General features: G+C 70.5%; 184 protein-coding genes, 5 tRNA genes and 2 pseudogenes (2 of these 191 running past the window's edge). 100 read left to right on the plus strand and 91 right to left on the minus strand.

Annotated features, from left to right (window positions below; translation table 11 throughout):
* The 3 genes from AC3AOF_RS07145 to AC3AOF_RS07155 all read left to right on the plus strand — a co-directional run.
* Positions 1-262, plus strand: the 3' end of a protein-coding gene (locus AC3AOF_RS07145) for an HTD2 family dehydratase (RefSeq protein WP_236991422.1). It extends 578 nt beyond the left edge of the window; 262 of the gene's 840 nt are visible here — the last part of the coding sequence; the start codon falls outside the window, past its left edge; it ends in the stop codon at positions 260-262.
* 80 nt (positions 263-342) lie between these two features.
* On the plus strand, positions 343-1,350 hold the full coding sequence (locus AC3AOF_RS07150; protein ID WP_488348075.1) for a TRAP transporter substrate-binding protein: 1,008 nt from the start codon (positions 343-345) through the stop codon (positions 1,348-1,350).
* Between the two features lie 65 nt (positions 1,351-1,415).
* On the plus strand, positions 1,416-2,225 hold the full coding sequence (locus AC3AOF_RS07155; protein WP_488347240.1) for an IS5 family transposase: 810 nt from the start codon (positions 1,416-1,418) through the stop codon (positions 2,223-2,225).
* A 16-nt stretch (positions 2,226-2,241) separates the two neighbouring features.
* Here the strand turns inward: AC3AOF_RS07155 and AC3AOF_RS07160 are convergent, their stop codons facing one another.
* Positions 2,242-2,487, minus strand: a complete 246-nt coding sequence (locus AC3AOF_RS07160) for a hypothetical protein (RefSeq protein ID WP_488348076.1) — start codon at positions 2,485-2,487, stop codon at positions 2,242-2,244.
* A 234-nt stretch (positions 2,488-2,721) separates the two neighbouring features.
* Between AC3AOF_RS07160 and AC3AOF_RS07165 the strand changes: the two genes are divergently transcribed.
* Complete coding sequence (locus AC3AOF_RS07165; protein ID WP_488348077.1) at positions 2,722-11,121, plus strand: ExeM/NucH family extracellular endonuclease; 8,400 nt, start codon at positions 2,722-2,724, stop codon at positions 11,119-11,121.
* Positions 11,122-11,236: 115 nt separating this feature from the next.
* On the opposite strand, the gene AC3AOF_RS07170 is transcribed toward AC3AOF_RS07165, so the two are convergent.
* From AC3AOF_RS07170 to AC3AOF_RS07180, 3 genes are all read right to left on the minus strand, one after another.
* Complete coding sequence (locus AC3AOF_RS07170; protein WP_488348078.1) at positions 11,237-12,208, minus strand: cation diffusion facilitator family transporter; 972 nt, start codon at positions 12,206-12,208, stop codon at positions 11,237-11,239.
* Positions 12,209-12,647: 439 nt separating this feature from the next.
* Positions 12,648-13,493, minus strand: coding sequence for an alpha/beta hydrolase (locus AC3AOF_RS07175; protein WP_236991417.1), 846 nt, complete (start codon positions 13,491-13,493; stop codon positions 12,648-12,650).
* 119 nt (positions 13,494-13,612) lie between these two features.
* Positions 13,613-14,965 (minus strand): dicarboxylate/amino acid:cation symporter, encoded by a 1,353-nt coding sequence (locus tag AC3AOF_RS07180; protein ID WP_236991416.1) that lies wholly within the window; start codon positions 14,963-14,965, stop codon positions 13,613-13,615.
* A 345-nt stretch (positions 14,966-15,310) separates the two neighbouring features.
* Between AC3AOF_RS07180 and AC3AOF_RS07185 the strand changes: the two genes are divergently transcribed.
* Together AC3AOF_RS07185 and AC3AOF_RS07190 are read left to right on the plus strand one after the other, a co-directional pair.
* Positions 15,311-17,170, plus strand: coding sequence for a sensor histidine kinase (locus tag AC3AOF_RS07185; RefSeq protein WP_488348079.1), 1,860 nt, complete (start codon positions 15,311-15,313; stop codon positions 17,168-17,170).
* Positions 17,167-18,507, plus strand: coding sequence for a sigma-54-dependent transcriptional regulator (locus AC3AOF_RS07190; RefSeq protein WP_488348080.1), 1,341 nt, complete (start codon positions 17,167-17,169; stop codon positions 18,505-18,507). The genes AC3AOF_RS07185 and AC3AOF_RS07190 overlap by 4 nt, the downstream gene beginning before the upstream one ends.
* Before the next feature lie 4 nt (positions 18,508-18,511).
* Here the strand turns inward: AC3AOF_RS07190 and AC3AOF_RS07195 are convergent, their stop codons facing one another.
* The 8 genes and pseudogenes from AC3AOF_RS07195 to AC3AOF_RS07230 all read right to left on the minus strand — a co-directional run bounded on the left by AC3AOF_RS07195 (position 18,512) and on the right by AC3AOF_RS07230 (position 28,046).
* Positions 18,512-19,219 carry an extracellular catalytic domain type 1 short-chain-length polyhydroxyalkanoate depolymerase gene (locus AC3AOF_RS07195; RefSeq protein ID WP_488348968.1) on the minus strand — a complete coding sequence of 236 codons (708 nt, stop codon included), beginning with the start codon at positions 19,217-19,219 and terminating at the stop codon, positions 18,512-18,514.
* A pseudogene (locus AC3AOF_RS07200) lies at positions 19,180-19,506 on the minus strand (PHB depolymerase family esterase); the annotation flags it as partial. The gene AC3AOF_RS07195 and the pseudogene AC3AOF_RS07200, both read right to left, overlap by 40 nt.
* A gap of 212 nt (positions 19,507-19,718) precedes the next feature.
* Positions 19,719-20,630, minus strand: a complete 912-nt coding sequence (locus tag AC3AOF_RS07205) for an outer membrane protein (RefSeq protein ID WP_236991412.1) — start codon at positions 20,628-20,630, stop codon at positions 19,719-19,721.
* Positions 20,631-20,878: 248 nt separating this feature from the next.
* Positions 20,879-22,204, minus strand: a complete 1,326-nt coding sequence (locus AC3AOF_RS07210) for a bifunctional folylpolyglutamate synthase/dihydrofolate synthase (protein ID WP_236991411.1) — start codon at positions 22,202-22,204, stop codon at positions 20,879-20,881.
* A 143-nt stretch (positions 22,205-22,347) separates the two neighbouring features.
* Positions 22,348-23,286, minus strand: coding sequence for an acetyl-CoA carboxylase, carboxyltransferase subunit beta (gene accD / locus AC3AOF_RS07215; RefSeq protein ID WP_236991410.1), 939 nt, complete (start codon positions 23,284-23,286; stop codon positions 22,348-22,350).
* 50 nt (positions 23,287-23,336) lie between these two features.
* Positions 23,337-24,167: a tryptophan synthase subunit alpha gene (gene trpA / locus AC3AOF_RS07220; RefSeq protein WP_488348081.1), complete on the minus strand. Its 831-nt coding sequence runs from the start codon at positions 24,165-24,167 to the stop codon at positions 23,337-23,339.
* Between the two features lie 455 nt (positions 24,168-24,622).
* Positions 24,623-26,137 carry an anthranilate synthase component I gene (gene trpE / locus AC3AOF_RS07225; protein ID WP_488348082.1) on the minus strand — a complete coding sequence of 505 codons (1,515 nt, stop codon included), beginning with the start codon at positions 26,135-26,137 and terminating at the stop codon, positions 24,623-24,625.
* Between the two features lie 4 nt (positions 26,138-26,141).
* Positions 26,142-28,046 (minus strand): peptidylprolyl isomerase, encoded by a 1,905-nt coding sequence (locus tag AC3AOF_RS07230; RefSeq protein WP_488348969.1) that lies wholly within the window; start codon positions 28,044-28,046, stop codon positions 26,142-26,144.
* A 165-nt stretch (positions 28,047-28,211) separates the two neighbouring features.
* Between AC3AOF_RS07230 and tpiA the strand changes: the two genes are divergently transcribed.
* On the plus strand, positions 28,212-28,973 hold the full coding sequence (gene tpiA, locus AC3AOF_RS07235; protein ID WP_488348083.1) for a triose-phosphate isomerase: 762 nt from the start codon (positions 28,212-28,214) through the stop codon (positions 28,971-28,973).
* Positions 28,974-29,456: 483 nt separating this feature from the next.
* On the opposite strand, the gene AC3AOF_RS07240 is transcribed toward tpiA, so the two are convergent.
* Positions 29,457-29,532: transfer RNA gene (locus tag AC3AOF_RS07240), tRNA-Val, on the minus strand.
* Positions 29,533-29,751: 219 nt separating this feature from the next.
* On the opposite strand from AC3AOF_RS07240, the gene AC3AOF_RS07245 reads away from it, so the two are divergent.
* The 33 genes and pseudogenes from AC3AOF_RS07245 (at position 29,752) to greA (ending at position 65,085) form a co-directional block, all read left to right on the plus strand.
* Positions 29,752-29,828, plus strand: a tRNA-Asp gene (locus AC3AOF_RS07245).
* Positions 29,829-29,873: 45 nt separating this feature from the next.
* A tRNA-Asp gene (locus AC3AOF_RS07250) sits at positions 29,874-29,950 on the plus strand.
* A gap of 53 nt (positions 29,951-30,003) precedes the next feature.
* A tRNA-Asp gene (locus tag AC3AOF_RS07255) sits at positions 30,004-30,080 on the plus strand.
* Between the two features lie 129 nt (positions 30,081-30,209).
* A complete protein-coding gene (locus AC3AOF_RS07260) occupies positions 30,210-31,892 on the plus strand; it encodes a methyl-accepting chemotaxis protein (RefSeq protein WP_488348084.1) in 1,683 nt (560 codons plus the stop codon).
* A gap of 90 nt (positions 31,893-31,982) precedes the next feature.
* A complete protein-coding gene (locus AC3AOF_RS07265) occupies positions 31,983-32,537 on the plus strand; it encodes a CAP domain-containing protein (RefSeq protein ID WP_488348085.1) in 555 nt (184 codons plus the stop codon).
* Positions 32,538-32,855: 318 nt separating this feature from the next.
* A complete protein-coding gene (locus AC3AOF_RS07270) occupies positions 32,856-33,221 on the plus strand; it encodes an NADH-quinone oxidoreductase subunit A (protein ID WP_048453080.1) in 366 nt (121 codons plus the stop codon).
* Positions 33,222-33,272: 51 nt separating this feature from the next.
* Positions 33,273-33,854 carry a NuoB/complex I 20 kDa subunit family protein gene (locus AC3AOF_RS07275; RefSeq protein WP_236991404.1) on the plus strand — a complete coding sequence of 194 codons (582 nt, stop codon included), beginning with the start codon at positions 33,273-33,275 and terminating at the stop codon, positions 33,852-33,854.
* A 12-nt stretch (positions 33,855-33,866) separates the two neighbouring features.
* Complete coding sequence (locus AC3AOF_RS07280; protein ID WP_236991403.1) at positions 33,867-34,529, plus strand: NADH-quinone oxidoreductase subunit C; 663 nt, start codon at positions 33,867-33,869, stop codon at positions 34,527-34,529.
* Between the two features lie 6 nt (positions 34,530-34,535).
* Positions 34,536-35,726: an NADH-quinone oxidoreductase subunit D gene (locus AC3AOF_RS07285; RefSeq protein ID WP_236991402.1), complete on the plus strand. Its 1,191-nt coding sequence runs from the start codon at positions 34,536-34,538 to the stop codon at positions 35,724-35,726.
* Positions 35,727-35,787: 61 nt separating this feature from the next.
* Positions 35,788-36,633: pseudogene (gene nuoE, locus AC3AOF_RS07290) on the plus strand (NADH-quinone oxidoreductase subunit NuoE); the annotation flags it as partial.
* 54 nt (positions 36,634-36,687) lie between these two features.
* Positions 36,688-37,989 (plus strand): NADH-quinone oxidoreductase subunit NuoF, encoded by a 1,302-nt coding sequence (nuoF, locus tag AC3AOF_RS07295; protein ID WP_236991401.1) that lies wholly within the window; start codon positions 36,688-36,690, stop codon positions 37,987-37,989.
* A gap of 5 nt (positions 37,990-37,994) precedes the next feature.
* Positions 37,995-38,204: a hypothetical protein gene (locus tag AC3AOF_RS07300; RefSeq protein WP_488348086.1), complete on the plus strand. Its 210-nt coding sequence runs from the start codon at positions 37,995-37,997 to the stop codon at positions 38,202-38,204.
* Positions 38,205-38,213: 9 nt separating this feature from the next.
* Positions 38,214-40,295, plus strand: coding sequence for an NADH-quinone oxidoreductase subunit NuoG (nuoG, locus tag AC3AOF_RS07305; RefSeq protein ID WP_488348087.1), 2,082 nt, complete (start codon positions 38,214-38,216; stop codon positions 40,293-40,295).
* Between the two features lie 13 nt (positions 40,296-40,308).
* Complete coding sequence (gene nuoH / locus AC3AOF_RS07310; RefSeq protein WP_203154534.1) at positions 40,309-41,331, plus strand: NADH-quinone oxidoreductase subunit NuoH; 1,023 nt, start codon at positions 40,309-40,311, stop codon at positions 41,329-41,331.
* Positions 41,332-41,354: 23 nt separating this feature from the next.
* The gene (nuoI, locus tag AC3AOF_RS07315) at positions 41,355-41,843 is read left to right on the plus strand and encodes an NADH-quinone oxidoreductase subunit NuoI (protein WP_048425444.1); all 489 of its coding nucleotides are present in this window, start codon (positions 41,355-41,357) and stop codon (positions 41,841-41,843) included.
* 187 nt (positions 41,844-42,030) lie between these two features.
* The gene (locus tag AC3AOF_RS07320) at positions 42,031-42,651 is read left to right on the plus strand and encodes an NADH-quinone oxidoreductase subunit J (protein ID WP_236991398.1); all 621 of its coding nucleotides are present in this window, start codon (positions 42,031-42,033) and stop codon (positions 42,649-42,651) included.
* A 124-nt stretch (positions 42,652-42,775) separates the two neighbouring features.
* On the plus strand, positions 42,776-43,081 hold the full coding sequence (gene nuoK / locus AC3AOF_RS07325; RefSeq protein ID WP_048425446.1) for an NADH-quinone oxidoreductase subunit NuoK: 306 nt from the start codon (positions 42,776-42,778) through the stop codon (positions 43,079-43,081).
* A gap of 79 nt (positions 43,082-43,160) precedes the next feature.
* Positions 43,161-45,275: an NADH-quinone oxidoreductase subunit L gene (gene nuoL / locus AC3AOF_RS07330; protein ID WP_236991397.1), complete on the plus strand. Its 2,115-nt coding sequence runs from the start codon at positions 43,161-43,163 to the stop codon at positions 45,273-45,275.
* Between the two features lie 22 nt (positions 45,276-45,297).
* Positions 45,298-46,818: an NADH-quinone oxidoreductase subunit M gene (locus AC3AOF_RS07335; protein ID WP_488348088.1), complete on the plus strand. Its 1,521-nt coding sequence runs from the start codon at positions 45,298-45,300 to the stop codon at positions 46,816-46,818.
* Between the two features lie 10 nt (positions 46,819-46,828).
* Positions 46,829-48,274, plus strand: coding sequence for an NADH-quinone oxidoreductase subunit NuoN (gene nuoN, locus AC3AOF_RS07340; RefSeq protein ID WP_488348089.1), 1,446 nt, complete (start codon positions 46,829-46,831; stop codon positions 48,272-48,274).
* Between the two features lie 4 nt (positions 48,275-48,278).
* Entirely contained in the window at positions 48,279-49,079 is an 801-nt protein-coding gene (locus AC3AOF_RS07345; RefSeq protein WP_236991394.1) for a biotin--[acetyl-CoA-carboxylase] ligase, read from the plus strand.
* 204 nt (positions 49,080-49,283) lie between these two features.
* Positions 49,284-50,957, plus strand: a complete 1,674-nt coding sequence (locus tag AC3AOF_RS07350) for a ribonuclease J (RefSeq protein ID WP_488348090.1) — start codon at positions 49,284-49,286, stop codon at positions 50,955-50,957.
* Positions 50,958-51,284: 327 nt separating this feature from the next.
* Positions 51,285-51,689 carry a methylmalonyl-CoA epimerase gene (gene mce, locus AC3AOF_RS07355; RefSeq protein ID WP_488348091.1) on the plus strand — a complete coding sequence of 135 codons (405 nt, stop codon included), beginning with the start codon at positions 51,285-51,287 and terminating at the stop codon, positions 51,687-51,689.
* A gap of 2 nt (positions 51,690-51,691) precedes the next feature.
* Positions 51,692-52,024 carry a DUF1467 family protein gene (locus AC3AOF_RS07360; RefSeq protein WP_488348092.1) on the plus strand — a complete coding sequence of 111 codons (333 nt, stop codon included), beginning with the start codon at positions 51,692-51,694 and terminating at the stop codon, positions 52,022-52,024.
* A gap of 494 nt (positions 52,025-52,518) precedes the next feature.
* Positions 52,519-53,853 (plus strand): proline--tRNA ligase, encoded by a 1,335-nt coding sequence (gene proS / locus AC3AOF_RS07365; protein WP_236991390.1) that lies wholly within the window; start codon positions 52,519-52,521, stop codon positions 53,851-53,853.
* Positions 53,854-53,857: 4 nt separating this feature from the next.
* A complete protein-coding gene (locus AC3AOF_RS07370) occupies positions 53,858-55,168 on the plus strand; it encodes a lipoprotein-releasing ABC transporter permease subunit (RefSeq protein ID WP_236991389.1) in 1,311 nt (436 codons plus the stop codon).
* Positions 55,169-55,280: 112 nt separating this feature from the next.
* A complete protein-coding gene (locus tag AC3AOF_RS07375) occupies positions 55,281-55,982 on the plus strand; it encodes an ABC transporter ATP-binding protein (protein ID WP_488348093.1) in 702 nt (233 codons plus the stop codon).
* A gap of 419 nt (positions 55,983-56,401) precedes the next feature.
* Positions 56,402-59,080 (plus strand): pyruvate, phosphate dikinase, encoded by a 2,679-nt coding sequence (gene ppdK, locus AC3AOF_RS07380; protein ID WP_488348094.1) that lies wholly within the window; start codon positions 56,402-56,404, stop codon positions 59,078-59,080.
* Between the two features lie 259 nt (positions 59,081-59,339).
* Positions 59,340-61,076, plus strand: coding sequence for an adenylate/guanylate cyclase domain-containing protein (locus tag AC3AOF_RS07385; RefSeq protein ID WP_236991386.1), 1,737 nt, complete (start codon positions 59,340-59,342; stop codon positions 61,074-61,076).
* Positions 61,077-61,203: 127 nt separating this feature from the next.
* Positions 61,204-62,433, plus strand: coding sequence for a cell wall hydrolase (locus tag AC3AOF_RS07390; RefSeq protein ID WP_442919305.1), 1,230 nt, complete (start codon positions 61,204-61,206; stop codon positions 62,431-62,433).
* Positions 62,434-62,848: 415 nt separating this feature from the next.
* Positions 62,849-63,442: a hypothetical protein gene (locus AC3AOF_RS07395; RefSeq protein WP_488348095.1), complete on the plus strand. Its 594-nt coding sequence runs from the start codon at positions 62,849-62,851 to the stop codon at positions 63,440-63,442.
* 129 nt (positions 63,443-63,571) lie between these two features.
* Positions 63,572-64,561 carry an acrylyl-CoA reductase (NADPH) gene (gene acuI / locus AC3AOF_RS07400; protein WP_236991384.1) on the plus strand — a complete coding sequence of 330 codons (990 nt, stop codon included), beginning with the start codon at positions 63,572-63,574 and terminating at the stop codon, positions 64,559-64,561.
* A 62-nt stretch (positions 64,562-64,623) separates the two neighbouring features.
* Entirely contained in the window at positions 64,624-65,085 is a 462-nt protein-coding gene (greA, locus tag AC3AOF_RS07405) for a transcription elongation factor GreA (RefSeq protein WP_236991383.1), read from the plus strand.
* A gap of 62 nt (positions 65,086-65,147) precedes the next feature.
* Here the strand turns inward: greA and AC3AOF_RS07410 are convergent, their stop codons facing one another.
* From AC3AOF_RS07410 to AC3AOF_RS07420, 3 genes are all read right to left on the minus strand, one after another.
* Positions 65,148-65,477, minus strand: a complete 330-nt coding sequence (locus AC3AOF_RS07410; protein ID WP_236991382.1) for a hypothetical protein — start codon at positions 65,475-65,477, stop codon at positions 65,148-65,150.
* 33 nt (positions 65,478-65,510) lie between these two features.
* Positions 65,511-65,804: a hypothetical protein gene (locus AC3AOF_RS07415; RefSeq protein ID WP_488348096.1), complete on the minus strand. Its 294-nt coding sequence runs from the start codon at positions 65,802-65,804 to the stop codon at positions 65,511-65,513.
* Positions 65,805-66,080: 276 nt separating this feature from the next.
* Entirely contained in the window at positions 66,081-66,998 is a 918-nt protein-coding gene (locus AC3AOF_RS07420; RefSeq protein WP_488348097.1) for a LysR family transcriptional regulator, read from the minus strand.
* Positions 66,999-67,115: 117 nt separating this feature from the next.
* Here AC3AOF_RS07420 and wrbA point away from each other — a divergent pair, with 117 nt between their 5' ends.
* On the plus strand, positions 67,116-67,715 hold the full coding sequence (gene wrbA / locus AC3AOF_RS07425; protein ID WP_488348098.1) for an NAD(P)H:quinone oxidoreductase: 600 nt from the start codon (positions 67,116-67,118) through the stop codon (positions 67,713-67,715).
* A 146-nt stretch (positions 67,716-67,861) separates the two neighbouring features.
* On the opposite strand, the gene AC3AOF_RS07430 is transcribed toward wrbA, so the two are convergent.
* Positions 67,862-68,875 (minus strand): L-threonylcarbamoyladenylate synthase, encoded by a 1,014-nt coding sequence (locus AC3AOF_RS07430; protein WP_488348099.1) that lies wholly within the window; start codon positions 68,873-68,875, stop codon positions 67,862-67,864.
* A 116-nt stretch (positions 68,876-68,991) separates the two neighbouring features.
* Here AC3AOF_RS07430 and AC3AOF_RS07435 point away from each other — a divergent pair, with 116 nt between their 5' ends.
* The 4 genes from AC3AOF_RS07435 (at position 68,992) to AC3AOF_RS07450 (ending at position 74,453) form a co-directional block, all read left to right on the plus strand.
* Positions 68,992-70,761 (plus strand): acyl-CoA dehydrogenase family protein, encoded by a 1,770-nt coding sequence (locus AC3AOF_RS07435; protein WP_488348100.1) that lies wholly within the window; start codon positions 68,992-68,994, stop codon positions 70,759-70,761.
* A gap of 511 nt (positions 70,762-71,272) precedes the next feature.
* Entirely contained in the window at positions 71,273-72,031 is a 759-nt protein-coding gene (locus AC3AOF_RS07440; RefSeq protein ID WP_488348101.1) for an enoyl-CoA hydratase-related protein, read from the plus strand.
* Positions 72,028-72,885 carry an SDR family NAD(P)-dependent oxidoreductase gene (locus tag AC3AOF_RS07445; protein WP_488348102.1) on the plus strand — a complete coding sequence of 286 codons (858 nt, stop codon included), beginning with the start codon at positions 72,028-72,030 and terminating at the stop codon, positions 72,883-72,885. The genes AC3AOF_RS07440 and AC3AOF_RS07445 overlap by 4 nt, the downstream gene beginning before the upstream one ends.
* Before the next feature lie 341 nt (positions 72,886-73,226).
* Complete coding sequence (locus AC3AOF_RS07450; RefSeq protein ID WP_488348103.1) at positions 73,227-74,453, plus strand: oxalate decarboxylase family bicupin; 1,227 nt, start codon at positions 73,227-73,229, stop codon at positions 74,451-74,453.
* A gap of 33 nt (positions 74,454-74,486) precedes the next feature.
* Here AC3AOF_RS07450 and rnhB read toward each other — a convergent pair whose 3' ends face one another.
* The gene (gene rnhB, locus AC3AOF_RS07455) at positions 74,487-75,083 is read right to left on the minus strand and encodes a ribonuclease HII (protein ID WP_488348104.1); all 597 of its coding nucleotides are present in this window, start codon (positions 75,081-75,083) and stop codon (positions 74,487-74,489) included.
* 255 nt (positions 75,084-75,338) lie between these two features.
* On the opposite strand from rnhB, the gene AC3AOF_RS07460 reads away from it, so the two are divergent.
* From AC3AOF_RS07460 to AC3AOF_RS07470, 3 genes are all read left to right on the plus strand, one after another.
* Positions 75,339-75,584, plus strand: coding sequence for a hypothetical protein (locus tag AC3AOF_RS07460; protein ID WP_488348105.1), 246 nt, complete (start codon positions 75,339-75,341; stop codon positions 75,582-75,584).
* A 119-nt stretch (positions 75,585-75,703) separates the two neighbouring features.
* Positions 75,704-75,856 (plus strand): hypothetical protein, encoded by a 153-nt coding sequence (locus tag AC3AOF_RS07465; RefSeq protein WP_236991371.1) that lies wholly within the window; start codon positions 75,704-75,706, stop codon positions 75,854-75,856.
* Between the two features lie 510 nt (positions 75,857-76,366).
* Positions 76,367-76,741, plus strand: coding sequence for a DUF2794 domain-containing protein (locus tag AC3AOF_RS07470; protein WP_236991370.1), 375 nt, complete (start codon positions 76,367-76,369; stop codon positions 76,739-76,741).
* Between the two features lie 472 nt (positions 76,742-77,213).
* On the opposite strand, the gene AC3AOF_RS07475 is transcribed toward AC3AOF_RS07470, so the two are convergent.
* Positions 77,214-77,525 carry a hypothetical protein gene (locus AC3AOF_RS07475; RefSeq protein WP_488348106.1) on the minus strand — a complete coding sequence of 104 codons (312 nt, stop codon included), beginning with the start codon at positions 77,523-77,525 and terminating at the stop codon, positions 77,214-77,216.
* 202 nt (positions 77,526-77,727) lie between these two features.
* Between AC3AOF_RS07475 and hrcA the strand changes: the two genes are divergently transcribed.
* Together hrcA and AC3AOF_RS07485 are read left to right on the plus strand one after the other, a co-directional pair.
* The gene (hrcA, locus tag AC3AOF_RS07480; protein WP_236991368.1) at positions 77,728-78,831 is read left to right on the plus strand and encodes a heat-inducible transcriptional repressor HrcA; all 1,104 of its coding nucleotides are present in this window, start codon (positions 77,728-77,730) and stop codon (positions 78,829-78,831) included.
* A 122-nt stretch (positions 78,832-78,953) separates the two neighbouring features.
* Positions 78,954-80,780 carry a DEAD/DEAH box helicase gene (locus AC3AOF_RS07485; RefSeq protein ID WP_488348107.1) on the plus strand — a complete coding sequence of 609 codons (1,827 nt, stop codon included), beginning with the start codon at positions 78,954-78,956 and terminating at the stop codon, positions 80,778-80,780.
* A 437-nt stretch (positions 80,781-81,217) separates the two neighbouring features.
* Here the strand turns inward: AC3AOF_RS07485 and AC3AOF_RS07490 are convergent, their stop codons facing one another.
* Positions 81,218-81,583 (minus strand): hypothetical protein, encoded by a 366-nt coding sequence (locus tag AC3AOF_RS07490; RefSeq protein WP_488348108.1) that lies wholly within the window; start codon positions 81,581-81,583, stop codon positions 81,218-81,220.
* 99 nt (positions 81,584-81,682) lie between these two features.
* On the opposite strand from AC3AOF_RS07490, the gene AC3AOF_RS07495 reads away from it, so the two are divergent.
* Both AC3AOF_RS07495 and AC3AOF_RS07500 read left to right on the plus strand, forming a co-directional pair.
* Positions 81,683-82,645 carry a LysR family transcriptional regulator gene (locus tag AC3AOF_RS07495; protein ID WP_236991365.1) on the plus strand — a complete coding sequence of 321 codons (963 nt, stop codon included), beginning with the start codon at positions 81,683-81,685 and terminating at the stop codon, positions 82,643-82,645.
* Positions 82,646-82,730: 85 nt separating this feature from the next.
* A complete protein-coding gene (locus AC3AOF_RS07500) occupies positions 82,731-83,894 on the plus strand; it encodes a dimethylmenaquinone methyltransferase (protein ID WP_236991364.1) in 1,164 nt (387 codons plus the stop codon).
* Positions 83,895-83,903: 9 nt separating this feature from the next.
* Here AC3AOF_RS07500 and lepB read toward each other — a convergent pair whose 3' ends face one another.
* Together lepB and AC3AOF_RS07510 are read right to left on the minus strand one after the other, a co-directional pair.
* Positions 83,904-84,482, minus strand: a complete 579-nt coding sequence (gene lepB / locus AC3AOF_RS07505) for a signal peptidase I (RefSeq protein WP_488348109.1) — start codon at positions 84,480-84,482, stop codon at positions 83,904-83,906.
* Between the two features lie 2 nt (positions 84,483-84,484).
* A complete protein-coding gene (locus AC3AOF_RS07510; protein ID WP_488348110.1) occupies positions 84,485-84,793 on the minus strand; it encodes a hypothetical protein in 309 nt (102 codons plus the stop codon).
* 346 nt (positions 84,794-85,139) lie between these two features.
* On the opposite strand from AC3AOF_RS07510, the gene AC3AOF_RS07515 reads away from it, so the two are divergent.
* Positions 85,140-86,558, plus strand: coding sequence for an acyltransferase family protein (locus tag AC3AOF_RS07515; RefSeq protein WP_488348111.1), 1,419 nt, complete (start codon positions 85,140-85,142; stop codon positions 86,556-86,558).
* 2 nt (positions 86,559-86,560) lie between these two features.
* Positions 86,561-88,000: a dipeptidase gene (locus tag AC3AOF_RS07520; protein ID WP_236991361.1), complete on the plus strand. Its 1,440-nt coding sequence runs from the start codon at positions 86,561-86,563 to the stop codon at positions 87,998-88,000.
* 6 nt (positions 88,001-88,006) lie between these two features.
* Here AC3AOF_RS07520 and AC3AOF_RS07525 read toward each other — a convergent pair whose 3' ends face one another.
* On the minus strand, positions 88,007-88,993 hold the full coding sequence (locus AC3AOF_RS07525; protein ID WP_488348112.1) for an aldo/keto reductase: 987 nt from the start codon (positions 88,991-88,993) through the stop codon (positions 88,007-88,009).
* A gap of 96 nt (positions 88,994-89,089) precedes the next feature.
* Here AC3AOF_RS07525 and AC3AOF_RS07530 point away from each other — a divergent pair, with 96 nt between their 5' ends.
* Complete coding sequence (locus AC3AOF_RS07530) at positions 89,090-90,025, plus strand: LysR family transcriptional regulator (RefSeq protein WP_488348113.1); 936 nt, start codon at positions 89,090-89,092, stop codon at positions 90,023-90,025.
* Positions 90,026-90,080: 55 nt separating this feature from the next.
* Here AC3AOF_RS07530 and AC3AOF_RS07535 read toward each other — a convergent pair whose 3' ends face one another.
* Both AC3AOF_RS07535 and AC3AOF_RS07540 read right to left on the minus strand, forming a co-directional pair.
* Positions 90,081-90,917 carry an alpha/beta fold hydrolase gene (locus tag AC3AOF_RS07535; protein WP_488348114.1) on the minus strand — a complete coding sequence of 279 codons (837 nt, stop codon included), beginning with the start codon at positions 90,915-90,917 and terminating at the stop codon, positions 90,081-90,083.
* A 112-nt stretch (positions 90,918-91,029) separates the two neighbouring features.
* Positions 91,030-91,254, minus strand: coding sequence for a hypothetical protein (locus AC3AOF_RS07540; protein WP_236991357.1), 225 nt, complete (start codon positions 91,252-91,254; stop codon positions 91,030-91,032).
* On the opposite strand from AC3AOF_RS07540, the gene AC3AOF_RS07545 reads away from it, so the two are divergent.
* On the plus strand, positions 91,238-91,456 hold the full coding sequence (locus AC3AOF_RS07545; protein WP_236991356.1) for a hypothetical protein: 219 nt from the start codon (positions 91,238-91,240) through the stop codon (positions 91,454-91,456). The genes AC3AOF_RS07540 and AC3AOF_RS07545 overlap by 17 nt on opposite strands.
* A gap of 73 nt (positions 91,457-91,529) precedes the next feature.
* Here the strand turns inward: AC3AOF_RS07545 and AC3AOF_RS07550 are convergent, their stop codons facing one another.
* Positions 91,530-91,733 (minus strand): hypothetical protein, encoded by a 204-nt coding sequence (locus AC3AOF_RS07550; RefSeq protein WP_099955438.1) that lies wholly within the window; start codon positions 91,731-91,733, stop codon positions 91,530-91,532.
* Positions 91,734-91,943: 210 nt separating this feature from the next.
* Between AC3AOF_RS07550 and AC3AOF_RS07555 the strand changes: the two genes are divergently transcribed.
* The 3 genes from AC3AOF_RS07555 to AC3AOF_RS07565 all read left to right on the plus strand — a co-directional run bounded on the left by AC3AOF_RS07555 (position 91,944) and on the right by AC3AOF_RS07565 (position 97,583).
* A complete protein-coding gene (locus tag AC3AOF_RS07555; protein ID WP_442919304.1) occupies positions 91,944-92,687 on the plus strand; it encodes a spermidine synthase in 744 nt (247 codons plus the stop codon).
* Between the two features lie 189 nt (positions 92,688-92,876).
* Positions 92,877-93,920, plus strand: a complete 1,044-nt coding sequence (locus tag AC3AOF_RS07560) for an AraC-like ligand-binding domain-containing protein (protein ID WP_488348115.1) — start codon at positions 92,877-92,879, stop codon at positions 93,918-93,920.
* 792 nt (positions 93,921-94,712) lie between these two features.
* Positions 94,713-97,583: a bifunctional diguanylate cyclase/phosphodiesterase gene (locus tag AC3AOF_RS07565; protein ID WP_488348116.1), complete on the plus strand. Its 2,871-nt coding sequence runs from the start codon at positions 94,713-94,715 to the stop codon at positions 97,581-97,583.
* Between the two features lie 34 nt (positions 97,584-97,617).
* On the opposite strand, the gene AC3AOF_RS07570 is transcribed toward AC3AOF_RS07565, so the two are convergent.
* Positions 97,618-102,915 (minus strand): alpha-2-macroglobulin family protein, encoded by a 5,298-nt coding sequence (locus AC3AOF_RS07570; protein WP_488348117.1) that lies wholly within the window; start codon positions 102,913-102,915, stop codon positions 97,618-97,620.
* A 229-nt stretch (positions 102,916-103,144) separates the two neighbouring features.
* Between AC3AOF_RS07570 and AC3AOF_RS07575 the strand changes: the two genes are divergently transcribed.
* Entirely contained in the window at positions 103,145-104,599 is a 1,455-nt protein-coding gene (locus AC3AOF_RS07575) for a peptidoglycan-binding protein (protein WP_236991351.1), read from the plus strand.
* Between the two features lie 387 nt (positions 104,600-104,986).
* Positions 104,987-106,228, plus strand: coding sequence for an IS110 family RNA-guided transposase (locus AC3AOF_RS07580; RefSeq protein ID WP_236987753.1), 1,242 nt, complete (start codon positions 104,987-104,989; stop codon positions 106,226-106,228).
* Here AC3AOF_RS07580 and AC3AOF_RS07585 read toward each other — a convergent pair.
* The 6 genes from AC3AOF_RS07585 to AC3AOF_RS07610 all read right to left on the minus strand — a co-directional run bounded on the left by AC3AOF_RS07585 (position 106,225) and on the right by AC3AOF_RS07610 (position 109,930).
* Complete coding sequence (locus AC3AOF_RS07585; RefSeq protein ID WP_236991349.1) at positions 106,225-106,416, minus strand: hypothetical protein; 192 nt, start codon at positions 106,414-106,416, stop codon at positions 106,225-106,227. The two genes, AC3AOF_RS07580 and AC3AOF_RS07585, sit on opposite strands and share 4 nt — an antisense overlap.
* Before the next feature lie 89 nt (positions 106,417-106,505).
* A complete protein-coding gene (locus tag AC3AOF_RS07590) occupies positions 106,506-106,748 on the minus strand; it encodes a hypothetical protein (protein WP_488348118.1) in 243 nt (80 codons plus the stop codon).
* Between the two features lie 180 nt (positions 106,749-106,928).
* Positions 106,929-107,005: transfer RNA gene (locus AC3AOF_RS07595), tRNA-Arg, on the minus strand.
* 311 nt (positions 107,006-107,316) lie between these two features.
* Positions 107,317-108,333, minus strand: coding sequence for a PGN_0703 family putative restriction endonuclease (locus AC3AOF_RS07600; protein ID WP_488348119.1), 1,017 nt, complete (start codon positions 108,331-108,333; stop codon positions 107,317-107,319).
* 268 nt (positions 108,334-108,601) lie between these two features.
* Positions 108,602-109,276 carry a DsbA family oxidoreductase gene (locus AC3AOF_RS07605; RefSeq protein ID WP_488348120.1) on the minus strand — a complete coding sequence of 225 codons (675 nt, stop codon included), beginning with the start codon at positions 109,274-109,276 and terminating at the stop codon, positions 108,602-108,604.
* Positions 109,277-109,354: 78 nt separating this feature from the next.
* A complete protein-coding gene (locus AC3AOF_RS07610; RefSeq protein ID WP_236991344.1) occupies positions 109,355-109,930 on the minus strand; it encodes a hypothetical protein in 576 nt (191 codons plus the stop codon).
* 324 nt (positions 109,931-110,254) lie between these two features.
* On the opposite strand from AC3AOF_RS07610, the gene AC3AOF_RS07615 reads away from it, so the two are divergent.
* The gene (locus AC3AOF_RS07615) at positions 110,255-111,274 is read left to right on the plus strand and encodes a substrate-binding domain-containing protein (RefSeq protein ID WP_488348121.1); all 1,020 of its coding nucleotides are present in this window, start codon (positions 110,255-110,257) and stop codon (positions 111,272-111,274) included.
* 201 nt (positions 111,275-111,475) lie between these two features.
* On the opposite strand, the gene AC3AOF_RS07620 is transcribed toward AC3AOF_RS07615, so the two are convergent.
* Positions 111,476-111,742 carry a hypothetical protein gene (locus AC3AOF_RS07620; protein WP_488348122.1) on the minus strand — a complete coding sequence of 89 codons (267 nt, stop codon included), beginning with the start codon at positions 111,740-111,742 and terminating at the stop codon, positions 111,476-111,478.
* 741 nt (positions 111,743-112,483) lie between these two features.
* Here AC3AOF_RS07620 and AC3AOF_RS07625 point away from each other — a divergent pair.
* The gene (locus tag AC3AOF_RS07625) at positions 112,484-114,733 is read left to right on the plus strand and encodes a hypothetical protein (protein WP_488348123.1); all 2,250 of its coding nucleotides are present in this window, start codon (positions 112,484-112,486) and stop codon (positions 114,731-114,733) included.
* A complete protein-coding gene (proA, locus tag AC3AOF_RS07630) occupies positions 114,730-120,738 on the plus strand; it encodes an anti-phage protein ProA (protein WP_488348124.1) in 6,009 nt (2,002 codons plus the stop codon). The genes AC3AOF_RS07625 and proA overlap by 4 nt, the downstream gene beginning before the upstream one ends.
* Positions 120,739-121,472: 734 nt before the next feature.
* Here the strand turns inward: proA and ilvA are convergent.
* The 3 genes from ilvA to AC3AOF_RS07645 all read right to left on the minus strand — a co-directional run bounded on the left by ilvA (position 121,473) and on the right by AC3AOF_RS07645 (position 125,210).
* A complete protein-coding gene (gene ilvA, locus AC3AOF_RS07635) occupies positions 121,473-123,035 on the minus strand; it encodes a threonine ammonia-lyase, biosynthetic (RefSeq protein WP_236991339.1) in 1,563 nt (520 codons plus the stop codon).
* A gap of 99 nt (positions 123,036-123,134) precedes the next feature.
* Positions 123,135-124,208, minus strand: coding sequence for an AbrB family transcriptional regulator (locus AC3AOF_RS07640; protein WP_488348125.1), 1,074 nt, complete (start codon positions 124,206-124,208; stop codon positions 123,135-123,137).
* Positions 124,209-124,244: 36 nt separating this feature from the next.
* The gene (locus AC3AOF_RS07645) at positions 124,245-125,210 is read right to left on the minus strand and encodes a LysR substrate-binding domain-containing protein (RefSeq protein WP_488348126.1); all 966 of its coding nucleotides are present in this window, start codon (positions 125,208-125,210) and stop codon (positions 124,245-124,247) included.
* Between the two features lie 178 nt (positions 125,211-125,388).
* On the opposite strand from AC3AOF_RS07645, the gene AC3AOF_RS07650 reads away from it, so the two are divergent.
* The 4 genes from AC3AOF_RS07650 to AC3AOF_RS07665 all read left to right on the plus strand — a co-directional run bounded on the left by AC3AOF_RS07650 (position 125,389) and on the right by AC3AOF_RS07665 (position 128,570).
* A complete protein-coding gene (locus tag AC3AOF_RS07650; protein WP_488348127.1) occupies positions 125,389-126,978 on the plus strand; it encodes a catalase in 1,590 nt (529 codons plus the stop codon).
* A gap of 147 nt (positions 126,979-127,125) precedes the next feature.
* Positions 127,126-127,626 (plus strand): CCDC90 family protein, encoded by a 501-nt coding sequence (locus AC3AOF_RS07655; protein WP_236991335.1) that lies wholly within the window; start codon positions 127,126-127,128, stop codon positions 127,624-127,626.
* Positions 127,627-127,666: 40 nt separating this feature from the next.
* The gene (locus AC3AOF_RS07660) at positions 127,667-128,131 is read left to right on the plus strand and encodes a cupin domain-containing protein (protein WP_236991334.1); all 465 of its coding nucleotides are present in this window, start codon (positions 127,667-127,669) and stop codon (positions 128,129-128,131) included.
* 40 nt (positions 128,132-128,171) lie between these two features.
* Positions 128,172-128,570 carry a RidA family protein gene (locus AC3AOF_RS07665; protein ID WP_488348128.1) on the plus strand — a complete coding sequence of 133 codons (399 nt, stop codon included), beginning with the start codon at positions 128,172-128,174 and terminating at the stop codon, positions 128,568-128,570.
* A gap of 240 nt (positions 128,571-128,810) precedes the next feature.
* Here AC3AOF_RS07665 and AC3AOF_RS07670 read toward each other — a convergent pair whose 3' ends face one another.
* From AC3AOF_RS07670 to AC3AOF_RS07705, 8 genes are all read right to left on the minus strand, one after another.
* Positions 128,811-129,656, minus strand: a complete 846-nt coding sequence (locus tag AC3AOF_RS07670; RefSeq protein ID WP_488348129.1) for a metallophosphoesterase family protein — start codon at positions 129,654-129,656, stop codon at positions 128,811-128,813.
* Entirely contained in the window at positions 129,653-130,585 is a 933-nt protein-coding gene (locus AC3AOF_RS07675; protein ID WP_488348130.1) for a diacylglycerol/lipid kinase family protein, read from the minus strand. The genes AC3AOF_RS07670 and AC3AOF_RS07675 overlap by 4 nt, the downstream gene beginning before the upstream one ends.
* Before the next feature lie 364 nt (positions 130,586-130,949).
* Complete coding sequence (locus tag AC3AOF_RS07680) at positions 130,950-133,151, minus strand: 3-hydroxyacyl-CoA dehydrogenase NAD-binding domain-containing protein (protein ID WP_488348131.1); 2,202 nt, start codon at positions 133,149-133,151, stop codon at positions 130,950-130,952.
* A gap of 22 nt (positions 133,152-133,173) precedes the next feature.
* Entirely contained in the window at positions 133,174-133,707 is a 534-nt protein-coding gene (locus AC3AOF_RS07685; RefSeq protein WP_236991329.1) for a hypothetical protein, read from the minus strand.
* Positions 133,708-133,712: 5 nt separating this feature from the next.
* Positions 133,713-134,921, minus strand: coding sequence for an acetyl-CoA C-acetyltransferase (locus AC3AOF_RS07690; protein ID WP_488348132.1), 1,209 nt, complete (start codon positions 134,919-134,921; stop codon positions 133,713-133,715).
* A gap of 68 nt (positions 134,922-134,989) precedes the next feature.
* A complete protein-coding gene (locus tag AC3AOF_RS07695) occupies positions 134,990-135,244 on the minus strand; it encodes a hypothetical protein (protein WP_236991327.1) in 255 nt (84 codons plus the stop codon).
* A gap of 31 nt (positions 135,245-135,275) precedes the next feature.
* The gene (locus AC3AOF_RS07700; RefSeq protein ID WP_488348133.1) at positions 135,276-137,069 is read right to left on the minus strand and encodes an acyl-CoA dehydrogenase C-terminal domain-containing protein; all 1,794 of its coding nucleotides are present in this window, start codon (positions 137,067-137,069) and stop codon (positions 135,276-135,278) included.
* A 218-nt stretch (positions 137,070-137,287) separates the two neighbouring features.
* Positions 137,288-137,749, minus strand: a complete 462-nt coding sequence (locus AC3AOF_RS07705) for a MerR family transcriptional regulator (RefSeq protein ID WP_236991325.1) — start codon at positions 137,747-137,749, stop codon at positions 137,288-137,290.
* Positions 137,750-138,336: 587 nt separating this feature from the next.
* Here AC3AOF_RS07705 and AC3AOF_RS07710 point away from each other — a divergent pair.
* From AC3AOF_RS07710 to AC3AOF_RS07725, 4 genes are all read left to right on the plus strand, one after another.
* Positions 138,337-141,849: an SEL1-like repeat protein gene (locus AC3AOF_RS07710; RefSeq protein WP_488348134.1), complete on the plus strand. Its 3,513-nt coding sequence runs from the start codon at positions 138,337-138,339 to the stop codon at positions 141,847-141,849.
* A gap of 125 nt (positions 141,850-141,974) precedes the next feature.
* Positions 141,975-142,898 (plus strand): sulfite exporter TauE/SafE family protein, encoded by a 924-nt coding sequence (locus AC3AOF_RS07715; RefSeq protein ID WP_236991323.1) that lies wholly within the window; start codon positions 141,975-141,977, stop codon positions 142,896-142,898.
* Between the two features lie 71 nt (positions 142,899-142,969).
* Positions 142,970-143,839, plus strand: a complete 870-nt coding sequence (locus AC3AOF_RS07720; RefSeq protein WP_488348135.1) for a TIGR02186 family protein — start codon at positions 142,970-142,972, stop codon at positions 143,837-143,839.
* Positions 143,839-144,288, plus strand: a complete 450-nt coding sequence (locus AC3AOF_RS07725) for a DUF3429 domain-containing protein (protein WP_488348136.1) — start codon at positions 143,839-143,841, stop codon at positions 144,286-144,288. The genes AC3AOF_RS07720 and AC3AOF_RS07725 overlap by 1 nt, the downstream gene beginning before the upstream one ends.
* A gap of 354 nt (positions 144,289-144,642) precedes the next feature.
* Here the strand turns inward: AC3AOF_RS07725 and pdeM are convergent, their stop codons facing one another.
* Positions 144,643-145,356 carry a ligase-associated DNA damage response endonuclease PdeM gene (gene pdeM / locus AC3AOF_RS07730; protein ID WP_236991320.1) on the minus strand — a complete coding sequence of 238 codons (714 nt, stop codon included), beginning with the start codon at positions 145,354-145,356 and terminating at the stop codon, positions 144,643-144,645.
* Between the two features lie 47 nt (positions 145,357-145,403).
* Positions 145,404-147,950, minus strand: coding sequence for a ligase-associated DNA damage response DEXH box helicase (locus AC3AOF_RS07735; RefSeq protein WP_488348137.1), 2,547 nt, complete (start codon positions 147,948-147,950; stop codon positions 145,404-145,406).
* 155 nt (positions 147,951-148,105) lie between these two features.
* On the opposite strand from AC3AOF_RS07735, the gene arfB reads away from it, so the two are divergent.
* The 3 genes from arfB to AC3AOF_RS07750 all read left to right on the plus strand — a co-directional run bounded on the left by arfB (position 148,106) and on the right by AC3AOF_RS07750 (position 152,747).
* Entirely contained in the window at positions 148,106-148,531 is a 426-nt protein-coding gene (gene arfB / locus AC3AOF_RS07740) for an alternative ribosome rescue aminoacyl-tRNA hydrolase ArfB (protein ID WP_236991318.1), read from the plus strand.
* 199 nt (positions 148,532-148,730) lie between these two features.
* Positions 148,731-150,863: a methyl-accepting chemotaxis protein gene (locus tag AC3AOF_RS07745; protein ID WP_488348138.1), complete on the plus strand. Its 2,133-nt coding sequence runs from the start codon at positions 148,731-148,733 to the stop codon at positions 150,861-150,863.
* Positions 150,864-150,986: 123 nt separating this feature from the next.
* Positions 150,987-152,747, plus strand: a complete 1,761-nt coding sequence (locus AC3AOF_RS07750; RefSeq protein WP_488348139.1) for a calcineurin-like phosphoesterase C-terminal domain-containing protein — start codon at positions 150,987-150,989, stop codon at positions 152,745-152,747.
* A 115-nt stretch (positions 152,748-152,862) separates the two neighbouring features.
* Here AC3AOF_RS07750 and AC3AOF_RS07755 read toward each other — a convergent pair whose 3' ends face one another.
* Positions 152,863-153,921 carry a hypothetical protein gene (locus AC3AOF_RS07755; protein WP_236991315.1) on the minus strand — a complete coding sequence of 353 codons (1,059 nt, stop codon included), beginning with the start codon at positions 153,919-153,921 and terminating at the stop codon, positions 152,863-152,865.
* Positions 153,922-154,119: 198 nt separating this feature from the next.
* On the opposite strand from AC3AOF_RS07755, the gene AC3AOF_RS07760 reads away from it, so the two are divergent.
* From AC3AOF_RS07760 to AC3AOF_RS07790, 7 genes are all read left to right on the plus strand, one after another.
* Positions 154,120-154,851, plus strand: a complete 732-nt coding sequence (locus AC3AOF_RS07760) for an SGNH/GDSL hydrolase family protein (protein ID WP_488348140.1) — start codon at positions 154,120-154,122, stop codon at positions 154,849-154,851.
* Positions 154,852-155,238: 387 nt separating this feature from the next.
* On the plus strand, positions 155,239-156,807 hold the full coding sequence (locus AC3AOF_RS07765; protein ID WP_488348141.1) for a PAS domain-containing sensor histidine kinase: 1,569 nt from the start codon (positions 155,239-155,241) through the stop codon (positions 156,805-156,807).
* Positions 156,808-156,849: 42 nt separating this feature from the next.
* A complete protein-coding gene (gene recO / locus AC3AOF_RS07770) occupies positions 156,850-157,590 on the plus strand; it encodes a DNA repair protein RecO (protein WP_236991311.1) in 741 nt (246 codons plus the stop codon).
* A 108-nt stretch (positions 157,591-157,698) separates the two neighbouring features.
* Positions 157,699-159,945 (plus strand): DNA topoisomerase IV subunit A, encoded by a 2,247-nt coding sequence (gene parC, locus AC3AOF_RS07775; RefSeq protein ID WP_488348142.1) that lies wholly within the window; start codon positions 157,699-157,701, stop codon positions 159,943-159,945.
* An 18-nt stretch (positions 159,946-159,963) separates the two neighbouring features.
* Entirely contained in the window at positions 159,964-160,257 is a 294-nt protein-coding gene (locus AC3AOF_RS07780; RefSeq protein ID WP_236991309.1) for a hypothetical protein, read from the plus strand.
* The gene (locus tag AC3AOF_RS07785; protein WP_236991308.1) at positions 160,254-160,442 is read left to right on the plus strand and encodes a hypothetical protein; all 189 of its coding nucleotides are present in this window, start codon (positions 160,254-160,256) and stop codon (positions 160,440-160,442) included. The genes AC3AOF_RS07780 and AC3AOF_RS07785 overlap by 4 nt, the downstream gene beginning before the upstream one ends.
* A complete protein-coding gene (locus AC3AOF_RS07790; protein WP_488348143.1) occupies positions 160,436-160,825 on the plus strand; it encodes a hypothetical protein in 390 nt (129 codons plus the stop codon). The genes AC3AOF_RS07785 and AC3AOF_RS07790 overlap by 7 nt, the downstream gene beginning before the upstream one ends.
* 79 nt (positions 160,826-160,904) lie before the next feature.
* Here the strand turns inward: AC3AOF_RS07790 and rpe are convergent, their stop codons facing one another.
* Positions 160,905-161,588, minus strand: a complete 684-nt coding sequence (gene rpe, locus AC3AOF_RS07795; protein ID WP_488348144.1) for a ribulose-phosphate 3-epimerase — start codon at positions 161,586-161,588, stop codon at positions 160,905-160,907.
* A 77-nt stretch (positions 161,589-161,665) separates the two neighbouring features.
* Positions 161,666-161,944: a translation initiation factor IF-1 gene (gene infA, locus AC3AOF_RS07800; protein ID WP_048429304.1), complete on the minus strand. Its 279-nt coding sequence runs from the start codon at positions 161,942-161,944 to the stop codon at positions 161,666-161,668.
* Between the two features lie 502 nt (positions 161,945-162,446).
* Here infA and AC3AOF_RS07805 point away from each other — a divergent pair.
* The 3 genes from AC3AOF_RS07805 to AC3AOF_RS07815 all read left to right on the plus strand — a co-directional run bounded on the left by AC3AOF_RS07805 (position 162,447) and on the right by AC3AOF_RS07815 (position 163,699).
* A complete protein-coding gene (locus AC3AOF_RS07805; protein ID WP_236991305.1) occupies positions 162,447-162,593 on the plus strand; it encodes a hypothetical protein in 147 nt (48 codons plus the stop codon).
* Positions 162,594-162,758: 165 nt separating this feature from the next.
* Positions 162,759-162,896, plus strand: a complete 138-nt coding sequence (locus AC3AOF_RS07810; protein ID WP_203155932.1) for a hypothetical protein — start codon at positions 162,759-162,761, stop codon at positions 162,894-162,896.
* 83 nt (positions 162,897-162,979) lie between these two features.
* Entirely contained in the window at positions 162,980-163,699 is a 720-nt protein-coding gene (locus AC3AOF_RS07815; RefSeq protein WP_488348145.1) for a class I SAM-dependent methyltransferase, read from the plus strand.
* Between the two features lie 128 nt (positions 163,700-163,827).
* Here the strand turns inward: AC3AOF_RS07815 and AC3AOF_RS07820 are convergent, their stop codons facing one another.
* The 6 genes from AC3AOF_RS07820 to AC3AOF_RS07845 form a co-directional block, all read right to left on the minus strand.
* The gene (locus AC3AOF_RS07820; RefSeq protein ID WP_488348146.1) at positions 163,828-165,129 is read right to left on the minus strand and encodes an MFS transporter; all 1,302 of its coding nucleotides are present in this window, start codon (positions 165,127-165,129) and stop codon (positions 163,828-163,830) included.
* Between the two features lie 84 nt (positions 165,130-165,213).
* The gene (locus AC3AOF_RS07825; RefSeq protein WP_488348147.1) at positions 165,214-166,767 is read right to left on the minus strand and encodes a UxaA family hydrolase; all 1,554 of its coding nucleotides are present in this window, start codon (positions 166,765-166,767) and stop codon (positions 165,214-165,216) included.
* Positions 166,768-167,099: 332 nt separating this feature from the next.
* Positions 167,100-167,843, minus strand: coding sequence for an ABC transporter ATP-binding protein (locus AC3AOF_RS07830; protein WP_488348148.1), 744 nt, complete (start codon positions 167,841-167,843; stop codon positions 167,100-167,102).
* Between the two features lie 16 nt (positions 167,844-167,859).
* Entirely contained in the window at positions 167,860-169,689 is a 1,830-nt protein-coding gene (locus tag AC3AOF_RS07835; protein WP_488348149.1) for a branched-chain amino acid ABC transporter ATP-binding protein/permease, read from the minus strand.
* A complete protein-coding gene (locus tag AC3AOF_RS07840) occupies positions 169,686-170,561 on the minus strand; it encodes a branched-chain amino acid ABC transporter permease (RefSeq protein ID WP_236991299.1) in 876 nt (291 codons plus the stop codon). The genes AC3AOF_RS07835 and AC3AOF_RS07840 overlap by 4 nt, the downstream gene beginning before the upstream one ends.
* 108 nt (positions 170,562-170,669) lie before the next feature.
* Complete coding sequence (locus AC3AOF_RS07845) at positions 170,670-171,830, minus strand: ABC transporter substrate-binding protein (protein WP_236991298.1); 1,161 nt, start codon at positions 171,828-171,830, stop codon at positions 170,670-170,672.
* Positions 171,831-172,036: 206 nt separating this feature from the next.
* Between AC3AOF_RS07845 and AC3AOF_RS07850 the strand changes: the two genes are divergently transcribed.
* Both AC3AOF_RS07850 and AC3AOF_RS07855 read left to right on the plus strand, forming a co-directional pair.
* A complete protein-coding gene (locus AC3AOF_RS07850; RefSeq protein WP_488348150.1) occupies positions 172,037-173,107 on the plus strand; it encodes a malate/lactate/ureidoglycolate dehydrogenase in 1,071 nt (356 codons plus the stop codon).
* A gap of 87 nt (positions 173,108-173,194) precedes the next feature.
* The gene (locus AC3AOF_RS07855; protein WP_488348151.1) at positions 173,195-173,836 is read left to right on the plus strand and encodes a BrnT family toxin; all 642 of its coding nucleotides are present in this window, start codon (positions 173,195-173,197) and stop codon (positions 173,834-173,836) included.
* Between the two features lie 3 nt (positions 173,837-173,839).
* Here AC3AOF_RS07855 and AC3AOF_RS07860 read toward each other — a convergent pair whose 3' ends face one another.
* Positions 173,840-174,043, minus strand: a complete 204-nt coding sequence (locus tag AC3AOF_RS07860) for a hypothetical protein (RefSeq protein ID WP_488348152.1) — start codon at positions 174,041-174,043, stop codon at positions 173,840-173,842.
* A 167-nt stretch (positions 174,044-174,210) separates the two neighbouring features.
* On the opposite strand from AC3AOF_RS07860, the gene AC3AOF_RS07865 reads away from it, so the two are divergent.
* Complete coding sequence (locus AC3AOF_RS07865; protein ID WP_236991295.1) at positions 174,211-175,230, plus strand: SMP-30/gluconolactonase/LRE family protein; 1,020 nt, start codon at positions 174,211-174,213, stop codon at positions 175,228-175,230.
* Positions 175,231-175,478: 248 nt separating this feature from the next.
* On the opposite strand, the gene kce is transcribed toward AC3AOF_RS07865, so the two are convergent.
* The 5 genes from kce to AC3AOF_RS07890 form a co-directional block, all read right to left on the minus strand.
* A complete protein-coding gene (kce, locus tag AC3AOF_RS07870) occupies positions 175,479-176,408 on the minus strand; it encodes a 3,5-dioxohexanoate:acetyl-CoA acetone transferase (protein ID WP_236991294.1) in 930 nt (309 codons plus the stop codon).
* Positions 176,409-176,429: 21 nt separating this feature from the next.
* Positions 176,430-177,356, minus strand: a complete 927-nt coding sequence (locus AC3AOF_RS07875; RefSeq protein WP_488348153.1) for a 3-hydroxyacyl-CoA dehydrogenase — start codon at positions 177,354-177,356, stop codon at positions 176,430-176,432.
* Positions 177,357-177,396: 40 nt separating this feature from the next.
* Positions 177,397-179,922 carry a branched-chain amino acid ABC transporter ATP-binding protein/permease gene (locus AC3AOF_RS07880; protein ID WP_488348154.1) on the minus strand — a complete coding sequence of 842 codons (2,526 nt, stop codon included), beginning with the start codon at positions 179,920-179,922 and terminating at the stop codon, positions 177,397-177,399.
* A gap of 5 nt (positions 179,923-179,927) precedes the next feature.
* Entirely contained in the window at positions 179,928-180,806 is an 879-nt protein-coding gene (locus AC3AOF_RS07885) for a branched-chain amino acid ABC transporter permease (protein WP_236991291.1), read from the minus strand.
* 332 nt (positions 180,807-181,138) lie between these two features.
* On the minus strand, positions 181,139-182,404 hold the full coding sequence (locus tag AC3AOF_RS07890) for an ABC transporter substrate-binding protein (RefSeq protein WP_488348155.1): 1,266 nt from the start codon (positions 182,402-182,404) through the stop codon (positions 181,139-181,141).
* Between the two features lie 166 nt (positions 182,405-182,570).
* Here AC3AOF_RS07890 and AC3AOF_RS07895 point away from each other — a divergent pair, with 166 nt between their 5' ends.
* Together AC3AOF_RS07895 and AC3AOF_RS07900 are read left to right on the plus strand one after the other, a co-directional pair.
* Positions 182,571-183,311 (plus strand): GntR family transcriptional regulator, encoded by a 741-nt coding sequence (locus tag AC3AOF_RS07895; RefSeq protein ID WP_488348156.1) that lies wholly within the window; start codon positions 182,571-182,573, stop codon positions 183,309-183,311.
* Positions 183,312-183,326: 15 nt separating this feature from the next.
* Positions 183,327-184,094, plus strand: a complete 768-nt coding sequence (locus AC3AOF_RS07900; protein WP_488348157.1) for an SDR family oxidoreductase — start codon at positions 183,327-183,329, stop codon at positions 184,092-184,094.
* 429 nt (positions 184,095-184,523) lie between these two features.
* Here the strand turns inward: AC3AOF_RS07900 and rarD are convergent, their stop codons facing one another.
* The 3 genes from rarD to purD all read right to left on the minus strand — a co-directional run bounded on the left by rarD (position 184,524) and on the right by purD (position 187,799).
* Positions 184,524-185,399 (minus strand): EamA family transporter RarD, encoded by an 876-nt coding sequence (gene rarD, locus AC3AOF_RS07905; RefSeq protein WP_488348158.1) that lies wholly within the window; start codon positions 185,397-185,399, stop codon positions 184,524-184,526.
* Between the two features lie 128 nt (positions 185,400-185,527).
* Positions 185,528-186,436 carry an alpha/beta fold hydrolase gene (locus AC3AOF_RS07910; protein WP_488348159.1) on the minus strand — a complete coding sequence of 303 codons (909 nt, stop codon included), beginning with the start codon at positions 186,434-186,436 and terminating at the stop codon, positions 185,528-185,530.
* Positions 186,437-186,509: 73 nt separating this feature from the next.
* Positions 186,510-187,799 carry a phosphoribosylamine--glycine ligase gene (purD, locus tag AC3AOF_RS07915; RefSeq protein WP_488348160.1) on the minus strand — a complete coding sequence of 430 codons (1,290 nt, stop codon included), beginning with the start codon at positions 187,797-187,799 and terminating at the stop codon, positions 186,510-186,512.
* Between the two features lie 150 nt (positions 187,800-187,949).
* On the opposite strand from purD, the gene xseA reads away from it, so the two are divergent.
* Positions 187,950-189,512: an exodeoxyribonuclease VII large subunit gene (xseA, locus tag AC3AOF_RS07920; RefSeq protein WP_488348161.1), complete on the plus strand. Its 1,563-nt coding sequence runs from the start codon at positions 187,950-187,952 to the stop codon at positions 189,510-189,512.
* A gap of 350 nt (positions 189,513-189,862) precedes the next feature.
* Here the strand turns inward: xseA and AC3AOF_RS07925 are convergent, their stop codons facing one another.
* From AC3AOF_RS07925 to mnmA, 11 genes are all read right to left on the minus strand, one after another.
* Positions 189,863-191,743 carry a TRAP transporter large permease gene (locus AC3AOF_RS07925; RefSeq protein ID WP_488348162.1) on the minus strand — a complete coding sequence of 627 codons (1,881 nt, stop codon included), beginning with the start codon at positions 191,741-191,743 and terminating at the stop codon, positions 189,863-189,865.
* Positions 191,744-191,756: 13 nt separating this feature from the next.
* The gene (locus tag AC3AOF_RS07930) at positions 191,757-192,770 is read right to left on the minus strand and encodes a TRAP transporter substrate-binding protein (protein WP_236991283.1); all 1,014 of its coding nucleotides are present in this window, start codon (positions 192,768-192,770) and stop codon (positions 191,757-191,759) included.
* Between the two features lie 358 nt (positions 192,771-193,128).
* Positions 193,129-194,022, minus strand: a complete 894-nt coding sequence (locus AC3AOF_RS07935) for an NAD(P)-dependent oxidoreductase (RefSeq protein ID WP_488348163.1) — start codon at positions 194,020-194,022, stop codon at positions 193,129-193,131.
* Positions 194,013-195,044 (minus strand): transketolase family protein, encoded by a 1,032-nt coding sequence (locus AC3AOF_RS07940; protein WP_236991281.1) that lies wholly within the window; start codon positions 195,042-195,044, stop codon positions 194,013-194,015. Before AC3AOF_RS07940 ends, AC3AOF_RS07935 begins: the two co-directional genes overlap by 10 nt.
* A complete protein-coding gene (locus tag AC3AOF_RS07945) occupies positions 195,041-195,889 on the minus strand; it encodes a transketolase (RefSeq protein ID WP_488348164.1) in 849 nt (282 codons plus the stop codon). Before AC3AOF_RS07945 ends, AC3AOF_RS07940 begins: the two co-directional genes overlap by 4 nt.
* A gap of 11 nt (positions 195,890-195,900) precedes the next feature.
* Positions 195,901-196,650, minus strand: coding sequence for an SDR family NAD(P)-dependent oxidoreductase (locus tag AC3AOF_RS07950; RefSeq protein ID WP_488348165.1), 750 nt, complete (start codon positions 196,648-196,650; stop codon positions 195,901-195,903).
* Between the two features lie 450 nt (positions 196,651-197,100).
* A complete protein-coding gene (locus AC3AOF_RS07955; protein WP_236991278.1) occupies positions 197,101-197,997 on the minus strand; it encodes a LysR substrate-binding domain-containing protein in 897 nt (298 codons plus the stop codon).
* A gap of 45 nt (positions 197,998-198,042) precedes the next feature.
* Entirely contained in the window at positions 198,043-199,479 is a 1,437-nt protein-coding gene (locus AC3AOF_RS07960; protein ID WP_236991277.1) for a sensor histidine kinase, read from the minus strand.
* Positions 199,480-199,657: 178 nt separating this feature from the next.
* The gene (locus AC3AOF_RS07965) at positions 199,658-200,494 is read right to left on the minus strand and encodes a TVP38/TMEM64 family protein (protein WP_488348166.1); all 837 of its coding nucleotides are present in this window, start codon (positions 200,492-200,494) and stop codon (positions 199,658-199,660) included.
* Complete coding sequence (locus AC3AOF_RS07970; protein WP_488348167.1) at positions 200,491-201,144, minus strand: class I SAM-dependent methyltransferase; 654 nt, start codon at positions 201,142-201,144, stop codon at positions 200,491-200,493. The genes AC3AOF_RS07965 and AC3AOF_RS07970 overlap by 4 nt, the downstream gene beginning before the upstream one ends.
* Positions 201,145-201,262: 118 nt before the next feature.
* Entirely contained in the window at positions 201,263-202,411 is a 1,149-nt protein-coding gene (gene mnmA, locus AC3AOF_RS07975; protein WP_236991274.1) for a tRNA 2-thiouridine(34) synthase MnmA, read from the minus strand.
* A gap of 264 nt (positions 202,412-202,675) precedes the next feature.
* Here mnmA and AC3AOF_RS07980 point away from each other — a divergent pair, with 264 nt between their 5' ends.
* The 9 genes from AC3AOF_RS07980 (at position 202,676) to AC3AOF_RS08020 (ending at position 212,984) form a co-directional block, all read left to right on the plus strand.
* A complete protein-coding gene (locus AC3AOF_RS07980; protein ID WP_488348168.1) occupies positions 202,676-203,944 on the plus strand; it encodes a flagellar hook-length control protein FliK in 1,269 nt (422 codons plus the stop codon).
* 54 nt (positions 203,945-203,998) lie between these two features.
* Positions 203,999-204,676, plus strand: a complete 678-nt coding sequence (locus AC3AOF_RS07985; protein ID WP_236991272.1) for a flagellar hook assembly protein FlgD — start codon at positions 203,999-204,001, stop codon at positions 204,674-204,676.
* A 112-nt stretch (positions 204,677-204,788) separates the two neighbouring features.
* On the plus strand, positions 204,789-205,064 hold the full coding sequence (gene sciP / locus AC3AOF_RS07990) for a CtrA inhibitor SciP (RefSeq protein ID WP_048443591.1): 276 nt from the start codon (positions 204,789-204,791) through the stop codon (positions 205,062-205,064).
* A gap of 292 nt (positions 205,065-205,356) precedes the next feature.
* Entirely contained in the window at positions 205,357-207,000 is a 1,644-nt protein-coding gene (gene fliF, locus AC3AOF_RS07995) for a flagellar basal-body MS-ring/collar protein FliF (RefSeq protein WP_488348169.1), read from the plus strand.
* 130 nt (positions 207,001-207,130) lie between these two features.
* Positions 207,131-208,180, plus strand: coding sequence for a flagellar motor switch protein FliG (fliG, locus tag AC3AOF_RS08000; protein ID WP_236991270.1), 1,050 nt, complete (start codon positions 207,131-207,133; stop codon positions 208,178-208,180).
* A gap of 46 nt (positions 208,181-208,226) precedes the next feature.
* The gene (locus tag AC3AOF_RS08005) at positions 208,227-208,868 is read left to right on the plus strand and encodes a FliH/SctL family protein (protein ID WP_236991269.1); all 642 of its coding nucleotides are present in this window, start codon (positions 208,227-208,229) and stop codon (positions 208,866-208,868) included.
* A gap of 40 nt (positions 208,869-208,908) precedes the next feature.
* A complete protein-coding gene (gene fliN / locus AC3AOF_RS08010) occupies positions 208,909-209,259 on the plus strand; it encodes a flagellar motor switch protein FliN (RefSeq protein ID WP_236991268.1) in 351 nt (116 codons plus the stop codon).
* Positions 209,260-209,302: 43 nt separating this feature from the next.
* A complete protein-coding gene (gene flbD, locus AC3AOF_RS08015) occupies positions 209,303-210,664 on the plus strand; it encodes a sigma-54-dependent transcriptional regulator FlbD (protein ID WP_236991267.1) in 1,362 nt (453 codons plus the stop codon).
* Positions 210,665-210,995: 331 nt separating this feature from the next.
* Positions 210,996-212,984 (plus strand): methyl-accepting chemotaxis protein, encoded by a 1,989-nt coding sequence (locus AC3AOF_RS08020; protein WP_488348170.1) that lies wholly within the window; start codon positions 210,996-210,998, stop codon positions 212,982-212,984.
* Positions 212,985-213,212: 228 nt separating this feature from the next.
* Here AC3AOF_RS08020 and AC3AOF_RS08025 read toward each other — a convergent pair whose 3' ends face one another.
* From AC3AOF_RS08025 to AC3AOF_RS08095, 15 genes are all read right to left on the minus strand, one after another.
* Positions 213,213-213,461, minus strand: a complete 249-nt coding sequence (locus AC3AOF_RS08025; protein ID WP_236991265.1) for a DUF6894 family protein — start codon at positions 213,459-213,461, stop codon at positions 213,213-213,215.
* A gap of 139 nt (positions 213,462-213,600) precedes the next feature.
* Complete coding sequence (locus AC3AOF_RS08030; protein ID WP_236991264.1) at positions 213,601-215,136, minus strand: ATP-binding cassette domain-containing protein; 1,536 nt, start codon at positions 215,134-215,136, stop codon at positions 213,601-213,603.
* 40 nt (positions 215,137-215,176) lie between these two features.
* Entirely contained in the window at positions 215,177-216,103 is a 927-nt protein-coding gene (locus tag AC3AOF_RS08035) for a branched-chain amino acid ABC transporter permease (RefSeq protein WP_488348171.1), read from the minus strand.
* Between the two features lie 33 nt (positions 216,104-216,136).
* Positions 216,137-217,012, minus strand: coding sequence for a branched-chain amino acid ABC transporter permease (locus tag AC3AOF_RS08040; RefSeq protein ID WP_236991262.1), 876 nt, complete (start codon positions 217,010-217,012; stop codon positions 216,137-216,139).
* A 352-nt stretch (positions 217,013-217,364) separates the two neighbouring features.
* A complete protein-coding gene (locus AC3AOF_RS08045) occupies positions 217,365-218,630 on the minus strand; it encodes an ABC transporter substrate-binding protein (RefSeq protein ID WP_236991261.1) in 1,266 nt (421 codons plus the stop codon).
* A 152-nt stretch (positions 218,631-218,782) separates the two neighbouring features.
* On the minus strand, positions 218,783-219,391 hold the full coding sequence (gene leuD / locus AC3AOF_RS08050; RefSeq protein ID WP_488348172.1) for a 3-isopropylmalate dehydratase small subunit: 609 nt from the start codon (positions 219,389-219,391) through the stop codon (positions 218,783-218,785).
* A gap of 1 nt (position 219,392) precedes the next feature.
* Positions 219,393-220,799: a 3-isopropylmalate dehydratase large subunit gene (gene leuC / locus AC3AOF_RS08055; protein WP_488348173.1), complete on the minus strand. Its 1,407-nt coding sequence runs from the start codon at positions 220,797-220,799 to the stop codon at positions 219,393-219,395.
* A gap of 428 nt (positions 220,800-221,227) precedes the next feature.
* Positions 221,228-222,622 carry an FAD-dependent oxidoreductase gene (locus AC3AOF_RS08060; RefSeq protein WP_488348174.1) on the minus strand — a complete coding sequence of 465 codons (1,395 nt, stop codon included), beginning with the start codon at positions 222,620-222,622 and terminating at the stop codon, positions 221,228-221,230.
* Positions 222,619-223,230 (minus strand): cysteine hydrolase family protein, encoded by a 612-nt coding sequence (locus tag AC3AOF_RS08065; RefSeq protein WP_488348175.1) that lies wholly within the window; start codon positions 223,228-223,230, stop codon positions 222,619-222,621. Before AC3AOF_RS08065 ends, AC3AOF_RS08060 begins: the two co-directional genes overlap by 4 nt.
* On the minus strand, positions 223,227-225,293 hold the full coding sequence (locus AC3AOF_RS08070) for a hydantoinase/oxoprolinase family protein (protein WP_488348176.1): 2,067 nt from the start codon (positions 225,291-225,293) through the stop codon (positions 223,227-223,229). Before AC3AOF_RS08070 ends, AC3AOF_RS08065 begins: the two co-directional genes overlap by 4 nt.
* Positions 225,290-226,975 (minus strand): hydantoinase B/oxoprolinase family protein, encoded by a 1,686-nt coding sequence (locus AC3AOF_RS08075; protein ID WP_488348177.1) that lies wholly within the window; start codon positions 226,973-226,975, stop codon positions 225,290-225,292. Before AC3AOF_RS08075 ends, AC3AOF_RS08070 begins: the two co-directional genes overlap by 4 nt.
* Positions 226,972-227,838 (minus strand): isocitrate lyase/PEP mutase family protein, encoded by an 867-nt coding sequence (locus AC3AOF_RS08080; RefSeq protein WP_488348178.1) that lies wholly within the window; start codon positions 227,836-227,838, stop codon positions 226,972-226,974. The genes AC3AOF_RS08075 and AC3AOF_RS08080 overlap by 4 nt, the downstream gene beginning before the upstream one ends.
* 353 nt (positions 227,839-228,191) lie before the next feature.
* Positions 228,192-229,586 (minus strand): MmgE/PrpD family protein, encoded by a 1,395-nt coding sequence (locus AC3AOF_RS08085; protein WP_488348179.1) that lies wholly within the window; start codon positions 229,584-229,586, stop codon positions 228,192-228,194.
* A 1-nt stretch (position 229,587) separates the two neighbouring features.
* On the minus strand, positions 229,588-230,289 hold the full coding sequence (locus AC3AOF_RS08090) for an ABC transporter ATP-binding protein (RefSeq protein WP_488348180.1): 702 nt from the start codon (positions 230,287-230,289) through the stop codon (positions 229,588-229,590).
* Positions 230,282-230,686: the 3' portion of an ABC transporter ATP-binding protein gene (locus AC3AOF_RS08095; RefSeq protein WP_236991251.1), read on the minus strand. Its footprint extends 357 nt past the window's final position; the window shows 405 of its 762 coding nt (coding positions 358-762); its start codon lies off the right edge, out of view; it ends in the stop codon at positions 230,282-230,284. The genes AC3AOF_RS08090 and AC3AOF_RS08095 overlap by 8 nt, the downstream gene beginning before the upstream one ends.

Below are 230,686 nucleotides of genomic sequence, written 5' to 3' on the forward strand. Positions count from 1 at the left end.
CTTCCACTACGATCATCCCTACGCGACGCAGGTCGAGGGCTATGCCGGCCTCGTCGTGCACGGGCCGATGCAGGCGAGCCTGCTCCTCAACCTCGCGGCCATGCGCCTCGGCCGGGTGCCGGCCCGGTTCCGCTATCGCGGCGTCGCGCCGATGATCGCCGGATCGCGCTTCGCGGTGGCGGGACGGCGCGAGGGCGAGGGATTTCGCGGCTGGACCGCGGTCGGGGGTGCCGTCCACATGGAGGCGGAGACTGAGGGGTGAGGGTTAGGCGATCGGCGCATTGCGCCGCCGGGTCCGAACTGTCAGCTTCGCAACAAACCAGACAACGACGAGGAAACGCCATGCCGACACTGACCCGCCGTGCTTTCGCGGCCGGCACCGCCCTGCTGCTCCTGTCGGGAGCGGCCCTGGCGCAGGCGCCGGTCGTGATCAAGTTCAGCCACGTCGTCGCGCCGGACACGCCGAAGGGCCGCGGCGCCGACAAGTTCAAGGAACTGGCGGAGAAGTACACCAACGGCAAGGTCAAGGTCGAGGTCTACCCGAACTCCCAGCTGTTCAAGGACAAGGAGGAGGTCGAGGCGCTGCAGCTCGGTGCGGTGCAGATGCTGGCGCCGTCGCTGGCGAAGTTCGGGCCGCTCGGCGCCAAGGAGTTCGAGGTCTTCGACCTGCCCTACATCCTGCCCGACAAGGCGGCCCTGCGCCGGGTCACCGACGGGGCGCTCGGCAAGCGCCTGTTCGACAAGCTGCAATCGAAGGGCATCACCGGGCTCGCCTATTGGGACAACGGCTTCAAGGTGATGAGCGCCAACAAGCCGCTGCGGATGCCGGCGGATTTCCGCGGCCTGAAGATGCGGATCCAGTCCTCGAAGGTGCTGGAGGCGCAGTTCCGCGCGCTCGGTGCGATCCCGCAGGTGATGGCCTTCTCGGAGGTCTACCAAGGCATGCAGACCGGCGTGGTCGACGGCTCGGAGAACACCCCCTCGAACATGTTCACCCAGAAGCACCACGAGGTGCAGAAATACATCACGCTGTCCGATCACGGCTATATCGGCTACGCAGTGATCACCAACAAGAAGTTCTGGGACGGGCTTCCGGCCGAGATCCGGACCGAGCTCGACAAGGCGATGACGGAGGCGACCGCCTACGCCAACCAGGTCGCCGACAAGGACAATGCCGACGCCCTCGACGAGATGAAGAAGTCCGGTCGGACTACCTTCATCGAACTCACTCCCGACGAGAAGGCGGCGTGGAAGGCGGCCCTGGAGCCGGTCACCGCCGACATGGCGAAGCGCGTCGGCAAGGACGTGATCGAGGAATTCCAGAAGGAAGCCAAGGGCGGGACGCAGTAGAACCGTCCCGCCGGCTTTTCTAGAGCGTGTTATGAACCTATGACGTAGCGTGAGCGTTGAGGGGCATGAGTGCTGATCGCCCCGCCTATCCGTCCGACGTGTCCGATGAAGAATGGGCGCTGGTTGCCCCCTATCTGGCGCTGCTGCGCGAGGACTCGGGTCAACGCGACCACGAGTTGCGCGAGGTGTTCAACGGGCTGCGCTACATCGTGAAGACCGGTGCGCCGTGGCGGTTCATGCCCCACGACCTGCCGCCGTGGGCGGCGGTCTACCAGCAGACCCAACGCTGGCTTTCCGCCGATTGCTTTGGCGCGGTGGCGGGCGACCTGCGTGCTGTGTTGCGGGAAGCGGCGGGGCGCGAGCCGGAGCCGTCTGCGGTGATCCTGGACAGCCGGACCCAACGCTCCTCGCCCGAGAGCGGTGAGCGGGCGGGCTACGACGGGGCCAAGCGCAAGCGCGGCTCGAAGGTGCACCTGGCGGTGGACACGCCCGGGCATGTGGTGGCGCTGCACGTCACGCCGGCGAACGTGGACGACCGCAGCCAGGTTGGGGCGCTGACGTGTGCGGTGCAAGCGGAGACGGACGGGAGCGTGGAGACGGCGTTCGTCGATCAAGGCTACACGGGCGAGAAGCCGGCGAAGGCCGCCGACGCGAACGGCATCGCGTTGGAGGTAGTCAAGGCGCCCGAGGCCAAGCGCGGCTTCGTGCTGCTGCCACGCCGGTGGGTGGTGGAGCGCTCGCTGGCCTGGGCGGCGCGCTGCCGCCGGCTGGTCAAGGACTACGAGCGCTATGCCACCACGTTGGCAGGCATCTACATGATCGCCTTCGTCTGCGACATGCTCAGCAAGCTTGGACGCATCGTAAACAGTTCATAACACGCTCTAGGGCGCTTCACGACCGCTTTGCAATCGCGAAGATCTCCAGATTCTTGATTTTGCGGCATGTTCTACGACGAAACGGCATCCACTTCGTCGGAAAATGCTCCAAGGCGATCGCGCCCCGTCGTCGAGAGATCGACGGCGGGGCTTTTTCGTGCCGCGTTGCCGTCGCGAACGACGGATCGTCGAAAAGATAGTTTGCCGGGAAACGATACGACCATCGCCCGTCGCCGCGGAGAGGCGACAGGCTGGCCTTCACGGCCCGGCAACCTTCACAGCACTGTCGCAAAACACTCATACAGAACGAACACAGTCCGAAACATGCTGTAACAAGGCAGCCTCGCCGACCGGTCCGATACGTCGAACGTTCGCCGCGAGCCCGGTGCCGCTTGCGCGCTTTCCCTCCCCGATAAGCCCTAACAGCCTCGCGCTGACGGGTGGTGCCGCCTCGGGCGCCGCCGCTCCTCGTGCGCGCCCGGAGACACTGGAATCCATGGCCACGACGCTTGCCGCCGGCGACATCGCCATCGTCGGCTACGACGCCACCAACCCGGACGATTTCGCCTTCGTGGTGTTGCGCGACGTCGAGGCCGGAACGGCCATCAGCTTCACCGATAACGGCTGGAGCTCCAGCACTGGCGCCTTCCGCACCGGCGAGGGCACCTACACCTACACGGCGCCCTCGGCGCTCGCCGCCGGCACGGTGATCCGCCCGACCACCGACAGTGCCGCCGGCGGCACCAACTCGCCGGTCTTCACGGCGCAGAACTTCGCGCTCAACGCCTCGGGCGACCAGATCCTGGCCTATCAGGGCGCGGCCGCGAGCCCGACCTTCCTGTACGCGATCAACTTCGCCGATGGCGGCACCACGTTTGCCGGCAACGCCACCAGCGCCGGCACCTCGGCCCTGCCGCCGGGCCTGACGCTGGGCCAGAGCGCCGTCGCGCTCCCCTCCGCCAACGGCCGCTATGCCGGCCCGACCTCGGGCACCCGCGACCAGATCCTGGCCTCCGTCGGCACGACCTCGTCCTGGACCCAGAACACCACCACCCGGGTCGGCGACGCCGCCTACGCTCCCTTCACGGTGACCGCGGCGCAATCCCTTCCGACCCTGTCGATCGACGACGTCCAGGCGAGCGAGGGCGATGCAGGCACCAAGCAGCTCACCTTCACGGTGTCGCTCGGCGCGGCGGCGCCCGCCGGCGGCGTGACCTTCGATATCGCCACCGCCGACGGCACGGCCACGGCCGGCAGCGACTACACCGCCCGCAGCCTCACCCGCCAGATCATCGCGGCCGGCGAGACCCGCGCGACCTTCGCGGTCGATATCACCGGCGACACGGTGGTCGAGCCGACGGAAACCTTCACGGTGAGCGTCGCGAACGTCTCGGGCGCCACGGTGGCGAAGGGCCAGGGCACCGGAACGATCCTCAACGACGATACCGGCACCCGGATCGGCGGCACGGCGATCTACGACGCCGCGCCCTCGCTCCAGGGCCTGTCGGGTGCGACCGCCACGACCCCGCCGAGCGCCACCAACGCGCTCCAGCTCGTGCGGCTCGGCGCCTACGCCACCACCAACGATCCGGCGACGACGGTCGCGCCGAACGCCGAGGTGGTGGCCTACGATGCGACCACCAGCCGGCTCTACGTCCAGAACACCAGCGAGAACCGCATCGAGATCGTGGGGCTCGACGCCGCCGGCTCCCTCGCCAAGACCGGCGAGATCCTGCTCTCTGGCCTCGAGCAATACGGCGCGGTGAACTCGGTCGCGGTCTTCAACGGCCTCGTGGCGGTGGCCTACGCCAATGCGACCGGGGACGCGCCGGGCCGCGTCGCGCTGTTCAACGCCGACGGCACGCTGCTGCGCTCGCTCACCGTCGGGGTCGGGCCCGACCAGCTGGTGTTCACCCGCGACGGCACCCGCCTCCTCGTCGCCAACGAGGGCGAGCAGGCGAGCGCCGCCAGCAACCCGGTCGGGGGCGTCTCGATCATCGACGTCTCGGGCGGCGCGGCCAGTGCCTCGGTCGCCACGACCGTCGGGTTCACCGGGCTCGACGGCGCCGAGGCGACCTTGCGCGCCCGCGGCCTCGCGATCACGCCCGGCAAGGCCGCGTCCGCCGACATCGAGCCCGAATACATCGCGATTTCGCCCGACAACCGCTTCGCCTACGTCACCCTCCAGGAGGTGAACGGTGTCGCGGTGATTGACCTCACCAATCCCGGCACGGCGCCGATCGCGATCCAGCCGCTCGGCGCGGTCGATCATTCGCTGCCCGGCAACGAGTTCGACGCCTCCGACCGCGACGGGCCGGGCGGCACCGCCTCGATCCGGATCGCCGCGACGCCCGCCGGCACGCCGATCCTCGGCCTGCTCCAGCCCGACAGCATCGCGTCGTTCACCACCGGCGGCGCGACCTACTTCGTCACCGCCAACGAGGGCGACCAGCGGGTCATCGGCGGTGCCGACGATGCCAACGACGTCGCGCGGCTGAGCGCGGTTCCGAACAGCCGGCTCACCCCGGTGCTCCAGGCGCTGAAATCCGATCCGGCCTATGCCCGGCTCAACGTGCTCCTGCGTACCGGCGACACCGACGGCGACGGGGTGATCGACCGGCTCAACACGCTGGGCGGCCGCGGCATCTCGATCTTCCGGCAGAATGCCGACGGCACCATCACCAAGGTGCGCGAGACCGGCGGCGAGTTCGAAAAAATCTTCGCCCAGATCGCGCCGGAGCGGTTCAACAACGACCAGACCGTCTCCAACACCCCCGACGACCGCTCCGACAACAAGGGGCCGGAGCCCGAGGGCATCGCCGTCGGCACGGTGAACGGGCGCATTTACGCCTTCGTCGGCCTGGAGCGCCAGAGCGGCATCCTGGTCTACGACGTGACCGATCCGGCGAACGCGAATTACGTCTCCTACGTGCCGCCGCTCGCCGGTTCGGCCGCCGATCTCGGGCCGGAGGTGCTCACGTTCATTCCCGCCGACCGCAACCCGACCGGCACGAACCTCGTGGTCTCGGCCAACGAGGTGGCGAATGGCGGTGCGACGCTCTACGCCGCCCTGCCCCAGGGCGCGACGCAGGAGATCTCCTTCGCGCCCGATTCGCTGAGCGTCAGCCGTCCCGAGGGCGATAGCGGCACCACGACCTTCAGCTTCACGGTCCAGCGCTCGAACGGCACGCTCGGCGCCGTCGCCTTCACCGCCGCGCTCTCCGGCACCGGCGCCAACCCGGCCAGCGCCGCCGACTTCACCGGCAGCCCGGCCCTGCCGCTCACCGTCACCGGCACGATCCCGGCGGGTGCCGCCTCGACGGTCGTCACGGTCGCCGTCCAGGGCGACGCGACGCCGGAACCGAGCGAGACCTTCGCGCTCACGCTCCTGAATGCCAGTTCGAGCCAGGCCGGCATCACCGCCCGCGTGAGCGCCGGCAACGCCAGCGCCACCGGCACCATCGTCAACGACGACGTGACTCTGATCTCGGCGGTGCAGGGCGCCGGCAGCGCCAGCCCGCTCGTCGGCCAGACCGTCACGGTCGAGGCGATCGTCGTCGGCGACTTCCAGAACGGCGACGCGGACGGGAAGCGCAACCTCGGCGGCTTCTACCTCCAGGAGGAGAAAGCCGATCAGGATGCCAACCCCCTGACCTCGGAAGGGGTGTTCGTCTACGAGGGCACCGGCAACCGCCTCGTCGACGTACACGAGGGCGACCGGGTCCGGGTCACCGGCACGGTCACCGAATTCAACGGCGAGACGCAGCTCACGGTGAACGCCGCCTCCGGCATCCAGGTCGTCCAGGCCGGAGCCCTCTCGGCCGCCGAGGTCAAGGCGCAGGCGGTCGACGTCACCCTGCCGACGGCGGGCGTGGTGGGCACCGGCACGACGGCGCAGCCGGACCTCGAACGCTACGAGGGGATGCTGGTCCGCTTCCCCCAGACCCTCACGATCTCCGAGCAGTTCAACCTCGACCGCTTCGACGAGATCCGCCTCGCGGCGGGCGGGCGGCCCGAGACCTTCACCAACGAGTTCGAGCCGAACGCGCAAGGCTACGCCGCCTACCTCGCTCAGACCGCCGCCCGCTCGATCACCTACGACGACGGTTCGAACAGCCAGAACCTGCCGGTCGAGAATCTCGACGGCTTCGGTCCGATCTACTCGACCGCCACCGCGCCCCGGATGGGCGACACGGTGACCGGGCTCACCGGTACCCTCGGGTTCGGCCCGACCAACGCCTTCCGGGTCCGGTCGATCGAGGACGGCGCGAACAGCTTCACCAAGGCCAATCCGCGCCCGAGCGCACCGGACGCGGTCGGCGGCACGCTGAAGGTCGGCAGCCTCAACGTCCTCAACTACTTCACGACGCTCAACACCTCGTCGAGCTCGCTCACCGCGATTGGCCAGCAGCCGCGCGGCGCCAATTCGAGCGAGGAACTGGCGCGCCAGACCGAGAAGCTCGTCACGACCCTGATCGGTACCGGGGCCGACGTGCTCGGCCTCACCGAGCTGGAGAACCAGTTCCAGCCCGGCAACCCGGGCAACGCGCTGGAATACCTCGTCGGCCAGCTCAACGCCCGGGTCGGCGCCGGCACCTACGCCTACGTGAACCCGGGCAACCAGCTCGACCAGGGCCAGTTCCTCGGCGGCGATGCCATCGCGGTCGGCTTCATCTACAAGCCGAGCAAGGTCAGCGTCGCGCTCGACACCACGATCGAGAAGCTCGATGATACGGACGTGGCGCGGATCGATCCTGCGCTCTTGCAGCAGAGCACGACCGGTCACCTGTTCAACGGGGTGAATACCAGCCGCGCGTCCCTCGCGGTGACGTTCCACGAGATCGCCAGCGGCGAGGATTTCACGGCGGTCATCAACCACCTGAAGTCGAAGAGCGGCACCGGCACCGGCGCGGATGCCGACCAGGGCGACGGCCAGGGCAACTGGCAGCAGCAGCGCGAACTCGCCGCCAAGGCGCTGACCGAGTGGGTGGCGACGAAGCCGACCGGCACCCGGGATTCCGACGTGATCCTGCTCGGCGACTTCAACGCCTACCTCAAGGAGGACGCCCTCGCCACGATCAAGGCCGGGGGCTTCACCAACCTCGCCGAGGATCGCCTCGCCGACCCCTATTCCTACGTCTTCGACGGGGCCTTCGGCGCCCTCGACCATGCCTTCGCCACTCCGAGCCTGAACGGCCAGGTGACCGGCGTGACCGAGTGGCACGTCAATGCCGACGAGGCGGACGCGATCGACTACAACCTCGATTTCAACCGCCCCGCCTCGTATTTCGACGGCAAGGTGGCGGCGCGCGAATCCGACCACGATCCGGTCCTGGTCGGCCTCAAGCTCGACCAGACCGCCCCGACCCTCGTCGCCGCCACACCGGCCGACAACGCCACCGGGGTCGCGCCCGGCGCCAGCATCACCCTGCGCTTCAGCGAGGCGGTGAAGGCCGGCACCGGCGCGATCACGATCACCGACGGGGCCGGCGACACCCGCACCATCGCGGTCTCCGACGCCGCCCAGGTCGCGATCGCGGGCGACACCGTCACGATCGATCCGAGCGCCGACCTCAAGGCGGGCACGGCCTACGACGTGATCGTGCCGAAGGGCGCGATCACCGACACGGCCGGCAACGCCTTCGCGGGCCTCGCGCAGGACCAGCTCGACTTCACCACCCAGCAGGCCGCCCCGATGACCTACACGCTCCAGATCCTGCACGCCTCGGACTGGGAGGCCGGTCTCCTGGCGACCCAGCGCGCGCCGAACTTCGCGGCGATCGTCGACAAGCTCGAAGACGCGACCCCGAACTCGATCACCCTCTCGACCGGCGACGGCTGGATCCCGAGCCCGTTCTTCATCGCGGGCGCCGACCCGCAGCTGAACGCGACCTATAACGGCATCTACAACCAATATTACGGGCTCTCGGGCGCCAACGCCTACGGCAAGCTCACCGCCTCGCCGGGCCGGGCCGACATCACGATCCAGAACATCATCGGCGTCCAGGCCGCGGTGTTCGGCAACCACGAATTCGATTCCGGCCCCACGGAAGTCGCCAACATCATCGGCGCCAATCTCGGCACGGCGCCGGGCGCGGCCGACGACACCTGGGTCGGGTCGCAATTCCCCTACCTCTCGACCAACCTGAACTTCTCGAAGGAATCGGCGCTGTCGGGCCTCGTCCACAAGGACGGCGACGCCGCGACCTTCGCCGAGACCGGCCCGACCTCGACCCAGACCGGCACCGGCGCCGACAAGATCGCCAAGTCGGTGGTCATCACCGAGAACGGCGAGAAGATCGCCTTCATCGGCGCCACCACCCAGCTCGAGCCGCTGCTGACGACGCTCGGCAACGTCACCCTCGACGGCTTCACCGGCCGCGACGAGATCGCGCTGCTCGCCCAGCAGATCAATGCCGAGGTCGACCGGGTGCTCGCGGCCAATCCGGGCCTCAACAAGGTCATCGTCGGCACCCACCTGCAGCAGCTGTCGAACGAGCAGGCGCTGGCCCCGCTCCTGCGCAACGTCGACGTGCTGATCGGCGGCGGCTCGCACACCCTGCTCTCCGACTCCAACGACCGGCTGCTGCCGGGCGACGTCTCGGGCGGCGCCTACCCGCAATTCTTCACCAACGCCTCGGGCCAGACCCTGGCGCTGGTCAACACCGCCTCCGAATATTCCTATGTCGGCCGCCTGACCGTCACCTTCGACGACCAGGGCACCATCATCCGCGACTCGATCACGCCGCAGAATTCGGGTGCGGTCGCGGTCGACGACACCAGCGTGGCGCAGCTCTGGGGCTCGAAGGACGCGGCCTTCGCGCCGGGCACCAAGGGCTACCTCGTCAGGGAAATGATCGAGGGCCTCGACGTCAACAACGACGGCATCCAGGAGACCGCCGGCGTCGCCGACATCATCCGCCAGCAGGACGGCAACATCCTCGGCCGCACCAGCGTCTACCTCGAGGGGCGCCGCGGCGAGGTCCGCACCGAGGAGACCAACCTCGGCGACCTCTCCGCCGACGCCAATCTCTGGTACGCCAAGCAGTACGATTCCACGGTCGCGGTCTCGATCAAGAACGGCGGCGGCATCCGCGACTCGATCGGCTCGTTCTCGACCGCGGGCGGCGGCACCGCCGAGCTTCCCCCGGCGGCGAACCCCTCCGCCGGCAAGCAATCGGGCGATATCTCGCAGCTCGACGTCACCAACTCGCTCCGCTTCAACAACGCGCTCGCCGTCACCACGGTGTCGGCGCTGGAGATGAAGCGGATCCTGGAACACGCGGTCTCGGCCACCGCCGCGGGCGCGACGCCCGGGCAGTTCCCGCAGATCGGCGGCTTGAGCTTCTCCTTCGACGCCAGCAAGACCGCCCAGACCCTCGACGCCAACGGCACCGTCACCCGCGAGGGCCAGCGGGTCCTCAACGCCGCGATCGTCGACGAGAACGGCCGGATCACCGACACCCTGGTGCAGAACGGCCAGCTCGTCGGCGACCCGAACCGCGGCATCCGCACCGTCACCCTCGACTTCCTGGCGACCGGCACCTCCACCGCGCCGGGCCTCGGCGGCGACAACTATCCCTTCCCGGCCTACGGCGAGAACAAGGTGGCGCTCGCCTCCGCCATGCCCGGCGCCGCGCTGCCCAACACCGCGACCTTCGCGGCGCAGGGCACCGAGCAGGACGCGATGGCCGAATACCTGCGCGCCTTCTACGCCTCGACGCCCTACGGCACCGCCGACACCACGCCCGCCGGCGACACCCGAATCCAGAACCTCGCCGCCCGCAGCGACACGGTTCTCGCCCGGGGCGTCGTCCGCACCGGCACCGACGGCAACGATACGCTGACCGGGACGGCCTTCGACGACATCATCACCGGCGGCGCCGGTGACGACACGATCGTCAACTCTGCCGGCAACGACATCCTGCTCGGCGGCCGCTCGCCCGGCGGTGCGACCGGCACCGACACCCTGGTGTTCAACTCGCGGCTCGCCGACACCACCGTCACCCGCGACGGCGCCTACATGCTGATCGTCGGGCCGGAGGGCCAGGACCGGGTCACCGGCTTCGAGCGCTACCAGTTCACCGACGCCACGGTGGTCGTCGCCGATGGCTCCCCCCTCGTCGACGACCTGTTCTACCTCGCCACCAACAAGGACGTGCTCGCCGCCGGCCAGGACGCCGACACCCACTACGCCGCCTATGGCTGGAAGGAGGGCCGCGACCCCAACGCGCTGTTCTCCACCACCGGCTACCTCGCCGCCAATCCGACCGTCCGCGCCGCGGGCCAGAACCCGCTCGATCAGTACGATGCCACCGGCTGGAAGGAGGGCCGCGACCCCTCCGCCGCCTTCGACAACGAGCTGTACCTCGCCCGCAACCCCGACGTGAAGGCCGCCGGGATCGACCCGCTCAAGCATTACATCGAGTACGGCCAGGGCGAGGGCCGCAAGATCTACGACGCGATCGGCAAGACCGCCGATCTGGCGGCGCATCCGGGCTTCGACGCCGAGTACTACCTCCTGTCGAACCCCGACGTAGCCCGCGCGGCCATCGCGGCGGGCGGCGACTCGTCGGCCTACGCCTACCAGCACTACCAGACCTATGGCTGGAAGGAGGGCCGCAACCCGAACGCGGTGTTCGACACCAAGGGCTACCTGACTGCCTATGGCGACGTGAAGGCGGCCGGCATCGACCCGCTGATGCACTACGACCAGTACGGCTGGAAGGAAGGCCGCGACCCGTCGAAGGGCTTCGACTCCACGGCGTATCTCGGGGCCTACGGCGACGTGGCGCAAGCCAAGCTCGACCCGATGCAGCACTACCTGCAATACGGCGCGCTCGAGGGCCGCTCCACCTTCGGCGACACCACCTTCGGCGCCGGCAATATCGGCTGAGCCGTCGGCGTGGTGGCCGGCGGTCCGGATTTGTCCGGGCCGCCGCAAGATCGTCCCTCTTCGAGGAAGCCTCGCACGAAACAGCGCGGCTTCCTCTTTTCGTTCGGGCTCGCCGTCAGACCACGTGGTCCGGCGCCAGGGCGCAGGCCGGCCCACCCGCCAGTTCCACCTGCAGCGTGACGTGGGCGATGCCGAAGCGGCGGCGCAGCAAACCCGCGCAGTCGTTGAGGAAGGCGTTGCCGGGATGGCCCTCCGGCATCACCAGATGGGCGGTGAGCGCCGTCTCGGTGGTGCTCATCGGCCAGACGTGGAGGTCGTGGACCTCGGCCACGCCCGGGCGCTCGGCGAGGCAGCGGCGCACCTCGGCCGGGTCGATGCCCGGGGGCACGGCGTTGAGCGAGAGCACGACGCTGTCGCGCAAGAGCCCCCAGGTGCCGGCGACGATCACCGCCACGATGACGAGGCTGGTCGCCGGGTCGATCCAGGTCCAGCCGGTCGCCATGATGACGAGGCCCGCTGCCACGACGCCGGCCGAGACCGCGGCGTCGGCCAGCATGTGTAGGTAGGCGCCGCGGACGTTGATGTCGCCCTTGGCGCCCGAGGCGAACAGCCAGGCGGTGATGCCGTTCACCGCGATGCCGATCAGCGCCACGATCGTGACGGTGAGCCCCGGGACGGGGGCGGGCTCGCTGAAACGCTGGATCGCCTCCCAGGCGATGGCCCCGACCGCGACCAGCAGGAACACCGCGTTGAACAGGGCGGCGAGGATCGAGGACGAGCGCAGGCCGTAGGTGAAGCGCGCCGTCGGCAGCCTCTGGCCCAGCGTCGCCGCCGCCCAGGCGACGACGAGGCCGAGCACGTCCGACAGGTTGTGGCCGGCATCGGCCAGCAGCGCCACCGAATCGGTCAGGAACCCGTAGGCGCCCTCGATCAGCACGAAGCCGGTATTCAGCGCGATGCCGATGGCGAAGGCCCGGCCGAAATTCGCCGGGGCGTGGACGTGGCCCGGGCCGTGATGGTGATGACCGTGGTCGTCATGCCCGTGGTCGTGGTGGTCGTGATGCGCGTGGTCGTGGTGCTGGCCCATGCCCGCTCCTCTCGTCCCTTGCGCAGGCATCCGGCCCACGCGGTCGTTCCGGCACCGCTGCTTTAGGGCGCGCGCCGCGGGACGGCGAGCCCCGCGGGCGGCAGGACTGTCCGGGGAAACTTTCCAGACAAGAAGAGCGCAGGCTTTACTCCTCTCCCCGACAGATCCCGGGCTTGCCCGGGATCTGCAAGCGACGGACGAAGTCGGGCAAGCCCGACTTCGTTGCGGGGAGAGGCCTGAGCTCCGAAGGGGCTCAGGGAGCCCGGCAGCGAACCGCAGGTTCGCCGCGGGGGTGAGGGGGAATTGCCGGAAGAGTCTCATCCGTCGAGCCCCCCTTCCCTCGCTCCGGCTGCGCCTCCGCTTGCTGCTGACCCGACAAGGGGTCAGCAGCCCTCTCCCCGCCCGCGGGGAGAGGGGAACCCTGCGCTATTTCCTGTCCCTAGACAGCACCGTGGGGGACGGAAGCTCGCCCCGCCGCCAGCCGCAACGCCGCCTCCGTCAACGCCCCGTCCGGCCGGATCATCTGGTCGAGCACCGTGAAATGGTCGTCGCCGGGCAGGGGCAGGAGGTCGCCGGGAAGGCCGGTCCCGGCCCAGGCGGCCTGGTAGACCTGCGATTGCCGGCACAGCTCCGGCAATTCGTCGCCGCCATAGGCTACCGTGAGCGGACCGGCCGCGACCGGTAGGTGACGGATCGGCGAGAGCGCGGCGACCTCGTCCTCGGTGAGGTGGAGCGTGTCGTCGAGGGCCGTGCGCCGGATCGGCGCGAGGTCGAAGATGCCGGAGATGGCCAAGCCCGCATCGACCTCGGGGCAGGCCATGGCGAGCGCCGCGAGGTGGCCGCCGGCCGACCAGCCCGAGACGACGAGGCGCGGCGGGCTCGCATGGGCGCGCAAACGGGCGAGCGCCGCCGGGATCTCGGCGCAGAGCGCGGTCATCGTCGCCTCGGGGCAGAGCGTATAGCCGATCATCGCCACGTCGAGGCCGCGGGCGAGGGGTCCTTCGGCCAGCGCCGAGAAGCCGGTTCTGTCGTTGCGCTGCCAGTAGCCGCCATGGATGAAGGCGAGGAGCGGCGCTCCCGGCCTTCCGCAGCGGAAGAGGTCGAGGCGCTGGCGGGCGCCTGCGCCGTAGGAAATGTCCAGTTCCCCGGAACGGGCCTCGCGGAAGGCCGCGCTGCGCTCGCGCAAGGCCGCCATGAAGGCGCTGCTGCCGGGCACCGCGCCGGAATTGTCGTAGGCCTTGCTCAGTGTCGCGCGGTCCATCCCGCGCCAGTCGCCGCCCGCCATCGAACATCCTCCCGAAGCCATGCGGGACGATAACCCGGAAAACGAAAAGGGCGGCCCCGCGCCGTGCGCAGGGCCGCCCCCGATCCTCGCAACCCGGGGCGTTCGCCCCGGATCGTCGCTTACTCGGCCGGCTGGAGCGCCGGGACCGGGCCGATCTCGTCGAGCGGCATCGGGTTGCCGTCGAGGGCGGCCTTCAGGCGGTCCATGTCGACCTCACCCTCCCAGCGGGCGACCACGATGCAGGCCACCGCGTTGCCGATGAAGTTGGTGAGCGCCCGGCACTCCGACATGAAGCGGTCGATGCCGAGGATCAGCGCCATGCCGACGACCGGCACGGAGGGGACCACCGCCAGCGTCGCGGCGAGCGTGATGAAGCCCGAGCCGGTGACGCCGGCCGCGCCCTTCGAGGACAGCATCGCGACGAGGAGGAGCAGGGCCTGCTCGCCGTAGGTAAGGGGCGTGTCCGTCGCCTGGGCGATGAACAGGGCCGCCATGGTCATGTAGATGTTGGTGCCGTCGAGGTTGAACGAGTAGCCGGTCGGGACCACCAGGCCGACGACGGGCTTCGAGCAGCCGGCGCGCTCCATCTTCTCGAGCAGCGAGGGCAGGGCCGACTCGGAGGACGAGGTGCCGAGCACCAGCAGCAGCTCCTCCTTGATGTAGCGGACGAGCTTGACGATCGAGAAACCGTTGTAGCGGGCGACGAGACCGAGCACGCCGAAGACGAAGATCGCCGAGGTCAGGTAGAACGCGCCGACCAGATAGGCGAGGTTGGCGAGCGAGGAGATGCCGTACTTGCCGATGGTGAAGGCCATCGCGCCGAAGGCGCCGATGGGAGCGACCTTCATGATGATGTGGACGACGCCGAAGATCGCCTCGGACAGGATCTTGATGAAGTCGAGCACCGGCTTGCCGCGCTCGCCCAGGAAGGCGAGGCCGAAGCCGAACAGCACCGAGAAGAACAGGACCTGGAGGATCTCACCGCCCGAGAACGCACCCACCGCCGTCGACGGGATGATGTTCATCAGGAAGTCGGTGATCGTCTGCGACTTCGCCTTCTCGGCGTACATCGCGATCTGCTTGGGATCGAGCGACTTCGGATCGATGTGCATCCCTGCGCCCGGCTGGACGAGGTTTGCAATGATCAGGCCGACGATCAGTGCCAGCGTGGAGAAGGTGATGAAGTAGATCAGCGCCTTGCCGCCGACCCGGCCGACCTTCTCGAGGTTGGTCATGCCGGCGATGCCGGAGACCACGGTGAGGAAGATCACCGGGGCAATGATCATCTTGACGAGCTTGATGAAGGCGTCGCCGAGCGGCTTCATGTCGGCGCCGAGCGCCGGGTAGAAGTGGCCGAGCGTGATGCCGATCGCGACGGCGACCAGCACCTGGAAATAGAGGGTCTTGTAGATCGGCTTCGGGGCCGGCGGCGCGTGGGGCGCGGTCAGCGGGGACGGGACGGAGGTAGCCATTGGACGTTCTCCCTACATGGCTCGTTGCAGGACGGCGTTGGCGGTCGAACCGCTGTGGCGCTCTTGCTCTTGGCCTCACGACGGCTCTCGCCGTTCGGCTGTGATCGACCTTTTCGCGAAGGCCTGCCGCTCACCGGCAGGCTGCGGACGGACACACAATGGCAACCGGCGTGCCAGCCGGCGAAATTCCGAAATTTTTTGTTAAGTGCCGACCAATAAAAGGATTTTCATGGGACAGGGGGAAACGGCCACGGAGAGGCTTCCGGTGCCCCGCAACGCGGGGCGGGAATTGTTCCGGAAATCCGCATCCATCGTCAGGAAAATTCCTAGTCCGGCGAGGCGGCCGTGACCGGCTGGCGCGGCTTGCCGCGCTCCCCGGCCTTGCCCTGGCTCCTCGGCCTCGCCGCGGTGCTGGCGGCGGCCCTTTTTGCGGGCCGCACCGCCGAGCGGGCGGCGCTCGCCGACCTGCGGCGCTCGGCGAATGCCACGCTCGCGCTTCAGGTCGCGGCCTTCCGCACCGAGATGCAGAAACAGGGATCGCTGCCGCTCGCGCTCGCCACCGATCCTGAGATCACCGCGGTGGTCGGTCCTTCGCCGGATCCGGCCCTGCTCGCCCGGGTGAACGACCGCCTGGCCGAGATCGCCCGGGCCTCCGGGGCTGCGGTGATCTACGTCGTCCGCCAGGACGGCCTCGCGATCGCGGCGAGCAATGCCGGCGAGCCCGGCAGCTTCGTCGGAACGAATTACGGGTTCCGGCCCTATATCCAGCAGGCGCTCGCCGAGGGGGCGGGACGGCAATTCGCGCTCGGCACCGTCAGCGGCCGGCCCGGCCTCTATCTCAGCCGCCGGGTCGCCGGCCCCGGCGGACGGACCGGGGTGGTGGTGGTCAAGGTCGAGTTCGACGGCATCGAGGCGGCCTGGCGCGACTCCTGGAAGAAGGGCGGCGAGACCGTGATGGTCACCGATCCCCGCGGCATCGTCCTGATGGCGAGCGAGCCGTCCTGGCGCTTCGGCAGCTTACGGCCGGTGCCGGAGGAGGAGCGCCGGCTGATCCGCGAGCGGCTCGAATTCGGCGCCGCGCCGCTCGCGCCGGTGCCGATCCATCCGGCGGCGGATGGAACCCTGGTGCGGATCGGCAACGGGGCCGAGCCGGCGCGGCTGGCCCTGCCCCTCGACGCCGACATCCCGGGCACGACCTGGCGGCTTCACACCCTGACGCGGGTCGGCGTCGCGGTGGCGCGCGAGCGGATCCAGGCCCAGGTCATCGCCGGCCTTGGCGTCGGCCTCGCCTGCCTGGGGCTGGCCGAGATCGTCGGCCGGCGCCGGCGCCTGCGGGCGAGCCTCGCCGAGGCGGCGGCCCGGCGCATCGATCTGGAGGAGCGGGTGCGGGCGCGGACGGAAGCCCTCACCGAGACCAACCGCAAGCTCAAGGCCGAGATCGCCGAGCGCCAGCGGGCGGAGGCCGAGCGCCAGCGCCTCGGGCGCGAGCTCGCCCATGCCGGCCGGCTCGCGGCGCTCGGCCAGTTCGCCGCCAGCATGGCGCACGAGATCAACCAGCCGCTGGCCGCGATCCGCTCCTATGCCGACAATGCCGGCATCCTGATCCAGCGCGAGCGGCTGCCGGAGGCGACCGAGAACCTCGCCGCGGTCGGCCGCCTGACCGAGCGCATCGCCGCCCTGACCCGCCAGCTCAAGGGGTTCGCCCGCAAGGCCTCGGGCCGGCGCGACCCGGTCGCGCTCGGCGGTGTGGTGCGGGCGAGCCTGGAGGTGGTCGAGGGGCGGCTCTCCGGCATCGACCTCGCCCTCGCGGTCCCCGAGCTCTCGCCCTATGTGCTGGGGGAGGGGCCGCGGCTGGAGCAGGTCGTGGTCAACCTGGTGCAGAACGCCCTCGACGCGGTCGCGGGCGTGAACGATCCACGCATCGCCGTGACGGTGCGGGTCATGGGGGAGCGCGCGGTGCTGGAGGTGGGCGACAATGGTGGCGGGCTGCCCGATGGTGGCGCCCAGGTGTTCGACGCGTTCTTCACCACCAAGGCGAGCGGCCTCGGCCTCGGGCTGGCCATCTCCCGCGGCATCGTCGAGGAATGCGGCGGCACCCTCTCGGCCGGCGCCTCGCCGGAGGGCGGCGCCCTGTTCCGGGTCGAGCTGCCGCTGGCCCCCGCCGCCACGCAGGGATGTGCCGCGGCGCCGGGAGCCGCCGCGTGACCGCGCCCTCCCACCGCGTGATCTTCGTCGACGACGAGGAGGAGGTGCGCCGGGCCAACGGCCAGAGCCTCGACCTCGCGGGCTTTTCCGTCGAGACTTACGGCGACGCCGAATCGGCCCTGCGGGCGATCCTCGCCGAGCCGCCGGGCGTCGTCGTCACCGACGTGCGCCTGCCGGGCCTCGACGGGCTCGGGCTGTTTTCGGCGATCCAGGAGGCCGATCCGGAGCTGCCGGTGATCCTGATCACCGGCCACGGCGACATCACCATGGCGGTCCGGGCGATGCGCGCGGGCGCGTACGATTTCCTCGCCAAGCCCTATCCGGCCGACACCCTGGTCGCCTCGGTGCGGCGCGCCCTGGAGCGCCGGGCCCTGGTGGAGGAGAACCGGAATCTACGCGCCCGCCTCGACGCCGCGGTGGCGGAGGACCCGGCCTTCCTCGGCGTCTCGCCTGCCATCACGCGGCTGCGCCAGTTCGTGCGCGAGGTGGCGCAGGCCGATGTCGACGTGCTGGTGCTCGGCGAGACCGGCTCGGGCAAGGAGGTGGTGGCGAGCGCGCTCCACCGCTGGAGCCGGCGCGCCAAGGGCAATTTCGTCGCGATGAATTGCGGCGCGCTGCCCGACACCGTGGTCGAGAGCGAATTGTTCGGCCACGAGGCCGGCGCCTTCACGGGCGCGCTCAAGAAGCGGGTCGGGCGCATCGCGCATGCCGATGGCGGCACGCTGTTCCTCGACGAGATCGAGAGCATGGCGCTCAACATCCAGGTCAAGCTCCTGCGGGTGCTGCAGGAGCGGGTGGTGGAGCCGCTCGGCACCAACGCGATCCAGCCCGTCGACATGCGGGTGGTGGCCGCGACCAAGATCGATCTCGGCCAGGCCGCCGCGCAGGGCACGTTTCGCGATGATCTCTATTACCGCCTGAACGTCGTCTCGGTGGCGATCCCCCCCTTGCGCGAGCGGCGCGAGGACGTGGCGCTCCTGTTCGAGCACTTCCTGCGCAAGGCCGCCGCCCGCTTCAACCGGGAGCTGCCGCCGGTGACGCCGGCGATCCGCGAGCACTTGAGCCGGCACGACTGGCCCGGCAACGTGCGCGAGCTCGGCCATTTCGCCGAGCGCTGCGCCCTGGGCTTGAGCCCCACCGGCCCGGCCGTGCCCGAGCCCGCGAAGGCGGCGACGCTGGCCGAGCAGATGGACCGCCACGAGCGCGGCCTGATCCGCGACGAGCTGATCATGGCCGGCGGCGACGTGCGGGTGGCCGCCGAGGCCCTCGGGACACCCCGAAAGACCCTCTACGACAAGATCGCCCGCCACGGCCTCGACCCGAACGACTATCGGTGACGGCTCACCCGCGCCGGGGGTGCTGTTTGAAGAACCGCCACATCTCCCGCGTGGCGTCCGGCCCCTGCGGATCGGTGTAGCTGCCGTCAGGGCGGCCGCCGGACCAGGCATGGCCGGAGCCGTGGATCACCCAATGCTCGACGGTCGGGCGCCCGGCGGCATCGGCGTAGAGGCTCCGCTCGAAGGTGCGGCCTGATCCGGCCCGGCCTTCCTCGCGCCGGATCAGGCGGCCGCCGGCGGCGGTGGCGAGGGCCGCGCCGTTCTTCGGGTTCACGGTGGTGTCCCGGTCGCCATGGAACACGATGGTGGGGACCGGGGAGGCAGTGCCGGTGCCGCCGTCGCGCATCGCCGCGATTGCCCCCGGCAGGGTGCGGGCCGCCCCCGCGCAGAGGCCCGAATGCACCCCGAGCGCCGCGTAGAGCTCCGGATGCGCCGCCGCGACATTGGCCGCCGCTGCGCCCCCGGCCGAGATCCCGGCGACGAAGACCCGCCGCGGATCGACCGCATAAGCCGTCATCACCGCCCGGGTGATGCCGGCGATGATCCCGGCCTCGCCGCTGTCGCGACCCTGGTCACCGGGGCTGTACCAGTTCCAGCACCGGCCTGGTTGGCGGCCCGCGTCTGTTCCGGATAGGCGACCAGGACTGTCTCGGAATCCGCCAGCACGTTCATGCCGGTGCCGGCGGCGAAATCCTCCGGCGACTGCGTGCAGCCATGCAGCATCACCACCAGCGGGACTGGCCGGCCGCGATAGCCCCCCGGCACGTAGAGGCGGTAGGCGCGCCGGCCCGGCGAACCCGCGAAGCTCTCCGACAGGAACTGCCCGGGGGCGGTGCGCGGACGATCGCCCCGCAGCCGGTCGCGCCATCGCGCCAGCCCGTCCTCGGCCCAGCGGGCGAGATCCCCCAGCCCGTCCCGAAGCCCCTGCGGCAGGGCCGCCCGGGCGCCGGCGAGGCGGCGGGCGGCGTCCACGAGGGCGTTGCGCCGCGTGTCGTGCATGGTGCTGACTCTCCGGCAGTCCCGTCGGCCCGCGCGGGCCGGCAGCCATGATTCGGCAGCGTGCCGTGGCGACAGCCAGGCTTCAACGGGAATGCACCCTTCGGCCGGAGGGGCGGTCGCGCGCGCGAACGGCGCCCGAGCGGGATCCACAAACGCGAAAAGCCCGGCCGTGAGGCCGGGCTCCGCTCCGTCGAGATGACGGAAGTCAGGTCTTAGTACGAGCCGAACTTGTAGTTCAGGCCGGCGCGGACGACCGCGAACTCGGTCTCGCGACGGTACAGGTTGGCCGGGCCGACCGACACGACGCCCGGCGAGAACACCGAGTACTGCGTGCCGTTGGCGGTCTGGGTGAACACGCCGTTGTTGCGGTTGCCCTGGTCGAGCTTCACGTACAGGCCTTCGACCTTGAGGGTCACGGCCGACGAACGGAAGAAGTTCAGGAACGAGTCGGTGGGCAGAGCGTACTCGACGCCGCCGCCGACGGTCCAGCCGGTCTGGAAATCGTCACGCGACGCGTTGGTCAGACCGAAGTCGCGACCGCCGCCCGAGCCGTAGGCGAAACCGCCGGTGGCGTACACGAGGGTGCGGTCCCAGGCGTAGCCGAGACGGCCGCGCACGGTGCCGAAGAAGTCCAGGCCCGAGATGCCGTTCGGGTTGAACACCAGGGTGCCCGGGGCGATGCCGCCGCCCGGAACGGTGGCGAAGGCGAAGCGGTTGCGGCTGCGGCCGAAGTCGACGTACTGGGCGTCGGCCTCGATACCCACGACCACGCCCGAGCCCGGGGTGAACTGGTAGTTGTAGCCGATCTGGCCGCCGCCGACGAAGCCGTCGTTGCTGTTGCGGTTGCCGAAGGCGATGACGCCGGTGGTCGGCACGCCGGCGGCGGTGACGAACACGCTGCTGGCGGCGTTCGGGCCGGCCGGCACGCCGATCACGGTCGGAGCGCGGGTGTCAGCGGTGTTGAAGCCGTAGCCGGCGTTGAAACCGGCGTAGAAGCCGGTCCAGGTGAAGACCGGCACCGGCGTGAAGACCGGCGGCGGAGCAACGCGACGCGGCAGGTCCGCGGCCGAAGCGGCGGCGGTCAGCGCGGTGAAGGCAGCGAAAGCACTCAGGAGTTTCTTCATGATGGTCCCCAGCAGGTTCCCCGATCGAGGCCAAGCTAGACCATTTCCGTCGTGCACGATGTAGCAGTTCGGCCACATCGGTGCGGCAACGACACGGGCGGCCAGCGAGCCCCGGAAAATGTCAAGCCTGCCGGCAAACCATCCCGCGTTTCCCCCTCATATAACGGTTCTCCCGTCCCCGGCCGTTTACCGGTCCGCAACGGTTTTCTCGCGCCGCGACGGCTCTCCCTCCGCTTCACGGGATGAAGTCAGGTCGGTGGGGTGCCGTTGGCGGCGAGCACGGCGCCCGCCAGATAGAGCGAGCCGCAGATCAGCACCCGCGGCGGGCGCTCCCAGGCCCGGTCGTTCAAGGAGACCAGGGCCGCCTCGATGCTCGGCGCCGGCATGGCGGAGAGGCCGACCCGACCGGCGATCTCGGCGACCTCCTCGGCCGGCCGCGCCGCCATCTGGCCCGGCAGCGGCACCGCCACCAGGAAGCGAGCGAGGCCGGCGAAATTCGCCAGGAACCCTTCCGCATCCTTGGTCCCGAGCAGGGCGCTGACGAGGACGAGCGGCGCGTCGCCGCGTTCCTGCAGATCCGCCATCGCGGCGGCGAGGATGCGGCCGCCGTCGATGTTGTGGCCGCCGTCGAGCCAGAGTTCCGAGCCGGGCGGGACGAGGCCGGCGAGCCGGCCCCGGCGCAGGCGCTGGAGCCGGCCCGGCCACTCGATCGCGGACAGACCGGCCTCGAAGGCCTCGGTGCCGATGTCGCCGAAGCCCGCGGCGCGCAAGGCCGCGATCGCCGTGCCGGCATTGACGATCTGGTGGCGCCCGGCGAGGCGGGGCCGGGGTAAGTCGAGGAGCCCGTCCTCGTCCTGGTAGACCAGCCGGCCGCGTTCCTCGTGGGCGGAGAAATCCTGGTTGCCGACGAGGATCGGCGTTGCGCCGACCGCCTCGGCCCGGGCGCACAGCACCGCATCGGCCTGGGCGTAGTCCTGGGGGGCGATCACCGCCGGGCAGCCGCGCTTGAAGATGCCGGCCTTCTCGCCGGCCACCGCCTCGACGGTGTCGCCGAGATACTCGGCATGATCGCGGCCGATCGGCGTCACCACGGCGCAGGCCGGCTTATCGATGACGTTGGTGGCGTCGACCCGGCCGCCCAGTCCCACTTCGAGCAGCAGCACGTCGGCGGGCGCCTCGGCAAAGAGCATGAGCGCCGCCGCGGTGGTGATCTCGAACACCGTGATCGGCTCGCCGGCATTCACCGCCTCGCAGCGGGCGAAGGCCTCGGCCAGCCGCTCTTCGGGCACGAAGCGGCCGCCGCCGACCGCGCCGAGTCGGATGCGCTCGTGGAAGCGCACGAGATGGGGCGAGGTGTAGACGTGGGCCGAGAGCCCGCCGGCCTCCAGGATCGCCCGCATGGTGGCGATGGTCGAGCCCTTGCCGTTCGTCCCCGCGACGTGGATCACCGGCGGCAGGCGCCGCTCCGGATGGCCCAGCGCCGCCAGCAGGCGCTCGATCCGGCCCAGCGACAGGTCGATGGTGCGCGGATGCAGGGCGAGGAAGCGCGCCATCAGGGCGTCGGAGGATTCCATCGGTGGTCTCGCGCGGCATTCTCGCAGGGGGATGTCGACCTCACCCGCCACCGGTCAGGGCAGGGCGCGAGAGAGGATCAGAGGCGGGCCGAGCCCGCAAGCCCGGCCTTTGCCGGGGGCCACGCCCGCCTCCGGTCCTCGTCTTACGCCGGCACCGGCTTGGCCTCGGCCTTTACCTCGGGTTTCGCCTCCACCTTGGTCTCGCCCTGCACCAGGCCTTCTGCCGGCACCTGCATCAGCAGCCCGCACAGGCGCGCGATCGTGCCCTTCAGGTCGCGGCGGTGCACGACCTGGTCGACCATGCCGTGCTCCTTCAGGTACTCGGCGCGCTGGAAGCCGTCGGGCAGCTTCTCGCGGATGGTCTGCTCGATCACCCGCGGGCCGGCGAATCCGATCAGCGCCCCGGGTTCGGCGAGATGCACGTCGCCGAGCATCGCGTAGGAGGCCGTGACGCCGCCGGTGGTCGGGTTCGTCAGCACCACGATGTAGGGCAGGCGGGCCTGGTTCAGCCGGCGCACCGCCACGGTGGTGCGGGGCATCTGCATCAGGGACAGGATGCCCTCCTGCATCCGCGCCCCGCCGGAAGCCGCGAACAGCACGTAGGGGGTGCGCTTCTCGAGCGCCGTCTCGGCGCCGCGCACGAAGGCCTCGCCGGCCGCCATGCCGAGCGAGCCGCCCATGAAGCCGAAATCCTGCACCGCCAGCGTCATCGGCAGGCCGCCGACGCGGCCGAACCCGACCTTGAACGCGTCGGTCATGCCGGTCTTGGCGCGGGCATCCTTGAGCCGGTCGGCGTAGCGCTTCTCGTCGCGGAACTTCAGCGGATCGGCCGGTGCGTCGGGCAACGGCACGTCGACCCACTTGCCCTCGTCGAACACCAGCTTCAGGCGCTGCTGCGCGGTGATGCGCAGGTGGTGCTCGGAACCGGGGATCACCCAGCCATTGGCCTCCACCTCCTTGTGGAACACCATCTGGCCGGTCTCCGGGCATTTCACCCAGAGGTTCTCCGGCGTCTCGCGCTTGAACAGCGTCTTGATCTTCGGGCGTACGACCTCGGAGATCCAGTTCATCGCCTCGACCATGATCGCTCCTCGGTCGTCGGAATCGTGTCGGTGATATGGGGTCTGCAGCGTCAGCCCGCGCGTCCGGCGCGCACGCCGGCAGCGAGATCGCGCACGAGCGTCGTCACCGCCTCGAGCGAGCCGGCTTGCGCCCGGCCCTCGCCGTCCAGCGAGCGGGCCAGCGCATCGACGATCGCCGAGCCGACCACGACGCCGTCGGCGTAGCGGGCGATCGACGCGGCATGCGCGCCGGTCTTGACGCCGAAGCCCACCACCACCGGCAGGTCGGTGTGGCGGCGGATGCGCTCGACCGCGCCGCCGACCACGCCGAAATCCGGGGTCGCCGTGCCGGTGATGCCGGTGATCGACACGTAGTAGACGAAGCCCGAGGTGTTCGCGAGCACCGCCGGCAGGCGCGCCTCGTCGGTGGTCGGGGTGGCGAGACGGATGAAGGCGAGGCCGGCCCGGAGCGTCGGCAGGCAGAGCTCGTCGTCCTCCTCCGGCGGCAGATCGACCACGATCAGCCCGTCGATGCCGATCGCCTTGGCCTCGTCGAGGAAGCGGGCGACGCCGTAGGTGTAGATCGGGTTGTAGTAGCCCATCAGGATCACCGGCGTGCCGGTGTTCTCGGCTCGGAAGCGGCGCACCAGCTCCAGGGTGCCGGCAAGCGTCTGGCCGACCTTGAGCGCCCGCAGGCCCGCCGCCTGGATCGCCGGCCCGTCGGCCATCGGATCGGTGAAGGGCAGGCCGAACTCGACGATGTCGGCCCCGGCCTCGGGGAGGGCGCGCAGCACCTGGAGCGAGGTCTCGGGATCGGGATCGCCCGCCATCACGTAGGTGACGAGGGCGGCGCGGTTCTCCGTGCGGCAGCGGGCGAAGGTGTCGGCGAGGCGGGTGGACATCGGGGGCGACCTCGGGGGCGGCGGCGCCCCCCGGGGAGGGCGCACGCCGCGGGCGGGCGGAACGGATCGCCGCGCCTACACCATCGGGGGCCGCAGATAAAGTTTTACGCCGGGGGGCCGAGGGGCCGTCGCCCGAGAAAAGGCGGGGCGAGGGAGGTTCTGCCTCGGCCGGTGTACCGGCATTCGCAGGGCTATTCGGGGAAAGGCGCGGGTTTCCCCTCCCCCTCTGCGGGGGAGGGTGGCGAACGGAGTGAGCGCAGCGGGACGAAGTCCCGCCGAGAGGGGCAGCGCGACGCTGATCCAGAGGGCGCCCGTCACCCTGGTCGCGACATTTCCGGAAGCGGCGTCCCCTCTCCCGCCCCACTCCGTGGGGCACCCTCCCCCGCAGAGGGGGGAGGGAGAAACCAGCGCCTCTCCGACCTAGCGTAAAGCTCTCCTACGACGACGACCGCGCGCTACTGCCCCCGCCGTGCCTGGGCGGCGAAGCGCACCGCCTCTTCCGCGGCCCGGAACAGCGCCTTGGCCTTGTTGACGCATTCCTGCTGCTCGGAAGCCGGATCGGAATCGTGCACGATGCCCGCACCCGCCTGGACGTGCATCCGGCCGTCCTTGACGATGGCGGTGCGCAGCACGATGCAGGTGTCCATCTGGCCGTCGGCCCCGAAATAGCCGATGCAGCCGCCATAGGGCCCGCGCTTCTCGCGCTCCAGTTCGTCGATGATCTGCATCGCCCGCACCTTCGGGGCGCCCGAGACCGTGCCGGCGGGAAATCCCGCGGCGAGCGCCGAGAGGGCGTCGTGGCGCGCGTCGAGGCGGCCCTCGACGTTCGACACGATGTGCATGACCTGACTGTAGAATTCGAGGAAGAACGAATCCGTCACCCGCACGCTGCCGATCTCGGCGACGCGGCCGACATCGTTGCGGCCGAGATCGAGCAGCATCAGGTGCTCGGAGCGCTCCTTGGGGTCGGCGAGCAGCTCGTCGGCGAGTGCCCGGTCCTGTTCCGGCGTCGCGCCGCGGGGCCGCGTCCCGGCGATCGGCCGGATCGTCACCGCGCCGTCGCGCACCCGCACCAGGATCTCCGGCGAGGAGCAGACGATCTGGAAGGCGCCGAAATCGAGGTAGCACAGGAACGGCGCCGGATTGACCCTGCGCAAGGCGCGGTAGAGCGCCAGCGGGTGCAAGGTGAACGGCGATTCGAAGCGCTGCGACAGCACCACCTGGAAGATGTCGCCGGCGGCGATGTACTCCTTGGCCCGCGCCACCATGCCGAGGAAGTCGTCGGGCGCGATGTTCGAGACCTGGGCGGGCGCCGGGATCCCGGTCGGGTTCTGCCGCGCCTCGACCGGCAGCGGGCCCTCCAGCGCGTCGGCGGCGCTCTCCAGCCGCGCGAGCGCCGCCTCGTAGGCGGCTCGCGCCGATAGGCCGGGCGCAGGGCGGATCGGCGCCACGAGGGCGATCTCGTCGCGCACCGCGTCGAAGATCACCATCACGGTCGGGCGGATCAGGATCGCGTCCGGCACCCCGATCGGGTCGGGGTGGGGGGCGTCAAGCCGCTCCATCTCCCGCACCATGTCGTAGCCGAGATAGCCGAACAGGCCCGCCGCCATCGGCGGCAGGCCGGGTTCGGCGGGAATCGCGCTCTCGGCGATCAGCGCCCGCAGGCTGTCGAGCGGGGCGGCCTCCTCGGGGCGGAACGCCGCCAGGTCGGGTGCCACGGCGCGCTCGGCCCGGCCCTCGGTGCAGCGCCAGATCAGGTCGGGATCGAGGCCGATCATCGAGTAACGGCCGCGGACGGCGCCGCCCTCGACCGATTCGAGCAGGAAGGCCGCGCCCTCGCGGCCGGCCTTGAGCTTCAGGAAGGCGGCGACCGGCGTCTCCAGGTCGGCCACCAGGGTGGCACGCAGGAGGACCGGGCGGCCCGCGTCGAAGGCCGCCGCGGCGGCCTCTTGAGAGGGGGCGACCAGCACGGGATCAGTACTCGCCGCCGATGGCGCGGCGGAACGCGGCCTCGTTGACCGAGACCCCGGCCTGCTTCTGCACGTCGGCGATGTACTCGGCGAGGATGTCGTCGGCCAGAGCCGTGCGGTACTGCTGCTCCACCGCGACCGCGGCCGGCGCGCTCGGCACGAAGGCCGGCACCGTGGCGCTCGTCACCCGGAACACCACCCTGGCGGTCTCCTCGCCGGCGGCGGTGCCGGCCTTGCCCACCGGCGTCGTGAAGATGCGAGCGACGCTCTCGGTGGAGAGGCCGTCGCGGCCGCGGCCGCGGGCGATGTCGGTTGCGGTCTTCGCCTCCTGGCCGAGGGACTTCGCCACCGCCTCGATCGCCTCGCCCTTGTCGAGCCGCTCGGTCGCCTCTTTCGCCTTGGCGGCGAGGCGGCGGGCGATCTCGTCGGCCTTCCACTGCGCCACCACGGCGTCGCGGACCTCGGCCAGCGGCTTGTCGTGGGCCGGGTCGATCTTGGTCACGTCGTACCAGACGTAGCCGCCGGAGCGGGTGCGCAGGGCCTCGTTGTCGGCGCCCATGTCGCTGCGGAAGATCGCCGCGAGCGTCGTGTCCTTGTCGGGGATCGCCTCGACCGCCTTGCCCTGGGGATCGCGCCCCTGCGCATCGACCGCCGGGACGGTGACGAGAGGCAGGCCCTGCTCGCGGGCGATGTCGGCGAGGGGCTTGGCACCGGCGCGCTGGTCCTCGATCGCGTCATGGACCTTTTCCAGCCCGTCCCGGGCCTTGTCGAGGGCGACCTCCTGGCGGACCTCGCCGGCCACCTCGTCGAAGGGCTTGCGCGCCTCGGGCTGCACCGCCGTGACCCGCAGCAGCACCGTGCCGAAGCGGCCCTTGACCGGCTCGCTGACGGCGTTCGGCTCGGCCGCGAAGGCGGCATCCGCCACTGCGGGATCGAACAGCTCGGACTTGGTGAAGGTACCGAGATCGAGCGCCTTGGCGTCGAGGCCGCGCTCGGTCGCGAGCTGGTCGAAGCTCACCGCGCCGCTGCGGATGCGGGCGAGAGCCGCCGCCGCGTCGGCGTCGTTCGGGAACACGATCTGCTGGATCGTGCGCTTCTCGGGCGTGCCGAACTTGCTCTTCTCGGAATCGTAGCGGGCGCGGGCCTCCGCGTCGGTCACGGCGTCGGGCTTGGCCAGGGTCGCAGGGTCGAGGACGAGCAGGTTGACGCTGCGGACTTCCGGCGCCCGGAACGCGCTCTTGCGGTCGTTATAGAAGGTCGTGACCTCCTCCTCGGTCGGGGCCGGGATCTCGCCCGCGGCCGAATCCGGCAGGGTGAAGTAGGCGGCCGCTCGCCGCTCGGCGGTGTAGAGGTGGATCGCCTCGCGGGCGGCCAGCGGCACCGGCAGATCGGCGGTGATCGCGTCTGCGAGCTGGAGGCGGGCGGCGACGGCGCGCTGCTCCTGCACGAAGCCCTGCTCGGTCAGGCCGGCCTGGCGCAGGGTATCGCGGAAGGTGTTGACGTCGAAGGCGCCGTTCGGGCCCTTGAAGGCCGGCTCCTCCTGGATCAGCCGCACCACTGCGGCATCGGGGATGCGCAGGCCCAGATCCTTGGTCTTCTGGTCGAGGGAGGCTTCGGTGATGAGCTGGCCCAGGACCTGCCGGTCGAGGCCGAGGGCCCTCGCCTGGTCCGGCGTGATCGGCCGCCGGGTCTGGCGCGACAGGCGCTGGAGCTGGTTCTGGTAGGCGGTGCGCAGGGCTTCCGCCGGGATCTGCGTGCTGCCGACCGTGGCGACCGCGTTGCTGCCGCCACCCCGGAAGATGTCGCCGATGCCGAAGATGGCGAGGCCCGCGATCAGGAGGCCGAACACCACCGTCACCACGATCTTGCCGAGCCAGCTCTGGCTGGCGGCGCGGAACCCCTGGAGCATCGCGATCCTCGAATGCATGGGGGCGCCTGCCGCGAGGGGGCGCCCGGATCGGGCCGCGATACCGCATAAGCGCCGCAAGGCAAAGAGCGGGCCTCCCCGGACGTTTGCCGCCCGGCGGCGGACCTGTTACCCGGCGACGCTTGATCGACGATCGGGGGAGACACGATGACGACCGAACGGCCGCGCCCGCTGGTGGCGGGAAACTGGAAGATGAACGGCTTCACGGCCTCGCTGAAAGTGGCCGAGGCGGTCCGCGACGGCCTCGATGCCGGGCTGGCGCAGCGGATCGACGTGCTGGTCTGCCCGCCCGCGACGCTGGTCGGCGCGACGGCCGCCGCGCTGGAGGGCTCGCCCGTCGGGGTCGGCGGGCAGGACGTCCATGCCGAGGCGAATGGCGCCTATACCGGCAACGTTTCGGCCGAGATGCTGGCGGATCTCGGCGCCACCGCCACGATCGTCGGCCATTCCGAGCGCCGCGCCTACCACCATGAGAGCGACGCCGACATCCGCGCCAAGGCGCTCGCCGCCCGCCGGGCCGGGCTGGTCGCGATCATCTGTGTCGGCGAGACCCGCGAGGAGCGCGAGGCCGGCCGGACCCTGGAGATCGTGCGCGGCCAGCTCGCCGGCTCGCTCCCCGACGGCGCTAAAGCCGCCGACACGGTGATCGCCTACGAGCCGGTCTGGGCGATCGGCACCGGGCTCACCCCGACGGTGGACGACGTGGCGCAAGTCCATGCGCTGATCCGCAAGGAGCTCGAGAGCCGCCTCGGAGAGGAAGGGGCCAAGGTACGGATCCTCTACGGCGGCTCGGTGAAGCCCTCGAACGCCGCCGAGCTGATGGGTGTCGCCAATGTCGACGGCGCGCTCGTCGGCGGGGCGAGCCTGAAGGCGGAGGACTTTTTGGGGATCGCGGCGGCGTATCGCTGACAGCGCGCCGCTCGAAACACGCTCCGCGTCCCCATCTCATAGGGTCATCCTGGGGCTCGCCGCAGGCGAGAACCCGGGACCCATCAGCGCAAGCGCCGAATGACCGGGCGGATCGCGCTCAAATCTTCTCTGAGGCGAGGCCTGGGAGCCATTTTGAAGGCATTGGTCTTTGTGGCAATGAGATAGTGCGGGATGTTCTACCCTCCCGCCTCATCCTGAGGTGTTGGTCGATCTTCGATCGAGGGCCTCGAAGGAGGGCTTCAGGAGTCGCGGAGATTGCTGGAGCCCTCCTTCGAGGCCGCGACGCGGCACCTCAGGATGAGGCGGGAGGGTAGGAGCATTCGGATTGCCGCAAGGGCGAAACCGTCGTCTCGCCGCTTGGCAGAGGTGCGCGAAATCTCGACGACGCGGAGGCCATCGAGCCGATCCACCAGCGGGACAAGGCCGCCGGCGCGCGAGAGGGCGCTCAATCATTGAAGAATTTGGTGGGCGGTGACGGGCTCGAACCGCCGACCCTCTCGGTGTAAACGAGATGCTCTACCAACTGAGCTAACCGCCCGGGTGTCGGCATCGTTAAGGCGCCTGGGGCGCGAGTGCAAGACGGCGTCGCGAGCCTTCGCATGCGGGGCGTCCCATGGGCGGGAGGATGGCGGGCGAGGGGAGCGGTACCCCACCCGCCATCCTGCGCCGACCCCCTCCCGACTTTCTTGAGCCGGCGGCTTGACAGGGTAGGGGGCTCCCCATACACCGCGGCCATCGCAGCACTGCGAGACGCCGGGCGGACGTAGCTCAGTCGGTTAGAGTGCCGGCCTGTCACGCCGGAGGTCGCGGGTTCGAGCCCCGTCGTCCGCGCCACTTCCTTTATCGGAAAGGGCGTTTCTGTAGTGCAAAGCGCCATGTGCGGACGTAGCTCAGTCGGTTAGAGTGCCGGCCTGTCACGCCGGAGGTCGCGGGTTCGAGCCCCGTCGTCCGCGCCATTCTCCCCTGCGAGAATGTCAGCGCAAGCTACATGGTGAAGCGAGCACGCCGCGCGGGCGTAGCTCAGTTGGTTAGAGTGCCGGCCTGTCACGCCGGAGGTCGCGGGTTCGAGCCCCGTCGCCCGCGCCACTCGCCATATATCGTTCCGGTTTCGGTCGCTTACCAGCCTCGCACCTCATGTTGCGATGCCGAACTGACGCTAAGGCAATCTCAAGCATCGCTGCCGTAAGGTCCCGCCCGAAGGGTCGAGGATCGACGATGTCTTGGTCGAACACGAGCGTGAGCCGGAAGTTCGCCGTCATGATGATGGCGGCGGTGATCGGCTTCGGGGCGGTGGTAGTCTATGCCCTGCGGGCCAACCACGACAGCCTGATCGCCGAGCGGGTGGCGAAGATGCGTGCCCTCTCCGACGTGGCGCTCGCGGCCGCCACGGCCCTCGAGGCGCAGGTGAAGGCCGGCACATTGACCCGGGACGCGGCGATGGCGCAGTTCTCCGCCCGCGCCCACGACATGCGCTACGAGGGCGACAACTACCTCGCGGTCTACGACTTTTCCGGCACCGCCTTGGTGATGCCGCCGAAGCCCGACTGGATCGGCAAGGACATGAGCGGCCTGAAGGATGCGGGCGGCATGCTCCTCGTCAAGGCCATCACCGCCATCGCCCGATCCGGTACGCCCGGCACCCTGCGCTACCTGTTCACCCGCCCGGGCGGCACCGCCCACGTCGCGAAGCTGAGCTACATCCAGGGCTTCGCGCCGTGGCAGCTCGCGATCTTCACCGGCGTCTACATCGACGACATCGACGCGGCGTTCTGGCGCCATGCCCTGTGGCTCTGCGCCATCGCGGGCGCGGCGCTCGTCGGCGTCGGCCTGTTCGGCGTGCTCGGCTGGCGCTCGATCGTCGGCGGCCTCGAAAGCCTGACCGGGGCCACCGCGGCGCTCGCCGCATCCCGCTACGACGTCGCGGTGCCCGGCACCGGCCGGCGCGACGAGATCGGGGGAATCGCCCGGGCCATCGACGGGTTCCGGATCGTCCTCATGGAGCGCGAAGCGCTTGCGGCCGAACGGGACGCCAGCGAAGCGCAGGCCCGCCGCGCCGCGCAGATGAGTCAGGAGGTCCGGGCCTTCGAGACCGCGGTGGCGGGGGTGCTGGCCCAGGTCGATGAAGCGGCCCGCGACCTCGATGCGACCGCCCGGGCGATGTCCGGCACCGCCGCCGAGGCCGTCGGCCGGGCCGGCACCGCCGCGGCGTCGGCCGCCGCCGCCTCCCGCGAGGCCGGAGGGTTGGCGGAGGCGGCCGAAGGGCTCGGCCGGTCGATCGCCGAGGTCGGGACCGGCGTGCGCGAGGCCGCCGCGATGGCGCAGGACGCGGTGGCCGGGACCGACAGGACCGCCGCGGTGATGCACAGCCTCAACGAGGCCGCTTCGCGCATCGGCACCGTGATATCGGTGATCGCCGGGGTCGCCTCGCAGACGAACCTGCTGGCGCTGAACGCGACGATCGAGGCGGCCCGGGCGGGCGAGGCGGGGCGCGGCTTCGCGGTCGTCGCCGCCGAGGTGAAGGAGCTCGCCGGCCAGACCGACCGGGCGACGCAGGAGATCTCGGCCCAGGTCGCGGCGATCCAGGACACCACCCGCCAGGCGAGTGCCGCCATGGGCGACGTGGCCGCACAGGCCCGCGCCATCAGCGGCGTCTCGGCCCGGGTCGCCGCCGCGGTCGAGGCCCAGGTCGGCGCGACGCAGGCGATCGTGTCGAGCGTCGCGCAGGCCGCCGCCGGCACCGCCCAGGTCAGCGGGTCGGTCGAGGGCCTGGCCCTCGATGCCGAGGCCACCGGCGCGGCCGCCCGGCACGTGCTGGAGGCCGCCGACACCGTCGCGCGGCAATCGGCCAGCATCGGCGCCGAGGTCCACCGCTTCCTCGCGACCTTACGGGCGGCGTGAGGCGGGCCCTCGCCCCGAAAATCTCCACAATCGCCCGACAGGTGGCGGCTTCGCGCATGGCGCCGCTTGTCCAGGGCTTGAGTGAAGACGATGTCGCATCCGTTCCGTTCGACGGTTCCCGCCTCTCGCGTGGCAGGGGTCCCGCGGCGCGGCCTCGCGACGACGCTCCTCGCCGGGGGCCTGGCCGCCGGAGCCCTGGCACTTGCCGGCTGCAGCGGCACGGCGATCCTGCCGACGCCCGACCTGCCGACGACGCCGGTGATCCTCGACGAGGCCGCCGCCGCGGCGGCGATCTCGCGCTATCGCGCCAGCCACGGCCTCGGGCCGGTCGTCGTCGATTCCTCGCTGATCCGCGCCGCCTCCTACCAGGCCGGGGCCAATGCCCGGGCGGGACAGCTCTCGCACGAGGTCGGCGGCACCTTCGATGCGCGCCTCAAGCGCGCCGGCTTCGGCGGCCGCTACGCTGCGGAGAATCTCAGCGCCGGCTCGGCCACCTTCGACGAGGTGCTGAAGCGCTGGCAGGTCTCGCCCGAGCACAACCGCAACATGCTGATGCCGCAGGTCAAGCGCGTCGGCATCGCCCGCGTCGACGCGCCCGGGAGCCGCTACAAGCGGTTCTGGGCCCTGATCCTGTCGGACGGTTGACACTTCATACTGCACCGCAGCACGGCGACCGGATCGCGAAAAACGCCCGGACGGCGGCAAACGCCCCGGAAGGGGAGGGGCCTGCGACGATACTCCCCGGCGGACCCGGGCTTCCCGGCGTTGTGCGCTCCGGCCGCCACCCTATCTGTCGGATTGACGTTCGCGCTTTGTGCGGTGCGAACGCCCCTTGTTTCGTCATACTCGCTCGTTTAAGCCTCGCGCACCTTCCGGGCTTTGGAACCGTTCCGAGAACGGCCCCGGCGGCCCCCGCGGCGCGGGCCCGCACCAAGGCCTCGCGCCAACCCTTGAGGATGCTCGATGAACGGCCTCCTGTCGGATTACCTGCCGCTGGTGATCTTCATCGGCGTCTCCCTCTTCATCGCGGCGGCGCTCCTCGTGGCCCCGTTCCTGGTGGCCTATAACAGCCCGGACCCGGAGAAGCTCTCGGCCTACGAGTGCGGGTTCAACGCCTTCGACGACGCGCGCATGAAGTTCGACGTGCGCTTCTACCTCGTCGCCATTCTGTTCATCATCTTCGATCTCGAAGTGGCCTTCCTGTTCCCGTGGGCGATCACGTTCGGGGACCTCGGCTGGTTCGGCTTCTGGTCGATGATGCTCTTCCTCGGCGTGCTGACCGTCGGCTTCGTCTACGAGTGGCGCAAGGGCGCCCTCGAGTGGGACTAGAAGCTTAAAGCGTCGACGCCGCCCCCGAGACGAGAAGCACCGGACCCCGCCATGTCCCTCACCACCGTCCGCGCCCCCGCGATCGCGCCGCAGCCGAAGGGTATCCTCGACCCCTCCACCGGCAAGCCGATCGGCGCAAACGACCCGACCTTCCTGACGATCAGCGACGAACTCGCCGATCGCGGCTTCCTGCTCACCACCACCGACGACCTCATCACCTGGGCCCGCACCGGCTCGCTGATGTGGATGACCTTCGGCCTGGCCTGCTGCGCCGTCGAGATGATGCAGATGTCGATGCCGCGCTACGATTGCGAGCGCTTCGGCTTCGCCCCGCGCGGCTCGCCGCGCCAGTCCGACGTGATGATCGTCGCCGGCACGCTGACCAACAAGATGGCGCCCGCGCTGCGCAAGGTCTACGACCAGATGCCGGAGCCGCGCTACGTCATCTCGATGGGGTCCTGCGCCAACGGTGGCGGCTACTACCACTATTCCTACTCGGTGGTGCGCGGCTGCGACCGGGTGGTGCCGGTGGACATCTACGTCCCGGGCTGCCCGCCGACCGCCGAGGCCCTGCTCTACGGCGTTCTGCTGCTGCAGAAGAAGATCCGCCGCACCGGCACCATCGAGCGCTGAGGCGGGGATCGCATGAGCAACGGCATCACCATCCGGGCCCATACCCAGAGCGAGCAGGGCGACGCGGTCCTCCAGGCCCTGTCCGACACGCTTGCCGCGAGCTTGGGCGCCGCGATCAACGACCGGACGATCGCCTTCGGCGAACTGACCCTGATCGTCGAGGGCTCCGAGATCCTGCGGGTGCTCACGCATCTGCGGGACGATCCAGCCTGCGCCTTCTCTACCTTCATCGACATCTGCGGCGCCGACTACCCGGCGCGGGCGAAGCGCTTCGATGTCGTCTACCACCTGCTGTCGATGCGCCATAACCGGCGCATCCGCGTGAAGGTGCAGACCGACGAGCGCACGCCGGTCCCGTCCGCGATCCCGGTCTTCCCGGCCGCGAACTGGTTCGAGCGCGAGACCTACGACCTCTACGGCATCCTGTTCTCGGGCCATCCGGACCTGCGCCGGCTGCTCACCGATTACGGCTTCGAGGGGCATCCCCTCCGCAAGGACTTCCCGCTCACCGGCTTCGTCGAGGTCCGCTACGACCAGGACGAGGCCCGGGTGGTCTACGAGCCCGTGCGACTGACGCAGGAATTCCGCAACTTCGACTTCCTGTCCCCCTGGGAGGGCACCGATTACGTGCTCCCGGGCGACGAGAAGGCCGACAAGGCACCGGCGAAAGGCTGAGCCGACATGGGCGAGCACAGCATCCGCAACTTCTCGATCAATTTCGGCCCACAGCACCCGGCGGCGCACGGCGTGCTGCGCCTCGTGCTGGAACTCGACGGCGAGGTGGTCGAGCGCGTCGATCCGCATATCGGCCTGCTCCACCGCGGCACCGAGAAGCTGATCGAGGTCAAGACCTACCTCCAGGCGACGCCCTATTTCGACCGGCTCGACTACGTCGCGCCGATGAACCAGGAGCACGCCTTCTGCCTCGGCATCGAGCGCCTGCTCGGCATCGAGGTGCCGCGCCGGGCCCAGCTGATCCGCACCCTCTACTGCGAGATCGGCCGGCTGCTGTCGCATCTCCTCAACGTCACCACGCAGGCGATGGATGTCGGCGCCCTCACGCCCCCGCTCTGGGGCTTCGAGGAGCGCGAGAAGCTGATGATCTTTTACGAGCGCGCGTCCGGTGCGCGTCTCCATGCCAACTACTTCCGGCCGGGCGGCGTCCACCAGGACCTGCCGCCGAGCCTGATCGACGACATCGAGGCGTTCTGCGAGACCTTCCCGCAGATCGTCGACGATCTCGACGACCTCGTGATGTCGAACCGCATCTTCAAGCAGCGCAACGTCGATATCGGCATCGTGTCGGTCGAGGAGGCGCTGGCCTGGGGCTTCTCGGGCGTGATGGTGCGCGGCTCCGGCATCCCGTGGGACCTGCGCAAGTCGCAGCCCTACGAAGCCTACGCCGAGATGGAGTTCGACATCCCCGTGGGGAAGAACGGCGACACCTACGATCGCCAGGTCATCCGCATGGAGGAGATGCGCCAGTCGGTGCGCATCATGAAGCAGTGCATCGCCAAGCTGCGCGAGCCGGCCGGCCAGGGGCCGATCGCAACGCAGGACGGCAAGGTCGCGCCGCCGCCGCGGCGCGAGATGAAGCGCTCGATGGAAGCGCTCATCCACCACTTCAAGCTCTATACCGAGGGATTCCACGTCCCGGCCGGCGAGGTCTATGCCGCGGTCGAGGCGCCCAAGGGCGAGTTCGGCGTCTATCTCGTGGCGGATGGCACCAACAAGCCGTATCGCTGCAAGATCCGCGCTCCGGGCTTCGCCCACCTCCAGGCGATGGACTGGATGTGCCGCGGCCACATGCTGGCGGACGTGTCGTGCATCCTCGGCACGCTCGACATCGTGTTCGGCGAGGTGGACCGGTGAGGGCGCATCGCGCCTGAAGACCGCACCCGCCGGAGACGTATGAGACATGGACGTTTGAGACATGGCCAACCGCAGACTCGCCCCGGTATCCGAGCAGCCCGAGAGCTTCGCGTTCACGCCTGAGAACGCGGAATGGGCCAAGGGGCAGATCGCCAAGTACCCTGAGGGGCGCCAGGCCTCGGCCGTGATCCCGCTCCTGTGGAAGGCGCAGGAGCAGAATGGCGGCTGGCTGCCGCAGAAGGCGATCGAGGCGGTGGCCGACCAGCTCGGCATGCCGCATATCCGGGTGCTGGAGGTCGCGACCTTCTACACCATGTTCGCCCTCGAGCCGGTCGGCCGCTACTGGATCCAGGTCTGCGGCACAGCTCCCTGCGACGTCTGCGGCGCCCGCGAGCTGAAGCAGTACCTGCACGAGCGGCTCGGCCCCTCGGGTCATGTCAGCCCGGACGGCAACTTCTCCTGGCTCGAGGTCGAGTGCCTGGGTGCGTGCTGCAACGCCCCGATGGCGCAGATCAACCACGACTATTACGAGGATCTCACCCCTGAGCTCCTCGGCAAGCTGATGGACGACCTCGCCGCCGGCCGCCCGGTGAAGATCGGGTCGCAGATCGGCCGGACCTCCTCCGAGCCCAAGGACGCGGTCACGACGCTCCAAGACGAGACGCTGTTCGACGGCTCGCGCGTCGGCGCTTGGCGCAAGCGCTTCGAGGAAGAGGGGCTGAAGGAGCAGGGCGCCGACACGACCGGCGAGAAGGCCCGCACCGAGGCCTCGGCCGCCGAGAACCCGAAGGCGGCGCGACCCGATGCCGGCCGCGCGACCGAGAGCAAGGCCGCCGCGGCGCCCGCGCAGGCGGCCGCGGACGGCAAGCCCACCGACGGCAAGGATGCGCCGGCGCCGACGGCGAAGTCCTGACGACGATGACGTACTTTCCCTTCACAGCAGGCCTGTAGGACGATCGCCATGCTCGCCGATCAGGATCGGATCTTCACCAACCTCTATGGTCTCCACTCCCCCGGTCTCGAGGCCGCGAAGAAACGCGGCGCGTGGGACGGGACCAAGTTCCTGCTCCAGCAGGGCCGGGACTGGATCATCGAGGAGATGAAGAAATCGGGCCTGCGCGGCCGCGGCGGCGCCGGCTTCCCCACCGGCCTGAAGTGGTCCTTCATGCCGAAGAAGTCGGATGGCCGGCCGCACTACCTCGTGGTCAACGCCGACGAGTCGGAGCCGGGCACCTGCAAGGACCGGGAGATCATGCGGCACGACCCGCATCTCCTGATCGAGGGCTGCATGCTGGCCTGCTTCGCCATGGGCGCGCATGCCTGCTACATCTACATCCGCGGCGAGTACGTCGCCGAGAAGCACGCGCTCCAGCGCGCGGTGGACGAGGCCTATGCCGCCCGCCTCGTCGGCGAGAGCAACCTCCACGACTACCCCTTCGACATCTACGTCCACCACGGCGCCGGTGCCTACATCTGCGGCGAGGAGACGGCGCTGATCGAGAGCCTGGAGGGAAAGAAGGGGATGCCGCGGCTGAAGCCGCCGTTCCCGGCCAATATGGGCCTCTACGGCTGCCCGACGACGGTGAACAACGTCGAGTCGATCGCGGTGGCCGGCACCATCCTGCGCCGCGGCGGCGCCTGGTTCGCGGGACTCGGCCGGCCGGGCAATACCGGCACCAAGCTGTTCTGCATCTCGGGCCACGTCAACAAGCCGTGCAACGTCGAGGAAGAGCTTGGCATCACCTTCCGCGAGCTGATCGACCGGCATTGCGGCGGCATGCGCGGCGGCTGGGACAACCTGCTCTGCTCGATCCCCGGCGGCTCCTCGGTGCCGCTGGTGCCGGCGGCCGAGATCATCGACGCGCCGATGGATTTCGACACGCTGAAGAACCTGAAGTCGGGTCTCGGCACCGCCGCCGTGATGGTGTTCGACAAGTCGACCGACATGGTCGCGACGATCGCCCGCATCGCCTACTTCTACAAGCACGAGTCCTGCGGCCAGTGCACCCCGTGCCGCGAGGGCACCGGCTGGATGTGGCGCGTGATGCTGCGCATGGCGGAAGGCCGGGCGCAGAAGCGCGAGATCGACATGCTGCTCGACGTGACGAAGCAGATCGAGGGCCACACGATCTGCGCGCTCGGCGACGCCGCCGCCTGGCCGATCCAGGGCCTGATCCGGCATTTCCGTCCCGAGATCGAGAAGCGCATCGACCGCTACACCGCCAACCCGCACCCGACCCCGGTGCCGATGGCGGCGGAGTAACTGTCATGGCCGGCGAACCCGACAACCTGGTTCTGGTCTACCTGCGGCGCATCGATGAGAAGGTCGATCGCCTCATCGACGACGTGAACGACCTGAAGCGGCGGGTTTCCGGCGTCGAAGAGAATCTGGCCGGCGTCCATCGCCGGATCGACCGCCTTGAGCTTCGCGTCGAGCGCATCGAGCGCCGACTCGATCTCGCCGACGCGACACATTGAGCTGAACCGATGACCAAAATCCTCGTCGACGGCATCGAGGTCGATGTCCCGCCGGACTACACCCTGCTCCAGGCCTGCGAGGTCGCGGGTGCCGAGATCCCGCGCTTCTGCTTCCACGAGCGCCTGTCGATCGCCGGCAATTGCCGCATGTGCCTGGTCGAGCTGAAGGGCGCGCCCAAGCCCGTCGCCTCCTGCGCCTGGGCCGTGCGCGATTGCCGCCCGGGCCCGAACGGCGAGCCGCCGGCGGTGTCGACCAAGTCGGCCCTGACCAAGAAGGCCCGCGAGGGGGTGATGGAGTTCCTCCTCATCAACCACCCGCTCGATTGCCCGATCTGCGACCAGGGCGGCCATTGCGACCTGCAGGACCAGGCGATGGCCTACGGCGTCGACTCGACCCGCTACGGCGAGAACAAGCGCGCCGTCGAGGAGAAGTATATCGGCCCGCTGGTGCGGACCGCGATGAACCGCTGCATCCACTGCACCCGCTGCGTCCGCTTCTTGGCGGAAGTCGCCGGCGTGCCGGATCTCGGCGCCATCGGCCGCGGCGAGGACATGGAGATCACCTCCTATCTCGAGCGCGCGATGGAATCGGAGCTGCAGGGCAACGTCGCCGACCTGTGCCCGGTCGGAGCGCTCGTCCACAAGCCGCAATCCTACAACGTCCGCCCCTGGGAGCTGAACAAGACCGAGTCCGTCGACGTGATGGATGCGGTCGGCTCGGCGATCCGCGTCGACACCCGCGGCCGCGAGGTGATGCAGATCGAGCCGCGGGTGAACGAGGCGATCAACGAGGAGTGGATCTCCGACAAGACCCGCCACGTCGTCGACGGCCTGCGCCTCCAGCGCCTCGACCGGCCGTACCTGCGCGAGAACGGCCGCCTGCGCCCGGCCTCCTGGGCCGAGGCCTTCGGGGCCATCGCGGCGAAGCTGAAGGGCGCCGATCCGAAGCGCGTCGGCGCGATCGTGGGTGACCTCGCCGGGGTCGAGGAGATTTTCGCGCTCAAGACGTTGATGGGCGCGCTGAAGGTCCGGAACCTCGATTGCCGCCAGGACGGCGCGGCGATCGATCCGGCCTGGGGCCGGGCCGCCTACACCTTCGGTCCCGGCATCGCCGGCATCGAGCAGGCGGACGCGATCCTGATCGTCGGCGCCAACCCGCGCACCGAGGCCTCGCTGCTCAACGCCCGCATCCGCAAGCGCTGGCGGATGAGCCCGGTCCAGATCGGCGTGATCGGCGAGGATGCGGACCTCACCTATCCCCACACCTATCTCGGCGCGGGCCCCGAGACCCTGGCCGAGATCGCGTCGGGCCGTCACAGCTTCGCCGAGGCGCTGAAGGGGGCCGAGCGTCCGCTCGTCATCGTCGGCCAGGCGGCGCTCGCCCGTGCCGATGGCGGAGCGCTCCTCGCCGCGGTCGCCAAGCTCGTCCATGGCCTCGGTTCCAAGGCCGAGGGCTGGAACGGTCTCGGCGTGCTCCAGAACGCGGCGTCCCGCGTTGGCGCCCTCGATCTCGGCTTCGTGCCGGGGGAGGGCGGCCTGACCTTCGCCGAGATGGTGCAGGGCGGCGCGCTCGACGTGCTGTTCAACCTCGGCGCCGACGAGGTCGAGGTCGGCCCGGGCGCCTTCGTGATCTACCAGGGCACCCACGGCGACAAGGGCGCCCACCGCGCCGACGTGATCCTGCCGGGCGCGGCCTATACCGAGAAGTCGGCGACCTACGTCAACCTCGAAGGCCGGGTCCAGCTCGCCAACCGCGCCGCCTTCCCGCCGGGCGATGCCCGCGAGGATTGGGCGATCCTGCGCGCCCTGTCGGACGTGCTCGGCCAGCGCCTGCCGTTCGACTCGCTGACCGCGCTCCGCAAGGCGCTCTACACCGCGCATCCGCACTTCGCCGGCATCGATCAGGTCGCGCAGAGCGACGGCGTCGCCGCGCTGACGACGCTGGCGGGTCTCTCGGGCGAGGCCGGCCGCGAGCCGTTCCGCCCGGCGGTGGCCGATTTCTATCTCACCAACCCGATCGCCCGCGCCTCGCGGGTGCTCGCCGAGTGCTCGGGTCTCGCCCGCGGGCGGGCCCTCGAAGCGGCGGAATGAGGAGCACCGACCGATGACCGTCTGGGAGGTGCTGGGCACCGTCCTCCTCGTGGCCCTGAAGAGCGTGGCGCTGCTGGTGGCGCTGCTCGTCTTCATCGCCTATGCGCTGCTGGCCGACCGCAAGATCTGGGCGGCGGTGCAGCTGCGCCGCGGCCCGAACGTGGTCGGGCCCTGGGGCCTGTTCCAATCCTTCGCCGACCTCCTGAAGTTCGTGCTGAAGGAGCCGGTGATTCCGGCCGGCGCCAACAAGAGCCTGTTCCTCCTGGCGCCGCTGATCTTCGCCACCCTGGCGCTCGCCGCCTGGGCGGTGATCCCGCTCGCCGACGGCTGGCCGATCGCCGACATCAATGTCGGCATCATCTACATCTTCGCGATCTCGTCGCTCGGCGTCTACGGCGTCATCATGGGCGGCTGGGCCTCGAACTCGAAATACGCCTTCCTCGGCGCGCTCCGCTCCGCCGCCCAGATGGTGTCCTACGAGGTCTCGCTCGGCTTCGTGATCGTGACGGTGCTGATGTGCGCCGGCTCGCTCAACCTGTCGCAGATCGTGCGGGCGCAGGACACCTCGCTCGGCATCCTCGGCTGGTACTGGCTGTGGCTGTTCCCGATGTTCGTGGTGTTCTTCATCTCGGCGCTCGCCGAGACGAACCGCCCGCCCTTCGACCTGCCGGAGGCCGAATCCGAGCTCGTCGCCGGCTACATGGTGGAATACTCCTCCACCCCGTACCTGCTGTTCATGCTCGGCGAGTACGTCGCCATCGTCACGATGTGCGCGCTCGGCACGATCCTGTTCCTCGGCGGCTGGCTCTCCCCGATCCCGTTCGCGCCCTTCACCTGGGTCCCGGGCCTGATCTGGTTCGCCCTCAAGGCCAGCTTCCTGTTCTTCATGATCGCCATGGTGAAGGCCATGGTGCCGCGCTACCGCTACGACCAGCTCATGCGGCTGGGCTGGAAGGTCTTCCTTCCGCTCTCGCTGGTCATGGTCTTCGTCGTCGCCTTCGTCCTCAAGCTGACCGGCCTCGCGCCGGTCTCCTGAACCCAACCGTCGGAGAACGAGCCATGAAGCTCGACCAGGTCGCCCGCGGCCTGCTGTTGAAGGAGTTCGTCACCGGGTTCGCCCTGGCGATGCGCTACTTCTTCAAGCCCAAGGCGACGATCAACTACCCCTTCGAGATGGGCCATCGCGGCCCGCGCTTCCGCGGCGAGCACGCCCTGCGGCGCTACCCCAACGGGGAAGAGCGCTGTATCGCCTGCAAGCTGTGCGAGGCGGTGTGCCCGGCCCAGGCCATCACCATCGAGGCGGGCCCGCGCCGCAACGACGGCACGCGCCGCACCACCCGCTACGACATCGACATGGTGAAGTGCATCTATTGCGGCATGTGCCAGGAGGCCTGCCCGGTGGACGCCATCGTCGAGGGGCCGAACTTCGAGTTCTCGGTGGAGACCCGCGAGGAGCTTCTCTACGACAAGGAGAAGCTGCTCGCGAACGGCGACCGCTGGGAGCGCGAGATCGCCCGCAACATCGCGGCGGACGCGCCCTACCGCTGATCGCCCGCGGGGGAGGGCGGTCCCTCCCTCGGTTCGAGCACAGGGGAGGGCGGTGATCCTCCCCACACCGACGACACATTCGCCGCTCCCCCGGTTGTGCGCCGCGGGAGCGGGTTCTATAGACGGGCCGCCGGGACGCTCCGGGGGTCGGGCAGGAGGCCGCCGCCAGGCGGCATGAATTCAGCGCATGACCGCAGCCGCCGCCTTCTTCTATCTGTTCGCCGCGATCACCGTCGCCTCCGGCTTCATGGTGATCGCCTCGCGCAACCCCGTCACCTCGGTGCTCTTCCTCATCCTCGCCTTCGTGAACGCCTCCGGGCTGTTCGTGCTGATGGGGGCGGAGTTCCTGGCCATGATCCTGGTCGTGGTCTATGTCGGCGCCGTCGCGGTGCTGTTCCTGTTCGTCGTGATGATGCTCGACGTCGATTTCGCCGAGCTGCGCCAGGGCTTCCAGGACTACCTGCCGGTCGGCGGGCTGATCGGGGCGGTGTTCCTGATCGAGCTGCTTCTCGTCGTCGGCTCCTGGGCGATCGATCCCGGCCTGGTGCACGGGCCGCTGGCGGTCTCGCCCGGTTCGGAGACCGTGACCAACACGCAGGCCCTGGGTCTCGTTCTCTACACCAACTACTTTTTGTTCTTCCAGGTCGCCGGCCTGATCCTATTGGTCGCGATGATCGGCGCGATCGTGCTGACCCTGCGCGACCGGCCCGGCGTCAAGCGCCAGGACATCGCGATCCAGAACGCCCGCACCCAGGCCGATGCCGTCGAGGTGCGCCACGTCCCGACCGGGCAGGGTGTCGAGGTCTGATCCTCGCCGCGGTTTGAAGAAGTCGTGCGGGGCTCGACGAGCCTCGCGATGCTGATGGCACGAGCGGCGGGGCTTCGGTGAAGCCTCGCGACACGAAGGCGGCCGCCCGCGGTCGAGAGGCACGATGATCGGTTTGAGCCATTACCTGACGGTCGCCGCGATCCTGTTCACCCTCGGGGTGCTCGGCATCTTCATCAACCGCAAGAATATCATCGTCATCCTGATGTCGGTCGAGCTGATCCTGCTCGCGGTGAACATCAACCTGGTGGCGTTCTCGACCCATCTCGGCGACATCGTCGGCCAGGTCTTCGCCCTGTTCGTGCTGACGGTCGCCGCCGCCGAGGCCGCCATCGGCCTCGCCATCCTGGTGGTGTTCTTCCGCAACCGCGGGTCGATCGCCGTCGAGGACGTCAACATGATGAAGGGCTGACGCAGGCCCCACGCCCTCAGCCCTTTTCCGAAGAACCAGTGCCGCAGCGGCAAGAGCCACGCGAGGCCGGACCCCGAGCATGTACCACGCGATCGTCTTCCTGCCCCTGATCGGCTTCCTCATCGCCGGTCTGTTCGGGCGCCGCATCGGCCCGCGGGCCAGCGAGGTGGTGACCACCGGCATCCTCGTCTTCGTGGCGCTCCTGTCCTGGGTCGCCTTCTTCGAGGTCACCGGCGGGCACGGCCACGGCGCCACCACGCACCACGTCGCGACGTGGTTCACCGCCGGCGGCCTGACGGTCGACTGGGCGTTCCGGGCCGACACGCTGACCGCGGTCATGCTGGTGGTGGTCAACAGCGTCTCGGCGCTCGTCCACCTCTACTCGATGGGCTACATGCACGAGGACCCGCACCGGCCGCGGTTCTTCGCCTACCTGTCGCTCTTCACCTTCGCCATGCTGATGCTGGTGACGTCGGACAACCTCGTCCAGATGTTCTTCGGCTGGGAGGGTGTCGGCCTCGCCTCGTACCTGCTGATCGGCTTCTGGTACGAGAAGCCCTCGGCCAACGCCGCGGCGATGAAGGCCTTCATCGTCAACCGCGTCGGCGATTTCGGCTTCTCGCTCGGCATCTTCCTCTGTTTCGTGCTGTTCGGCGCCGTCAGCTACGACGCCATCTTCGCCAAGGTGCCGGAACTCAAGGACGCGACGTTCCACCTGCTCGGCTACGACTGGAACGCGCTCACCATCTGCTGCCTGCTGCTGTTCATGGGCGCGATGGGCAAGTCGGCGCAGTTCCTGCTCCATACCTGGCTGCCGGACGCGATGGAGGGCCCGACCCCGGTCTCGGCACTGATCCACGCCGCCACCATGGTGACCGCCGGCGTGTTCATGGTCGCCCGCCTGTCGCCGCTCTTCGATGCCGCGCCCAACGCGCTGATCGTCGTCACGGTGATCGGCGGCATCACGGCCTTCTTCGCCGCCACCGTCGGCCTCGTGCAGAACGACATCAAGCGCGTCATCGCCTACTCGACCTGCTCGCAGCTCGGCTACATGTTCGTCGCGCTCGGCGTCGGCGCCTACGCGGCGGGCGTGTTCCACCTCTTCACCCACGCCTTCTTCAAGGCGCTGCTGTTCCTCGGCGCCGGCTCGGTCATCCACGCGATGCACCACGAGCAGGACATGCGGAACATGGGCGCTCTGCGCCGCTACATCCCCTTCACCACCGCCATGATGGCGATCGGCACCCTGGCGCTGATCGGCTTCCCGTTCACGGCCGGATTCTACTCGAAGGACGCGATCATCGAGGCGGCCTACATGTCGACCAGGCCGGGCCACGTGCTGGCCTTCCTGGCGACCGTCATCGCGGCCTTCATGACCTCGTTCTACTCCTGGCGCCTGTTCTTCATGACCTTCGAGGGGCCTGCCCGCTGGCAGAACGCCCATGGTCATGACGACCACCACGGCGATGCCCACGCGCACCATGCGGTCGCCCATGCCTCTGCCCAAGCCGACGGCGCACCGGGCCACCACGAGGGTGTCGCCCACGACGACAAGGGCCATGACGTCGAGCCGGCCTCGCATTCGGCGATCGAGCACCACGACCACCACGCCCATACCCCGCACGAGAGCCCGCGGGTGATGACGATCCCGCTCGCGGTCCTGGCGCTCGGCGCGCTCTTCGCCGGCCTGGTGTTCAAGAACCGCTTCATCGGCGAGGGCATGGACGAGTTCTGGAAGGGCGCGCTCGCGCACGGCCCCGACAATCACATCATGCACGACATCCACAACGCGCCGGCCTGGGTGCAGCACTCGCCCTTCGTGATGCTGGTGCTCGGCTTCCTGCTCGCCTTCTGGATGTATATCCGCCGGCCGGAACTGCCGCATCAGCTCGCGACGAACCAGCCGCTGCTGTACCGCTTCCTGCTCAACAAGTGGTACTTCGACGAGCTTTACGACCGGATCTTCGTCCGTCCTGCCAAGGGCTTCGGCGAGTTCCTGTGGAAGGTCGGCGACGGCCGCATCATCGACGGGATGGGCCCGAACGGCATCGCCGCCCGCGTCGTCGACATCACCCGCGGCGTGGTCCGTCTCCAGACCGGCTACGTCTACCATTACGCCTTCGTGATGCTGGTCGGCGTCGCGGCCCTGGTGAGCTGGTACCTGATCACCGGCGTCTCCGCGGCCACCCACTGACCTGACCGGAGAACAGAGAATCATGCTCGGCCTCGGGATCCTCTCCGGCCTCATCATCCTGCCGCTCGTCGGCGCCGCGTTCATCCTCACGCTCCGCGGCGACGACGAATCGGTCCGGCGCAACGCCCGCTGGGCGGCGCTCATCGCGACGCTCGCCACCTTCCTGCTGTCCCTGGTCGCCTGGGGCCGCTACGACACCTCCACGGCGCAGTTCCAGCTCGTCGAGACCCACGCCTGGCTGACCGAGACGATCCGGTTCAAGCTCGGCGTCGACGGCTTCTCGATGCCGCTCGTGCTGCTCACCACCTTCCTGATGCCGTTCTGCATCGGCGCCTCCTGGCTCTCGATCGAGCACCGGGTGAAGGAGTACTTCGTCGCGTTCCTGGTCCTCGAGGCCACGATGATCGGCGTATTCTGCGCCCTCGACCTGGTGCTGTTCTACCTGTTCTTCGAAGCCGGCCTGATCCCGATGTTTCTCATCATCGGCATCTGGGGCGGCAAGCGCCGGATCTACGCGTCGTTCAAGTTCTTCCTCTACACCCTGCTCGGCTCGGTGCTGATGCTGCTCGCCATCATGGCGATGTACTGGCAGGCCGGCACGACCGACATCCCGACCCTGCTGCAGACCCGGTTCCCGGCGAACATGCAGATCTGGCTCTGGCTCGCCTTCTTCGCCTCCTTCGCGGTGAAGATGCCGATGTGGCCGGTCCATACCTGGCTTCCCGACGCCCACGTCGAGGCGCCGACCGCCGGCTCGGTCATCCTGGCGGGCATCCTGCTGAAGATGGGCGGCTACGGCTTCATCCGGGTCTCGCTGCCGATGTTCCCGGACGCCTCGCACTACTTCGCCCCGATGGTCTACACGCTGTCGGTGGTGGCGATCATCTACACCTCGCTGGTCGCGCTGGTGCAGACCGACATCAAGAAGCTCATCGCCTATTCCTCCGTGGCGCATATGGGCTTCGTGACACTCGGCCTGTTCACGCTCAACGAGCAGGGCATCCAGGGCGCCCTGTTCCTGATGATCTCGCACGGCATCGTCTCGGGCGCGCTCTTCCTCTGCGTCGGCGTGATCTACGACCGGATGCACACCCGCGAGATCTCGGCCTATGGCGGCTTGGTGAAACGGATGCCGCTCTACGCGGTCGCCATGATGGTGTTCACGATGGCCAATGTCGGCCTGCCGGGCACCTCGGGCTTCGTCGGCGAGTTCCTGGCGATGATGGGCGCCTTCCGGGCCAACCCGATGGTGTCGTTCTTCTCGGTCTTCGGCATCATCCTGTCGGCGGCCTACGCCCTGTGGCTGTTCGCCCGTGTGGTCTACGGCAAGCTCGAGAAGCCGAGCCTGCAGGCGATCACCGACCTCGACCGCCGCGAGATGCTGATCCTCGCCCCGCTCGTGGCGCTGACGATCTATTACGGCGTCCATCCCGGCCCGATCCTCGACGTCTTCGCGCCCTCGACCGACGCGCTGATGCAAGGCATGCGCGCCGCCCTCTCCACGACCCAGACCGCTGCCGCGGCGCTGCCGGTCCCGCACTGAGTTCTTCGCGATGAACGCCGCTCAGATCGTCATGCCCGCCATCGGGCCCGCCTTGCCGGAGCTGATCCTCTCGGTCGGCGTCCTGGTGCTCATCCTCTACGGCGCCTTCAAGGGCGAGCGCTCCACCGAGGGCGTCAGCGTCGGCGCCTTGATCCTCTTGATCCTCGCGCTGTTCGCGGTGGTCAGCCAGCCCTTCGGCGCCAAGGTCACCACCTTCAACGGCTCCTTCATCGTCGACGGGTTCGCCCGGATCATGAAGGCGCTGACCCTGATCGGGTCGGCCGCCGCCATCCTGCTCGCCAAGGAGCATTTCGAGCGCGAGCGCATCGCCCGGTTCGAGTACCCGATCCTGATCGTCCTCTCGACGATCGGCATGATGATCATGGCCTCGGCCAACGATCTGATCGCGCTCTACATGGGCCTCGAGCTGCAGAGCCTCGCGGCCTACGTCATCGCGTCGTTCCACCGCGACGACGTGCGCTCGACCGAGGCCGGCCTGAAGTACTTCGTGCTCGGCGCTTTGTCCTCCGGCATGCTGCTCTACGGCGCCTCGCTGGTCTACGGCTTCACCGGCACCGTCTCGTTCCCGCACATCGTCACCGCGCTTCGCGAGGGCTCGGGTCTCGGCGTGGTGCTGGGCGTGGTGTTCGTCGCCGCCGGCGTGTCGTTCAAGCTCGCCGCCGTGCCGTTCCACATGTGGACGCCGGACGTCTACGAGGGCGCGCCGACCCCGGTCACCGCCTTCTTCGCGTCGGCTCCCAAGATGGCCGCGATGGCGATGGCCGTGCGCGTCTTCATCGGCGCCTTCCCGGTCATCACGCCCGAGTGGCAGCAGATCATCGTGTTCGTGTCGATCGCCTCGATGGCGCTCGGCTCCTTCGCGGCGATCGGCCAGCGCAGCCTCAAGCGCCTGATGGCCTATTCCTCGATCGCGAATGTCGGCTACGCGCTCATCGGGCTCGCCGCCGGCACGCAGGAGGGGGTGCGCGGCGTCGTCATCTACATGGCGATCTACCTCGCCATGACGCTCGGTGCCTTCGCGGTGATCCTGTCTCTGCGCCGCGGCCGGAAGATGTACGAGACCATCGACGACCTGTCGGGCCTGTCGCGCACCCATCCGTGGATCGCGTTCCTGCTCGCCATGATGATGTTCTCGCTCGCCGGCATCCCGCCGCTCGCCGGGTTCTTCGCCAAGTTCTACGTCTTCGCCGCGGCCATCAAGGCGAACCTCGTGACCCTGGCGGTGATCGGCGTGGTGACCAGCGTGGTCGGCGCCTATTACTACCTGCGCCTCGTCAAGGTGATGTACTTCGACGAGCCGGCCGAGGCCTACGAGCCGATGGGCCCGGGCCTGCGGATCGTGCTCGGCCTGTCGAGCGTGGTGGTGCTGCTGTTCTGGCTCATGCCGGCCCCGCTGGTCGGCATCGCCGGGACCGCCGCGAAGTCGTTGTTCTAGGCGCATGACCTTCGTGCTCGACCCCGCGGCCAAGGCCGCGGGATACCGTCTCGAGGTCCATGACAGCCTCGGCTCGACGAGCACGCAGGCCATGGAACTGGCGCGGGCCGGCGAGACCGGGCCGTGCTGGGTCGTCGCCCGCGAACAGACCGGCGGCCGCGGCCGACGCGGCAAGGGCTGGGGCTGGATCGAGGGCAACCACGCCGCGAGCCTGCTCTGGCCTGTACCCGCCGGGCTCGCGCCTGATCGGGTCGCGACCCTGGGTTTCGTCGCCGGTCTTGCGGTGGAACGGGCGCTTCGTCGTGCCTGCGGTCCCGGACCGGATCGGAGAACCCCCGATTTCCGGCTGAAATGGCCGAACGACGTTCTTCTCGACGGGGCCAAGCTCGTCGGTATCCTGCTCGAGATGGAAACCCTGCCCGAGCGCGGGGCATTCGTCACGATCGGCATCGGCATCAACGTGACCGGCGCGCCCGAGGGGCTTCCCTACGCGGCGACCTCCCTGGCGCAGGCCGGTTGCGCCGTCGATGCGCCGGGGCTGTTTCGTCTGCTCAGCGGCGCCTGGGTCGAGGTCGCGCGGCTGTGGGATGAAGGTCGGGGCTTTTCGCGCATCCGCGGTGCCTGGCTCGGTCTGGCCGCAGGACTCGACGGTCCGGTGGCCGTCCAGACCGGCGAGCGCCGGTTAAGCGGGACCTTCGAGACGATCGACGAGGCCGGCCGGCTGGTCGTTCGGTTGGCGGGCGGGACCCGCGTCCCAGTCTCCGCCGGCGAGGTGCATTTCGGAGCGGCCGCCAGCGCGGCCTGACGGGGAGGCGGCTCCGGCGCCCGTGCGGCGACGACGCTCTCCCCCGATACGTTCGAAGTCTTTTCGGCGGGGCGCCTCACGGCGCCGCCGCCGCGCGGCCGTTTTCGGCCGCACACGCAACATGACGGCGCCGTGACCGTGACGGCAGACGAGGCCGTTCCTCGAGGGGACCGCGACGGCGGTCCGAGTAGCGATGGTATGGGAATGTCGAACAAGGGAGATGAGCTGATCTTCGTGCCCCTCGGTGGGGTGGGCGAGATCGGCATGAATGCCGCGCTCTACGGCTTCGGGCCTCCGAAACACCGCAAGTGGATCATGGTCGATCTCGGCATGGGCTTCGCCAGTGAGGAGCACATGCCGGGCGTCGACCTGATGTACCCGGATCTCAGCTTCGCCGAGGAGCAGCGCGAAAACCTGCTCGGCATCCTGATCACCCATGGCCACGAGGACCATATCGGCGCCATCGGCGAGCTGTGGCCCAAGCTCAAGGTGCCGATCTACGCCACCCGCTTCACCAAGAACCTGATCGAGGCCCGCCGCCTCGGCGAGCCGGGCGCGCCCAAGATCGATATGCGTCAGGTCCCGGCCGACGGCCGCCTCGAACTCGGGCCATTCTCGATCGAGTACGTGCCGGTGGCGCACTCGATCCCCGAGGCCAACGCGCTCGCCATTCGCACGCCCCTCGGCATGGTGTTGCATACCGGCGACTGGAAGCTCGACGACACCCCGGTCGCCGGCAACTCGACCTCTGAGGAGACCTTCACGCGGCTGGGCGAGGAGGGCGTGCTGGCGATCGTCTGCGATTCGACCAACGTCACCCGCGAGGGCCGCTCGCCGAGCGAGGCGGAAGTCGCCGATCACCTCGCCGAGCTGATCCGCAACTCGCCGCACCGGGTCGCGGTGACGACCTTCGCGTCGAACGTCGCGCGCATGCGCGCCGTCTGCCTCGCCGCGCAGGCCTGCGGCCGCGACGTGGTGGCGGTCGGCCGCGCCATGGACCGTGTGATCGACGTCGCCCGCGAATGCGGCTACCTCGACGGGCTGCCGGAGATCCGCGGCGCCGAGGCCTATGGCTACCTGCCCCGCGAGAAGGTGGTGGCGCTGCTGACCGGCTCGCAGGGCGAGGCCCGGGCGGCTTTGGCCCGGGTGTCGCGCGACGAGCATCCGGAGATCTCGCTGGCCCCCGGCGACCGGGTGATCTTCTCCTCGCGGGCGATCCCCGGCAACGAGCGGGCGGTCGGCGCGATCATCAACGACCTGATCGAGGCCGGCATCCAGGTCATCACCGACCGGACCGAACTGGTCCACGTCTCCGGCCACCCGCGCCGCGACGAGATGGCGGCGATGTATCGCTGGACCAAGCCCCGCATCGCGGTGCCCGTGCACGGCGAGGCCCTGCATCTGGCCGAGCACGCCACCTTCGCCCGCAAGCAGGGCGTCGAGCAGGTGGTCAAGGCCCGCAACGGCACCCTGATCCGGCTGGCGCCGGGCGAGCCGGAGATCGTCACCCACGTGAAGAGCGGCCGGATCTACAAGGACGGCAACGTGCTCGTCGATTCGAACGACCGCGCCATCCCCGAGCGGCGCAAGCTCGCCTTCACGGGCATCGTCTCGGTGGCGATCGCGCTCGACAAGAACGGCGAGGTCAAGGGCGAGCCGTCGATCGACCTGATGGGTCTGCCGAGCTACGGCCGCAAGGGCGAGGTCATCATCGACATCATCGGCGACGCGGTCGAGCGGACGGTCAACGGGCTGTCGCGGGTCAAGCGGCGGGATTCCGAGGCGGTGGAGAACGCCGTCGACCGGGCGATCCGCTCGGCGGTCAACGAGGTGTGGGGCAAGAAGCCGGCCTGCCACGTGATGGTGGTGGAGGTGTGAGGGCCATCGTCCTCTGACGCGGCCGAGTAGAGCGCCCGAACTCTCCCCCCTCTGCGGGGGAGGGTGGCTAATGCAGTGAGCCGGGAGAGGGGCAGCGCGACGCTGATCCAGAAGGCGCCCTTCAGAACAGGTCCGCCATATCAGGAAGCGTGGTTCCCCTCTCCCGCCCCACTCCGTGGGGCACCCTCCCCCGCAGAAGGGGGGAGGGGGTATCCGCGCTTCAAGCGGTAGCCGTTGGCGTACGAGGACAGGGCGATGCCGTAGCGCCACCCCGCGCCACACCCTAAAATCGACAAATCACCCACGGACCACCGGAGGAACACCCCCATGATCGGCAGGCTCAACCACGTCGCCATCGCGGTGAAGGATCTCGACGCCTCGGCGAAGGTGTATCGCGACACCCTCGGGGCGACCCTGTCGGCGCCGCTGCCGCAGCCGGAGCACGGCGTGACGGTGATCTTCGTCGAATTGCCCAACAGCAAGATCGAACTGCTGGAGCCGCTGGGTGCCGACTCGCCGATCAACGCGTTCCTGGAGCGCAACCCGGGCGGCGGCATCCATCACGTCTGCTACGAGGTCGACGACATCATGGCGGCGCGCGACAAGCTGAAGGCGCAGGGCGCGCGCATCCTCGGCTCGGGCGAGCCGCGCATCGGCGCTCACGGCAAGCCGGTGCTGTTCCTGCACCCGAAGGACTTCCTCGGCACCCTGGTCGAGCTGGAGCAGGCGTGAGCGTGGACGCCCTCCTCGAGCGGGCCACCGCCACGATTCCCCGCACCCTCGCGGTCTGCGTCGGGCTGATGCTGCCGGTGCTGGCGCTGGCGATCTGGGGCTTTCGCCTCAGCGGCTTCGGGGCGGGCGCCCTCTACTTCGTGGTGTGGTGGATCGCGCTGTTCGGAGTGCTGCCGTTCCGGGCCGCGTCCGACGGCACCGAGGTGGTCGTGCCGGGCCAGGATCTCGGCGCGCCGCACAAGCCGCAGATGCGCCGCAAGGCGGTGTGGACCACGCTGGTCTCCGACGTGGTGTTCATCCTGGCGGTCGCGGCCTTCCCGCTCGCCGGGCTGTAACGGATCGCGACCGACAAGGTCGCGATCGACTCCCGGGAGACTGAAACCCGAGACGTCGAGACCCAAAATAAAAAAGCAAGGCTCGGAAGCCTTGCTTGTAAGCTTTCTGAATGTTTTCGCCAGCCTATGCTCTGTTATTCACCCTTATGGGCGTTGAAGCTGGCTTTTCCTCCCGAGACTCGGACCTTGCGCGGCGCCGTTCGGCCTGCCTGCGCATCATCGCGATGCCGCTTATAGGAATAAGAATTCGCATTGTCACCTGCCTTCCAGCAGGTTGATGCGTTTTTTTGCATGGCCGGCGCATTTTTCTCCTGCGCCCCGCGCCGGACGCGGGAAGCGGAGGGTCGGTCGGCGCATGGGTTCGGCGCTCGGGCCCGCGTTTCATGTTTTGCGAACGGCGCCGGAAGCGTGCAAAAGGGCGTTCCCCGGGGAGAGACCCTCGGGCGGGGCTTCGCCCCGCGACACGCCACCCGCCTGCCACGCCAAGGTCCGACATGCGTCTCAGCCGCTACTTCCTGCCCATCCTGCGCGAGACGCCCAAGGAAGCGGAGATCGTCTCGCATCGGCTGATGCTGCGCGCCGGCATGATCCGCCAGGAATCCGCCGGCATCTACGCCTGGCTGCCGCTGGGCCTGCGGGTGCTGAACCGGGTGGCCGACATCATCCGGGCCGAGCAGGACCGCTCCGGCGCGATCGAGCTCCTGATGCCGACGATCCAGTCGGCCGATCTGTGGCGCGAGTCGGGCCGTTACGATGCGTACGGCAAGGAGATGCTGCGCATCAAGGACCGGCACGAGCGCGACATGCTGTTCGGGCCGACCAACGAGGAGATGATCACCGCGATCTTCCGCTCGGCGGTGCGCTCCTACAAGGACCTGCCGAAGAACCTCTACCACATCCAGTGGAAGTTCCGCGACGAGGTGCGGCCGCGCTTCGGCACGATGCGCTCGCGCGAATTCCTGATGAAGGATGCCTACTCGTTCGACCTCGACCAGGCGAGCGCGCGGCATTCCTACAACAAGATGTTCGTCGCCTACCTGCGCACCTTCGCGCGGCTCGGCCTGAAGGCGATCCCGATGCGGGCCGAGACCGGGCCGATCGGCGGCGACCTGTCCCACGAATTCATCATCCTGGCCCAGACCGGCGAGAGCGAGGTCTTCTGCGACCGCGCCTATCTCGACTTCGCCACCCCGGAGGCGGCGACCGACTTCGACGACGTCGCGGCTCTCCAGGCCACGGTCGACCACTGGACCTCGCGCTACGCCGCCACCTCCGAGATGCACGACGCGGACGCCTTCGGGCAGGTGCCGGCGCCGGAGCAGATGGCCGCCCGCGGCATCGAGGTCGGCCACATCTTCTATTTCGGCACCAAGTACTCGGAGCCGATGGGCGCGAAGGTGACGGGGCCGGACGGGCAGGAGCGCCCGGTTCATATGGGCTCCTACGGCATCGGCCCGAGCCGGCTGGTGGCGGCGATCATCGAGGCGGGCCACGACGAATCCGGCATCGTGTGGCCGGATGCGGTGGCGCCCTTCGACGTCGCGCTCCTCAACCTCAAGGTCGGGGATGCGGCGACCGATGCCGCCTGCGCCAAGCTCCAGGGCGAGTTGGAGGCCGCCGGCCTCACGGTTCTGTACGACGATCGCGACGAGCGCCCGGGCGGAAAGTTCGCCACCGCCGACCTGATCGGCCTGCCCTGGCAGGTCATCGTCGGGCCGAAGGGGCTTGCCGAGGGCAAGGTCGAGGTGAAGCGCCGCGCCACCGGCGCCCGCGAGACCGTGGCCCCCGACGCCGTCCCGGCCTATCTCCGCCAGAACCGGGCGTCTTGAGCCGATGCCCCTCGCCGCGATCCGCGACCGCATCCCGAAGGTCGGCGCCCTGTTCGCGGGACGCGGCGGGGGCGCCACCCTGCCATTCGCGCCCTTCGAATGGACGATCGCCGGGCGCTACCTGCGCACCCGGCGCAAAGAAGGCTTCGTCTCGGTCATCGCCCTGTTCTCGTTCCTCGGGATCATGCTGGGCGTGGCCACCCTCATCATCGTGCTCTCGGTGATGAACGGCTTCCGCAAGGAGCTGTTGAGCAAGATCGTCGGCATCAACGGCCACATCTTCGTCGCGCCGATCGACCGGCCGCTGACCGACTTCGCCGACCTGTCCGACCGGCTCGGCAAGGTGGCGGGCGTCCACCTCGCCCTGCCGATGGTCGAGGGCCAGGCCTTCGCCTCCTCGCAATTCGGCGGCTCGGGCGTGCTGGTGCGCGGCGTGCGCGCCGACGACCTGAAGAAGATCCCGTCGGTCGCGGGCACCATCCGGGGCGGCACGCTGGAGAATTTCGACACCGGCGGCGGCGTCGCGATCGGCAAGAGGCTCGCCGAGTCCCTGGGGCTCCAGGCCGGGGACACGATCACGCTGGCCACCCCGAAGGGCGCCACCACGCCGTTCGGCACCGCGCCGCGGATCAAGAGCTACAACGTCGCGGCGGTGTTCGAGGTCGGCATGTCCGAGTTCGACGGCACCTTCGTGTACATGCCGCTCTCGGAAGCCCAGGCCTTCTTCAACCGCGACGGCGACGTCTCGGTGATCGAGATCTTCCTCGACAATGCCGATTCGGTCGGCGAGGCGCGGGGAGAGCTGGAACTCGCCGCCGAACGCCCGGTGCTGATCACCGACTGGCGCCAGCGCAACCGCACCTTCTTCTCCGCCCTCGAGGTGGAGCGCAACGTGATGTTCATCATCCTCACGCTGATCGTGCTGGTGGCGGCGCTCAACATCGTGTCGGGCCTGATCATGCTGGTGAAGGACAAGTCGAGCGACATCGCGATCCTGCGCACCATGGGGGCGACACGGGGCGCGATCATGCGGGTGTTCCTCATCACCGGCGCCTCGATCGGCATCCTCGGCACGCTCGCCGGCTTCGTCCTCGGGCTCGTCTTCTCGGCCAACCTCACGGTGATCCAGCGCACGCTGTTTCCCGGCGCCTGGGATCCGACGGTGCGGTTCCTGTCCGAGATCCCGTCCGAGACCAATGCGAGCGAGGTCGTGGCGGTGGTGGCGATGTCGATGGTGCTGTCGCTCCTCGCCACGCTGTACCCGTCCTGGCGCGCCGCCCGGCTCGACCCGGTGCAGGCCCTGCGCTACGGCTGAGCCTTTCCGGCCCTCGCCCCCCGATCCTGTTCCCGAGTACCCACCGGATGCCGCGACCCGTCTATTCTCCGATTCTCCCCCCGCGCCCCACCGCGAGGGGCGCCTGACGCCGATGGACGAGTCCCCGCAGCAGCCGGTCCCGGCGCTCTTCCTCGCCCAGGTCGAGCGGCGCTACACCCAAGGCACCGGCCATCTCGAGATTCTGCGCGGTGCGGATCTCGCGATCTGGCCCGGCGAGATCGTGGCGCTGGTCGCGCCCTCCGGCACCGGCAAGTCGACCCTGCTCCACGTCGCCGGCCTTCTGGAGCGGCCCGACGGCGGCGAGGTCTATATCGGCGGCCAGCCGAGCGCCCGGATGGACGATACCGCCCGCACCCGGATGCGGCGCGAGGAGATGGGCTTCGTCTATCAGTCGCATCACCTACTGCCGGAATTCTCGGCGCTGGAGAACGTGGTCCTGCCGCAGCTCATCCGCGGCCTGTCGGCCCGGGAAGCCCGCTCGCGCGCCGGCGAGCTGTTGTCGTTCCTCGGCCTCAAGGAGCGCCTGAGCCACCGGCCGGCGGAGCTGTCGGGCGGCGAGCAGCAGCGCGTCGCCATCGCCCGGGCGCTTGCCAACGGCCCGCGGCTGCTGCTGGCCGACGAGCCGACCGGCAACCTCGATCCGCAGACCGCCGGCCACGTCTTCGCGATCCTGGTCTCGCTGGTGCGGGCCTCGGGCGTCGCGGCGCTGATCGCCACCCACAACCTGGAGTTGGCCTCCCGGATGGACCGGCGGGTGACGATCCAGAACGGGCTGATCGTTCAGCTTGCCTGAGCGGTCGCTAGGGAAGCGCCGCCTGCTCGTTCCTCCCCACCCGCGACCTCATCCTGAGGTGCGAGTGAAACGAGCCTCGAAGGAGGGCTCCAGGAGTCTCCGCGATCCCTGGAGCCCTCCTTCGAGGTCAGTCAATCTTCGATCGACTAACACCTCAGGATGAGGTCGCGGGTAGGAGTGCCTCGCGCCGAGCGCGCAGAGGCTGAACCCCCGCCGGAAACCGTGGCCGCCAGCCTTTCTGGCGCTACATGTCGTGCAGTGGCCGGGCCCAGGGCGCCCCCGCCCCCCAAGATACCTGCCTTTAAGACTTTTGGACGGCCCTGCCGTTCAGCTTGCGTTGGGGCGGGGAATGGTTCAACCCGGCGGGAACGTCAGGCGGCAGCCGCTACGAACGGACGAGTGATATGGCCGGAAGTGACATGGCGAAGTGGGTCTACACCTTCGGCGACGGCAAGGCCGAGGGCAAGTCGGCGATGCGCGACCTGCTCGGCGGCAAGGGCGCGAACCTCGCCGAGATGTCGAATCTCGGTCTCCCGGTGCCGCCGGGCTTCACCATCACCACCGAGGTCTGCACCTATTATTACGACCACGGCCGGCAATACCCCCCCGAGCTGGAGGGCCAGGTCGCGGGCGCGCTGGAGGCCGTCGGCAAGCTGACCGGCCGCCGCTTCGGCGATGCCGAGTCGCCGCTCCTCGTGTCGGTGCGCTCCGGCGCCCGGGCCTCGATGCCCGGCATGATGGACACGGTGCTCAATCTCGGCCTCAACGACACCACGGTCGAGGCGCTGGCCCGCGGCGCCGGCGACGATCGCTTCGCCTATGACAGCTACCGCCGCTTCATCACCATGTACTCGAACGTGGTGCTCGGCGTGGAGCACCACTCCTTCGAGGAGGTGCTGGAGCGCTACAAGGACGAGAAGGGCCTGACCCTCGACACCGAACTGGGCGCGGCCGACTGGAAGCACCTGATCGGCGAGTACAAGGCGCTGGTGAAGCGCGAGCTCGGCCAGGACTTCCCGCAGGACCCGCAGGCCCAGCTCTGGGGCGCGATCGGCGCGGTGTTCGGCTCGTGGATGAACCCGCGCGCCAACAAGTACCGCGAGCTGCACTCGATTCCGGCGAGCTGGGGCACCGCGGTCAACGTCCAGGCCATGGTCTTCGGCAACATGGGCGAGACCTCGGCCACGGGTGTGGCCTTCACCCGTAACCCCTCCACCGGCGAGAAGGCGCTCTACGGCGAGTTCCTGATCAACGCTCAAGGAGAGGACGTGGTGGCGGGCATCCGCACGCCGCAGGACATCACCGAGGTCGCCCGCATCGAATCCGGCTCCGACAAGCCGTCGATGGAGCGGGCGATGCCGGAGGCCTACGCGGAACTGGTGCGCATCTACGGGATGCTCGAGCACCATTATCGCGACATGCAGGATCTGGAATTCACGGTCGAGACCGGGAAGCTCTGGATGCTCCAGACCCGCAACGGCAAGCGCACGGCGAAGGCCGCGCTCCGCATCGCCGTGGAACTGGCGGCGGAAGGCTTGATCACCCATCAGGAGGCGGTCGGCCGTGTCGAGCCGGCTTCCCTCGACCAGCTGCTCCACCCGACCATCGACCCGAAGGCCGAGCGCAAGGTCATCGCTACCGGCCTGCCGGCCTCGCCGGGCGCCGCCTCGGGCGAGATCGTGTTCAATTCCGAGGAGGCCGAGGCCGCCAAGAAGGCCGAGCGCAAGGTCATCCTGGTCCGCATCGAGACCTCGCCGGAGGACATCCACGGCATGCACGCCGCGGAAGGAATCCTCACCACCCGCGGCGGCATGACCTCGCACGCGGCGGTGGTCGCCCGCGGCATGGGCAAGCCCTGCGTGTCGGGCGCCGGCCAGATCCGGGTCGATTACGCCGCCCGCACCCTGTCGGTCGGCGGCGTGATGCTGAAGGCCGGCGACCGCATCACCATCGACGGCTCGAACGGCCAGGTGATGCAGGGTTCGGTCGAGATGGTCGAGCCCGAGCTGTCGGGCGACTTCGCGGCGCTGATGGAGTGGGCGGACGAGGTCCGCACCATGAAGGTCCGCACCAACGCCGAGACGCCGCTCGACGCCCGCACCGCCCGCAAGTACGGCGCGGAAGGGATCGGCCTCTGCCGCACCGAGCACATGTTCTTCCAGGAGGAGCGCATCGTGGCGATGCGCGAGATGATCCTGGCGGACGACGCGGAAGGCCGGCGTGCCGCGCTCGCCAAGCTCCTGCCGTACCAGCGCCAGGACTTCGTCGAGCTGTTCACCATCATGTCGGGCCTGCCGGTGACGATCCGGCTGCTCGATCCGCCGCTGCACGAGTTCCTGCCGCATTCCGACAAGGAGATCGGCGAGGTCGCCGCCGCCACCGGCGTCCAGGAGGACAAGGTGCGGCGTCGCATGAACGAGCTGCACGAATTCAACCCGATGCTCGGCTTCCGCGGCTGCCGTCTCGCGATCCTCTACCCGGAGATCGCCGAGATGCAGGCGCGTGCGATCTTCGAGGCGGCGGTGGAAGCCGCCAAGCAGACCGGAACGCCGATCATCGCCGAGGTGATGGTGCCGCTGGTCTTCACCCGCACCGAGTTCGACCTGGTGAAGGCCCGCATCGACGCCATGGCGGACGCCGTGGCCTCGGAGACCGGCACCAAGGTCGAGTACCAGGTCGGCACGATGATCGAGCTGCCGCGCGCGGCGCTCCGGGCCGGCGACATCGCCCAGACGGCGGAGTTCTTCTCCTTCGGCACCAACGACCTGACCCAGACCACGCTCGGCATCAGCCGCGACGATGCGGGCCGCTTCCTCGGACCGTACACGCAACGCGGCATCCTGGCCTCCGACCCGTTCGTGTCGATCGACCAGGAGGGCGTGGGCGAACTCGTGCGGCTCGCCGCCGAGCGCGGCCGGGCGGTGCGGGACAAGCTGAAGCTCGGCATCTGCGGCGAGCATGGCGGCGACCCGGCCTCGATCGCCTTCTGCCAGGAGACCGGCCTCGACTACGTCTCCTGCTCGCCGTTCCGGGTTCCGATCGCCCGTCTGGCGGCGGCGCAGGCGGCGCTCAAGGTGAAGGGCCGCGGCGAGGCGTGATCGATGCGCGGCCCGAAGCGTCCCACTTCGGGCTGTGCGCATTCTCCTCTCCCCGCGGGCGGGGAGAGGGCTCCGGCGACTTCATGGTCGACGGAGCGAGGCGTCAGCCGAGGGTGAGGGGGAGGTGCCGAATGAGGCTCCTCCGGAAACACCCCCTCACCCTCGCCCTTCGGGCTCGCTGCATCCCCTGAACGGGGACGCAGCCCTCTCCCCGCCCGCGGGGAGAGGGGAAACCCGCGGCAGGAAAGAGTAAACCCCCATGCGCGACCCGCAGGCCGCCGTCGGCCCGGCCCCGGAGGCCGGCGCCCGCCTGTGGCGCGGCTCGCTCGCGCAGCGCCTGCGGCTGGTCTCGGGCCTGATCCTGTTCGCCTTCGCAGGCACCCATTTCGCCAACCACGCGCTGGGCCTCGTCGGCCTCGAGACGATGATGGAGGCGGCCCGCTGGCGGGTCGCGGTCACGCGCTCGCTGCCCGGCAGCCTGATCCTCGGGCTCGCGCTGCTCGCCCACGTCACCTTCTCCCTGGTGCGGCTCGCCGAGCGCCGCACGCTCAGGATGCCGCCCTGGGAGGCGTTGCAGACGCTGCTCGGTTTCGCGATCCCGTTCCTGCTGGTGCCGCACGTCCTCGGGACCCGGATCGCCAACCTGGTGGACGGTACGCGGACCAGCTACGCCTACGTGATCGCCCGCATCTGGCCCGACGGCATGGGCTTCCAGACCGCCCTGCTGCTCGTCGTCTGGCTGCATGGGTGCCTCGGCCTGCATGCCTGGCTGCGCCTGTCGCCGCTCTACCGGCGGATGGCGCCGCTCTTGGCCGTGCCGGCCTTCGGCCTGCCCGCGGCGGCGCTCGCCGGCATCGTCACGCAGGGGCGCCTGATGGAGCGGGACATGGTGCTGGCGCGCCGCTTCGATGCGCCGGACCTCGCCGCCCGCTGGCCGGTGCCGTCGGTCGATTCGGCGGTCGCCGCCTGGGCCGACACCGTCACCGGGGCGATCTACGCCGCCGTCGCCGTCGCTCTCGGGATGGTGCTGATCCGGGCCGCCGCGACCCTGCGGGCGCGGCGCTTCAGCGTCACCTATGTCGGCGGCCCGACCGTGAGGAGCCTGGAAGGACCGACGCTCCTCGAGATCAGCCGGGCGAACCGGGTGCCACATGTCTCGGTCTGCGGCGGGCGCGGGCGCTGCTCGACCTGCCGGGTGCTGGTGGTCGCCGGCGAGGAGAGCCTGTCGGCCCCCGGCCCCCAGGAGGCGGCGGCGCTCAGAGCGATCGGCGCGCCGGGCAACGTGCGCCTCGCCTGCCAGGCCCGGCCCGGCGGCGACGTGGCGCTCGTGCGCATCCTCGACCCGCGCCGCGATTCCGCGGGCGAGCACCTCACCAATACGGACGTTGCCGGGATCGAGCGCGAGGTGGCGATCCTGTTCATCGACATCCGCGGCTTCACGCCGCTCTCCGAGCGTAAGCTGCCCTTCGACGTGGTGTTCATCCTCAACCACTTCTTCGAGGCGGCCGGCCGCGAGATCGAGGCGGCGGGGGGCTGGATCGGCGGCTATGCCGGCGACGGGCTGCTCGCCCTGTTCACCCATCCGGACGGGATCGGCCCCGCCTGCCGGGCCGCCTTCACGGCCGCCGGCACGGTCGACCGGGCGGTGACGGACCTCAACCGGCGCCTCGCCGCCGAGCTGCCGGCGGCACTCCGGATGGCGATGGGCCTGCATGCCGGCCCCCTGGTGCTCGGCCGCCTCGGCTACGGCGAGAGCCGCGGCATGTCGGTGATCGGCCCGGCGGTGAATCTGGCGAGCCGGCTCGAATCCCTCGCCAAGGCCGCCGACGTGCAGCTCGTCGCCTCCGCGGAAGCCGCGCACCGCGCAGGCATCGCCCTCGACGGGTTGCGGGTCGAGACCGTGGCGGTCAGGGGCGTGCGGGCGGAGCTGCCCGTGGTCTATGCGGCGCGGGCCGCCGATCTCGCCGGACGGTTGCGTTCTCCGGCGTCGGCTTAACCAACGCTCAACCATACCCCGTAACACTCCGTGTCGAGGTGTCGGTCCCGCGCGGGCCGGTTTGCGGAGTGGGGACGGGGCTGTGGGCAGGCGGTACTTGCGCAGGCGTGACCTGCGCAGACGGCAGGTGCGACGGGCGAAGGGGATGCGCTGGCTCGCCGCGGCCGTCGCGCCCTGGGCCGTCGGCCTCGGCGTCCTGGTCTCGTTCACGGCGTCCGCCGGCTACGAAGCATCGCTAGGATCGAGCGCGGTGGCCCGCCTCGTGCCGCGCGGCATGCCGCCGTTGCCGGAACGCGGCCTGATCACGCCGGTCAGCCTCTCATCGCTGAGCCTCACCGGGCCGTTGCGCGTCGTCCTCGACACCGAGCCCCTGCGCCCGGACCTGAAGGTGGATGCCCGCACCCGGCCCCTGGCGGAGCGCGCGCGCAAGGGCGACGCCCTGGTGCCGGCCCGGGTGACCGGTGCCGCCCCATCGGCCTCTCTGGCGGCCGGCTGGCTCGGCAGCGACCGTCCGAGCGTCGCCTCGACATTCACGCCGGGCTCCGCGACCTGGAACCCGGAACTGGAGCCGCAGGAAGGCTTCGTGCCCCTGCCCGAACCCGATGCCGGCGAGGCCGGCGCCAGTTCGCCTGCGGCCGGCGCCTCGGCGCCGACCCGCGGCGCCGCGGCCGGTGGGCAGACCGCTGCCGGCAAGGCCCGGGTTCCCAAAGCACGCGAGGCAGGCCAGGGCGGCAGCACCCCGGCGGTGCCCCGCGCCGTCGCCCTGTCCTCGACCACGCCGGCGCCTGCCGACGCGACGCCGGTCGAGATCGCGGCCGGCGGCCAGATCTCGCCGCGCCTCGACCGCGACGCGAAATCCGCCGTCACGACCGCCGCCCGCATCAATCCGGAGGTCCCGCCGAGCGACGATGACCGGCGCCGCTACGCCGACCTGATCACGCCGGAGAATGCCGAGAAGGAGCAGCGCTGCCTCGCCGAGGCCGTGTATTTCGAGGCCCGCGGCGAGCCCGAGCAGGGCCAGGCCGCCGTCGCCCAGGTGGTGCTCAACCGCGCCAAGAGCGGCCTGTATCCTGCCAATATCTGCGGTGTCGTGTACCAGAACCGCCACCGCTACATGGGCTGCCAGTTCTCCTTCGCCTGCGAGGGCAAGTCGCTGCGCATCACCGACGATTCCTCCTGGCAGACCGCGACCCGGATCGCCCATGCGGTGGTCGAGGGCCGCACCTACCTCGCCGATGTCGGTGGGGCGACGCATTACCATGCCGACTACGTGAAGCCGCGCTGGTCGCGCCGCCTACGAAAAATGGACGTGATCGGCCGCCACATCTTCTACCAGCTGCGGCCGGGCCAGACCTGACCGGTGGGCGTCGGCCCCCCCGCACGACAGATCGCCCGATCGACGAACCTGACGCCCTCCGGATCCTCCCGGAGGGTTTTTTCGTCGTCGACCGGCCGCATCGACCGGCTCCGTCGCACGACCACCCTGGCGCTCGGCTCGTCCCCAGTCGAATCCGGGGCCATGGTTTACGCCGACACTATCGGCCAAGGACAAGTCGAGGGTTCCCGAGTCCCGATCGCCGATCGACTCCCAGGCTTGCGCGATTCCCTCCGTAATTCACCGAAATACGTAGTAAATCCCGAGGGCAATTTTACCCTCTTCCGGCTTTCGGCTTGCCTGAAGGGCATCGGAGCGGCTTCTCTCTCGGGCAAGCGTGGCGCTGGCGAGCACCGCGCGGACCTTTTCCCCGCTACCCTTCCGAGAAAGCCCGAACATGACCGCCCGGGTCACCCGTGCCATCGCCGCGACCGCCCTCGCGTCCGGCCTGCTCTCCGCCGCCCCGGCCTTCGCCGGCGGCTACGGCTGCACCACCGATTGCTACCGCCAGGTCTCGACCCCGCCGGTCTACGGCACGGTGTCCGAGCAGGTGATGGTGCGCCCGCCGCGCACGGTGAACCACGTCGTCCCGCCGGTCTACGACACCGTCTCCGAGCAGGTGCTGGTCGCGCCGGCCCGCCGGGTGTGGCAGACCTCGGTCGACGCCTACGGCCAGACCGTCGGCTGCTGGGTCACGATCCCGCCCCGCTACGCCACCCAGACCCGCCGGGTGCTGGTGCGCCCGGCCCAGGTGGTGCCGCAGGTGATCCCGCCGGCCTACGCCTCCTACCAGCGCCGCGTCCTGGTCGAGCCCGCCCGCTCCGGCTGGGTGCCGGCCAATGGCGGCGGCTACGCGGCCGGTCCGGCCCCGGGCGGGATCGTCGGGGCGGGCCTCGGCCTCGCGGGTGCCGGGATCGGCCTCGGTGCGGCAGCCGTCGGAGCCGGCACCGGGCTCGTCTTCGGCGGCGGCAGCATCTACGACGGCTACTGAGCCGGATCGCGGCCCGGGCCGTTCCCGGGCCGCCTCGCCGCAAGGTCCTTGCCGCAGAGGGGGCAGCGCCCCACAACCCCGTCGAGCGAACGCGGCCGGAACGCCGCGCGCGGGCGGGGAGGCGAAAGCGTGGGCACCTTCAAGGCGGTGGTGATCGAGAAGGGCGAGGGCGGGCAGCGCGTCGCCCTGAAGGATGTCGACGAGTCCGAACTGATGGACGGCGACGTCACCGTCCGGGTCACGCACTCCACCCTCAACTACAAGGACGGGCTGGCGCTCACCGGCAAGGCGCCGGTGGTGCGGCGCTGGCCGATGATTCCCGGCATCGATTTCTCCGGCGTGGTCGAGGCCTCCTCCCACCCGGACTGGAAGCCCGGCGACGCCGTGGTGCTCAACGGCTGGGGCACCGGCGAGACGCATCTCGGCGCCTATGCGGAGAAGTCGCGGGTCAAGGGCGACTGGCTGGTGGCCCTGCCGGCGAACTTCACCCCCGAGCAGGCGATGGCGATCGGCACCGCCGGCTATACCGCGATGCTGGCCCTGCTGGCGCTGGAGCGCCACGGCCTCACCCCGGAATCCGGCCCGGCCCTGGTGACGGGCGCGGCGGGCGGCGTCGGTTCGGTCGCGGTCTCGCTCCTGGCACGTGCCGGCTGGCACGTCATCGCCTCGACCGGGCGGGCGGACGAGGAGGCGGAGTACCTGCGCGGCCTAGGGGCCGCCGAGATCATCGACCGGGCCGAGCTGAGCGCCCCGGGCAAGCCCCTGGGCAAGGAGCGCTGGGCCGCCACGATCGATGCGGTCGGCTCCGCGACGCTCGCCAACGCGCTGGCGATGACCCGGTATGGCGGCGCGGTCGCGGCCTGCGGGCTGGCCGGCGGCATGGACCTGCCGACCTCGGTGGCGCCGTTCATCCTGCGCGGGGTGGCGCTCTACGGCATCGAGAGCGTGATGGCACCGCTCCCCTTGCGCCGGGAGGCCTGGGGCCGGCTGGCCCGCGACCTCGACCCGGCCTCTCTCTCGGCGATGACCACCACCGTGCCGCTCGCCGAGGTGATCGCGCGGGGCCCCGAGATCCTGGCCGGGCGCACCCGCGGGCGGATCGTGGTGACGATCGCGTAGGCGCGAGCGATGCGCGGAACCTTGCGCGGAACCTTGGCGACGTTCCGCGCATTGCCCGTTTCATGAGCATCGCCTTCGTTCGCGAGAAGGAGGGCGGGGAGGCCTTCGAGGATCTCCCCGACCGTCCCGTCTCCCCGCACCCGAACTTCGTCACGCCGGAGGGCCTCGCCCTCATCGACGCGGAGCTGGACCGGCTGCACACCGAGCATGCCGGCCTGTCGCCCGACGACAAGGCCAACATGGCCCGGGTGAACCGCGACCTGCGCTACTGGACCGCCCGGCGCAACTCGGCCCAGGTGGTGGATCAGCCACCCGGCGACGGCGTGCATTTCGGCTCCACCGTCACCATCGCCCGCGAGGATGGAACGGAACAGACCTTCCGCATCGTCGGCGAGGACGAGGCCGACCCGGCCAAGGGAACGCTCTCCTACGTGGCGCCGCTCGCCCGCGCGCTCACCGGCAAGCAGGCGGGCGACGCCGTCACGGTGGCGGGTCACGAGGTCGAGATCGTCTCGGTCCGTTGAAGCGATCGGCGTCCCCGGCACGGCCTCCGGGTCGAGCGCGGCGGGCGGACGCTTCTCCAACCTCAACGTCCTTCGGCATATCTCTCGAAGAAGCGCACGTCCTCGATCAGGATGTCCCGTAGCGAGGCCATGAGGCGTGCATCCGCCTCGACCATCCGGCGCTGGGCGTCGGGCGGCGTCACGTTCACGCGGACATCCACGTCCAGCGGCCGGCCAATCGCCGAGCCGAGGCGCGTGAGCGCCGCCTTGCGATACCGGTTATCCGCGACGTGATCGAAGCGCTCCATCGGAAAGCCCCCGAAATAGAAATGCGAGTAGAGCGTCCGCATGATCGGGAGGCGCGCCATGTCGGTAATGCCCAAATCGTTGTCAAGAAAATAATTGTGGATCAAGCTCCCTTGCCGCTCTAATTTCTTCCAGAAAAATTAGATCGATATGATATTCTCGATGGGTTCTCGCAAGATGGTGAACAGGTAGTCATCACGTGTGATGGCGAAGCGGCCCGGATGGTAATGGCCATAGATGAATGTCGTGCCCGGCACCGGATGCAGCCGCCGCGCGATGAAGTGGGCAGGATCGAGATTGCGCGGAGCTACCGAATTGGCCGGGTCGTCATCGTACTGGGCCTGGAACTCGTTTCCATATGCATTCTGGAGACTTGTGCGGAGTAAACTGCCCCCCGCCTTGGCAACATGAATTGAGAAAAGACGCTGCGTCACACTCAAAGCCTTGTTTTGTATGGCAACATATGTTGGGAAAACGTGCTATTCGGCAATTCATCGTCATTCCAAGCTGATGGATCGTCCTCTTATCAAATGTTCGCCCTGTGCCTTGAAACTTTGGGTCATTGCTCAACCACTGGCGGCGTTGTGCGTCACGAAACAGAAATATCGAATACGACCATGCAGGGCCGCGTGAGCGTCCGCAACTCCATAACAACCGAGTATAGCTGTTATCGTCCTCGCGGCGGGACGGACGCCCCGCCTTGCCGCCGGTCAAAGCGTGGGTGCTGCCTCGGTCCGATGCGGCGGGAACCGCCCCTCGATCAGGTCGCGCTCCTTGGCGATCGCGTCGCCCACGAAGTCGAGGAAGGCCCGCACCCGGGCGGCGCGGCGCAGATCCGGATGGGTGAGGAGCCAGAGGCCGGCGGCGAGATCGGGCTCCGGGCTCGAGAGCCGCACGAGGCCAGGCCGGCGGTCGCCGATGACGCAGGGCAGGGGGCCGATGCCGATCCCGGCCTCCACCGCATCCGCCAGTCCCTGCACGGTGTCGAGGCGCAGGACCACGCGCTCGGGCGCGGTCCGCTCCTGCACGTAGCGCGCCGCCGCCGCCGCCCCGAGCCGGGGCGCCGGCGAGACCCAGCGCTGCTCGCTCGCGGAGACGCCGCGGTCGAGATCGGCCCGGCCGTAGAGCGCCCAGGCGATGGTGGCGAGGCGCCGACCCACCAGCGTGTCGGGCGGGTCGTTGGTGGCGCGGAGCGCCACGTCGGCGTCGCGCTTGGCGAGATTGAGCGCCTGCTCCGACACCACCACGTCGAGGCGGACCTCCGGGCAGCGGGCGCAGAACGCGGCGAGGATCGGGGTCAGGAGGCCGGTGAGCAGCGAGGCCGCGGTGGTGATGCGCAGTTCTCCGGCGGGGCTCAGGGTCCGGCCCTCGATCCGCCGGGTGAAGGCCAGCACGTCTTCCTCCATCCGGGCGGCGATGCGCGCCATCTCCTCGGCCGCCGGCGTCGGCACGTAGCCGGTGCGGTGGCGCTCGAAGAGCGGCGTGCGCAGGGCCGCCTCGATCTGGCCGAGGCGCCGGAAGGCGGTGGAGTGGTTGATGCCGAGCCGCTCGGCGGCCTGGGTCAGGCCGCGCTGGTCGGAGATGGCCTTCACCAGCCGGAAATCGTCCCAGGCGAGGGCGGCGGTCATGGTATCGAACTCCCGACCTTGCGCGCCTGCAAGCGCGGGCTTGCACCATAGGCCATTTCCCGGGCGCCTGCGATCCGCGATGCTTCCCGCCGAGCAATCATCCAGGAGATCCAAGCGATGGCGAAGGTTCTGGTCCTCTACTACTCGACCTACGGCCATATCGAGCAGATGGCCTATGCGGTGGCCGAGGGCGTCCGCGAGGCGGGGGCCGAGGTCGTGGTCAAGCGGGTGCCCGAGCTGGTGCCGGAGGAGGTCGCCCGGCAGTCGCACTACAAGCTCGACCAGAAGGCGCCGGTCGCCACGGTCGACGAGCTGCCGTCCTACGACGCGATCATCTTCGGCACGCCGACCCGCTACGGCAACATGGCAGCGCAGATGAAGAACTTCATCGACCAGACCGGCGGCCTATGGGCGAAGGGCGCCCTCGTCGGCAAGGTCGGCGCGGTCTTCACCTCGACGGCCTCGCAGCATGGCGGCCAGGAATCGACGATCCTGAGCTTCCATACCGTGCTGCTGCATCAGGGCATGGTGGTGGTCGGCCTGCCCTACAGCTTCCAGGGCCAGCTCGGTACGGCCGAGGTGATGGGCAACTCGCCCTACGGCGCCTCGACCATCGCGGGCGGCGACGGCAGCCGCCAGCCGAGCGCGGTCGAGCTCGAAGGTGCCCGTTTCCAGGGCCGCCACGTCGCCGGCATCGCGGCGAAGCTCGCCGGCTGACGCTCCGCAAAAGAAAAAAGCCCGGATGCAAATCCGGGCCTCTGAGGCGGAAGGTCGATGGGGGCTTAGGTGACCTTCTAGGACCCGACAACGCGAGGCCCGCGGGATCGGTTCCGCGGATTTCGCAAAAAATTTTACGCCATCGCTCAGCGCGGTGCCGCCGCCCGCGCCAGCCGGTCGCGGATCGCCTCGCCGAGGCCGTCCTCCGGGATCGGCGCTACCGCGATCGTCGCCGCACCGCTCGCATCGAGCCGGCGCAGAAAGGCGAACAGGTGGGCCGCCGCCTCGGCGAGGTCGCCGGCCGGGCTGAGGTTCAGGGACGCTGCCGCCGCATCGAGACCATCGGGTGCTGCAGGGCCGAACAGCAGGGCCGCCTCGCCGGGCCGGATCTCCGTGACGTCGAGCCGCACCGCGGCGCGGGGCGCGTAATGCGAGGCGAGGAGCCCCGGCGAGACCGGCGCCGCTCCCTCGGGCACGCTCGGCAGTGCCAGCTTCCGGCCCAAGACCGCCTCGATCGCCTCGCGCGGCACGCCGCCCGGTCGCAGCAGTACCGGCGGCCCGTCGAGGCAGGCGACGATGGTCGATTCGACCCCGACCGGGCAGGGGCCGCCATCGAGAACCGCGGCGATCCGCCCGTCGAGGTCGCCGAGCACGTGATCGGCCTCCGTCGGGCTCACCCGCCCCGACCGGTTGGCCGAGGGCGCCGCCACCGGGCAGCCGGCCGCCGTCAGCACGGCGCGGGCGACCACGCTGTCCGGTACCCGCAGCGCCACGCTTCCCAGGCCCGCCCGGGCGAGGTCGCAGACCCGCCCGCCTTCCGCCACCGGCACCACCAGGGTGAGCGGGCCGGGCCAGAACGCCTCCGCCAGAAGCAGGGCGTCCGCGCCGAACACCCCCTCCCGCCGCGCCGCGTCGAGGTCGGGCAGGTGGGCGATCAGCGGGTTGAACCGCGGCCGCTCCTTGGCGGCGTAGATGCCCGCCACCGCCGCCGGGTCGCCCGCATCGGCGCCGAGGCCGTAGACGGTCTCGGTCGGGATCGCCACGAGCTTCCCTGCGCGCAACAGGGCGCCGGCTTCCCGGATGCCCGCGTCGTCGGCGGTCAGCCGCCGGGTCGGCATTGACCCGGGATCATCGTTCACGTCTAAACTATCCGTCACCATGCTGTCGGCCGTAGCGTCGGCGGCACTCGCACGTCAAATCCAAAGGGTGGCTCCAGGGGAGCCCGCACGGCGGGCTCCTCCGAGATGCCGCCCCGCTCTCCCGGGAGGAGCCCTCGATGACCTATCGCGCGCCCGTGGCCGAGATGGCCTTCACCCTCCGGCACGTCGCCGGGCTCGACCGCGCCATCGCGCAGGGCCTGCACGGCGAGCTCTCGGACGACCTCGTCGACACGATCCTGGAGGAGGCCGGGCGCTTCGCCAACGACGTGGTGGCGCCGCTCAACAAGGTGGGCGACCGCCACGGCACGCCGCTCAAGGACGGCGTGGTGACGATGCCGCCGGGCTACCGCGAGGCCTACCGCGCCTGGACCGAGGGCGGCTGGAACGCCCTGCCGGGCCCGGTCGAGTATGGCGGCCAGGGCCTGCCGATCCTGCTCAACGCCGCCTGCATCGAGATGTGGAACTCGGCCTCCATGGCCTTCGGCCTCGGGCCGCTGCTCACCGCCGGCGGCGTCGAGGCGCTGAGCCGCCACGGCAGCGAGGAACTGCGGGCCCGCTACCTCGAGAAGCTGGTCTCGGGCGAGTGGACCGCCACCATGAACCTCACCGAGCCGCAGGCCGGCTCGGACCTCTCGGTGATGCGCACCCGGGCCGAGCCCGTCGGGGACGGCAGCTTCCGGATCTCGGGCGAGAAGATCTACATCACCTGGGGCGAGCACGACCTGACCGACAACATCGTGCACCTGGTGCTGGCGCGGCTGCCCGACGCGCCTCCCGGCACCCGCGGCATCTCCCTGTTCCTGGTGCCGAAGGTGCTCCCGGACGGCTCGCGCAACGCGCTGAAATGCGCCGGCATCGAGCACAAGCTCGGCATCCACGGCTCGCCGACCTGCACCATGGTGTATGACGGCGCGGTCGGCTGGCTCGTCGGCGAGGCCAACCGGGGGCTGGCCTGCATGTTCACGATGATGAACAACGCCCGCCTCGGCGTCGGCCTTCAGGGCGTCGCCATCGCCGAGCGGGCCTACCAGCAGGCGCTGTCGTATGCCCGCGACCGTCGCCAGGGCCGGGCGAGCGCCGCCACGGACGGCGCGAGCGCGATCATCGATCATCCCGACGTGCAGCGGATGCTGCTCACCATGAAGGCGCTGACGGGGGCCTCCCGCGGCATCTGCTACCTCACCGCCGAGGCGATCGACCGCGCCCACCGGGCGCCGGACGAGGCGGCGCGTAAAATCGCGCAGGCCCAGGCCTCGCTTCTGACCCCGGTGGCGAAGGCCTTCTCGACCGATATCGGCATCGAGGTCGCGTCGCTCGGCATCCAGGTCCATGGCGGCATGGGCTTCGTCGAGGAGACCGGCGCCGCCCAGCATCTGCGCGACGCCCGCATCGCGGCGATCTACGAGGGCACCAACGGCATCCAGGCGATCGACCTCGTCACCCGCAAGCTGCCGCTGGAGAACGGCGCCGTGGTGCGTGGCCAGATCGGGGCGATGCGCCTTATCGCCGAGCGGGTGCTGAAGGAGGGCGGTCCCGCCTTCGGCCACACCGCCCCGCGCCTGCGCGAGACGATCGAGGCGCTGGACCGGGCGACGAGTTCCCTCCTGAAGGCCCTCGGCTCGAACCGGCCGGACGAGGCGCTGGCCGGCGCCACCCCTTACCTGCGCCTGTTCGGTCTCGCCCAGGGCGGCGCCTGCCTGGCGCAAGCCGCGCTCGCGGCGAACGCGGCGGCCAAGGCCGGCGACGGCGATCCGGCGCATCCGGCCCGCATCGCGCTCGCCCGCTTCTTCGCCGAGAACCTCGCCACCGCGGCCCGGGGCCTGGAGGAGACGGTGACGGGGGGCGGCGGCTTCCTGCAGGATGGGGTGCTGGCGCTGGCGGGGTGAGGCGCACACCGCAAGACGAACCTGGCTCTCCCACCCGCAACCTCGTCCTGAGGTGTCGGTCCATCAACGATGGACCGACCTCGAAGGAGGGCTCCAGAGTCCTCGGCGATCCCTGGAGCCCTCCTTCGAGGCTGTGCGATCTTCGATCGCCCAGCACCTCAGAGCCTGTTTGAGCGAGATCGTCTTTCATAAAGCTGGAAACAGCAGGGCATATCCTGCCCACGACCTCATCCTGAGGTGTCAGTTCATCGGAGATGGACTGACCTCGAAGGAGGGTTCCAGTGATCGCTGAGGTTTCTGGAGGGCTCCTTCGAGGTCAGTCGATCTTCGATCGACTAACGCCTCAGGATGAGGTGAGAGGGTAGGATATCCTTGATTATCCGGCTCTTAGTGATAGAAAAACCACTCAAACAGGCTCTCAGGATGAGGTCGTGGCTGGGACGAGTGGATGTTTCCTCAGCCGACGCCGGGACCATTCCTCGATGATCCGCGCCTCATTTCCGGAGCTCCCATGACCGACCACGTCCGCATCACCGACCAGCCCGGCGGCGTCCGCCTCGTCCAGCTCACCCGCCCCGAGAAGAAGAACGCTCTGACGGGCGCCATGTACGACGCCATGCGGGAGGCCCTGGAGGGCGCGGACCGCGAGGGCTCGGGCGTCGGCGCGGTGGTCTTCGCCGGCACCGAGGGCGTGTTCACCGCCGGCAACGACATCGCCGATTTCGTCGCCCGGGCCGAACGATCCTTCGGCGAGGCGCCGTCGCTGCGCTTCATCCGCCAGCTTGCCGTGACCCGCACCCCGATGGTGGCGGCCGTGGACGGGCTCGCGGTCGGGGTCGGCACCACGCTGACCTATCATTGCGACCTCGTCTACGTGGCGCCCGCCGCGACCTTCCGGATGCCCTTCGTCGATCTCGGCCTCGTCCCGGAGGCGGCCTCCAGCTACCTGGTGCCGCGCCGGATCGGGCTGGTGAAGGCCACCGAACTGCTGCTCCTCGGCGAGGCCTACGGGGCCGACGAGGCGGTGCGGCTCGGGCTCGCCAACGCGGTCGTGCCGGCCGACGGGCTCCTCGAACACGCGCTCGCGCAGGGCGCGAAGCTCGCCGCCAAGCCGCGTCAGGCCCTCGCCGCCGCCCGCCGGCTGATCCGCGGCGACCACGAGGCCGTGTGCGCCGCCATGGATGCGGAAGCGCAAGCCTTCGACGCGGCGCTCCGCTCGCCCGAGGCGCAAGCCGCGTTCCAGCGCTTCCTGTCCCGCGGCACCCGGTGAGGCCCCCGGGCATCCCGGACCTCTCCGGCAAGGTCTGCCTCGTCGCCGGAGCCTCGCGCGGGGTCGGCCGCGGCATCGCCCGGGCCTTGGGCGAGGCCGGCGCCACCGTGGTGGTCACCGCCCGCTCCAGCGAGACCGGCGCCCGCACCGACCAGCGGATGGAGGCCCTGGAGGACACCGCCCGGGAGGTCGATCTCGCGGGCGGACGCGGCCACCATTACCTCTGCGACCACACCCGTGAGCCCGAAGTCGACGCGATGGTGCGCTGGGTGCTGCGCCGCTTCGGCCGCATCGACGTCGCGGTGTCGAGCGTCTGGGGCGGCAACGAGGGCTATGACGGGGTGCGCTATCCCGACGGCGCCACCTGGGGCACCGCCTTCTGGCGCCGCGGCCTCGGCCCGTTGCGCCACAACCTCGAGACCGGCCCGCTCGCCGGGCTGATCCTCGCCCGGGCCGTCGCCCCCGCCATGGTCTCGGCCAAGGGCGGCCTTCTGGTTCTGGTCTCGTTCGGCACCGACGATTACCTCGGCGACCTGTTCTACGACCTCGCCAAGGCCGCGACCAACCGCCTGGCCTTCGCGATGGCCGCGGAACTCAAGCCCTACGGCGTCACGGCCTTGGCCCTGGCGCCCGGCCTGGTGCGGACCGAGCGGGTGCTGGAGGCCGGGATGGGCGGGGAGGCCGGGGAGAGCCCGCTCTATGCCGGGCGGGCGCTGGCGGCGCTGGCGGGAGATCCCGCGGTCGCGTCCCGGGCCGGACGGGTCCTGCACGCCGCCGACCTGGCGCGGGCCTACGGCTTCACCGACGAGGATGGCAGCCGGCCGGAGCGGTATCGGGCAGGTGATGGTGTGTGAGAATCTGAGTGGATCGACCGTATCTACACCCTCGTCGTCATTCCGGGGCCGCGCAGCGGAGCCCGGAATCCAGACACTCGGGTTGTGAAGGATAAAGCGGGACGCGAACCGCCATTGTCTGCACCATCAGCGGTTCTGGATTCCGGGCTCCGCTGCGCGGCCCCGGAATGACGCAGTAGATTTGATATTTAGAGAGAACAAACGAACAGTCTCTCCCAGGCGCCGACGTCATGCGCTGCGTCAGGCCACACCCGTGAATCGGAACCCCCCGCCAAGCGACGCATTGTCGGGCGTCACGCGGGGCCGCGCATCCTGGCCCCGCCCACAGGTGGAGCCCGTCCATGACGCTCATCTCCCGTCGCGACACGTTGGCCGCCGCGGCGGCCGGCCTCGTGGGCACCGCCGCCGGTGCGCAGGCGCAGACCCCAGCCCCGGGACCGCAGCCCGTGCGCGGCAAGGACGGGGCGGACATCCTCGGGCCCACCAACCCGGCGCGGCAGGCCGAGGAGCCGTTCACCACGCGCCCGCCGACGACCGACCACGGCACGATGCCGAACCTGAAATGGTCGTTCACCGACAGCCACATGCGGCTCGAGGAGGGCGGCTGGGCACGCCAGACGACGGTGCGCGAATTGCCGATCTCGACCGCCATGGCGGGCGTCAACATGCGCCTCAAGGCCGGCGTCGCCCGGGAGATGCACTGGCACAAGGAGGCAGAGTGGGCCTACATGCTCAAGGGCCGCGCCCGCATCACCGCCGTCGACCAGGCCGGCCGCACCTTCGTGGACGATGTGGCTGAGGGCGACCTCTGGTACTTCCCGTCCGGCATCCCGCATTCGATCCAGGGATTGCCGGGTGAGATCGACGGCTGCGAGTTCCTGCTGGTCTTCGACGACGGCCACTTTTCCGAAGATTCGACCTTCCTGATCACCGATTGGCTCGCCCATACCCCGCGCGACATCCTGGCGAAGAACTTCGGGGTGCCGGAATCGGCCCTCGCCCGGTTGCCGGACAAGGAGAAGTACATCTTCCCGGCGCCGATGCCGGGGCCGCTCGCCGGCGACCGGACCGGCGGCGCCGGGCCGGTGCCGGACAGCTTCAGCCACCGGATGCTGGCGCAGGAGCCGATCCGTACGAAGAGCGGCACCGTCCGCATCACCGATTCCAAGATCTTCCCGGCCTCGAAGACCATCGCGGCGGCCCTGGTCGAGCTGGAGCCGGGCGCACTTCGCGAGCTGCATTGGCACCCGAACGGCGACGAGTGGCAATACTACCTCTCGGGCCAGGGCCGGATGACGGTGTTCGGCTCCGAATCGAAGGCCCGCACCTTCGACTACCAGGCCGGCGACGTCGGCTACGTGCCCTTCGCTATGGGGCATTACATCGAGAATACCGGCACGACGCCGCTCCGCTTCCTCGAACTGTTCCGCAGCCCGGTCTACGCCGACGTGTCGCTGAACCAGTGGATGGCGCTCACCCCGCACGCGCTGGTGCGGGCGCATCTCGACATCGACGAGTCGGTGCTGGCCGGCCTGCCGACGGGGAAGACACCGGTCCTGCCGGGGTGAGGCGCTTCGCCGGGACCCGTCACGCGGGCATCGTCACAGGCTCTTGGACTTGAAGCTCAGCCGGTGATGCCGGGTGAGGCCGAGGCTCGCCATCGCGGCCCGGTGCGCCGCGGTGCCGTAGCCGACGTTGCGCTCCCAGGCATAGGCCGGGTGGCGCCGGGCCAGCGCCCGCATCAGCCGGTCGCGCGCCACCTTGGCGACGATCGAGCTCGCGGCGATCTGCGGCACCAGCCGGTCGCCGCCGATGAAGGCCCGGCAGGGCAGGGGCAGTCCTGGGGGCACGTCGCGCCCGTCCACCGCCACCTCCGCCTCGATGCCGAGGCGCGCGACCGCGCGGCGCATGGCGTCGAGGGTGGCGGCGCGCACGTTGATCCGGTCGATCAGGTCGCGGGAGGCACCGGCCAGCGCCACGCGCCCGCTCGCCATGATCCGCGGTGCCAGCCGCTCGCGGGTGGCGGCGTCGAGCCGCTTGCTGTCGTCGAGGGCCTCCAGCAGGTCGCCCGACAGGGCGGCCGGATCGAAATGCACCGCCGCGACGATCACCGGGCCACACAGCGCGCCGCGGCCGACCTCGTCGCAGCCGATGAGGACGGGATAGCGGGCGGCGTGGCGGGCATCGAACGGGCGCATCGCGCAGATGTGCGCGCGTTCGGGTTTCGAAATCCCTGCTCATCCAACCGGTGGCGTTTCCTTCCGGCCAGCGCGGCGCGATGATCGGCGCCGTGACAGGCGCGCCGACGCGCCGGATCGGGGAGGGATGCGTACGAAGGCCCTGCGCGTCGATGACGCGCTCGCGCCCGGCCTGCGCCATCTGGCACGCGGTGTGCCGCTCCCGGCTTCCGGCGCCCCTCGGGGCCGGGTTCAGCCGCTGGAGGTATGCCGCCCATGAAGGTCGCCCTCGCCGTCGCCGCGCTCTCCCTCGTCCAGCCGGCGCATTCCTGGTACCCGTTCGAGTGCTGCTCGGATCAGGATTGCGAGCCGGTCTCCGACGCCGTCGAGGTGCCGGGCGGCTACCAGACGCACGGGATCTTCGTGCCGATGGCGAAGGTGCGGCCGAGCCAGGACGGTCGGTACCACTGGTGCCACCGCGACGGCACCGTGTTCTGCTTCTTCGCGCCGCTCGCCGGGTAAAGCGCGGGGTAAAACTCTGTTGGCGGCAGGATGTCCTTGTCGGGCAATCGGCTCGCTGGCACCACGCGGCGCCGGGCGCGTTCGCGTAAGGACAGCACGTCCCGCGAAGAGGAGGAAGCATGACCACACCGCCGCGGCAGAACCCCTACCTGGCGCTCGCCCTGCCCGTCGCGCTCCTGGCCGGAGCGCTGACGATCGGATTCTGGACGCTCGACCACATCCGGGTCGCCCGCGCCCGCGCCCTCGCCGCCCAGATGTGGATGCAGCCCTGAGCGGATTCCGCAGAAGCGGCTGCCGGGTTCGCGAAAAAATCTGCGACGGAACAAGGGTCTGAGGGGACAGAGCGTTGGCCTGCCGACGCAAGCCCGCCGGGGCGTCCGCCCGAAGTCGGGGGCTGCCAAAAAAGGGACCGCGCTCCGAAGGAGGCGGCCCTGAAGTCGTTTGGGTCTCGAAACCTCGGAGGAGGCCCGGCCCGCCGGCATCGCGGGGGCTGGGGGGCTGGGTACCGGAGCGGCCGACGAGCCGGGCCATGAGGTCGGCTTATCCTTGCGCACGCATCAAGGCCGGCGCGCGGCGCGATTGTGGCGATTTGTGGGCGGCAGCGATCGTTTCCGTGCTATTTCCGTCTCGCATCGACGGGTTGACGGCTCGGTGTCTCTCCGATGCAACCCTTGCGGGGCCGTCGGTGCCATCCCATCATGGTCGCAGGCGGGTCGTTCGCCGGCTCGTCACCCCGCGTCCGGTCCCCCGGGCGCGAATCACCCCGACAGGCAGGAGAGACGATGAGCGAAGGAGAGACGGCCGAAAGCTGGAATGCCGGCGCCCAGGTCGTACCGTTTCCGGTCTCGTCCCCGCGCGTTGCCCCGCAGGTGTCCTTCCATCGCGACGAGCTGCGCATCATCCTGAACCTCTACGGCCGGATGGTCGCCGAGGGCGAGTGGCGGGACTACACGATGGACTTCACCCGCGAGAAGGCGGTGTTCTCCATCCATCGCCGCACCTCCGAGCGCCCGCTCTACCGCATCGAGAAGGACCCCCGCCTCGCCCGCCGCCAGGGCGCCTACGCGGTGATCGCCGAGACCGGGCGCATCCTGAAGCGCGGGCACGATCTGGCGCAGGTGCTGCGGGTGCTGGAGAAGCCGCTCAGGGTGGTGTGAGGTCTTCACCGGCTTCGCCATTCCTTGCGGATGGAACGAGTAGGCGATTTTCTACGCAAGTTGAAGCAACCGAAGACGGATTTCGGTCTGGCGCGGGTTTCCCCTCCTCCTCTGCGGCAGGACTGTCCGGGGAAGCCGGAAAAGCGCGGGCGTCCTCCTCTCCCCGCGGGCGGGGAGAGGCCCGATCACCCCCCGTCGGGTGATCGGGGAGCCCGAAGGGCGAGGGTGAGGGGGTGTTGCCGGAGGAGCCTCACGCGTCGAGACCCCCTCACCCTCGCTCCGGCTGCGCCTCCGCTTGCTGCGTCCCCTGAACGGGGACGCAGCCCTCTCCCCGCCCGCGGGGAGAGGGGATCTCCAGCGCCATTTCTTTCCCCGGACAGCCCTGCCTCTGCGGGGGAGGAGGAATCCCGCGCTCAAAAGCGTGACCGTTCGTCAAGCGCTTGATTCGTTGTCTCGGTGGTCCGCCGCCACCTCAATAATAGCCATAGCCCCGGTGATGGTGCCGGCCGTGATGGTGGCCCCAGCCGTGATGGCGGCGGTGGTGCCCCCAGCCCCCATGGTGATGATGGTGACGGCCCCAGCCGCCATGGTGGTGATGGCGGTGGCCCCAGCCGTGATGATGGCCGTACTGCACCTGCACCACCTCCGCGGCCGGGGCCGATGCGGCGCCGGGCGCGAAGGGGGCCGCCTGGGCGGCGCCGGCCGTGACGAGGCCGCCGGCGACCAGGGTGGCAGCCACCAGGAGCCGCTTGCCGGCCATCAGGGGGTTGCGCAACGTCAGCATGGTCGCCTCCGGGTTCGTCTCGCCGCATCCTCGTGCGGCCATGGAGACGAGAGTGGCGCCGGGGGGCTGAACGCGGCCTGAGACGGCGGGTCGGCCTTCGTTCAGGCGGTGATCGGATTGTGCGCCCGCGCGGCGTCGCGCCCGCTTGCGCCGGGCGGCTGCGGCCATCACAGTAAGCGGTCGTATGGCTCCCGTAGGGTTGATGAACACGCGCGACCTCCCACCCCTGCCCGGCGGCTCCGGACAGGCCCGTGCCATCGCAGAGCTCAACGAGCGCTCGCGGGAAATCTTTCGCCAGATCGTCGAGAGCTACCTCGCCACCGGGGAGCCGGTCGGGTCGCGCAACCTCGCCCGCATCCTGCCGATGGCGCTCTCGCCGGCCTCGATCCGCAACGTGATGTCGGATCTCGAACAGGCCGGGCTGATCTACGCCCCCCATACCAGCGCCGGCCGGCTCCCGACCGAGCACGGCCTGCGCTTCTTCGTCGACGCGCTGCTCGAACTCGGCGATGTCGGCCAGGAGGAGAAGGGTCGGATCGAGGCGCAGATGCGCGCCGCCGCCTCGCGCCACACCTTCGACAGCGCGCTCACCGAGGCCTCGGTGCTGCTGTCGGGCATCTCGCGCGGCGCCGGCGTCGTCGTCACCGCCAAGCAGAACCCCCGCCTGCGCCACATCGAGTTCGTTCGCCTCGATCCCGGCCGCGCCCTGGTGGTGCTGGTCTCCGACGACGGGTCGGTGGAGAACCGCCTGCTCGACCTGCCGCACGGCCTGCCGGCCGGCGCACTCCAGGAAGCCTCGAACTTCCTCAACGCCCGCATCCGCGGCCGTACGCTCGGCGAGGTGCGAGGCGAGATCGAGACTGCCCGGGCGGCGATGAAGCAGGAGCTCGACGAGCTGACCGAGCGCCTGGTCGATGCCGGTCTCGCCCGCTCGGTCGGCCCGAGCGAGGAGCGCCAGCTCATAGTGCGCGGACAGGCGAACCTCCTCGACGACCTGCGCGCGGCCGAGGACCTGGAGCGCATCCGCCTGCTCTTCAACGACCTGGAGAGCCAGAAGGACGTGATCGACCTCCTGTCGCGCGCCGAGGGCGGCGAGGGCGTGCGGATCTTCATCGGCTCGGAGAACAAGCTTTTTTCGCTCTCCGGCTCGTCGATGATCGCCGCTCCCTTCCGGGACGGCAGCCAGACCATCGTCGGCGTCGTCGGCGTCATCGGTCCGACCCGGCTCAACTACGCCCGCATCGTCCCGATGGTCGATTTCACGGCGCGCGTCGTCTCGCGGCTGCTGGAACGCGGCCGAGGCTGATCCGCGCCCGCCGCGCAACCGTTTTCCGATGTGGGGAACGCAGAAATCCTGCTTGTCCCCCGGATTCACAAGGGGGCCGGGGTCCGGCATGGTCCGGGGATGGTCCGTGATTCCCTCCCGGCGTGAGTGCCCCGACCCGCCCCCTGCGCAGCCACCAGCGCAGCCTGTCCGAACTCGTGGCCTCGCTCGCCCGCGGCGAGGCCACGGGCATCACCGACATCCTGGCGGCGGTGACGCCAGGCGGCGGCAAGTCGCTGCTGCCGGTCATCGCCGCGTCGAGGCTGATCGCCGCCGGCCTCGTCGACCGGGTGGTCTGGGTCGTGCCGCGGGATTCCCTGCGCCTGCAGGCCGAGGAAGCCTTCGCCGATCCGGCCTGGCGCTCGGCTTTGGGCCACACGCTCTCGGTGCGGGCCGCCGACAATTCCCCCGATCCGAGCCGGGGGCTGGCGGGCTACGTCACCACCTACCAGGCGGTGGCGGCGGCGCCCGCCCTGCACCTCGCCGAGATGCGCCGCCACCGCACCCTGCTGGTCGTCGACGAGGTCCACCACCTGCCGGCCCTGTCCGACGGCGAATCGGGCAGCGAGGCAGCGGCCTGGAGCGGCGCCCTGCTGCCGCTGTTCCGCGAGGCGAGCTTGCGGCTCCTCCTGTCGGGCACCCTGGCCCGGGCGGATGGGCGGCGCATCCTGTGGCTGCCCTACCGGACGGAGAACGGCGCGCAGGTGCCGGACATCGAGGCGCCGGGCTGGACGGTGATCGGCTATTCCCGTGCCGAGGCGCTCGCCGAGAAGGCGGTGCTGCCGGTCAATTTCGGGGCGCTGGACGGCGAGGCGAGCTGGCTGGAGGGCGGCCGCACCAGCGGCCAGGCCCGGGTCGGCCCGCACCGGCTCTCCGGCTCGGGACCGAGTGCGACGACCCGGCCGGCCCTGTTCACGGCGCTCCGCACCGGCTTTGCCCGCGACCTCCTGCGCGAGGCGTTCTACGCCACCCGCCGCCTGCGGGCCGAGCGCCGGCGCAAGCGCGGGCTGACCGCCACGGAAGCCGTCCGGGGTCTCGGCAAGCTCCTCGTCGTCGCGCCCGACCAGGCGAGCGCGCAGAGCTACCACGCGATGATCCAGGCCTGGATGCCCGAGGAGCAGGCGCGCCGCGACGTGCGCATCGCGACCTCGGCCGAGGCCGATGCGCACGCGGCGCTCGCCGCCTTCCGGCTCACGCCGGAGCCCGCCGTGCTGGTGACCGTGGCGATGGCCTATGAGGGACTGGATGCCCCCGAGGTCGCCGTGGTGGCGGCGCTGACGCATATCCGCTCGCGGCCCTGGCTCGAGCAGATGATCGCCCGGGCGACCCGGGTCGATCCCCATGCCGGCGACTATGCCGACCAGCACGCCCTGGTCTTCCACCCCGACGACCCGCTCTTCGCGCAGTTCCGCGCCCGGATCGAGACCGAGCAGGCGACCGCGACGCGACCGCGCAAGCGCCCGACCGGGGCCGCCTCGCCCGAGCCGCGGCCGCTGTCCCGGGAGGCCGACGAGGGCATCGTACCGCTGGAGAGCAACGCGCTCGGTCTGCGCTATGCCATGCTGCGCCCCGGCCCCGCCGTGGCGATGGCCCGCCCCGAGGCGAACGAGGCGGCGCCCGTGCCGCCCTCGCGGGTCGAGCGGGCCTTGCGCGCGCGCGTGGCCGCCATGGTGACGGCGCAGGCGGTGGAGGACGAGGCCGAGTTGCGCGGACGGCCCGGCGCGCCCCTGCCGCACCGCTACAACGCGGTGCTCAAGCGCCTCTTCGGCAACAAGAGTCGCGCCGCGATGACGGCCGAGGAGCTGGAGGCGGCCCTCGCCTGGCTGGAGCGCAACCGGCTGCAGGACCACCTGCACCTGCTGGAGGGCGATTCGCGCTACGCCTGGAGCGCCCGGCGGCGCTGGGCCGGGATGGAGCGGCGGCCGGGGTGACGGGCGTCGGCTGAGGCATTCCGGTGGGTGCCGCGATTGCCCGGTCTTGCCGTTTCACCCACCGTCGACGAAGCCTATCCATTTGAAAGTCCGCCGCTTTTGCCTCTCCTTTGTGGCAGGGCTGGGCGGTGAAAAGGATGGCGCGGGTTCATCTCCTCTCCCCGCGGGCGGGGAGAGGGTCGCTTGCACCTTGTCGTGCAAGCGACGAGCGCAGGCGCAGCCGGAGCGAGGGTGAGGGGGTCTCGACGAGTGAGACTCCTCCGGAACCACCCCCTCACCCTCGCCCTGCGGGCTTGCTGCATCTCCTGAACGGAGACGCAGCCCTCTCCCCGCCCGCGGGGAGAGGGGAAACCCGCGCCACTCCTCTCCCCGGACAGCCCTGCTACAAGGGGAAGGGAACAACGCTCGAACTGAGACGTGTGAACACGACACGCCCCTCAGTTCAGCGCCGCGCTGTCCAGGGTCCGGACCGCGACGGCCTCGACGGTCGTCGTCTCGCCCTGGCGGGTGATCGTGACCGTGCGGGCCGCCGCGCCTTCCTGGCGCGGTGTCGAGACCGTGAGGCTCTGGCCGGAGGCGAGCACCGCCTCAACGCGCGAGGCCGGCGCCGCGGCCCGCGGCGCGAGCGTCACCACGACGTGGTGGCCGTCCGGCTCGGCGGTGTAATAGGCGACGCCGGCGAGCGGGCCGAGGTCGAGGCTGGCCGCCCGGGCGGGCCGGAGTTCGTCCGCCTGGACCGCGCCCGCGAGCAGCGTCGCGGCAGCCAGGGCGAGGGTGAGACGGGAGAGAGGGCGGAACGTCATGATGCGGGGTGTCCTGCTTGCGGCGCGACCGGCTCGGCCCGCCGTGTTGACCCCGATATGCGCTGCGGTGCAGCATGGATCAAACAGATCGTATCGATAATGACTATTGATCATATCGATCTGTCCCGGATCGACCTCAACCTTCTGGTCGCCCTCGACGCACTCCTCGCCGAGCGCAGCGTGACCCGGGCGGCCTCCCGCATCGGCATCGGCCAATCGGCGATGAGCTCTGCGCTCGCGCGGCTGCGGACCCTGTTCGGCGACGAACTCCTGACCCGCGCGCCCGAGGGGATGCGGCCGACCCCGCGGGCGCTCGCGCTCGCCGAGCCGCTGCGGACGGTCCTGCGCCAGGTCCAGACCCTGGTGCGCCGGGAGGAGGCCTTCGATCCTCGCACGGTGGTTCGCACCTTCACGATCAGCCTGCCGGACAGCACCGAGGTGCTGCTCGGCACACGGCTCCTCGCCCATCTGCGCCGGGAGGCGCCGGGGATCAGTCTGCTGCTGCGCTCGGTCGACCGGGCACATGTGCTCGAGGAACTCGACGCCGACCGGATCGACCTCGCCATCGACCTGTCGTTCCGCGGGCAGATGCACCACAAGCAGCGCCTGCTCTACCGCGACAGCTACGTCTGCCTGTTCAACGCCGCCCTGGTGGGGCTGACGCCGCCGATCTCGCTCGACGATTACCTGCGCTTCCCGCACGTGCTGACGAGCCTGCGCGGGACCGCCCACGGGGTGGTGGACGACGCGCTGGCCAAGCTCGGCCTCGCCCGCACCCTCGCGGTCACCTCGCCGCGCTTCCTGGCGGTGCCGTTCCTGGTGCGCGCCGCGCCGGTCCTCACCACCATGCATGCCCGCCTGGCGCTCCTCTTCGCCGAAACCCTGGGGCTGACGGTGAGCCCCGTGCCCGTCCCTCTCGACGACGTGGCGGTCGGGATGCTCTGGCACGCCTCCTACGACGACGACCCGGCCCATCGCTGGCTGCGCGACCTGCTGCGGCACCTGGCGGGGGAGGAACTGGCGGGCGAGGAACTGGCGGGCGAGGCACCGGCCATTTCCTGAATCGTGGGCCCTGCCGGAGCCGCGCGCGAGCCGCTATGCTGACGGGATTCGTTCCCGACGTGAACCGACCCCGGACCTTATCGACGTGCGCCTGACCCAGATCACCCACCACGACCTCGACGGCTACGGCGCCGCGACCCTCGTCGCGTCCTATGCCGAGCCCGCCCGGATCGTGCACGTGCCGCGCTACGGCGATGTCGGTCCCGTGGTCGACGACGAATTGAAGCGCCTGACCAAGACCAAGGCGGCCGAGATGGTGCTGATCACCGATCTCGGCATCGAGGAGCCGACGATCGCGTTCCTGCGCCGCTTCGCCGCTATGAACCGCAAGCGCGAGCCGGAGGCCCAGCACCGGCTGATCGTCCTCGACCACCACACCTCCTCGATCGACCAGATGCGGCGCCAGAACCTGGAGCCGAAGCGTGACGCCGACAACCCGCGCCTGTCGCGGTTCGACCTCGGCGACCCGTCGGTCACCGTGCTGATCGACGAGAATTCCAGCGCGACCAGGATGGTCGACACCCATCGCGCCCTGTTCGCCACCAAGGAGCCCGATGCGGGCCAGGCCGAGAACCTGGCGCTGCTCGTCGCCTCCGTCGACGCCCTCGATCTCTGGCGCAAGGAGGATCCGCATTTCCCCGGCGGCTTCGCCCTCGACGAGATTTTTTGGGACAATGTCGGCACCCTGGTACCGGTCGGGCATCCGGCGCACGATCCCTTCCTGGCCCGCCTGCTGATCGAGGCGACCGCGAAGCTGCGTGCCGGCGCGACCCCGGCCGAGCTGGAGCGCGCCGTGCCGGCGATCCGCGGCGCGATCGTCGACGACCTGATGCGCGACGCCCCCGACGACGATGCCCGCCTGACCACCCGGCAGCGGATGGCCCGGGCCCTCGCCCGCTCCGACGCCTTGTTCCACGCGCTCCCGGACGGCACGCTCCTGTCCTTCGCCCTCGATGCCGGCACCTTCCAGCGGGTCTCCGACCTGGTGATGGCGAGCGGGCGCGCCAAGCGCCTGGTCAACGTGCAGCGCGCCGGCACCCTGTCCTTCCGCTCGATCGACGGCACCGCCCTCGACGGCGCCCGCCTGTTCCGCGGCGGCGGCCACCAGGATGCCGCTGGCGGCAAGCTGCCGAGCGGCACCGCCTTCTCGCTCAGCGATGCCGTGGCCCAGGTCGAGCCGGTGCTGAACCCGCCAAAGAGTGCCGCCGCCGACAGCCCGTTCGCGGCGCTGAAGAACTGGAAGGGGTGAAGGCCGCCCTCAGCGCAGGGCGGTGAGCAGGCGCCCCTTCACCGGCGACCAGGTGAAGGTGCCGCCCGTCGCGACCAGGTCCTCGGCGTGGACGAGCCCGACCCGGTCGTGTCGGCTGTCGAGGCTGTTGTCCCGGTTGTCGCCGAGCACGAACACGGCGCCCGGCGGGATCGTCCGCGGCGGCAGGTCCCGCCCGCCCGCGGCCCCGTCGAGCCGGGCGATGCGGTAGCCGGCTTTGCTCGGCAGCCGCTCGACGAAGGCGTGCGCCGGCTGGTCGTCGCCGCCGACCGTGACGGCCCCGTCCGCCTCCTCCGGCACCGGCTGGCCGTTCAGGACCAGGGACCCGCCCGCCATGGCGACGGTGTCGCCGGGCAGGGCGACCACGCGCTTGACGTAGATCGTGTCGGACGACGCCTTCGGCCTGAACATCACGATGTCGCCCCGGGCCGGGAAGGGGCGGTCCCGGCGGGCATCCGACAGGAAGACGTCGCCCACCACGAGGCCGGGATTCATCGAGGCGGAGGGGATGGAGAACGAGCGCCACCCGAACGGCAGTGCCGAATCCAGCCCGGCCTGAAGCGGCACCACGATCAGGGCCGCATCGCGGACGACCGGGCCCGCCGCATGGCGTCGAGGGCGGCACCGATCCAGAACAGGATGACGATGGCGAGGAGCGCCAGCCAGGCCGTCACCACCGGTGGCGTCGGCGGCCACAGGGCAGTGATCCCGAACAGGACGATCGTCGCGAGGGTCCACACGGCCACGAGCGCCGCGCCGAGCGGCCAGGCCCGCGCCCGGATATGGCCGAGCCCGGGGCAGGGCAGCGAGAACAGGCCGGCCAGGGCCATGCCGCCCCGGCGGGGCAGGCGGCTCGAACGCCGGGCTGTCGGGTCGGTCATCGGTCTCTCCGGTGTCGGCGGGGCCGCGGGAGGGAAGGGCCGTACCGCCTCGCCGGCGGGCCGTCACGTTCTTAAGCGAGGATGATGAACGGGCTCTGCGGCCTGAGGTCCCGCGCGCTCGCATGTCGGTCTTCGGCCGGTGGGACTGCCGTTCGGAATCGCGCCGGCCACGTGCCGGTTGCAGACCGGCAACAGATCTCCGGTGGAGCACGCCTCGTGCGGCGCGTAGAACGGGCCGGTCCATGCCGTCGGCTCCGCGATGTTCCCTCCAGGTTGCCAGGTTCCGCCCGCGTCCCAGGCTCTGCCTGCCGTAGGGCAGGGCGGACGGCTCGCGGCGATCGACAGGTTGCGGGGCGCCCTCGTCGTCCTCGTCGTCCTGCATCATGCCGTTCTGGCCTACTGCACCTTCGGGCATGTCGATCGCGCCGACTACGCCCTGTCGACGGCGCCGATCGTCGATGCGCAACGCTGGCGCGCCTTCGACGCCCTGGTGCTGCTCGACGACGGCTTCTTCATGCCGCTGTTGTTTCTGCTGTCGGGGCTGTTCGTCCGGGAGGGCCTGGGCCGGAAGGGGCCCGGCGCCTATCTGCGCGGCCGGATGCGGCGCCTCGTCCTGCCCTTCGCCGTGGCGGTCCTCACGCTGATCCCGTTCGCCTACTACCCCTCGTCCCTCCAGGCCGGCGGCGGGGCGGGCTTTCCGGCGTTCTGGATCCGGACGGTGACCGTCGGGCCATGGCCGAGCGGGCCGCCCTGGTTCCTCGGCGTTCTCCTGGCGTTCGACGTGGCCGCGACCCTCGTCTTCGTCCTGATCGCGCGTGGCGCCCCGGGTGGAGTGGACCCATGCCGTTCCCCGGGCCTCGACAGGATCGACCGGAAAAAAGGCGAGGCGCGGATCATCTCCTCTCCCCGCGAGCGGGCAGAGGGCTCCGCTGCCCTTGCCGGGGGCGGAGGGAGCCCTCGCATCGATCCCGGCAGGGATCGACGCGAGGGTAAGGGGGTATTTCCGGAGGAGCCTCCTTCGGCACCGGCCCCTCACCCTCGCTCCGGCTGCGCCTCCGCTTGCTTTGCCCCCGGCAAGGGGAGCAAAGCCCTCTCCCCGCCCGCGGGGAGAGGTGAGAACCCGCGTCTCTTTCTTCCCCGGACAGTCCTGTCCGCGCCCGCCCGCGGCTTCTTCCTCCTCGTCGCACTCTCCGGCCTGCTCTACCTCCCGCTCCTCCTCGCCGTCGGTCCGGGGCACTGGGTCGGCCTCGGACCGTTCGCGATCCAGGCCAGCCGCGTCGGGCTCTACGCGGGCTATTTCGCGACCGGCGTCGCGTTGGGATGGGGCGGGAGGCCGTCCGTCCTGCATTTCGGTCAGGCCCTCGTCGTGCGCTGGCGGCTCTGGGCGCTCCTCGCCCTGCCGGCGGGGCTGATGCTACTCGCCGCGGGGGCGATCGGGGCCGCGGGCCGGCTGCCCGCCGGGCCTGCGCTCGTGCTGGAGGGTATCGCGCGCACCGTCTTCTGCGCCGCCGCCGCCTTCGCGCTCCCGGCGCTTTTCCTGCGTTTCGGCGGGCGCCCCTCCCGCGCCTGGGACAGCCTGTCGGCGAACAGCTTCGCCATCTACCTGCTCCACTATCCCGTCGTGACCTGGCTGCAGTTCGGTCTGCTGGCCCGGCCGCTCGGTGCGCCCCTCAAGGGCGCGCTCGTCTCCGCCCTCGCCGTCGCGGCGAGCTGGGCCGGCGCCGCGGCTTTGCGCCGTGTTCCCCTCATCCGAAAGGGTCTCTAGCGATGCGCGGTCCGACCCCGCCCGGCCCGGGCGCGAGCCTGCCCTGGTCGTCCCTCCTCGACGGCTCGGCCGACCGGCGGGAGGGGGCCGTCGTCACGGTCGCCGGCTGGCCGGTGACCGCCGGGGAGGCGACCGAGGCGCGCTACTGCCTGCTCATCCCTGAGCCCGTCTGCTGCCGCGGCTGCCTGCCGGGCGATCCCACGGCCTGCATCGAGGTCGTCGCCGTCGCGCCGGTGCCCCTGGACGGCCGCGAGGTCACCCTGCGCGGCGTGCTCCGGCGCCTGCGCGACGATCCGTGCGGCTGGCGCTACCGGCTCGACGAGGCGGCGATGGTGTCCGCTCCGCTCCGTCTCGGCCTGTCTCGCCGCCGCCTCATGGCGGCGGCCTCGCTCCTGTGCCTGCCGGTCCCGGCGGCAGCCCAAACGCCGGCGGCAGGAGAGGCACCCGCAGGGCTGACGGCGGCGGCGTCCTTCCTCGCCGCGCGGCCGACGATCGACTGTCACAGCCATGCCGGCCGCATCCTGCGGGTGGATCAGGCCGACGGGCACGCTCCCTTCACGCCGCTCGCCGAGCCGATGCGCCGCGGGGGGCTCGCCGTCGCCTGCCTCGCCATCGTCTCCGACAGCCCGACCCACCGGGTCACCCCCGAGGGACGGATCAAGGCCTTTCGCGAGCCCGAGCCCGGGGAACTCGCGGCGTACGCCGAGCGCGGCTTCACCCGCCTCCACGCCCTCGTGCGCGAGCAGGGCCTTCGACTCGTGCGCAAAGCCGCCGACCTCGCGGCCGCCCGGTCCGACGCCCCGGCGGTGCTCGTCTCGGCGGAAGGGGCGGATTTCCTGGAGGGCGATCTCGGTCCCCTGGAAACGGCCTTCCACCGCGCCGCCCTGCGCCACCTCCAGCTTACCCATTACCGGGTGAACGCGCTCGGCGACATCCAGACCGAGCCGCCGGTCCATGGCGGCCTGACCGATTTCGGCGCCGCGGTGATCCGGCGTTGCGAGGCGCTCGGGATCGTGGTGGACGTGGCGCACGGCACCGAGGATCTGGTGCGCCGCGCGGCGGAGGTGGCGACGAAGCCGCTCGTTCTCTCGCACACCTCCCTCACGACCCGGCCGCGGCCGCGCACCCGCCGCATCACCCCGGACCACGCCCGGATCGTAGCGGGGACCGGCGGCGTCATCGGCATCTGGCCGCCGGTCAGCCTGTTTCCCGATCTTCCGGCCCTGGCCGACGGCATCGCCCGGATGGCGGACGTCGTCGGTGCAAGGCATGTCGGGATCGGAACGGACATGATGGGCCTCGTCGGCCCGAGCGCCCTGCCGGCCTACACGGCCCTGCCCGATCTCACGGTGCTCCTCCTGGCGCGGTTCACGCCGGAGGAGGCGGCCGGCATCCTCGGCGGCAACTACCTGCGGGTGGCGCAGGCCTGCCTGCCGGCGTGAGGCGTCCTACCCGGCCGCGCTCTCGATGCCCGCCATCCCAGCCTGAGCGTAGCGGGCGCCCGCCGCCGCGCCGGGGGCGAACAGCGCGTCGAGGGCGGCGAGGTCGGCGGGCGTGAGGGCGAGGTCGGCGGCGGCCGCGTTCTCGGCCAGGCGCTCGGGCCGGCGGGTGCCGGGGATCGGGACGACGTTCGGATCGCGGGTCATCAGCCAGGCGAGCGCCACCTGGCCGGCGGTGACGCCCCGCTCGCGCGCAAAGTCGCCCAGGGCCTCCGCGAGGCGGCGGTTCTGCGCCAGCGCCTCGCCCTGGAAGCGCGGGTTGCCGCGGCGAAAGTCGTCGGGTGCCAGGGTCTCGACGTCGATCGCTCCGGTGAGGAAGCCGCGGCCGAGGGGCGAATAGGCGACGAGGGCGATTCCGAGGTCGCGGCAGGCGTCGAGCAGGCCCTGTTCGGGCTCCCGGCTCCACAGGGAATACTCGGTCTGCACCGCGGCGATCGGGTGGACCGCATGGGCGGCCCGCAGGGTCTCGGGAGAGACCTCCGACAGGCCGAGCGCCCGCACCTTGCCGGCCTCGACGAGGCGCGCCATGGCGCCGACCATCTCGTCCACCGGCACCGAAGGGTCGCGGCGGTGGCAGTAATAGAGGTCGATGGTCTCGACGCCGAGGCGGCGCAGGGAGGCCTCGCAGGCGGTGGTGAGATAGGCCGGGCTGTTGTCGATCCGCCGCGCGCCTCCCTCGCGCACGATGCCGAATTTCGTCGCCAGCACGATCCGGTCGCGGCGGCCCTTCAGCACGCGGCCGATCAGCTCCTCGTTGCGGCCGACGCCGTACATGTCGGCCGTGTCGAGGAAATCGTAGCCGAGCGAGAGCGCGGCCTTGAGGGCGGCGGGGGCCGCCGCCTCGTCGGTCGGGCCGTAGAACTCCGAGAATCCCATGCAGCCGAGGCCGGGGGCGGAGACGGTGAGGCCGGAGCGGCCGAGGGAACGTCGTTGCATCGTGAGCACTCCTGAACGGACCGCACCGATCTGGCGCTCCGGCCCTCCTCCGATAAGCTGCACCGCCCGGCATGAACCGATGAGCCAAACTCACCAATGGTCCGCGACGACCTCTCCGACCTCGCGGCCTTCGCGGCCGTGGCCCGGCACCGCAGCTTCCGGCGCGCCGCGGCCGAGCTCGGCCTGTCGCCCTCGGCGCTCAGCCATGCCGTGCGCGGGCTGGAGGAGCGGATGGGCCTGCGGCTCCTCAACCGCACCACCCGCAGCGTCGCCCCGACCGAGGCCGGCGCCGCCCTACTGGTGCGGCTCGGCCCCGCCCTCGACGACATCGCGCAGGCTGTGGCGGCGGCGCGCGCGTCCGCCTCGCGGCCCACCGGGACCTTGCGGCTCAACGCGCCGCGCAGCGCCTGCCGGCTGGTCCTGATGCCGCTGCTCTCCCGCTTCCTGACCCTCCATCCGGAGATCCGCGTCGAGGTGGCGAGCGACGACGCCCTTACCGACATCGTCGGCGAGGGCTTCGATGCCGGGATCCGCTTCGGCGAGCGACTCGCCCTCGACATGGTGGCGGTGCCGGTCTGCGGGCCGCAGCGTTTCGCCGTTGTCGCCGCGCCCGCCTACCTGGCGCGCCGGGGCGTTCCGGAGGTGCCGGCGGATCTGGCCGGCCATGCCTGCCTGCGCCAGCGCTTTCCCGGCGGCAGCCTGTTTCCGTGGGAACTGGAGCGCGATCGCGTCGCGGAAACCGTGGCGGTCGACGGCCCGCTGATCCTCGGCGACCAGGACCTGGTCCGGCTCGCCGCTCTCGACGGGCTCGGGATCGGCTTCGTCTTCGAGGGATACGTCGCCGACGACCTCGCGTCGGGCTCCCTGATGCGGCTGCTCTCGCCGTGGTGCCCGGCCTTCCCGGGCTTCCACCTCTATTATCCGGGCCGCCGGCAGGTGCCGGCGCCGCTCCGGGCCTTCCTCGACGTGGTGCGCGAGGCGGGCCGGTCCGCGCCGTCCGGCGCCGGGCCGGCTTCGCCTCCCTGCCCGTGACCGGGTGGAGCCCGGCGAGGCGTTGGCCTGCCATGCAAGTCCGCTTGGCGCGGGATCAGGCCTTCACGAAGGCGAGGAGATCGGCGTTCAAGGTTTCGGCATGGGTCGTCAGCATGCCGTGCGGCAGGCCCGGATAGGTCTTGAGCGTGCCGTTGCGCAGAAGCGTGACGGACTTCCGGCCGCTGGCGTCGATCGGGACGATCTGGTCCTCCTCGCCGTGCAGCACGAGGGTCGGCACCGAGATCGCCCGCAAGTCCTCGGTCTGGTCGGTCTCGGAGAAGGCCTTGATGCCGTCGTAATGGGCGAGGGCCGAGCCCATCATGCCCTGGCGCCACCAGTTGCGGATCACGCCCTCCTGGCCTTGCGCTCCCGGACGGTTGAAGCCGTAGAACGGCCCGGCCGCGACATCGAGGAAGAATTGCGCCCGGTTGCCGGCGAGCGCGGCGCGGAACCCGTCGAAGACCTCGATCGGCAGGCCGCCGGGATTGGCCTCGGTCCGGAGCATCAGGGGCGGCACGGCGCTGACGAGGACCGCCTTGGCGACCCGCCCCTGCGGCTCGCCGTGGCGCGCGACGTAGCGGGCGACCTCGCCGCCGCCGGTCGAATGCCCGATATGGATCGCCTTCGTCAGGCCGAGCCGGTGCACGACCGCCGCCGCATCCGCCGCGTAATGGTCCATGTCGTGCCCGCCGGGCGCCTGGGACGAGCGGCCGTGGCCGCGCCGGTCATGCGCGACGACCCGGTAGCCGTGCTGCAGGAAGAACAGCATCTGGGCGTCCCAGTCGTCGGAGGAGAGCGGCCAGCCGTGATGGAACACGATGGCCTGCGCCTCCCGCGGCCCCCAATCCTTGTAGAAGATCTCCACGCCGTCGCCGGTGGTCACGAAGCTCATGAGGCTCTCCTGCCGCGGGGGCCGGCGCGCATCGCAACCGGTTGGTCAGATCCCGCCCGCAAGGTCTAACATATCAGGGGGCCGGCGAGGGGCGGAAAGCCGTTCGGCGTGCTCAGTCCGTCTCCTCGGCGGGCTCCTCCGAGGACGGCTCGGCCGACGGTGCCTGCTCGTCCGGCTCCTCCGGCTGCGGCTGGTAGGCGGGCTTGGCGGGCTTGTTCCTGCGCGCCGCCGAGGGTGCGGCATGGTGGGCCGGCATCTCCGCCAGCCGCGCGATGCGCGCCTTGAACTCTTCGTTCGACGGGCTGCGGGCCGAGCCGGTGATGAACATCTTGGCCATGGCCGATCCTCTCGTGCGGAAGGCGGACCCGCCGGAGGCATCTCTGCCCGCGATCGGTGCCGCTGGACAGATTTCGCGATCACATCGGAAGGGAGAAGCCGGTTCCGAAAGCCCGAGCTTCCGGATTCCGGACAGTCAGCCGATGATCGTTCGTTCGACGATGAACGGTTTCATCGTCGCCTGCAAGCTGCATTCTTCTTGATCTGCGCAAGGCCGATCGGCGCCAGGGCACCGCCGGGCGGGCCGTCGCCTCGCGCCCGACCGAGCTGTTGGCCCTAGCGACGGCGCGGGTCGGCCGGCCTGAAGGCGCGTTCCACGGCGGCGGTAGCGCTGGCATAGGCCCGCTCCTCGCTGTCGTGCGGCCGGTCCGACCGCTCCAGCAGCTTGCCGTGCTTGCGGATCGCCCAGCCGAATTTTCCTTTCGGGCTGCTCAGCGGGGCCACCTCGATGGTGAAGGGATAGAATTCGTTGTCGCTCATCCGCGGAACTATGGCACGGAACCCCCGCGGAGGACAAACCTCCTGCCGGCCGAATCCCCCTGTTCCTGACGCCCTCGACGCGGCGGCCCGGCCCGTGCGATAGCCGGGGCCGTTCCGGTATCCCGTCGGCAGGGCGATGCGGCCGATGCCCGGCCGAAGCCGCCCCGCACGCGTTGCGTCCCGACAATCCCGTTCCGATCGCGAACAACGATGCCGCTTCCCCGGCAGCGGCGCGGTCCCGATGGAGTCCGATCCTTGATCCCCTGGGTTCACCTCGATACCAGCGCCATCCCCGGCGAGACCGCGTCCTTGCGCCTGATGCGCCGGGGCGACGAGTTCGCGATCGTGGTCGATTCCATCGAGCTGATGAACAGCCGCCGCAGCGGCTCGGAGCGCGCGCTCGCCAGCCTCGCCTGCGGGCGCCTGCGGGAGAACAAGGCGCCCCGGGTGCTGATCGGCGGGCTCGGCATGGGCTTCACCCTCCGGGCGGCCCTGTCCGAGCTGGGCCCCGAGGCGCAGGTCGTGGTCGCCGAGCTGATCCCGGCCGTCGCCGCCTGGGCCCGGGGGCCGCTCGCCCACATCTTCGCCGGCAGCCTCGACGACCCCCGGGTGGCGCTGCACGAGACCGACGTCCACGACCTCATCGCGGCGAGCCCGGGCGGCTTCGATGCCATCCTGCTCGACGTCGATAACGGCCCCGAGGGGCTGGTGCAGCGCACGAACGACCGGCTCTACGACGTCGCCGGCTTAGGCGCCGCACACCGGGCCTTGCGGCCGGGCGGGCTGCTCGGCGTGTGGTCGGAGAGGCCCGACCGCAAGTTCAAGTCCCGCCTGCAGCGCGGCGGCTTCCTGGTCGAGGAGCACAAGGTCCGCTCGGCCGGGAGCGGCGGGCGGCACGTGGTCTGGATGGGCGAGAAGGCGGACGGGGCGGCCGCCAGCGTAAGGCGGCGGTAGAGCGTTTTCCCGACGAAGTGGAGACCGGTTCGTCGAAGAAAATTCGGTAAATCGAAGACACAGAGCGCTTCGCGATTGCCGCGCGATCGTGAAGCGCTCGAGCGGCGCGATCGATGGATTTGCGTCGGCGCGAACGGCATGCGAGCCTGGCGGTGAGGGGCGGCGGGCCGCACCGGATTCGAGCCTGACATGACCGTGCGTGGCCCCAACCTGTGCCTGGCCGGGTCGACCTTCGGGCCGCGGACGATCCCGGCCTGGCGCGAGGCCGTGGCGCCGTTCTGGGACGTCGAGATCCGCCGGGAGGACACCCCGGATTTCCGCGGCCGGTCGGACGTCTATCACCTCGGCAACGCGATCATCGGCCTGACCGCGGCCTCCGGCCTGCGCAACGAGCGGTCGCGCGGCCTCGTCGCCCGCATGGGCGTCGATCACGTCGCGGCGCAGATCCGGACCGAGGGGCGGGCCCTGCTCCGCGCCGCCGGGCGCGAGACGCCGATGAACCCCGGGGACATCGCGCTCCTCGACCTCGCGCAGCCCCTCTCCCTGGACTCGACCGATTACCGCGCCATCACCGTCATCATCCCGCGCGGCCTGTTCCCGGAGGGCGGGGCCCGGCTCGACGAGGCGCACGGGACGGTCCTGCGCGGCGCCGAGCCGTTCGGGCGGCTCGTAGGCGACCACCTGCGCTCGCTCGGGGAGACCATCCCGCACTTGAGCCCCGCGGAGGCGCGCGCCGCCGCGCAGGCCACGGCCGTGCTGTTGTCCGCCGCGGGCGCGGTCATCGGGGCCGGCCGACCCGGGCAGTCCTCGGAGCGCGCGCCGGTCTTCCTCGCCATCCGCAGCCATATCGACGCCGAGATCGGGTCCGCCGAACTGGGCGTCGATCAGATCTGCCACCGCTTCGGCGTCTCCCGCAGCGGGCTCTACCGCCTGTTCGCGCCGATCGGCGGCGTGGTCGAGTATATCCGCCGCCGCCGGCTCGCCCGCGCCTACCGGGATCTCGGCGAGGCGGGAGGGCGGGCCGCCCGGATCTCCGAGATCGCCTACCGCTACGGCTACGGCAGCCCGGCGAGCTTCACCACCGCCTTTCGCCTCGAATTCGGCGTGAGCCCCGCCGAGGTGAGGGCCGGGGCGCGGGCCGAGGGCGCGCCGGCCGACCGGCCCGGGCCGTCGGAGCCGCCCGCCGGCGACTGGGACGAGTTCTACGACTGGGTCCTGATGCTCGACGCCTGATCCTGTGTTTCGCAAGATTCCTTCCGGGTACCGGTCTCGCGAGCCCGCGCGGTGACGCCGCAGGCTTCACACGCTTGAGCGGGCCTGAAATCCGCACGGAGGAAGCGATTGCGCGGCAATCGCCGAGCCATCAGTCGGATCTCGCATGGCACGGCGGAATGGGACGCTCGCGCAAGGAATTGGGACGGAGGCCGATCGCCCCGGCACCGTCCGCACCCGACATGTCGTCCGGTTGTCGTCGGAGGGGAGTCGGGCGGTGGGGCGAGGGAGCGGGGGAGGCCGGATCGGAGGACGGTGGATCGGTGCCGGGCGCCGGCGCGCGTCACGGACGAGCGGTGACGAGGGCGGTGCGGGGGCCGAGATCGTCGTGCTGACCTGGGCGCAGACATTCGGCAGGGGCGCGCGATCCCCGAAGCCCGATGCTGGGCGGGAGACGGGCGACGACGGCTCCGGCAGGGTCGTCGTCCTCGGCGAGGGCACGCCGCGGTCCTGACCGGGGCCGGCCTCCGGCGCCGCAGGCTCTTTTCCGAACGTCCAGACCAGGTCCATAGATCGATCTGCATAGGCCATTCGGTGAAACGACCGCGTTGTCGGCGCGCGCAGAAGTCGGAGCGATCTTCGGAACCGGATGAGGAGAGCGCTATTCTGTGTCGAATATCTGATGTTATCTAGAATATAACCCGTTATTTGTCGATAATTTTACTCCTGTGTGAGAGGATTCGACACCAGTAATAATTGATAAACAACTTCGTCGCACTCTGGATATCAGCGTGATTGCCGTGACGGGATGCCATGTATCGTGCGTTCGTCTGCCTGACTGCCGAGCACACGGCCTGGGCCATTCCCTTGGCGGTCGTGGTCGCCTGGCTTTCCAGCCACACGGCGCTGCAGCTGCTCGCGCAGGCGCGCGTCGATCGGGGGGGGCGCTCGCTCGGCTGGCTGCTCGGTGCCGCCTTCTCGGCCGGCGCCGGCATCTGGAGCACGCATTTCATCGCCATGCTCGGCTACGATCCGGGCATCGGGGTCGGCTACGATCCGGCGGTGACCCTCGCCTCGCTCCTCGTCGCGGTGGCCGGTGCGCTCGCGGCGCTGACCCTGCTGCGGAGCGCCGACGGTACTCTCGGCTGCATCGCCGCGGGACTCCTCCTGACCCTCGGCATCGTCGCGATGCACGCCGCGGGCATGCAAGGCGTGCACATCCCCGGGACCTTCGTCTGGCATCCGGGCCTGGCCGCGGCGGCCCTGGTGCTCGGGTCCGCCCTGACCTGCGCCTCCCTGCTGATGCTCCGGCACCGGGACGGCCTGGTCCCCGCGGCGACCCTGCTGTCGGGGGGACTCGCCACGGTGCATTTCCTCGCCATGGCCGCCGCCGAGATCGTGCCCGATCCGCGCGCCGCGAGCGACGCCGCCAGCCTGCCGCGGGCCGCGATCGCCGCCGGCATCGCCGGGGTCACCCTCGTGGTGCTCGCCTGCTCGGCCCTGGCGCTGGTCGCCGACCGCCTGCGCCGGATGAACCGCGTGCTGAGCGAGCAGAGGGCGGCCCTGCTTGCGAACGAAGAGCGCATGCGGGCGCTCACCGACGCGCTGCCGCAGATGATCTGGGTCTGCCGCGGCGACGGCCGGACCCTCTACTGCAACCAGAAATTTCAGACGTTCTTCGGCGAGAGGACCGCCGACTACGCGAATCGCATCGAAGCCCAGCACCCGGACGACCGCGATGGAATCGCCGCCGCTTGGGAGCGGGCCCGGGCGGAGAAGCGGACCTTCGAGGAGGAGCTCCGCTGGCAGGATCCCTCCGGCGCGTATCGCTGGCACAAGATCGTCATCGCCCCGGTCATGCAGGAGGGCGCCGTCGTCGAGTGGATCGGCACGGCGCTCGACATCGACGACATGGTCCGCGCCCGCGAGGCGTTGCAGGAGAGCGAGGAGCGTCTGGCGCTGGCGCTCGATGCGGGCAGCGACGGCCTGTGGGATTGCGACCTCGCCACCGGCGCGGTCTGGACCGCCGATCGCTGGTGGCACATGCTCGGCTACGAGCCGGGCGAGATGCCGCCGCATTCCAGCACCTGGCAGGCGCTGATCCATCCCGACGACCGGCCCGGGACCCTCACCCACCTCAGGGCGCACATAGCGGGAGAAACGCCGGTCTTCGAGTGCGAGCACCGGATGCGGCGCAAGGACGGCGGCTGGAGGTGGGTTCTCACCCGCGCGAAGGTGGTCGGGCGCGATGCCGGTGGACAGGCGACCCGGATCGTTGGCACCGACGTCGATATCGGCGTGCGCAAGGAGGCCGAGAGCCGTATCGCCCACCTGGCGGCCCACGACGCCCTCACCGACCTGCCCAACCGCACCCTGTTTCGCGAGCGGCTGCGGCAGCGGCTCTCGGGAATCGGGCGCGGCGAGGGGCCTTGCGCGATCCTGTGCGTCGATCTCGACCGCTTCAAGGAGGTCAACGACGCCCTCGGGCATCTCGCGGGCGACGCGCTACTGCGCGAGGTCGCGCGGCGCCTGCAGGCCGGCCTGGCGGCGCAGGACACGGCGGCGCGGCTCGGCGGCGACGAGTTCGCCATCCTCCTCGCCTCGGTCGACGGGTCGGGCGACGCGATGGCGCGGGCGCAAGCCCTGATCCGGGAGATCGGCCGGCCGATCCGGATCGGCGACCACGCGATCGAGATCGGCGCCAGCATCGGCATCGCCGCCGCGCCGACGGACGGGACCGACGAGGAGGCGATCCTCCGGCGCGCCGACCTCGCCCTCTACAAGGCGAAGGCCGAGGGGCGGAACGCGGCCCGCGCCTTCGACCCCGCAATGGATCTGGCGCTGGCGGAGCGGCGCCAGCTCGAGGCCGACCTGCGCCGCGCCATCGCGCAGGACGAACTGGTGCTGCATTACCAGCCGCAGGTGCGGCCGGGCGGAGGAGCGCTTCCGGAGGACGATTCCCCGGAGGAACGGATCGTCGGGTTCGAGGCGCTGGTGCGCTGGCGGCACCCGTCGCGCGGGCTGGTCCCCCCGGGCGCCTTCATCCCCCTCGCCGAGGAGACCGGCCTCGTCGTCGCCCTCGGCGAGTGGGTGTTGCGCGCCGCCTGCCGCGAGGCGGCGGGCTGGGCGCGCCCGCTCACGGTCGCGGTCAACCTGTCGCCGCGGCAGTTCCAGCAGGTCGACCTGCCCGAGCGCGTCCTGGCGATCCTGAGCGAGACCGGCCTGTCGCCGGACCGGCTCGAGATCGAGGTCACCGAGACCGTCATCATCAACGACATGGCCCGCGCCATGACGATCCTGCGCCGCCTGAAATCGTTCGGCATCCGGATCGCCATGGACGATTTCGGCACCGGCTACTCGTCGCTGGCGACCCTGCAGGCCTTCCCTTTCGATGCGATCAAGATCGACCGCTCCTTCGTCAGCCAGCTGGAGCGGCGTCCGGCGGCCGCCGTGATCGTGCGCGCCGTCCTGGGCCTGGGCCGCAGCCTCGGCATCCGCGTGGTGGCCGAGGGCGTCGAGACCGAGGGGCAGATGCGCTTCCTGATCGCCGAAGGCTGCGGGGAGATGCAGGGCTACCTGTTCGGCAAGCCGCAGCCGGTGGAGCGGATCGCCGGGATGATGGCCGGGGAGGCGGCGCCCGAGCGCGCGCGGCCGGAGACGCCCCGGCGCCTGGTGAGTTTCTGACGCAGGTCCTCCTGTCGCCCCCGGCGCCGGCCGGTCACCGCGCCGCCCCCACCTCCAGCGTTCCGAACGCCGTGCGTCCGTAACGCTCGGGCCGGTACATGTCCTCGATCGTCGCCGCCGGGTGGACGTAGCGGCCCGGCGTCACCGCCCGCACCGTGTAGGCGACGCTGAAGAAGGCCGACTGGCTCGGGTCGCGGTCATAGGCCGCCACGAAGCGGTCGTCGCGGAACTCGGTATGGGTGGGCTTCACGTCGGACTTCGCCCAGGCGAGGCCGGCGGTCGCGTCCGTGTCGAGGAGCTTCGGGTTGTCGATCTCGAGGCCGGCCGGCAGGCGGTCGACGAGGAGCAGGCGGCCGGCGCTGGCCTTGGCCTCGGTCACCTTCAGGACGACCACGAGGCGGTCGTTCTGGCGCAACGCGGCGAGGTCGGCCGGGCTGCCGTCGAGGCGGTGGTAGCTACGCTCGATCGTGTAGCCCTTCGCCGCGGCCGGTTCCGGCACAGCAGGGTTGCCGGCGATGCCGAGCGCGAGTGGCACCGGGGCGGTGCCGCCATTGGCCACCGTCACCGGCTTCGCCTCCAGGGCCGATCCCGAAAACGTGCGGTAAAGGGCGCCGGAGACCGGTGCGCCGTCGACGGCGAGGGACGGCGCATCCTTGGCCGCCTCCTTGGCGAGTTCGGCCGCCGCCAGCACCATCCAGGCCTGTTCCTGGGTGCTGGTCGGGCGCCCCGATTCCCGTTCCTCGCCCACCACATGGCCCAGCGGGCCGATCGCGTCCCGCGCCACCCCGGTCTCGGCGGCGAGCGCGATCAGCCCGGCGCCGTCGCGCAGGCGCGAGCCGTAATCGGCCCGGTAGGCGCCGCCGTCGCGCTCGGCCCGGAGTGCGGCCACGGCGGCCTCGAAGGCGGTGCGGGCGCGGGTCCGGTCGCCGAGCAGGGCGAGCGCCGCGGCGATCTGGCCGCGGGCGAGCGGCGTGGCGAAGGCGGCGAGCTTGGTATCGGCGAGGTAGCGCAGGTCGCCCATCACCGGCCGGCCGTTGCGGGCGAGCACATAGGCCGCGTAGGCGAGGTCGAGGCCGCCATCGGTGACCTCGTTGGCATTCGCCACGCTGTTGCGGAGCCGGTCGAGGGCGAGCGCCATCGCGGTCGGTGGCACGGCGAAGCCGCGCTCGCGCGCCCGGGTCAGGAAGTCGGTGGCGTAGGCCGTGAGCCACAGATCCTCGGCCTGGCCCGCCGACCACAGCCCGAAGGCGCCGCTCGAATCCTGGCGCGACAGCACCCGGTCGATGGCCCCCTTCACCCGCTCGTCGGCGGTGCCGTCGAGGCCGAGCTGGGCGAGCGCCGCCAGGCGGTTGACCGAGAGGAGCGGCAGGGCCCGGCTCACCACCTGCTCGGTGCAGCCATACGGATAGCGGTCGAGGGCCTGGAGCAGGGCCGGCACGTCGATGCCACCGAGCGGCGAGGCGGCGAGCGTCACCGAGCCGGTACCGGGGATCACCTCGGTGAGGAGGTCGCTCGACAGGGTTAGGCTCGCGCCGGGCTCCAGCTTGCGCACCTCGCGGCGCAGGAGCGCCCCGGTGCCGGGCTGGATCCGTAACGAAAAACTCTGGCCGGCGGGTTCGGTCAGCCCCGGGCCGGTCAGCCGCAGGTCGATGCGGGCCAACCCCGGACCGGCAGCGGTGAGCGGGATCTCGACCGCGCCGCGCCCGCCCGGCTCCAGGCGTAACGTACGGCTCAGCGCGCCGGCCGGCACCACCACCGGCCCGGAGAGATCGACATCCACCGCGTAGTCGCCGGCCTGTCCCTCGACATTGTCGAGGGCGACGTGCAGGCGCGAGCGGTCGCCGATCGCGAGGAAGCGCGGCAGGGTGCCGCTCGCCACCACCGCGTCGCGGATCACCACGTCGGCCGACGCCGCGCCGACCCGGGCCGCGCTCCAGGCCGTCACCATCACCCGGGCGGTGCCGTTGAAGGCGGGAATCGGGAAAGCCACCTCGGCCCGGCCGTCCGGTCCGACCGTGACGACGCCCGAATAGCGCGCCAGCGGCTCCTGCGCCGGCGGGGAGCCCTCCAGCTCCGCCCCGCCGGTATCGCCGCCCGAGCGGATGGCGCCGAGCGTGCCCTGCATCCCGTCGATCAGGTATCCGTAGAGGTCGCGGATCTCGGTCGAGAGCGCTTTCTGGCCGAAGAAGAACCCGAACGGATCCGGGTTGGCGTAGCGGGTGAGATTGAGGATGCCGACATCGACCGCCGCCACGGTCACCCGCGCCTCCTCGCCGGCTTTCAGCCCGGCCAGACGGATCGGCAGGCGCAGATCGCCCCGGGGCCGGATCTTGGCGGGGGCCTCCACGGTGACGCCGAGGGTACGGGCGTCGCGGTCGATCCCGAACCAGGCGAGCCCCATCGCCCGGCCGGGCAGGCGCTTGGCCGCCTGATCGAGGGGCCGGTAGGCGGTGGCGACGAGGTAGGCGCCCGCGCCCCAATCGGGCTTGACCGGGATCTCGACGGTGGCGCCGGAGGCCGGCAGGTCGAGGGTGCGGATTTCATGCACCTTGTCGCTCACCACCGCGATCGTCGCAGTCCCGGCGAAGCGCGGCCGCAGTTGCGCCTTCAGGGTGGTGCCCGAGGCATAGGCTTCGCGATCGAGGGTGAGGTCGAGGAGGTCGGGGGCGTCGGCGGTCTCGGATCCGCTCCAGCCGACGTTGAACGACAGGCTCGCCGCCTCGAGGCCGGGGCCGCGCACCTCCAGGCGGTACTGGCCGAGATCGACCGGCATCGCGACCTTCGCCGGCGCGCCGGGTTCGAGGGTCACGCGGCCGTTGGCGACCTTGGCGGTGGTCTTGACCGGCTCGTAGGACCAGCGCCCATCGGCCCGGTACCATTGGTAGCGCCGGTCGACCCGCAGCAGGGTCCAGGTCGCCTCACCCGAGAGCCGCGTGCCGTCGGGCCGGGCGGCGGCGACCTCGAACGTCGCGGTCGCCCCCTCGCGCAATTCGCCGAAGGTCTTTCGGATCCCGATCACCGGGCCGGCGGGCAGGATCGGCAGGGTCAGGCTGCGCTGCACCGCCCGGCCGCCGGGCTCGCCGACCTGGAGCGAGACCTTCGCCTCGAACGGCCGCGGCCCGCTCGATGCCGGCACCGGCGCCCGCACCGTGGCGCGGCCTTGCGCGTCGGTGGTGACGGGGGCGTCCAGCTCCGCCGTCACCGGCTCGACGCGCTCGTCGTCGAGGCCGGTCGAGAACTCCTCGAAGTTCTTGATGCCGCTGCGGGCGGCCGGCTGCACCACGACCGAGCCGCCGACGCTCAGGCCGGCGCCCGGAGCGCCGTAGAGGTAGCGCGCCGAAACCGCGACCGTCGCGGGCTCCCCCGGCCTCAAGGCGGCCTCGGCCGGCGTCAGCGTCACCTCGATGCGCTCAGGCACGTAATCCTCGACCAGGAACGTCGCCTCGCCGACCGGCGGCGCCTTCGGGTCGGTATAGGCGGCGACCCGCCAGGTGCCGGCTTGCGCGCCCGGCAGCAGCGGCAGGGAGAAGGCCCGGCCGCCCAAGCCCGCATCCGCCACCTGCGCCCGGCGATACTCGACCCCGTCCGGGCGCCTGGCCACCAGGGTCAGGGGCAGGGCCGGGATCGCCGCGCCCCTGGCGTCGCGCAGGAGCGCGGTCAACTGCACCGTCTCGCCGGAGCGGTAGACCCCGCGCTCGGGAAACAGGTAGGCCTCCGCAGCACCCGGCGCCGGCCGGCCCTTCACGCCGCGATCGGCGAGGTCGAAGGCGCTCAAGGACAGGTCGAGGAAGCCGTAATCGTCGCCGAGGCGGGCCACGACGAGGCTCGGGGCCGCCCCGCCCTCGCCGCGGGCGAGACCCGGATCGAAGGCGGCGTGGCCCTGGCCGTCGGTGTTCCTCGTCGCCAGCACCTCGTTGCTGCGGGCGACGAGGCGGACCTCCGCTCCCTTGAGCACGGCGGCCGAGGCGAGGGAGCGGGCGAGCACGTGGATCCCGTCCCGGCCCTTGAAGGCGGTGAGCCCGAGGTCGGAGACCACGAACCACTGCGTCGCCTCGCTCTCGTAGCCGCCTTCCTCGTCGGCCAGCGCGGCGGTGCCGTTCGGACGCGCCGTCATCACGTAGAGCCCGGGCTCGACCTTTCCGACCGCCTGGAGCACCGGGAAGGCGGTCACGGCCTCGCGGTTGGTCTCGGCCGGCGCCGTGTCGAGGGTGCCCTTCCAGACCTGCACGCCGCGCTCGCGGGCGATGGTGCGCAGGCCGCTGCCCGAGAGCTGCGACAGGAACTCGTCGGAGCGCAGGGCCGGCAGCAGCCCGCGATCGCCGATGCGCACCACCTCGACGTCGAGCTTGGGCGCATTCACCGAGACCAGCGGCACCCCGGCCTGGCCGGTGCGGGGCAGGACGTAGTTGCGCCCGGTGAAGCGCACCTGCGGGCTGCGGTCGCGGACGTAGATCTCGTAATCGGCGGCCTTGCGGAGGGACTCGCCCACGGTCGAGGGCAGGCCCTGGCGCAGGACCACGCCGTAGCGCTCGCCGTGGCGCAACCCGTCGACGCAGACCTGTTGGCCCTGCGCCGTCACGGCGGTGTCGGAGGCGCCCGAGACGGCGACGAAGGGCGCGACATCCGCCTTGGGGTCGATCGTCTCCGAGAGGGTGAAGCAGGCCCGCGGGGCGGCGGCGTCGGAATCGACCTTGTAGTCGAGCACCCGGAAGCCGTGCGCGTCGCGTAAACCTTCGTAGGTCTTGGCGGTCTCCGGGTCGCCCGCCAGCGCCAGGCTCGCCGCGTAGGCCTCCAATGCCGGGCGCCAGCTCTCCTGCTTGGCCAGGACCGCGCCGAGGAGCGCCAATGCCCGGGCCTCATCCGCCGGGGCAACCGCCCGCTGATAGGCCAGGTAGGCGCCGGCCCGGGCCTCGGCCTTCAGCTTCTGGTTGGTGTCGTAGTCGTCGTTCTCGGCGTCGCCCGCGGTTTCCGCCAGGGCGTACCAGTTGCGCCAATCCGTCGGCTCCGCGGTCGCCGCGCGGCGATAGGCGGCGAGCGCCCCGTCGGTCTCGTCCTTGGCCTTGAGGGTGTCGGCCTCCCGGCGCCACTGCGCGGCGGATTTTCCGCCCGCGCCGCCTTCCTCCCTCACCCGCGCCTCGAGCCGCACCGCCTCGCTGGCGAGGGTCTGCCGCACGAAGGTCTTGGGGTGGGGCGCCGGCTGCATCAGGGCGGCGCGGCGGGGGGCCGGGTTCGGGGACGGCTGGGCCTCGGCACCCGGAAGCCCTGTCAGGATTCCGGCCAGGATTCCGGCCGAGCCGATGGCGACGCGACCGACCGTTGAGATGAGCGACATGTCCGGCCTCGCAGCGATTCCCCGCGCGGGCGGAGCCTAAGCAGCGCCCGTTCGCGGTGCAATCCGATGTCGACCCGGAGCGATCGATTTCCCGCCGGTCCCGGCCGATCCGGGCTCCACTTCGTCACGGCAGCTTTTCGACCGACGTCACGGCCGTCAAGACGCGGAACGGGCCTGGAAGTCCGGCCTCGCCTCTGCCAAGGTCCGGCGCCCGTCTTCGGAGTGACCGATGCCGCGACCCGCCCGCCTGATCGCCGCCGGCCTGCTGCCGCTCCTCGCCTGCGGCGGCCTCGCATCGGCGGCCGTGGCGCAAAGCCCCGGCCCCGCTGCCCCTGCCGCGAAGGCGCCCGCGCCCCGTCCTGCCGGCCCGGCCACGCCCGATCCCGCCTTCGAGGCCGCCCGCGCCGCCTTCGAGGCCCGGCCCGAGGCGGAGCGCCGGGCGGTGCAGGACGCCCTGGTCTGGGCCGGCAGCTACAACAGCGTCGTCACCGGCGCCTTCGGCCGGCGCACCTACGAGGCGATCGGGGCCTGGCAGACGAAGTCCGGCACCCCCGCGACCGGCATCCTGGACGAGCCCGCCCGCGCCGCCCTGCTGGCCGCCGGCGAGGCGGCGCGCCGGGCGGCCCGGTTCACCGTGGCGGCGGATCCCGCCACCGGCCTCGTCATCGGGGTGCCGGAGCGGTGGCTGTCGAAGCGCGCCCGCGTGCCCGGCGGTACCCGCTGGCAGAGCCCCGACGGGCGGATCACCCTCGACACCAAGGCCGCCGCCGCCGGCGAGACCGACCTCGATGCCCTGTTCGCGCAGAGCACCCTGGTCACGCCCGAGCGCAAGGTGACCTATTCCCTCAAGCGGCCGGATTTCACGGTCGTCACCGGCGAGACCCCGGCGGGCAAGTTCTACATCCGCCACGCCGCCGGCCCCGCGGGAATCCGCGGCTTCACCCTCTCCTACGACAAGGCCTCGGCCCGGGAGATGGACCGGCTGGTGATCGCCATCGCCAACAGCTTCGTGCCCTTCCCGGGCGACACGCCGCCGGCGCCGCCGCGCCCGGCCGCAACGGCGGCAGGACCGACCGCACCGGCGACCGGTCCGACGACCGGTCCGACGACCGCACCGGCGACCGGACAAGCGGCCGCCACCGGCCTCGTCGTCGGCCCCCGCCGGATCGTCGCGGTGCTGCCCGGCTCCTGCCCGGGTCCCCGGATCGCCGAAGAGCCGGCCCGGCTGCTGCGGCGCGACGAGGCGAGCGGCCTCGCGCTCCTCGACGGCGCCGCCCCGGCCGGATCGTCCCCCGCTCTCACGCCCGCCCTTGCCCCCGCTCCTGCCGCCCCGGGCGAGGCTGCGATCGTGCTCGCCGCGGGCGCGGAGGGCGCGACCGTGACCACCGGCGAGGTCGCGGCCTCCGGCCTCCTCGCCCCGCTCCAGCCCGGCGCCGCCGGCGCCCCGGTGCTCGACCGCTCCGGCCGTCTCGTCGGCCTCGTCGCCCGCCTACCGGCCCAGCCCCGCCTCGTCGCCGGGGTGCTGCCGCCGCTCACCCACCCGCTCGTGGATCTCGCGGCACTCAGGACCGTCCTCGGCCCGGACGCTCCCAAGGCGTCCGGTCCCGCTACCCCGCCGCTCACCGCCGGCGCGATCGCCGGGCGCTTCGCCGGGGCGGTGGTGGCGGTGCGGTGCGGGGGTTGAGCGGGAACAGCGACATCCGTCGGCCGTGGACTGGGCGGGTTTCATACGATTTCCGACTGATCGCTTCGCGATGCGGAAATCGGCTTCGCTCACGCGCCGCGCGGGCTGGTGATACGAAATCCGGAAGTGATCTTCCGGATTTCGTATCAGTTCGTCACCGGCTTCGCGGTCCCTTGCGGATGAAACATATGGCAGAGTGGACTTGCCGTCGGCGGAGAGATCGGTTCGTCTTTGGTGTGCCAGACCCCGCGTATCAGTTGGATCCGGGCTCCTCTTCAGTCCCCTCGCTTGCGTCACGGGCCGGTCCTCGGGCCAGCCCCGGAGCGCGTCATTTAGATTTGATCTCACGGGAGCCTGCGCCGGCGGCCTGACGGCAAGGAGATCGTGATGGAGGTCCTCTACCCCCGCTGCGCCGCCCTCGATGTTCACAAGGACACCGTCGTCGCAGCCATCCGTCTGGCCGAGAGCAGCGAGGTTCAGCGTGAGGTGCGTACGTTTGCCACCACCACGCCCGCTCTGCTCGACCTCTCCGCCTGGCTCGACGAGCACGCCTGCACCCATGTCGCCATGGAGGCGACCGGCATCTACTGGCGCCCGGTCTGGCAGGTCCTCGACGCCGACAGCCGCACCCTGATCCTGGCCAATGCCGCCCATGTCAAGAACGTGCCCGGCCGCAAGACCGACGTCGCCGACGCGGTCTGGCTCTCCGACCTGCTCGCCCACGGCCTGATCCGCGCCAGCTTCGTGCCCGAGGCCCAGACCCAGGCGATGCGCGACCTGCTGCGCACCCGCAAGCAACTGGTCCGCGAGCAGGCCAGCCACGTCCAGCGCATCCAGAAGACCCTCGAGGAGGCCAACCTCAAGCTCGCCTCGGTGCTCACCGATATCATGGGCCAGTCCGGTCGCGCCGTGCTCGACGCGCTGGTCAAGGGCGAGCGCGATCCAGCCGGGCTGCAGGCGCTGGTCAGCCCGCGGGTGAAGGCGGCGCCCGAGGCGATCCGGGCCGCGCTCACGGGCCGGATCGGGGATCACCACCGTTTCCTGCTCGGTGTGCATCTACGCCAGTACGACGGGTTGGGGCGAGCGATCGCGGAGATCGACGCGCAGGTGGAGCGCGACCTCGGCCCTTTCCGGGAAGCGGTGAAGCTGCTGGTGACGATCCCGGGCATCAGTGACCTCACCGCGCAGGTGATCCTCTCCGAGATCGGCCCCGACATGAGCCGCTTCCCGACCGCCGGCCATCTGATCTCCTGGGCCGGGCTGTGCCCGAGGAACGACGAGAGCGCGGGCAAGCGGCGCTCGACGCGGCTGCGCAAGGGCGCGCCCTGGCTCAAGACGGCCTTGGTGCAGGCCGCCTGGGCCGGAGTGCGCAAGAAGGCGAGCTACATCAGGGCGCAGTTCCAGCGCTTGCGCGGCCGGCGCGGCCCCAAGAAGGCGATCTGCGCGGTCGCCGCTTCGATGTTGACCGCGATCTATCACATGCTCAAGGCCGGCACGGCTTACGTCGATCCCGGGCCTGATCACGGCCGCAAGGCGGCCCCGACCATCCGCGCCAAGGCGCTCGTGCGGCAGATCGAGCGCCTTGGATTTGCGTGCGAAATCAAACCCGTAGAGCCAGTTTCTATTTAGTCGTATTCTAATCCGACGGAGTGCTCGAACGCCGTGCCGGTGGACTTCTTCCCTTTCGGGTCTGCCACCGAGATGTCGCGGAAGCCGCGCCCCATCAGCTCCCGGACCTTGTCGAGCGCCTGCAAATCGGTGCCGCAGGCGAATGTCAGCGCGCGGCCGGTCGGGTCGGTTGCTGTTACCTTGTACACGCTCGGTTCCCTGTTCGGCGTTCGACCTGCGGCAGAGGGTGTGCCCGCTCGTCCGGCGCGTGTCGCCTTCGTGCGTGGCCGGCCAACCCTCAGGTCCCCGGCGTCCAGTCGATCGTGGGCTTCTGCGACAGGATGCGCTCGAAATAGTCCGCCACCGCTTGCGCGCCACTCGCGTGCATCATGGCGACCGGATGAGCGAGGTAGGCTCGCGCCAGGTCGAGCGGGATCTCGCCGGCCTGAAGCGCGGCGAGGACCGCGTCGATGAAGGCGTCGTTGGCCTCGTTGAAGTCGGACGAGAGCTTCTTGCGGTCGTTGAGCGCCTTGATCGGCATCGGGCGGATCATCCTCTCGAAGGTCTACCCGGCCGCTGGGCCGAGGCGTTCGTTCTCGGACGCGAGGCAGGGAGACTCATCCAACCACACCGGAGCAGAGCGTGGCGCTCACCGCTTCCGCAGCGATTCCGCGGCCCCGTTCGAACCAGAGCCACCAACCAGCGATGTCATCGAGAAGAGTGGCGCACCCGACACGATTCGAACGTGTGACCTTTGCCTTCGGAGGGCAACGCTCTATCCAGCTGAGCTACGGGTGCTGACCGCGAAGCCTCTGTAGCCCGGCTCAGGCCGGAGCGCAACAGGGAAAGGGACCGCCGGCCCGCGCGAAAAGGCTCCGGGCGAAAGGCTCCAGGCGGAGGGGCGGGGGCCGACGAGGCGTTCGCCGGGTGTCTCGGGGCGGAACGGTGACGCGGGCGCGGATCGCACTCCTCGATCTCGTCGTCGATCGTCTCATCGCTCCGGGCGTGAGGGAGCCGGGCCCGCTCTCCGTGGCCCCCGTCACGGGTGGAGCGCCCCGGGCCCCGGAGCAGGTCTTGCGACGACACCCGGACCACCCGGCTCGTCGGAATCATCGAGGCGCCGACCCGGAATGCGGCGGCATGACCTGAAGCACGTCATCGACGAGCGAAGGAGAAAGTGGCTCGGCGAAACGATAGCGGTCGCGCAGATAGGCCGCCCATTCGCGCGGGGTGGCCTCGGGGCTGCGCAGGAGCGGGCCGAACACGGCGTCCGTCGTGCGGCTGACGAAGGCGCCGGGGTCGCTCAGCACCGCCCCGAACGCCGCGAAGGCACTCCCCCCATGCGCCCGCAAGGCCGGCGCGGTGACCGCCTGGAGGGCGTGGTTGCCGCGGGGGGCGATGTGCAGCACGCGCACGCGGGCGGCCTGCCCCTCTCCCGCCGCCTGCATGCGCGCGGCGAGCATCTGCTGGCGCAGCAGCTGATAGAACGGCTCGTGGAAGAAGTCGGCAACGGTGAGGCCGAGATCGGCGCGAACCGGCCCGGCGGGAGCGAAGGCGAGGTCGCGGTAGCGGCGGATCCGGGTGGGGTTGCCGGCCTCCGGCAGCGGGCCGCCATAGGCCTCGGTGTATTTCCATTCGATCAGCAGGGTTTCGACCTGGCCCGCGTGGCGAAAGCGCAGGACGGCGTCGGCGCTGGTGGCGTTCGCCCCGCGCGTTCGCCCGGGGCCCTCGTTCAGATAGTCGTCCGTCCCGATCCATTCGAAGCCGACGAACCAGGGGTGACCGTCCGGGCCGTCCTCGACGGTCAGCATCTCCGGCGGCGCGATGTCGAGCGCGGCCGAGACGAGGCGCGCCAGAGCGGCGGGCCGTTCGGCCAGCGGCATGAGCCAGTTCAGACAGCAGATCTGCGAGGAGAGGCCGTGGTTCCGATGGCGGTGCCAGGTGATGCCGTGGCGGCTGAAATAGGCCGGTGCCGCGTCGCGGATCGCCGGCGCGAGGTTGAGCTGCCACCGCTCCGGCTGCAGGCGATAGGCGGCGCCGGCGAAGCCGACGGCCTCCGCGGCCACCGCCGCGAGATGAGCCGCTTGCGCGGCACGCTCGGCGATCGCGAAGCGCGGTGTCCTCATGCGTCGATCTCCCGATGCGTCGAGGCACGGCCGCTCGTCGGTGCGAGATCGTCGACCGGCCGATCCGGGCCCGGCCCGTGTCCGGCAGCCTGTCGGCCGGACCGGCTCGCGCGTGCCGGCATGGATGGATGTCGGGATCGCCCGGCATCGGGATGCGCCGGAATCCGTGCACGGCGATGCGCGGCCCGGAGAGCAGCGTCGCCAAGCGCTCCTCCCGCGGCGGCCCGACCGGCCCGGCACGGCCGCAGAACGGTGCCGGTGCGGCGGCTCAAGCGGCGCTCAGGGCAGCGAGCCACTCTTCGGTCGGCTGCGCTCCCGACACCGCCCATGTGCGGTCGACGATGAAGAACGGCACGCCCGCGACCTGCATCGCGGCGGCCTGCCGCTCCACGGCCTCGACCAGCTGCCTCAGCGGCTCGCTGCGGAGCGCATCGTCGACGAGGCCGGGATCGAGCCCGGCCGTCGCGCCGATGTCGCGCAGAACGTCGGGGGCGCCGATGTCCCGCCCCTCCTCGAAATAGGCGCGGAACAGGGCCTCCACGATCGGATCGGCCCGTCCGTGCTGCCCTGCTGCCGCGATCAGCATGTGGGCGCGCCGCGTGTTCGGCGTGCGCATCGTCGCTGCGAACGCGAAGCGGATGTCTTCCTGCCGCCCGAGTTCGATCATCTGCGCATCGAGCTGCGCGCTGCGCTCGGGCCCGAACTTGCGGGCGCGGTAGAGGGCGCGCGCCATGCCGTCGGCCGGCATGTCGGGGTTGAGCTCGAACGGCAGCCACTCGATCGTGGTGCTCTCCCGCTGCCCGAGCCGGTCGAGGGCGCGTTCGAGCCGTCGCTTGCCGACGTAGCACCACGGGCAGATCACGTCGGAGAACACGGAGATGGTCAGCGGCATGGCGCGCTCCTGATCGTCCATGGCATGGCCGATCGCGATCTCGAACGCCATGGCCGATGCCGGAGTCGTGACCGGTCCGGCGGCGAGACCGGCCCGAGCGCGAGCGGCAGCGTGCGATGCGGTGTCGGCTCAGGTCAAGGGGAGCAGGCGGACGACCCGCCGCTCCGCGGGGCCGGCCCGCTCGGCGCCCGGCTCGACCAGCCCGAGAGCCTGCGCCGCAGCGAGGGCGGCCGAGACCTTCACGTGGCTGAGGCCGGTGAGCTGCGCCGCGGCGTCGAGGTCGAGGGCCGCGATGCCCGCCTCGTCCGCGCCGGCTCTCAGGAGCAGGCCGATCTTCAGAACCGCGAGATGCGGCGCCTTGCGGCAGGTGAGGGCGTGGAGCGCGGCGATGCGCCCGCCGTCCCGGGGCCCGTGCGGGAGCACGGCGAGGTCGGCCGGAGCGTGCGGGCCGCACAGGCGGTAGGCGATCGTCCGGCCCTGCCGCTCGCCGGAGGTGGTGACGAGCCCCTGGTCGAGGAGCGCCTTCTTGCCCGAGCAGATCAGCGGGTCGGACAGGCCCGACAGGGCGGCGATCCGCTCGTAGGACAGGACGATCGGGAGCCCGGGCGCCGATCGCTCCTCCTGGCTGACGACGAGGGTGAGGTAGAGCTTGAGCGCCGCGATGGAGCGGCCGACATAGCCGGCATCGGCCCTGAAGGCGCGCAAGCCCCCCTCGTGGATCCAGCGCGTGGGCAGAAGGGAGATTCCGCCCGATCCCCGTGCCGGCGCAATCGCCACCGGGCCCGGTCGGCGCATCGGCCGGGCGGGGGACGAGGGACGGTCCGGGTGGAGGAGTTCGGGATGCATCGCACGGTCCTTCGCGTCCCGGAGGCGGCGGGCATATCGGCGGTACGATGCCGATGGACCGGCTTCAATAGGACGTGAATTGCCTATAGGGTCGCGTGGCGAGCCCGGCCGGAGCCGTCGATGTGCGCCGGCCGCGGCGGGAGGACCGATGGAGAACTCGCAAAGAGCTGGGATGAGCCCGAGATGACGAGGCCCGACGACGGCCCCTTTTCGGTCGAGCTCGAACTCGGCGGCCACCTGCGGATCGGCGGGGCGCGGCTTGCCGTCGCCGATACCCTGGCGCTGCTGCGGGCCGTCGCCCGGACACGCTCGGTGCAGGGGGCGGCGGCCGCGCTCGGCCTGTCCTACCGCGCCGCGTGGGAGCGCGTGCGCACCCTCGAGGCGGCGGCGGGCCGGCCGCTGGTTCGCAAGACCCGCGGGCACGGCACCACGCTGACCGAGACCGGGGCCGCCCTGCACGACGCCCTGTCGGGCGCGGCGGACGGCCTCGCCCTGCCGCTCGCCCGGGAGGCGCGGGTGATACGGGCGCGCCTCGCCGGGCCGCTCGCCGCGCCCCATCGCCTCGCCGTGGCCGTGAGCCACGATCCCCTGCTGATGGAGGTGCTGGCGGAGTGGGGCGGGGCCGAGGTCGCCGTGACCGGCAGCCGCGACGCGGTGATGCGCCTCATCGACGGGCGCGCCGACGCGGCGGGCTTCCATTGCGGGGCGATCGAGCCCGAGGCGGCCGGCCCGCCCTTCTGCGACCTCGTCGCCGATCCGGCCTTCCGCGTACGCCCGCTCTTCGCCCGCGAGCAGGGGCTGCTGGTCGCCGCCGGCAACCCGCTCGGACTCGGCACGCCGGCGGACCTGCGCGCCACGAAGGCGCGCTTCGTCAACCGCCAGAAGGGCTCCGGCACCCGGGCCTGGTTCGACCGGCTGCTCGCCGAGGCCGGAATTCGTCCCGATGAGATCGTCGGCTACGGACTGGAGGAATTCACCCACCAGGCGGTGGCGGCGGTGATCGCCTCCGGCGCCGCCGATGCGGCCCTGGGCGCCCGGGCCGCGGCGGAACGGTTCGGCCTCAGCTTCGTATCGGTCGGCTGGGAGGTCTACCGCCTCGCCGTCGGTGCGGCGCTGCCGGGGGAGGCGCTCGACCGGCTCGAGGCGATGCTGGCGGCGCGCCTCGGGTCCGCTCCCGGCTACCGGCCCCCGTCCGCAGCCTGAGCGGGGATCCGCCGAAGGAGGGAGGCGGCGCGTCCCGTTGCCGGTGCGACCGGTCGGGCCGCCCCGTCGATCGCGCGGCGGCAAAAACCGTCGCGGTCATACGATTTCCGACTGATCGCTTCGCGATGCGGAAATCGGCTTCGCTCACGCGCCGCGCGGGCTGGTGATACGAAATCCGGAAGTGATCTTCCGGATTGCGTATCAGTCCGGCTTCCCGGATTGCTCGTCATGGTGCCGCACGAGGTCGCGCAGCGCCCGCGACGGGGGGCCATAGCTGACGACGGCCACGTCGAGGTCGTGGTGACGGGCCCGCTGCAAAGCCGGCGTCATGGCTGGATCGATCCAGCCGTCGGCGTTGCCGAAGGCGCCCCCGCCGAGCCGCGTGAGCAGCACGCGGTTCGAGGCGCCGCGCGCCGCGTTCAGGAGTCCGGCCAGCAGCGTGCCCGCGTAGACGACCGGCGACGCCATCCTCCGGGGTGATGTGGGGCCCCACCATCTCCAGCATGTCGAACTGCGAGGCGACCTGGACCAGGGCGCCCCGGTTCTCAGGGAGACGGTGCATGGCCCGCACGTCGCCCTCGACGATGCTCAACCGCAGGCGGCCCGGTCGTCTGGCGCTCCTGGCCGCGATGCGCAATCCGGCGAGGGAGGGCAGGGTCAGCGTCCCGACCGCGAAGCGCTCGCCGGTCTCCCGGTTCACGAGGCGGCCGTCGACCACGCGCAGCCGCGCCTGCGTCTCTCCGTACCCTGCTTCCCGGAACCCGGTCAGCCGCTCGAACCGATCCATCGCGCGCGTCCCTCGGCTGGCCCGGCATCATCGCGAGACGGCTCCGGTTTGGCGAGGGTCCGAAGTCGGCGGTGGCGTGTGACCCAGGGCGCCTTGCCCTCTGCATGCAGCTGGAACTCTCGATCGACGACGCTCCGGACTTCCATCGTTCATGTTCCCGTGATCATTCGTAATGATAATTATAAAATGGTTGATGGCGGCGGCACCTTTGAAAACATAATTCCAATTTGTGTTTTAAATCTTGATATGTCAAATTTTTGTTTCGATGCTGCGAGATTGGCGGCCCGAAAAATATTGCGTTGCGCGCGGCATTCATCGCCTTGAACGGGAGGCGAAAACCGGCGACACAGATCGCAAGGCTTGCGCAGGGTGTCACGATGGGCTGGGGTGGACGGCGCGGTGTTCTGTCGATTGCGGCTTTCATGGCTTCGATCGGTCCAATCGTCGCGCAGGTTACGCCCCTCGACATCTTCGGAGGTCTGCTCGGTGCGGCCCAGATCCAGTCGGCGCGCGAGACCTGGGCCCGGCTCTCGGCCCTCGACCGGTTCTGCGTCGATCGCGCGCTCGCACGGCGTAACACCACCATCGAAGGCCTGATCCAGAGCGGCATCGGCCCCGACGACGGACGGCTCGGCAGCATCTTCGGAGAGTGCCGGCGCTTCACCGAACCGAATCTCCGGCGCAATGTCGGCTGCACGACGACGGACGAGCACGGTTGGTCCGTCGCGACCACCTGCAACCAAACCTTCGCCACGCGCGACGGCAACAATCAAGTCCATCCCGTCGAACCCCGGGAGGCGATCGAACTCCACTTCTCGGGCACGCGGATCGTCGTCGCCGAGGTCGAGACCGGCGAGGCGCGCGAAACGCGGCAGGCCCGGGCGGAAGCGCAAGGGCGGGCCGAGCAACTCCAGGTGCTCAAGACCAACCTCGCCCCGTATCAGCGCGACGCATCCCCGGTCGTGCGTGCCGAGGCCGCGCGGATCCAGGGCCGGATCGAGCAGCAGCTCGCGGCCCGCACCGGGCCCTCCGCGCCCGACACGGAGACGATCGACCGCGAGGTCGGCGGGCTCGGCCCCTTGTCGCAGGCCGAGGCCGTGCGCTTGTCCGCCCTCGATCGGATGAGCAGCCTGCGAGCGCAGGCCGAGGCGCGCACCCGGAGCGATGCTCCCGAGGGGCTGAAGGGCGGCATCCCGCAGGATCTCCAGACTTTCCTGTCGGGGTTCGTCGCCGACGTGACCGGGATCGTGCCGGAGACCAGCGACGAGCGCCTGAAGGAACTCACTGAGGCCTATGCGGGCAAGCGGGCCCGGATCGATGCGGCCGCGCGGCTCGCCCGGGCGGTGACGGGAAAGAGCCGGTTCCTGCTCGAGGGCGGTCGCGGCGACCTGATCATGCTCACCAACGACAGTGGCAAGGCCCCGTCCGTCGTGCGCAACCTGCGCGGCGAACTGGTCTTCGAGGACGGCCGGGCCGCCGCCTGCCTGTACCACGCACCTTTGTCGGACGTGTTCCTGAACCGGCAGATCCGCGACCGGAGTGCCGAGCTCGGGGCCAAGCTCGACCTGCCGCTTCAGGCCTGTGGGCCGAACGACCTCGCCAAGCAGGACCTGATCTTCGCCGAGCGCGAGCGCCTGCTGCGCGAGCCCGTCGACCGGGTGATCACCCTGGTCGAGGCCGTCAACGGCAACCTGTTCGCCCGGCTTGCCGTCGTCGATGCGGCGGCCCTCGCCGCCGTGCGGCAGGCGGACGCCGCGAAGGCCAACGAGGTCGAAGCGCTGGTGCGCGACCGCAAGGGTGACGGCTTCGGCGTCGTCGTGGTGCCGAATCCGTCGAGCGTGCTGTGCCGGGTCGTGCCCGACAAGGCCGAGGCGCATGCGGCCATCCTCACCCGCCTGTCGGATCGGATCGGCGACGAGCTGCCGGGTCGTCCGGTCGTCGCAGCCACCTCGGCGGACGGAGCCTTCATCGCGGTCAAGCGGGCCGAGTGCGGCGCGGTCTATGCCGCGGCGGCCGATCTTGCGGCGATCACCGAGGCGATGACCCGGGACGGCCTGTCCCACCGCTTCCTGCCGCTCTGGATCGCGCCGTCCGAGGTCGCCCAGGCGCAGACCGAGATCGACGAGGGCAAGACGCGCAGCGCCGAGGAGCAGTTCAAGCGCCAGCGCGAGCTGGACGACCGGCGCAGGCTCGACCGCGAGAAGGAGAAGGACGAGAGCGCCCGCCGCGAGACCCGGGAGAGGGCGTTGCGCGCCCAGTACGGCGAACGGGCGCGGTTCTTCGAGCAGGCTCTCGGCGAGGAGGCACGCGGTTTCGCGACCGGGACGCAACCCGACGCCTTCCTCTCGCGCTATCAGCGGCTCGCGCGGCACTATCAGGCGCAAGCCGAGGATCGCTGGGAGTTCATGTCGAGCGAGACGACTATCCTCGATTACGGCACCGCCCTCTACAAGGATCGCCCCCTGGAGACCGCGCTGGCGACCACGCGGATCAGGATGCGCAACCGCATCAAGGGCGAGTACCAGGACGTCTGCTACGTCACCGGCTACGTCAACGATGCCGAGTTCGGCGTCACGCGGGATCCGTTCGGTGAGCCCTGCGACGAGGTCGGCCCCAAGCTTGCCCGCTACAAGCTCGGCGAGCGCTTCTCCAGCCGGTGGATCGCGCCGTGAGCATCGAGACGATCGAACCCGTCGCGGACATCGAGACCGAGGCCACCGTGCGGATCGGCTGCACCGCCACGGAGCACGTCAGCCTCGCCTATCACGAGAACGCCATCCCGGTGATCCGGGAGATCGTCGTCGCCAACCCCTCCGATCGGGACATCGTCGACCTGCTGATCCGGGTCGAAAGCCGACCGGCCTTCGTGCAGCCGCTGACCCTGCGCATCGACCGGATTCCGGCCGGCGCGAACCATCACATCGAGGCTCCCGATCTCCGTCTCGATGCCGCTTTGCTCGCCGGCTTCACCGAGGCGAGCCGCCTGGAGCTGACCACGATCCTCGAAGGGGCGGGGAGCGCGCTGGCCCGGGACGTGGCGGAGATCCGTCTCCTGCCGCCCTCTCATTGGGGTGGGGGCGTCAGCGCGCCGGAACTGCTCGCCGCCTTCGTGCGGCCCAACGATCCGGCCGTCGACATCGTCCTGCGCGATGCCGCGACGAAGCTCGGCGAGGCGGGCCGCGAGACCGGGCTGAACGGCTATGCGACGGGCAGGAAGGCCCGCGCCTGGGAGCTCGCCGCGGCGATCTGGGCGGCGCTCGCCGACCGGAGCATCGCCTATGTCCTGCCGCCGGCGAGCTTCGAGCGGGCCGGTCAGAAGGTGCGCGGTCCGAGCGAGGTGCTGGAGCGGCGGGTCGGCACCTGCCTCGACCTCTCGCTCCTCTACGCCGCCTGCCTGGAACAGGCGGGGCTCAACCCGGTCCTGGTGCTGACGGAGGGCCACGCCTTCGTCGGCCTGTGGCTGCAGGACGAGGATTTCTCCTCGGCCGCCGTCGACGACAGGCAGCTCCTGCGCAAGCGCCGGGATCTACAGGACCTGATCCTCGTCGAGACGACGCTCCTGACCCATACCCCGCCGGCGGGATTTCAGGCGGCGACGGCCCGGGGCGGCGCACAGGTCGAGGATGATGCCCCGGCCGCGCTCGAGGTCGCGATCGATGTCCGCCGCTGCCGCCGGCGCGGCATCCGCCCGATGGATCTCGGGGAGGGAAGGCCGGGCGGCATCGCTCCCGTGCCGACGGCTCCGATCAACCAGCCGATCGCCCCGCCGCCGTCGCTCGGCGACGACGCGCCGCGGCCGCCCGTCGACGAGGCCCCCGAAACCCCGGTCGGTCGCCTGGAGCGCTGGAAGCGCAAGCTCCTCGACCTTACGCTGCGCAACAAGCTCCTCAACTTCAAGCCGGGGACGGGGTCGGTCGCCCTCGAATGCGTCTCCCCCGGAGCCCTGGAGGACGGGCTGGCGGCGGGGCACGAGTTCCGGTTGAAGCCCGTCTCCGACGTGCTCACCGGGTCCGACGAACGCAGCGCCGACCTCTACGCGAGGCGGCATCAGGACGACGGCCGTCGCAGCTACCTCGAAGCGGCGCTCGCCCGGCGGGAGATCTACACCACCGCGACGGAGGCCGATCTCGATCGCCGCCTGCTCGATCTCTACCGGCTCGCCCGCAACGGCTTCGAGGAGGGCGGGGCCAACATCCTCTACCTGGCGATCGGCTTCCTGTCCTGGACCCGCAAGGAGGGCGAGGCCGCCTATCGCGCGCCCCTGCTGCTGGTCCCGGTCGCGCTGAAGCGCTCCAGCGTGCGCGCGGGCTTCCGCCTGGCGCTGCACGACGACGAGGTGCGGATCAACCCGACCCTGCTCGAGATGCTGCGCGAGGATTTCCGGTTGCGGATGCCGGAACTCGAGGGCGAACTGCCGCGGGACGCCTCCGGCATCGACGTCGACGGCATCATGCGGATCGTGCGCGGGCATGTCCGCGACCTGCGCGGCTGGGAGGTGGTGCCGGACGTCGTGCTGTCGGCCTTCTCCTTCACCAAGTACCTGATGTGGAAGGACCTGGTTGACCGGGCCGAGCTCCTGAAGCGCAACCCGGTCGTGCGTCACCTGATCGAGACGCCGAAGCACTCCTATGGCGACGGCTCGCCCTTCCCCGAGCCGGCCAGCCTCGACCGGGACCATCCGCCCGAGACCGTGTTCGCGCCGCTCTCGGCCGATTCCTCCCAGCTCTCCGCGGTGCTGGCGGCGGCGAAAGGAAAGGACTTCGTGCTGTTCGGGCCGCCCGGCACCGGCAAGAGCCAGACGATCGGCAACATGATCGCCCAGTGCCTCGCACAGGGGCGCACGGTGCTGTTCGTGTCGCAGAAGACGGCCGCGCTCGAAGTCGTGCAGCGCCGCCTGCAGGAGATCGGACTGGGCGATTACTGCCTGGAAGTGCACTCGACCAAGGCGCAGAAATCGGCGGTGCTCAACCAGCTGCGCAGGGCCTGGCACGAGCGGACGACGCCCTCGCAGGGGGCCTGGGACGAGGCCACGCGCGAGCTCGGAGCGCTGCGCGAGGAACTCAACGGCCTCGTGAGCGCGCTCCACCGGCGGCGCGAGAACGGTCTCTCGGCCTACGAGGCCTTCGGCCGCGTGATCGTGGCCGGCGGCGGCGATGCCGGGCTCCGGCTCGCCTGGCCGGACCATCGCGCCCATGACCCGCAGACGCTGGCGGCCTTGCGCGCGGGTTGCCGCGAGCTGCGTCCGGTCCTCGCCGCGGTGGGCTCGCTCGCCGACCATCCGCTTCAGGGCGTCGAGGCCACGCAATGGTCGCCGGTCTGGCGCGACGACATGAGCGCCGCGATCGAGGCCGTCGAGAGCACGCTCATGGCCTTACGCGCCAGCGGACAGGCCTTCGCCGGGGCGATCGGCCTGCAATCCCTGCTCGCGACCTACACCGGCACGCGCGGGCTCGCGGTTCTCGGCAACTTCCTGGTCCGGCCCGAAGCGCGATGCGGGGCGGCCTTCCTGGCCGACGGCACGGGCGACCTGCATCGGGCTCTCGCGGCGCGCGAGCACTTCCAGGGAACGCTGGACGCGCTGCTCGGCCGCCTCTCGGGCCGGTACCGGCCCGGCATCTTCGACCAGGATCTCGCCGGCCTCCAGGCGGAATGGGCGGCCGCGCAAGCCTCGAACTTCCTGGTGAAGGGAGGAAGGCTCAAGAAGGTCCGAACGCAGGTCCAGCCCTATGCCGAGGGGGCGCTGCCGGAGGATATCGGGCCGGATCTCGTCGGGCTCATCGAGGTCGCCCGGCACGTGAAGCTAGGCTGTCCCGGGGACGCGCTCCTCGCCCGGCTGGGGCCGCCCTGGAGCGATCCGAACATGCCGGCCTCCGAGTTTCAGGCTGCCATCGCCTGGGCCGAGAAGGTCGAGCGTCTCCTCGACATCCTCGGTCCCCCCTCGCTCGGCATCGAGGGCTTACGCGATCACCTGGTCCAGCTCGTCGAACGCCAGGCCCGGGCCCTGGGCGAGGGCGGTCGTATCGCGCAGGCCTATGCGGCCTTCGAGCAGGATCGCGGGCGGGCGACCAAGGCCATGGGGGCGCTCGGCCGGCTCGCCGGGCGTGCCGATCCCGATGAGCCGCTGGCGACCGGGTCCGACTGGATCGACGCCAGCATCGCCCAGGCACGGCTTTGGGCGTCCGGGCTCGGCCGCGCGCAAGGGTGGTGCGCCTGGCAGGCGGCGGCGCAGAACGCCCGCGGCCGCGGCCTCGCTCCGCTGATCGAGGCGCTGGAAGAGGGCAGGGTCGCACCCGATCGAGCCGAGGCCGCGTTCGAGACGGCTTACGCGCGCTGGTGGATCGACCGCGTCGTCAGCCACGATCCGGTGCTGCGCCGCTTCCTGCCGGAACGCCACGAGGACACGATCGCCCGCTTCCGCGCGGTAGACGCCCGCGTCACCGAACTCTCCAAGCAGGTCGTGCGCGCGCGGCTCGGCGGCGGCATTCCCGGACCCACGGCCTTCGGGGCCGATCCGGAATGGGGCACGCTCTCGCACGAGCTGACGAAGAAGGCGCAGCACTTGGCCCTGCGCAAGCTGTTCGGCAGGATGCCGACGGCGCTGACCAAGCTCACCCCCTGCGTGATGATGAGCCCGCTCTCGATCGCCCAGTACCTGCCGCCCGACAAGGAGCCGTTCGACGTCGTCATCTTCGACGAGGCCTCGCAGATCTCGCCCTGGGACGCCGTCGGGGCGATCGCCCGGGGCCGGCAGGTCGTCATCGTCGGCGATCCCGAGCAGCTGCCGCCGACCAATGTCGGCGACCGCGGCGTCGACGACATCGAGGACGGCAGCGACGTCACCGACCAAGAGTCCATCCTCGACGAGTGCCTGGCGGCCAACATCCCGCGGCGCAACCTCGACTGGCACTACCGCAGCCGCCACGAGAGCCTGATCGCCTTCTCGAATGCCCGCTACTACGGCGGACGGCTCGTCACCTTCCCGTCGCCGGTGACCGACGACCGCGCGGTGCGGCTCTCCTTCGTGCCGGGCGGCGTCTACGAGCGCGGCGGGGCCCGCGTGAACCGGCCCGAGGCCCGGGCGATCGTCGCCGAGATCGTGCGCCGCCTGCGCGATCCGGGCTTCGCGCAGGAGCGCCGCTCGCTCGGCATCGTCACCTTCAACGGCGAGCAGCAGCGCCTGATCGAGAACCTGCTCGACGCGCAGCGGCGGTCGTACCCGGAACTCGAGCCGTTCTTCGACAAGGACCGCTGGCACGAGCCGGTCTTCGTGAAGAACCTGGAGAATGTGCAGGGCGACGAGCGCGACGCGATCCTGTTTTCCGTGGCCGTCGGGCCGGACCAGGCGGGCCGGCCGGTCAGCACCGTCTCCTCCCTCAACAAGGACGGCGGGTACCGCCGCCTGAACGTCGCGATCACCCGCGCCCGCCGCGAGCTCGTCGTCTTCGCCTCGCTGAAACCTGAGCAGATCGACCTCGGTCGGACCCGGGCGCGCGGCGTGCGCGACTTCAAGCACTTCCTCGAATTCGCCGATCGCGGGGCGCGCGCCCTCGCCGAGGCCTTCGCGCCAACTGGAGGCGACGTCGAGTCCCCGTTCGAGGCCGCCGTTCTCGCCGGCCTCGAGGCGAAGGGCTGGCGCGCGCGCACCCAGATCGGTGTGTCGGGGTTCCGGGTCGACCTCGGAATCGTTCACCCCGACGCGCCCGGCCGCTATCTCGCCGGCGTCGAGTGCGATGGGGCGACCTATCACAGCTCCGCCACGGCCCGCGACCGCGACCGCCTGCGCGAGCACGTGCTGACCGGTCTCGGCTGGCGCATCCGCCGGGTCTGGAGCACCGAGTGGTGGATGAACGCAGATTCTGCGCTCGCCAAGCTCGACCAGCGCCTGCGCGAGGACCTGGAACAGGATCGCGCGCGCTCAGCCGCAGCTCCGGCTGAAGAAGCTCCTGAACCTGTCGACGTGGAGCTGGATGGACCCGAATCCGTGGACGACGTGTCAGCGGAAGTGGCCGCTGCAGACGTTGTGCCGGAGCCAGCCAACGATCCGCAGCCGGAACGAGATCCGGAGCTGCCACGCCTCTACGCGGACCAGGCCAGGCCCTCGACCGCCCCGACGATGGAAGCCGAGCCCCTTCATGACGAGCGGGTCTACCGGATCGCCGACTTCGTCGATCTCGGGCTGCCGGTCGAGCCGGAGCGGTTCTACGACGCCTCCTACCGCACGACCCTGGCTGCGATGGTCGCGCACGTCCTCGCGGTCGAAGCGCCCATCTACGAGGATGTCCTCGTCCGGCGTATCGCCCGCGCGCACGGGTTCAATCGTGTCGGCCCCCTGATCCGCGCAGCGGTGTCCGACCAGATCGACGCTTCGATTGCGCGAACCGACGATGATGGTCGGACGGTTCTGTGGCCATCGGGCGAGGAGCCACAGACGAGACATCCGCACCGGTCGGCTGACGCGACCGTGCGCGGCCACTTCGACACGCCGATGGCGGAACTCGTCGGGCTTGCGGGGACCCTCCGAGCCAGTGCTTCGGAAACCGAACGCATCAGATTGATGGGCCACGCACTCGGTCTATCCCGCATCGAGGCCTCGGCGCGGGAGCGCTTTGAGCGGGCGAGCGCGTTGGCGCGCACGCAAGCTTGGGCTGGCAGTTCTCACGAAGTTCCGTCCATTTAGGACGGAGGAAGAAACGGGGGACGCCGATCCAGAAATGGAGGCGTGGCTCATTTCGGTTCATGGCCCATTAGCCGTTTCCTTATACCAACGGCCCAAGATGCTGACGCATCGATTCGATCTCGGGCAGGCCCGAGATCGACGGGGCCGTTGACCCTTCTCGAATTTTCGATCCCAAGCCGGAGACTTGGCGAAAATCCGAGAACGGAACCAAAGGTCGTTTTCAACGACCGTCGGTATAAGTTGTTCACCGGCTTCGCGGTCCCTAGCGAATGAAACTGTTTCGCTATCCAGGGCGGCAAATGCTACCCTGGATAGCGAGTTTCTATTTAGTTCCACACCGTCTTTCGGCCGACCCGCCCTGGATGAAACTGGCGAGGTCATGCGGTTGTGATAGCATGGCACCGCCGTCGGCGAAGATGTCGGTTTTTCTATGGTGCAGAAGAGCCCGTTATTCAGTTGGGCCCGGGGCGCCTCGAACACCCCCACTGGAGTCATACGATTTCCGACTGATCGCTTCGCGATGCGGAAATCGGCTTCGCTCAGGCGTGTGAAGCCTACGGCTTCACCGCGTGGGCTGGTGATACGGCTTCCGGAAGGAATCTTCCGGAAGCCGTATCATATGCCGTTGGTATCATGTGCGATCGCCCTGCCCGCAGAGGGAGGGTGAACCTATGCCACTTTCTTCCCGGACGGCCCTTCATCAACGGAGGAGGAAACTGCCCCCGAACAAAGCCTTACGCCGCCGGCGCCGCAATCGCCTCTCGCGCCTTCACCTCCCGCGGCTGTCCATCGAGGAACAGCCGGTAGGCCGCATTGTCGGTCTCGTCGACATGCTCGTAGCCGAGTTCCGCCAAAGCCGCGGCGAACTGCCCGCGCTCGGCTTCCGGCACCTGGATGCCGGCGAGAACCCGGCCGTAATCGGCACCGTGGTTGCGGTAGTGGAACAACGAGATGTTCCAGGCGACGCCGAGGCTGTCGAGGAACTTCAGCAGCGCACCCGGGCGCTCCGGGAACTCGAAGCGCAACAGCCGCTCGTCGGCGAGGCCAGGCACCCGGCCGCCGACCATGTAGCGGACGTGGAGCTTCGCCACCTCGTTGTCGGTGAGGTCGACGAGGGGGTAGCCGAGGCCGCGCAGCTCCGCGATCAGGGCCTCCTTCTCGGGCCGCCCGCCGGCGAGCTGCACGCCGACGAAGATCTGCGCCTCGGCACCCGGCGCGTAGCGGTAGTTGAACTCGGTGATGGCGCGCCGGCCGATGGCCCGGATGAAGGCGCGGTAGCTGCCCGCCCGCTCGGGGATCGTGACGGCGAGCAGGGCCTCGCGGCGCTCGCCGATCTCGGCCCGCTCGGCGATGTGGCGCAGGCGGTCGAAGTTGAGGTTGGCGCCGCTGTTGATCGCCACCAGGGCGCCCGAGCCCATGCCGCCGCGGGCGGCGTATTCCTTCAGGCCCGCCACCGCCAGCGCGCCGGAGGGTTCGGACATGGCGCGGGTGTCGTCGAACACGTCCTTGACCGCGGCGCAGATCGCGTCGGTATCGACCGTGATCACCTCGTCGATGTACTGGCGGCAGAGCCGGAAGGTCTCGGCCCCGGCCTGGCGCACCGCGACGCCGTCGGCGAAGAGGCCGACCGTGTCGAGCACCACGCGGTCGTCCGCGGCGATCGCCGCCGCCATGCTGGCGGCATCCGCCGGCTCGACGCCGATCACCTTGGTCTCGGGCCGCATGAACTTGATGAAGGTGGCGACGCCTGCCGCCAGGCCGCCGCCGCCGATCGGCACGAACACCGCCTCGATCGGGTCGCCGTGCTGGCGCAGGATCTCGAGCCCGATCGTGCCCTGGCCGGCGATCACGTCCGGATCGTCGTAGGGATGGATGAAGGTCAGCCCCTGCTCGGCCTCGAGCCCCTTGGCATGGGCATAGGCCTCGTCGAAGGCGTCGCCATGCAGGACCACCTGGCCGCCGCGGGACTTCACGCCCTCGACCTTGATCGCCGGGGTGGTGCGCGGCATCACGATGACGGCGGTGACGCCGAGTTTTTTGGCGGCGAGGGCCACGCCCTGCGCGTGGTTGCCGGCCGAGGCGCAGATCACCCCGCGGGCCAGGGCCTCCGGCGCCAGGCTCGCCATCTTGTTGTAGGCGCCGCGAATCTTGAACGAGAAGACCGGCTGCAGATCCTCGCGCTTGAGCAGCACCTTGGCGCCGAGGCGCTGCGACAGGCGCGGCATCGGATCGAGCGGGCTCTCGATGGCGACGTCGTAGACGCGGGCCCCGAGGATCTTCTTGATGTAGTCGTGCACGGCTTTACGTCATGATCCGAGGGCGGGGGGCGCCCCGCCGGAGGCGCCGGAATAGCGGGTTTCGCTGCGGGATGCGAGCTTGACTGATGCCGGTCGGTCTCAGTGGGCCTCTCCGGCACTGCGAGAAATCCATTTCGCCACCATCGGGCCGGTGACGATGACCACGAGGAGACGCAGGGTCTGCACCGCCAGGACGAAGGACACGTCCGAATGGGTGCCGATCGCGATGATCGCCACCGAATCGAGCCCGCCCGGGCTCGTCGCGAGATAGGCAGTGAGGAGATCGATCGGCAGCAGGAAGGTGAGCCCGAAGGCCCAGAGCCCGCAGAGCCCGATCAGCCCGAAGGTCGCCACCAGCACCCCCGGCAGGGCGAACAAAGTCGCCCGCACGGTGGCGGGGGTGAAGCGCAGGCCCACCGTCCAGCCGATCCCCGCATAGGCGAGCGCGAGCAGCCAGGACGGCAGGGCCAGCTCGGCGAGGCCGGTCGAGTGGAGCGTGGCGCCCAGGACCAGCGGGCCGATCATCGCGCCGGCCGGGATGCGCAGGCGCAAACCCACCCAGGCGCCGATGCCCGCGACCGCGAGGGTGGCGAGGACCGAGAGCGGCGCCGGATCCATGCCGGAGCCGGGCGGCCCGGCGCTGCCCCCGGCGAGGAAGCGGGCGACCAGCGAGGCGGTGAGCGCCACGCAGGCGACCCGGACATATTGCATGAAGGCGACGAGGCGCGGATCGGCGCCGAACTCCTCCGCCATCGCCACCATGGCGGAGGCGCCGCCGGGGGAGGAGCCCCAGGCCGCGGTAGTGCCCGGCAGGAGGCGGATGCGGGTCAGCAGCCAGCCGGTCATCGACGCCGCCACGACGGTGACGCCGACCACCGCCAGGATCAGGAACCCGTCCTCGAGCAGCGTCGCGGCGATCGAGGCATTGACCGCATGCGCGACGAGGCAGCCGATCAGCGCCTGCGCGGCCTGGAAGCCGGGCTTCGGCACCCGGATCGACGCACCGCGCACTCCGAACGCGATGCCGGCGAGCATCGGCCCGAGCAGCAGGGCGGCCGGGAACCCGGCGAGATGGAACAGCCCCGACAGCGCCCCGGAGACCGCGACAAGGCCGGCCCACAGGGCAACGGCGCGGGGCAGCGAGCGGCGCGAATCCGGCGGGGCGGGTGGCATGGCGTCCTGGTGTTTCGGGGAAGAATCGCCCGCTCGCTATACGGAAATCGCAAGACTGTCGCGATCGATGCCCTCTGCCTCCGGCTGCCCGAGGGGCAGCGTTGCATCCGGCGCATGCTGGCGGAAGAACGCGGCGAGTTCGCGCAAGCCCCCGGTGCGCGGATCGCTGGCGCGCCAGGCGAGCGCGATGGTGCGCCGCGGGCCTTCCGGCCCGAAGGGGCGGCAGATCGTGAGCCCGGTCGGATCCGGCCCGGGCGGGGCGGCGAGCGCCGGCAGCAGGGTGTAGCCGGCGCCCGCTGCCACCATCGAGCGCAGGGTCTCGAGGCTGGTCGCGTGACGCCCGCTCGCCGGCCCGGCGCCGCAGGCCGCCAGCGCCTGGTCGCGCAGGCAGTTGCCCTCGTCGAGGAGCAGGAGGTCGGGCCCGGCGAGATCGCCCGGGAGCGGCGCCGGTTCGCCTGCAAAGGCGTGCTCGGCCGGACACGCGAGCAGGAACGGCTCGTCGAACAGCGGCACCACCGTCAGCCCGGCCTCGGGGATCGGCAGGGAGATCAGCGCCGCGTCGGTCCGGCCCTCGCGCAAGGCATCGAGGATTTCCGCCGTGCGCCCCTCGCTCAAGCCGAAGGCGAGGTGGGGGAAGGCCTGGCGCAGGCCGCGCAGCACCCGGGGGAACAGGTAGGGACCGAGCGTCTGGATCGCCGCCAGGACGAGGCGGCCGCGCAAGCCGTGCCCGCACCCTTCGCGCGCGAGGAGGAGCAGCGCTCTCGCCTCCGCCAGCACCGCGCGGGCCTGGCGCACCACCGCCTGGCCGTTCGGGGTGAGAAGCACCCGGCGGTTCGAGCGCTCGAACAGGACGAGGCCCAACGCCTCCTCCAGCTTGCGCACCTGCACGCTCAGGGTCGGCTGACTCACGGCGCAACGCTCGGCGGCCCGGCCGAAATGGCCCTCATCGGCGACCGCCACGACATATTCGAGATCCCGGAGGGACAGGCCGGCGACGTTCATAGGCTGTGTCTATCGGAGGTTTCGCAACGATGCATTTGTTTTCGGGTCGCTCAGCCTTCATACGCTGGAGCCAGACCAGTTCCAGGGTGTTGGCCGGCTGGCCGGCACCCCATGTGAGCGGTCTCTCGCACGGTGTCCCCGTCCCGGCACGCCGTGCCTGCCTGCCAGAGGAGTTTCCATGAGCGACCAACGCCCGATCCTGACGACCCGCCAGGGCCACCCGGTCCGCGACAATCAGAGCATGCGCACGGTCGGCGAGCGTGGCCCGGCGACCCTCGAGAACTACCAGTTCATCGAGAAGATCACCCATTTCGACCGTGAGCGGATCCCCGAGCGCGTGGTTCATGCCCGCGGCGCCGGCGCCCACGGCTATTTCGAGGCCTACGGCACGATCGGCGGCGAGCCGGCCTCCAAGTACACCCGCGCCCGCGTCCTCAACGAGACCGGCGTGAAGACGCCGATGTTCGTGCGCTTCTCGACCGTGGCCGGCGCCAAGGAGAGCCCCGAGACCGCCCGCGACCCGCGCGGCTTCGCGGTGAAGTTCAAGACCGTCGACGGCAACTGGGACCTCGTCGGCAACAACCTGAAGGTCTTCTTCATCCGGGACGCGATCAAGTTCCCGGATATGATCCACGCCTTCAAGCCGGATCCGGTGACCAACCGCCAGGAGGCCTGGCGCTTCTTCGACTTCGTGGCGGCGCATCCCGAGTCGATCCACATGGTGACCCACCTGAAGTCGCCCTGGGGCATTCCGGCCAATTATCGTGAGATGGAAGGCTCGGGCGTCAACACCTACAAGCTGGTCAACGACCAGGGCGTGGCGCATCTCTGCAAGTTCCACTGGATCCCGAAGCAGGGCGTGCGCAACCTGACCTCGGCCCAGGCCGCCGAGATCCAGGGCCGCGACGTCGGCCACGCGACCAAGGACCTGTACGACAACATCGCCGCCGGCAACTTCCCCGAATGGGAATTCGCCGTCCAGATCATGCCGGACGGCCCGAACGACCACCTGTCGTTCGATCCGCTCGACGACACCAAGCTGTGGCCGGTGGACCAGTTCCCCCTGCTGCCCTGCGGCCGCATGGTCCTCGACCGGGTGCCGGACAACTTCTTCGCCGATGTCGAGCAATCGGCCTTCGGCACCGGCGTGCTGGTCGACGGGATCGACTTCTCGGACGACAAGATGCTCCAGGGGCGCACCCTGTCCTACTCGGACACCCAGCGCTATCGCGTCGGCCCGAACTACCTGCAGCTGCCGATCAACGCGCCGGCGCCGGGCGTGAAGACCTCGACCAACCAGCGCGACGGCCAGATGACGTTCTACGTCGACGGCGTCGGCGAGAACAAGCACATCAACTACGAGCCGAGCACCCTGGCCCAAGGCCTGCGCGAGGCCCCGAAGCCCGCAAAGGAGTACCACCAGCCGGTCGAGGGCAAGCTCGGCCGCTACCAGGCCAGCCGCACCGAGGACGACTACACCCAGGCCGGCGTGCGCTACCGCTCCTTCGAGGCGTGGGAGCGTGAGGACCTGATCGCCAACCTGGTCGCCGACATGAAGGAATGCCCCGAGGCGATCCAGCTCCGGATGGTCTGGCACTTCTGGCATGCCGACGAGGATTACGGCCGCCGCGTCGCCGAAGGCGCCGGCATCGACCTCGAGAAGGCCAAGGCCCTTCCGCCGCTCCCGGGCCGCGCCGCCCCGGGCCAGCGCCTGAAGGCCGAGACCTACACGGATGGTTCGCAGGCCCATAAGGTCGCGGCCGAGTAAGGCTTGAGGCTGCAAGGGTTTAAGCGATGATGAGCCCCGCCCGGAACGATCCGGGCGGGGTTTTTTTTGACGTAGGGTAATAGTGGCGGTGAAACGGTCGAGGTGCTATCTTCGATTGCGGCACGATCGCGTGCCCGGGTGCCCCGCATGACTGCCGTCGCCTTCGATACGCTGAAGCTCGCCCGCACCCTGCGGGACAAGGCGAAGCTGTCGCCGGATCAGGCGGAAGGTTTCGCCGAGGCGATTTCCGATGCGGTACAGGGCGATCTCGCGACGAATTCGGACCTCAAAGCGTCGGAGGCAGTTCTTCGCGCTGACATCAAGGCCGTTGAGACGGGTCTGCGCGCCGAGATCAAAGAAGTCGAAACGAGCCTGCGCACCGCGATCAAAGAGGTCGAGACGAGCCTGCGCGCCGAGATCAAAGGGGTCGAGACGAGCCTGCGTACCGAATTCGCTGCTCTCCGTGCCGACCACAAGGCGTTCGCCAGCGATCTGCAGGGAATGGAGAAAAATCTGCGCTCTGAGTTCAAGGCGCACCTCTCGGAGACTCGGGCCGAGCTTGCCAAGTGGATGATCGGTGCGGTCGGCTTGCAGACCGTCGCCATCATCGGAGCGATGGTCACCCTGGTCCGCATCCTCAAGCCCTGAATCGGCGTTGTCCAAGGCCTGACCTGACGAGGAGCTTGCCATGGACACACCCGAACCCGGCACCGGCGCCACGATCGGCGGGATGCAGGTGCGCTATCTCGCCCGCAGCGACGCCACCCATGACGCGCTCGGCATCTACGCCGTCACTCTGGCGGCTCGCTCGCCCGGGGCGGGTTTGCACCGCCATGCCCGGCTCACCGAGGCGTTCGAGGTGCATGAGGGCGCGCTCACCCTGCGGCTGAACGACCGCGACGTGACGGTGGGCCCGGGCGAGTTCGTGCTGGTGCGCCCCGGCGAGCCGCATGCCTTCGCCAATCGCGGCGACAAGCCGGTGCGCTTCACCCTGACCTTCACCCCGGCGCTCCACCGCGAGGGGTTCTTCGAGGGGCTGGCGGCTCTGGCGGCCGAGGATCGGCTGCGCGACGAGGATGCGATGCGGGCCCTGATGGCGGCCTACGACCAGGAACCGCTCGCCGGATTCGAGGGCTGGAGCGAGGTGGGCTGACGCGCCATGGTCTCGCCCTGACGAATCGGGAGGGCAGGGCATGCGGCGGCGGATCGACGGCGGGTCGAGCTTCGAGCGGGATTACGGCTATTCCCGCGCGGTGGTGCAGAACGGCTTCGTGTTCGTCGCCGGCACCACCGGCTACGATTACACCGCGATGACGATGCCGGAAGAGGCCGCCGCCCAGACCGAGGCGTGCTGGCGCACCATCGCGGGCGTGCTCGACGAGGCGGGCTCGTCGCTGGAGTACGTCGTGCGCGCCACCTACTATGTCACGGACCGCAATGACGCCGAGGCGGTGCTGACGGTCTGCGGCCGGGTCCTGCGCGAGATCCGCCCGGCCGCGACCCTGGTGGTGGTGGCGGGATTGCTGCGACCGGAGATGAAGGTCGAGATCGAGGTAACGGCGGTGATGGCCGGCCGGATCTCGACGATCTAGAGAGCTTCACGATCGCGTTGCAATCGCGAAGCTCTCCAAGTCCTTGTTATACCAACGGCCCAGGATGCTGACGCATCGGGCCGTTGAACCATCTCGAATTTTCGACCCCAAGCCAAAGGCTTGGCGAAAATTCGAGAACGGAACCAAAGGTCGTTTTCAACGACCGTTGGTATTATGCCGCATTTTCTGCGACGAACCGGTTTCCACTTCGTCGGAAAATGCTCTAACGGTCGCTCAGCCTCACTCCTTCGCTGCGCACCGCGCCGCGCCGGATTCTGCCGCGTCGCACCAGTCCGTGCCGGTCCACAGCCGCACCTGCACGGTGGCGACGCCGTTCTCCACGGTGATGCGGTTATAGGCGTTGGGCTCGTTGCCGCGCAGCCGGGTCGAGGTGGCGGAGCCGGCCTGGACCGCCAGCAGCCGCCGGCCGGTCGCCTTGGCCTCCGGCCGGTCGATCTCGGCCTTCGGGCCGTCCGGCGTCGGCTCGGCGAAGCGGGCATAGCCGCGGTGAAGATGGCCGGCGAGCGTCAGGCCGACGCCGCGGCGCTGGAAGGCGTCGAGCGCGTCGTCGGCGTGTCCGACCAGGCGCGCCTCCTCGTCCCAGGGCGGCGGCATGAACGGGTGGTGGCCGACGACGATGCGGAACAGCCCCGGGGGGAGGGCGTCGAGCTTCGCTTCCGTGCGCCGGATCTGCGCGTGGGTGATCTTGCCCTGCGACCAGTCGGTCTCCGGCGCCCAGGTCCTCACCGTGTTGAGGCAGACCACCGCGATCTCGTCGTCCTGGAAGACCGGCTCGGTCTCGGGCGCGACGTAGCGCTTGTAGCGCCGGAACGGATGAAAGAAGCGTTGCCAGAGCCGGAACGGCGAGATGTCGTGGTTGCCCGGCACGGCGATCCAGGGATGCGGCAGCCGGTCGAGGAAGGCCTTGGCCTCCAGGTATTCCCGGGTACGGGCGCGCATGGTGAAGTCGCCCGAGATGATGATGAGGTCCGGGCGGTCGCGGGTCAGCTCCGCCACCAGGCCTTCCACCACCGCCGGGTCGGTGCGGCCGAAATGCAGGTCCGAGATATGGGCGATCCGCCTCACCGGGGATCCTCCGCCGGCACGAGGACCCGGAGGGCGGAGGCGCGAAGGCGGTAGCGCAGGGGTGGGGCGATCAGCACGACCTCTCCGTCATTCATCACCCGGACGGCGCGGCCGCGGGCATCGAGGGTCACGGTGTCGGTCTCGTGCCGCTCCAGCTCCGGCAGGCGGCGCCACTCGCCGATCGCGAAGCCGAGACCGAGGCGCACGAGCCGCGCCGCCGACAGGGTCTCGACGAGGTAGAGCGTGAGGTGCCCGCCGTCGACGCCCGCCCGCGACAGAACCTCGCCGAGGCCTTCCCGATAGTCGCCGCAGACCACCGCGAGCGTCCGGAAGCGGACCTTCCGGGTTCGGCCGTCGAGGGTGAGCACGGCCCGCTCCCGCGGGTAGCGCCCGAGATGGCGCAGGAGGCCCGCCGCCATGCGAGCCACGTCGAGAAGGCCCATCCGGCCGCGCTTCGCCTCGCGGTGGCGCGCCAGCCGGGCCGGCATGCCGAGCACCGAATTGATCAGGAAGACGTGGCCGTTGACCTCGCCGGCATCGATCGTGCGCACGATGCCGTGTGCCAGCACGGCGATGGCCGCGTCGAGGTCGAGGGGAAGCCTCAGATCCTTGGCGAGCAGGTTCATCGTGCCGAGCGGCAGGATGCCGAGGGGCACGTCCCGGCCGGTCAGGACCTGCGCGGCGCAGGCCAGGGTGCCGTCACCGCCGGCCACCGCCACGGCGTCGATGCCCGGCATGGTCGCCGCGGCCTCCAGCCGGTCGGGCAGGTTTGCTTCGGGCTGCGGCTCGGCCACTACCTCCAGGCCGGCCGCCCGCATGCGCTGGCGCAGGGCGTCCGGCGTCAGGACGCCATCGACCAGGGAGCCCGCCGCACCATTCGCCACCAGCACGATCCGGCGGGTGGGCGCTTCACCACTCTGATTCGTCACGAGACCATCCCGAGCGGCGGAGGCGCCGCCCCGGGCAGGATGCCGGTCCTGCATCTCAGGCAGATGGCAGAGTCGGTTTCGCGAAGCCCTTGCTTGCTGGCGCTGACCATTTGATCATCCTCCGAGTCATTCCGGGGCCGCGAAAGCGGAGCCCAGAATCCAGACACTCAGGTCGCCCAAGAAAAAGCGGACAGCGTTCCACCCTTTCCTGAACGTCCTGCGGTTCTAGATTCCGGGCTCCGCTACGCGGCCCCGGAATGACGCAGTGAATGTCAACTCGGTTGGGCCAAGTCGATCATACGACCCATGACATCGAGAAGAGATCATGGGTTGGAGACAATTCGAAATCAGCTTTGGCAGAGCCTCACGCCGCCTTCTTCGCCGCCTCGCCGTAGAAGGTGCCGCCCGTCTCGGCCATCGCCACCAGCGTCGCCGGCGGGGCGAAGCGGGCGCCGTGCTTGGCCTCCAGCGTGCGGCACAGCTCGACGAACCGGGCCGCCCCCATGAAGTCGATGTAGGACAGGGCGCCCCCGGTGAACGGCGCGAAGCCGAAGCCGAGGATCGAGCCGACATCGGCCTCGCGCGGATCGGTGACGACTCCCTCGCCGAATGTGCGGGCCGCTTCCAGCGCCTGGGTGACGAGAAGGCGCTGCTTCAGCTCCGAGAAGTCCACCAAATCCGGGTCGAGCCTGGTCTCCTGGAGGCCCGCTAAGCCCGGCCAGAGCTTCTTCGATCCCTGCTCGGGGTAGTCGTAGAAGCCCTTGCGGTTCTTGCGCCCGAGCCGGCCTTCGCCCTCGACCAGCGCCGTGAGCAGGCGCTCCTGGTGCGGATTGATGGCAGCCTCGTCGACCTGCGCCTTCGTCGCCTTGACGATCTTGAGGGCGAGGTCGACGCCGACCTCGTCGTTGAGCGACAGCGGGCCGACCGGCATGCCGGCCTGGCGCCCGGCATTCTCGATCATCGCCGCCGGCACGCCCTCGGCCAGCATCAGGTGGCCTTCGAGGATGTAGGCGCCGACGCAGCGGTTGGCGAAGAAGCCGCGGGCGTCGTTGACGACGATCGGGGTCTTCTTGATCGCCCGGACGTAGTCGAGGGCCACCGCCAGCGCCCGCTCACCCGTCGCTTGGCCCATGATGATCTCGACCAACATCATCTTCTCGACTGGCGAGAAGAAGTGGATGCCGATGAACTGCCCGGGCCGCGACGAGGCCTTGGCGAGGCCGCTGATCGGCAGGGTCGAGGTGTTGGAGGCGAAGATCGCGTCCGGCCCGATCACCGCCTCGACCTTGGCGATCACCTCGGCCTTGACCTTCGGGTCCTCGAACACCGCCTCGACCACAAGGTCGCAAGCAGCGAGCGCGCTGTAATCACCCGTGGCGGTGATGCGCGAGAGCAGGGCGTCGCGGTCGGCGGTCTTGGCGCGGCCCTTCATGATCTGGTCGGAGACCAGCTTGTGGGCGTAAGATTTGCCCTTCTCGGCCGCTTCCGCCGACTGGTCGACCAGCACGACCTCGAGCCCGGCATTGGCCGAGACGTAGGCGATGCCCGCCCCCATGAAGCCGGCGCCGACGACGCCGACCTTCTTCAGCTGCACCGGGCCGACGCCCTTCGGCCGGCGGGCGCCCTTGTTGAGCTCGCCCATCGACAGGAACAGGGTGCGGATCATCGCCGCCGCTTCCGGCGAGCGCAGGATCTTGGCGAAGTACCGGCTCTCCACCTTGAGCGCCAGGTCCATCGGCAGTTGCAGGCCCTCGTAGACGGCGTGCAGGATCGCCTTGGCGGCGGGGTAGTTGTCGTGGGTCTCGCGGCGATAGATCGCGTTGGCCGGCGGCCAGGTCATCATGCCGGCGGGCGAATAGACCTTGCCCGACGGCGCCTTGAACTTCGGCTGGTCCCAGGGCGCGACGGCCGAGCCGCCGGCCTTGATCCACTCACGCGCCTTCTCGACGATCTCGGCGCGGGGCGCGACCGCGTGGACGAGGCCCATGTTGCGGGCCATCAGCGGGCGGATCTGCTCGCCCTTGAACAGCATCTGCAGAGCGTCGCCGGTCTGCATCAGGCGGGCGACGCGCTGGGTGCCGCCGGCGCCCGGGAACAGCCCGACCTTGATCTCCGGCAGGCCGACCCGGGTCTTGTCGTCGTCCGACAGCACCCGGTGATGGCAGGCCAGCGCCAGCTCGAAGGCGCCGCCGAGGCAGGTGCCATGGACGGCGGCCGCGAACGGCTTCCCGCAGGTCTCGAGCTTGCGGTAGAGCAGGGTGAGCCGGCGCGATTCCTCGAAGAAGAAGGTCATCGCCTCCTCCTCGCCGCGCTCGCGGGCCAGCCGCGCATATTCGGCGCCGATCCCCTGGAGCATGGTGAGGTCGGCGCCGCCCGAGAAGGTGTCCTTGCCCGACGTGATCACGCAGCCCTTGATGGCGGCGTCCTTCACCACGGCGTCGACGATCCGGTTCAACTCGTCCATCACCTCCCGGGTGACGACGTTCATCGAGCGGCCCGGCATGTCCCAGGTGGCGAGCGCCACGCCGTCGGCATCGGTCTCGAAACGGAAGTTCGTGAGGTTCATGGCGAAGGCCTTGTGAGATCGATTACGGCTTGGCAGGAGCGGGGGCGGGAGCCGGCGGGGGCGCGGGGGTCGGCATCGGAGCCGGCCCGCCCTGCGGCGTCTGGCCGTTGCCCTGCTGCGACAGGGCCGCCAGCGAGAGCAGGTTCATCATCTTGGTCACCGCATCCTTGGTGATCGTGGTCACCATCGAGGTCGGGTCGGCGTTGAGCGCCTGGAACTTCTGGTAGACCGGGTCGTCGTAGATCCCGGCCAGCCGCTTCAGCTCGGCGGCGTCGAACTTCTGGGCGTATTCCTTCGAGAGCTGGTCGACGAGGGTGTCGCGCTCCTCGGCGAAGGTCTTGTCGAGTTCCGGGCGCATCTTGCCGGCTTGCTCGGCGCTCAGCGAGGCGAGGGTTTTTTCCTCGGCCTGCTTGAACGCCTGGGTCAGGTTGCGGGCGACGGTCTTGGTGACGATGTCGCGGGCGAGCGTCAGGCGCTCGTCGTCGGCCCGGGCCGGGCCGGCGAGGACCAGCGCGAGGGCGAGGCCGGCGGCGAGGTGGGGCAGGGGACTGCGCATTGCTGTTACACCCGCTCGATGATGGTGGCGGTGCCCATGCCGGCGCCGATGCAGAGGGTGACGAGCGCCGTCTGTTTTCCGGTGCGCTCCAGCTCGTCGAGCACGGTGCCGAGGATCATCGCCCCCGTCGCGCCGAGGGGATGGCCGAGCGCGATGGCCCCGCCATTGACGTTGACCTTGGCGGCATCGACGTCGAAGGCCTGGAGGAAGCGGAGCACCACCGCCGCGAAGGCTTCGTTGACCTCGAACAGGTCGATGTCACTGACGCTCATCCCGGCGCGCTTGAGCACCTTGCGGGTCACGTCGACCGGGCCGGTCAGCATCAGGGCCGGGTCCGAGCCGATATTGGCGAAGGCCCGGATGCGGGCGCGGGGCTTGAGGCCCGCCTTGGCGCCGGCCTCTTGCGAGCCGATCAGCACCGCGGCGGCACCGTCGACGATGCCGGAGGAATTGCCGGCATGGTGGACGTGCTCCACCGCCTCGACATCCGGATGCGCATCGACCGCCACCGCGTCGAACCCGCCCATCTGGCCCATCTGGACGAAGGAGGGCTTGAGGGCGGCGAGCGACTGCATGTCGGTGCTCGGCCGGCGATGCTCGTCATGGTCGAGGAGCGTCAGGCCGTTGACGTCGCGCACCGGCACGACCGATTTCTTGAACCGGCCGTCCTCCCAGGACCGGGCGGCGCGCTTCTGCGACTCGACGGCATAGGCGTCGCACTCGTCGCGGGAGAAGCCGTACTTGGTGGCGATCAGGTCGGCCGAGACGCCTTGCGGCATGAAGTACGACTTGATGGCGATGGCCGGGTCGACCGGCCAGGCGCCGCCCGACGCCCCGATGCCGATGCGGCTCATCGATTCGACGCCGCCGCCGACCGCCATGTCGTGCTGGCCGCTCATCACCTGAGCGGCGGCGAAGTTCACCGCGTCGAGGCCCGAGGCGCAGAACCGGTTGATCTGCACGCCCGGCACGTGGTTGCCGTAATCGGCCACCAGCGCCGCCGCTCGCGCGATGTCGCCGCCGGCCTCGCCGACCGGGTCGACGCAGCCGAGGATCACGTCGTCGACGGGCGTGGTGTCGAGGGCGTTGCGGTCCTTGAGGGCGCGGAGCGCCGTTTCGGCGAGGCGGAGCGCCGTCACCTCGTGCAGCGAGCCGTCGGGCTTGCCGCGGCCGCGGGGCGTGCGGACATGGTCGTAGATGTAGGCGTCGGGCATGGGGCGTCTTCCCGGAATAATCGTGCGGCGGCCCCGAGACGGGGCGCCGGGGAGGAGGAGCGCGCCGGTCAGGCGCGCTCCGCTTCGATGCGGGCGATACGGCGCTCGTGGTCGTCGAGGCGATGGACGAGGGCCCCGAACCCGGCCACGACCGCGTGGGTCAGGCCGGTGACGCGGGTGTCGAGTTCGTCGATGCGGGCTTCGACATGGTCGAACCGGCTATCGACCTTGGCTTCCAGCCGTTCGACCTTGCGTTCGAGCTGCTCGATCGACCCGCGGATGGCGCGAAGATGTTCGAGGACCAGGTTCTCGGGTTCGGCCATCGCGGCAGGCTCCGTGGATACGGGCCGGAGCCTAGAACAGCTCCGCCGGCACCGCCATGACGGCGTCGGATCCGGCCGAGATGCGGGCGAGCCGGGTGCCGGTCTCCGGCAGCACGCGCTCGACGTAGAACCGGCCGGTGGCCAGCCGCGCATCCAGGCGCTCGGCGATGCCCTCGCCTGAGATCTTCTTCTCGGCCGTCGCCTTGGCGATCCGGCCCCACATGTAGCCCATGGCGACGAGACCCATCAGGTGCATGTAGTCGGTTGCCGCGGCACCCGCGTTGTCGGGCTTCGCCATGGCGTTCTGCATCAGCCACATCGTCGCCTGCTGCAGGTGGCCGAGGCTCTTCATCAGGGGCGCGCAGAACACCTTGAGGGTCTCGTCCCCGGCATTCTCCTTGCAGAAGCCTTCGACCTCGGCGAGGAAGCGCATCATCGCCCGGCCGCCGTCGCGCGGCAGTTTCCGGCCGACCAGGTCCATCGCCTGGATGCCGTTGGCGCCCTCGTAGATCTGGGCGATGCGGGCGTCGCGCACGAATTGCGACATCCCCCATTCCTCGATGTAGCCGTGGCCGCCGAACATCTGCTGGGCATCGACCGCGTTGGCGAATCCCCGGTCGGTCAGGACGCCCTTCACCACCGGGGTGAGGAGGCCCATGTGGTCCTCCGCCGCCTGGCGGGCGGCCGGGTCCTCGGAACGGTGGGCGATGTCGGCCTGGAGCGCGGTCCAGATCACGAGCGCCCGTGCGGCCTCGTTGAAGGCCCGGATGTTCATGAGCGTCCGGCGCACGTCCGGATGGACGATGATCGGGTCGGCGGGCTTCTCGGGCGCCGCGGCGCCGGTGAGCGCCCGGCCCTGGAGCCGGTCGCGGGCGTAAGCCACGGCGTTCTGATAGGCGACCTCGGACTGGCCGAGGCCCTGGATGCCGACGGCGAGCCGCGCCTCGTTCATCATCACGAACATCGCGTTGAGGCCGCGATTGGCCTCGCCGACGAGCCAGCCGGTGGCGCCGTCGTAGTTCATCACGCAAGTTGCGTTGCCGTGGATGCCCATCTTGTGCTCGATGGCGCCGCACGACACCCCGTTGCGGGCACCCACGGTCCCGTCGGGCCCGACCAGGAACTTCGGCACCACGAAGAGCGAGATGCCCTTGGTGCCGGAAGGCGCGCCCTCGATCCGGGCGATCACCAGGTGGACGATGTTCTCGGACAGGTCGTGTTCGCCCGCCGAGATGAAGATCTTGGTGCCGGTGAGCGCGTAGGAGCCGTCGCCGTTCGGGACCGCCTTGGTCTTGAGCAGGCCGAGATCCGTGCCGCAATGCGGCTCGGTCAGGTTCATCGTTCCGGTCCAGGTGCCCTCGATCATCTTGGGCAGGTAGGTCCGCTTCTGCTCCTCGGAGCCGTGGACCAGCAGGGCCGCCATGGCGCCTTGCGTCAGGCCCGGATACATGCCGAGCGCGGTGTTGGCGCCGGACACGAATTCCTGCATCACGCTGTTGAGGGTGTGGGGCAGGCCCTGGCCGCCATACTCGGCCGGCATCGACAGGCCCATCCAGCCGCCGCCCGCATAGGCGTCGTAACCGGCCTTGAAGCCCTTCGGCGTCGTCACGCGGCCGTCGGGGTGGCGGGTACAGCCCTCCGTGTCACCGATGCGGTTGAGGGGCGCCAGTACCTCCTCGCAGAGCTTCGCGCCCTCGGCGATCACGGCCTCGACCACGTCGGGCGTCGCGTCGGCAAAGCCGGGCAGGTTGCTGTAGCGCGCGAATCCGAACACGTCGTTGAGGAGGAACAGCACGTCCTCCACCGGCGCCTTGTAGCTCGGCATGTTTCCCCCGCTCCCACGCTTGGTCCGCGGCGATTCCCGCGGCGAGATAGTTCATATGTAAACTATCTCGGTGTGGAACGGCAAGGGGTGGTCCGGCGCGTGGCCAGGTTTCACCGGTGACACGGTTGACGATTCGACATCGAGGGGTCGAACCTGGATGGCTCGATCCCGGCGGCGCCCGCCCCCGCAGAGCGCCGCCCGGTTGGTTCGCGCGCCGCTCAGGCGGTCGCGACGGTCTTGCCGTAGCCGCGCAGGGCCTCGAGCGCCCGCTCGATCTCCGCCTTCTGGTTCTCCAGATGGGCGATCTGCTCGGCGACCTGGGCCGGCGAGAGGGCGAGGGTCGCGCCGGGGCCGGCCTCGGCGAGCTCGTCGCCGTCGACCATCGCGGCGATCTCACGCAGGGTGAAGCCCAGCTCCTTGCCGCGCAGGATGGTGGCAAGGCGCGAACGGTCATCCTCGGTGTAGAGGCGGGTGGTGCCGCGGCGCTGCGGATGCAGCAGACCCTTCGCCTCGTAGAAGCGCAGAGCCCGCAGCGTCACGCCGAACTCCTCGGCGAGGTCGCCGATGGTGAGAGTCGCCGGAGCGGTCGAGCGTCCGGCCGGCCGGCCGGTGCGCGAAGCGGACCCGCCGGAGCGAGCGGGCGCCCCCCTGCTGCCCTCGGTCTGCCGATCATAAGCCATGCCGATTCCCCCGTTGAGACACGCGCACTGTCCGTACCAGCGACGCCCCACGGACGCCTCTGTGACACAAAGAAGGTCAAATGACCTACCTAAGGGAAAGGTAACGTCAACTTGAGCGTGTGTTACTTACGGTAAAATACCATATGTGCCAATCGCTTATGACATAAATCACATTACCGTTATGTGGACAAAAATCGGCAGGCGCAGCCCGAAATGCCCGCCGCGAACGCAGGAGTTCGCGCGGGAGTTGTGAGCATAAATCGACCATCATTGGGTTGCGCGCGCAACGATCGGGGGAGTCCCGACCTGCCCGAACGGAGGTTCGAGCGGACCACGGTGATCTCGTCGCGATCCTCGCGCGCGCGGAGGTCCCGCGGAGGTCCCGCGAAGGTCCGTCCTGCCCATGAGCGGACGCAAGGTCGTCGCTTAACTGCTTATTTACCCTGCCGCTCGAAAGTGCCGACAGGAACCTTTTCAGGCCGCTGCCACTGACCGGATCTTCAGGATCGAGCGGGGCGCGGGGTTCCTGCCGGTGACGAGCCGGCGCCTGTCCGCGAGATCCTTCGGCCCCTTGCGCAGAGCCCGCTATGAGACGGACCGCTCCTACACTCGACGCTTTCGACCCGGAGTTGCGCGATGCCGCCCGCGAGGCTGCACGCCGCGCCGGGTTGTCCGTCGACGAGTGGCTCGCCGAGGCGATCAGCGAGGGCTCGGCCCGTGCGGGCGTACGCCAGCAATCGCGCCGCACCGCCGGCTCTCGGCGCACGCGGCAGGACGTTTTCCAGGGGGCCGACATCGCCGAGCCCCGGCGGCCCGAGCGGAGTTGGCAGAACGACGCTCCGCGGGTGCAACGGCCGCGCCACGGGCGGGGCCATGCCCCGGAGCAGGCGGCCGAGCCGGCGCTGCTCCAGACCAATTCACTCCAGCCGGCGCCGGTCCAGACGACTCGGGTGCAGGCAGCCCCGCTTCAGGTTCCCTCGGCGCAGGCCGCCGCGCTCGCCGGCGCTCCGGCCGGCGACCCGCAGCTGATCGAGGCGGTGGCGGCGATCGGCCGGCGCCTCGACGCGATCGACCAGCGCATCGGCGCGAGCCGCGATGCCGCCGACGAGGCCGTCGCGAAGGCGGTGCAAGGCATCGAGGCCCATCTCGCCGAGAGCGCCCCGCTCGAGGCCGCACCGCGGCCGGCCGGCCGGCGCGGCCGGCCTGCGCCCAACAGCCTCGCCGCCGCGGTGGCGGAAATCCGCCAGCGCCAGCAGCAGCTCGACGACGGCGCCCCCGAGGAGGATCAGGAGATCCTGGTCGACGGCCTGCGGCGCGACCTCGCCCGGGTGATGGAAACGACCGAGGCCGCCGCCGACAAACTCTCCCCGGCGATCGCCGGGCTGCAGGCCGAGACCTCGCGCCTGCGCGATTCGATCGGCACGCTCGCCACCAGCGGCGACCTCGTGACCCTGGAGCACGCGGTCCGCACCCTGGCCGACGAGGTGCAGCGGGCCCGCGAGCCGGCCGACCTCGTCGCCATCGCCGGGCCGATCGACCTGATGCGGGTCCAGGTCGGCCGCCTCGCCGAGGACGTCGCCGCCAACGTCCATGCCCGCGTGGCCCAGGACGTCGAGCGCCTGGCCCAGCAGGTGGACGGGGCGATGGGCGGCGACCGCGCCGGTCTCGCCGATCGCGACGCGATCGCCAAGCTGTTCAGCGAACTCGACGAGATCCGCGGCCGGCTCGCGGTTCTCGCCGAGCCGGCCCGGGTGCAGAATCTCGCCCAGTCGGTCGACGAACTCACCGAGACCGTCACCCGGCTCGGGAACGGCATGCTCGACAGCCCGGCCCTGATGAACGAGCTGCGGCCGCTGCTGGAGGAGATCCGCGAGGGCGTGCGGGCGCCCGGCGCCGACGCGCCGGCCCTGGCGCAGGGCATCGCCGAGCTCGACCGCAAGCTCGACGACCTGCGGGCCGAGCGGCGCGAGCAGCCGAACGCCACCGGCGCCATCCTCGGCCGCATCGACGCCCTCTCGGCCAAGGTCGATCAGGTCGCGGCGGTGACCACCGTCGGCGACGTGATGGATCGGCTGGAGCAGATCGGCGACGCCCTGCGCCAGCCGGCGCTGCCGAGCAGCGACCTCGCGTCGATCCACGGCATGCTGCGCGGCCTCGCCGACAAGCTCGACCGGGTCGGGCAGGGGGCGGGCGGCGAGGCCCTGGACGGCCTCGAGCGGCAGGTGCTGGCGCTCGCAGGCCGCATCGACACCCGGGGCAGCGACCCGGCCCTGGCGGGCCTGGAGCGCACCATGGGCGACCTCCTGGCCCAGGTCGCGCTCCTGCGCGACGAGGCGCCGATCCAGGCCGCCGCGGAGCGCGCCGCCCGCAGCGTCGCCGACTCGATCGGCGCCGAGCGCAAGGACTCGTCCGTCTCCGATGGCCTCGGCGGGCTTCAGGCGGTCCTGGCCGACATGCGGGCGCAGCAGGCGGCTTCCGACAAGCGGCTCCAGGCCACCATGGAGGGCGTGCATTCCGCCCTCGAGCAGCTGGTCTCCCGGCTGACCCATCTCGACGGCGCGCCCCGGAGCGAGGCGGCCGCGCCGGTCGCCGACGCTGCCCCGGCCCGCACCGCCCGCAACCTGCGCGATTCGCTGCGCGAGACCACCGCGCCGGCGCCCGAGGCGCGCCCGGCCCGGCGGCCGGACGCGCCCCGCGCCGGCACGCCGAGCCCGGCCGACGAGATGATCGAGCCCGGCGCACTTCGTCCGCGCCAGCCGCAGGGCGAGGCCTCCCCGGCTCCGGAACTGCCGGCCGGCGACATCAAGGCGAGCTTCATCGCGGCCGCCCGCCGCGCCGCCCAGGCCGCCGCGGCCGAGGCCGCCGGGGCCGGCCAGACCCCGCCCGCCGTCGAGCGGACCGGCGAGGCCAAGGGCAGCCTGGTCGAGCGGCTGCGGGCCGCGATCGAGCGCCGTCGCCGGCCGCTGCTCCTCGGCATCGCGGCGATCGTGCTGGCGCTCGGGACGCTGCAGGCCCTCCAGAACTCGGGGTCGCGGGTCGCCGCGCCCAAGGTCTCCCAGGAGGCCGCCGCGCCGGTCGATCCGGCGACCACGCAGGCCATCGGCGCGCTCGCCCTGCCCAAGGGCACGCCCCCGGTCGCGGCCACCGACGCGCCGGACGCCAAGGTCGCCGATACCAAGGTGCCCGACACCAGGGTGCCCGACACGAAGGCCGCGGATGCGAAGCCGGCGGCCGCCAAGCCCGAGGCGACCCCCCAGAAGGGCGCCGAGGCCGGCCCGGAGACCGCGAAGCCCGCCCTCGCGGCCAAGGCTGCTCCCGCAGCCAACCCGGCGCTGCCGCGGGTGACCGACATGGCGTCCCTGAGCCACGACCTCGCCGGCGTCCCGGCCGGGGCCGGCTCCCTGCGCCAGGCCGCCCTCGAAGGTGACGGTGCGGCGATCTACGAACTCGCCAGCCGCTCCGTCGACGGCCGTGGCCTGCCGCGCGACACCGCGCTCGCCGCCAAGCTGTTCGACCGCCTGGCCGGCGCCGGCTACGCCCCGGCCCAGTACCGCCTCGGCAGCCAGTACGAGAAGGGTCTCGGCCTGGTCCGCGACCAGGAGAAGGCGCGGCTCTGGTACGGCCGCGCGGCGATGCAGGGCCATGTCCGGGCGATGCACAACCTCGCGGTGATGCTGGCCGAATCCGGCGGCGCCGGCGGCAAGCCCGACTACACCTCTGCGGCGACCTGGTTCCGCAAGGCCGCCGAATACGGGGTGCGCGACAGCCAGTACAACCTCGCGGTGCTGCTCGCCCGCGGCCTCGGCGTCACCCAGGACCTGCCCCAGGCCTATGGCTGGTTCGCGGCGGCGGCAGGGCAGGGCGACGACGATGCCGGCCGCAAGCGCGACGAGGTGGCGGGCAAGCTGGCGCCGAAGGAGTTGGCGGCCGCCCGCAACGCCGCCGAAGCCTGGAAGGCGAAGACGCCCGACGCAGCCGTGAACGATCCGCCGGCCGCCCGCGTCGAGACCGCGGCGAATCCGGGTGCCATCTCGCTGATCGGCGCGCCGCCGCCCCTCAGCGTCGGCAAGGGGACCGGGACGGGCACCGGCAAGGTGTAGTCGCGGAGGCAGGATCCGCCGACGGGCGCGGACCGGGTACGGTCCGCGCCCGTCGGCGCCGCGGGTTCCTCGGTGCGCCGACATGGTCTAGATCGGGGATCCCGCCGCCCCGGACCCTCCCGTCGTTGCAGATTTATCTTCCGATCGCCGAGATGCCGGTCAGCGTCCTGGTCCTGCTCGGGCTCGGCGCGGCGGTCGGCTTCGTGTCGGGGCTGTTCGGCATCGGCGGCGGTTTCCTGATGACGCCGATCCTGATCGTGATGGGGATCCCGCCGGCGATCGCCGTCGCGACCCAGACCGCGCCCATCGTCGCCTCCTCGACCACCAGCGTCCTGGCGGCGTTGCGGCGCAACGCCCTCGACCTCCGGCTCGGCCTCGTCCTCGTCCTCGGCGGCTTCGTCGGGACGAGCCTGGGCGTGTGGTTCTTCGCCGCCATGCGGCGGGCCGGCCAGCTCGATCTCGTCATCACGGTCGCCTACGTCACCCTGTTCACGGTGGTGGGCGGCTTGATGCTGGCGGAATCGCTGCGCAGCGCCTGGGCGCGGCATCGCGGCCGCCCCCGCCCGGCGCGGCTCGGCGGCGACCACGCCGCCTATATGGCCTGGCCGCTGCGGATGCGGTTTCCGCGCTCGCGGCTCTATGCCAGCGTGATCCCGATCCTCGGCCTCGCCCTGTTCGTGGGCTTTGCCGGCGCGGTTCTGGGCATCGGCGGCGGCTTCATCCTGGTCCCGGCGCTCCTCTACCTGATGCGGGTGCCGACGGGCGTGGTGGTCGGCACCTCGCAGTTCCAGATCCTGTGCACGAGCTTCGTCGCCCTGGTGCTGCACGCGGTGCAGAATCAGGCGGTCGACATCGTGCTGGCGGTGATCCTGATCGCCGGAGGGGTGTTCGGGGCGCAGTTCGGGGCGCGAGCCGGGCGCAACCTGCGCTCGGACTACTTCCGGTTCCTCCTCGCCATCCTGGTCCTGGCGGTCGGCCTGCGCTTCGCGGTCGAACTGGTCCTTCGCCCCGCGGAGCCGTTCTCGATTGTGGTCCAGGAGGCGCGCTGATGCGCGCCGTTCTCGCCAGGAATGGAGGCGCGCTGATGCGCGCCGTTCTCGCCAGGAATGGAGGCGCGCTGATGCGCGCCGTTCTCGCCAGGAATGGCGGCGCGCTGATGCGCGCCGTTCCTGCCAAGGATGGAGGCGCGCTGATGCGCGCCGTTCCTGCCAAGGATGGAGGCGCGCTGATGCGCGCCGTGCCCATCGTTATCCTGGCCCTGCTCGCCATCGGCCCGGCACGGGCGGAATCCCTGGTGGTCAGCCTGTCGTTCACCCGGCTCGCCGTCACCTCGTCGTATACCGGTGCCTCGGTGGCGGTGTTCGGCGCCGTCGAGCGTGACGGGCAGTCAGGGGCGCGCTCCGGCGGCTACGACGTGGCGGTAACGATCCGCGGGCCCCGCCAAGCGCTGACGGTGCGCGAGAAGGAGGCGCTGGGGCCGGTCTGGGTCAATCGGGCGCAGCAGAAATTCGCCGAGGTGCCGAGCTTCCTGGCGGTCCTCTCCTCCCGCCCTTTGCCCGAGATCGCCGACGAGGCGACGCGTCGGCGCCTACGGCTCGGCCTCGCGGCGATCGTCGCCGCCCCCGACCTGACCCTGGCGGCGCCGGCGCCGGACGATCCCTTCCGGGAAGCCCTGCTGCGCCTGCGTCGGCGCGAGCGTCTGTTCACCGAGAGCGAGGCGGGGGTACGGTTCCTGGCGCCGTCGGTCTTCCGCGCCACCGCGCCGCTGCCCGCTACCGCGCCGGTCGGCGCCTACGACGTCGAGGTGGTGCTGCTCGCCGGCGGCGTGCCGCTCGCCCGGCACGAGGCGCGGTTCGACCTCGTCAAGTCGGGCATCGAGCAGGGCCTCGCGACATTCGCCCGCGATTGGTCGCCGGCCTACGGGCTTGCCGTCGGCGCTCTCGCGCTCATCTCCGGCTGGCTCGCCAGCGTGATCTTCCGGAGAGACTGATGCCATTTCGCGCACCCTCTGCCGCACCCCCCGCCGCCGTGATCCTCGGGGGTGCGGGCCTGATCCCGTTCGTCGGCCTGAGCGCCCTCGTGATCCTCGGCCAGTCGCTGTTCGGAGTCGCGCCGCGCCCGCTGCTCGCATCTTATGGCGCCGTGATCGCCTCGTTCCTCGGCGGCCTGCGCTGGGGCGCGGCGGCCGCCTCGCCGGAAGGGAAGGGTGCCGACTACGCCGTGTCGGTCCTGCCCTCGCTCGTCGCCTGGGCGGCCCTGCTCGCCCCGGCGCCGTGGGACTTGAGGGTGCTCGGCGCCCTCGTCCTCGCCTGGGGCCTCGTCGACCAGGATCTGCCGCGGCGCGGGCTGGTGCCGGCGTGGCTCGGGCGGTTGCGGCTGGTTCTGTCGGGGGTGGCGGGTGTGGCGTTGCTGGCGGCGGGGATTTGGGGGGCGGCGTGACGGCCCGTGCGCCTCGTCACGATCGAACCATCTTGTCCCGAACCCACCCGCAACCTCATCCTGAGGTGCCGGAGCAAAGCGGAGGCCTCGAAGGAGGGCTCCAGAGATCGCGGTGGTTTTTGGAGCCCTCCTTCGAGGCTCATACCAATGGCCCAAGATGCTGACGCATCGGGCCATTGACCCATCTCGAATTTTCGATTTCAAGCCAGAGGCTTGGCGAAAATTCGAGAGCGGAACCAAAGGTCGTTTCCAACGACCGTTGGTATCACTCCGTTCGTACCTCAGGATGAGGTCGAGGGAGGGACAGTGGAATGACCGCACCAAGCCAAACCGGCTGCCCCCCGCCGCCGCCTGTTACTCCCGCGTCAGCATCGTCCGGCCGATCGCGAAGACCCGCCCATCCCCGATCAGGTGCGCGGTGAACCCGCCGGGAAACAGCGTGTCGAAGGTATCGGATCGCACGTTGAGCCCGCCGGTGAGCGAGCCGAAGGCCGGCATCACCAGGCGGGTCGCATCGAGGACGAAGCAGCGCCGGCGCACGGCACGGCCGCGCATCGCCACCTTGCCGACCGGATGGAAGTGGCCGGCGACCTCGCCCGTCTCAGGGTGTGCCGCGGGCTCGTGCCGCAGCGTGAGGGCGCCGACGGTCAGGGTGTCGGCGAAGCGGCCGCCGATGCCGTCCTGCACCGCCCGGTCGTGGTTGCCGGAGATCCAGACCCAGTCGCGCCCCTCCTGCAGGGCGGCGATGAGCGCGCGGTCGGCGACGTCGAGGCGCGACGGCCCCTGCGCGTCGTGGAAGGAATCGCCCAGGCACACCACACAGGCCGGGTCGAGGCGGGCCACCGCCTCGTGCAAGGCCGCCAGGGTCTCGCGGGTATCGTAGGGCGGCAGGAACTGGCCCGAGCGGGCGGCAAAGGCCGAGCCCTTCTCGAGGTGCAGGTCGGAGACCACCAGGGTGCGGTGCTCCGGCAGCCATAACCCGCCGCTGAGATCGAGGGCGAGGGTCTCTCCGGCCAGCATGCTGCCTGGGGTCTTGTGGGTCTTCTCGAGCTTCAGCGGCAGCGCCACGATCGTCGTCTTTCCTCTCGGAGCGGGGCGCCCTCCGGTGTGTCACGTCAGGCCAGCGCCTCGTCGAGCAACGCCGCCTCGGCCTCGGCCAGGATCTCGTCCGCGCCCTCGCCGTAGACCCGTTCGCGCCCGATCTCGAGCATCACGTTCACGGCGAGCGGCGAGACCCGGTCGAGGGCCTTGTGGATGATTCGCCCCTGGATGCGCGCAAGCATCATACCGAGGCGGGCCACGTCGAGGAGTCCGGTTGCCGCATCCTGCCGCGCCGCCCGCAGCAGCAGGTGGCCGGGCTGGTGCTTGCGCAGCACGTCGTAGATCAGGTCGGTCGAGATCGTCACCTGCCGGCCGGTCTTGCGCTGTCCCGGATGACGGCGCTCGATCAGCCCGGCGATCACCGCGCATTGCCGGAAGGTGCGCTTCATCATCGCGGACTCGTCGAGCCATTCCTCGAGGTCGTCGCCGAGCATGTCCTGGGCGAACAGCCCATCGAGGAAGCCGGGCTCGCGGCCGATGCGCTCCGACAGGTCGCGGGTGCCGAACACCGCGAGGCCGTAATCGTTGGCGGCAAAGCCCAGCGGGCGCATCCCGGCCCGCTCCAGGCGCCGGGTCAAGAGCATGCCGAGCGTCTGGTGGGCGAGCCGCCCCTCGAACGGGAAGCAGGCGAGATAGTAGCGGTTGGCGCGCGGAAAGGTCTCGACCAGCAGGTCGCGCGGGCCCGGCAGCACGGAGCGGCGGCGCTGCTGCACCAGGTAATCCGCCACCTGGGCCGGCAGCCGGTCCCACTCGAACGGGTCGGCGATCAGCGCCCGCACCCGGGCGGCGAGGAAGGTCGAGAGCGGGAATTTCGAGCCGGCATAGCTCGGGATCGCCGGATCGGTGCCGGGGGGCCCACGGGTCACCAGCGCCTCGTCCTCGTGCAGGCCCTCGAAGCGCAGGATCTCGCCCGCGAACAGGAAGGTGTCGCCGACCGTCAGCGTCTCGGCAAAATCCTCCTCGATCTCGCCGAGCACGCGGCCCCCACTGGGGAGCACGGCGCCGGGCTTGGTCCGGTTGCGCCGGGCGAGCCGCACCTTGACCTTCGTCGATTCGATGATCGTGCCGACATTCATCCGGTACTGCTGCGCGGTCCGGGCATCGCGCACCCGCCACAGCCCGTCCGGTCCGCGCAGGATCTTGGCGAACCGTTCATAGGCCCGGAGCGCGTAGCCGCCGGTGGCGACATAGTCGAGGACGAGCCCGAAATCCTCGCGGGTGAGGTCGGCGTAAGGGGAGGCGGCCCGGACCTCGTCGTAGAGGTCGTCCTCGGAGAACGGCCCGGCGCAGGCCATGCCCAGCACGTGCTGGGCCAGCACGTCGAGGGCGCCGATGCGCGGATCGGGCGTGTCCTGCGCCGCCTCCTCGACGGCGTCGAGGGCGGCGCGGCATTCCAGCATCTCGAAGCGGTTGGCCGGCACCAGATAGGCCTTCGACGGCTCGTCCATCCGGTGGTTGGCCCGGCCGATCCGCTGCATGATCCGGCTCGCCCCCTTCGGCGCCCCGATATTGATCACGAGATCGACGTCGCCCCAGTCGATGCCGAGATCGAGGGTCGCGGTGCAGACCACGGCCCGGAGCACGCCCGCGGCCATCGCCGCCTCGACCTTCCGGCGCTGCGTCGCGTCGAGGGAGCCGTGATGGAGCGCGATCGGCAGCCCGTCGTCGTTCAGATTCCAGAGTTCCTGGAAGGTGTACTCTGCCTGGAGCCGGGTGTTGACGAAGACCAGGACCAGCTTGTGCCGCCGGATCAGGTCGTAGACCGCCGGCATCGATTGCCACGCCGTGTGCCCGGCGAGTGGCAGGGTGCGGCCGGTCTCCAGCATGTGCAGGTCGGCGCGCGCGCCACCCTGGACGGTGATGAGGTCGGCCATCGCCGATTCGGGCACTTGCCCGAATCCTTGCGGTACCAGGTAGCGCCGTAATGCATCGGGCTCGCGCACGGTCGCCGACAGGCCGGTCGTGGCGAGGCCCGGCGCCAGCCGGTGCAGCCGGGCGAGGCCGAGGCTGAGGAGGTCGCCGCGCTTCGAGGTGACCAGCGCGTGCAGCTCGTCGAGCACCACCCGCTTGAGATTCCGAAACAGTTCCGCCGCCTCGCGATGGGCGACCAGCAGCGCCAGCTGCTCGGGCGTGGTGAGCAGGATGTGCGGCGGGCGCGCGACCTGGCGGGTCCGCTTGTGCGACGGGGTGTCGCCGGTGCGGGTCTCGATCCGGATCCTTTGCTCCAGCCCGATCCCGGCCACCGGCGCTTCGAGGTTGCGGGCGATGTCGACCGCCAGCGCCTTGAGCGGCGAGATATAGAGGGTGTGCAAGCCGCCCTTGTCGTTTCCCTTGTCGTCCCCCTCCGCCAGGTCGACCAGGGTGGGGAGGAAGCCCGCCAGCGTCTTGCCGGCCCCGGTCGGCGCCACCAGCAGGGCCGAGCGCCCGGCTTGCGCCGCCGCCAGCAGGGCGAGCTGGTGCGGCCGGGGCGCCCACCCGCGCGCGGCGAACCACCCGGCGAAGGCGGCGGGGAGCGCGGGGGACGGATCGGGGGGGCGTTTGGGGAGAGAATTCTTGGGCACGCCCTCCGATGTAGCGCGCGCATTCGTTTCGTGGGATGGCGGCGGCCTTGGTGTCTCTCACAAAACTCCCTGTCGCCGTCGTCGGCCGCGATGGCAGCGTCGGTGCAGCGGGAGTTTCGTGAGGTGCACCTGAAACCGTTCTCGGGAGCGCCGTCGTGGGTCTCGAATGCACGCCCTGGATCACCCTCGACGAGTCCGAGCTCGAGGAGAGCTTCGTGCGCGCCTCCGGCCCGGGCGGCCAGAACGTCAACAAGGTCTCGTCCGCGGTACAGCTGCGCTTCGACGTGCGGCGCTCGCCCGCGCTGCCGAACGCCGTCGCGATCCGCCTGATGAAGCTCGCCGGGCGGCGGCTCACGTCGGATGGGGTGCTGGTCATCACGGCGCAGAACCACCGCACCCAGGAGCGCAACAGGGCCGAGGCTCGCGAGCGCCTGGCCGACCTCGTCCGCGAGGCCGCCGTGCCCCCGACCCCGCGCCGCCCGACCCGGCCGACGCTGGCCTCCAAGAAGAGGCGGCTGGAGGAAAAGGGCCGGCGGGGCGACGTGAAGAAGCTGAGAGGCGGCAAGCCGGGCCTCGACTGAGCCACCCGGGCCATCGAGCCGACCGCCGATGCGCATCGCCGTGTCGTCGATTGACGTCGCGTAAAAAAAATGAAATCCGGCATTGTCGTCTCTTGCTGCGCTGGAGCCGACATCAGTTCCCCGTTCCTGTCTTAGGGGAAGGTTCACCGATATCCGGGCAAGGTCCGCCTCATCAAGATCCCGATCGGCGGTGCCCGTCATGACGAACCCGGCTAACCTCTCCCTTGCCCGACCGTCGATCACCAGGATTTCGGTCTCCTGGATGCTCTGCATCGTTCTCGGGCTCATGGGCGTGCTGGTGATCGCTCAGGCCGCCGGCGCGCTCGTCGGCGCCGCCCGCGAGCAGGCGCAGGCGGGTAAGGTCGTCACCCTGTCCGTCGGCAGCCGCGCCCTTCTCGGGACGCTGCTGGCGAACCGCATCGAGCGCGGCACCGCCCTCACGGCGCTCGGCGTCGAGGCGCCGGCGGATCCCGACATGCGGGCTTCCCTGGCCAAGGGGCGCGCCACCGCCGACAAAGGCTTCTCCGAGGTGATCGCCGCCCTGGACGGGACCGACCTGCGGAGCGTCGCCGGCACGATCGGCCGCTTGCGCGAGGCGCAAGGCGCGCTGGCCGCCCTGCGCCCGCGCATCGACGCTGCCCTGGATCGGCCCCGGACCGCCCGGGAGCCGTCGATCCTCGCCGACGCGACGGCCGCCTACGGGGCCCTGCTCGACGGCCTGACCGCGACGACGGACACGGTCGATACCGCCATCGCCTCCGCCGATCCGGCTCTGCGCGCCGCCAGGCTGATCAAGCGGGCCGCCTGGGCGACCCGCGTGGCGGCCGGCGGGGCGGCGCTGAGACTGCAGACCGGCGTGGCGAACCCGGCCTCGTGGTCGCCCGCCGCCACCCTGACGGCGGCCGAGGAGCGTGGGCGCCTCGACCAGACCTGGGCCGGCGCCATCGACGCCATCGGCCGGGTGTCGGACGGACCGATCCGGGTCGCCTTCGAGACCGCGCAGGCGCGCAACTTCTCGGCCACCGCCAAGGAGGAGCGCCGCGCCCTGGCCGAGGCCCTGGGCGCGGGCCGGCCGGTCGGCATCTCGATCCAGGACCTGCGCCGTCGCGACACCGACAACCAGGGCACCATCGTCGATCTCGCCAACGTCGCGCTCGACGTGATGGTCGAGCGGGCGCGGGAACTCGAGGACGAGGCCGGCCGGATGGTGATCCGCAACGGCGCGATCCTCGCCGCCGCCCTGGCCCTGTCGATCTTCGGCCTCGTCTGCGTGGTCCGCGGCGTGCTGCAGCCGATCCGGGCGATGACCCGCGGCATGGGCGAGCTGGCCGCCGGCCGGCTCGACGTCGCGGTGCCCGGGCTCGGGCGTCGCGACGAGATCGGCGAGATGGCCGAGGCCATGCGGGTGTTCAAGGACGCGATGAGTCAGGCCCGCCGCCTCGAGGCCGAGACCGCGCAGGCGCGCCTCTCGGCGGAGACGCAGAGGCTCGCCGGGATGCGCGAGATGGCCGACAGCTTCGAGGCGACGATCGGCGGCGTGGTCGACACGGTGTCGTCCTCGGCGGTCCAGCTGCAGGCGACCGCCCGGTCGATGAATGCGGCGGCGACCCGCACGACGAACGAGTCCGGCGCCGCCTCGGGCGGTGCCCGGGAGGTGTCCGGGCATGTCGGCGGCGTCGCCGACGCCGCCGGCCGGCTCGGCGAATCCGTCGCCGAGATCGGGCGCCGGGCCTCCGCCTCGGCGGACCTCGCCCGGACCGCGACCGACGAGGCCGGCCGCACGGCCGAGCTGGTGCAGGAACTGAACGGTGCGGTGGGCAAGATCGGCGATGTCGTCGGCATCATCGCCACCATCGCCAGCCAGACCAACCTGCTGGCGCTCAACGCCACGATCGAGGCGGCCCGGGCCGGGGAGGCGGGGCGGGGCTTCTCGGTCGTCGCCGCAGAGGTGAAGGAACTCGCCAACCAGACCGCCAAGGCCACCGACGAAATCTCCTCGCAGATCGCCCGGATCCAGGGCTCGACCGCGCAGGCGGTGTCGGCGATCGGCGGCTTCGACGCGCGGATCCGCGAGATCAGCACCGTGACGCGTTCGATCGCCGCCGCGGTCGAGGCGCAGGGCGTCGCCACGCGCGACATCGTGCACAACGCCTCGCACGCGGCGACGGGAGCCCGCAGGGTGACCGAGACGATCGACGGCGTCGCCGGTACGGCGGGCGAGACCGGCGCCGCCGCCGACCAGGTGCTCGCCGCGGCCTCGGCCCTGTCGCACCAGTCCGAGGACCTGCGCCGGGGCGTCTCCCGCTTCCTGGAGCGCGTGCGGGCCGCCTGAGCCGGCAGAACGACCGCGAGGCCGTCACCGAACCGTCAAGGAGGCGTGATTGCCTCGGCACGGATCAACGCGCAGCCCCTATCCGCCCCGGCGGGTGGGGCTGCCGGGAGGACGAGGGCCGCGATGACGGATCACACCACCCTGACCCGGCGTACCACCCTGGCCGGGGCGACGGCCCTGGCGCTCGCTCCCCTCGCGGCCTTGGCACAGGGCGCTCCGGGTGCGGGGCCGGGACACGCGCAAGGCGAGGGACGAGCGCCCGCACAGGTCGCCGGCATCGTCTACGAGGATCGCGGGGCCAAGGGCCGGCGCGGGCCCGACGATCCGGGGCTGCCCGACGTGCTGGTCTCGAACGGCCGCGAGGTGGCCCGCACCGACGCGCAGGGACGCTACACCCTGCCGGTCGGCGACGAGGCGGTGATCTTCGTCGTCAAGCCGACCGGCTTCGCCCTGCCGCCGGGGCCCGACGGGCTGCCGCATTTCTCGTACCTGCACCAGCCGGCCGGCACCCCGGCGGATCTCTCGCTCCGCTATCCCGGCATCGCGCCGACCGGGCCGCTGCCGTCATCCGTCGATTTCGGCCTGGTGCGCCGCCCGGAAAGCGGCGACTTCGACGTGGTGCTGTTCACCGATCCCCAGCCGGAGAGCCACGCCGAGCTGACCTTCGTGCGCGACACCGCCATCGCCCGGGTGCTCGGCCTGCGGGGCGAGTTCGGCAAGGTGGCGTTCGGAATGACGACGGGCGACGTGCTGTTTGACGATCTCTCGCTCTATCCGCGCCAGAACCGGCTCATCGCGCAGGTGGGCGTGCCGTGGTTCCACATCGGCGGCAACCATGACCTCAACTTCGAGGCGCCGGACGCCCGCCATTCGCGCGAGACCTTCAAGCGCAGCTTCGGAGCGCCGTACTACGCGCTGGAACACGGCGGCGTGCTGTTCCTGATGCTCGACAACGTCCATTATCTCGGGGCCGCCACCGCGACGGCGGGCCGGGGCGGGCGCTACGAGGGCCGGATCGGCGAGCGTCAGCTCGCCTTCGTGGAGAACCTGCTGGCGCAGGTGCCGAAGGACCGCCTGGTGGTGGTGGCGATGCACATCCCGCTCGCCAGCGATCTCGGGCCGGACGATCCCGGCATCGGCACCGCCGACCGGGCGCAGCTGCTGCGGCTGCTAGCCGGGCGGCCGTCCTTCAGCGTCTCGGGCCACACCCACACCACCGAGCATCATTATCTCGGCTCGGACGGCCGGCCCGGCGCCCCGGGCGACGACGCCCACCATCACCATGTGCTCACCGCCGTCTCGGGCTCGTGGTGGAGCGGTCCGCCGGACCGGCGCGGCATCGCCACCGCCGACAGCCGCGACGGCACGCCGCACGGATTCCACGTGCTCGGCATCACCGGCGGCCGGCACTACACCACCCGCTACGTCCCGGCGAGCGACGATGCCGGCCGCCAGATGCGGATCGTGCTGGAGAGCCAGTTCCACGCCGACGACCTCGCCCGCCTGCCCGATACGCGGCTCTACGAATTGCTCGGCGCGACGATTCCGGCCGAGAGCGCCGGTGCGACGAACGTGGTGGTCAACCTGTTCGACGGCGGGCCGCGCAGTCGGGTGACATTCCGCATCGGCGATCGTCCGCTCGTGCCGATGACGCGGGTGCGCCGGCCGGACCCGTTCGTCGCTGCCCTCTATGCCCGCAACGCGGCGACCAGGAAGTCCTGGGTGAAGGCCGAGCCGTGCTCGCATCTCTGGGTGGCGCGGCTGCCGCGGGACCTCGCGGCCGGCACCCACCGCCTCACCGTCGAGGCGACCGACGAGTACGGCCGCGCGCATCGCGACGCGCTGGTGCTCGAAGTGCTGGATGGGGCGGCGAGGGCTGGCTAGCGCATCGTTCGACGAAGCGGAGGACCGGTTCGTCGATAAGGAAATGCCGCAAGATCAGGGATCTGAGGCACTGCCCGGATGGCAGCGCGACCGGGCAGTGCTCCGGCGGCGGATTCTACAGCCGGCTGGGCAGGGAGATCACCGCGTCGACCGTCTCCCTGATCGCGCGGCCCGCCGGGGCGAGGTCGGGCATCGGCACGCCGAGGAAGCGGGTCGGCTCCTCCGCCGTCGGCGCGGGTGCCGCGCCGGGTTGGGCGGCGGCGCTGCGCTGATGCGCCTCGGGCTTCTCGCGCCGGGCGACCGGCTTCTCGGCGGCATGCTTTTCCGCCACCCGTTTCTCGGCGACCGGCTTCTCGATGACGGGCTTCTCGGCCGCGTGCCTGACCGGGGCGGGCTTCGCGTCAGACCTGGCTTCGGCCTTGGCCTCCCGGGCCGGTGCGAGCCGCGGCGTGGCCTTCGGCTCCGCGACCTTTTCGCGCGCCGGGACGGTGGGTTTGGGGTCGACCGCCCGGGCCGGCGGCAGCGGCGCGGGCTCGCGGGTCACCGCGACGGTGCGGGGCGCGACCGCCTCGCGGGGCGCGACGACCGGGCGCGGTGTTTCCTGGGCCTTCGGGGCGGCGGGAGCGGGTTGGAACGGGGCAGCGGTGCCGGTCGCGGCGACGTCGGCAGCCGGCGACCAGGAACCCTGCACCGGATTGCCCTGAGCCGAGAACCCCCGCGCCGGAGCACCTTGTGTCAGTGCACCCGGCTTCGGGTCGAGCAGGGCGGCAGGAGCGATCGGCGGCGCCAGGGGCGGTGCCGACTCGGACGTCGCCGCAGCCTGCATGCCCGGCGTCTGGTTCCCCGGCGCTTGGCTCCCGGGGGCTTGGCTCCCCGGGGCCTGGGGCAGCGGAACCTGGCGCACCGTCGGGGCCGGCGTGGTCCGAAGGGCCGGGATTCCGTCCTTGATCTCCGGCATGTCGGCGACGCGGCCGAAATGCACCTCCGGGGGCCGCGGCCGCAGCATGTCGCTGATCGCCGGATAGGCCGCCGCGGCGAGCCCGGCGCAGCCGCCGATTCCGACCAGGCCCAGGGCCGCCAGCATCGCCGGACGGCCGAGGCGCGTAACCACGCTCCCGTGCGGGTCCTCGCGCGGCCGACGCACCTCGGACGGATCGATCTCCACTGGCTTCATGGCGCGGGCTCTCCGACTTACCTGCCCTCAACCATGATCAGAACCACCGAATCAGGCGTGAAGATGTCGGGGGAAAACTGTCGGCCTGTGGATAACCCGGGCTTGTCACCGTCGCTGTGGGCGAGGCCGACGATTGACTCGCGGCGGGCGGCGGAGCTTGGTCCGGCCCGGGGGCGTCGGGACCGGACGCGAGGGCGCGTGCAGACGAGAACTAAGATCGGAATCGGCCTGGTCGCGGCCCTGCTGGCGGCCGGCCTCGCCGCTGTCCTGGTTGTCCGGCACAAGTCCGGGGCAGGGCAGGGGGTGGCGGCGTTCCGCGAGGCCCGGGCCTTCGCGGTCTCCGGCGTGCTCAAGCAGGTCGAGGGCCCCTACAGCCTGCTCCTCGGCGACTCGCAGATGGAGCGCCTGTACCTGCCGGCCCTGTGCGGCCATCCCGCCATCGACGCCGCCATCGCGGGCACGCGGATCTCCGGCCTGCGCGCCGTCGCGGGATGGATCGACCTGCCGCGGCCGCCGGAGGCGATCGTGGTGACCATCGGCACCAACGACCTCACCCGGCGCCAGCGCTCCGGCGATCCCGACGCGGCCACGGCGCAGTTCCGCAAGGAGGCCCGGGGCCTGTTCTCCGAACTCGTGCCCCGGGCCCGGCGCGTCGTCGTCACCGCGGTGCCGCCCTTCGATGCCGGCCGTCCCGGCGTGGCGAAGTTCTACGACGTCGAGGCCGCGCCGGCCTATACGGCGATCCTGTCGGAGGAATGCGCCCGGGCCGGCTGCCGCTTCGTCGACGCCTATGCCGACCTGCGCGACCCGGCCTCCTCGAGCCGGTCGCCGGACGGCGTCCATCTCGGCCTCGACCCGGCGGCGCGGGACCGCATCGCCGCGCGCCTCGAGGCGGCGGCCTGCCCCGATCTCCCGGGACGCGCGCGCTGACCTGGCGCCTCGGGAGGTCGATCCACCGACGATTGTACGGTTTACTTGATTTAAAGGTGCCTTCCTCCGCGGTGGCACTACCTAGGACTGTGCAGACGCGCCTCCACTCTGCGCGCCACCCTATTCGGCGTCCCGTGGAGCCAAGTGCCAAGATGATTTGCGTGACGCTCTGGCAGATCATGGGCCGTTGGCGATTTTGCCCAGGAAAGCTTTCGAAGTCGGTGTCTGGCTCTTGGACAAAACGCGTCCTTAGGTTAGCAGAAGCAGGACTCGGGATTTACCCGATTCGGCTGGGTGCGGGTGGCGGCTGAGGCGTGACGGGGGTCGCGCCGGCCTGCCGCGCGGGCGCCGGCCATCCCACGCTCGGTGCGATCGCCAGGAGAGCTGATGACGGCGCGGACCGCGCATCCGATCGCGGGTATCCCGGTGGACAGACCGGACGATGCCCTCGGCCGTGCGCTGCCGGAGAGCGAGCCGGGGATGAGCGGGCTGCCGTCGCGCCTGATCCTCGACGCGTTGCCGCAGAAGATCTGGATGCTCGACCGCGACGGGGTGGTGCGCTTCGCTAACCGGGCGGCGCGGGAGATCGGCACCAGCCTCGGCGAGCCCGACGGCTGGGACAGCGTGATCCACCCCAAGGACCGCGCCCGGGCGGCGGTGGCGCGCAGCTCCGCCATCCGGTCGGGCCAGCCCTACGACCTGACGATCCGCCTGCGCGACACCAGCGGGCGCTGGCACTGGCACCAGACCGACGTGGTGCCGATCCGCGAGGGCGCGGGCATCACCGGCTGGATGATGACGGCCGCCGACGTCGACGACGTCGTGGCCGACAACCAGGCGCTCGAGGCCACCACCAACCTGCTGCTCCTGACCCACAAGGCCGCCGGCGTCGGCCTGTGGGACTGGAACATGCGCACCGGCGCGCTCTCGCTCTCGGCGGAGGGCGCGCGCCTGCACGGCCTCTCGGCGCAGGCCTGCATCATCACCTCCTCGGCCTGGACCGGGCTCGTCCATGCCGACGACCGCGCCATGCTGTGGGACGCGGTCACCAAGGCCGTCACCACCCGCACCCCGTTCTCGGTCGATGTCCGGGTGACCGCCGAGCACGGCGCCGTCCGGTGGATTCAGAGCCTCGGACGCGTCCTCGACGACGCGCACGGCCTGAGCGGGCGCATCGTCGGCCTCACCCTCGACATCACCGCCCGCAAGCGGGCCGAGCAGGCGCTCTCCCACGCCAAGGACGGGGCCGAGCAGGCCAACCGCGCCAAGTCGGATTTCCTGGCGATGATGAGCCACGAGATCCGCAATCCCCTCAACGCGGTCCTCGGCTATACCGAGCACATGCTCAGCCGCTCGCGCGAGCCAGAAACCCTACGCCACCTCGCCGCCGTCCAGGAGGCCGGCGAGATCCTGATGCGGGTCGTCGACGACGTGCTCGACGTGGCGCAGATCGAGGCGGGCCAGGTCGCCCTCGATCCGGAGCCCTTCCTGCTCGCCGACCTCCTGGCCGGCACCGCCGAGGTCGCCCGGGGTGCGGCCTCCCGCAAGGGCGTGGCGGTGGAGGTCCTGCGCGATCCCGCCACCCCCACCCTGGTGCTGGGCGATGTCGGGCGCCTGCGCCAGGTCCTGCTCAACCTCCTCACCAACGCGGTGAAGTTCACGCCGGCCGGCCGGGTCGCCCTGGCGGTGGGGCCGGATACCGGTCGCGGCGGCGCGGGCCGGCTGCTGTTCACGGTGAGCGACACCGGCATCGGCATGTCGGCGGCGCAGCAGGAACGGCTGTTCGTGCCCTTCGGCCAGGGCGACGAATCGATTCGGCGCCGCTTCGGCGGCAGCGGGCTGGGCCTCGTGATCTGCCGCCACCTCGTCGAGCTGATGGGCGGGCAGATCGGCGTGTCGAGCGAGCCGGGACGCGGCACCCGGATCTGGTTTTCCGTTCTGCTGCCGGCGGCGTGATGAGCCGTTCAGTTCCGGCAAGGCCCGCATTATCTACCTCCCATGCAATGGACGGATGACGGGCTGGTTCTCGGGGCGCGGCGGCACGGCGAGACCGGCGTCGTCCTCGAACTGATGACGGCCGAGCACGGCCGCCATCTCGGCCTCGTCCATGGCGGGCGCTCGCGGCGGATGCAGCCGGTGCTCCAGCCCGGCAACCTGGTGCGGGCGGTGTGGCGGGCCCGGCTCGACGAGGGATTGGGCGCCTACGCGGTCGAGCCGATCGAGAGCGCCAGCGCGCGGCTGATCGGCTCGCGTCTCGCCCTCTACGGCATCGGCTACGCCGCGGGGCTGCTGCGGCTTCTCCCCGAGCGCGATCCCCATCCGGCTCTGTTCGCGGTCGCCAAGGTGCTGATCGCGCACCTGCACGAGCCCGAGATCGCCCCCGCCCTGATGGTGCGGTTCGAGCTGGCGATGCTCGCCGAGCTCGGCTTCGGCCTCGACCTCTCGGCCTGCGCCGCCACCGGGACCAACGAATACCTCGCCTACGTCTCGCCGAAGAGCGGGCGGGCGGTGAGCGCGGCGGCCGGCGAGCCCTGGCGCGACCGGCTGCTGGCGCTGCCCGACTTCCTGGTCGACCGGGCCGACCGCCGCGGCCTCAACGTGCCGACCGCCCGGGAGGTCAAGCAAGGCTTTACCTTAACGGGATATTTCCTCGACCAGCACATCTGGGGTCCGCGCGACGTGGCCGAGCCGGAGGAGCGGGTGCGGTTCGTCGGCTTGAGTACCGCCGGGTCGGGTTGAGCCGTGTTCGATTGCGCGGAGAGGTTGTATCACCCTCCTGGCCATCGCTGCATGTTCGTGTTATGTTCTCATCTCGAGAACGCCGAGATCGTGAGTTGACGTCCGCCCATGGGAAAGCCCTTCGAGCCACCCTCCGACCGCGACGGGATCGAGAACGTCGACCTGAAGGCGGCGCTGGAGGAGCGCTACCTCGCCTACGCGCTCTCGACCATCATGCACCGGGCACTGCCCGATGCCCGCGACGGCCTCAAGCCCGTGCATCGGCGCATCCTGCACGCGATGCGGCTTTTGCGCCTCGATCCCGGCAGCGCCTACAAGAAATGCGCCCGCGTCGTCGGCGACGTGATCGGTAAGTACCATCCCCACGGCGACGTCGCGGTCTACGATGCGCTCGTGCGCCTCGCCCAGGACTTCGCCCAGCGCTATCCGCTGGTCGACGGCCAGGGCAATTTCGGCAATATCGACGGCGACAACCCGGCGGCCCAGCGGTACACCGAGTGCCGGATGACCGAGGTCGCCCGTCTCCTTCTCGAGGGGATGGACGAGGACGCGGTCGATTTCCGCCCGAACTACGACGGGCAGGAAGAGGAGCCGGTCGTCCTGCCGGCGGCCTTCCCGAACCTCCTGGCCAACGGCTCGCAGGGCATCGCCGTCGGCATGGCGACCTCGATCCCGCCGCACAACGTGGCCGAACTCTGCGAGGCCGCGCTCTACCTCATCACCCACCCCTCGGCGACCTCCGAGCAACTGACCACCTTCGTCAAGGGCCCGGACTTCCCGACCGGCGGCATCATCACCGATTCCGCGGCCTCGATCGCCGAGGCCTACCGCACCGGGCGCGGCGGCTTCCGGGTCCGGGCGCGCTGGCAGAAGGAGGATCTCGGCCGCGGCACCTGGGCGGTGGTCGTCACCGAGATCCCCTACGGCGTGCCGAAGGCCCGGCTGATTGAGAAGATGGCCGAGCTGCTGCAGGAGAAGAAGCTGCCGCTGCTCGCCGACGTGCGCGATGAATCGGCCGAGGACGTGCGGGTGGTGCTGGAGCCGCGCTCGCGGACCGTCGATCCCGTGGTGATGATGGAATCCTTGTTCCGGCTCACCGAGCTGGAAAGCCGCATCTCGCTGAACATGAACGTGCTGGTCGGCGGCACGGTCCCGCGGGTGATCGGCCTCGCCGAGGCCCTGCGCGAATGGCTCGACCATCGCCGGGTCGTGCTGCAGCGCCGCTCGCGCCACCGCCTCGCCCAGATCGAGCGCCGCCTCGAAATCCTCGGCGGCCTGCTCATCGTCTATCTCGACCTCGACCGGGTGATCCAGATCATCCGCGAGGAGGACGAGCCGAAGGCCGAGCTGATGCGGGTCTTCGAGCTGACCGAATTGCAGGCCAACGCCATTCTCGACACGCGGTTGCGCAGCTTGCGCAAGCTGGAGGAGATGGAGCTGAAGCGCGAGCACGACGCGCTGACGAAGGAGAAGGCCGATCTTGACGGCCTGATGGCCTCCGACGACAAGCAGTGGAAGTCGATCGCGACCCAGATCCGGACGGTGCGCAAGACCTACGGCCCCGAGACCCCGCTCGGCCGTCGCCGCACCACGCTGGAGAATCCGCCCGATACCTCCGGCATCGACTTTTCCGAGGCGATGGTCGAGCGCGAGCCGATCACCGTGATCGTCTCGCAGAAGGGCTGGATCCGGGCGCTCAAGGGCCACGTCGCCGACCTCTCGGCCGTGCAGTTCAAGGGCGACGACACCCTGAAAGTGAGCTTCCCGACCGAGACGACGGCGAAAATCCTGGTGCTGGCCTCGAACGGCAAGGTCTTCACGTTGGAGGCCGCCAAGCTCCCGGGCGGGCGCGGCTTCGGCGATCCGATCCGCCTGATGGTGGACATGGACGAGGGCTCGGAGATCGTCACCGTCTGGGCGCACAAGCCCGGGGTGAGGCTCCTGCTCGCCACCACCGACGGGCGCGGCTTCGTCACCCCGGCGGACGGGCTCGTCGCCAATACCCGCAAGGGCAAGCAGGTGATCGGCCTCGACGAGCCGGCCACCGCCAGCCTCGTCGTCGAGGTGGGGGAGGGCGACCACGTCGCGGTCTGCGGCACCAACCGCCTGCTCACGGTCTTCCCCCTCGCGGAGATCCCCGAAATGGTCCGCGGCAAGGGCGTGCGGTTGCAGAAATACCGTGACGCCACCCTCGACTCGGTCGTGATCTTCCGCCTCGCCGATGGCCTGACCTGGCCCGACAGTGCCGGGCGCACCCGCAGCGAGGCCGGCGACGACCTGGCGAAGTGGGTCGGCCATCGCGGCGGCACCGGGGCGATGGCGCCGCGGGGCTACCCCAAATCCGGCCGCCCGTGACCGGGGCCCGGATCGCGCATGGCGAGCGGGCCGCAATCCGTTGGAGAGGGTGAGGACAAGGGCGACGAGGAGCGCGAGCGGGTGCTGCTCGCCCGCGACATCCTCGTCCATAACGAGCAGGTGAAGCTCACCGCCAACCTGATGAATATCGGCGCGGCGGGCTTTGCCATCACGGGGATCGTCGCACCCCTCACCGCCGCCATGGCGACGGGCCGCGTCACTGCGCCCGCCCTCGCCCTGATGGCCGTTTGGTTCGTGCTCGGCGTTGGTCTACACTTCGGTGCGAGGCTGACGTTGACGAATCTGCGATGATGAGCCTGACGACCTACGCCCTGGTCCTGGTGCCGTGCCTCGTCGGAGGCGCGGCTGTTCTCGGCGTGATGACGTTGCGCCGCTCCGCCGCCCGGCTCGACCGGCGGACGGCCCGGGCCGAGGCCGCGCCACCCCGGGGCCGGCAGGCGCATCCTGGAGCGGTGAGGCGGGTGGCTCGGTGCTGACCATCGGAATGCGGATGGCCGGTCGCGCCTCCATCGTTCTGGCGGTCATCTTCACGGTCGGCCCGGCATTCGCTGAAGTGTCGGACAAGATCGACGAGACACGCGCAGAGTACTGGATCGTCACCTGCGTCCTGCTGCTTCTGACCGCCCTCGCGGCGGCGAGCGGAGGTCGCCGGTGGTTGCTGGTGTGGACGGTCACCCTGATCTGGGGTCAGATCGGGTTCTGGACGGTCTGGGAATGGTTCGACGAGATTCGGCGGGAAGGATCGCTGTCCCTGCTGTGGGAGAGCGGAGCGGCGGCCGTGGCTCTGCTCCTCGCTCCACCGCTCTTTGCCGGACTGGCGCGACGATGGCATCGGGCCGGGATATCCGCTGCCTTGTAGAGAGCACCATTCCGATCCCTCTGGTAGTGCAGGGCGGCCGGTCGCTCGGCAGGGGTGTCTGACTGACCGCGGGCCGATTCTACACCCACTGCCCCGCAGCCCCCTCCGCCGCCCGGCGGATCGCCGCGATGTTGGGGGCATAGGCCTCGCGCCCACCCTTGAAGGTGGCCGAACCCGCCACGAGGGCGTTGGCTCCTGCCTTCACCACCGCCGGCGCGGTCTCCGCCGTCACGCCGCCATCGACCTCGATGTCGATGTCGCGGCCGCCGACCATCGCGCGCACCCGCGATACCGTCTCGCAGACCGAGCCGATGAAGCTCTGGCCGCCGAAACCGGGATTGACGGTCATGCACAGCACGAGATCGACCATGTCGAGCACCGGCTCGACGAGGCTCGCCGGGGAGCCCGGGTTGATCGCCACGCCCGCCTTCTTGCCGAGCGCCCGGATGGTCTGGAGCGAGCGGTGCAGGTGGGGACCCGCCTCGGCGTGGACCGTGATGATGTCGGCCCCGGCCTCCGCGAAGGCCTCCAGATACGGGTCGGCCGGCGCGATCATCAGGTGGACGTCGAAGACCGCACTCGTGTGCGGGCGCAGCGCCTTCACCACGACGGGGCCGAAGGTGATGTTGGGCACGAAATGCCCGTCCATCACGTCGATATGGACCCAGTCGGCCCCGGCCGCGACCACGTCGCGGACCTCCTCGCCGAGCCGGGCGAAGTCGGCCGACAGGATCGAGGGGGCAATCACCAGGGGACGGGTCATGGCAGGCCTCTTGAAACGCGCAAAAGGCCAGGGTTCTCACCCCAGCCCCGCGCAGACACAGGTCTATGGACGGACGATCAGCGCCGGCGGAACTGGCTGCCGCCGCGGAACGGCGGACGCGGGCCCGAGGAGCGCTCGTCCTTGTGGCGGAACACCAGACGGCCCTTCTCCAGGTCGTAGGGCGACATCTCGACGGTGACGCGGTCGCCGGCCAGAGTCTTGATGCGGTTCTTCTTCATCTTGCCGGCCGTGTAGGCTACGATCTCGTGGCCCTGGTCGAGCTGCACGCGGTAACGCGCGTCCGGCAGGATCTCGAGCACGAGACCGTCGAACTGCATCAACTCTTCTTTCGCCATTCACACTCTCCACCCGGGTCGCCGTCGCGGTCGGCGCCACCGGGAGCACATTGTCAAAATCTGATCGCGACGCGCCCGGCCGTACGGGTGCTCGGCCGAGATGCCGGGCGCGCTGATGGCCTTGTAACGCTCGCTGTGCATGTAAGGTGAGGCGATGGGACGCGCAAGCCGAGCCCGTGACGAACACACGGCTTCGTCATCGGGACAGGCGCGATCCTTGCACTTCGCGCAGCCCTGTTCCCCGCCATGCCAGGCCGCGCAAGGCGTCGAGCGCACGGGGGAGGGCCTGCGCTCCGCCCGGGACAGCCGGATTATGCCGAATGTCGCCTCATGGATAAGCTGCCCGTTCGATCGGCATCCGTCGCCGACGGCGCATCTTTGAGCGCCGGCCCGTGGCCGTTTCCTGGCCTTTCTGCTGCGAAGCGAGGCGCCTTGCTGTAGTTTCGTGCAGGGAGGCCCGCACCAGACGGGCTCCCGGAGGACGCTGCACGAGGAGACGACCATGCACGACGTCGCACGGACGCAGGGCGCGCCGCTGCCGCGCGCCGAGAGCACCGCCTGGTGGGCCGCGATGCCCCTCGACCTCTGGGGGGTGGTACTGGCGGTGATCGCCGCGGGCGGGCTGAAGCTCGCCGGGATCCTGCCGTAACGCGATCTCGCCCCGACGAAATCCTGCCTCACGCTGCCCACGCCGCCGTCGCACTCTCGCCAAAGCTCCGGACCAGGCTGTCCGGCAAGAGTTTCGCAACGAACGGCCGGCACGATCCCTGCCTGGCTCGACCGCGAGGCGATACGCGCGCAGGAGGACGGTTCCATGCTGATGGCTTTCGTCGGACGCCTCACCCAGCGTTGGCGGGACCTCGTCGCGGAGATCATGGATCCCTACCGTCCCGAGCTGCACTACATGCGCGGCCCCGGCCCGCGCTGGCGCGAACGTCATCCGGAGGGATGAGGGCGCGGCCCCTTTCCGCTCCCTTGCGCCCCGGCGCCGATCGCGCCCAACTCGCAGGCCCGTTCCACGACCGGAGCCCGCCCGTGACCATCGCGCACGCCGTCACCGGACACTTCGACGCCTCCCGCGCCGGGGACTACGAACAGCAGAGCCGCATCGCGCTTGCCGGCTACGAGGCCTGCCACGAACTCGCCGCCTGCATGCTGGCCGCCGCCCTCGGATCGGGCCGCACGGCGCGGGTGCTGGTGGTCGGCGCGGGTGGCGGGGCGAAGGAAATCGTCACCGCGGCGGGGCTGGAGCCGCTCTGGCGCTTCACCGCCGTCGATCCATCAGAGCCGATGCTGGCCCTCACCCGCACCCGCCTGGAGGAGACCGGCTTCGGCGCCCGCACCGAGACCGTGCTCGGGACCCTCGCCGACCTGCCGGATGAGGCGGCCTTCGACGCCGCGACCCTGATCGGGGTGCTCCATCATCTGGCGGGGGACAGGGCGAAGCGGGCGATCCTGGCGGCGATCGCCCGGCGCCTGCGCCCGGGCGCGCCGTTGATCCTCGCCTGCAACCACTGCCCCTATGCGAGCCAGCCGCTGCTGCTCGCCGCCTGGGGCGAGCGCTGGCGCCAGCACGGGGCGGGGCCGGCGGAGATCGTCGCCAGGCGGGCGAGGGTCCTGGAGGCGGACCCGCCGCCATCGGAGCAGGCAGTGGCCGACCTGCTCCGCGAGACCGGCTTTGCGCCGCCTTTGCGCTTCTTCTCCAGCCTGTTCTGGGGTGCCTGGCTCACCCGGCTCGCCCCGGGCCCGGCCTGACGGCCGTGACCCGATCCCGGCTGCCCTTGGCCCGACCTGACGGCCGTGACCCGATCCCGGCTGCCCTTGGCCCGACCTGACGGCCGTGACCCGATCCCGGCTGCCCTTGGCCCGGCCTGATCCTCCGCTTAGCCGGAAGCCGGCACCGCCTCGGTCAGCGTTGCCGGCCGGTCGGAGAGACGGCTCGCCACCGCGAGGCCGATCAGCGCGGAGGCGGCGATGATCAGGCCCGGTGCCGCATTCCAGCCGGTGGCGCCGATCAGCGCGTTGGCGGCGAGCGGCCCGAGGCCGCTGAGCAGCGTGAAGCCGAGATTGAGCGACAGCGCGACGCCGCTGAACCGCACCCGGGTGGGAAACAGCCCGGCGAGCAGGAAGGCGAAGCTGCCATTGGCCCCGGCCACCGCCATGGTGAGGAGCGGCAGGACCAGGAACAGGTTCGCGTCGCCCCGCGCCAGAACCTGGTAGGCCGGGATCACCCCGATCAGGATGACGAGCGCGGAGACCTGCATCAGCCGGCGCGGCGGCACCTTGTCGGCGAAGAACGAGGCGAAGAGCAGCGAGGCCGACATGGCGAACAGCGCGACGTTCATCGCCATCGCCACGGTCTTGGGCGGATACTTGAGCACCTGGATCAGGTAGGCCGGCATGTGGGCGAACAGGATGCCGTTGAAGCCCGCCGTCAGCGCGACGATGCCGATGCCGAGAAGTACCGGGCGGCGATGGTCGCGCAGCACCTCGCCGATCGGCCGGCGCGAGGCGCGGTGCTGGAGGCGAAGGAATTCGGGCGTTTCTTCCAAGCTGCGCCGCAGCACGAAGCTGACGAGCCCGACCGCGCCGCCGAACAGGAAGGCGATGCGCCAGCCGTATTCCGCCATCATGGCGGGCGGCAGCCAGGATTGCAGGGCGAGGTTGACGAGGGCTGCGAGCAGCACGCCGCCATTGACGAGGCAGAAGACGATGCCGCAAGCGAGCCCCGGCCGGCGCGAGGCGGTCTCGACCACGAAGGTGATGGCGCCGGGCAATTCACCGCCGATGCAGAGTCCCTGCACGAACCGCAACAGCACGAGGAGCAGGGTCGCCCACACGCCCCACGAGGCGTAGGACGGCACCAGGCCCATGCCGAGCGTGCAGGCCGACATGGTGAAGACGGTGACCACGAACACGGTCTTGCGGCCGTAGCGGTCGCCGAAATGGCTCAGGACCAGCCCGCCGAGCGGCCGGGCGAGGTAGCCGACCGCGAACACCGCCAGCGACAGGGTGAGCGCCGCAACCGGATCGCTCGCCGGGAAGAAGGCGGCGGCGATGTCCTTGGCGAAGATCCCGTAGACGATGAAGTCGTAGTACTCGAGCCCGCCGCCCAGGCTCGCGAGCAGCGTCATCTTCCATTGGCGGCGGGTGAGATCGCTCCCGCTGCTCACATCCGGTGTCATCGTGGTGTCCTCCGGGGCGTTCTTGTCCTTGTGCCCCGGAGCGCCCCTTAGAACGGTTCGGCCGTCGCCGCCATATCGCGCCGGCTACATCACCGCACCGATCTGCCAGGGCACGAACTCGGCATCGCCGTAGCCGAAGCCCTCGGACTTGGTGCGCTCGCCCGAGGCGACCCGCAGGACGGTCTCGAAGATCTGGCGGCCCTTCTCCTCGATCGAGACGCCGTCGAGCACGTCGCCGCAATCGATGTCCATGTCGTCCTGCATCCGCCGGTACATCTCGCTGTTGGTGGCGAGCTTGATCGACGGGGTCGGCTTGCAGCCATAGGCCGAGCCGCGGCCGGTGGTGAAGCACAGCACGTTGGCGCCGCCCGCGACCTGGCCGGTGGCGGCCACCGGATCGAAGCCGGGCGTGTCCATGTAGACGAAGCCCTTGGCGGTCACCGGCTCGGCGTAGCGGTAGACGCCGGTCAGCGTCGTCGAGCCGCCCTTGGCGGTGGCGCCCAGCGACTTCTCCAGGATGGTGGTGAGCCCGCCGGCCTTGTTGCCGGGGGAGGGGTTGTTGTTCATCTCGCCGCCGTTGCGGGCGGTGTAGGCCTCCCACCAGTGGATCATCTCGACGAGCTTGTGGCCGATCTCCGGCGTGGCGGCCCGCGCCGTCAGCAGGTGCTCCGCGCCGTAGATCTCCGGCGTCTCGGACAGGATCGCAGTGCCGCCCTCGGCCACCAGCCGGTCGACCGCGGCGCCGAGGGCCGGATTGGCGGTGATGCCCGAATAGCCGTCCGAGCCGCCGCATTGCAGCGCCAGCATCAGCTCGGAGGCCGGCACGGTCTCGCGCCTGGCCTTCGCGACGGCGGGCAGCATCTCGCGGAGCGCCGCGACGCCGGCCTCGATGGTGCGCCGCGTGCCGCCGCTGTCCTGGATGGTGAAGCTGCGGAAGGTCTCGCTCTCCTCGATGCCGTAGGCGCGCTTCCAGCGGTCGATCTGCAGGCCCTCGCAGCCCAGGCCCACCATGATCACCCCGCCCATGTTCGGGTTGGCGGCGTAGCCCCAGAGCGTCCGCTTGAGGATGTCGGCGCCCTCGCCCTGGATGTCGTAGCCGCAGCCGGTGCCGTGGGTGAGCGGGATGATGCCGTCTATCCCTGGGAACTCGTCGAGGAGGCCGGAGCGGCGGGCCTCTTCCGCGATGAAGCGGGCCACGGTGGCCGAGCAGTTCACCGAGGTGAGCACGCCGACATAGTTGCGGGTCCCGACCTTGCCGTCGGCCCGGCGGTACCCCTCGAAGGTGGCGCGCTGGGCGTCCGGCACCATCGCGACGGGACGCGCCTCCTCGCAGAAGCGGTAGTCACGCGCGAAGTCGCCCTTGTCCTCGCCGAGGCCCACATTGTGTTCGTGGACCCATTCGCCTGGCGCGATGGCACGGCTGGCGAAACCGATGATCTGGCCGAACTTGCGGATCGGCGCGCCCTCGGCGATCGGCACCACCGCGAATTTGTGGCCCCGCGGCACGCGGGCCGAGGCGGTCACGCCCTCGACGACGGCGCCGGGCACGATCGGGTCCACCGCCACCACGACGTTGTCCTCGTGGGCAAGGCGCACGATGCGGGGGTTGGTGGGGTGGAGCGGGGTGGGGGCGGACATGGGTGGGACCTTTTGGGGAAACGTCTTTGAATGATACGGCCGCTTGGAGCGGTCTGGAATGGTGTCGAGCACGGTACAGCAGGATGCTCGGGTGCGTGAGCGGCGGTTGAGAGCATGAGCCCTCCCCCCTCTGCGGGGGAGGGTGGTCCCTGCGTCAGCAGGGGCCGGGAGAGGGGCAGCGCGACGATTCTGGGTTGGCGCTCGTCACCATGGTCGCGACCGCGCCGGAAGCGGCGTCCCCTCTCCCGGCCTGCTCCGCAGGCCACCCTCCCCCGCGGAGGGGGGAGGGTTGGGTGCGCACGGCCGTCGCTACCGCACCTGCGACCTCGTCCTCAATGCGTCAGCGCCTCCGCCTTGGCCCGCCCGCCGAGATACGCCGCCCGGATGTCGTCGTTGGCCCACAGATCCTGCGGCGCGCCGCTGAGCACGAGCTGCCCGGTCTCCAGCACGTAGCCGCGATCGGCGACCGAGAGGCCCATGCGGGCATTCTGCTCGACGAGGAGCACGGTGGTGCCGCGCCGGCGCACCTCGGCGATGATCGCGAACACCGCCTGGACGATCACCGGGGCGAGGCCCAGCGAGGGCTCGTCGAGGAGCAGGATGCGGGGCTTGGCCATCAGCCCGCGGGCCAAAGCCACCATCTGGAGCTGGCCGCCCGAGAGCGTCCAGCCCAGCGCGTCGCCGAAGCGGCGGATGTCGGGGAAGAGCTCGAACATGCCCTCCGCCTCGTCCTTGATCTGGCGGGTCGAGAGCCCCTTCCGGTTCGAGGCGCCGAGCATGATGTTTTCGCGCACCGTGAGGCCCGGGAAGACCCGGCGACCCTCCGGCACATGCGCCACGCCGCGGCGCACGATCTCCTCGGGGTTCAAGCCCAGCAGCGATTGTCCCTCGAACAAAACCTCGCCGCCGGCGGGCTTCACCAGCCCCGAGATGGTCTTGAGCGTGGTCGACTTGCCGGCCCCGTTGGAGCCCAGCAGCGTCACGACCTCGCCGGCCTCGACCGAGAACGAGATGCCGCGCACGGCCTCGATCTCGCCGTAGCGCACGGTCAGGTCGCGGATTTCCAGGAGTGCCATCCGTGTCTCCTGCGTCTCAGGCCGTCGCGAGGTCGGTCTTGAGGCCGATAGTCGGCCCGTCGGTCGATTCCTGGCCGAGATAGGCCTCGATCACCGCCGGCTCGCGCAACACCGTGGCCGTCACCCCGTCGGCGATGCGCCGACCGAAATTCAGCACCGTGATGTGGCTCGCCACGTCGCTCACCAGGGTCATGTCGTGGTCGATGATCAGGATGGTCAGGCCCTTGGCGGCCATCCGGCGCAGAAGCACGGTCAGCGCGTTCTTCTCGCTGGAATTCAGGCCCGCCGCCGGCTCGTCGAGGAGGAGCAGGACCGGGTTGCCAGCGAGCGCCCGGGCGATCTCGACGAGGCGCTGGTGGCCGTAGGAGAAGGATGAGATCGGCTCGTCGGCCCGCCCCTCCAGCCCGACGAAGGCGAGAGCGGCGCGCGCCCGCGCCTCCAGCGCGGCGCGGTCCTGGGCGACGATGCCGTTGCCCGGCCGCTCGGCGCCGATCACCACGTTCTCCAGCGCGCTCATCGAGCGGAACAGGCGGATGTTCTGGAACGTCCGCCCGAGGCCAGACGCCGCGCGGCGGTGCGGGGCGAAGCGGGTGATGTCCTGCCCGTCGAGCCGCACCCGTCCGCCGGTCGGGGTATAGAGGCCCGACAGGACGTTGAGCGTCGTGGTCTTGCCCGACCCGTTCGGGCCGATCAGCGCGTGGATGCCGCCGCGAGCCACCGTGAAGCTCACCTCGTCGACCGCCTTCAGGCCGCCGAAATGCTTCGACAGCCCCTCGACCTGGAGCACCGGGGCGGCGGAGGCCGCCTCTTGCGTCAGCGTCAGATCCTGGGCCCGGGGCGGAGCGGCCTTCGGCGGCCGCAGGCGCTTCACCTGGTCGCCGAGGAAGCCCCAGATGCCCTCCGGCATGAACACCACGATCAGGATCACGGCGAGCCCGTAGATCGCGAGATAGAGGCCCGGGATCTCCTTGAGGAAGCGCAGCCATTCCGGGATCAGGATCAGCAGCCCGGTGCCGATCACCGCGCCGACCGGCGAGCCGACACCACCCAAGAGTGCCATGGTGAGGAACACCACCGACTCGGCGAAGGAGAACTGGTCCGGGCTGATATAGGTGAAGCTGCCGGCAAACAGCCCGCCGCCGAGGCCCGCGAGCAGGGCCCCGATGGCGAAGGCCATCACCTTGGTGCGGTAGATGTCGATCCCGGTGACGCCCGCCGCGAGTTCGTTGTCGCGCACCGCCCGCATGGCGCGGCCGAGCCGGGTCTTGGGCATCCGCCAGACCGCGTAGGCGACCGCCGCCAGCACGACGATGCAGAGTGCGAGGTAGCTCTGGCCGTCGGCGAACAGACCGGGGCGCTTGATGTTCGGCACGCCGTCCGGCCCGTGGGTGACCGGGATCCAGTTGATCATGATCAGCGTCACGATCTGCTGGAACGAGATCGTCACCATGGCGAGGTAGTGGCCGCCGAGGCGCAGCGTCGAGGCCCCGAGCACCGCGCCGAGGACCAGCGCCAGGACGAGGCCGATCGGCAGGCAGAGCCAGAAGCTGATCCCGAGATCGACGGTGCCGAGGCCGACCGCGTAGGCGCCGATGCCGAAGAAGGCGGCCTGGGCGAGGTTGATCTGCCCGCACAGACCCAGCACGACCGTGAGCCCGATCACCGCGATGGCGTAGGTCGCGGCCTGCATCAGGATGTTGAGCACGTAGCCGCTGAACGGCGTCGTGACGGCGAGGAACACCGCGACCGCCACCAGGGCGACATAGGCGAGGGTGCCGACGGGGAAGCGGCGGGCGGGAGCGGCGGACACCGGGTCCGCCGCGACGGGGCGAGGGGAGCCGGTCATGCTTTCTCCGCGATGCGTTCGCCGAAGATGCCCTGCGGGCGCAGGGCCAGGAAGGCGACGAGGACGATGAACGCGAAGGCGTCCTTGTAGGGCACCGAGATGTAGGCGGCGCCGAAGGTCTCGATGATGCCGAGCGCGAGCCCGCCGATGATCGCCCCGGTGACGTCGCCGAAGCCGCCGATGATGGTGGCGGCAAAGGCTTTCAGCGCGATGGTGCCGCCCATCTGGATCGACACGAACAGGACCGGTGCGACCAGGATGCCGGCGATGCCGCCCAGGACCGCACTGTAGACGAAGGTCAGCATGATCATCCCGGCGACCGGGATGCCGAGCAACGCCGCCATCTCCTTGTCCTGGGAGGTGGCCTGCAGCTTCTTGCCGAGGAGCGTGTGCTCGAAGAACCAGTACTGGAACGCCACCAGCACCGCGGTCACGGCGATGATCAGCAGGTACTGGGTGTCGAGGTAGACCGGGCCGACCAGGAAGCCTTGCGTCTCGAAGACCGGCGGCAGCACCTGCGGCTGCGGCCCGTAGAGGGCGAGCGTGGTGTTGGCGAGGAAGATCGAGGCGCCGATGGTCGAGATGATCACCGGCAGGTAGGTGCGGTGGCGCAGGGGGTAATAGACGCCGAGGTTGAACAGCGCGCCGAGCAAGGCCATGCCGCCGATGGCGAGCAGGAAGGACAGCCAGTACGGCCATTGCAGGTCGACGGCGAAGACCACCATCAGGAAGGCGGCGACCATCGAGAACTCGCCTTGCGCGAAGTTCACCACGTTGGTGGCGCGGAAGATCAGCACGAAGCCGAGCGCCACGAGGGCGTAGACGGCGCCGATGCCGATTCCCGTGAACAGAAGCTGGAGGATGAGGTCCATGCGGGCCCGTCCCGATCGGATGAAGAGGAGCGTGCCGCCGCGCGGGGCGCAGCGACTGAGACGGCGTCGGGACGGCGCAAGGCCGTCCCGGTCAGGTCGTCCGACAGGTCAGCCCTTGTAGAAGTCGATGCGCTTGTCGAAGACGATGTTGCCCTTGTCGTTGCGCACCACGTTGTAGCCGTGCAGGCCGTCGCCGTTCTGGTCGAAGTTGTAGGTCCCTTCCGCCCCCTCGTGGCCGCGGATGGCGAGCAGGGCCTCGCGGATCGCCTTCGGGTCGGTCTTGCCGGCGGCGTTGATGGCTTTGGCCAGCACCGTCACGGCATCGAAGGTCCAGGAGGACTGGTTGTCCGGCGGGATCTTCATCACCGCCCGGTAGGCCTTGCCGAAGTTGCGCGCCGCGTCGCTCGATTCTTCCGCGTAATCCGCCACCCCGTAGGTGTTGTAGAGCGAGGGACCGGCGAGCTTGAGCGCCGTGACGTTGACGATCGAGGCCGAGCCGACCCAGGGCGCCTGGACGCCGAGCTGGCGCAATTGCCGGGCGAAGATGCCGAGGTCGTTCTCGAAGGTGAAGTAGGAGCCGATCACGTCGGCGCCCGACTGGCGGATCGCCAGCACCACCGGCGTGAAGTCCTGGCTCTGGTTGGAATAGCCCTGGTCGAGGGCGACCGTGGCGCCGGACTTTCCGAGGGCCTCCGTCAGCGCCTTGGCGCCGCTGGTGCCGAAGGCGTCGGTCGAGTGGATGATCGCCCACTTCTTCTTGGCGAGCGTGGTCACGCCGTACTCGGCGATGACGCGGGCCGAGAAGCTGTCGTTCGGGCGGAAGCGGAACAGCCAGGGGTTGCCGAGCTGGGTCAGCACCGGATCGGTGCCGCCGAAGGCCACGGGCTTTCCGGTCTTGAGGATGTCCGGCGCCATGGCGTGGTTCTGGGTCGAGCGGATCGAGCCGAGGAACGCCACGAGGTCGGGTTGCGAGGCGAGCTTGGAGAAGGCCAGCACCGCGCCCGGATTGGTGGTCTGGTCGTCCTCGGTGACGATCTCCATCGGCTTGCCGAGCACGCCGCCGGCCTTGTTGACGGCCTCGAGCGCGATCTTGGCGCCGTTCAGCGCGAACCGGCCGGCATCGGCGCCTGGCCCGGTGACCGGCAGCACCATGCCGATGCGAAGGGTGCCGCCCTGGGCGCTCGCCGGCCGGATGATCGACGGCGCGACGACGCCGGCAGCCGCGACCGTGGCCGCACTCTTCAGGAAAACGCGGCGCGTCGTCCTCATCGGCATGTTCCTCCCATGGACATGACCGGTGCTTCGAGGCCCGGCCTTGGCCCGGATGAGACACCGGCAGCGCTGCCATGTCCATCCCCCTGTCCGCACCCCGGATTAAAAATGCCGGGCCTGATCTGCGCCGGATGCCCTCGACCTCCGGCCGCGGCACGGCCATTCTCCGGCGCGCCACAATCAAGAAACCGGGAGGATTTCTCATGCAGATCGCCGCTGCCGGCCTGACCGCCTACGTCCGGGACATCTTTTCACGCGCGGGCTGCTCGGAGGCGGAGGCCGAGCGGATCGGCCGCTACCTCGTCGCCGCCAACCTGACCGGGCACGACAGCCACGGGGTGATCCGGGTGCCGCGCTACGTCTCCTGGCTGAAGGAGGGCGAGGTCGAGGCCGACCGGACGCCCGAGGTGGTGACCGACGGCCCGGCCTTCGCGTTGGTCGACGCTCATTACGGCTTCGGCCAGACCGCCGGCCCGTTCGCCACCGAACTCGGCATCCGCAAGGCGCGCGAGAACGGCGTCGCCATCGTGGCGTTGCGCCATGCCGGCCATCTCGGCCGCATCGGCGAGTGGGCCGAGCAGGCGGCCGCCGCCGGCCTCGTCTCGGTGCATTTCGTCAACGTGGCGGGGAGCCTCTTGGTCGCGCCGTTCGGCTCGGTCGACAGACGCTTCTCGACCGCGCCCTTCGCGGCGGGCTTTCCGGTGGCGGGCGCCGAGCCTGTGATCCTCGATTTCGCCACCTCGGCGGTGGCCGAGGGCAAGGTGCTGGTCGCCTCGCAGGGCGGCAAGGCGCTGCCCGATGGCGTCCTGATCGAACCGGATGGCCGTCTCTCGGCCGACCCTGCGACGCTCTACGGCCCCCTCGACGGCCCGGAGCGCGACAACCTCAAGGGCGCCGGCGCGATCCGGGCCTTCGGCGAGCACAAGGGTTCGGGGCTCGCCCTGCTATGCGAATTGCTCGCCGGTGCGCTCACCGGATCGGGGACCGCGGGCCCTGGCGCGCGACGGTTCTGCAACGGGATGCTGTCGCTCTACATGACGCCCGAGGCCTTCGGCTCCGAGGACGCGATGGTGCGCGAGACCCGCGCCTATCTCGACTTCTTCAAGGGCGCGCGGCCGGTGCCCGGCGGCGAGGTGCTGCTGCCGGGCGAGCCGGAGCGGCGGACCAGGGCCAAGCGCCTGGCCGAGGGCGTGCCGCTGCCCGATCCGGTCTGGGAGACGCTGCTGGCGGCGGGACGGCTATTCGGGCTGGATGGGGAGGCGTATCGGGGGTGAGCTGAAGTTGCGCTTTCACGGAAGCCGATCCTCACCATCCCCTTGTGGGCACCTTGCGGCGAGTGCGCTGTAAGCTTACCTTGCTGCATGGATTTCGACTGGCATGACGAGAAGAACGAGAAGGTGCGCGCGGAGCGCGGCTTCGGCTTCGAGGATGCGGTCGGGATCTTCCTCGGCCAGATTGTCGAGTGGCAGGACCTGCGCCAAGCCTACGGCGAACCTCGCATGATTGCGGTCGGTGAGGTCGGAGGCAGGTTCTACACCGTCGTCTACACGGATCGAGGGCCTGGTCCGCTGGATCATCACCGCCTGGCCCTCGAACAGGAAGGAGCGTACCCGATGGCGAAATTCAGTCTGAGGCAGGCGCTTCTGCACCTCCCTCAAGTCGACGAAGTCAAATTGGATGCAACGACCGAAGAGGATATCCGGGCCTATCAGGAGGAGGACGGCTTTGACCCCGAGTTCGAGCCGAAAGCGGTGCGGGTCGTGCCGGGTCCGCGGGACGTGCGGGTTCGACTCGGCCTGACGCAGCGAGAATTTGCAGAGGCGCTCCACATTCCTTTGGCGACGATCCGCAATTGGGAACAGGGCCGCACCGTGCCGGATGCCCCGGCCCGCGCCCTGCTGACCGTCGTGGCGCGAGAGCCGGAGGCTGCCTTCGCGGCGCTCGGTACCGGCGTCGTGCCGGATGATGTCGACGAGGCAGCCGAGTCACCGCTATCGCGGTAAGTTTTACTGATCGTCTCGCTCTTGTGAGAAGCCGTCATGAAGATTGCACGGCATGTCGTCCGGCATGCTGTCGATCACGTTAAGGATTGCGGAGAGATTGTCAGGGCGCTCGGAAGGGATGTTCTGGCCGACCTGCTGGCAGTTTCTGGGTTCGATCTTGTCATGATGAGGCGCCGGCCGCGAGCAGACAGGCTGGTCCTCGCTCATTTTAGTCACGGTGCGAGCCATTGCGCCGCCCCCCCAACTCGCGACCTTACCGAGCGCTCCCCGCCACGGCACCATCGCCTCATCGACCAGAAAACCACGAGACATAGGCCTCGGCTTCCGTACAATCCCCCCGTCCGGCGCGAAGACCGGACGGGAGGAGACGAGTGATGAACCGACGTGACGTCCTCGCGGGCGCCGCTGCGCTCACCGCGACCACGGTCGCAGCCAGGGCCGACCGGCTGCCCCTCGGCGACCTGCCGGGCACCCGCTATCCCGACCCGCGGGTCGAGGCCCTGGACAAGCGCTTCCGCTACAAGGTCGGCAACGCCGCCATCGAGCGCATCGCCACCGGATTCCGCTGGGCCGAAGGCCCGGTCTATTTCCGGGACGGCGGCTACCTCCTGTGGAGCGACATTCCCAACAACCGGATCATGCGCTGGCTCGAGAACGGCCATGTCAGCGTCTACCGGGCGAATTCCAACTACTCGAACGGCAACACCCGCGACCGCCAGGGCCGGCTCATCACCTGCGAGCACGACACCCGCCGGGTCACCCGCACCGAGCCCGACGGCACGATCACGGTGCTGATCGACAAATTCGACGGCAAGCCGCTCAACGCCCCCAACGACGCGGTGGTGGCCTCCGACAACGCGGTCTGGTTCACCGATCCGGGCTACGGCATCGACGGGTTCTACGAGGGCCACAAGGCCAAGGCGGAACTGCCGACCCGGGTCTACCGCCTCGATCCCGCGACCGGCCAGGCCAAGGTCGCGGCCGAGGGCATCGACCGGCCGAACGGGCTCGCCTTCTCGCCCGACGAAAAGATCCTCTACGTCGTCGATTCCGGCGCCACCCATGGCGGGCGGGCCAACATCCGCGCCTTCAACGTGGACGGCGACAAGCTCACCGGCGACCGGGTCTTCGCGGAAGGGTTTGCGCCGGGCTTCACCGACGGGGTGCGCACCGACGTCGACGGCAACGTCTGGTGCTCGATGGGCTGGGCCGACCCGAAGGAGGACGGGGTGCGCTGCTACGCGCCGTCCGGCGACCTGATCGGCAAGATCCACCTGCCGGAGACCTGCGCCAATTTGTGCTTCGGCGGGCCGAAGAAGAATCGACTGTTCATGGCCGCGAGCACGTCGATCTACGCGGTGTATGTCGAGACGCAAGGGGCGATGGTGCCGTAAGACTACGCCTTCTGCACAGGCAAGACGGCCGCCGCGCATGAACCCTCCCCCCTCTGCGGGGGAGGGTGGCCCCCGGAGGGGGCCGGGAGAGGGGACGCCGTTTCCGGATCGAACTGAACCGTTCTGACGGGCGCCATACCCAGTCCCGTCGCGCCGCCCCTCTCCCGCCCCACTCCGTGGGGCACCCTCCCCCGCAGAGGGGGGAGGGTTGGGCGTCGGCGCTGCCGGAGTCCATCCTCGATCGGTAGCTAGAAATTCACCCGATCCCCGCCCTTCAGCGCAAGAATCTCGCGCGCGTCGTCCGGCGTCGCCACGTCGAGCCCAAGGCCCTCGATGATCTGGCGCGCCTTCAGGACCTGCTGGGCGTTCGACTCGGCCATCTTACCCGCTCCGATCCACAGCGAATCCTCCAGGCCCACCCGGACGTTGCCGCCGAGCGCGATCGCCTGGGCGGCGATGGTCATCTGGTTGCGGCCCGCCCCGAGCACCGACCAGCGGTAATCGTCGCCGAACAGCCGGTCGGCGGTGCGCTTCATGTGCTGCACGTCCTCCGGATGCTGGCCAATGCCGCCGAGGATGCCGAACACGCTCTGCACGAAGAAGGGCGGCTTGATCACCCCGCGATCGGCGAAATGGGAGAGTGTGTAGAGATGGCCGATATCGTAGCACTCGACCTCGAACCGGGTGCCGTTCTCGGCGCAGGTGGTCAGGATGTGCTCGATGTCGGCAAACGTATTCTTGAAGATCCGGTCGCGCGAGCCCTCCAGATAGGGCTGCTCCCAGTCGTGCTGGAAGGTCTTGAACCGCGACAGCATCGGATAGAGGCCGAAATTCATCGACCCCATGTTGAGCGAGGCGACCTCCGGCTTGAAATGGGCTGCCGGTCCGAGGCGCTCGTCGATGCCCATGGTCGGGGCGCCGCCGGTGGTGAGGTTCACCACGCAGTTCGAGCGCTGCTTGATCACCTTCAGGAACGGCTCGAAGGCCTCCGGCGACTGGTCGGGCTTGCCTGTCTTCGGATCGCGGGCATGCAGGTGGACGATCGCGGCGCCGGCCTCCGCCGCGCCGATCGCGGCCTTGGCGATCTCGTCGGGGGTCACCGGCAGGTGCGGCGACATCGAGGGAGTGTGGATCGCCCCGGTGACGGCGCAGGTGATGACGACTTTTCTCTTGGCCATGGGAATGTCCTCCTGGATTATCTAGGATTGGGCGCGCTTGTGCGCCATCAGCGCCGCGAGGCGCGCGTCGCGCCGGCGGCTGCGCTCGGGCGGCGGGGCGGGATCGGGGCCGCCATCCCAGGCGGCGACGATGCGGGCGGTGCTCTCGGGCGACCAGACCGAGGCGGGGGCCGGATCGGCGGCGAGGCGGCCGTAGAAGCCGCCGTAGCGGGCGGCGTAATCGGCCACGCCCCCCGGCGCGTTGAGGTCGATGGTGGCGAAGGGCCCGAGGAACGACCAGCGGAGCCCCAAGCCCTCGGCCACCGTCTTGTCGAGATCGGCCGGGCTCACCACGCCCTCGGCGACGAGGCGGAAGGCTTCCGACAGCAGGGCGCCTTGCAGGCGGTTGAGCACGAAGCCCTCGACCTCGCGATTCACGATCACCGGTGCCTGGCCGGCCGCCTCGTAGAGGGCGCGTGCCCGCTCCACCACCACCGGATCGGTCCAGGGCGCGCCACACAATTCCACCACCGGCACGAGGTGGGGCGGGTTGACCGGGTGGCCGACGAGGCAGCGGGCCCGCCCCGCGAGCCCTTCGGTGAACAGCGAGGCGACGATGGCCGAGGTCGAGGAGGCGAGGATCGTGTCCGGCCCGCACAAGGCGTCGAGCTCGGAGAACAGCGCGCGCTTGGCCTCCACCGTCTCGGGCCCGTTCTCCTGCACCAGATCGGCGCCGGCCACCGCCTCGGCGAGGGTCGGGCAGGTCCGGATCCGGGCGAGGATCGCCGGGATGTCCGTCACGAGGCCGTGGGTCTCGAGCTGGCGCAGGGCCTCCGCGATGTGGCCGGGGGCGGCATCGAGCGCCTCGTTGTGGATGTCGGTGAGGCGAACGGCGAACCCGGACCGGGCGAAGACCACGGCCCAGGACCGGCCGATCAGCCCGGCCCCGACGATTGCGACGGTCGGCATCTTTGGCGAATCTCCCCCGGAATGGATCATATCGAAGAACTCACAGCCACAGCACCTGCCGGCGAAGGGCGAGATCGTCGTGCAGGGCCTGCGAGGGGCCGGCATGCATCACCCGGCCGCGCTCCAGGGCCACGGTGCGGTCGGACAGGGCGAGCGCAAGGTCGAGGTTGTGGTCGACGATGACGATCGAGACCTCGCGGCGAAGGGCGTCGAAGGTCTCGAACAGGCTCTCGACCACCGCAGGGGCCAGGCCCTCGAACGGCTCGTCGAGGAGCAGCACCCGCACGTCGCCCGACAGCGCGCGGGCCACCGCCACCATCTGCTGCTCGCCGCCCGACAGGTAGTCGGCGGGCGTCTTCCAGCGCTCGCGCAGGCGCGGGAAGTAGGACAGCACCCGCTCCTCGTCCCAGTGCACGCCGTTGCCGGTGCGGCGCTTGAGCCGGCCGAGTTCCAGGTTCTCGGCGACGCTCATCCCGGCGAAGAGCCCGCGCCCCTGCGGCACGTAGCCGATGCCGGCCCGCGCGATCGCCGCCGCCGAGCGGCCGTCGAGGAGGTCGGCCCCGAGCTTGATATGTCCGGCGGCGTGGGGGGCGAGCCCCGTGATGGTCTTGAGGCAGGTCGACTTGCCGGCGCCGTTGCGGCCGAGGAGCGCCACGATCTCGTGGGTCTGCACGTCGAAGGTGACGCCCGACAGGATGTGGCTCTTGCCATAGAAAGTATCGACGTTCTCGAGCGCGAGCAGGACCTGCGGTTCGGCGGCACTCGGGCGGGGGCGGGCCGCCATCGCGGCGGTGCCCGAGCCGATATAGACCTCCTGCACCTTGGGGCTGGTGCGGGCATCCTCGACCGTGCCGTCGACCAGCACCGTGCCCTCGTTCATCACGGTCACGGCGTCGGCGATCTGGAACACCCGGTCGATGTCGTGCTCGACCATCAGGACCGGCACCTCGGTCGAGACCCGCTTGATGATGTCGCCGATGCGGGTGCGCTCGGCGGCCGCCAGGCCCGCCAGCGGCTCGTCGAGGAGCAGCATCCGGGGCTTGGTCGCCAGCGCCACCCCCATGTCGAGGAGGCGCTGGCCGCCATAGGACAGCGAGCCGGCCTCCGCCCGCTCCAGCCCGGCGAGGCCGAGCCAGCGCAGGATCTCGGCGGTCTCGGCGGCCGCTTCCCGGTCGGCACGGGCGTCGCGCCACGGGTTGAACCGGCCGGGGCGCCGCCCCTGCACGGCGAGCCGGATGTTGTCCGCGACGGTGAGGGCCGGAAAGAGGTTGGTGATCTGGAACGAGCGGCCGATGCCGGCCTCGCAGATCCGCTCCGGGGCGAAGCCGGCGATCGACCGGTCGGCGAGGGTGACCGTGCCGGTCTCGGGCTTGTACATCCCGGAGATCAGGTTGAAGGCGGTGGTCTTGCCCGCACCATTGGGGCCGATCAGGGCATGCAGCGTCCGGTCTCGCACCGCGATGGTGACGCCGTCCACCGCCTTCAGCCCGCCGAAGCGCTTGGCGATGCCGCGGGCCGCCAGGATCACCCCGTCGATCGCGCCGTCCGGCCGCAGGAAGGCGGGCAGGTTCTCAGGAAGCCCGGCCTTGCGGCCCGCCATGGCGGCGTCCTCGGTCGCGGGCGGGCGCACCATCCGGTACACGCGCCGGCCGATGCCGACGAGCCCGTCGGGCGAGAACAGGATGAAGCCGACGAACAGGAGGCCGAACCAGAACAGCCAGTCGGCGGTCCAGATCGACAGCATCTCGCGGAACAGGATGAAGAACAGGGCGCCGATCGCCGGCCCGGCAAAGCCCCGCATCCCGCCGATCACCACCATGGCGAGCAATTCGCCGGAAAAGGCGGTGCCCAGCGGCTCGGCCGAGGCAAAGCGGTGGGTGAAGACGCTGAGCACGCCGGCCAGACCCGTCACGGTGGCCGAGACCGTGAAGGCGAGGAGCTTGTAGCGTTGGGTCGGGTAGCCGAGGAAGCGGGCGCGCTGCTCGTTCTCGCGGATCGCCTCCAGCACCGTGCCCACCGGCGAGCGGCGGAACCGCGCCAGCCCGAACGCGACCGCGAAGGCGGTGACGGCCACCAACCCGTACCAGGTCCAGGCCGCGTCGAGATCGAGACCGAGGAAGCGCGTCCGCTCGACGCCGCCATAGCCGCTCTCGCCGCCGGTGAGCGCCGTCCAGCGGAACGCCACCGTGAAGGAGAGGGCCGAGAGGGCGAGCGTCAGCAGCGAGAAGTAGACGCCGCGCCGGCGCAGGATCAGCAGGCCGAGGAGCAGGGCGGCCAATGCCACGAAGGCGAGGGCGAACAGGATCGGCGGCAGCAGGGTGCCGGGAAAGAACGTCCGCTGGCCGATCGCCGCCGCGTAGGCGCCGAGCCCGAAGAAGGCGCCGTGGCCGAAGGAGACGAGGCCCGTCTGCCCGACCAGGATGTTGAGCCCCATGCAGGCCACCGCGAACACCACCACGTCGGTGGCCGAGGTGAGGGTGAGGCCCAGCGCCGACAGGCCGAACGGCAGGGCCACGAGGGCCACCGCGATGAGCGGCAGGGTGAATCTCTCGCTGCGGTCGGTCATGGTCGTCACTCGAACCGCAGGATGCGCTCGCCGAGCAGGCCGCGGGGCCGCACGAGCAGGATGACCGCCATCAGGGCGTAGATCGCCGCCTCGGCAAAGCCGGGATAGACCAGCACCATCAGGCCGCGGACGATGCCGACGATGAGGGCGGCCAGCACCACGCCCCAGAACGAGCCGAGCCCGCCGATCACCACCACCACGAAGGCGCCGGTGAGCACTTCCGCGCCCATGGCCGGATGGACGCCGGAGATCGGCGCCAGCATCACGCCCGCGAGCGCCGCGAGGCCGACGCTCAGGCCCACCACGGTCGCCATGTAGGGTTTGAGCGAGATGCCGAGGGCCGCGACCATGTCGGGATTCTGGACCCCGGCCCGGACCACCCGCCCGAAGGTGGTGCGCTGGAGCAGGAACCAGACGCCCGCCACCGCCACGACCACCGCCGCCAGGATGGTGAGCCGGTAGCGCGACAGCACGAAATCGCCGACGAAGATCTGCCCGCGCAGGGCTTGCGGGATCGAATAGGGCAGGGGCGGCGCGCCGAAGATCATCCGCAGGGCCTGCTCGGCCACCATGGCGAGGCCGAAGGTGAGGAGCAGCGAGAGGATCGGGTCGGCGCGGTAGAAGCGGCGAAACAGGAACCGCTCGACCAGGAGGCCGATCGCCGCGACGAGGACCGGCGCGGCGACGAGGGAGCCGCCGAAGCCGAGAGCGGGCGAGAGCTGGATCGTCAGGTAGGCACCGATCGCGTAGAACGCGCCGTGGGCCAGGTTGACGATGCCGCCCAGGCTGAAGATCAGCGAGAGACCGAGCGCGATCAGGAGATAGATCGCGCCCAGGAACAGGCCGTTGACGACCTGCTCGACGGCGAGGGTGAGGAAGAGCACGGGGTTAGTTCCTGTCGAACATCTTTGCGTTCATGGGCGTACGCCACATGATTTCAGGATGAGGCGCGGGTTTCCCCTCTCCCCGCGGGCGGGGAGAGGGCCGTGTCGACGTTCAGGAGACGCGGCAAGCGGAGGCGAAGCCGAAGCGGGGGTGAGGGGGAGTTTCCGGAGGAGTCTCGTTCGTCGCGACCCCCTCACCCTCGGCTGACGCCTCGCTGCGCCCCCTGAACGGGGACACAGCCCTCTCCCCGCCCGCGGGGAGAGGGGAGATGCTCACCAGTCGCCGCTGTCATCGTGGAGAGAGGAGCGACTTCACGCAGGAAGCCGGATCCCTACCCCTCCATCCGGCACGCCGCCTCCTCCGCCGTCGGCGCCAGCACCTCCATGTCCTCGTTCGGGCCGGGAATCGCCGGGGTGGAGGTGAAGAGGTCCCACTTGTCCTTGACCTTGTCGGCCGGCAGCGCCGTGATCGCGTACATCTCGCTGATGAACTGGTGGTCGCGGGCGCGGAAATAGCCGGGGCGGGGCTTCTGCACGTCGAACTTCGCGCCGCCCTCCAGGTACGAGACCAGCTTCGGCCCCTCGGTCGAGCCCGTATCGGCCATCGCCTTGGCGACGATCTTGACTGCGTTGTAGTCGCCCCAGGCCTGGTTCTCCGGCGGCTTGCCGTATTTCTTGGTGAAGGCGGCGACGAAGGCCTTGGCCGAGGGCGTATCGACCTTGTGGTGCCACAGGCACGGCCAGGTACCGGCGAAGTTGCCGGGGCCGGCACCCCAGGCCAGCGCGGTGTCGAAGCCGAAGCCGGCGACCGGAAAGGGCAGGCCGTATTCGGCGTATTGCTTGAGGAAGTTGGTGATCTGGTTGCCGGCGAGGTTCGAGATCACGAGATCGGGCTTGGCTTGCCGGATCTTGATCAGGTAGGCCGAGAAATCGGTGGCGTCGGTCGGCACCAGCTCGTCGGCCGCGAAGGTGCCGCCCTGGCCCTGCATGAACCCCTTGGCGACCCGCAGGAGGTCGTGGCCGAAGGCGTAATCGGCGGTCAGCGAGTACCAGCGCTTGCCCTTGACCAAGCCCTGCTCGGTCAGGGAGCGGCCGACCGCCTTGACGTACATCGAGTTCGCGCCCTCGACGTGGAACATGTAGCGCTTGCAATCCTGCCCGCGCAACGCGTCCGAATTGGCGCCGGTATTGAGGAAGATCGTCTTGCCGCGCTGCGCCACCTGCCCGATGGCGAGTGCCGAGGCGGACGAAATCTCGCCGACGATCGCCGCGACCTTGTCGCGCTCGACGTAGCGCTCGGCCTTGCTCGACGCGGTCTGCGGGTTGACCGAGTCTTCCGTCAGGAGCTCGACCTTGCGGCCGCCGATGCCGCCGGCGGCGTTGATCTCCTCCGCGGCGAGCTGAGCCGCCATCACGGCGTATTCGCCGAGCGGCCCGAGGAAGCCGGTGCGCGGCGTGAGGTGGCCGATGCGGATGGCTTGCGCGCCCTGCGCCCGCACGAGGCCCGGCATCGCCAGCGCGGCGCCGGCCGCGAGGCCGCCCTGCACGAGGAAACGGCGAGAGAGGGGGTGGCGCTTGGGTGTGGAGCCCTGCGTCATGGTGCGTGTCCTGCCCGAGATCGCATCACGGTCGTTCGGGTTGCCGTGATCTGTGATCACACTTAGGCTGGCATCAAACGGCGCGCCTGTCGAGACGGTCGAAGCCGTCCGTTCGCGCCGTGTGGGGAAACGTGAGGGGGAGGTCCGTCGCTTGGAGAGGCGGGACTTGCATGCGCCTGGGCGCGGGCCGCCGGCAGGCAGCCGGAAGGGGCCTGCGGGCGACCGGCCGGAGCCGGCGGGCGCGCTCGCGCGGATCACCCTCGGCACCCAGGTCTACGATGCGCTGCGCGACCTGCTGATCGCCGGCGGGCTGGCGCCCGGGGAACGGCTGTCCCTGCGCACGGTCGCCGAGCGGCTCGGCACCTCGATGATGCCGGCGCGGGAGGCGGTGTCGCGCCTCGTCGCCGACGAGGCCCTGGAGGTGCTGCCCAACCGCGCGGTCCGGGTGCCGGTGATCACCCTGCAGAAATTCCGCGAGCTGACCCGGGTGCGCATCGCCGTCGAGGGATTTGCGGCCGCCGAGGCCGCGTGGGCGGTGGGACCGGACGCCCTGGCGGCGATCGGTCAGCACGATGCGGCGTTCCGGCAGGAGGTGCGGTCACCGGAGCCCGACCTGGAGCGAGCGATGCGAGCCAATCGCGACCTGCATTTCGCGGTCTACGAGGCTGCCGGCCTGCCCTCCCTCGTCGCGATCATCGAGGGCCTGTGGCTGCGCATCGGCCCCGTGCTCAACCTCGACATGCGCTCCTCGCCCCGCCGCCTCGCCGAGGGCGGGGCGCAGGCCCACCACGCCGCCCTCGTGGCGGCGCTGGCGGCCGGCGATGCCGAGGGCGCCCGCGCGGCGCTCAGCGCCGACATCGCCGGCAGCGCCGCCTTCATCGAGACGACGGGGCGGCTCGCCCCCTGACAACGGAGTAAAGTCATGGAGATGGGACTGAACGGCCTGAAGGTGCTGGTCACCGCGGGCGCTGGCGGCATCGGGCTCGAGGTGGCCGAGGCCTTCACGGAGGAGGGGGCGCGGGTCCATGTCTGCGACGTCGACCGTGACGCGCTCGCGGCCCTGCCGGCCGGGATCACCGGCACCTATGCCGACGTCGCCTCGCGCGACGACGTCGCCCGGCTGTTTACGGAGGCGGAGAAAGCCCTCGGCGGGCTCGATTGCCTGGTCAACAACGCGGGTATCGCCGGGCCGACGGGCCGCGTCGAGGAGATCAACCCGGAGGACTGGGACCGTACCCTCGACATCTGCATCACCGGGCAGTTCAACTGCGTGCGTTTGGCGGTGCCGGCGTTGCGCAGGAGCGCCAACCCGTCGATCGTCAACCTGTCCTCGGCGGCGGGCCGCTTCGGCTTCCCGCTGCGCACGCCCTACGCGGCGGCGAAATGGGCGGTGATCGGCTTCACGAAGTCCTTGTCGCGGGAGCTGGGGCCGGACGGCATCCGGGTCAACGCGGTGCTCCCCGGCATCGTCGCCGGCGACCGGCAGCGCCGGGTGCTGGAGGCCAAGGCGCAGCAGCGCGGCATCGGCTTCTCGGAGATGGAGCAGGCGGCTTTTTCGGCGGCCTCGATCAAGGACTACGTCACCGCCCGCCAGCTGGCGGACCAGATTCTGTTCCTCGCCTCCGCGCGGGGCAAGACCATCTCGGGCCAGGCGCTGGCGGTGGACGGTGACCTGCAGATGCTCACGTGAGTGCGATCCCTCGAGATTCAAGACGGATCTGACACACTCCTCGTCATTCCGGGGCCGCGAAAGCGGAGCCCGGAATCCAGAACCGCGGATGGTTCAGAAGAAGGCGGATCGCGTTCCGTTTTATCTTTTACCAACTGAGTGTCTGGATTCCGGGCTCCGCTACGCGGCCCCGGAATGACGCGGTGGAGCACAACCGTCAGTGTCAGACTGGGCATGTCGGCTCACGGCCACCACCGCGCCAGAAATCCCCCCACCGCCACGGCGAACACCGCCCACGGACCGACCACCAGCCAGATCGGGTGCGGCCCGTCCGTGTCCCTCGTCTTCACGTCGTCCAGGATCATCGCGGCCCCCGCCGATTCGTCGCGTGAGGCCAGAGAGCCCGGCGATTATGGTTGGACAGGGGAAGCTTGACCGGTGGGGCTTGCGTCAGGCTGGCTTGTCCTCGGGCGCCGGTGCGACCGCGCGGCGCGGGCGCGCGGCATCGACGGCGTAGAGCGCCAGCCCCGCCCAGATCAGCCCGAAGACGAGAGCCCGGGAGGGCGGCAGCTTTTCGCCGTAGACGAGCACGCTCAGGCCCAGCAGGCAGGACGGGGCGATGTATTGCATCAGGCCGATCGTCGAGAGCTTGAGCCGGGAAGCGGCGGCCGCGAACCACATCAGCGGCACCGCGGTGGTCACGCCGGTGAGCATCAGGAGCAGCCATTGCCCGGCGCCCTGGCCCGGCGGCGTCGGCGCGACCGCCAAGTAGGCCAGTGCCGCCGGCACGAGGGCGAAGGTCTCGGCGCCCAAGCCCAGGATGGGGTCGATCGGCACCAGCTTGCGGATCAGGCCGTAGATCGCGAAGCTGACGGCGAGCGTGAGCGCGATCCACGGCAGGGTCCCGGCCGCCACGACCGCCGCGACGACCCCGATGGCGGCGAGCGCCACAGCCGTGAGCTGGAGCGGGCGCAGGCGTTCGCGCAGGACCAGGGCGCCGAGCGCGACGTTGACCAGCGGGTTGATGAAATAGCCGAGGCTCGCATCCAGCATCCGCCCGTTCTGCACCGCCCACAGGTAGAGCGACCAGTTGGCCGCGATGACGAGGGCCGAGAGCAGCAGGAAGGCGTGCCGGCGCTGGAACGAGACGATCGGTCCCCGGCGCATCAGCCGTAAGGTCACGAGCAGAAGCGCGATGAACAGGCCCGACCAGACGATGCGATGGGCGAGGATGCCCCAGGCCGGCACCCCGTCGAGCAGGCGGAAATGGACCGGGACGACGAGGCCCCAGCTCAGGAAAGCGCCGAGCGCGTAGATCAGACCCACGGATGTTTCCCCCGGGCGACGTGCGCCCGCCCGGGTTGTGCCGCAGGGGCGACACGCCCGCTACGGGCCGGGGCGGGGAGCGGTCACCCGCTCCGCGCGGGTCTCCCGCGAGGTTGGGCAACCAGAATTCAGGGGGCCAGGAACCGCTCCAGCACGGTCAACGTCGCCTGCGGGTTCTCCTCGGCGACGAAATGGCCGGAGGGCACGATCTCGAAGGTGGTGTCCTCCGGCGCGAAGGTGCCGGTCCAGGCCTGGCGCACCGGGTCGAGCCCGTCGCGGCCGACGAAGCGGTCTGCGACCAGCACCAGCACCGGCCCGGCGAGGCGGCGCGCCTCCGCGAGGTCGGCCTCGTCGGCGGCCCGGTCGGGGCCGGCCCCGGCGCGGTAATCCTCGCAACTCGCGTGGATGCGCTCGGGCACGTTCCAGCTCTGGCGGTAGAGGTCGAGGGCGCCGGGGGAGAAGGCGTCGAGGGTGCCGGAGCCGGTCCAGATCCGCAGCAGGTCCTCGTAATAGGGAATCGGCGCCTGGCCGATCTCCTGCTCGGGAATCGGCGCCGGTTGCGCCAGGAAGCGCCAATGCGGGTAGGCCTCGGGCTCCCGGTCCATCTTCTGCCACTGGGAGATCGTCGGCAGGATGTCGAGGAGGGCGAGGCGCTCGATCCGGCCCGGCTCGTCGAGGGCGAGGCGGTAGCCGACCCGGGCGCCGCGGTCGTGGCCGACCAGCCCGAAGCGGACATGGCCCATCCGCTCCATCACGGCGACCACCTCCCGGCCCATCTGCCGCTTCGAATAGGCCTCGTGCGCCGCATCGCCCTTGGGCGCGGCCGACCAGCCGTAGCCCTTGAGGTCGAGGCAGATCACCCGGTGGGTGCGGGCGAGCGAAGGCGCGATCCTGTGCCAGCAGGCATGGGTCTGGGGAAAGCCGTGCAGCAGCACCAGGGGTGGTGCGTCCGCAGGCCCGCCGGCCCGGGCGAAGAAGCGCCCGTCGGGTGTCTCGATCCAGTGCGACGTGAAGCCGGGAAACAGGTCGGCGGGCATCGGGCGCTCCCCAAGGGTCTCTCACCCCAAGAGTCTCTCAGTTGGACCCCCAGGGTAACGCACGAAGTAAGGCTCAGGTCTCCCGCGCCACCGCGCGCCAGCCGATGTCGCGGCGGCAGAAGCCTTCAGGCCAGTCGATCCGGTCGAGGGCGGCATAGGCACGTCCTTGTGCCTCGCGCACGTCGCGGCCGAGCGCCGTCACCGCCAGCACCCGGCCGCCGTCGGCCACCAGCCGCTCGCCGTCGCGCCTGGTGCCGGCCTGGAACACCAGGGCGCCGGCGGCTTCCGCCTCGGCGAGCCCGCGGATTTCCGAGCCCTTGGCGACGGTCCCAGGATAGCCGGGCGCGGCCATGATGACGGTCAGCGCGACCTCTGTCCGCCACTCGGGCTCGATGCCCGACAGGTCGCCCGAGGCGGCGGCGGTGAGCAGCGGCACCAGGTCCGAGGCGAGGCGCGGCATCAGCACCTCGCATTCGGGATCGCCGAAGCGGGTGTTGTACTCGATCAGCATCGGGCCGTCGGCCGTCAGCATCAGCCCGGCATAGAGGATGCCCGAGAACGGCGTGCCCCGCGCCCGCATGCCGTCGAGGGTCGGGCGGATGATCCGCTCCATCACCTCCGCCTCCAGATCCGGCGTGAGGACGGGAGCGGGGGAATAGGCGCCCATGCCGCCGGTATTCGGGCCCTGGTCGCCGTCATGGACGCGCTTGTGGTCCTGGGCGGTGCCGAGCAGCACGGCGCGGGTGCCGTCGCAGAGGGCGAACAGGCTCGCCTCCTCGCCGACCATGCACTCCTCGATCACCACCTCGGCCCCGGCGGCCCCCATCCCACCGCCCAGCATGGTCTCCACGGCGGCTTCGGCCTCGCTCAGGGTCTCGGCCACCACCACGCCCTTGCCGGCGGCGAGACCGTCGGCCTTGACGACGACCGGGATGCGGCCGGCGCGCAGGTGGGCGAGCGCCGGCTCGACCGCACGGAAGCGCGCGAAGCCGGCGGTCGGGATCGAGAACTCCCGGCAGAGTTCCTTGGTGAAGGCCTTCGAGCCTTCGAGCTGGGCCGCCGCGGCGTTCGGCCCGAAGGCCCTGATGCCGGCCTCCGAGAGCGCGTCGACCAGCCCCGCCACGAGCGGCGCCTCGGGGCCGACCACCACGAAATCGACGCCCTCCTGCCGGCAGGCGGCGATCACCGCGTCATGGTCGGTGACGTCGAGGGCGAGGTTGGTGCCATGCGCCGCGGTGCCGGGATTGCCCGGCGCGATCAGCAGGCGCCGGCAGAGCGGGCTCTGGGCCAGCTTCCAGGCCAGCGCATGCTCGCGCCCGCCGGAGCCGATCAGCAGGAGGGTGAGGGGGTGCTGGTCGCGCATCGCCGGTTCCGACAAGAATCCTGACATCTCGCGCGACGTTTAGGGAAGGCGGCTCCTGCCGGCAACCGGACTGATGCGCGGGGGTCACGCCCCCGCGCAAGCGGCGGGGCGGCCTTCCGCGGCCCGGCCCGGCCCGGTAACCTTGCGGCGATGTCCGCTTCCGCTTTCTCCGCCCCGATCGCCAACGTGCCCGAATGGTCGGTCACCGAACTGGCGACCGCCCTCAAGCGCACCCTCGAGGATGCGTTCGGGCATGTGCGCCTCAAGGGCGAGATCTCGGGCTATCGCGGCCCGCACGGGTCCGGCCACGCCTATTTCAGCCTCAAGGACGGCGGCGCCAAGATCGACGCCGTGATCTGGAAGGGCACGATGCTGCGGCTGCGCCACAAGCCCAAGGAGGGCCTGGAGGTCGTGGTCACCGGGCGGATCACGACCTATCCGGGCAAGTCCGCCTACCAGATCGTAGTCGATTCGCTGGAGCCTGCCGGGGCCGGCGCCTGGATGGCGCTTCTGGAGGAACGCCGGCGCCTCCTCGCCGCGGAAGGGCTGTTCGATGCCGCCCGCAAGCGGCCGGTGCCCTATCTGCCCCAGGTCGTCGGCGTCGTCACCTCGCCGACCGGCGCGGTGATCCGCGACATCCTGCATCGGCTCGCCGACCGGTTCCCGCGCCCCGTCCTGGTCTGGCCGGTGCGGGTGCAGGGGGAGGGTGCCGCGGAAGAGATCGCGGCGGCGATCCACGGCTTCAACGCGCTGGAGCCCGGCGGCGCGATCCCGCGGCCGGACGTGCTGATCGTCGCCCGCGGCGGCGGCTCGATCGAGGATCTGTGGTGCTTCAACGAGGAGATCGTGGTCCGTGCCGCTGCGGCGAGCGCGATCCCGCTGATCTCCGCCGTCGGGCACGAGACCGACGTCACGCTGATCGACCACGCCGCCGACCGGCGCGCCCCGACCCCGACCGGCGCCGCCGAGATGGCGGTGCCGGTGCTGCACGACTTGCTGGCCGACCTCGACTCCCTGAGCCGGCGCCATGCCGGCGCGCTGATCCGTCTCGTCGACCAGCGCCGGGGCGAGTTGCGCGGGCTCGCCCGCGCGCTGCCGGGCCCGGAGGCGCTGCTGGCCCAGAAGCGCCAGCGCCTGGACCTCGCGGAAGCCCGCCTGGCGCCGGCGCTCGCCGCCAATGCGCGGGATGCGCAAGGCCGCCTCAACCGGGCGCTCCAGGGGCTCGCCCGCAATCCACCGTCCTTGCGCCTCGCCCGGGCTCGCGAGCGCCTGGCGGCGATCGACCATCGCCCGCGCCACGCCCTGGAGCGGGTGCTGGCGGTGCAGGGCGAGCGGCTGAACGGGGTGGCGCGTCGGCTGGACCGGGCGCCGGCCCAGGGCCTCGAACGCCTCGCGGGCCGCCTGTCGCGGGCGACCGCCCTGTTCTCCAGCCTCAACTACCGCTCGGTGCTGGCCCGCGGCTACGCGCTGGTGCTCGACGGCTCCGGCCGGCCGGTCGGCGCGGCGGAGGCGGCGCGGGCGGCCGGGCAGGTGACAGTGGAGTTCGCCGACGGGCGCGTCGCCGCCACGATCGACGGCGCGGCTCCGCCCGAGACCCCGCCGCCTCCCGCGCGACCGGCCCCGCGCCGGGCGGCCCGGCGCAAGGAGAGCGGGACCGACGCGAAAAAGGCGCCCGAGGCGGGCGCCTTGCAGGGATCGCTGTTCGAGAGGTGAGGCGGCGGGCCGTAGGGCTGTCCGGCGACAGGAAATGGCGCGGGCTTCCCCTCTCCCCGCGGGCGGGGAGAGGGCTGCTGACCCCTTGTCGGGTCAGCAGCGAGCCCGAAGGGCGAGGGTGAGGGGGTATTTCCGGACGAGTCTCATCCGGAAACACCCCCTCACCCTCGCTCCGGCTGCGCCTCCGCTTGCCGACTACACGACAAGGTGTAGTCGGCCCTCTCCCCGCGGGCGGGGAGAGGGGAAGCCCGCGCCATTTCCTGTCGCCGGACAGCTCTGCGCCGCCCGGGCATGGTGGCGGCCCATTGTCAGGGGTATTCGCCACGATGGCGGCGAACACCCCTATCGCATCACCCCAGGAAGCCGATCGAGATCCACGGCACCAGGATCACCACCACGAGGCCGACCAGCAGGGCGGTCATGTAGCCGACGATCGGCTTGATGCCGGCATCGGGGTGGATCCGGCTGATCGCGCAGGCCGCGTAGTACCCGACCCCGAACGGCGGCGCGAACAGGCCGACGCCCATCGCCAGGATCACCACCATCGCGTAGTGCACCTCGTGCACGCCGACCTGGCGGGCGATCGGGAACAGCAGCGGGCCGAACAGCACGATCGCCGGGATGCCCTCCAGCACCGAGCCGAGGATCACGAAGGCCACCGCCGACACGACCAGGAAGCCGAGCGCGCCGCCGGGCAGGCTCTTCATCATCACGGCGAGGCTCTGCGAGAAGCCCGACTGCGTCAGCGCCCAGGCCATGCCGGTCGCCGCCCCGATGATCAGCAGGATCGCCCCCGACAGGGAGGCGGTCGAGACCAGCATCGGGTAGACCCGGCGCCAGTCGAACTGGCGGTAGATCAGGAGGCCGGCGAGGATCGCGTAGACGATGCCGATGGTCGAGACTTCCGTGGCGGTCGCGACGCCTTCCACCACCGCGGCGCGGATGACGAAGGGGAGCGCGATGGCCGGGAAGGCGATCACGAGGGACTTCAGGACCTCGCCCTTGGTGGCGCGCCGGACGTGGCTGAGATCCTCGCCCCGGTAGCGCCACCAGACCAGCGTGCACAGCGTGATGCCGAGCACGACGCCGGGCAGCAGGCCGCCGGTGAAGAGCGCGGTGATCGACACGCCGGTCACCGACCCGATGGTGATGAGCACGAGGCTCGGCGGGATGGTCTCGGTCTGCGCGCCGGTGGCGGCGAGCAGCGCGACGAGGTCGCCCTCCTTGGCGCCGCGCTTCTTCATCTCGGGAAACAGCACGGGCGCCACCGCCGCCATGTCGGCGGCCTTGGAGCCCGAGATCCCCGAGACGAGGTACATCGCGCCGACCAGCACGTAGTGCAGGCCGCCGCGGACGTGGCCGAGCATGCTGGCGAGGAAGCCCACCATGGCTTTCGCCATGCCGGTCATCTCGATCAGCAGGCCGAGGAACACGAAGAGCGGCACGGCCAGCAAGATGAGGTGGCTCATCCCCTCGTCCATGCGCCCGACCACCACCATGGCGGGGGCCCGGGTGGTGAGCATCAGGTAGCCGAAGGTGGCGAGCCCGAACGCGAAGGCGATCGGCACGCCGGTGAAGACGAGGGCGCCGACGCCGAGCACGAAGAAGATCAGCAGGTTCCAGTTGCCCAAGCCGCGCAGCAGCGGCTCGGCGAGCCAGAGCGCCGCGATGACGAGGGCCGTGACGGCCACCGCGCCGACCGCGTGGCGCCAGTCGGCGCATTCGATCAGGCGCAGGGCCGCGACCACCAGCATCAGGGCGAAGCCGACCGGCAGGGCGGCGGCACGCCAGGCATTGGTGATCTCGAGTGCCGGCGTCTGGACGAAGACCTCTTCCGCCGCGAACTCGTAGGCCGGATGCAGCAGCATCAGCACGAAGGCGAGGCCGGCGGCGAGCGCCACCGCCTCCAGGAAGGCCTGGGTCTTCACCGAGGCCATGCTGACCAAAGCCGTCATCCGCATGTGCTCGGCGCGGCGGTAGGCCACCACCGAGCCGAGCATCGCCAGCCACAGGAACAGGATCGAGGCCAGTTCGTCCGACCACACGATCGGCGAGTGGAAGATGTAGCGGCTGACGACGCCGGCCAGCAGCACCACCACCTCGGCCACCACCAGGAGGGCGGCCGGGATCTCGATCAGCGGGCCGAGGGCGGTGTCGAGCGTGCGCGCCCAGGCGCGATTGGCGGAGGCCGCCGGCAAGGCCGGCGTCTCCGTCGCGATGTCGACATGCATCTCTCAGCCTCCCTCAGGCCAGTTTGCCGGAGACCGCCTCGAGGTGCTCCCAGGCCGCGTCGCCGTACTTGCTCTTCCAATCCTTGTAGAAGGTCGTGCGGCCGAGCGCATCGCGAAATTTCTGGCGGTCGACGTCGATGAAGGTGATTCCCTTCGATCCGAGGTCCTTCACCAGGGAGTCGTTGAGTTTGACGATGTCGGCGCGCTCGTCGTCGCCCGAGCGGTCGAGCTCACGGGTGACGAGGGCGCGCAGGTCCTCGGGCAGGCGCTGGACGGCCTTCTTGTTGCCGAGGATCCAGTAGCCGTCCCAGACGTGGCCGGTCAGGCTGCAGGTCTTCTGCACCTCGTAGAGCCGGGTCGTGGCGATGATCGCCAGCGGGTTCTCCTGGCCCTCGAAGATCTTGGTCTGCAATGCCGAGTACAGCTCGTTGAAGTTGAGCGGCGCGGCGCCGGCGTCGAACGCCTTGAACAGCGAGGTCAGCATCGGCGACGGGGGTACGCGGATCTTGAAGCCCTTGAGGTCCTCCGGCGCCTTGATCTCGCGGGTCGAGGAGGTGATCTGGCGGAAGCCGTTGTCCCACACCTTGGACACGGTCTGGATCGGGGTCTTGGCGATCTGCTCGCGGATATACGTCCCGAGACCGCCGTCCATCGCCTTCCAGACGTCGTTGTAATCCTTGAATGCGAAGCCGGTATTCGGCAACGCCGCGGCGGGCACGAAGGTCGAGAGGATCGAGGTCGAGAGGTTGAAGAACTCGACGCTGCCGTTGCGCACCTGCGACAGCAGGTCGGTGTCGGAGCCGAGCTGGTTGGCCGGGAACAGCTTGATGTCGAGCCGGCCGTTCGAGGCCTCGCGGATGCGGTTCAGCGCTTCCTGCGCGCGGATGTTGACCGGGTGGGTCGGGTCCTGGCCGGTGGCGAGCTTGTACTCGAACTCGGCGGCGCGGACCGGCCGGGTGAAGACCGTGGCCAGCGGGAAGGCGGCGGCACCGGCTAGCAGGGTACGGCGGGAGACGGTGTGGCTCATGGGGGTTTCCTCGGGGATAGGGGGGAACTGGGCCGGTTGGGCCGGCCTCTGGACGTGATGGTTGCGTCTGCAGCTGTCGCTACAGGATTCCGAGTGAAGCGCGGGTGTTACCCTCTCCCCGCGGGCGGGGAGAGGCTTTCGCCCCCCTTGTCGGGGGCGAAAGAAGCGGAGGCATCGCCGGAGCGAGGGTGAGGGGGGGTTTCCGGAAGAGTCTCGTCCGGAGGCACCCCCTCACCCTCGGCTGCCGCCTCGCTTCGATGACGGCAAGGTCATCGAAGCCCTCTCCCCGCCCGCGGGGAGAGGGAATGCGCGCGACGCGCTGCGAAAAACATTGCAGCGCCCAGATCGTATGCTTGAACTACTGCATTCCGTTGAGCGCCCGGTACGACCCGATCACCTGGCTGTCGTCCTCGGCCCCCGCCCCACGGCCCGATGCCGCGAGGAAGAGCTGATGCGCGAGCGCCGCCAGCGGCAGGGCCGCCTTCTCGCTGCGCCCGGCCTCCAGCACGATGCCGAGATCCTTGACGAAGATGTCGACCGCGCTGGTGACCCGCGGGGTCTCCTCCAGCATCCGGGGCCCGCGGTCGCGCAGCATCCAGCTCGACGCGGACGAGCCCGAGACGATCTCCAGCGCCGTCGCGCCGTCGATGCCGACCTTGGCCGCCAGCGACAGGGCTTCCGCCGCCGCCGCGAGGTTGACCCCGCAGAGGAGTTGGTTGACCGCCTTCATGGTGGCGCCCTGGCCGGGCTCGGGCCCGACATGGAACACCTTGTCGCCCATCGCCGCCAGGAGCGGCCTCACCTGCGCGATCACGGCGGCGGGGGCCGCCGCCATGATGGTCAGCGTCCCGGCCTCGGCGCCGACGACCCCGCCGGAGACGGGAGCGTCGACGAAGGCCCGGCCGGTGGCGGTGACGCGCTTGGCGAGAGCCGCCACGGAGGCCGGCGGGCAGGTCGCCATCAGCACCACGGCAGCGTCGGCGGAGAGACGCTCCAGGGCGCCCTCGCCGAACAGCACCGCCTCGGCCTGGTCGGCATTGACCACCATCAGCACCAGCGTCCCGGCGCCGTTGGCCACCGCGGCGATCGTCGTGGCGGGTGTCCCGCCGGACTGCGCGAAGGCGCTCCGGCCCTCCGCCCTCACGTCGAAGCCGCGCACGGGAAAGCCGTGCCGCACGAGGTTGCGGGCCATCGGCAGGCCCATCGAGCCGAGGCCGACGAAAGCGACCGGACGCTCGGCGCTCACAGCCATTCGCGGATGCTCCGCACCATGGCGCTGGTCGAGATGCCGTAACGGTCGTGGAGGGTCGGCAGGGCGCCGGCATCCAGGAACTCGTCCGGCAGGCCGACCTGGCGGAAGGCCTTCGGCACCGTGCCGGAGCGCATCAGCAGCCCCGCCACCGCCTCGCCCAGGCCGCCGACGACCGTGTGGTTCTCGGCCACCACCACCAGGCGTCCGCCCTTGCCGGCCTCGCGCAGGATGGTCTGCGTGTCGAGCGGCTTGATCGTGGGCACGTGCAGCACCGAGACGTCGATCCTGTCGTCTTTCAGCGCATCCGCGGCCTCGAGCGCCCGCATGGTCATCAGGCCTGTCGAAATGATCAGGACGTCGTTGCCGTCGCGGATCGTCTTGGCCTTGCCGAGCTCGAATTTGTAGCCGTACTCGTCGAGCACCAGGGGCACGTTGCCGCGCAGGAGCCGCATGTAGACCGGCCCCTTGTGATCGGCGATGGCCGGCACGGCCTGCGCGATCTCGTGCGCGTCGCAGGGGTCGAGGATCGTCATGTTGGGCAGGCCGCGGAAGATCGCGATGTCTTCCGTCGCCTGGTGGCTCGGGCCGTAGCCGGTGGTCAGGCCCGGCAGCGCGCAGACGATCTTGACGTCGAGGTTCTCCTCCGCGATCGCCATGCAGATGAAGTCGTAGGCGCGCCGCGCCGCGAACACCGCGTAGGTGGTGGCGAAGGGCTGGAAGCCCTCGCGGGCCATGCCGGCGGCGGCGCTGATCAGCAGCTGCTCGGCCATGCCCATCTGGTAGAAGCGCTCGGGGTGCTTCTGGGCGAAGATGTGCAGGTCGGTGTACTTGCCGAGATCGGCGGTGAGCCCGACGATCTCCGGCCGCTCCTCGGCGAGCTTGGCGAGCGCATGGCCGAACGGGGCCGGGGCGGTGCGCTGGTCGGGTCCGGCGAGCGAGGCGATCATCGCCGAGGTGGTCAGGCGCTCGCCCGTATTGGCCTCGGAGAGCCAGGCCGGGCGCGTGTACTTCGAGCGTTTCATGCGGGCCTCCCGGCATCCAGGATCTTGATCGCGTCCTGCCATTCCTGCGGCTCCACCCGCAGGAAGTGGTTGCGCTCGCGCGCCTCCAGGAACGGGATGCCCTTCGCCATCTTGGTGTCGCAGATGATGATGCGGGGCTTCTGTTCGGCGCAGGCTCGCGCCGCGTCGAAGGCCTGGACCAGGGCGTCGATGTCGTTGCCGTCGACCCGCTGGACGTGCCAGCCGAAGGATTCGAAGCGCGACGCCGCCGGCTCGAAGCCGGTGACCTGCGAGGCCGGGCCGTCGGCCTGCTGGTTGTTGACGTCGACGATGGCGATCAGGTTGTCGAGCTTCCAGTGGCTCGCCGACCAGGCGCCTTCCCAGATCGAGCCCTCGCCGAGCTCGCCGTCGGAGATCAGGCAGTAGACGAACGAATCCGACTTCTTGCGCTTCAAGCCCAGGCAGAAGCCCACCGCGAGCGCCAGGCCCTGGCCGAGGGAGCCGCCGGTGATCTCCATGCCGGGGGTGTAGGCGGCCATGCCGGACATCGGCAGGCGGCTGTCGTCGGCGCCGTAGCTCGTCAGCTCGTCCTCGGGCAGGATCCCGGCCTCGAGGAGCGCGGCGTAGAGCGCGATGGCGTAGTGGCCGATCGAGAGCAGGAAGCGGTCGCGCCCCTCCCATTCCGGATCGTCCGGCCGGTAGCGCATGGCGTGGAAGTACGACACCGCCAGCACGTCGGCGATGCCCAGCGCCTGGGCGATGTAGCCCTGGCCCTGCACTTCGCCCATCAGCAGGGCGTTGCGGCGGATGCGGTAGGCGCGCTCGGCCAGCGACGGGCCGTTCCGCCCGGGTTCTGTGGCAGGCATGATGGTCGTCCTCAGTGGATCAGCATGCCGCCGTTCACGTCGATGACGGCGCCGGTGATGTAGGAGGAGAGGTCGGAGGCCAGGAACAGGCAGGCATTGGCGACGTCGTCGGCGACGCCGAGGCGGCCGAGCGGGATGCCCTTGGCGATCTCGACCTTCAGCTCGTCGGTGAGCTTGCCGCCGGTGATGTCGGTCTGGATCAGGCCGGGGGTGATGCTGTTGACCCGCACCGTGTCCGGGCCGAGCTCGCGGGCCATCGCCTTGCCGAGGCCCAGCACGCCGCCCTTGGCGGCGCTGTAATGCGGGCCGCCGAAGATGCCGCCGCCGCGCTGCGCCGAGACCGACGACATGCAGACGATCGAGCCGGATTGCTGCTTGCGCATCTGCGGCACCACCGCCTGGCTCATGTAGAGCGTGCCGCGCAGGTTGACGTCGAGCACCGCGTCGTAATTGCCGGGCTCGATCTCCATGAACTTCAGCGGCTGGGTGATGCCGGCATTGTTGATCAGCACGTCGATGCGGCCGAAGCGCGACACCACCTCGTCGGCGGCGGCCTGGCAGGCGGCCTTGTCGGTGACGTTGCAGGCAAGACCCAGATGGCCCTCGCCGAGCGAGCGGGCGGCCTCTTCGGCCTGGCCGGCATCGAGATCGAGGATCACCACCTTGGCGCCGTGGCTGGCGAAGAGCTTCGCGGTGGCGCGGCCGATGCCCCGCAGCGAAGCGGCGCCGGTGATCAGGCACACCTTGTCGGTCAGCAGCATGTCGTCCTCCCTGTCTCGTTCGGGCACGAGGGAGTGACCTCGGCGGCAGGGCCCCCCTGCATCGCCGCCCGTCCTCGACGGTGCCTCCCTCGTCTCGTTGCCGGCAGAGTGCCCGGCGAGAGGAGGTGGGGCAAACGCGGAAATTGCAGGTGGAGGTGAATGAGATTCACCTGAAGGGGCAGCGCGGCGGCGTAGCCGTCTTTCTCCCATCCGCAAGCTCATCCTGAGGTGTCAGTCCATCGGAGATGGACTGACCTCGAAGGAGGGCTCCAGAGGTCGCGGCGGTACCTGGAGCCCTCCTTCGAGGTTAGTCGATCTTCGATCGACTAACACCTCAGGATGAGGTGGGGATTTGGATTTCTCATCCTCCAATTTATTATTCAAAATATCAATCTGCTCAGACGGCTTTTTTAAGATAAATCTGCGGATGAGATAGTAATTTCCTTCAATTCACGTCAGATCCTCCGGCAGCACGATATTCATCTCCTGCGCCAGCCAGCGGGCGAAGACCCGCAACGGCGCGCGCCGTCGCGTGGTCGCCGGATAGACGAGGTGGTGGCCGACATACGTGATGTCCTGTGCGATGCCCCGCAACGGCGCGACGAGGCGCCCGCTGGCGATCTCGCGCTCGGCGAGCAGGGTCGATTCGAGCGCCACGCCGAGCCCGTCGGCGGCGGCCGCGATGGCGAGGAAGCTGCGGTCGAAGCGCACGCCGAGCGGGCGGGGCGCCGGCAACCCGTTGCGGGCGAACCAGAGCGGCCAGCGCACCTGCTTGTTGTCGCTCTGGATCAGAACCTGGTCCAGGAGGTCGTCCGGCGTGCGGATGCGGGCGGCCCGATCGGGGTCGCAGAGCGGCATCACCGTCTCGGTGCAGAGCGGCACCGTCACCAGCCCCTCGCCCCGGGGCGGGCCGTAGACGAGGTCGGCGTCGAACTCGTCGCCGACGAAACGGGCATAGTCCATGCCGGCGGCGAGCCGCACCTCGAAACCGGGATTGGCGGCGAGGAAGCGGGCGAGGCGCGGCGTCAGCCATTGCGCCGCGAGGCTCGGCGCACAGTGCAGGCGCAGGAGCTGAGGGCCTCGCGCCGCCACGAGGTCGAGCCCGCGATGCAATTCGTCGAAGGCGCGGCCGACATGCTCCAGCAGTGCCTCGCCGGCGGCGGTCGGCACCACGCCCTGGCCCTGGCGCTCGAACAGGGTGACACCGAGCGACGCCTCCATCTTGCGGATGGCGTGGCTGACGGCGCTCGCGGTCAGGTTCAGCTCCGCCGCCGCATCCTTGAAGGAGCGGCGGCGCGCCGCGGCCTCGAAGGAGCGGACGGCGGAGAGGGGGACGCGCAGGGACATGGCGCTACGATGCGGCGTCGACCCGCGCATTGGCAACCGTCGCGCTCACTCCTCCCGGTCGGGCAGGGTGATCCGGAACCGCGCGCCGGTGTGGGTCTCGTCGAGGCTCAGGCTTCCCCCGTTGAGCCGCACCAGCTCGGCCGCGATCGCAAGTCCCAGCCCCGTGCCGCCGGAGCGGCTGGCGCCCTGGAACGCCTCGAACAGATGGGCCCGGGCCCGCTCCGGCAGGCCGGGGCCGTTGTCGGTGACGAGGATCGTGACGGCGGTGCCCCGGCGCTCGGCCTCGATCGTCACGCGCGGTACCCCCTCGCTGGCCCCCGCGAGGCCGATCGCCTGGACGGCGTTGCGAACGAGGTTCACCAGCACCCGCGACAGTTGGTCGGGATCGGCATCGACGCTCAGATCGTCGGGCGTGCGGTCCTCGATGGTGACGGCGGCGCCCGGTGCCATCCCGGCGAGGTCGAGGGCGTCGCGAAGAATCGGCCGCAGCGGCATCGTCCGGCGCTCGGGCGGCCGCTCGGCGGCGCGACCGTAGGCGAGCGTCGCTTCGCAATAGCGGATCGCCCGGCCGAGCGTCCCGACGAGGCGGGGCGCGACGCGCTGCACCCCCGGATCGGCGACGTGCTCGAGCCGGTCGACGAGGAGCTGCGCGGTGGTGAGGAGATTTCTCAGCTCATGGTTGATCTTGCTCACCGAGAGGCCGAGATCGGCCAGGCGCCGCTTCTGGCGCAGCTCGTCCGACAGGATGGTCTCCATGCGGGCGAGCGCCGTCTCGGCGGCTCCGATCTCGTCGCTGCGCCAGGACGGAGCGATCCGCCGCGACAGGTCCTCGGGATCCTCCGCGAAGGTCGCGATGTTGCGCGCGAGCCGCCGCACCGGCCGGACGATCGAGAGCTGCAGCACCAGGAAGACGAGGCCGGCGGTGATGCCGGAAATCGCCAGCGAAGCGAGCAGGATCCGCCCCGAGAACGCGATCATCGCCCGGCGCAACGGGGCGGGATCGAGGACCAGCTCGACGAAATCGACCCCCTCCATGCCGTGGCCGACCACCCGCAGCGGCAGGGGATTCGCCTGGGTCAGGGTGCGCCAGGCGCCGCCGATGCTGTCGATCCAGCCGGAATCGCGCAGGTCGACGGTCTCGCCGACCTCGGGCGGCATCGGGGTGAGGTTGAGGAGGCGGCGCGCCCCGCCGGCCTTGAGGGCGATGGCTCGGGCGCCGACGCCCATCAGGAGGCGCTTGGCAAGGTCGTCCGAGACCCGTTGCTGGGGCGCGGCGTCGAGCACCAGGGCGGCGACCTGCGCGGCGGCGACCCGGTCGGAGAGCCAGGAGCGCCGGTAGCTCGCGACGCTGGGGACGTAGATCAGCACCTCGGCGATGAGGACGAAGACCACCGTGAGCAGCAGCAGGCGACCGGACAGCCCGACCCGGCCGGCGAGACGCCGGAGGCCACCCTGGCTCGCCGCGTCATCGGCCCAATGCACGGTCTCGACGTCCTCGCTCGTCCGATGGGTCCCGATACCCCGGCCAACGGGACACTAACACGCCCGCGCCGACCTCGGCCCCCCCTCACGCATGGGGAGCGACAGGAAGCTATCCCCGGATCGAAAAAAATCCAGACGCCAGCCAAAGAATTGCGCGTGATCGTATCGGGGGTGAGGTTCAGCCGGGATTGCCGCGCCAGCGTCGCCAGGCGACCGGCAGCAGCGCCAGGGCGCCGAGGCCGAGCAGGGTGGCGACGAGCTGCGGCGTGACGATGGCCCGCAGCGACAGGGCGGCGTCGCAGGTGATGCCGCCGGCAACGAGGCAGGCCTCCTTCGCCGCCTGGTGGGCCGCCACGACGTTCTCCACTCCGGCACCGGCCGAGGCGTAGATGAAGGCGCCGGGGCTGATGCCGATGAGGGTGGCGAGCGCGAAGGTCCGCAGGCGCACGCCGAAGATCGCGGGCGCCAGGTTGGTCATCCAGAACGGGAAGACCGGCAGGAGCCGCAACACCATCACGTACGAGAAGGCGTCGCGGCGAAAGCCCTCCGCGAGGCGCCCCAGCCGCGAGCCGGCGCGACGCAGCAGCACCTCGCCTGCCGCGGTGCGGCCGATGGAGAACACCACGACGGCGCCGGTGGTGGCGGCCGAGATCGACACCAACGCGCCGGCGACCGGCCCGAACAGGAAGCCGCACAGGGTCGTCATCACCACCGAAACCGGCAGCGACACGATCACGGTGGCGACATAGGCGAGATACGCGCAGGCATAGGCGCGCCAGAATCCCTCCGCGACCCAGGCCTTGGCATAGGCCCGGGAGGCGAGGAGCTGGTCGAGGCTGAACCAGCGGGTGATGCCTCCGACCAGCAGGCCCAGCGACAGGGCCACCAGGGCGACGAGCGGCAGCACCCGCAGCCATCCGCGCCAGGCCGGGGCCGCCACGGCTTCCGGGCCTGCCTCCGAGGGGAGGGCGTCCTCGCCGGACGGGGGCTCGTCAGGCCGGATCGGCGCGCTCACCCGGGCTTCTGCATGCGCAGGATCTTGAAGAACCCGCCCGGGAAGGTCGGGCGCACGCCGAGGAAGGTCACGCCGCGGCTCTTGGCCCAGGCCTCGATCCGGGCGGCCTTGAAGGCCGAGCTCCAGCCGATCTTCTCGCAGAGCGGCGCGACGATTTCCTCGACCTTGGCGACGGTGCCGCGGTCCTGGCCGAAATGGTTGGCGAGCACGATCATGCCGCCGGGCTTCGTCACCCGCAGGAACTCGTCCAGCGCCCCTTCCGGGTCGGGCACCAGGGTGATGAGGAACTGCGCCACCACCGCGTCGAAGCTCGCATCGGCATAGCCGAGGCGGCAGACATCCATGACCTGTAGGCCCTTGACGTGGGAAAGCCCGCGCCGCGCCACCTTGCGGTTGGCTCGGCGGAGCATGTCCTCGGACAGGTCGACGCCGTAGACCTCGGCATCCTTCGGGTAGTAGCCGAGCGACAGGCCGGTGCCGACGCCGGCCTCCAGGATCCGCCGCCCGCCGGCCAATGCCGCCTCGACCGCGTCCCGCGCCGCCGGCTCGGTGAGCTTGTCGTAGACCACGTCGTAGACCGGCGCCCAGCGCGCATAGGCCTTGCGCATCAAGGCGGTGGTGGGCCCGGCCTCCCGCGGCTCGCTCAGCATGTCCGTCATCTCTCCGAGTTCGATCGCCGCGCGAGCGTCGATGCGCGCGTGTGTGGTACGGTTTCCGCGGGAAATCTTCGAAAAAATCGCATCGGCAGGGGCGAGGGCCGGGGTCGGATCAGGCCGCCGCCAGGCTGTCCGCCGCGACCCGCCGGATGGTGCCGCCGCCGAGAACCCGTGCCCGGGGCCCGTCATCGGCGTAGATGACGCAGGCCTGGCCCGGCGACACCCCGTCCTCGGGGGTCGCCAGCGTGATCTCGGCCGATGCCGTGTCCGGGTTCCAGGCGAGGAGGGCGGGGCGGGGCTCGCGGGTCGAGCGCACCCGCACCGCCACGGGCAGGTCGCGGGAGGCCGCGAGCGGAGCGTCGCCGAGCCAGTTCGGATCGGCGAGCCGGATGACCGAGGTGGCGAGCGCCTCGCGGGGGCCGACCACGACCCGGGCCTCGCCGGGCTCCAGGCGCACGACGTAGAGCGGCTCGCCCGCCGCCACGTTGAGGCCGCGGCGCTGGCCGACCGTGAAGCCGATGATGCCGTCGTGACGGCCGAGCCGCCGCCCGTCGAGATGGACGATCTCGCCCGGGCGCACCGCGTCGGGCCGCAGCCGCGCGATCACGTCCTGGTAGCGCCCCTGCGGCACGAAGCAGATGTCCTGGCTGTCGGGCTTGTCGGCGACCGAGAGGCCGAATTCCTTGGCCAGCGCCCGGGTCTCGTCCTTCGGCCGCTCGCCGAGGGGGAAGCGCAGGAGGTCGAGCTGCTCGGCGGTCGTCGCGTACAGGAAGTAGCTCTGGTCCCGGGCCGGATCGAGGGCACGGTGGAGGGCGCGGCCGCCATGCGCCAGCGCCCGGCTCGCGACGTAGTGGCCGGTCGCCAGCACGTCGGCGCCGAGGTCCTGGGCGGTGGTGAGCAGGTCGCGGAACTTGATCGAGCGGTTGCACTCGACGCACGGAATCGGCGTCTCGCCCTGGAGATAGCTGTCGGCGAAGCGGTCGATCACCGCTTCGCGAAAGCGGTCCTCGTAGTCGAGGACGTAATGCGGGATGCCGATGGTCTCGGCGGCGCGGCGGGCATCGTGGATGTCCTGGCCGGCGCAGCAGGCGCCGCGGCGATGCGTGGCCGCGCCGTGGTCGTAGAGCTGCAGCGTGATTCCGACCACGTCGTAGCCCTCGCGCTTCAGGAGCGCGGCGACGACCGAGGAATCGACGCCCCCGGACATCGCCACCACGACGCGGGTGTCTTCCGGGGCCTTGTGCAGATCGAGCGAGTTCATGACCGTGCGAGGGGGTGTCTCGGGGCGGCTCCGGCAAGCGGATCCCGGCGCCGCTGGCGGAGTCTATAGCGATCCGACCGCCGTTCTGCCAGGGCGGGAGGGAGTGCGGCCTACAGGGAAGTTCTTGCCGGGCTCCCGGCAGATTCCGACCGGGCGGCCATCGAGGGCGGAGGGGTCGGAGATTTTTATCGCTTTTCATCAATAGCTTACGTTGTCCGTTGGACTGGCAGGCGGCTTGCTCTGCCGGGACCCAGGAGGTCGGCGATGCAGATCAGCGGAGCGGGTGAGGGGGGACGGATGGCGGGGCGCGAGCCGACCCGGCCGGCGAAGGCCGTCGCGTACGAGCCCTTCCGTCCGAATGATCGGGAGACCGCCCGGATCGCCCGCACGCCTGCGCGGCAGGCCGATACGGCGGCACGGCCCAGCTCGGACACGACGCGGTCCGGCCCGAAGCCCACCGAGACCAGATCGGCCGAAGCGAGAGGCGAGGCGAGGCGGGCCGACGCTGCCTCGGAGGCTCGGTCCCGCCAGGAACGGGCCGAGGATGCGATCGACCGGGACCGGGCCGCCAAGGACAAGATCACGAAGGACAAGGCCACGCGGGAGGTGACGGACGACCGCGTGAGGAAGGACGTCGCCGCGAAATCCTCGGCCGCGACCGGCGCGAAGCCCTCCGCCGCGGCATCCGATGCGGCGCAGGCCGAAGCGGTTCGCGCGGCTGCCGGCGACGACGACGAGACCGCGGAGGCGTCTGCGGCCGACGGGACGGAGGAGGATTCCGCCGACGCTCCCGGCGCCGGTCCCACGCCGAACCCGGCGGCCTCGGCCGCCCCCGTTCCCGCGGCCGCGCCACCTGCGACCGGCGCCGCCTCGGCGTCCGGAGCGGCATCGGCCGATCCGGGTGCCGCCATCGAGGCGGCGACGCCCGCCGATCCGCGGATCGCCGCGCTTCTCTCCGAGGCCGCGAAGGTGGACGGTAAGGACCGGCCGCAGCAGGGTGGTCCCCTGCCGGTGCCCGACGGCCTCGCGGCGCCCGACCCGTCGGCGCCTGCGTCGCAGGCGAAGGGCGCCGACGCCGCGGCGCCGGCCGCCGCCGAGACCCGCCCGGCGGTTTCGGTCCAGGCTCCCTTGAGCGCCGTGCCGATCACCATCGGGATGCGGGCGCTCGCAGGCAGCAACCGGTTCGAGATCCGGCTCGATCCCTACGAGCTCGGCCGGATCGACGTCAGCCTCGACATCGCCCGCGAGCACGGGACCGTGAAGGCGCATCTCACGGTGGAGCGGCCCGAGACCCTGGCGCTGCTCCAGCGCGATGCCGGCAGCCTGCAGCAGGCGCTCACGCAAGCCGGGCTCGATCCCGGCACGGCGGGCCTCACCTTCTCCTTGCGCGACGGCGGCGGCCAGAACCCGCAGCGCGACCAGGCCGGCCGGCCGCAAGGCCCCGACCGCGCGGCGGCTCCGGCGGAGGAGGCGCAGGCCGCGGCGCCGTTGCGCAACCTCGGCCAGCGCCTCGGCCTCGACCTCAGAATCTAGCGGCGACGCCAGAAGCGACCGACGACCCATGACGACCACACTCGCGAGGTCCCGATGACCGCCGGCATCAGCAGCTTGACCAGTCTCTCCAACCCGACCGGTGCCAAGGCCTCGAGCGACGCCAGCACGATCGCCGGGAACTTCAACCAGTTCCTGACCCTGCTGACGACGCAGCTGCAGAACCAGAACCCGCTCGACCCTCTCGACACCAACCAGTTCACCCAGCAGCTGGTGCAGTTCGCCTCGGTCGAGCAGCAGCTCAAGACCAACGACCAGCTCGGCAGCCTGATCACCGCCAGCAAGGCCTCGGCGGCGGCAACCGCCTCCGGGCTGATCGGCAAGACCGTGACGGCGGACGGCGCCACCTCGTCGCTCGCGGACGGGTCCGCAACCTGGACGCTCACCCCGGCGCGCGCCGCCGCCAAGGCGGTGATGACCATCACGGACCCCAAGGGCAACGTGGTCGCCACCCAGACCAAGGCGCTGCCCGCCGGCAGCCAGAGCTTCACCTGGGACGGGCGCGCCTCCACCGGGCAGCTCGCCGCGGACGGGAAGTACACCCTGAAGGTGCAGGCCCTCGACGCCACCGGCTCGAGCGTCACCGTCGACACCAAGATCACCGGGGCGATCACCAGCGTGGACGTCTCCGGTGCCGAACCGGTCCTGACCATCGGCGACCGCACCGTGGCCCTCAGCAGCGTCGAGGCGATCGGTGGAACCGGCGGCAACTGATTCGGTGGATTGCTGTGGATTACGAATCACATGCGAGGGAAATGATTCAACCAATCTTAAGCGCGGGTGCCTAGCTTCGGTCTCGACAGGTCAGTCGAGTGTAGAGCGTATCATGACCGAACCGCATCGCCCGAGGGTGAAGTACGTCATCGGGCCAGACGGAAGTCCGCTGACGATCGCGGATCTTCCCCCGACCGATACCCGCCGATGGGTGATCCGGCGCAAGGCCGAGGTGGTGGCCGCCGTCCGTGGCGGGCTGCTGAGCCTCGAAGAGGCGTGCCAGCGTTACACGCTGACCACCGAGGAATTCCTGAGCTGGCAGTATTCGATCGAGCAGCACGGGCTCGCAGGCCTGCGCACGACCCGGATCCAGCATTACCGTCAGTGAGGGTGCTGTCCGTGCCCCGGGACGGGCACGGCGGGATCATCCGAGGACGGCAGGATCGCCTCGCGTCTGCTTGTCCCGCCGGTTGGCGGAGGAGAGAAGCCGTGGCGATCCCGTCCTCGGACACTCGCCCGGGCTGACCCGCGATGCCGAGAGCCGGGCCTCCGCCTCCCCCCGGAGCGGCGGCGTCCCGGCTCCGTGCGCATTCAATTGTGCGCCGTTAACCAAGTCATAACCACGACTCGGCAAATTTTGCCCTGGGGCCGCGGTGGCTCCGGTTGGCGGGTGCATGGTCGTGAAGCCGGTCCTCGATCTGGTGGCGAAGCTGGGGCCCGCGCGGCTCGCCGCGATGGGTGCGGTGACCCTCGCGCTCATCGGTTTCTTCGCGTTCGTCATCCTGCGGGTCTCGCGGCCCGAGATGGGTGTTCTCTACACCGACCTGTCGGTGCAGGATGCCGGCGCGGTCCTGCGCGACCTCGACGCCAAGGGCATCCGCTACGAGACCAAGGGCGATGCCGGCCAGACCGTGCTGGCGCCCCGCAGCGAACTCGCCCGCCTGCGGATGGATCTCGCCGCCAAGGGCCTGCCGAGCGCCGGCGGCGTCGGCTACGAGATCTTCGACAAGGGCGACGCCTTCTCGTCGACGAGCTTCGTCCAGAACGTCAATCACCTGCGCGCCCTCGAAGGCGAGCTTGCCCGCTCGATCCGGGCGATCGGCCGGGTCCAGGCGGCCCGCGTCCACCTGGTCCTGCCCGAGAAGCGGCTGTTCTCCCGCGACCGCGAGGCGCCGAGCGCCGCGATCGTGGTGAAGCTGTCCGGCGACCTCGATCCGGGCCAGGTCCGGGCGGTGCGCCACCTCGTCGCCTCGGCGGTGGAGGGCCTGAAGCCCGACCGCATCTCGATCGTCGACGAGCGCGGGCGGCTGCTCGCCGACGGCGCCCGCGGGGCGGAGGCGCAGAACGGACTCGGCCTCGACGAGCGCCAGACCACCATGGAACGGCGGCTGCGCTCCCAGGTCGAGGAGATCGTCGCCGGCATCGTCGGGGCGGGCCGGGCCCGGGTCCAGGTCACGGCCGAGCTCGATCCCAACCGGGTCGAGAGCCGGTCGGAGACCTTCGATCCCGAGAGTCGGGTGGTGCGCTCGACCCAGACCCGCAGCGAGAATTCGCAGTCGCAGAGCAGCGAGAACGGCGTCACAGTCGGCAACGAGTTGCCCGGCGCAACCCAAGCCCAGCAGAACCAGGGCCCGCGCGAGGCCTCGAACAAGAACGAGGAGACCACCAATTACGAGATCTCCCGGGTCACCCGCACCGAGGTGAACGAGGGCGGCCGGATCCGGCGCCTGTCGGTTGCGGTGCTGATCGACGGCACCTACGCCGCCGGCCCGGACGGCAAGCCGGCCTATGCGCCGCGGCCGGCGCCGGAACTGGAGCGCATCACCGCCCTGGTGCGTACCGCGGTGGGCTACGACAAGGCCCGCGGCGACCAGGTCGAGGTGGTGAACCTGCGCTTCGCCGACACCCCGGCGGTGCCTGAGTTCCAGGAGCAGGGCCTGCTGGCCTCGCTCCTCCAGCCGACCAAGGAGGACGTGCTGCGCATCGCCGAGATGTCGGTGCTCTTCCTCCTCGGCCTCGTGGTGCTGATGACGGTGGTCCGGCCGCTGGTGCAGAAGGTCGTCGCCTCCGACGATCCGGCGCAGGCCCCGATCTCGATCCTCGCCGCCGATCATCCCGGCCTGGTGATGGCGGTGGAGGGCGCGCTGGCAGGCGCGGCCCCGGCCGAACTGGCGCTGCCCGAGAGCCAGGCCCGCCGCGTCGTCGAGTTCGCCAAGATCAACGGCAAGATCCAGGCCGAGACGATCGAGCGGGTCGTCGACATCGTGAAGTCGAACCCGACCGAGACCGTCGAGGTGCTGCGCACCTGGATCAACGACCGCTGACGCTGTTGGATCAACGACCGCTGACGCTGTTGGATCGACGACCGCCGACGCTGCCGGATCGACGACCCCCGCCGCCGCGGCCCCCGCGCGACCCCGTGAACACCCGTCCCGCCTGAGAGACGCCGACGCCATGGCCATGACTTCGATGCCGGTCTCCCGCTCCACCTCCGGGGGACTGACCTTCGCCGAGATGCCCGGAACCCAGCGGGCCGCCGCCCTGCTGCTCCTGCTCGGCGAGGAGGAGGGCGCCCCGATCTGGCGCATGCTGGAGGAGGACGAGATCAAGAAGGTCTCGCACGCCATGGTCCAGCTCGGCTCGCTCGAGGCGGAGGCGGTCGAGGCCCTGATCATCGACTTCGTGTCGCGGCTCTCGGCCAGCGGCGGCATCACCTCGAGCTTCGAGCGCACCGAGTCGCTGCTGCTCAAGATCTTCCCGCCCGAGCAGGTCGCGGTGATCATGGCGGAGGTGAAGGGCGCCTCGACCCGCCGGGTCTGGGCCAGCCTGACCCAGATCGACCCCGAGATCCTCGCATCGTTCCTGCGCAACGAATACCCGCAGACCGTCGCGGTGATCCTGTCGCGGGTGCGCTCGGACTACGCCGCCAAGGTCCTGACCATCCTGCCGGAGGACTTCGCCATCGACGTCCTCAACCGGATGCTCCGGATGGAGACGGTGCAGAAGGAGGCGCTGCGCCACATCGAGGAGATCCTGCGGGTCGAGTTCGTCTCGACCATCGCCCAGACCACCCGGCGCGACGCCCACGAATTGCTCGCCGACGTGTTCAACGCCTTCGACCGGCAGACCGAGATCCGGTTCCTCACCGCCCTCGACCAGTCGAACCGCGGCTCGGCGAAGAAGATCCGCCAGCTGATGTTCACCTTCGACGACCTGATGAAGCTCGATGCCGGCAGCGTCCAGACCCTGATGCGCAGCGTCGACCGCGACGTGCTGGCCCGCGCGCTCAAGGGCGCGTCGGACCCGGTCCGGAACTTCTTCTTCGCCAACATGTCGAGCCGTTCGTCGAAGAACATGCAGAACGACATCGAGTCGCTCGGTCCGATCCGCCTCAAGGAGGTCGACGAGGCCCAGTCGAAGATGACCGACCTCGCCAAGGAACTGGCCGAGAAGGGCGAGATCATGATCGCCAAGAACAGCGCCGAGGAAGAGCTGGTCTACTGATGCCTGCCCGCACGACGACCGAGCCAGCCCCGAGGGACAAAGCCTGATGGCGCAGATCCGGCGCTTCCTGTTCGATACCGATTTCCGCGGGCCCCCCGCCAAGCCCCCTCGGGACGAGGCTCCGGATGCCGAGGCGCTGGCGGAGGCGCGGCTCCGGGCCGAGGAAGCGGCGCGGGAGGCCGCCCGGGAAGCGGCCGAGGCCGAGGCCTATGCCCGCGGCCTGCAGGAGGGACGCGCCCAGGCCGAGGCGCAGGTGCAGGCGCGCCTCGCCGACGCCCTCAACCGGGTCGCCGCTTCGGCCGCCGGCATGATCGCGGCGGCGGACGACCGCGACGCCGCGCTCGAGGCCCAGGCCCTCGACTTCGCCGTGGCGCTCGGGCGCAAGATCGCCGGGGCCGCCCTCGACAGCCATCCGGTGGCGGCGATCGCGGAAGCGGCGGGCCGCGCGCTCCAGCACCTGCGCGGCGTGCCGCATCTGGCGATCCGGGTGCATGACGCCCTCGTCGACGAGACCGAACGGCAGGTGGCCCGGCTCGCTCGCGAGCGCGGCTACGAGGGCCGCCTGATCGTCATGGGCGATCCCGGCATGGCGCCGGGCGACGCCCGCATCGAATGGGCCGATGGCGGCGTGGTGCGCGAGCGCGCGGCCATCGAGGCCGCCCTGATCGCCGCCCTGCCCAAAGCCTGACGCCCCGTTCCCACTCCATTTTCTCCCACGAGGTACGCCAATGTCCTCCGACAACGATCTCGGCCTGCCGCAGCTCAGCGAAGCGGATCTCGCCTTCGACGCCGCGGCGTCCGGCGCGATGCGCGACGCCCCGATGGCCGCCAAGTCGGCCGCCGACCTCGAACAGGTCTTCGACGTGCCGGTGATGGTCTCGGCGGTGCTCGGCTCGTCGCGGATGCCGATCGGCGACCTCCTGCGGCTGGGCCCCGGCACGGTGCTGGAGCTCGACCGCAAGGTCGGCGAGGCGATCGACATCTTCGTCAACAACCGCCTCGTCGCCCGCGGCGAGGTGGTGCTGGTCGAGGAGCGACTCGGCGTGACGATGACCGAGATCGTCAAGGCCGACGGCTGACATCCGAATCCGCCACCCCGACCCGCCCAACGGAGTGCCCGCCATGCGGCTCTTGATCATCGGACGCCTCAGCGGCGAACTCGTCACCGCCTCCCGGATCGCCATGAGCCGCGGCGCGGCCGTGACCCAGGCCGACGGCATCGAGCAGGGGCTCAACGCGCTCAGGGCCAAGGGCGCCGACCTCGTGATGGTCGACGTGGCGCTGGCGATCCGGACCCTGGTGACGGCGCTCTCCGACGAGCGCATCCGCACCCCGGTGGTGGCCTGCGGCACCGGGACCGACGCCAAGGCGGCGGTGGCGGCGATCCAGGCGGGAGCCAAGGAATACATCCCGCTGCCGCCCGATCCGGAACTGATCGCCGCGGTGCTGGAGGCGGTGACGGCGGATGCCCGCTCGTTCGTGTGGCGCGATCCGGCGATGGAGCGGGTGGTCAAGCTCGCCGAGCAGGTGGCGCGCTCCGACGCCTCGGTGCTGATCACCGGCGAGAGCGGCACCGGCAAGGAGGTGCTGGCGCGCTACCTCCACACCCGCTCCAACCGGGTGCAGAAGCCCTTCGTCAGCGTGAACTGCGCGGCGATCCCCGACGCGCTGCTCGAATCCGAGCTGTTCGGCCACGAGAAGGGCGCCTTCACCGGCGCGGTGGCCCGGCGCATCGGCCGGTTCGAGGAGGCCCATGGCGGCACGCTGCTCCTCGACGAAATTTCCGAGATGGATGTCCGGCTCCAGGCCAAGCTTCTGCGGGCGCTCCAGGAGCGGGTGATCGACCGGGTCGGCGGCACGCAGCCGGTGAAGGTCGACATCCGGGTGCTCGCCACCTCGAACCGCAACCTCGCCGAGGAGGCGCGAAAAGGCACGTTCCGCGAGGACCTGCTCTACCGCCTCAACGTGGTGAACCTGCGCCTGCCGCCGCTCCGCGACCGCCCGTCGGACATCCTCGAACTCGCCGGCCACTTCGCCCGCAAATACGCCGAGGCCAACGGCGTCCCGACCCGGCCGCTCTCGGCCGAGGCGCGCCGCCTCGTGATGCAGAGCCCCTGGCCCGGCAACGTCCGCGAACTGGAGAACACCCTGCACCGGGCGGTGCTGCTGGCGAGTGGCCCTGAGATCGACGCCGACGCGATCCGCTCGCCGGAGGGCGACGCGCTCGCGGTCGCCGGCCCCGCCGCCCGCGCGGTCCAGGCCGCCGAGGCGGCGACGCGGGGCTTCGTCGGCCGCTCGCTGGCCGAGGTCGAGCGCGACCTGATCCTCGACACCCTCGACCACTGCCTCGGCAACCGCACCCACGCTGCCAAGATTCTCGGAATTTCGATCCGCACCCTGCGCAACAAGCTCAACGAATACACCGATGCCGGGATTCCGGTGGCCGAGCCCGGCCACACCCGGGCGCTGGCGGCCTATGGCTGAAGACTTGGCGCGATGCGGACGGTTCGGCGTGACGAGACAGGTTTGCCGTGAGGAGTTGGTGTAACGTCGAGCTCCTCCGAGGCGGTTGCCGGTCAGGCGGCGGCGACGTGTGACGGGGAAGCCCCGATTCGACGCAAACCGCCCTGTCGATGCGTCGTCCTTGTCCATCGCGCGAGAGCCGTCCACCTGACTGTCGTTCCATGGTCCGATCGCTCGGCCGTCCAATAATCTTTCGGTCCGAAAGGCGAAAAAGCGTTCATTTTAAGTGTGCCTTAGCGGAGTGCATCCAACCTTGCCGGCAGAGCGGGCCTCGAGCGGGACGGCGGGTGCGATGCGGATGTCGGTCAAGGGCGGGCGCCTGGCGCGGCTGTCGATCAAGGCGCGGATCTTCGCGGGCTTCGGCGTGGTGCTGGCCACCACCGTCGGTGTCGCGGTGTCCGGCTACCTGCTGGTGACGCAGGTGAGCTCGGACTTCGCCGATTACCAGCAGAACCGCGCCAAGGCCGAGCATGTCCGCTCCGTCGACATGGCGATGTTGCAGGCGCGCTTCGAGCTCAGCCGCTGGCTCCAGCGCTTCGACCCGGCGGTTCTCAAGGCCGCCCGCGACCTCCTCGACAAATCCGTCGGCCTGATCGAACGCGGTCCTGCGGTCGGGCTGTCGGGCGACGAGCTTGCGACGAGCGCCGTGATCGCCAAGGCCCTGCGGACCTACGGCGACGAATACGCCATCCTGGCCCGGATCAAGGGCGAGGAGACCGCCCTCCTGAGCCAGGAGATCGACCAGGCCGGCGAGCAGATCGCTGCGGTCCTGTCGCAGAAACGCACCCGCGCCTTCGAGTCCGGCGACATCGACCAGGCCCGCATGCTGAACGCTGCCGTCGAGGCGTTCCAGTCCGCCCGCGACCAGACGGTGCAGCTGAAGGTGACGGGGGACCCCAAATTCATCGCGGCGGCAGGCCAGTCCGCGGCGGCGAGCCAGGCCAAGGTGCAGGCGAATTCCGACCTCGCGGCGAAGCTGACCGCCTGGCGCGGGGCGCTCGATCGCGCCTCGGCTCTCTCGGCCGAGTGGGGACGGCATCTGAAGCTGTCCCGGGCGGCCCGCGACGAATCGATGAAGGCCTCCGAATCCTTGCTGGCGGTAGTGGCCCGCGACGGGTTGGACGCCGAGCGGGACTTCGCCCGCGGCGTCAAGGAGGGGACGACCGCCTTTCTCGCCAAGGCGGCCGGCATCGTGCTCCTCGGGATCGTGATCTCGCTGCTGCTCGCCCGCTCGATCACCGCGCCGCTCCAGCGCCTTTCGGGCGCCATGGCGGCCCTCGGCGGCGGCGCCCGGTCGATCGACGTGCCGGATACCGGCCGGGCCGACGAGATCGGCGCGATGGCCCGCACCGTGGCCTTGTTCCGCGACGGCCTGGTCGATTCCGAGCACCGCGACGCGATCCAGCGCCGGGATACCGACGCCAAGATGGCGCGGGCGCGCCACCTGGAGGCCCTGACCCGGGGCTTCGAGGGCAAGGTCTCGGCGCTGATCGCGACCCTGACCGCGGCGGCGGGCCAAATGGAGGGGGCGGCGCACAACCTCTCGACCTCGGCCGCCGAATCCTCGAGCCTGTCGGCGGGGGTCGCGGAGGCGGCGAGCCAGACCTCGGCCAATGTCGGCGGCGTCGCGAGCGCCACGGACGAGCTCTCCGCCAGCATCGAGGAGATCGTGCGCCAGGTCGCCCATTCCTCGGTCATCGCCGGCCGGGCCGATGCGGAGGCCGCCCGCACCGAGGCGACGATCCGGGCGCTCGCCGCCGGGGCGCAGCAGATCGGCGACGTGGTCCAGCTCATCACCAGCATCGCCGGGCGCACCAACCTGCTTGCGCTCAACGCCACGATCGAGGCGGCGCGGGCCGGCGAGGCGGGACGGGGCTTCGCGGTGGTGGCCGCCGAGGTCAAGGATCTCGCCACCCGCACGGCGCGCGCGACCGACGAGATCGCCGGCCAGATCGGCGGCATCCAGGCCCAGACCGTCGAGGCGGTGCGGGCGATCGAGGCGATCGGCGGCACGATCCGCGACATGAACGCCATCGCCACCGGCGTCGCGACGGCGATGGAGCGCCAGAGCGCCGCCACCGGCGAGATCGCCCGCAACGTCCAGCACGCCGCCCACAGCACGCAAGTCGTTTCCGGCCACATCGACGCGGTGCAGCAGGGCGCCGACCGCACCGGCGGCACCGCGGATCAGGTGCTGCACGCCGCCCGGGACCTGGCGCGTCAGGCCGCGATCCTGGAGCGCGAGATCGGCGGGTTCGTGACGGAGATCAAGGCGGCGTGATGCTGGCGCCGGTGTCGTTTGTGCTGGCGTCTCACGGTCGAGTGCATTCCCCTCCCCACAAGGGGGAGGGGAGGCGCGCTACCTTTAAAGGGGACATCATTCAGGCCGAGATGTGTGTAAATGCGATAGCCCGTGTTGGGAGAGGGAATCCCGCGCTCGATTGGATGAGGGTTCTTCAATCGGACACTTTTCGGCGGAGAGACAGGCGCCGCCGATCCTCGAACGACCCTACGCCTGCAACCTCGGAATCGCATCCGCGAACCGGGCGATCGGCAGGAAGAGGCTGAAGCGGCGCTCCTTGTCCTCGACGTGGATGATCGCCTCCTTCCACTCGGGCTCGCGGCAAGCGCGGCGTTTCAGCAGCACCGCGATATGAGCCGAACAGGTGATGATCTCGTGCGGCTCCTCAAGCTCGACGCCGCGCGTGTCCCGGATGAGACGGCTGCCGACCTGGAAGTGAAAGTAGTAGCAGGACATGCCGCTCTCTCCTGGGGTGGCTGTCCTGCCCGATTACGACTCCTCCTCTCCGGCCGCCTTAACCCGAGTCAAGGGTTTTGGGCGTTTTCCGATTTCCTCGTCTCCGGCCGCGCTTGAGGTGATCGTCGATGATCGGTGCCTACAGGTAGCCGCTGCCGGCCTCCGCCGCGAAGCGGTCGGGCGGGCCCTCCCAGACGATGCGGGCATGCTCCAGCACGTAGACCCGGTCGGCATGGGGCAGCGCGAAGGTGACGTTCTGCTCGCCGAGCAGCACGGTGATCGGCGTGGTCTGGCGCAGGCGCTCCAACGCCTTGGAGAGCTGTTCCAGGATCACCGGCGCGAGGCCCAGCGTCGGCTCGTCGAGGATCAGGAGGCGCGGCTTCATCATCAGGGCACGGGCGATGGTGAGCATCTGCTGCTCGCCCCCTGACAGCGTGCGGGCCATCTGGCCGCCGCGGCTCTTGAGGATCGGGAACAGTTCGAACAGCCAGTCGAGCTGGCGCGCGCTCTCCGCCTTGGGCAGGTGCTGGCCGCCGAGATCGAGGTTTTCGCGCACGCTCATCTCGCCGAACAGCTCGCGGGTCTCCGGCACCTGCACGATGCCGCCCCGCGCAATGCTCGCCGGCGTGCGCTTCGCCAGCGGCTCGCCGGCGAAGCCGATCTGCCCGGAATAGGGAACGAGGCCCGAGATGGCGTTGAACAGGGTGGTCTTGCCGGCGCCGTTGAGGCCGACCACCGAGACGAACTCGCCCTCGTGGACGTGGAGGCCGACGCCGCGCAGGGCCTGAGCCTTGCCGTAGAGCACGTCGAGCCCCTCGACCTTCAGCAGAGGTGCGCCGGAGAAATTGGCTTCGGGCCGCGCCGCGGTCTCGATGCTGCCGCCGAGATAGACCCGGCGCACGGTCTCGTTGCGCATCACCTCGGCGGCACTTCCCTCGGCGACGCGCTCGCCGAGATACATCGCGAAGACCCGGTCGACGAGGGCCGATACGCTCTTCACGTTGTGGTCGACGAGGAGCACCGCCTTGCCCTCGTCGCGAAAACCGCGGATCAGGGCGGAGAAATCCGCCACCTCGCCGGAGGTGAGACCGGCGAAGGGTTCGTCGACCAGCACCACCTTGGGATCGCGGGCGATCGCCTTGGCGAGTTCCATCCGGCGCAGGTCGGCGAAGGGCAGGGTGCCGGGGCGGCGGTCCATCACGCTGCCCAGACCCACCCGCTCGGCGATGGCCCGGGCGCGTGTCTCGACGCTCGCATCGGCGAAGAGCCGGATCAGGCTGTCGGGCAGGAGCGCGAGCTTGATGTTCTCCAGCACCGTCTGCCGGTGCAGCGGCCGCGAATGCTGGAAGACGAGGCCGATGCCGGCCCGCGCCACCCGGTGCGAGGGCCAGCCGGCGATCTCGGTGCCGTCGAGCCTGATGCTGCCGGCATTCGGGCGTTCCAGCCCCATGATGAGCTTCATCACCGTGGACTTGCCCGAGCCGTTCGGCCCGATCAGCCCGACGATCTCGCCGGCCCGCACGGAAAAGCCGATCGATTTCGCCGCGACGAGGCCGCCATAGCGCTTGGTCAGCCCTTCGACCGCGAGCAGCGGCGGGGCACCGTCGGCCGCGGAACGCGGGGCGGAGGGCAGGGGGGAAGGCAAGGTGGAGGCAGTGAGGCCGGCCGCACTCATGGACGCAAACCTTGTCGGACACCAGAGGAGGGGCGGGGCATCAGGCGCGCTGGCCTTGCCGGGTGAGGATCCCGAGGAGGCCCGACGGCACGAACAGGATCACCGCGAGCGCCGCGGCCGAGACCACGAAGGTCGAGAGCGAGCCGAGAGGCCGCAGCAATTCGCCGGCGGCGATCAGGAACACCGCGCCGAGCACGCCGCCGACGATGGTACGCCGCCCGCCGAGCACCGCCCCGATGATGACCTGGACGCCGACCGAGACGTCGACCAGCGTGCCGACCGACGCGGTGCCCATGTAGAAGACGAACAACGCACCGGCGAGGCCGGAGAACACTGCGCTGACGCAGAACGCCGCGAGCTTGTGCTTGGCGACGTTGAAGCCGAGCGCGCCGGCCTCGACCGGGTCCTGCCCGCTCGCCTGGAGGATCAGCCCGACCGGCGAGACCGCGATGGCGTAGAGGATGAGCCCGCTCACCCCCATGAAGCCGAGCGCGATCCAATAATTGGTGGCGGCGTCGATGCTGATGACGTCCGGTACCGTCAGGCCGATCTCGCCGCCGGTGGTGTCGGCGAAGACGACGATCAGGTTCTGCAGGATCAGCACCGCCACGACGGTGGTGAGGCCGAAATACGGGCCCCGCACCCTGAGCGCCGGCAGCGCCAGGACGAGACCGCCGATCACCGCCGCGACGGTACCGGCCAAGAGGCAGAGCGGGATGCCGACGCCGTGGCCGTTGAGGATGCCGGCGGTGTAGGCCCCTAAGCCGATCAGGAAGGTCGGGCCGAAATTGACCTCGCCGGCAAAGCCGAACAGCAGGTCCCAGGCCATCGAGAACACGCCGAAGTAATACGCGACGGTGAGGAGCCCGAGGATGTAGCCCGAGACCCAGAGCGGCAGCACGCTGGCGAGCGCGAGGCCGATCAGGCAGAGCCAGAACAACGGATTGCGAACGGTCTTGGCGAGCATGGGGCCTCTATTCGATAAGAGTGCAGCCAGGCGTCAGCGGCGCCCGAGCAGGCCCTGCGGGCGGACATACATCACGGCGACGAGCAGCAGGAGCGCGGGAATCGTCCGGTAGGCCGGGGAGACGAGATAGGCGGTCAGCGTCTCGAGATAGCCGACGACGTAGGCCGCGATCAGCGAGCCCGAGACGCTGCCCAATCCCCCCAGCACCACGATCGAGAAGGCGCTGGCGGTGAGCGGGCCGACGCTGTAGCTCGACACGCCGAGGAACTGGCCGAGCAGCACACCGGCGATGCCGGCGAGCACGCCGTAGATGAGCCAGATCGCCACGTAGATCTTCGACAGCTCGAAGCCGAGAAGCGTCACGCCTCGGGGATTCATCGAGGCCGCGAGCAGCACCTTGCCGGTGCGGGTGCGATTGACCAGCAGCCACAAGAGCCCGATCGTCGCCCAGCACACCACCGCCGTGAAGACCTGGTTCCACGGCGTGCGCACGCCCGCGATGGTCACCACGCCCTCGACGATCGGCATCACCGTCTTGGCGTTGCTGGTGAACAGGTAGGCGATGAATTCCTGGATCATGATGCCCCAGAGCAGCGTGCCGGTGAGGATGAAGATCTCCTTTTCCTCCGGCGGGATCGCCCGGGACTTGTCGATCGGGCGCACCACGACGCCGTAGGTGGCGAGCGTGAGCCCGGTGCAGACGACGATGCCGGTCGCCGCCCCCGCATAGGCGCCGAGGCCGAATTCGCTGGAGGCCGCCCAGGCCACCACCGCGGCGGTGACCATCAGCGCCCCGTGCGAGAGGTTGAGCACGCCCGAGACGCCGAAGATGAGGGTGAAGCCGGTGGCGCCGAGCGCGTAGAGCGCCGAGATGGCGAAGCCGTCGATGAGGATCTGGATCGCGGTCATGGGGCTCGCGGGGAAGAGGAGGGGGCGAGGCGCGCCACTCCCGAGCGGGCTGACGCATCCACACATCGCCGGATGAAGCGCAGGTCTTCTCCTCTCCCCGCGGGCGGGGAGAGGGCTGCGTCACCGTTCAGGTGATGCAGCAAGCGGAGGCGCAGCCGCAGCGAGGGTGAGGGGGTCTCGACGAGTGAGACTCTTTCGGAAAAACCCCCTCACCCTCGGCTGCCGCATCGCTGTGCTCCCTGAACGGGAGCACAGCCCTCTCCCCGCCTGCGGGGAGAGGGGAGATGCGCACGACCCGGTGCGGGAAACGAAAAGCTCAGGCGGAGAGGGTATCCGGCACTCGGCAGGTCTCTCAGTTCGCCGCCGTCCCGGCCTTCACGAAGCTCGGGAACGTAATCTTCCCGTTGGCGACATTCTGCGGCCAGATCGCCAGTTGCTTGCCGTCCTGCCACTGCATCATCATGCCCGACACGAGGCCGGGGCCGTACTTGATCGAGTGGGTGAACTCGTCGTCCTTGCCGTAGAACTGGATGCGCCCGAGGGTGCCTTCCCAGTCGGTCTTCTCGAGCGCGTCGACGAGCTTGTCGGGATCGGTCGAGCCGGCCCGCTTCACCGCATCGGCGATGTAGTAGACCTCGTCATAGGCCGTGTAGCCGGCGTATCCCGGGTAGCTGCCGTACTTGGCCTTGAAGGCTTCCGCGAAGGGCGCGGTCTTCGGGGTCACGTTGGTGCCGGGGGCGGCGAACATCTCGAACAGCACGCCTTCCGTGGCGCCGTTCGTCTCCTTCCAGAAGGTGGCGTTCGTCGCCTGCGAGGCGATGCCGATCATCGGGATCGGCACCTGCTGGCTGCGCCACTGTACCGTCGGCTGCACGCCGACATGCGAGATGCCGGTGACGATCACGTCGGGCTTGGCGCCCTCGATGCGGCTGAAGATCGGGTTGAAGTCGGTGGTGCTCGGCGAGAACCGGATGTGGTCGAGCACCTTCAGCCCTACCTTCGGCAGGCATTCCTTGTAGCCTTCGTCCAGCGGCTTGGTCCACGCCGCGTCCTCGCTCATGATGACGGCGGTCTTCATCTGCCGCCCCTCGACCAGGATCGCCTTGGCAGCGTCGCAGACGGCTTGGGACTGCGCCTTCGAGGTCAGGTAGCCGTGGAAGGAATACTTGTTGCGGGCGTAGTCCTTGTGGACGTTGAGCGGGATCTCGTTCGAGGCCGCGCCTGGCGTGATGAACGGCAGCTTCAGCCGGGCCGACCAGGGCTGGAGCGCCAGCACCACCTCGCTGATGTAGCTGGCGATGACCGCGTGGGCCTTGTCCTCGCTCGCCGCGCGCTGGAAGGCGCGGACCGAATCGGCGGCCGAGCTCTTGTTGTCGTATGCGATGATCTCGATCTTGCGCCCGTCCATCCCGCCCTTGGCGTTGATCTCGTCGGCGGCGAGCTGGGCAGCCTGCGGGATCGAGGCCCCGGCGATGGCCTGCGCCTCGGCAATCACCGCGATGCGGATCGGGTCCGCGGCCTGAACCGTCGAGAGCGAGGCATTGGCGGCCAACAGGATCGTTGAACCAAGCAACGCGCGGACGAGCCGCCGCCTGGCGACGGATGCGCATTCCAGCATGACGTTCCCTCTTCCGGCCGCTGTTCGATCGATGGCGTCGCGGCTCTGAGGGGGAGTGTAACGGCGATGGAATCGATCACAAGATGCTGATCGCGATCCGGGCCGGTGGGTCGGCGAGCCATCGCGTGAGCGCATGGCTGCCGACCTCGCGGTCACCCGAGGGCAGATGGCACCCGCCACGGCACCTCCGCCGCCGCCCTGGCTTCGTAGGCCGCGATGGCCTCGGCGTGTTCGAGGGTCAGCGCGACGTCGTCCAGGCCCTCGACGAGGCAGCGTTTCTTGAACGGGTCGATCTCGAACGGGATCGCGCTGCCGTCCGGATCGGTCACGGTCTGGGCCGGGAGGTCGACCGTCACGACGGCGCCGGGCGACGCCTTGAGCCGCGCGCGCAGGGCCGCCACCTTGTCCTCCGGCAGGGTCACGGTGAGGAGCCCGTTCTTGGCCGCGTTCGACGCGAAGATGTCGCCGAAGCTCGGGGCGATCACGCAGCGCAGGCCTGCATCGACCAGGGCGTAGACCGCACCCTCGCGCGACGAGCCGCAGCCGAAATTGCGGTCGGCGACCAGGATGCCGGCGCCCGCGTAGGGAGGGGCGTCGAGGGCGGCGGCCTCGCCGCGGCGGCGCTCGTCGTGGAACAGGAAATTCCCGTAGCCGGCGCTCCTCGGCTTCTTCAGGAAGCGGGCGGGCAGGATCTGGTCGGTGTCGATGTTCGCCACGTCGAGCGGCACCGCGACGGCCTGGAGGGTGGTGAAGGGCTGCATGTCAGCGGCTCCCGAGGCGGCGGATGTCGGTGAGCCGGCCGGTGACGGCGGCGGCCGCCGCCATGGCCGGGCTCATCAGGTGGGTGCGGGCATTCGGGCCCTGGCGGCCCGGGAAGTTGCGGTTGGTGGTCGAGGCGCAGCGCTCGCCCGCCGGTACGAGGTCGCCGTTGATGCCGACGCACATCGAGCAGCCCGGTTCGCCCCATTCGAGGCCCGCCGCGCGAAACACCTGGTCGAGCCCTTCGGCTTCCGCCTGGCGCCGCACCGGGCCGGAGCCCGGCACGACGAGACCCGGGACGAGCGCCGTCCGGCCGCGCAGCACGGTCGCGGCGGCGCGCAGGTCCTCGATCCGCGAGTTGGTGCAGGAGCCGATGAACACCCGGTCGATCGAGACCTCTTCCAGCGGCATGCCGGGGGTGAGGCCCATATAGTCGAGCATCGCCCGCATCTGCCCGGCCTTGGTGACATCCGGCTCCCGGCCCGGATCCGGCACCGCGGCGGTGACGGGAAGCGCGGTCTCGGGGCTGGTGCCCCAGGTCACGGTCGGGGCGATCGTGCTCGCGTCGAGCGTCACCTCGCGGTCGAACCGGGCGCCCTCGTCGCTCGGCAATTGCCGCCAGGCCGCCACCGCCTCGTCGAACAGCGCGCCCTTCGGGGCGTAGGGTCGGCCTTCGAGGAAGGCGAAGGTGGTGTCGTCCGGCGCGATCATGCCGGCTCGGGCGCCTGCCTCGATCGACATGTTGCAGATGGTGAGCCGCCCCTCCATCGACAGGCCGCGGATCGCGCTGCCGGCATATTCGAGCACGTGCCCGACCGCGCCGCCGGCCCCGATGACCGCGATGATCGCCAGGATCACGTCCTTGGCGGTGACGTGGGGCCCGACCACGCCGTTGATGGTGACGCGCAGGGTCTTGGGCCGCCGCTGCCACAGGGCTTGTGTCGCCAGCACATGCGCCACCTCCGTCGCCCCGATGCCGAAGCCGAGCGCCCCGAAGGCGCCGTGGGTCGAGGTGTGGGAATCGCCGCACACGATCGTGAGGCCCGGCAGCGTCAGGCCCTGCTCGGGGGCGAGCACGTGGACGATGCCCTGGGCGCGGTCGTCGAGGCCGAAATGCCGGATGCGGTGACGCCCGGCATTGTCGGCCAGCGTCGAGACCATGTTGGCGATCTCGGGGTCGGGGATCGGCCCCTGGCGGTCGCGGGAGGGGACGTAATGGTCGGCGACCGCGAAGGTCAGATCGGGACGCCGGATCTCCCGGCCGGCATGGTCGAGCATCCCGAAGGCGTGGAACGAGCCCTCGTGCAGCAGGTGCCGGTCGATGGCGAGCAAGGCCTGGCCGTCGGGGCGGGTCGCCATGACGTGGGCGTCCCAGACCTTGTCGAGGAGGGTGCGGGGTTGCGGGGTCATCGGGCGTCCTCCGCCGTGTTCATTGATGTGGGGGTAAGAGATGGGCGTTGGATGAGGTTCGGTGCTGGCGGTTGAGCGAGATGGGAAGCAAAGCTCGCATCTCGGTTAGAAGTTCTGTTTCCAGGCGAGGCACCTCCCGTCTCATCGCAGCAGAGCCGTCGGAAAAGGGAGAAGCGCGGTTTCCCCTCTCCCCGCGGGGCGGGGAGAGGGCCGTGTCACCGTTCAGGTGACGCGGCAAGCGGAGGCGTAGCCGGAGCGAGGGTGAGGGGGTATTTCAGGATGAGGCTCCTCCGGCAACACCCCCTCACCCTCGCCCTACGGGCTCGCCGCGCCCTCTGAACGAGGGCTCGGCCCTCTCCCCGCCCGCGGGGAGAGGAGGAAACCCGCGCTGAACTGGTCGAGAGGTGGTCGCAACTCGCAGCCACTCGTTATACTGTTGCCATCGACCCCGCCGTCTCCCCGGCGATGCGCCCGAGCGCCACGGCGGCCAAGAGCCCGTTGCCCGAGAGGTATCCCCCGGGCCCCGTCCCCGACACGCCGCAGGCGGCGCCCCCCGCCGCGAACAGGTTCGGGATCGGCGTGCCGTCTTGCGTCAGCACCCGCGCGTCGTGGTCGACCACGAGGCCGCCTTGCGTGTGAAACAGCGCCCCGGTCACCCGCACCGCCCGATAGGGTGCGGTCAGCGCCGGCACGCCGGCGAAGGAGCGCCCGAACCCGTCCCGGCCGCCCTCGCGCTTCAGCGCCTCGACCTCGGCCAACGTTTCGGCCAGGGCCGCTTCCGGCAGGTGCAGCCGCGCCGCCAGTTCGGCAACCGTGTCGGCCGCGACGATCGCCCCGGCGCTCTCGGCCCGGCGAAAATCCTCGAACTGGCGGGCGATGCCGGCGATACGCGCGTCGAACACCGTGACGGCCACGCCGCCGGGCTGGCGCAGAACCTCCGCCGCCTGCTCGGAATAGCCCTTGCTCTCGTTCGAGAACCGGCGTCCCTCCGCGTTCACCTGGAACCCGCCCTCGGTGATCGTGGCCCAGGTGATCAGGATGCCGTGCGGATGCGCCACCGAGCCGTGGCCCTGGTGGCCCGAGAGGTGGCGGGTGGCCGCCCCTAAGGCCTCGCCCCAGAGCAGCGCGTCGCCCTGGTTGCCCTCGTGGCCGAAATAGAGTGCGCCCGCCAGCTCCGGCACATGCTGCGCCACCAGGGCCTTGTTGCCGCCATAGCCGTTGCAGGCGAGCACCAGCGCCCGGCAGGCGACGCGCTCGCGTGAACCGTCGGGGCGCACGAGGCCGAAGCCGCGGATCGCGTCACCGTCCCGGTAGAGCGTGTCGACCGTGGCCTCGCACAGGATCGGGATGCCGGCCGCCTCGACGGCCCGCGCGAGGCGATCGACCAGTTCCTCGCCGGACCGGCTCGGCAGGCCGTGCATGCGGTTCGCCGAATGGCCCGGATAGCGGAAATCGGTGATGACCGAGAAGGGCAGGCCGTGCCGGTCGCTGAGCCATTCGAGGGCGGGGCCGACGGAGCCGGCAAGGCGCGCGACGAGGGCCGGGTCGGGCTCGTTCTTCGCCTTGGCCATGATGTCGGCGGAGAACAGATCCGGGTTGTCCTCGATCCCGGCCTCGCGCTGCCAGCGCGTGCCGGGGGCCGGGACCAGACCGGCCGAGAGGGCGGTCGAGCCGCGGGGCACGGGATCGCGCTCGATCACCAGCACCTCGGCCCCGGCCTCATGGGCGGCGAGCGCCGCCACCAGCCCGGCGGCGCCGGCACCGATCACCGCGACCGGAACGTCGATGTCGAAGGTGGTCCCTTCCGCGGATTCGACCCTCATGTCGACAGCTCCGTCACGATCTCCGCGACCGTCGCGACCCGGCAGACCGGCTTGAGGGCGTCGATCGCGGTCTGGTGCACGGAGGGCGAGAAGGCCGCGCAGGCATCCGACAGGACCGTGACCGAGAAGTCGCGGACATGGGCGTCGCGCACCGTCGAGGCGACGCCGCCATTGGTGACGATGCCCGACACGATCAGCCGCTCGATCCCCGCCTTGCGCAGGACCCATTCGAGCCGGGTCATGTAGAAGGCCGAATAGGCGACCTTCTCGACCGTGAGGTCGGCGGGCTGGAGTTCGTCCACCAGCGCGTGGCCCCAGGCGCCGGGCAGGAAGTCGCCCTTCCTGAGGAACGGCCGCAACTCGCGCAGGTGGGGCGAGATCATCGGCTCGCCGCCCTTGCCCGGCACCAGGGTGAAATGGGTCGAGACGATGAACCCGCCCCGTGCCCGGATCAGCTCGGCCAGCGGCCGGACCGTCGCGGGTACCGCGGCGATCTCGGGCGCCGACTGCCCGGCTCGGCCATAGGCACCGTCCGGGTGCAGGAAGTCGTTCTGCAAGTCGCAGATCAGGAGCGCCGTGCGCTCCATCGGGATCGAACCGTGGCTCATGCGGGCGCTCCCGTCCGGGTGACCACCACGTTGCCGAGCCGGTCGACCCGGGCCGTCAGGTCGGGATCGACCACGGTGGTGGCGTCGGGCTGCTCCAGGATCGCCGGGCCGGGGATCTCGGCGCCGATGGGCAGGGCGAGGCGGGCGTAGACGGAAGCTTCGTGCCAGGCGCCGGCAAACCAGACCGGCCGGCTGCCGAGGCGGGCCGAATCCAGCGAGGCATCCGGTCCCGGCGCGAGCGCGGCGAGATCGAAATGCGGACGCCGTCCGATCGCCGCGGTGCGCAGGTTGACGATCCGGGTGCCGAGACCCGGCAGCAGGCGGCTGAACGAGGTGCGATAGGCGGCCTCGAACGCCTCCTGGATGATCGCGGGGGTGATGCCGGTGGTGCCGTTCGCGACCGTCACGGGGAGCGCCACCGCCACGGTGTGGGTCTGGCCGACATAATGCATGTCGAGTTCGAACACCGTGTCGATCCGCGAGACGGTGAGGCCGGCGGCCTCGACGACCTCCCGCGCGGCCTCCGCTTCCGCCACCATCCGCCGGTCGAGGGCGGCGGCGTCGAGGCCGGCCAGCGACAGGTTCAGGGTCTGGACCTGGTCGTGGCGGATGTCGGCGATGACGCAGCCGAGCGCCGAGGTCACGCCCGGATAGCGCGGCACGAGAGCACCGCGCAGGCCCACATCCTTGATCAGCGCCCCGACATGCAGCGCACCGCCGCCGCCGAACGGCACCGCCGCGAACTTCTGCGGATCGTGGCCGCGCTCGATCGAGACGAGACGGATCGCGCCCGCCATCTTGCCGTCGGCCACCCGCACGATCGCTTCGGCCGCCGCCATCACGTCGAGGCCCAGGGGTGCTGCGACGTGCTCGTGGATCGCCGCCTTCGCCGCCTCGACATCGAGGCGCTTCAAGGCGCCGCCGATCGGCCGCTCGGCGTTGATGCGGCCGAGGACCACGTTGGCGTCGGTCAGCGTCGGGCGGGTATTGCCCTGGCCGTAGCAGACCGGGCCCGGCCGCGAGCCGGCGCTCTCCGGCCCGACCTGGAGCAGGCCGCCGGCATCGACATGGGCGATCGAGCCCCCGCCGGCGCCGATCGTGCTGATCTCGATCATCGGCGTGCGGATCACGAGGCCGAAATCGATCGTGGTCTGGGCGGCGAGCGCGGTCTCGCCCTCGACCACCAGCGACACGTCGAAGGAGGTGCCGCCGAGATCGCCCGTGATCACGTTCGGGAAGCTGGCCTCCTTGGCGATGGCGGCGGCCGCGATGACGCCGGCCGCCGGGCCCGAGAGGGCGGTGCGGACGGGGAGGCGCCGGGCGGTGGCGGTCGACATCACGCCGCCATTGGACTGCACGATGTGGAAGCGGCCGGAAAAACCCTCCGATTCCAGCGCCCGGTCGAGCTTGCCGAGATAGCTGCCGACGACGGGCTGGAGATAGGCGTTGAGCACCGTCGTCGAGGTGCGCTCGAACTCGCGGATCTCCGGCAGGATGCCGGACGAGCGCTCGACATTGGCGTTCGGCCACACGGCGGCGGCGGCCTCCAGCGCGATCCGCTCGTTCTCCGGGTTGGCGTAGGCGTTGACGAAGCAGATCGCCAGGGCCTCGGCGCCGTTCGCGATCAGTTCGCGGGCGGCCTCGACCACCTGATCCGGGTTCACCACCTCCCGGATCGTGCCGTCGGCGAGCGTGCGTTCGTCGACCTCGAGCCGCAGGTCGCGGTCGACCACCGGGACGAAATCGCCCCACAGGCCCCAGGTGTGGCGCCGGTCGCGGCGGCGCATCTCCAGCACGTCGCGAAACCCGCGGGTGGTGATGAGGCCGATCCGGGCGCCCTTGCGCTCCAGGAGCGCGTTGGTGCCCACCGTCGTGCCGTGGACGATCGAGGCGAGGCCGGCGACCTGGCCGAAGCCCTTCAGGCCGGCGAGGAAGCCGACCGCCTCGTCGCCGCGATTCGACGGGACCTTGCCGGTCTGGAAGCGGCCGGCGGCCTCGTCGTAGTAGAAGAGATCGGTGAAGGTGCCGCCGACATCGACGCCGACGATGGCACGGGGGGTCATTGCTCGTCTCCGGTCGTCAGGGCGTAGTCGCGGGCGGCGGCCTCCGGGCTCACGTAGCCGAGGCGCAGGTCGCGCTTCAGGGCCTCGCGGTTCCGCTCGGCCGGATGGCCGAAGCCGCCGCCGCCGGGGGTCTCGAGCCGCACCCGCTCGCCGGCCTTGATGCGAACATCCGTCACCTTCGAGACCATCGGCGGGCTCGCCCAGCCATCCGGCGTCTGCCAGGCGAAGCGGTTGAGCGCCGCGGAATGCCCGCCCTTGACGCCGAACGGCGCGACCTTGCCGCGCTCGCCGAGCAGGAACACGTCGGCATCGGTCAGGGTCTCGATCTCGTAGACCGCGCCCAAGCCGCCGCGATGGGCGCCGGCCCCGGCGCTGTCGGGGCGCAGGGACCACTGGGTGAAGACCACCGGATAGGCGGCTTCCAGGATCTCGACCGGCGGGATCGTCGCGGTCGAGATCGGGTTGTTGGCATGGCTCAGGCCGTCGGTCTCGGGGTTGCCCCCCAAGCCACCGCCGAAGAACGAGAACATCACCCAGCGCGAGCCGTCCGCCCGGTGGCCGGCGAGCGACAGCGCGTTGATGGTGCCGAAGGGCGCGGCGGTCGCCCGGTCCGGATCGGCTTCGGCCAGCGCGCCGAGCACCACGCCGATCAGCCGCAGGATCGTCTCGGTGTAGCCCGCCATCGGCTTCGGGGCGCCGGCACCGAGCAGGGTCGTTTCCGGCACCGTGAACGCGATCGGCCGCAGGCAGCCGGCATTGGCCGGCACCTCGGTGAAGACGTGCTTGAGCGCGACGTAGCAGGCGGCGACGGTCGTCGCGTGCGAGATGTTGATCGGCCCCTGCGCGGGCGCCGACGAGCGCGCGAAGTCCAGCGCCATCTCGTCGCCCGCGATCGTCAGGTCGAGGGCGATGGTCAGCGGCTCGTCGGTGATGCCGTCATTGTCGAGCACGTCCTCGAAGCTGTAGCGGCCGTCCGGCAGCGCCCGGATCGCGGCGCGCATCAGGGCCTCGGCCCGGTCGGAGAAGGCTGCGAAGGCGGCATCGACCGTGGCGTCGCCGTACTCGTCGAGGAGCGCGGTGAAGCGGCGCTCGCCGAGATCGAGGGCGTTGAGCTGGCCGTTGAGGTCGCCCCAGTTCGAGGTCGGTACGCGGGTGTTGGCGGCCAGGATGTCGACGATGTCCTGGTTCAGGCGCCCGGCGGAAAACAGCTTCACCGGTGGGAAGCGCACGCCCTCCTGGAAACTCTCCGTCGCCTTCGGGTTGTAGCCGCCCGGCACGTTGCCGCCGATATCGAGCCAGTGGCCGACCGAGGCGAGCCAGCAGAACAGCTTGCCGTCCCGAAAGACCGGGCGGACGAGGCGGAAATCGTTGAGGTGGGTGCCGCCGCTATAGGGATCGTTGAACAGGAAGGTGTCGCCGGGCTCCAACCCGCCCTCGCGCTCGACCTTGGCGATGACCGCCTTGACCGCGAAGGCCATGGCGCCGACGAAGATCGGCAGGCCCTTGGTGCCCTGGACCAGGGTGTCGCCGGTGGTGGCGTGGTAGAGGCCGTGGCAGGCGTCGCGGGCTTCCGCGATGATCGGATTGAAGGCCGAGCGGTAGAGCGTCGCGTCCATCTCGTCGGCGATCTGCTCCAGGCGGCCCTTCAGCACCGCCAGGGTGACGGGATCGATGGCAGTCATTGAGCGCTCCCCTCGTAGGCGCGGCCGCGGGCCAGCATCTCGGGCGTGCCGATGAGCGCGTTGAGCTCGCCGAAATCGAACATCCGGTCGGCGAACGGCGTGTTGGTGCCGGCCTTGGCCAGCGAGGCGTAGTAGGCCTGCGCGGTGCGGGCGAGCGCCCGGACGATGCCGCCGGGGAAGATCACCAGGCGAAAGCCCAAAGCCCCGAGATCGGCGGCCGAGGCCAGCGGCGTGTCGCCGCCCTCGACCATGTTGGCGAGCAGCGGCCGGGTGTGCCCGAGCGCCTTCGTGACCTCGGCGAGCTGGTTTGCCGAGCGCGGCGCCTCGACGAACAGCACGTCGGCGCCGGCCTCCGCATAGGCCCGGGCCCGCTCGATGGCCCGCTCGAAGCCCTCGACCGCCACCGCATCGGTACGGGCGACGATCAGGGTCTCGTCGCTGCGGCGGGCGTCGAGCGCCGCCTTGATCTTGCCGACCATCTCGCCCTGGCCGATCAAGGTCTTGTCCTGGAGGTGGCCGCAGCGCTTGGGGTAGCTCTGGTCCTCGAGCTGGATCGCGCTGGCGCCGGCCCGCTCGAACAGGCGCACGGTGCGCTCGACGTTGAGCGCGTTGCCGTAGCCGTTATCGGCATCGACCACGAGGGGCGTCGCCACCCGGTCGCGCACCAGCGTGATGGTCTCGGCGACCTCGCTCATCGAGACGAGGCCGATATCGGGCCGGCCGAGCCGCGTATAGGCGATGGCCGCACCCGAGAGGTACAGGGCCTCGAAGCCCGCATCCGTGGCGAGCGAGGCCGTGAGGGCGTCGTAGACGCCCGGAGCGACGAGGACGCGGTCCTCGGCGAGGCGGGACTTCAGGGACATGACGCGGGGTGTTCCTCGTTCGGTTTCATCGCGTTCGGGGTGCGCATCTCCCCTCTCCCCGCGGGCGGGGAGAGGGCTTCGATGACCTTGTCGTCATCGAAGCGAGGCGGCAGCCGAGGGTGAGGGGGTGTTTCCGGATGATGCTCTTCCGGCACCTCCCCCTCACCCTCGCTTCGGCTTCGCCTGCGCTCGTCGCTTGCACGACAAGGTGCAAGCGACCCTCTCCCCGCCCGCGGGGAGAGGAGAAATCCTGTGCTTTTCCGATGCGCGCCTGAGCTTGATCTTCTCGTCGCTCTTCTAGGCGTCCACACTCATATCTTTTGTGCTCAGCGGTGGTCTCTGCAAGGCGAAGCTCACGCCACCAGCGCCAGCAATGCCCCGACCCCCGCCGCCGTCTCGATCCCCGCCACCGCGCGGATGACCTCTTCGCTCCGCGCCGCCCCCCAGACCGGCCCGGCGAGCGCCCGGAACTTCTCCCGCACGTCGTCGGCCGAGTACGGATCCTCGGTGTCGCCGCGGTTGGTCAGCGCCTTGGCCGAGAGCTTGCGGCCGTCGGCCAGCGTCAGCGTGACCTTGGCCGGGCGCAGGGATGGCAGCTGCGCCGTCATGGTCGGGTCCTCCTGCACCATCACCCGGCGGGCCAGCGACAGGATGCGGCGGTCGGCCCGCGCCTCATCGCGAAAGGCGTCGGTGTCCGCCTCGCCGCGCACCAGGGCCGCCGCGAGGGCGAAGGGCAGGGAGAACTTCGCCGCCAGCATCGTCTCGGGCGCCGGATGGTCGAGCTGCGCCGCCCACACGTAAGTCGCGACCTCGACCGAGCGCACGGAATCCGGGTCGATCGGACCGGACTCGGCGCGGATCTGCGCCAGGGCGTCGAGGGCGCCGTGGGTGTAGCGGCAGGCGGCGTGGCGCTTGAAGTAGTTGCGGGCGATCTCCCAGCGGGTCCCCAGTTCCTCCACCATCGCCTCGGCGGAGAAATCGTCGGCGAGGATGCCGCCATAGACGGTGCCGATCCCGTCGCGCTCCGGCAGGAAGCCGCTCTCGGCGAGGTCCCAGGCGGTCAGCCCGAGCTGGTTGGAGAAGCCCGCATAGGTGTTGCGGACCGTCGCCCCCTCCAGCATCGTGCGCCGGCTGGTGCTCAAGCCCAGCGACGAGGCGAGGCCGATCGTCCGGCCGATCATCGCGGCATCGGCACGGAAGAGCTTGGCGACGGCGAGCGCCGCCCCGACCGTGCCCCAGGTGCCGTGCGGGTGCATTGTCACCCGCAACTTCGAGGCGATGCCGATCCGCGCGCCGATCTCGTAGCCGAGGACCAGCGCCGCGATCAGGTCGGCCCCCGAGGCGTTCACCTCTTGCGCGGCGGCGAGCGCCGCCGGGACGACGTGGATCGCCGGGTGGCCGCGGGCGTACTGATTGCCCTCGTCCAATTCCAGCGTTGTGCCGGCAGCGCCGTTGACGAGCGCCGCGTCGCGCGGATCGAGCGACAGGCCGCTGCCGATCGCCGGGGCCGGGCCTGAGCGGCGGGCGGCGAGCCGCTCGGCGAGCGCCCGGCATTCCGGCTCGCGCATCCCGGCGGCGATGACGCCGAGGCTGTCGAGAAGGACGAGGCGGGCGCGGTCGAGGGCCGGTTCCGGGATATCGGCGGGGGCGAGACCGGCCGCAAATGCCGTCCATTGCCCGAGCCAGGCGGGGGCTGGCTCGGCCAGCAGCGTGGTCGCCGGGACGATGCCGGGGGTGACGATGCCCATCTTACAACCCCAGATAGGTGCGGCGCAGGGCCGGATCGGCGGCGAGCGTCGCGGCGTCGCCTTCGAGCGCGACGGTGCCGTTCTCCAGGATGTAGGCGCGGGTCGCGAGATCGAGCGACTGCACCACGTTCTGCTCCACCAGCATGATCGGCAGGCCTTCCTGGTTGAGGGTACGGACGAGCGTGAACATCTCCTCGACGAGGAGCGGCGAGAGCCCGAGCGAGGGCTCGTCGAGGATGAGGAGGCGCGGCTCGGCCATCAGGCCGCGGCCGATGGCGAGCATCTGCTGCTCGCCGCCCGAGAGGGTGCCGGCGGCCTGGGCCGCCCGCTCGCGCAGGCGCGGGAAGGTGGCAAACACCCGCTCGATGTTCTGGGCCCGCCGCGCCCGGCCGCGGCGGTAGCTGCCGAGCACCAGGTTCTCGCGCACGCTCAGGTTCGGGAAGATCTTGCGGCCTTCCGGCACGTGGATCAGCCCGGCCTCGACGATGGCGGAGGCCGAGGCCGTGGTGATGGGCTTCCCGTCGAAGCGGATCTCGCCGGCCCGCGCCGAGACCACCCCGGACAGGACCTTGTTCAGCGTCGTCTTGCCGACGCCGTTGGCGCCGAGCACCGCGACGATCTCGCCCGTGCGCACCGTGAGATCGAGGCCGCGCAGGACCTCGGTGGCGCCGTAGCCGGCGCGAAGGCCTGCGATCTCAAGCATCGACCGCCTCGCCATTGACGGAGTCTTCGGCCTTCATCCGGGCGGCCGCGCCCTTGCCGAGATAGGCCTCGATCACCTGCGGGTCGGCGCAGACCTGCCGCGGCGGGCCCGACGCGATCATCCTGCCTTGCGCGAGCACGTAGACTTCCTCGCACAGGGTCATCACCGCCTGCATGATATGCTCGATCATCAGGATGGTGACGCCGCCGTCGCGGATGGCGCGCACGACGGGAAGGATGTCGCGGATCTCCGAGGGGTTCAGGCCCGCCAGCACCTCGTCGAGGAGGAGGAGCCGCGGCTCGGTGGCGAGCGCCCGAGCCACCTCCAGGCGCTTGCGCCCGGCCACCGTCAGGTCGGCGGCGGGCTTGTCGAGCTGGTCGCCGAGCCCCACACGGGT

It is taken from the genome of Methylobacterium sp. 142-1Y (genome assembly GCF_057747795.1).

What these genes read in the sequence shown, in the direction of transcription:
- AC3AOF_RS07495 (WP_236991365.1), top strand. Translation starts at nt 81,683, where the DNA reads ATGACTATTGATCATATCGATCTGTCCCGGATCGACCTCAACCTTCTG.
- AC3AOF_RS07970 (WP_488348167.1), bottom strand. Translation starts at nt 201,144, where the DNA reads ATGCTGAGCGAGCCGCGGGAGGCCGGGCCCACCACCGCCTTGATGCGC.
- proS (WP_236991390.1), top strand. Translation starts at nt 52,519, where the DNA reads ATGCGTCTCAGCCGCTACTTCCTGCCCATCCTGCGCGAGACGCCCAAG.
- AC3AOF_RS07820 (WP_488348146.1), bottom strand. Translation starts at nt 165,129, where the DNA reads ATGACACCGGATGTGAGCAGCGGGAGCGATCTCACCCGCCGCCAATGG.
- AC3AOF_RS07605 (WP_488348120.1), bottom strand. Translation starts at nt 109,276, where the DNA reads ATGGCGTTCGAGATCGCGATCGGCCATGCCATGGACGATCAGGAGCGC.
- AC3AOF_RS07440 (WP_488348101.1), top strand. Translation starts at nt 71,273, where the DNA reads ATGACCGACCACGTCCGCATCACCGACCAGCCCGGCGGCGTCCGCCTC.
- AC3AOF_RS07780 (WP_236991309.1), top strand. Translation starts at nt 159,964, where the DNA reads ATGGCGAGCGGGCCGCAATCCGTTGGAGAGGGTGAGGACAAGGGCGAC.
- kce (WP_236991294.1), bottom strand. Translation starts at nt 176,408, where the DNA reads ATGGCCAAGAGAAAAGTCGTCATCACCTGCGCCGTCACCGGGGCGATC.
- AC3AOF_RS08040 (WP_236991262.1), bottom strand. Translation starts at nt 217,012, where the DNA reads ATGACCGCGATCCAGATCCTCATCGACGGCTTCGCCATCTCGGCGCTC.
- flbD (WP_236991267.1), top strand. Translation starts at nt 209,303, where the DNA reads ATGCGGCTCTTGATCATCGGACGCCTCAGCGGCGAACTCGTCACCGCC.
- AC3AOF_RS07685 (WP_236991329.1), bottom strand. Translation starts at nt 133,707, where the DNA reads ATGCGCAGTCCCCTGCCCCACCTCGCCGCCGGCCTCGCCCTCGCGCTG.
- nuoI (WP_048425444.1), top strand. Translation starts at nt 41,355, where the DNA reads ATGAAGCTCGACCAGGTCGCCCGCGGCCTGCTGTTGAAGGAGTTCGTC.
- AC3AOF_RS07725 (WP_488348136.1), top strand. Translation starts at nt 143,839, where the DNA reads ATGCCATTTCGCGCACCCTCTGCCGCACCCCCCGCCGCCGTGATCCTC.
- AC3AOF_RS07925 (WP_488348162.1), bottom strand. Translation starts at nt 191,743, where the DNA reads ATGCATGTCGACATCGCGACGGAGACGCCGGCCTTGCCGGCGGCCTCC.
- AC3AOF_RS08005 (WP_236991269.1), top strand. Translation starts at nt 208,227, where the DNA reads ATGGCGCAGATCCGGCGCTTCCTGTTCGATACCGATTTCCGCGGGCCC.
- AC3AOF_RS07840 (WP_236991299.1), bottom strand. Translation starts at nt 170,561, where the DNA reads ATGGACCTCATCCTCCAGCTTCTGTTCACGGGAATCGGCATCGGCGCC.
- AC3AOF_RS07555 (WP_442919304.1), top strand. Translation starts at nt 91,944, where the DNA reads ATGCCGCTTCCCCGGCAGCGGCGCGGTCCCGATGGAGTCCGATCCTTG.
- AC3AOF_RS07900 (WP_488348157.1), top strand. Translation starts at nt 183,327, where the DNA reads ATGGAGATGGGACTGAACGGCCTGAAGGTGCTGGTCACCGCGGGCGCT.
- AC3AOF_RS08065 (WP_488348175.1), bottom strand. Translation starts at nt 223,230, where the DNA reads ATGAGCCACGGTTCGATCCCGATGGAGCGCACGGCGCTCCTGATCTGC.
- AC3AOF_RS07180 (WP_236991416.1), bottom strand. Translation starts at nt 14,965, where the DNA reads ATGGCTACCTCCGTCCCGTCCCCGCTGACCGCGCCCCACGCGCCGCCG.
- rnhB (WP_488348104.1), bottom strand. Translation starts at nt 75,083, where the DNA reads ATGCGCCCGTTCGATGCCCGCCACGCCGCCCGCTATCCCGTCCTCATC.
- AC3AOF_RS07320 (WP_236991398.1), top strand. Translation starts at nt 42,031, where the DNA reads ATGACCGCAGCCGCCGCCTTCTTCTATCTGTTCGCCGCGATCACCGTC.
- hrcA (WP_236991368.1), top strand. Translation starts at nt 77,728, where the DNA reads ATGAACACGCGCGACCTCCCACCCCTGCCCGGCGGCTCCGGACAGGCC.
- greA (WP_236991383.1), top strand. Translation starts at nt 64,624, where the DNA reads ATGAGCATCGCCTTCGTTCGCGAGAAGGAGGGCGGGGAGGCCTTCGAG.
- AC3AOF_RS07170 (WP_488348078.1), bottom strand. Translation starts at nt 12,208, where the DNA reads ATGGGCCAGCACCACGACCACGCGCATCACGACCACCACGACCACGGG.
- AC3AOF_RS07875 (WP_488348153.1), bottom strand. Translation starts at nt 177,356, where the DNA reads ATGCCGACCGTCGCAATCGTCGGGGCCGGGCTGATCGGCCGGTCCTGG.
- AC3AOF_RS07855 (WP_488348151.1), top strand. Translation starts at nt 173,195, where the DNA reads ATGGATTTCGACTGGCATGACGAGAAGAACGAGAAGGTGCGCGCGGAG.
- purD (WP_488348160.1), bottom strand. Translation starts at nt 187,799, where the DNA reads ATGCGCGACCAGCACCCCCTCACCCTCCTGCTGATCGGCTCCGGCGGG.
- AC3AOF_RS07430 (WP_488348099.1), bottom strand. Translation starts at nt 68,875, where the DNA reads ATGGTGACGGATAGTTTAGACGTGAACGATGATCCCGGGTCAATGCCG.
- AC3AOF_RS07300 (WP_488348086.1), top strand. Translation starts at nt 37,995, where the DNA reads ATGGCCGGCGAACCCGACAACCTGGTTCTGGTCTACCTGCGGCGCATC.
- mnmA (WP_236991274.1), bottom strand. Translation starts at nt 202,411, where the DNA reads ATGAACTCGCTCGATCTGCACAAGGCCCCGGAAGACACCCGCGTCGTG.
- AC3AOF_RS08070 (WP_488348176.1), bottom strand. Translation starts at nt 225,293, where the DNA reads ATGACCCCCCGTGCCATCGTCGGCGTCGATGTCGGCGGCACCTTCACC.
- AC3AOF_RS07345 (WP_236991394.1), top strand. Translation starts at nt 48,279, where the DNA reads ATGACCTTCGTGCTCGACCCCGCGGCCAAGGCCGCGGGATACCGTCTC.
- nuoL (WP_236991397.1), top strand. Translation starts at nt 43,161, where the DNA reads ATGTACCACGCGATCGTCTTCCTGCCCCTGATCGGCTTCCTCATCGCC.
- AC3AOF_RS07650 (WP_488348127.1), top strand. Translation starts at nt 125,389, where the DNA reads ATGAGCGACCAACGCCCGATCCTGACGACCCGCCAGGGCCACCCGGTC.
- AC3AOF_RS07420 (WP_488348097.1), bottom strand. Translation starts at nt 66,998, where the DNA reads ATGACCGCCGCCCTCGCCTGGGACGATTTCCGGCTGGTGAAGGCCATC.
- AC3AOF_RS07395 (WP_488348095.1), top strand. Translation starts at nt 62,849, where the DNA reads ATGACCGCCCGGGTCACCCGTGCCATCGCCGCGACCGCCCTCGCGTCC.
- infA (WP_048429304.1), bottom strand. Translation starts at nt 161,944, where the DNA reads ATGGCGAAAGAAGAGTTGATGCAGTTCGACGGTCTCGTGCTCGAGATC.
- AC3AOF_RS07830 (WP_488348148.1), bottom strand. Translation starts at nt 167,843, where the DNA reads ATGGCACTCCTGGAAATCCGCGACCTGACCGTGCGCTACGGCGAGATC.
- AC3AOF_RS08085 (WP_488348179.1), bottom strand. Translation starts at nt 229,586, where the DNA reads ATGGGCATCGTCACCCCCGGCATCGTCCCGGCGACCACGCTGCTGGCC.
- AC3AOF_RS07720 (WP_488348135.1), top strand. Translation starts at nt 142,970, where the DNA reads ATGCGCGCCGTTCTCGCCAGGAATGGCGGCGCGCTGATGCGCGCCGTT.
- AC3AOF_RS07950 (WP_488348165.1), bottom strand. Translation starts at nt 196,650, where the DNA reads ATGCTGCTGACCGACAAGGTGTGCCTGATCACCGGCGCCGCTTCGCTG.
- AC3AOF_RS07550 (WP_099955438.1), bottom strand. Translation starts at nt 91,733, where the DNA reads ATGAGCGACAACGAATTCTATCCCTTCACCATCGAGGTGGCCCCGCTG.
- AC3AOF_RS07785 (WP_236991308.1), top strand. Translation starts at nt 160,254, where the DNA reads ATGATGAGCCTGACGACCTACGCCCTGGTCCTGGTGCCGTGCCTCGTC.
- AC3AOF_RS08020 (WP_488348170.1), top strand. Translation starts at nt 210,996, where the DNA reads ATGCGGATGTCGGTCAAGGGCGGGCGCCTGGCGCGGCTGTCGATCAAG.
- AC3AOF_RS08080 (WP_488348178.1), bottom strand. Translation starts at nt 227,838, where the DNA reads ATGTCCCTGAAGTCCCGCCTCGCCGAGGACCGCGTCCTCGTCGCTCCG.
- AC3AOF_RS08025 (WP_236991265.1), bottom strand. Translation starts at nt 213,461, where the DNA reads ATGTCCTGCTACTACTTTCACTTCCAGGTCGGCAGCCGTCTCATCCGG.
- parC (WP_488348142.1), top strand. Translation starts at nt 157,699, where the DNA reads ATGGGAAAGCCCTTCGAGCCACCCTCCGACCGCGACGGGATCGAGAAC.
- xseA (WP_488348161.1), top strand. Translation starts at nt 187,950, where the DNA reads ATGTCCGCTTCCGCTTTCTCCGCCCCGATCGCCAACGTGCCCGAATGG.
- AC3AOF_RS07860 (WP_488348152.1), bottom strand. Translation starts at nt 174,043, where the DNA reads ATGAGCGAGGACCAGCCTGTCTGCTCGCGGCCGGCGCCTCATCATGAC.
- AC3AOF_RS07335 (WP_488348088.1), top strand. Translation starts at nt 45,298, where the DNA reads ATGCTCGGCCTCGGGATCCTCTCCGGCCTCATCATCCTGCCGCTCGTC.
- AC3AOF_RS07540 (WP_236991357.1), bottom strand. Translation starts at nt 91,254, where the DNA reads ATGGCCAAGATGTTCATCACCGGCTCGGCCCGCAGCCCGTCGAACGAA.
- AC3AOF_RS07600 (WP_488348119.1), bottom strand. Translation starts at nt 108,333, where the DNA reads ATGAGGACACCGCGCTTCGCGATCGCCGAGCGTGCCGCGCAAGCGGCT.
- AC3AOF_RS07560 (WP_488348115.1), top strand. Translation starts at nt 92,877, where the DNA reads ATGACCGTGCGTGGCCCCAACCTGTGCCTGGCCGGGTCGACCTTCGGG.
- AC3AOF_RS07510 (WP_488348110.1), bottom strand. Translation starts at nt 84,793, where the DNA reads ATGACCGACCCGACAGCCCGGCGTTCGAGCCGCCTGCCCCGCCGGGGC.
- AC3AOF_RS07805 (WP_236991305.1), top strand. Translation starts at nt 162,447, where the DNA reads ATGCACGACGTCGCACGGACGCAGGGCGCGCCGCTGCCGCGCGCCGAG.
- AC3AOF_RS07490 (WP_488348108.1), bottom strand. Translation starts at nt 81,583, where the DNA reads ATGACGTTCCGCCCTCTCTCCCGTCTCACCCTCGCCCTGGCTGCCGCG.
- AC3AOF_RS07525 (WP_488348112.1), bottom strand. Translation starts at nt 88,993, where the DNA reads ATGCAACGACGTTCCCTCGGCCGCTCCGGCCTCACCGTCTCCGCCCCC.
- ppdK (WP_488348094.1), top strand. Translation starts at nt 56,402, where the DNA reads ATGGCGAAGTGGGTCTACACCTTCGGCGACGGCAAGGCCGAGGGCAAG.
- AC3AOF_RS07465 (WP_236991371.1), top strand. Translation starts at nt 75,704, where the DNA reads ATGACCACACCGCCGCGGCAGAACCCCTACCTGGCGCTCGCCCTGCCC.
- leuD (WP_488348172.1), bottom strand. Translation starts at nt 219,391, where the DNA reads ATGCAGCCCTTCACCACCCTCCAGGCCGTCGCGGTGCCGCTCGACGTG.
- nuoG (WP_488348087.1), top strand. Translation starts at nt 38,214, where the DNA reads ATGACCAAAATCCTCGTCGACGGCATCGAGGTCGATGTCCCGCCGGAC.
- nuoF (WP_236991401.1), top strand. Translation starts at nt 36,688, where the DNA reads ATGCTCGCCGATCAGGATCGGATCTTCACCAACCTCTATGGTCTCCAC.
- AC3AOF_RS07460 (WP_488348105.1), top strand. Translation starts at nt 75,339, where the DNA reads ATGAAGGTCGCCCTCGCCGTCGCCGCGCTCTCCCTCGTCCAGCCGGCG.
- nuoN (WP_488348089.1), top strand. Translation starts at nt 46,829, where the DNA reads ATGAACGCCGCTCAGATCGTCATGCCCGCCATCGGGCCCGCCTTGCCG.
- AC3AOF_RS07700 (WP_488348133.1), bottom strand. Translation starts at nt 137,069, where the DNA reads ATGCCGAGCTACAAGGCGCCGGTGGAGGACGTGCTGTTCCTCCTCAAC.
- rpe (WP_488348144.1), bottom strand. Translation starts at nt 161,588, where the DNA reads ATGACCCGTCCCCTGGTGATTGCCCCCTCGATCCTGTCGGCCGACTTC.
- AC3AOF_RS07890 (WP_488348155.1), bottom strand. Translation starts at nt 182,404, where the DNA reads ATGACGCAGGGCTCCACACCCAAGCGCCACCCCCTCTCTCGCCGTTTC.
- AC3AOF_RS07745 (WP_488348138.1), top strand. Translation starts at nt 148,731, where the DNA reads ATGACGAACCCGGCTAACCTCTCCCTTGCCCGACCGTCGATCACCAGG.
- AC3AOF_RS07710 (WP_488348134.1), top strand. Translation starts at nt 138,337, where the DNA reads ATGAGACGGACCGCTCCTACACTCGACGCTTTCGACCCGGAGTTGCGC.
- AC3AOF_RS07935 (WP_488348163.1), bottom strand. Translation starts at nt 194,022, where the DNA reads ATGGCTGTGAGCGCCGAGCGTCCGGTCGCTTTCGTCGGCCTCGGCTCG.
- AC3AOF_RS07530 (WP_488348113.1), top strand. Translation starts at nt 89,090, where the DNA reads ATGGTCCGCGACGACCTCTCCGACCTCGCGGCCTTCGCGGCCGTGGCC.
- AC3AOF_RS07535 (WP_488348114.1), bottom strand. Translation starts at nt 90,917, where the DNA reads ATGAGCTTCGTGACCACCGGCGACGGCGTGGAGATCTTCTACAAGGAT.
- leuC (WP_488348173.1), bottom strand. Translation starts at nt 220,799, where the DNA reads ATGACCCCGCAACCCCGCACCCTCCTCGACAAGGTCTGGGACGCCCAC.
- AC3AOF_RS08090 (WP_488348180.1), bottom strand. Translation starts at nt 230,289, where the DNA reads ATGCTTGAGATCGCAGGCCTTCGCGCCGGCTACGGCGCCACCGAGGTC.
- AC3AOF_RS07810 (WP_203155932.1), top strand. Translation starts at nt 162,759, where the DNA reads ATGCTGATGGCTTTCGTCGGACGCCTCACCCAGCGTTGGCGGGACCTC.
- AC3AOF_RS07570 (WP_488348117.1), bottom strand. Translation starts at nt 102,915, where the DNA reads ATGTCGCTCATCTCAACGGTCGGTCGCGTCGCCATCGGCTCGGCCGGA.
- AC3AOF_RS07755 (WP_236991315.1), bottom strand. Translation starts at nt 153,921, where the DNA reads ATGAAGCCAGTGGAGATCGATCCGTCCGAGGTGCGTCGGCCGCGCGAG.
- wrbA (WP_488348098.1), top strand. Translation starts at nt 67,116, where the DNA reads ATGGCGAAGGTTCTGGTCCTCTACTACTCGACCTACGGCCATATCGAG.
- AC3AOF_RS07575 (WP_236991351.1), top strand. Translation starts at nt 103,145, where the DNA reads ATGCCGCGACCCGCCCGCCTGATCGCCGCCGGCCTGCTGCCGCTCCTC.
- AC3AOF_RS07655 (WP_236991335.1), top strand. Translation starts at nt 127,126, where the DNA reads ATGACTGCCGTCGCCTTCGATACGCTGAAGCTCGCCCGCACCCTGCGG.
- AC3AOF_RS07750 (WP_488348139.1), top strand. Translation starts at nt 150,987, where the DNA reads ATGACGGATCACACCACCCTGACCCGGCGTACCACCCTGGCCGGGGCG.
- AC3AOF_RS07620 (WP_488348122.1), bottom strand. Translation starts at nt 111,742, where the DNA reads ATGGCGTCGCCGGTCGTCTACGCGGGCACGCTGCTGGCCGGACTCCTG.
- AC3AOF_RS08060 (WP_488348174.1), bottom strand. Translation starts at nt 222,622, where the DNA reads ATGAGGGTCGAATCCGCGGAAGGGACCACCTTCGACATCGACGTTCCG.
- AC3AOF_RS07280 (WP_236991403.1), top strand. Translation starts at nt 33,867, where the DNA reads ATGAGCAACGGCATCACCATCCGGGCCCATACCCAGAGCGAGCAGGGC.
- AC3AOF_RS07520 (WP_236991361.1), top strand. Translation starts at nt 86,561, where the DNA reads ATGCGCGGTCCGACCCCGCCCGGCCCGGGCGCGAGCCTGCCCTGGTCG.
- AC3AOF_RS07285 (WP_236991402.1), top strand. Translation starts at nt 34,536, where the DNA reads ATGGGCGAGCACAGCATCCGCAACTTCTCGATCAATTTCGGCCCACAG.
- AC3AOF_RS07845 (WP_236991298.1), bottom strand. Translation starts at nt 171,830, where the DNA reads ATGAGGACGACGCGCCGCGTTTTCCTGAAGAGTGCGGCCACGGTCGCG.
- AC3AOF_RS07910 (WP_488348159.1), bottom strand. Translation starts at nt 186,436, where the DNA reads ATGCCCGCCGACCTGTTTCCCGGCTTCACGTCGCACTGGATCGAGACA.
- AC3AOF_RS07665 (WP_488348128.1), top strand. Translation starts at nt 128,172, where the DNA reads ATGCGGCGGCGGATCGACGGCGGGTCGAGCTTCGAGCGGGATTACGGC.
- AC3AOF_RS07260 (WP_488348084.1), top strand. Translation starts at nt 30,210, where the DNA reads ATGTCTTGGTCGAACACGAGCGTGAGCCGGAAGTTCGCCGTCATGATG.
- AC3AOF_RS08030 (WP_236991264.1), bottom strand. Translation starts at nt 215,136, where the DNA reads ATGAGTGCGGCCGGCCTCACTGCCTCCACCTTGCCTTCCCCCCTGCCC.
- recO (WP_236991311.1), top strand. Translation starts at nt 156,850, where the DNA reads ATGCAATGGACGGATGACGGGCTGGTTCTCGGGGCGCGGCGGCACGGC.
- AC3AOF_RS07955 (WP_236991278.1), bottom strand. Translation starts at nt 197,997, where the DNA reads ATGTCCCTGCGCGTCCCCCTCTCCGCCGTCCGCTCCTTCGAGGCCGCG.
- AC3AOF_RS07370 (WP_236991389.1), top strand. Translation starts at nt 53,858, where the DNA reads ATGCCCCTCGCCGCGATCCGCGACCGCATCCCGAAGGTCGGCGCCCTG.
- AC3AOF_RS07625 (WP_488348123.1), top strand. Translation starts at nt 112,484, where the DNA reads ATGGCTTCGATCGGTCCAATCGTCGCGCAGGTTACGCCCCTCGACATC.
- AC3AOF_RS07270 (WP_048453080.1), top strand. Translation starts at nt 32,856, where the DNA reads ATGAACGGCCTCCTGTCGGATTACCTGCCGCTGGTGATCTTCATCGGC.
- AC3AOF_RS07590 (WP_488348118.1), bottom strand. Translation starts at nt 106,748, where the DNA reads ATGCCGATCAAGGCGCTCAACGACCGCAAGAAGCTCTCGTCCGACTTC.
- AC3AOF_RS07230 (WP_488348969.1), bottom strand. Translation starts at nt 28,046, where the DNA reads ATGCTCCAGGGGTTCCGCGCCGCCAGCCAGAGCTGGCTCGGCAAGATC.
- AC3AOF_RS07580 (WP_236987753.1), top strand. Translation starts at nt 104,987, where the DNA reads ATGGAGGTCCTCTACCCCCGCTGCGCCGCCCTCGATGTTCACAAGGAC.
- AC3AOF_RS07165 (WP_488348077.1), top strand. Translation starts at nt 2,722, where the DNA reads ATGGCCACGACGCTTGCCGCCGGCGACATCGCCATCGTCGGCTACGAC.
- AC3AOF_RS07765 (WP_488348141.1), top strand. Translation starts at nt 155,239, where the DNA reads ATGACGGCGCGGACCGCGCATCCGATCGCGGGTATCCCGGTGGACAGA.
- AC3AOF_RS07475 (WP_488348106.1), bottom strand. Translation starts at nt 77,525, where the DNA reads ATGCTGACGTTGCGCAACCCCCTGATGGCCGGCAAGCGGCTCCTGGTG.
- AC3AOF_RS07930 (WP_236991283.1), bottom strand. Translation starts at nt 192,770, where the DNA reads ATGAGCCACACCGTCTCCCGCCGTACCCTGCTAGCCGGTGCCGCCGCC.
- AC3AOF_RS07150 (WP_488348075.1), top strand. Translation starts at nt 343, where the DNA reads ATGCCGACACTGACCCGCCGTGCTTTCGCGGCCGGCACCGCCCTGCTG.
- AC3AOF_RS07175 (WP_236991417.1), bottom strand. Translation starts at nt 13,493, where the DNA reads ATGGCGGGCGGCGACTGGCGCGGGATGGACCGCGCGACACTGAGCAAG.
- nuoH (WP_203154534.1), top strand. Translation starts at nt 40,309, where the DNA reads ATGACCGTCTGGGAGGTGCTGGGCACCGTCCTCCTCGTGGCCCTGAAG.
- AC3AOF_RS07645 (WP_488348126.1), bottom strand. Translation starts at nt 125,210, where the DNA reads ATGAACGTCGCCGGCCTGTCCCTCCGGGATCTCGAATATGTCGTGGCG.
- AC3AOF_RS07205 (WP_236991412.1), bottom strand. Translation starts at nt 20,630, where the DNA reads ATGAAGAAACTCCTGAGTGCTTTCGCTGCCTTCACCGCGCTGACCGCC.
- AC3AOF_RS07695 (WP_236991327.1), bottom strand. Translation starts at nt 135,244, where the DNA reads ATGGCCGAACCCGAGAACCTGGTCCTCGAACATCTTCGCGCCATCCGC.
- AC3AOF_RS07880 (WP_488348154.1), bottom strand. Translation starts at nt 179,922, where the DNA reads ATGACCGACCGCAGCGAGAGATTCACCCTGCCGCTCATCGCGGTGGCC.
- tpiA (WP_488348083.1), top strand. Translation starts at nt 28,212, where the DNA reads ATGACGACCGAACGGCCGCGCCCGCTGGTGGCGGGAAACTGGAAGATG.
- AC3AOF_RS07825 (WP_488348147.1), bottom strand. Translation starts at nt 166,767, where the DNA reads ATGTCCGCCCCCACCCCGCTCCACCCCACCAACCCCCGCATCGTGCGC.
- AC3AOF_RS07945 (WP_488348164.1), bottom strand. Translation starts at nt 195,889, where the DNA reads ATGCCTGCCACAGAACCCGGGCGGAACGGCCCGTCGCTGGCCGAGCGC.
- AC3AOF_RS07850 (WP_488348150.1), top strand. Translation starts at nt 172,037, where the DNA reads ATGCAGATCGCCGCTGCCGGCCTGACCGCCTACGTCCGGGACATCTTT.
- AC3AOF_RS07435 (WP_488348100.1), top strand. Translation starts at nt 68,992, where the DNA reads ATGACCTATCGCGCGCCCGTGGCCGAGATGGCCTTCACCCTCCGGCAC.
- AC3AOF_RS07705 (WP_236991325.1), bottom strand. Translation starts at nt 137,749, where the DNA reads ATGGCTTATGATCGGCAGACCGAGGGCAGCAGGGGGGCGCCCGCTCGC.
- AC3AOF_RS07980 (WP_488348168.1), top strand. Translation starts at nt 202,676, where the DNA reads ATGCAGATCAGCGGAGCGGGTGAGGGGGGACGGATGGCGGGGCGCGAG.
- AC3AOF_RS07640 (WP_488348125.1), bottom strand. Translation starts at nt 124,208, where the DNA reads ATGCCACCCGCCCCGCCGGATTCGCGCCGCTCGCTGCCCCGCGCCGTT.
- AC3AOF_RS07210 (WP_236991411.1), bottom strand. Translation starts at nt 22,204, where the DNA reads ATGGAATCCTCCGACGCCCTGATGGCGCGCTTCCTCGCCCTGCATCCG.
- AC3AOF_RS08045 (WP_236991261.1), bottom strand. Translation starts at nt 218,630, where the DNA reads ATGCTGGAATGCGCATCCGTCGCCAGGCGGCGGCTCGTCCGCGCGTTG.
- AC3AOF_RS07680 (WP_488348131.1), bottom strand. Translation starts at nt 133,151, where the DNA reads ATGAACCTCACGAACTTCCGTTTCGAGACCGATGCCGACGGCGTGGCG.
- AC3AOF_RS07350 (WP_488348090.1), top strand. Translation starts at nt 49,284, where the DNA reads ATGTCGAACAAGGGAGATGAGCTGATCTTCGTGCCCCTCGGTGGGGTG.
- trpA (WP_488348081.1), bottom strand. Translation starts at nt 24,167, where the DNA reads ATGTCCACCCGCCTCGCCGACACCTTCGCCCGCTGCCGCACGGAGAAC.
- AC3AOF_RS07690 (WP_488348132.1), bottom strand. Translation starts at nt 134,921, where the DNA reads ATGCCCGACGCCTACATCTACGACCATGTCCGCACGCCCCGCGGCCGC.
- AC3AOF_RS08035 (WP_488348171.1), bottom strand. Translation starts at nt 216,103, where the DNA reads ATGCTCGCCAAGACCGTTCGCAATCCGTTGTTCTGGCTCTGCCTGATC.
- AC3AOF_RS07835 (WP_488348149.1), bottom strand. Translation starts at nt 169,689, where the DNA reads ATGACCGGCTCCCCTCGCCCCGTCGCGGCGGACCCGGTGTCCGCCGCT.
- AC3AOF_RS07375 (WP_488348093.1), top strand. Translation starts at nt 55,281, where the DNA reads ATGGACGAGTCCCCGCAGCAGCCGGTCCCGGCGCTCTTCCTCGCCCAG.
- AC3AOF_RS07940 (WP_236991281.1), bottom strand. Translation starts at nt 195,044, where the DNA reads ATGAAACGCTCGAAGTACACGCGCCCGGCCTGGCTCTCCGAGGCCAAT.
- mce (WP_488348091.1), top strand. Translation starts at nt 51,285, where the DNA reads ATGATCGGCAGGCTCAACCACGTCGCCATCGCGGTGAAGGATCTCGAC.
- AC3AOF_RS07385 (WP_236991386.1), top strand. Translation starts at nt 59,340, where the DNA reads ATGCGCGACCCGCAGGCCGCCGTCGGCCCGGCCCCGGAGGCCGGCGCC.
- AC3AOF_RS07545 (WP_236991356.1), top strand. Translation starts at nt 91,238, where the DNA reads ATGAACATCTTGGCCATGGCCGATCCTCTCGTGCGGAAGGCGGACCCG.
- AC3AOF_RS07985 (WP_236991272.1), top strand. Translation starts at nt 203,999, where the DNA reads ATGACCGCCGGCATCAGCAGCTTGACCAGTCTCTCCAACCCGACCGGT.
- sciP (WP_048443591.1), top strand. Translation starts at nt 204,789, where the DNA reads ATGACCGAACCGCATCGCCCGAGGGTGAAGTACGTCATCGGGCCAGAC.
- AC3AOF_RS07155 (WP_488347240.1), top strand. Translation starts at nt 1,416, where the DNA reads ATGAGTGCTGATCGCCCCGCCTATCCGTCCGACGTGTCCGATGAAGAA.
- AC3AOF_RS07470 (WP_236991370.1), top strand. Translation starts at nt 76,367, where the DNA reads ATGAGCGAAGGAGAGACGGCCGAAAGCTGGAATGCCGGCGCCCAGGTC.
- AC3AOF_RS07565 (WP_488348116.1), top strand. Translation starts at nt 94,713, where the DNA reads ATGTATCGTGCGTTCGTCTGCCTGACTGCCGAGCACACGGCCTGGGCC.
- nuoK (WP_048425446.1), top strand. Translation starts at nt 42,776, where the DNA reads ATGATCGGTTTGAGCCATTACCTGACGGTCGCCGCGATCCTGTTCACC.
- fliG (WP_236991270.1), top strand. Translation starts at nt 207,131, where the DNA reads ATGGCCATGACTTCGATGCCGGTCTCCCGCTCCACCTCCGGGGGACTG.
- AC3AOF_RS07660 (WP_236991334.1), top strand. Translation starts at nt 127,667, where the DNA reads ATGGACACACCCGAACCCGGCACCGGCGCCACGATCGGCGGGATGCAG.
- AC3AOF_RS07265 (WP_488348085.1), top strand. Translation starts at nt 31,983, where the DNA reads ATGTCGCATCCGTTCCGTTCGACGGTTCCCGCCTCTCGCGTGGCAGGG.
- AC3AOF_RS07615 (WP_488348121.1), top strand. Translation starts at nt 110,255, where the DNA reads ATGACGAGGCCCGACGACGGCCCCTTTTCGGTCGAGCTCGAACTCGGC.
- AC3AOF_RS08075 (WP_488348177.1), bottom strand. Translation starts at nt 226,975, where the DNA reads ATGACTGCCATCGATCCCGTCACCCTGGCGGTGCTGAAGGGCCGCCTG.
- AC3AOF_RS07865 (WP_236991295.1), top strand. Translation starts at nt 174,211, where the DNA reads ATGAACCGACGTGACGTCCTCGCGGGCGCCGCTGCGCTCACCGCGACC.
- AC3AOF_RS07450 (WP_488348103.1), top strand. Translation starts at nt 73,227, where the DNA reads ATGACGCTCATCTCCCGTCGCGACACGTTGGCCGCCGCGGCGGCCGGC.
- AC3AOF_RS07275 (WP_236991404.1), top strand. Translation starts at nt 33,273, where the DNA reads ATGTCCCTCACCACCGTCCGCGCCCCCGCGATCGCGCCGCAGCCGAAG.
- accD (WP_236991410.1), bottom strand. Translation starts at nt 23,286, where the DNA reads ATGGTCGAGGCGATGAACTGGATCTCCGAGGTCGTACGCCCGAAGATC.
- fliN (WP_236991268.1), top strand. Translation starts at nt 208,909, where the DNA reads ATGTCCTCCGACAACGATCTCGGCCTGCCGCAGCTCAGCGAAGCGGAT.